The organism is Cupriavidus necator, from assembly GCF_016127575.1.
GTDB lineage: Bacteria > Pseudomonadota > Gammaproteobacteria > Burkholderiales > Burkholderiaceae > Cupriavidus > Cupriavidus necator_D.
In genome coordinates this window covers 1,235,928-1,455,347 of the sequence record NZ_CP066018.1, presented here as the reverse complement: position 1 = coordinate 1,455,347, position 219,420 = coordinate 1,235,928, and the positions used below count along the sequence as shown (strand labels likewise).

223 protein-coding genes and 2 riboswitches are annotated in these 219,420 nt (G+C 68.1%); of the genes, 137 read left to right on the top strand and 86 right to left on the bottom strand.

Annotated features, from left to right (window positions below; translation table 11 throughout):
* Window positions 1-76: 76 nt before the first annotated feature.
* The 6 genes from hutG to I6H87_RS06810 form a co-directional block, all read right to left on the bottom strand.
* Window positions 77-1,027 (bottom strand): formimidoylglutamase, encoded by a 951-nt coding sequence (gene hutG / locus I6H87_RS06835; protein ID WP_011614314.1) that lies wholly within the window; start codon window positions 1,025-1,027, stop codon window positions 77-79.
* Window positions 1,024-1,785, bottom strand: coding sequence for an amino acid ABC transporter ATP-binding protein (locus I6H87_RS06830; protein ID WP_010811412.1), 762 nt, complete (start codon window positions 1,783-1,785; stop codon window positions 1,024-1,026). Before I6H87_RS06830 ends, hutG begins: the two co-directional genes overlap by 4 nt.
* Window positions 1,782-2,450, bottom strand: coding sequence for an amino acid ABC transporter permease (locus tag I6H87_RS06825; RefSeq protein ID WP_010811413.1), 669 nt, complete (start codon window positions 2,448-2,450; stop codon window positions 1,782-1,784). Before I6H87_RS06825 ends, I6H87_RS06830 begins: the two co-directional genes overlap by 4 nt.
* Window positions 2,451-2,468: 18 nt before the next feature.
* Window positions 2,469-3,224 (bottom strand): transporter substrate-binding domain-containing protein, encoded by a 756-nt coding sequence (locus I6H87_RS06820; RefSeq protein ID WP_010811414.1) that lies wholly within the window; start codon window positions 3,222-3,224, stop codon window positions 2,469-2,471.
* A gap of 80 nt (window positions 3,225-3,304) precedes the next feature.
* The gene (locus tag I6H87_RS06815; protein WP_011614315.1) at window positions 3,305-4,099 is read right to left on the bottom strand and encodes an IclR family transcriptional regulator; all 795 of its coding nucleotides are present in this window, start codon (window positions 4,097-4,099) and stop codon (window positions 3,305-3,307) included.
* Between the two features lie 134 nt (window positions 4,100-4,233).
* The gene (locus tag I6H87_RS06810) at window positions 4,234-4,893 is read right to left on the bottom strand and encodes a methyltransferase family protein (RefSeq protein WP_010811416.1); all 660 of its coding nucleotides are present in this window, start codon (window positions 4,891-4,893) and stop codon (window positions 4,234-4,236) included.
* Window positions 4,894-5,038: 145 nt separating this feature from the next.
* Here I6H87_RS06810 and I6H87_RS06805 point away from each other — a divergent pair, with 145 nt between their 5' ends.
* Both I6H87_RS06805 and I6H87_RS06800 read left to right on the top strand, forming a co-directional pair.
* Window positions 5,039-5,362: a nucleotide pyrophosphohydrolase gene (locus I6H87_RS06805; protein ID WP_010811417.1), complete on the top strand. Its 324-nt coding sequence runs from the start codon at window positions 5,039-5,041 to the stop codon at window positions 5,360-5,362.
* Between the two features lie 284 nt (window positions 5,363-5,646).
* Window positions 5,647-6,165, top strand: coding sequence for a lecithin retinol acyltransferase family protein (locus I6H87_RS06800; protein WP_010811418.1), 519 nt, complete (start codon window positions 5,647-5,649; stop codon window positions 6,163-6,165).
* Between the two features lie 2 nt (window positions 6,166-6,167).
* Here I6H87_RS06800 and I6H87_RS06795 read toward each other — a convergent pair whose 3' ends face one another.
* The 3 genes from I6H87_RS06795 to I6H87_RS06785 all read right to left on the bottom strand — a co-directional run bounded on the left by I6H87_RS06795 (window position 6,168) and on the right by I6H87_RS06785 (window position 8,642).
* Complete coding sequence (locus I6H87_RS06795) at window positions 6,168-7,031, bottom strand: hypothetical protein (protein ID WP_136227730.1); 864 nt, start codon at window positions 7,029-7,031, stop codon at window positions 6,168-6,170.
* Window positions 7,032-7,255: 224 nt separating this feature from the next.
* Window positions 7,256-7,759, bottom strand: a complete 504-nt coding sequence (locus I6H87_RS06790) for a DUF2938 domain-containing protein (protein WP_011614319.1) — start codon at window positions 7,757-7,759, stop codon at window positions 7,256-7,258.
* Window positions 7,752-8,642, bottom strand: a complete 891-nt coding sequence (locus I6H87_RS06785) for a class I SAM-dependent methyltransferase (protein WP_011614320.1) — start codon at window positions 8,640-8,642, stop codon at window positions 7,752-7,754. Before I6H87_RS06785 ends, I6H87_RS06790 begins: the two co-directional genes overlap by 8 nt.
* 74 nt (window positions 8,643-8,716) lie before the next feature.
* Here I6H87_RS06785 and I6H87_RS06780 point away from each other — a divergent pair, with 74 nt between their 5' ends.
* Complete coding sequence (locus I6H87_RS06780; RefSeq protein ID WP_011614321.1) at window positions 8,717-9,151, top strand: helix-turn-helix domain-containing protein; 435 nt, start codon at window positions 8,717-8,719, stop codon at window positions 9,149-9,151.
* Window positions 9,152-9,262: 111 nt separating this feature from the next.
* Here I6H87_RS06780 and I6H87_RS06775 read toward each other — a convergent pair whose 3' ends face one another.
* Window positions 9,263-11,062, bottom strand: a complete 1,800-nt coding sequence (locus I6H87_RS06775) for a methyl-accepting chemotaxis protein (protein WP_011614322.1) — start codon at window positions 11,060-11,062, stop codon at window positions 9,263-9,265.
* Window positions 11,063-11,623: 561 nt separating this feature from the next.
* Here I6H87_RS06775 and I6H87_RS06770 point away from each other — a divergent pair.
* From I6H87_RS06770 to dbpA, 3 genes are all read left to right on the top strand, one after another.
* On the top strand, window positions 11,624-12,793 hold the full coding sequence (locus tag I6H87_RS06770) for a DUF4382 domain-containing protein (RefSeq protein ID WP_041687089.1): 1,170 nt from the start codon (window positions 11,624-11,626) through the stop codon (window positions 12,791-12,793).
* A gap of 141 nt (window positions 12,794-12,934) precedes the next feature.
* Complete coding sequence (locus I6H87_RS06765) at window positions 12,935-13,840, top strand: DUF72 domain-containing protein (protein ID WP_011614324.1); 906 nt, start codon at window positions 12,935-12,937, stop codon at window positions 13,838-13,840.
* 33 nt (window positions 13,841-13,873) lie between these two features.
* Window positions 13,874-15,283 (top strand): ATP-dependent RNA helicase DbpA, encoded by a 1,410-nt coding sequence (dbpA, locus tag I6H87_RS06760; RefSeq protein ID WP_010811426.1) that lies wholly within the window; start codon window positions 13,874-13,876, stop codon window positions 15,281-15,283.
* Window positions 15,284-15,315: 32 nt separating this feature from the next.
* Here dbpA and I6H87_RS06755 read toward each other — a convergent pair whose 3' ends face one another.
* The gene (locus I6H87_RS06755) at window positions 15,316-16,431 is read right to left on the bottom strand and encodes a DUF2855 family protein (protein WP_011614325.1); all 1,116 of its coding nucleotides are present in this window, start codon (window positions 16,429-16,431) and stop codon (window positions 15,316-15,318) included.
* Window positions 16,432-16,496: 65 nt separating this feature from the next.
* Here I6H87_RS06755 and I6H87_RS06750 point away from each other — a divergent pair, with 65 nt between their 5' ends.
* Together I6H87_RS06750 and I6H87_RS06745 are read left to right on the top strand one after the other, a co-directional pair.
* Window positions 16,497-17,210, top strand: coding sequence for a TetR/AcrR family transcriptional regulator (locus I6H87_RS06750; RefSeq protein ID WP_011614326.1), 714 nt, complete (start codon window positions 16,497-16,499; stop codon window positions 17,208-17,210).
* Window positions 17,211-17,352: 142 nt separating this feature from the next.
* Window positions 17,353-17,793 (top strand): CBS domain-containing protein, encoded by a 441-nt coding sequence (locus I6H87_RS06745; protein ID WP_010811429.1) that lies wholly within the window; start codon window positions 17,353-17,355, stop codon window positions 17,791-17,793.
* A 71-nt stretch (window positions 17,794-17,864) separates the two neighbouring features.
* On the opposite strand, the gene I6H87_RS06740 is transcribed toward I6H87_RS06745, so the two are convergent.
* Window positions 17,865-18,905: an aromatic ring-hydroxylating oxygenase subunit alpha gene (locus tag I6H87_RS06740; RefSeq protein WP_010811430.1), complete on the bottom strand. Its 1,041-nt coding sequence runs from the start codon at window positions 18,903-18,905 to the stop codon at window positions 17,865-17,867.
* Window positions 18,906-19,228: 323 nt separating this feature from the next.
* Here I6H87_RS06740 and I6H87_RS06735 point away from each other — a divergent pair, with 323 nt between their 5' ends.
* Window positions 19,229-20,719 carry an MDR family MFS transporter gene (locus tag I6H87_RS06735; RefSeq protein WP_010811431.1) on the top strand — a complete coding sequence of 497 codons (1,491 nt, stop codon included), beginning with the start codon at window positions 19,229-19,231 and terminating at the stop codon, window positions 20,717-20,719.
* Window positions 20,720-20,801: 82 nt separating this feature from the next.
* A complete protein-coding gene (locus tag I6H87_RS06730; protein WP_011614328.1) occupies window positions 20,802-21,410 on the top strand; it encodes a glutathione peroxidase in 609 nt (202 codons plus the stop codon).
* Window positions 21,411-21,434: 24 nt separating this feature from the next.
* Here the strand turns inward: I6H87_RS06730 and gstA are convergent, their stop codons facing one another.
* The 5 genes from gstA to I6H87_RS06705 all read right to left on the bottom strand — a co-directional run bounded on the left by gstA (window position 21,435) and on the right by I6H87_RS06705 (window position 26,548).
* Window positions 21,435-22,061, bottom strand: a complete 627-nt coding sequence (gene gstA, locus I6H87_RS06725) for a glutathione transferase GstA (protein WP_011614329.1) — start codon at window positions 22,059-22,061, stop codon at window positions 21,435-21,437.
* Window positions 22,062-22,194: 133 nt separating this feature from the next.
* Entirely contained in the window at window positions 22,195-22,932 is a 738-nt protein-coding gene (locus I6H87_RS06720) for an aspartate/glutamate racemase family protein (RefSeq protein WP_011614330.1), read from the bottom strand.
* Between the two features lie 73 nt (window positions 22,933-23,005).
* Window positions 23,006-24,427, bottom strand: coding sequence for a dihydropyrimidinase (gene hydA, locus I6H87_RS06715; protein WP_011614331.1), 1,422 nt, complete (start codon window positions 24,425-24,427; stop codon window positions 23,006-23,008).
* A 4-nt stretch (window positions 24,428-24,431) separates the two neighbouring features.
* Complete coding sequence (locus tag I6H87_RS06710) at window positions 24,432-25,160, bottom strand: maleate cis-trans isomerase family protein (RefSeq protein WP_011614332.1); 729 nt, start codon at window positions 25,158-25,160, stop codon at window positions 24,432-24,434.
* Between the two features lie 89 nt (window positions 25,161-25,249).
* Entirely contained in the window at window positions 25,250-26,548 is a 1,299-nt protein-coding gene (locus tag I6H87_RS06705) for an MFS transporter (RefSeq protein ID WP_010811437.1), read from the bottom strand.
* A gap of 41 nt (window positions 26,549-26,589) precedes the next feature.
* Here I6H87_RS06705 and I6H87_RS06700 point away from each other — a divergent pair, with 41 nt between their 5' ends.
* From I6H87_RS06700 to I6H87_RS06690, 3 genes are all read left to right on the top strand, one after another.
* Complete coding sequence (locus I6H87_RS06700) at window positions 26,590-27,465, top strand: GntR family transcriptional regulator (protein WP_231881372.1); 876 nt, start codon at window positions 26,590-26,592, stop codon at window positions 27,463-27,465.
* Window positions 27,466-27,490: 25 nt separating this feature from the next.
* Window positions 27,491-28,339, top strand: coding sequence for a fumarylacetoacetate hydrolase family protein (locus tag I6H87_RS06695; protein ID WP_011614334.1), 849 nt, complete (start codon window positions 27,491-27,493; stop codon window positions 28,337-28,339).
* A 269-nt stretch (window positions 28,340-28,608) separates the two neighbouring features.
* Window positions 28,609-29,856, top strand: a complete 1,248-nt coding sequence (locus I6H87_RS06690; RefSeq protein ID WP_011614335.1) for a M20 aminoacylase family protein — start codon at window positions 28,609-28,611, stop codon at window positions 29,854-29,856.
* A gap of 18 nt (window positions 29,857-29,874) precedes the next feature.
* Here the strand turns inward: I6H87_RS06690 and I6H87_RS06685 are convergent, their stop codons facing one another.
* Window positions 29,875-30,750: an AraC family transcriptional regulator gene (locus tag I6H87_RS06685; RefSeq protein ID WP_011614336.1), complete on the bottom strand. Its 876-nt coding sequence runs from the start codon at window positions 30,748-30,750 to the stop codon at window positions 29,875-29,877.
* A gap of 128 nt (window positions 30,751-30,878) precedes the next feature.
* Between I6H87_RS06685 and I6H87_RS06680 the strand changes: the two genes are divergently transcribed.
* On the top strand, window positions 30,879-32,111 hold the full coding sequence (locus tag I6H87_RS06680; protein WP_011614337.1) for an MFS transporter: 1,233 nt from the start codon (window positions 30,879-30,881) through the stop codon (window positions 32,109-32,111).
* Between the two features lie 3 nt (window positions 32,112-32,114).
* Here the strand turns inward: I6H87_RS06680 and I6H87_RS06675 are convergent, their stop codons facing one another.
* Window positions 32,115-32,666, bottom strand: a complete 552-nt coding sequence (locus tag I6H87_RS06675; RefSeq protein ID WP_037025273.1) for a MarR family winged helix-turn-helix transcriptional regulator — start codon at window positions 32,664-32,666, stop codon at window positions 32,115-32,117.
* Window positions 32,667-32,772: 106 nt separating this feature from the next.
* Between I6H87_RS06675 and I6H87_RS06670 the strand changes: the two genes are divergently transcribed.
* The 3 genes from I6H87_RS06670 to I6H87_RS06660 all read left to right on the top strand — a co-directional run bounded on the left by I6H87_RS06670 (window position 32,773) and on the right by I6H87_RS06660 (window position 35,134).
* Window positions 32,773-33,687, top strand: coding sequence for an EamA family transporter (locus tag I6H87_RS06670; protein ID WP_010811444.1), 915 nt, complete (start codon window positions 32,773-32,775; stop codon window positions 33,685-33,687).
* 47 nt (window positions 33,688-33,734) lie between these two features.
* Window positions 33,735-34,034: a hypothetical protein gene (locus tag I6H87_RS06665; RefSeq protein WP_011614338.1), complete on the top strand. Its 300-nt coding sequence runs from the start codon at window positions 33,735-33,737 to the stop codon at window positions 34,032-34,034.
* Window positions 34,035-34,150: 116 nt separating this feature from the next.
* A complete protein-coding gene (locus I6H87_RS06660) occupies window positions 34,151-35,134 on the top strand; it encodes a Bug family tripartite tricarboxylate transporter substrate binding protein (RefSeq protein ID WP_010811446.1) in 984 nt (327 codons plus the stop codon).
* A 2-nt stretch (window positions 35,135-35,136) separates the two neighbouring features.
* On the opposite strand, the gene I6H87_RS06655 is transcribed toward I6H87_RS06660, so the two are convergent.
* Window positions 35,137-35,817, bottom strand: a complete 681-nt coding sequence (locus tag I6H87_RS06655; RefSeq protein WP_011614340.1) for a response regulator transcription factor — start codon at window positions 35,815-35,817, stop codon at window positions 35,137-35,139.
* 221 nt (window positions 35,818-36,038) lie between these two features.
* Between I6H87_RS06655 and I6H87_RS06650 the strand changes: the two genes are divergently transcribed.
* Complete coding sequence (locus tag I6H87_RS06650) at window positions 36,039-36,776, top strand: response regulator transcription factor (RefSeq protein ID WP_010811448.1); 738 nt, start codon at window positions 36,039-36,041, stop codon at window positions 36,774-36,776.
* Window positions 36,773-37,498, top strand: a complete 726-nt coding sequence (locus I6H87_RS06645; RefSeq protein WP_010811449.1) for a histidine kinase — start codon at window positions 36,773-36,775, stop codon at window positions 37,496-37,498. The genes I6H87_RS06650 and I6H87_RS06645 overlap by 4 nt, the downstream gene beginning before the upstream one ends.
* A 51-nt stretch (window positions 37,499-37,549) precedes the next feature.
* On the opposite strand, the gene I6H87_RS06640 is transcribed toward I6H87_RS06645, so the two are convergent.
* The 4 genes from I6H87_RS06640 to minC form a co-directional block, all read right to left on the bottom strand.
* Window positions 37,550-38,647, bottom strand: coding sequence for a porin (locus I6H87_RS06640; protein ID WP_010811450.1), 1,098 nt, complete (start codon window positions 38,645-38,647; stop codon window positions 37,550-37,552).
* Window positions 38,648-39,013: 366 nt separating this feature from the next.
* Window positions 39,014-39,268 (bottom strand): cell division topological specificity factor MinE, encoded by a 255-nt coding sequence (gene minE / locus I6H87_RS06635; protein WP_010811451.1) that lies wholly within the window; start codon window positions 39,266-39,268, stop codon window positions 39,014-39,016.
* A gap of 21 nt (window positions 39,269-39,289) precedes the next feature.
* Entirely contained in the window at window positions 39,290-40,105 is an 816-nt protein-coding gene (gene minD / locus I6H87_RS06630) for a septum site-determining protein MinD (protein ID WP_010811452.1), read from the bottom strand.
* 67 nt (window positions 40,106-40,172) lie between these two features.
* A complete protein-coding gene (minC, locus tag I6H87_RS06625; RefSeq protein WP_010811453.1) occupies window positions 40,173-40,985 on the bottom strand; it encodes a septum site-determining protein MinC in 813 nt (270 codons plus the stop codon).
* Between the two features lie 230 nt (window positions 40,986-41,215).
* On the opposite strand from minC, the gene I6H87_RS06620 reads away from it, so the two are divergent.
* Both I6H87_RS06620 and I6H87_RS06615 read left to right on the top strand, forming a co-directional pair.
* Window positions 41,216-42,187, top strand: coding sequence for a magnesium and cobalt transport protein CorA (locus I6H87_RS06620; protein WP_011614341.1), 972 nt, complete (start codon window positions 41,216-41,218; stop codon window positions 42,185-42,187).
* A gap of 154 nt (window positions 42,188-42,341) precedes the next feature.
* Complete coding sequence (locus I6H87_RS06615) at window positions 42,342-43,046, top strand: tetratricopeptide repeat protein (RefSeq protein ID WP_010811455.1); 705 nt, start codon at window positions 42,342-42,344, stop codon at window positions 43,044-43,046.
* Window positions 43,047-43,150: 104 nt separating this feature from the next.
* Here the strand turns inward: I6H87_RS06615 and I6H87_RS06610 are convergent, their stop codons facing one another.
* Window positions 43,151-43,981, bottom strand: a complete 831-nt coding sequence (locus I6H87_RS06610) for a MerR family transcriptional regulator (protein ID WP_010811456.1) — start codon at window positions 43,979-43,981, stop codon at window positions 43,151-43,153.
* Window positions 43,982-44,079: 98 nt separating this feature from the next.
* On the opposite strand from I6H87_RS06610, the gene I6H87_RS06605 reads away from it, so the two are divergent.
* From I6H87_RS06605 to I6H87_RS06595, 3 genes are all read left to right on the top strand, one after another.
* Window positions 44,080-45,024: a LysR family transcriptional regulator gene (locus I6H87_RS06605; RefSeq protein ID WP_010811457.1), complete on the top strand. Its 945-nt coding sequence runs from the start codon at window positions 44,080-44,082 to the stop codon at window positions 45,022-45,024.
* 122 nt (window positions 45,025-45,146) lie between these two features.
* The gene (locus tag I6H87_RS06600) at window positions 45,147-46,115 is read left to right on the top strand and encodes a Bug family tripartite tricarboxylate transporter substrate binding protein (protein ID WP_011614342.1); all 969 of its coding nucleotides are present in this window, start codon (window positions 45,147-45,149) and stop codon (window positions 46,113-46,115) included.
* Window positions 46,116-46,233: 118 nt separating this feature from the next.
* Entirely contained in the window at window positions 46,234-47,208 is a 975-nt protein-coding gene (locus I6H87_RS06595; RefSeq protein ID WP_011614343.1) for a M14 family metallopeptidase, read from the top strand.
* 88 nt (window positions 47,209-47,296) lie between these two features.
* Here I6H87_RS06595 and I6H87_RS06590 read toward each other — a convergent pair whose 3' ends face one another.
* From I6H87_RS06590 to I6H87_RS06570, 5 genes are all read right to left on the bottom strand, one after another.
* Complete coding sequence (locus tag I6H87_RS06590; RefSeq protein WP_011614344.1) at window positions 47,297-47,839, bottom strand: Sbal_3080 family lipoprotein; 543 nt, start codon at window positions 47,837-47,839, stop codon at window positions 47,297-47,299.
* A 139-nt stretch (window positions 47,840-47,978) separates the two neighbouring features.
* Entirely contained in the window at window positions 47,979-48,182 is a 204-nt protein-coding gene (locus tag I6H87_RS06585; protein WP_010811461.1) for a hypothetical protein, read from the bottom strand.
* A gap of 30 nt (window positions 48,183-48,212) precedes the next feature.
* Window positions 48,213-48,782, bottom strand: a complete 570-nt coding sequence (locus tag I6H87_RS06580) for an OB-fold putative lipoprotein (protein WP_010811462.1) — start codon at window positions 48,780-48,782, stop codon at window positions 48,213-48,215.
* A 41-nt stretch (window positions 48,783-48,823) separates the two neighbouring features.
* On the bottom strand, window positions 48,824-50,068 hold the full coding sequence (locus tag I6H87_RS06575; protein ID WP_041687095.1) for a glycosyltransferase: 1,245 nt from the start codon (window positions 50,066-50,068) through the stop codon (window positions 48,824-48,826).
* A 101-nt stretch (window positions 50,069-50,169) separates the two neighbouring features.
* The gene (locus I6H87_RS06570) at window positions 50,170-51,126 is read right to left on the bottom strand and encodes a LysR family transcriptional regulator (RefSeq protein WP_011614346.1); all 957 of its coding nucleotides are present in this window, start codon (window positions 51,124-51,126) and stop codon (window positions 50,170-50,172) included.
* A gap of 180 nt (window positions 51,127-51,306) precedes the next feature.
* Here I6H87_RS06570 and I6H87_RS06565 point away from each other — a divergent pair, with 180 nt between their 5' ends.
* From I6H87_RS06565 to I6H87_RS06545, 5 genes are all read left to right on the top strand, one after another.
* Window positions 51,307-52,281 (top strand): Bug family tripartite tricarboxylate transporter substrate binding protein, encoded by a 975-nt coding sequence (locus tag I6H87_RS06565; protein ID WP_011614347.1) that lies wholly within the window; start codon window positions 51,307-51,309, stop codon window positions 52,279-52,281.
* A 47-nt stretch (window positions 52,282-52,328) separates the two neighbouring features.
* Window positions 52,329-53,531, top strand: a complete 1,203-nt coding sequence (locus tag I6H87_RS06560) for a CaiB/BaiF CoA transferase family protein (protein WP_041687097.1) — start codon at window positions 52,329-52,331, stop codon at window positions 53,529-53,531.
* Between the two features lie 65 nt (window positions 53,532-53,596).
* Window positions 53,597-54,370: an enoyl-CoA hydratase/isomerase family protein gene (locus I6H87_RS06555; protein ID WP_010811467.1), complete on the top strand. Its 774-nt coding sequence runs from the start codon at window positions 53,597-53,599 to the stop codon at window positions 54,368-54,370.
* Window positions 54,371-54,425: 55 nt separating this feature from the next.
* Window positions 54,426-56,780, top strand: a complete 2,355-nt coding sequence (locus I6H87_RS06550) for an acyl-CoA dehydrogenase family protein (protein ID WP_011614350.1) — start codon at window positions 54,426-54,428, stop codon at window positions 56,778-56,780.
* Between the two features lie 33 nt (window positions 56,781-56,813).
* Window positions 56,814-57,809 carry a tripartite tricarboxylate transporter substrate binding protein gene (locus I6H87_RS06545; protein ID WP_011614351.1) on the top strand — a complete coding sequence of 332 codons (996 nt, stop codon included), beginning with the start codon at window positions 56,814-56,816 and terminating at the stop codon, window positions 57,807-57,809.
* A 16-nt stretch (window positions 57,810-57,825) separates the two neighbouring features.
* Here I6H87_RS06545 and mnmE read toward each other — a convergent pair whose 3' ends face one another.
* Both mnmE and I6H87_RS06535 read right to left on the bottom strand, forming a co-directional pair.
* Window positions 57,826-59,253: a tRNA uridine-5-carboxymethylaminomethyl(34) synthesis GTPase MnmE gene (gene mnmE / locus I6H87_RS06540; protein WP_041687099.1), complete on the bottom strand. Its 1,428-nt coding sequence runs from the start codon at window positions 59,251-59,253 to the stop codon at window positions 57,826-57,828.
* 71 nt (window positions 59,254-59,324) lie between these two features.
* Window positions 59,325-60,146, bottom strand: coding sequence for a CHAD domain-containing protein (locus tag I6H87_RS06535; protein WP_041687101.1), 822 nt, complete (start codon window positions 60,144-60,146; stop codon window positions 59,325-59,327).
* Between the two features lie 174 nt (window positions 60,147-60,320).
* Between I6H87_RS06535 and I6H87_RS06530 the strand changes: the two genes are divergently transcribed.
* Both I6H87_RS06530 and I6H87_RS06525 read left to right on the top strand, forming a co-directional pair.
* The gene (locus tag I6H87_RS06530; protein WP_010811472.1) at window positions 60,321-60,758 is read left to right on the top strand and encodes a PaaI family thioesterase; all 438 of its coding nucleotides are present in this window, start codon (window positions 60,321-60,323) and stop codon (window positions 60,756-60,758) included.
* Window positions 60,759-60,789: 31 nt separating this feature from the next.
* Entirely contained in the window at window positions 60,790-61,176 is a 387-nt protein-coding gene (locus tag I6H87_RS06525; RefSeq protein ID WP_010811473.1) for a VOC family protein, read from the top strand.
* Window positions 61,177-61,184: 8 nt separating this feature from the next.
* On the opposite strand, the gene tam is transcribed toward I6H87_RS06525, so the two are convergent.
* The 6 genes from tam to gatC form a co-directional block, all read right to left on the bottom strand.
* On the bottom strand, window positions 61,185-61,955 hold the full coding sequence (gene tam, locus I6H87_RS06520) for a trans-aconitate 2-methyltransferase (RefSeq protein ID WP_011614354.1): 771 nt from the start codon (window positions 61,953-61,955) through the stop codon (window positions 61,185-61,187).
* A 77-nt stretch (window positions 61,956-62,032) separates the two neighbouring features.
* The gene (gene gatB, locus I6H87_RS06515; RefSeq protein ID WP_011614355.1) at window positions 62,033-63,490 is read right to left on the bottom strand and encodes an Asp-tRNA(Asn)/Glu-tRNA(Gln) amidotransferase subunit GatB; all 1,458 of its coding nucleotides are present in this window, start codon (window positions 63,488-63,490) and stop codon (window positions 62,033-62,035) included.
* Between the two features lie 90 nt (window positions 63,491-63,580).
* Entirely contained in the window at window positions 63,581-64,672 is a 1,092-nt protein-coding gene (locus I6H87_RS06510; RefSeq protein WP_010811476.1) for a dienelactone hydrolase family protein, read from the bottom strand.
* A gap of 17 nt (window positions 64,673-64,689) precedes the next feature.
* Complete coding sequence (locus I6H87_RS06505; RefSeq protein ID WP_010811477.1) at window positions 64,690-65,166, bottom strand: hypothetical protein; 477 nt, start codon at window positions 65,164-65,166, stop codon at window positions 64,690-64,692.
* Window positions 65,163-66,668: an Asp-tRNA(Asn)/Glu-tRNA(Gln) amidotransferase subunit GatA gene (gatA, locus tag I6H87_RS06500; RefSeq protein WP_010811478.1), complete on the bottom strand. Its 1,506-nt coding sequence runs from the start codon at window positions 66,666-66,668 to the stop codon at window positions 65,163-65,165. The genes I6H87_RS06505 and gatA overlap by 4 nt, the downstream gene beginning before the upstream one ends.
* 92 nt (window positions 66,669-66,760) lie before the next feature.
* Complete coding sequence (gene gatC / locus I6H87_RS06495) at window positions 66,761-67,060, bottom strand: Asp-tRNA(Asn)/Glu-tRNA(Gln) amidotransferase subunit GatC (protein ID WP_011614358.1); 300 nt, start codon at window positions 67,058-67,060, stop codon at window positions 66,761-66,763.
* 589 nt (window positions 67,061-67,649) lie between these two features.
* Between gatC and I6H87_RS06490 the strand changes: the two genes are divergently transcribed.
* The 7 genes from I6H87_RS06490 to I6H87_RS06460 all read left to right on the top strand — a co-directional run bounded on the left by I6H87_RS06490 (window position 67,650) and on the right by I6H87_RS06460 (window position 75,759).
* Complete coding sequence (locus I6H87_RS06490) at window positions 67,650-68,693, top strand: rod shape-determining protein (protein ID WP_008648066.1); 1,044 nt, start codon at window positions 67,650-67,652, stop codon at window positions 68,691-68,693.
* Between the two features lie 196 nt (window positions 68,694-68,889).
* Window positions 68,890-69,855: a rod shape-determining protein MreC gene (gene mreC, locus I6H87_RS06485; RefSeq protein WP_010811480.1), complete on the top strand. Its 966-nt coding sequence runs from the start codon at window positions 68,890-68,892 to the stop codon at window positions 69,853-69,855.
* A complete protein-coding gene (gene mreD, locus I6H87_RS06480; RefSeq protein ID WP_010811481.1) occupies window positions 69,852-70,364 on the top strand; it encodes a rod shape-determining protein MreD in 513 nt (170 codons plus the stop codon). Before mreC ends, mreD begins: the two co-directional genes overlap by 4 nt.
* A gap of 53 nt (window positions 70,365-70,417) precedes the next feature.
* On the top strand, window positions 70,418-72,724 hold the full coding sequence (gene mrdA, locus I6H87_RS06475; protein WP_011614359.1) for a penicillin-binding protein 2: 2,307 nt from the start codon (window positions 70,418-70,420) through the stop codon (window positions 72,722-72,724).
* A gap of 11 nt (window positions 72,725-72,735) precedes the next feature.
* On the top strand, window positions 72,736-73,878 hold the full coding sequence (gene rodA, locus I6H87_RS06470; RefSeq protein WP_010811483.1) for a rod shape-determining protein RodA: 1,143 nt from the start codon (window positions 72,736-72,738) through the stop codon (window positions 73,876-73,878).
* An 89-nt stretch (window positions 73,879-73,967) separates the two neighbouring features.
* On the top strand, window positions 73,968-74,654 hold the full coding sequence (locus I6H87_RS06465) for a DUF484 family protein (RefSeq protein ID WP_010811484.1): 687 nt from the start codon (window positions 73,968-73,970) through the stop codon (window positions 74,652-74,654).
* A gap of 25 nt (window positions 74,655-74,679) precedes the next feature.
* Window positions 74,680-75,759, top strand: a complete 1,080-nt coding sequence (locus tag I6H87_RS06460) for a tyrosine recombinase XerC (RefSeq protein WP_010811485.1) — start codon at window positions 74,680-74,682, stop codon at window positions 75,757-75,759.
* Between the two features lies 1 nt (window position 75,760).
* Here the strand turns inward: I6H87_RS06460 and I6H87_RS06455 are convergent, their stop codons facing one another.
* Window positions 75,761-76,717, bottom strand: a complete 957-nt coding sequence (locus I6H87_RS06455; protein ID WP_010811486.1) for a transcriptional regulator GcvA — start codon at window positions 76,715-76,717, stop codon at window positions 75,761-75,763.
* A gap of 248 nt (window positions 76,718-76,965) precedes the next feature.
* Between I6H87_RS06455 and I6H87_RS06450 the strand changes: the two genes are divergently transcribed.
* The 9 genes from I6H87_RS06450 (at window position 76,966) to pcp (ending at window position 84,453) form a co-directional block, all read left to right on the top strand.
* A complete protein-coding gene (locus I6H87_RS06450; RefSeq protein WP_010811487.1) occupies window positions 76,966-77,334 on the top strand; it encodes a DUF2917 domain-containing protein in 369 nt (122 codons plus the stop codon).
* 170 nt (window positions 77,335-77,504) lie between these two features.
* Window positions 77,505-78,260, top strand: a complete 756-nt coding sequence (lipB, locus tag I6H87_RS06445; protein ID WP_041687105.1) for a lipoyl(octanoyl) transferase LipB — start codon at window positions 77,505-77,507, stop codon at window positions 78,258-78,260.
* A 40-nt stretch (window positions 78,261-78,300) separates the two neighbouring features.
* Window positions 78,301-79,296 carry a lipoyl synthase gene (gene lipA, locus I6H87_RS06440; protein WP_010811489.1) on the top strand — a complete coding sequence of 332 codons (996 nt, stop codon included), beginning with the start codon at window positions 78,301-78,303 and terminating at the stop codon, window positions 79,294-79,296.
* Between the two features lie 241 nt (window positions 79,297-79,537).
* Window positions 79,538-80,185, top strand: coding sequence for a 5-oxoprolinase subunit PxpB (pxpB, locus tag I6H87_RS06435; RefSeq protein WP_010811490.1), 648 nt, complete (start codon window positions 79,538-79,540; stop codon window positions 80,183-80,185).
* Complete coding sequence (locus I6H87_RS06430; protein ID WP_011614361.1) at window positions 80,182-81,201, top strand: 5-oxoprolinase subunit C family protein; 1,020 nt, start codon at window positions 80,182-80,184, stop codon at window positions 81,199-81,201. Before pxpB ends, I6H87_RS06430 begins: the two co-directional genes overlap by 4 nt.
* A 55-nt stretch (window positions 81,202-81,256) precedes the next feature.
* Complete coding sequence (gene pxpA / locus I6H87_RS06425) at window positions 81,257-81,997, top strand: 5-oxoprolinase subunit PxpA (RefSeq protein ID WP_011614362.1); 741 nt, start codon at window positions 81,257-81,259, stop codon at window positions 81,995-81,997.
* Window positions 81,998-82,097: 100 nt separating this feature from the next.
* A complete protein-coding gene (locus tag I6H87_RS06420; RefSeq protein ID WP_010811493.1) occupies window positions 82,098-82,826 on the top strand; it encodes a DUF969 domain-containing protein in 729 nt (242 codons plus the stop codon).
* Window positions 82,827-82,836: 10 nt separating this feature from the next.
* The gene (locus I6H87_RS06415) at window positions 82,837-83,787 is read left to right on the top strand and encodes a DUF979 domain-containing protein (RefSeq protein WP_010811494.1); all 951 of its coding nucleotides are present in this window, start codon (window positions 82,837-82,839) and stop codon (window positions 83,785-83,787) included.
* A 15-nt stretch (window positions 83,788-83,802) separates the two neighbouring features.
* Entirely contained in the window at window positions 83,803-84,453 is a 651-nt protein-coding gene (gene pcp, locus I6H87_RS06410) for a pyroglutamyl-peptidase I (protein ID WP_010811495.1), read from the top strand.
* A 12-nt stretch (window positions 84,454-84,465) separates the two neighbouring features.
* Here the strand turns inward: pcp and I6H87_RS06405 are convergent, their stop codons facing one another.
* From I6H87_RS06405 to I6H87_RS06385, 5 genes are all read right to left on the bottom strand, one after another.
* Window positions 84,466-85,716 carry a VanZ family protein gene (locus tag I6H87_RS06405; protein WP_011614363.1) on the bottom strand — a complete coding sequence of 417 codons (1,251 nt, stop codon included), beginning with the start codon at window positions 85,714-85,716 and terminating at the stop codon, window positions 84,466-84,468.
* 19 nt (window positions 85,717-85,735) lie between these two features.
* Window positions 85,736-86,365 carry an ABC-type transport auxiliary lipoprotein family protein gene (locus I6H87_RS06400; RefSeq protein ID WP_231881374.1) on the bottom strand — a complete coding sequence of 210 codons (630 nt, stop codon included), beginning with the start codon at window positions 86,363-86,365 and terminating at the stop codon, window positions 85,736-85,738.
* A 70-nt stretch (window positions 86,366-86,435) separates the two neighbouring features.
* Window positions 86,436-87,377, bottom strand: coding sequence for an MlaD family protein (locus I6H87_RS06395; protein WP_011614365.1), 942 nt, complete (start codon window positions 87,375-87,377; stop codon window positions 86,436-86,438).
* Complete coding sequence (locus I6H87_RS06390) at window positions 87,374-88,228, bottom strand: ABC transporter ATP-binding protein (RefSeq protein ID WP_010811499.1); 855 nt, start codon at window positions 88,226-88,228, stop codon at window positions 87,374-87,376. Before I6H87_RS06390 ends, I6H87_RS06395 begins: the two co-directional genes overlap by 4 nt.
* Window positions 88,225-89,361: an MlaE family ABC transporter permease gene (locus I6H87_RS06385; protein WP_011614366.1), complete on the bottom strand. Its 1,137-nt coding sequence runs from the start codon at window positions 89,359-89,361 to the stop codon at window positions 88,225-88,227. Before I6H87_RS06385 ends, I6H87_RS06390 begins: the two co-directional genes overlap by 4 nt.
* A gap of 171 nt (window positions 89,362-89,532) precedes the next feature.
* On the opposite strand from I6H87_RS06385, the gene I6H87_RS06380 reads away from it, so the two are divergent.
* From I6H87_RS06380 to I6H87_RS06370, 3 genes are read left to right on the top strand one after another with little or no spacing between them, the layout of a single operon-like run.
* Window positions 89,533-90,414, top strand: coding sequence for a biotin--[acetyl-CoA-carboxylase] ligase (locus I6H87_RS06380; RefSeq protein WP_037025304.1), 882 nt, complete (start codon window positions 89,533-89,535; stop codon window positions 90,412-90,414).
* Window positions 90,411-91,253, top strand: coding sequence for a type III pantothenate kinase (locus I6H87_RS06375; RefSeq protein ID WP_011614368.1), 843 nt, complete (start codon window positions 90,411-90,413; stop codon window positions 91,251-91,253). The genes I6H87_RS06380 and I6H87_RS06375 overlap by 4 nt, the downstream gene beginning before the upstream one ends.
* A gap of 41 nt (window positions 91,254-91,294) precedes the next feature.
* Window positions 91,295-92,011: an SPOR domain-containing protein gene (locus I6H87_RS06370; RefSeq protein WP_010811503.1), complete on the top strand. Its 717-nt coding sequence runs from the start codon at window positions 91,295-91,297 to the stop codon at window positions 92,009-92,011.
* Between the two features lie 15 nt (window positions 92,012-92,026).
* Here I6H87_RS06370 and rfaE2 read toward each other — a convergent pair whose 3' ends face one another.
* From rfaE2 to I6H87_RS06335, 7 genes are all read right to left on the bottom strand, one after another.
* A complete protein-coding gene (gene rfaE2 / locus I6H87_RS06365) occupies window positions 92,027-92,521 on the bottom strand; it encodes a D-glycero-beta-D-manno-heptose 1-phosphate adenylyltransferase (RefSeq protein WP_010811504.1) in 495 nt (164 codons plus the stop codon).
* Window positions 92,522-93,238: 717 nt separating this feature from the next.
* Window positions 93,239-94,102, bottom strand: a complete 864-nt coding sequence (locus I6H87_RS06360; RefSeq protein ID WP_010811505.1) for a ferritin family protein — start codon at window positions 94,100-94,102, stop codon at window positions 93,239-93,241.
* A 200-nt stretch (window positions 94,103-94,302) separates the two neighbouring features.
* Window positions 94,303-95,568 (bottom strand): patatin-like phospholipase family protein, encoded by a 1,266-nt coding sequence (locus I6H87_RS06355; RefSeq protein WP_010811506.1) that lies wholly within the window; start codon window positions 95,566-95,568, stop codon window positions 94,303-94,305.
* A 37-nt stretch (window positions 95,569-95,605) separates the two neighbouring features.
* Entirely contained in the window at window positions 95,606-96,397 is a 792-nt protein-coding gene (gene phaM, locus I6H87_RS06350) for a polyhydroxybutyrate granule multifunctional regulator PhaM (RefSeq protein ID WP_011614369.1), read from the bottom strand.
* A gap of 74 nt (window positions 96,398-96,471) precedes the next feature.
* Complete coding sequence (locus I6H87_RS06345; RefSeq protein ID WP_011614370.1) at window positions 96,472-97,305, bottom strand: enoyl-CoA hydratase/isomerase family protein; 834 nt, start codon at window positions 97,303-97,305, stop codon at window positions 96,472-96,474.
* 119 nt (window positions 97,306-97,424) lie between these two features.
* Window positions 97,425-98,405 (bottom strand): fumarylacetoacetate hydrolase family protein, encoded by a 981-nt coding sequence (locus I6H87_RS06340; protein ID WP_010811509.1) that lies wholly within the window; start codon window positions 98,403-98,405, stop codon window positions 97,425-97,427.
* Window positions 98,406-98,487: 82 nt separating this feature from the next.
* Window positions 98,488-99,486 (bottom strand): Bug family tripartite tricarboxylate transporter substrate binding protein, encoded by a 999-nt coding sequence (locus I6H87_RS06335; protein ID WP_011614371.1) that lies wholly within the window; start codon window positions 99,484-99,486, stop codon window positions 98,488-98,490.
* Window positions 99,487-99,665: 179 nt separating this feature from the next.
* Between I6H87_RS06335 and I6H87_RS06330 the strand changes: the two genes are divergently transcribed.
* The 4 genes from I6H87_RS06330 to I6H87_RS06315 all read left to right on the top strand — a co-directional run bounded on the left by I6H87_RS06330 (window position 99,666) and on the right by I6H87_RS06315 (window position 102,927).
* The gene (locus I6H87_RS06330) at window positions 99,666-100,499 is read left to right on the top strand and encodes an IclR family transcriptional regulator (protein ID WP_010811511.1); all 834 of its coding nucleotides are present in this window, start codon (window positions 99,666-99,668) and stop codon (window positions 100,497-100,499) included.
* Entirely contained in the window at window positions 100,459-101,550 is a 1,092-nt protein-coding gene (locus I6H87_RS06325) for a DUF3108 domain-containing protein (protein WP_300950226.1), read from the top strand. The genes I6H87_RS06330 and I6H87_RS06325 overlap by 41 nt, the downstream gene beginning before the upstream one ends.
* A gap of 51 nt (window positions 101,551-101,601) precedes the next feature.
* Entirely contained in the window at window positions 101,602-102,444 is an 843-nt protein-coding gene (locus tag I6H87_RS06320) for an alpha/beta fold hydrolase (RefSeq protein ID WP_010812892.1), read from the top strand.
* A gap of 225 nt (window positions 102,445-102,669) precedes the next feature.
* A complete protein-coding gene (locus I6H87_RS06315) occupies window positions 102,670-102,927 on the top strand; it encodes a BTH_I0359 family protein (RefSeq protein ID WP_010812891.1) in 258 nt (85 codons plus the stop codon).
* A gap of 72 nt (window positions 102,928-102,999) precedes the next feature.
* Here I6H87_RS06315 and I6H87_RS06310 read toward each other — a convergent pair whose 3' ends face one another.
* A complete protein-coding gene (locus I6H87_RS06310) occupies window positions 103,000-103,392 on the bottom strand; it encodes a rhodanese-like domain-containing protein (RefSeq protein WP_010812890.1) in 393 nt (130 codons plus the stop codon).
* A gap of 228 nt (window positions 103,393-103,620) precedes the next feature.
* Here I6H87_RS06310 and I6H87_RS06305 point away from each other — a divergent pair, with 228 nt between their 5' ends.
* The 5 genes from I6H87_RS06305 to I6H87_RS06285 all read left to right on the top strand — a co-directional run bounded on the left by I6H87_RS06305 (window position 103,621) and on the right by I6H87_RS06285 (window position 109,568).
* A complete protein-coding gene (locus tag I6H87_RS06305; RefSeq protein WP_010812889.1) occupies window positions 103,621-104,682 on the top strand; it encodes a homocysteine S-methyltransferase family protein in 1,062 nt (353 codons plus the stop codon).
* A gap of 17 nt (window positions 104,683-104,699) precedes the next feature.
* Window positions 104,700-107,447: a methionine synthase gene (gene metH / locus I6H87_RS06300; protein WP_010812888.1), complete on the top strand. Its 2,748-nt coding sequence runs from the start codon at window positions 104,700-104,702 to the stop codon at window positions 107,445-107,447.
* Window positions 107,448-107,710: 263 nt separating this feature from the next.
* Entirely contained in the window at window positions 107,711-108,172 is a 462-nt protein-coding gene (locus I6H87_RS06295; protein ID WP_010812887.1) for a hypothetical protein, read from the top strand.
* Between the two features lie 310 nt (window positions 108,173-108,482).
* Window positions 108,483-109,115: a response regulator gene (locus I6H87_RS06290; protein WP_010812886.1), complete on the top strand. Its 633-nt coding sequence runs from the start codon at window positions 108,483-108,485 to the stop codon at window positions 109,113-109,115.
* Window positions 109,116-109,160: 45 nt separating this feature from the next.
* Complete coding sequence (locus I6H87_RS06285; protein WP_010812885.1) at window positions 109,161-109,568, top strand: response regulator; 408 nt, start codon at window positions 109,161-109,163, stop codon at window positions 109,566-109,568.
* A 49-nt stretch (window positions 109,569-109,617) separates the two neighbouring features.
* On the opposite strand, the gene I6H87_RS06280 is transcribed toward I6H87_RS06285, so the two are convergent.
* Window positions 109,618-111,021 (bottom strand): sensor histidine kinase, encoded by a 1,404-nt coding sequence (locus I6H87_RS06280; RefSeq protein ID WP_011614375.1) that lies wholly within the window; start codon window positions 111,019-111,021, stop codon window positions 109,618-109,620.
* Between the two features lie 284 nt (window positions 111,022-111,305).
* Here I6H87_RS06280 and I6H87_RS06275 point away from each other — a divergent pair, with 284 nt between their 5' ends.
* Together I6H87_RS06275 and I6H87_RS06270 are read left to right on the top strand one after the other, a co-directional pair.
* The gene (locus I6H87_RS06275; RefSeq protein WP_010812883.1) at window positions 111,306-111,473 is read left to right on the top strand and encodes a DUF1328 domain-containing protein; all 168 of its coding nucleotides are present in this window, start codon (window positions 111,306-111,308) and stop codon (window positions 111,471-111,473) included.
* A 52-nt stretch (window positions 111,474-111,525) separates the two neighbouring features.
* Window positions 111,526-111,954, top strand: a complete 429-nt coding sequence (locus I6H87_RS06270) for a DUF883 family protein (protein ID WP_010812882.1) — start codon at window positions 111,526-111,528, stop codon at window positions 111,952-111,954.
* Window positions 111,955-112,130: 176 nt separating this feature from the next.
* On the opposite strand, the gene I6H87_RS06265 is transcribed toward I6H87_RS06270, so the two are convergent.
* A complete protein-coding gene (locus I6H87_RS06265) occupies window positions 112,131-112,451 on the bottom strand; it encodes a DUF1840 domain-containing protein (RefSeq protein WP_010812881.1) in 321 nt (106 codons plus the stop codon).
* A gap of 264 nt (window positions 112,452-112,715) precedes the next feature.
* Here I6H87_RS06265 and argS point away from each other — a divergent pair, with 264 nt between their 5' ends.
* The 5 genes from argS to I6H87_RS06240 all read left to right on the top strand — a co-directional run bounded on the left by argS (window position 112,716) and on the right by I6H87_RS06240 (window position 117,895).
* Window positions 112,716-114,503 carry an arginine--tRNA ligase gene (gene argS / locus I6H87_RS06260; protein WP_010812880.1) on the top strand — a complete coding sequence of 596 codons (1,788 nt, stop codon included), beginning with the start codon at window positions 112,716-112,718 and terminating at the stop codon, window positions 114,501-114,503.
* Window positions 114,504-114,619: 116 nt separating this feature from the next.
* Complete coding sequence (locus tag I6H87_RS06255) at window positions 114,620-115,345, top strand: SPOR domain-containing protein (RefSeq protein WP_010812879.1); 726 nt, start codon at window positions 114,620-114,622, stop codon at window positions 115,343-115,345.
* 166 nt (window positions 115,346-115,511) lie between these two features.
* Window positions 115,512-116,147, top strand: a complete 636-nt coding sequence (locus I6H87_RS06250; protein WP_011614376.1) for a thiol:disulfide interchange protein DsbA/DsbL — start codon at window positions 115,512-115,514, stop codon at window positions 116,145-116,147.
* 105 nt (window positions 116,148-116,252) lie between these two features.
* A complete protein-coding gene (locus I6H87_RS06245; RefSeq protein WP_011614377.1) occupies window positions 116,253-117,059 on the top strand; it encodes an SDR family oxidoreductase in 807 nt (268 codons plus the stop codon).
* Between the two features lie 2 nt (window positions 117,060-117,061).
* Complete coding sequence (locus tag I6H87_RS06240; RefSeq protein WP_011614378.1) at window positions 117,062-117,895, top strand: helical backbone metal receptor; 834 nt, start codon at window positions 117,062-117,064, stop codon at window positions 117,893-117,895.
* A gap of 5 nt (window positions 117,896-117,900) precedes the next feature.
* Here I6H87_RS06240 and I6H87_RS06235 read toward each other — a convergent pair whose 3' ends face one another.
* Entirely contained in the window at window positions 117,901-118,977 is a 1,077-nt protein-coding gene (locus I6H87_RS06235; protein ID WP_010812875.1) for an MBL fold metallo-hydrolase, read from the bottom strand.
* Between the two features lie 205 nt (window positions 118,978-119,182).
* On the opposite strand from I6H87_RS06235, the gene I6H87_RS06230 reads away from it, so the two are divergent.
* The 26 genes from I6H87_RS06230 (at window position 119,183) to I6H87_RS06105 (ending at window position 144,373) form a co-directional block, all read left to right on the top strand.
* Window positions 119,183-119,647: a MerR family transcriptional regulator gene (locus I6H87_RS06230; protein ID WP_011614379.1), complete on the top strand. Its 465-nt coding sequence runs from the start codon at window positions 119,183-119,185 to the stop codon at window positions 119,645-119,647.
* Window positions 119,648-119,774: 127 nt separating this feature from the next.
* Window positions 119,775-120,251: a PaaI family thioesterase gene (locus I6H87_RS06225; RefSeq protein ID WP_010812873.1), complete on the top strand. Its 477-nt coding sequence runs from the start codon at window positions 119,775-119,777 to the stop codon at window positions 120,249-120,251.
* A 64-nt stretch (window positions 120,252-120,315) separates the two neighbouring features.
* Entirely contained in the window at window positions 120,316-121,497 is a 1,182-nt protein-coding gene (locus tag I6H87_RS06220; protein WP_011614380.1) for an isovaleryl-CoA dehydrogenase, read from the top strand.
* Window positions 121,498-121,608: 111 nt separating this feature from the next.
* A complete protein-coding gene (aceK, locus tag I6H87_RS06215) occupies window positions 121,609-123,450 on the top strand; it encodes a bifunctional isocitrate dehydrogenase kinase/phosphatase (RefSeq protein WP_011614381.1) in 1,842 nt (613 codons plus the stop codon).
* Window positions 123,447-124,118, top strand: a complete 672-nt coding sequence (can, locus tag I6H87_RS06210) for a carbonate dehydratase (RefSeq protein WP_010813257.1) — start codon at window positions 123,447-123,449, stop codon at window positions 124,116-124,118. Before aceK ends, can begins: the two co-directional genes overlap by 4 nt.
* A gap of 47 nt (window positions 124,119-124,165) precedes the next feature.
* Window positions 124,166-125,344: an acetyl-CoA C-acetyltransferase gene (locus tag I6H87_RS06205; RefSeq protein ID WP_011614382.1), complete on the top strand. Its 1,179-nt coding sequence runs from the start codon at window positions 124,166-124,168 to the stop codon at window positions 125,342-125,344.
* A gap of 130 nt (window positions 125,345-125,474) precedes the next feature.
* On the top strand, window positions 125,475-126,155 hold the full coding sequence (locus tag I6H87_RS06200) for an SDR family oxidoreductase (protein WP_010813259.1): 681 nt from the start codon (window positions 125,475-125,477) through the stop codon (window positions 126,153-126,155).
* A 30-nt stretch (window positions 126,156-126,185) separates the two neighbouring features.
* Entirely contained in the window at window positions 126,186-127,316 is a 1,131-nt protein-coding gene (locus tag I6H87_RS06195) for an acyl-CoA dehydrogenase family protein (protein ID WP_011614383.1), read from the top strand.
* Between the two features lie 87 nt (window positions 127,317-127,403).
* On the top strand, window positions 127,404-128,060 hold the full coding sequence (locus I6H87_RS06190; protein ID WP_010813261.1) for a 2-hydroxychromene-2-carboxylate isomerase: 657 nt from the start codon (window positions 127,404-127,406) through the stop codon (window positions 128,058-128,060).
* Entirely contained in the window at window positions 128,057-128,743 is a 687-nt protein-coding gene (locus tag I6H87_RS06185) for an HAD family hydrolase (RefSeq protein ID WP_010813262.1), read from the top strand. Before I6H87_RS06190 ends, I6H87_RS06185 begins: the two co-directional genes overlap by 4 nt.
* Entirely contained in the window at window positions 128,740-129,177 is a 438-nt protein-coding gene (locus tag I6H87_RS06180; protein ID WP_010813263.1) for a YchJ family protein, read from the top strand. The genes I6H87_RS06185 and I6H87_RS06180 overlap by 4 nt, the downstream gene beginning before the upstream one ends.
* The gene (locus I6H87_RS06175) at window positions 129,174-129,851 is read left to right on the top strand and encodes a glutathione S-transferase family protein (RefSeq protein WP_010813264.1); all 678 of its coding nucleotides are present in this window, start codon (window positions 129,174-129,176) and stop codon (window positions 129,849-129,851) included. Before I6H87_RS06180 ends, I6H87_RS06175 begins: the two co-directional genes overlap by 4 nt.
* 53 nt (window positions 129,852-129,904) lie before the next feature.
* On the top strand, window positions 129,905-131,512 hold the full coding sequence (locus I6H87_RS06170; RefSeq protein WP_011614384.1) for a carboxyl transferase domain-containing protein: 1,608 nt from the start codon (window positions 129,905-129,907) through the stop codon (window positions 131,510-131,512).
* A gap of 42 nt (window positions 131,513-131,554) precedes the next feature.
* A complete protein-coding gene (locus tag I6H87_RS06165) occupies window positions 131,555-132,451 on the top strand; it encodes a dienelactone hydrolase family protein (protein WP_041687111.1) in 897 nt (298 codons plus the stop codon).
* Between the two features lie 38 nt (window positions 132,452-132,489).
* A complete protein-coding gene (locus I6H87_RS06160) occupies window positions 132,490-133,278 on the top strand; it encodes an enoyl-CoA hydratase/isomerase family protein (RefSeq protein WP_011614386.1) in 789 nt (262 codons plus the stop codon).
* 418 nt (window positions 133,279-133,696) lie between these two features.
* The gene (bioA, locus tag I6H87_RS06155; RefSeq protein WP_010813268.1) at window positions 133,697-135,109 is read left to right on the top strand and encodes an adenosylmethionine--8-amino-7-oxononanoate transaminase; all 1,413 of its coding nucleotides are present in this window, start codon (window positions 133,697-133,699) and stop codon (window positions 135,107-135,109) included.
* On the top strand, window positions 135,099-136,313 hold the full coding sequence (gene bioF, locus I6H87_RS06150; protein ID WP_010813269.1) for an 8-amino-7-oxononanoate synthase: 1,215 nt from the start codon (window positions 135,099-135,101) through the stop codon (window positions 136,311-136,313). Before bioA ends, bioF begins: the two co-directional genes overlap by 11 nt.
* Window positions 136,310-137,047, top strand: a complete 738-nt coding sequence (gene bioD / locus I6H87_RS06145) for a dethiobiotin synthase (protein ID WP_011614388.1) — start codon at window positions 136,310-136,312, stop codon at window positions 137,045-137,047. Before bioF ends, bioD begins: the two co-directional genes overlap by 4 nt.
* Window positions 137,048-137,066: 19 nt before the next feature.
* Window positions 137,067-138,098 (top strand): biotin synthase BioB, encoded by a 1,032-nt coding sequence (gene bioB / locus I6H87_RS06140; RefSeq protein ID WP_010813271.1) that lies wholly within the window; start codon window positions 137,067-137,069, stop codon window positions 138,096-138,098.
* A gap of 64 nt (window positions 138,099-138,162) precedes the next feature.
* On the top strand, window positions 138,163-140,190 hold the full coding sequence (locus I6H87_RS06135; RefSeq protein ID WP_011614389.1) for an acetyl/propionyl/methylcrotonyl-CoA carboxylase subunit alpha: 2,028 nt from the start codon (window positions 138,163-138,165) through the stop codon (window positions 140,188-140,190).
* Window positions 140,191-140,294: 104 nt separating this feature from the next.
* Window positions 140,295-141,236 (top strand): 2-hydroxyacid dehydrogenase, encoded by a 942-nt coding sequence (locus I6H87_RS06130; protein ID WP_010813273.1) that lies wholly within the window; start codon window positions 140,295-140,297, stop codon window positions 141,234-141,236.
* Window positions 141,237-141,273: 37 nt separating this feature from the next.
* Entirely contained in the window at window positions 141,274-142,209 is a 936-nt protein-coding gene (locus I6H87_RS06125; RefSeq protein WP_010813274.1) for a hydroxymethylglutaryl-CoA lyase, read from the top strand.
* Window positions 142,210-142,250: 41 nt separating this feature from the next.
* A complete protein-coding gene (locus I6H87_RS06120; protein ID WP_010813275.1) occupies window positions 142,251-142,751 on the top strand; it encodes a YbaK/EbsC family protein in 501 nt (166 codons plus the stop codon).
* Complete coding sequence (locus I6H87_RS06115; protein WP_010813276.1) at window positions 142,748-143,176, top strand: thioesterase family protein; 429 nt, start codon at window positions 142,748-142,750, stop codon at window positions 143,174-143,176. Before I6H87_RS06120 ends, I6H87_RS06115 begins: the two co-directional genes overlap by 4 nt.
* A 10-nt stretch (window positions 143,177-143,186) precedes the next feature.
* A complete protein-coding gene (locus I6H87_RS06110) occupies window positions 143,187-143,447 on the top strand; it encodes a DUF1289 domain-containing protein (RefSeq protein ID WP_011614390.1) in 261 nt (86 codons plus the stop codon).
* Entirely contained in the window at window positions 143,417-144,373 is a 957-nt protein-coding gene (locus I6H87_RS06105; protein ID WP_011614391.1) for an MBL fold metallo-hydrolase, read from the top strand. The genes I6H87_RS06110 and I6H87_RS06105 overlap by 31 nt, the downstream gene beginning before the upstream one ends.
* Before the next feature lie 22 nt (window positions 144,374-144,395).
* On the opposite strand, the gene I6H87_RS06100 is transcribed toward I6H87_RS06105, so the two are convergent.
* From I6H87_RS06100 to I6H87_RS06075, 6 genes are all read right to left on the bottom strand, one after another.
* Complete coding sequence (locus I6H87_RS06100; protein ID WP_041687115.1) at window positions 144,396-146,591, bottom strand: TonB-dependent receptor; 2,196 nt, start codon at window positions 146,589-146,591, stop codon at window positions 144,396-144,398.
* Window positions 146,592-146,750: 159 nt separating this feature from the next.
* Window positions 146,751-147,209, bottom strand: coding sequence for a hypothetical protein (locus I6H87_RS06095; protein ID WP_081225787.1), 459 nt, complete (start codon window positions 147,207-147,209; stop codon window positions 146,751-146,753).
* A complete protein-coding gene (locus I6H87_RS06090) occupies window positions 147,142-148,410 on the bottom strand; it encodes a GTP-binding protein (RefSeq protein WP_010813281.1) in 1,269 nt (422 codons plus the stop codon). Before I6H87_RS06090 ends, I6H87_RS06095 begins: the two co-directional genes overlap by 68 nt.
* A 231-nt stretch (window positions 148,411-148,641) precedes the next feature.
* The gene (dksA, locus tag I6H87_RS06085; RefSeq protein WP_010813282.1) at window positions 148,642-149,061 is read right to left on the bottom strand and encodes an RNA polymerase-binding protein DksA; all 420 of its coding nucleotides are present in this window, start codon (window positions 149,059-149,061) and stop codon (window positions 148,642-148,644) included.
* Between the two features lie 610 nt (window positions 149,062-149,671).
* Complete coding sequence (locus I6H87_RS06080; protein WP_062804601.1) at window positions 149,672-150,772, bottom strand: CobW family GTP-binding protein; 1,101 nt, start codon at window positions 150,770-150,772, stop codon at window positions 149,672-149,674.
* A 30-nt stretch (window positions 150,773-150,802) separates the two neighbouring features.
* Window positions 150,803-151,339, bottom strand: a complete 537-nt coding sequence (locus I6H87_RS06075) for a Fur family transcriptional regulator (RefSeq protein WP_010813284.1) — start codon at window positions 151,337-151,339, stop codon at window positions 150,803-150,805.
* A gap of 141 nt (window positions 151,340-151,480) precedes the next feature.
* Here I6H87_RS06075 and I6H87_RS06070 point away from each other — a divergent pair, with 141 nt between their 5' ends.
* From I6H87_RS06070 to I6H87_RS06050, 5 genes are all read left to right on the top strand, one after another.
* Window positions 151,481-152,380, top strand: a complete 900-nt coding sequence (locus I6H87_RS06070; RefSeq protein WP_010813285.1) for an alpha/beta fold hydrolase — start codon at window positions 151,481-151,483, stop codon at window positions 152,378-152,380.
* Window positions 152,381-152,675: 295 nt separating this feature from the next.
* Window positions 152,676-153,662, top strand: coding sequence for a tripartite tricarboxylate transporter substrate-binding protein (locus I6H87_RS06065; protein ID WP_011614396.1), 987 nt, complete (start codon window positions 152,676-152,678; stop codon window positions 153,660-153,662).
* Window positions 153,663-153,880: 218 nt separating this feature from the next.
* Window positions 153,881-154,417, top strand: a complete 537-nt coding sequence (gene hslV, locus I6H87_RS06060; protein ID WP_011614397.1) for an ATP-dependent protease subunit HslV — start codon at window positions 153,881-153,883, stop codon at window positions 154,415-154,417.
* Window positions 154,418-154,467: 50 nt separating this feature from the next.
* Complete coding sequence (hslU, locus tag I6H87_RS06055; RefSeq protein ID WP_010813288.1) at window positions 154,468-155,799, top strand: ATP-dependent protease ATPase subunit HslU; 1,332 nt, start codon at window positions 154,468-154,470, stop codon at window positions 155,797-155,799.
* A gap of 257 nt (window positions 155,800-156,056) precedes the next feature.
* A complete protein-coding gene (locus I6H87_RS06050; RefSeq protein ID WP_010813289.1) occupies window positions 156,057-156,353 on the top strand; it encodes a hypothetical protein in 297 nt (98 codons plus the stop codon).
* A 53-nt stretch (window positions 156,354-156,406) separates the two neighbouring features.
* On the opposite strand, the gene I6H87_RS06045 is transcribed toward I6H87_RS06050, so the two are convergent.
* Entirely contained in the window at window positions 156,407-157,018 is a 612-nt protein-coding gene (locus I6H87_RS06045; protein ID WP_011614398.1) for a response regulator transcription factor, read from the bottom strand.
* Complete coding sequence (locus I6H87_RS06040) at window positions 157,015-158,403, bottom strand: ATP-binding protein (RefSeq protein ID WP_011614399.1); 1,389 nt, start codon at window positions 158,401-158,403, stop codon at window positions 157,015-157,017. Before I6H87_RS06040 ends, I6H87_RS06045 begins: the two co-directional genes overlap by 4 nt.
* 176 nt (window positions 158,404-158,579) lie before the next feature.
* Between I6H87_RS06040 and I6H87_RS06035 the strand changes: the two genes are divergently transcribed.
* A complete protein-coding gene (locus I6H87_RS06035; RefSeq protein ID WP_010813292.1) occupies window positions 158,580-159,068 on the top strand; it encodes a copper chaperone PCu(A)C in 489 nt (162 codons plus the stop codon).
* A gap of 178 nt (window positions 159,069-159,246) precedes the next feature.
* Here I6H87_RS06035 and I6H87_RS06030 read toward each other — a convergent pair whose 3' ends face one another.
* Window positions 159,247-160,182, bottom strand: coding sequence for a LysR family transcriptional regulator (locus I6H87_RS06030; RefSeq protein WP_010813293.1), 936 nt, complete (start codon window positions 160,180-160,182; stop codon window positions 159,247-159,249).
* Between the two features lie 93 nt (window positions 160,183-160,275).
* On the opposite strand from I6H87_RS06030, the gene I6H87_RS06025 reads away from it, so the two are divergent.
* On the top strand, window positions 160,276-160,806 hold the full coding sequence (locus tag I6H87_RS06025; protein ID WP_011614400.1) for a DMT family transporter: 531 nt from the start codon (window positions 160,276-160,278) through the stop codon (window positions 160,804-160,806).
* Here I6H87_RS06025 and I6H87_RS06020 read toward each other — a convergent pair.
* Window positions 160,779-161,009, bottom strand: a complete 231-nt coding sequence (locus I6H87_RS06020) for a cysteine-rich CWC family protein (RefSeq protein ID WP_010813295.1) — start codon at window positions 161,007-161,009, stop codon at window positions 160,779-160,781. The two genes, I6H87_RS06025 and I6H87_RS06020, sit on opposite strands and share 28 nt — an antisense overlap.
* A gap of 354 nt (window positions 161,010-161,363) precedes the next feature.
* Between I6H87_RS06020 and argB the strand changes: the two genes are divergently transcribed.
* From argB to metW, 5 genes are all read left to right on the top strand, one after another.
* On the top strand, window positions 161,364-162,281 hold the full coding sequence (gene argB, locus I6H87_RS06015; RefSeq protein ID WP_010813296.1) for an acetylglutamate kinase: 918 nt from the start codon (window positions 161,364-161,366) through the stop codon (window positions 162,279-162,281).
* Between the two features lie 72 nt (window positions 162,282-162,353).
* Window positions 162,354-163,292, top strand: a complete 939-nt coding sequence (locus I6H87_RS06010) for a pyrimidine 5'-nucleotidase (protein ID WP_010813297.1) — start codon at window positions 162,354-162,356, stop codon at window positions 163,290-163,292.
* Window positions 163,289-163,960, top strand: a complete 672-nt coding sequence (gene slmA / locus I6H87_RS06005; RefSeq protein ID WP_011614401.1) for a nucleoid occlusion factor SlmA — start codon at window positions 163,289-163,291, stop codon at window positions 163,958-163,960. Before I6H87_RS06010 ends, slmA begins: the two co-directional genes overlap by 4 nt.
* Window positions 163,961-164,414: 454 nt before the next feature.
* On the top strand, window positions 164,415-165,596 hold the full coding sequence (gene metX / locus I6H87_RS06000; protein WP_011614402.1) for a homoserine O-succinyltransferase MetX: 1,182 nt from the start codon (window positions 164,415-164,417) through the stop codon (window positions 165,594-165,596).
* Window positions 165,593-166,204 (top strand): methionine biosynthesis protein MetW, encoded by a 612-nt coding sequence (gene metW, locus I6H87_RS05995; protein ID WP_010813300.1) that lies wholly within the window; start codon window positions 165,593-165,595, stop codon window positions 166,202-166,204. Before metX ends, metW begins: the two co-directional genes overlap by 4 nt.
* Window positions 166,205-166,214: 10 nt before the next feature.
* On the opposite strand, the gene I6H87_RS05990 is transcribed toward metW, so the two are convergent.
* A complete protein-coding gene (locus I6H87_RS05990; RefSeq protein ID WP_011614403.1) occupies window positions 166,215-166,643 on the bottom strand; it encodes a VOC family protein in 429 nt (142 codons plus the stop codon).
* Between the two features lie 82 nt (window positions 166,644-166,725).
* Here I6H87_RS05990 and I6H87_RS05985 point away from each other — a divergent pair, with 82 nt between their 5' ends.
* On the top strand, window positions 166,726-167,298 hold the full coding sequence (locus I6H87_RS05985) for a TetR/AcrR family transcriptional regulator (RefSeq protein ID WP_011614404.1): 573 nt from the start codon (window positions 166,726-166,728) through the stop codon (window positions 167,296-167,298).
* On the opposite strand, the gene I6H87_RS05980 is transcribed toward I6H87_RS05985, so the two are convergent.
* Window positions 167,299-168,213, bottom strand: coding sequence for a LysR family transcriptional regulator (locus I6H87_RS05980; RefSeq protein ID WP_011614405.1), 915 nt, complete (start codon window positions 168,211-168,213; stop codon window positions 167,299-167,301).
* Window positions 168,214-168,323: 110 nt separating this feature from the next.
* Between I6H87_RS05980 and I6H87_RS05975 the strand changes: the two genes are divergently transcribed.
* Both I6H87_RS05975 and I6H87_RS05970 read left to right on the top strand, forming a co-directional pair.
* The gene (locus I6H87_RS05975) at window positions 168,324-169,211 is read left to right on the top strand and encodes a DMT family transporter (protein WP_010813304.1); all 888 of its coding nucleotides are present in this window, start codon (window positions 168,324-168,326) and stop codon (window positions 169,209-169,211) included.
* A 125-nt stretch (window positions 169,212-169,336) separates the two neighbouring features.
* Entirely contained in the window at window positions 169,337-170,185 is an 849-nt protein-coding gene (locus I6H87_RS05970; protein WP_011614406.1) for an acyl-CoA thioesterase, read from the top strand.
* 13 nt (window positions 170,186-170,198) lie between these two features.
* Here I6H87_RS05970 and I6H87_RS05965 read toward each other — a convergent pair whose 3' ends face one another.
* Window positions 170,199-171,458 carry a muropeptide transporter gene (locus tag I6H87_RS05965; RefSeq protein WP_010813306.1) on the bottom strand — a complete coding sequence of 420 codons (1,260 nt, stop codon included), beginning with the start codon at window positions 171,456-171,458 and terminating at the stop codon, window positions 170,199-170,201.
* A 150-nt stretch (window positions 171,459-171,608) separates the two neighbouring features.
* On the opposite strand from I6H87_RS05965, the gene I6H87_RS05960 reads away from it, so the two are divergent.
* Window positions 171,609-172,571 carry a M48 family metallopeptidase gene (locus I6H87_RS05960; protein ID WP_010813307.1) on the top strand — a complete coding sequence of 321 codons (963 nt, stop codon included), beginning with the start codon at window positions 171,609-171,611 and terminating at the stop codon, window positions 172,569-172,571.
* A 70-nt stretch (window positions 172,572-172,641) separates the two neighbouring features.
* On the opposite strand, the gene argC is transcribed toward I6H87_RS05960, so the two are convergent.
* On the bottom strand, window positions 172,642-173,589 hold the full coding sequence (gene argC, locus I6H87_RS05955) for an N-acetyl-gamma-glutamyl-phosphate reductase (RefSeq protein WP_010813308.1): 948 nt from the start codon (window positions 173,587-173,589) through the stop codon (window positions 172,642-172,644).
* Window positions 173,590-173,818: 229 nt separating this feature from the next.
* Between argC and I6H87_RS05950 the strand changes: the two genes are divergently transcribed.
* Together I6H87_RS05950 and I6H87_RS05945 are read left to right on the top strand one after the other, a co-directional pair.
* Window positions 173,819-174,070: a type II toxin-antitoxin system MqsR family toxin gene (locus I6H87_RS05950; RefSeq protein WP_328706763.1), complete on the top strand. Its 252-nt coding sequence runs from the start codon at window positions 173,819-173,821 to the stop codon at window positions 174,068-174,070.
* A gap of 31 nt (window positions 174,071-174,101) precedes the next feature.
* Window positions 174,102-174,503, top strand: coding sequence for a type II toxin-antitoxin system MqsA family antitoxin (locus I6H87_RS05945; RefSeq protein WP_010813310.1), 402 nt, complete (start codon window positions 174,102-174,104; stop codon window positions 174,501-174,503).
* 9 nt (window positions 174,504-174,512) lie between these two features.
* Here the strand turns inward: I6H87_RS05945 and I6H87_RS05940 are convergent, their stop codons facing one another.
* A complete protein-coding gene (locus I6H87_RS05940; protein ID WP_011614408.1) occupies window positions 174,513-175,289 on the bottom strand; it encodes an exodeoxyribonuclease III in 777 nt (258 codons plus the stop codon).
* Between the two features lie 27 nt (window positions 175,290-175,316).
* Here I6H87_RS05940 and pyrE point away from each other — a divergent pair, with 27 nt between their 5' ends.
* Window positions 175,317-176,003 carry an orotate phosphoribosyltransferase gene (gene pyrE, locus I6H87_RS05935; protein ID WP_010813312.1) on the top strand — a complete coding sequence of 229 codons (687 nt, stop codon included), beginning with the start codon at window positions 175,317-175,319 and terminating at the stop codon, window positions 176,001-176,003.
* 161 nt (window positions 176,004-176,164) lie between these two features.
* Window positions 176,165-177,439 (top strand): patatin-like phospholipase family protein, encoded by a 1,275-nt coding sequence (locus I6H87_RS05930; RefSeq protein ID WP_010813313.1) that lies wholly within the window; start codon window positions 176,165-176,167, stop codon window positions 177,437-177,439.
* Between the two features lie 14 nt (window positions 177,440-177,453).
* Here I6H87_RS05930 and I6H87_RS05925 read toward each other — a convergent pair whose 3' ends face one another.
* The 4 genes from I6H87_RS05925 to I6H87_RS05910 all read right to left on the bottom strand — a co-directional run bounded on the left by I6H87_RS05925 (window position 177,454) and on the right by I6H87_RS05910 (window position 181,066).
* Window positions 177,454-178,263: a polyphosphate kinase 2 family protein gene (locus I6H87_RS05925; RefSeq protein ID WP_011614411.1), complete on the bottom strand. Its 810-nt coding sequence runs from the start codon at window positions 178,261-178,263 to the stop codon at window positions 177,454-177,456.
* A 107-nt stretch (window positions 178,264-178,370) separates the two neighbouring features.
* Complete coding sequence (gene dapF, locus I6H87_RS05920; RefSeq protein WP_011614412.1) at window positions 178,371-179,237, bottom strand: diaminopimelate epimerase; 867 nt, start codon at window positions 179,235-179,237, stop codon at window positions 178,371-178,373.
* 42 nt (window positions 179,238-179,279) lie between these two features.
* Window positions 179,280-180,173, bottom strand: a complete 894-nt coding sequence (locus I6H87_RS05915) for a lipid A biosynthesis lauroyl acyltransferase (RefSeq protein WP_010813316.1) — start codon at window positions 180,171-180,173, stop codon at window positions 179,280-179,282.
* Window positions 180,170-181,066 (bottom strand): lysophospholipid acyltransferase family protein, encoded by an 897-nt coding sequence (locus I6H87_RS05910; protein ID WP_010813317.1) that lies wholly within the window; start codon window positions 181,064-181,066, stop codon window positions 180,170-180,172. The genes I6H87_RS05915 and I6H87_RS05910 overlap by 4 nt, the downstream gene beginning before the upstream one ends.
* Window positions 181,067-181,397: 331 nt before the next feature.
* Between I6H87_RS05910 and metK the strand changes: the two genes are divergently transcribed.
* Window positions 181,398-182,561, top strand: coding sequence for a methionine adenosyltransferase (gene metK, locus I6H87_RS05905; RefSeq protein ID WP_010813318.1), 1,164 nt, complete (start codon window positions 181,398-181,400; stop codon window positions 182,559-182,561).
* Window positions 182,562-182,763: 202 nt separating this feature from the next.
* Entirely contained in the window at window positions 182,764-183,705 is a 942-nt protein-coding gene (locus I6H87_RS05900) for a Kdo hydroxylase KdoO (protein WP_011614413.1), read from the top strand.
* On the opposite strand, the gene I6H87_RS05895 is transcribed toward I6H87_RS05900, so the two are convergent.
* Window positions 183,706-185,109 (bottom strand): coniferyl aldehyde dehydrogenase, encoded by a 1,404-nt coding sequence (locus tag I6H87_RS05895; RefSeq protein WP_011614414.1) that lies wholly within the window; start codon window positions 185,107-185,109, stop codon window positions 183,706-183,708.
* A 315-nt stretch (window positions 185,110-185,424) separates the two neighbouring features.
* On the opposite strand from I6H87_RS05895, the gene I6H87_RS05890 reads away from it, so the two are divergent.
* Complete coding sequence (locus I6H87_RS05890; RefSeq protein WP_058698556.1) at window positions 185,425-187,104, top strand: GMC family oxidoreductase; 1,680 nt, start codon at window positions 185,425-185,427, stop codon at window positions 187,102-187,104.
* Window positions 187,105-187,108: 4 nt separating this feature from the next.
* Here the strand turns inward: I6H87_RS05890 and I6H87_RS05885 are convergent, their stop codons facing one another.
* The gene (locus I6H87_RS05885) at window positions 187,109-188,770 is read right to left on the bottom strand and encodes an acyl-CoA dehydrogenase family protein (protein ID WP_010813322.1); all 1,662 of its coding nucleotides are present in this window, start codon (window positions 188,768-188,770) and stop codon (window positions 187,109-187,111) included.
* Between the two features lie 198 nt (window positions 188,771-188,968).
* Window positions 188,969-189,070, top strand: a riboswitch (TPP riboswitch).
* A 100-nt stretch (window positions 189,071-189,170) separates the two neighbouring features.
* On the opposite strand from I6H87_RS05885, the gene thiC reads away from it, so the two are divergent.
* From thiC to I6H87_RS05850, 7 genes are all read left to right on the top strand, one after another.
* On the top strand, window positions 189,171-191,051 hold the full coding sequence (gene thiC / locus I6H87_RS05880; protein ID WP_010813323.1) for a phosphomethylpyrimidine synthase ThiC: 1,881 nt from the start codon (window positions 189,171-189,173) through the stop codon (window positions 191,049-191,051).
* A gap of 136 nt (window positions 191,052-191,187) precedes the next feature.
* The gene (locus tag I6H87_RS05875) at window positions 191,188-192,381 is read left to right on the top strand and encodes an FAD-dependent oxidoreductase (protein WP_011614417.1); all 1,194 of its coding nucleotides are present in this window, start codon (window positions 191,188-191,190) and stop codon (window positions 192,379-192,381) included.
* 12 nt (window positions 192,382-192,393) lie between these two features.
* Entirely contained in the window at window positions 192,394-192,591 is a 198-nt protein-coding gene (thiS, locus tag I6H87_RS05870; protein ID WP_011614418.1) for a sulfur carrier protein ThiS, read from the top strand.
* Window positions 192,592-192,594: 3 nt separating this feature from the next.
* Window positions 192,595-193,431, top strand: a complete 837-nt coding sequence (locus I6H87_RS05865; protein ID WP_010813326.1) for a thiazole synthase — start codon at window positions 192,595-192,597, stop codon at window positions 193,429-193,431.
* Window positions 193,428-194,564: a thiamine phosphate synthase gene (locus tag I6H87_RS05860; RefSeq protein WP_011614419.1), complete on the top strand. Its 1,137-nt coding sequence runs from the start codon at window positions 193,428-193,430 to the stop codon at window positions 194,562-194,564. Before I6H87_RS05865 ends, I6H87_RS05860 begins: the two co-directional genes overlap by 4 nt.
* Window positions 194,565-194,578: 14 nt before the next feature.
* Window positions 194,579-195,088, top strand: a complete 510-nt coding sequence (locus I6H87_RS05855; RefSeq protein ID WP_010813328.1) for a GNAT family N-acetyltransferase — start codon at window positions 194,579-194,581, stop codon at window positions 195,086-195,088.
* 116 nt (window positions 195,089-195,204) lie between these two features.
* Window positions 195,205-195,657, top strand: coding sequence for a PaaI family thioesterase (locus tag I6H87_RS05850; RefSeq protein WP_011614420.1), 453 nt, complete (start codon window positions 195,205-195,207; stop codon window positions 195,655-195,657).
* A 21-nt stretch (window positions 195,658-195,678) separates the two neighbouring features.
* Here I6H87_RS05850 and I6H87_RS05845 read toward each other — a convergent pair whose 3' ends face one another.
* Window positions 195,679-196,113, bottom strand: coding sequence for a PGDYG domain-containing protein (locus I6H87_RS05845; RefSeq protein WP_011614421.1), 435 nt, complete (start codon window positions 196,111-196,113; stop codon window positions 195,679-195,681).
* A gap of 5 nt (window positions 196,114-196,118) precedes the next feature.
* On the bottom strand, window positions 196,119-196,946 hold the full coding sequence (thiD, locus tag I6H87_RS05840) for a bifunctional hydroxymethylpyrimidine kinase/phosphomethylpyrimidine kinase (RefSeq protein ID WP_051398454.1): 828 nt from the start codon (window positions 196,944-196,946) through the stop codon (window positions 196,119-196,121).
* Between the two features lie 58 nt (window positions 196,947-197,004).
* A riboswitch (S-adenosyl-L-homocysteine riboswitch) is annotated at window positions 197,005-197,120 on the top strand.
* A 122-nt stretch (window positions 197,121-197,242) separates the two neighbouring features.
* On the opposite strand from thiD, the gene ahcY reads away from it, so the two are divergent.
* From ahcY to I6H87_RS05815, 5 genes are all read left to right on the top strand, one after another.
* Window positions 197,243-198,661 (top strand): adenosylhomocysteinase, encoded by a 1,419-nt coding sequence (gene ahcY / locus I6H87_RS05835; protein WP_011614423.1) that lies wholly within the window; start codon window positions 197,243-197,245, stop codon window positions 198,659-198,661.
* Between the two features lie 71 nt (window positions 198,662-198,732).
* Complete coding sequence (locus I6H87_RS05830; protein ID WP_011614424.1) at window positions 198,733-199,083, top strand: phage holin family protein; 351 nt, start codon at window positions 198,733-198,735, stop codon at window positions 199,081-199,083.
* A 61-nt stretch (window positions 199,084-199,144) separates the two neighbouring features.
* Window positions 199,145-199,975 (top strand): methylenetetrahydrofolate reductase [NAD(P)H], encoded by an 831-nt coding sequence (metF, locus tag I6H87_RS05825; RefSeq protein ID WP_011614425.1) that lies wholly within the window; start codon window positions 199,145-199,147, stop codon window positions 199,973-199,975.
* An 8-nt stretch (window positions 199,976-199,983) separates the two neighbouring features.
* The gene (locus I6H87_RS05820) at window positions 199,984-200,343 is read left to right on the top strand and encodes a TfoX/Sxy family protein (protein ID WP_011614426.1); all 360 of its coding nucleotides are present in this window, start codon (window positions 199,984-199,986) and stop codon (window positions 200,341-200,343) included.
* 97 nt (window positions 200,344-200,440) lie between these two features.
* A complete protein-coding gene (locus tag I6H87_RS05815; protein WP_011614427.1) occupies window positions 200,441-201,199 on the top strand; it encodes a Mut7-C RNAse domain-containing protein in 759 nt (252 codons plus the stop codon).
* On the opposite strand, the gene I6H87_RS05810 is transcribed toward I6H87_RS05815, so the two are convergent.
* Window positions 201,196-201,780, bottom strand: coding sequence for a 5-formyltetrahydrofolate cyclo-ligase (locus I6H87_RS05810; protein ID WP_011614428.1), 585 nt, complete (start codon window positions 201,778-201,780; stop codon window positions 201,196-201,198). The genes I6H87_RS05815 and I6H87_RS05810 overlap by 4 nt on opposite strands.
* 105 nt (window positions 201,781-201,885) lie before the next feature.
* Here I6H87_RS05810 and I6H87_RS05805 point away from each other — a divergent pair, with 105 nt between their 5' ends.
* From I6H87_RS05805 to I6H87_RS05790, 4 genes are all read left to right on the top strand, one after another.
* Window positions 201,886-203,838 carry a lytic transglycosylase domain-containing protein gene (locus tag I6H87_RS05805; RefSeq protein WP_010813338.1) on the top strand — a complete coding sequence of 651 codons (1,953 nt, stop codon included), beginning with the start codon at window positions 201,886-201,888 and terminating at the stop codon, window positions 203,836-203,838.
* A gap of 106 nt (window positions 203,839-203,944) precedes the next feature.
* A complete protein-coding gene (locus I6H87_RS05800) occupies window positions 203,945-204,967 on the top strand; it encodes a complex I NDUFA9 subunit family protein (protein WP_011614429.1) in 1,023 nt (340 codons plus the stop codon).
* A 185-nt stretch (window positions 204,968-205,152) separates the two neighbouring features.
* Window positions 205,153-205,851: a glutathione S-transferase family protein gene (locus tag I6H87_RS05795; RefSeq protein WP_011614430.1), complete on the top strand. Its 699-nt coding sequence runs from the start codon at window positions 205,153-205,155 to the stop codon at window positions 205,849-205,851.
* 55 nt (window positions 205,852-205,906) lie between these two features.
* On the top strand, window positions 205,907-207,142 hold the full coding sequence (locus I6H87_RS05790; RefSeq protein ID WP_011614431.1) for a multifunctional CCA addition/repair protein: 1,236 nt from the start codon (window positions 205,907-205,909) through the stop codon (window positions 207,140-207,142).
* Between the two features lie 188 nt (window positions 207,143-207,330).
* On the opposite strand, the gene I6H87_RS05785 is transcribed toward I6H87_RS05790, so the two are convergent.
* The 4 genes from I6H87_RS05785 to I6H87_RS05765 are packed head-to-tail and all read right to left on the bottom strand — an operon-like array spanning window position 207,331 to window position 209,562.
* Window positions 207,331-207,768, bottom strand: a complete 438-nt coding sequence (locus tag I6H87_RS05785; protein WP_011614432.1) for a universal stress protein — start codon at window positions 207,766-207,768, stop codon at window positions 207,331-207,333.
* Between the two features lie 41 nt (window positions 207,769-207,809).
* Window positions 207,810-208,097, bottom strand: a complete 288-nt coding sequence (locus I6H87_RS34260; RefSeq protein ID WP_010813343.1) for a hypothetical protein — start codon at window positions 208,095-208,097, stop codon at window positions 207,810-207,812.
* 54 nt (window positions 208,098-208,151) lie between these two features.
* Complete coding sequence (locus tag I6H87_RS05770; protein ID WP_010813344.1) at window positions 208,152-208,346, bottom strand: DUF2905 domain-containing protein; 195 nt, start codon at window positions 208,344-208,346, stop codon at window positions 208,152-208,154.
* A gap of 16 nt (window positions 208,347-208,362) precedes the next feature.
* Entirely contained in the window at window positions 208,363-209,562 is a 1,200-nt protein-coding gene (locus tag I6H87_RS05765) for a class I SAM-dependent methyltransferase (protein ID WP_010813345.1), read from the bottom strand.
* Between the two features lie 15 nt (window positions 209,563-209,577).
* Here I6H87_RS05765 and I6H87_RS05760 point away from each other — a divergent pair, with 15 nt between their 5' ends.
* The 3 genes from I6H87_RS05760 to ttcA all read left to right on the top strand — a co-directional run bounded on the left by I6H87_RS05760 (window position 209,578) and on the right by ttcA (window position 211,974).
* Window positions 209,578-210,432 (top strand): SDR family oxidoreductase, encoded by an 855-nt coding sequence (locus tag I6H87_RS05760; protein WP_010813346.1) that lies wholly within the window; start codon window positions 209,578-209,580, stop codon window positions 210,430-210,432.
* A gap of 86 nt (window positions 210,433-210,518) precedes the next feature.
* A complete protein-coding gene (locus I6H87_RS05755) occupies window positions 210,519-210,920 on the top strand; it encodes a dihydroneopterin aldolase (RefSeq protein ID WP_011614433.1) in 402 nt (133 codons plus the stop codon).
* Window positions 210,921-211,029: 109 nt separating this feature from the next.
* On the top strand, window positions 211,030-211,974 hold the full coding sequence (ttcA, locus tag I6H87_RS05750; protein WP_011614434.1) for a tRNA 2-thiocytidine(32) synthetase TtcA: 945 nt from the start codon (window positions 211,030-211,032) through the stop codon (window positions 211,972-211,974).
* Window positions 211,975-212,038: 64 nt separating this feature from the next.
* Here the strand turns inward: ttcA and I6H87_RS05745 are convergent, their stop codons facing one another.
* Window positions 212,039-212,866 (bottom strand): DUF6279 family lipoprotein, encoded by an 828-nt coding sequence (locus tag I6H87_RS05745; RefSeq protein WP_010813349.1) that lies wholly within the window; start codon window positions 212,864-212,866, stop codon window positions 212,039-212,041.
* Between the two features lie 290 nt (window positions 212,867-213,156).
* Here I6H87_RS05745 and glmU point away from each other — a divergent pair, with 290 nt between their 5' ends.
* A complete protein-coding gene (glmU, locus tag I6H87_RS05740; protein ID WP_011614435.1) occupies window positions 213,157-214,521 on the top strand; it encodes a bifunctional UDP-N-acetylglucosamine diphosphorylase/glucosamine-1-phosphate N-acetyltransferase GlmU in 1,365 nt (454 codons plus the stop codon).
* A 117-nt stretch (window positions 214,522-214,638) separates the two neighbouring features.
* Window positions 214,639-216,477: a glutamine--fructose-6-phosphate transaminase (isomerizing) gene (glmS, locus tag I6H87_RS05735; RefSeq protein ID WP_011614436.1), complete on the top strand. Its 1,839-nt coding sequence runs from the start codon at window positions 214,639-214,641 to the stop codon at window positions 216,475-216,477.
* Between the two features lie 76 nt (window positions 216,478-216,553).
* Here glmS and I6H87_RS05730 read toward each other — a convergent pair whose 3' ends face one another.
* Complete coding sequence (locus I6H87_RS05730) at window positions 216,554-216,940, bottom strand: TetR/AcrR family transcriptional regulator (RefSeq protein WP_232626213.1); 387 nt, start codon at window positions 216,938-216,940, stop codon at window positions 216,554-216,556.
* A 181-nt stretch (window positions 216,941-217,121) separates the two neighbouring features.
* Complete coding sequence (locus tag I6H87_RS05725; RefSeq protein WP_010813353.1) at window positions 217,122-218,063, bottom strand: LysR family transcriptional regulator; 942 nt, start codon at window positions 218,061-218,063, stop codon at window positions 217,122-217,124.
* A 106-nt stretch (window positions 218,064-218,169) separates the two neighbouring features.
* Between I6H87_RS05725 and I6H87_RS05720 the strand changes: the two genes are divergently transcribed.
* Window positions 218,170-219,162, top strand: a complete 993-nt coding sequence (locus I6H87_RS05720) for a Bug family tripartite tricarboxylate transporter substrate binding protein (RefSeq protein WP_010813354.1) — start codon at window positions 218,170-218,172, stop codon at window positions 219,160-219,162.
* Window positions 219,163-219,420: the final 258 nt, after the last annotated feature.

The window sequence follows — 219,420 nt, the reverse complement described above, 5'->3', positions numbered from 1 at the left end:
TAAATATAGCGAAGGGCAATACTATAGCCGGGCGCGGCTGGTGCCAACCGCCGGGCGGCTGGGGGTGACTTGCCTGTCAGCCGAACAGGCGCCAGGCCAACCGCGCTGCCACGCGCGCGCCCTGGTGGTCGCGGTCGTATTGCGGGTTGTATTCCGCCAGGTCGGCCACGCGCAGCTTGCCGCTGTGGCGGGCAAGCATGGCGATTTCCTCCACCACCGTCAACGGCACGCCACAGGCCGCGGGCGCAGACACGGCCGGCATCACGGCCGCCGGCAGCGCGTCGAGGTCGATGGTCAGGTACAGGTGGTCGGTGGCATCGATGCGCGCCGCCAGTTCGGCCAGGCGCGATTCCAGGTGCCGCTCCTGCATGTCCACGTCTTCCACGTAGCAGACGCCCAGCGCATCCGCGCGGCTGAACAGCGCCGGCGTGTTGCTGAGGCGGCTGACGCCCAGGCAGACATAGTCGAACGGCTGCCCGCGCTCGGCGCAGGCGTTGGCGATCTGGTCGAACGGCGTGCCGGAGCTTGCGGGCCGGCTGGTGCGCAAGTCAAAGTGGGCATCGATATTGATGATGAGCACGCGCCCGCCATCGTCCTGCGCATCCAGGTGCGCGCGCAGGCCTTGCCACGTGCCCCAGGCCACTTCATGGCCGCCGCCCAGCACCAGCGGCAGCCCGCCGCGCGCCAGCACGTCGCGCACGGTGCCCGCCAGCGCCAGCTGGGCTGATTCCAGGTCGCCGTCGTCACAGCTGACATTGCCGGCGTCATATAGCGCGGGCAGCCCGTGCGCCGGCACGTTGGCCAGTGCCTGGCGGATGGCGTCGGGGCCGTGCGCGGCACCGGGACGGCCCTGGTTGCGCAGCACGCCCGCGTCGCAATTGAAGCCGAGCAACACCGGTGCGCCGTCGAGCGGTGTCACGTCCGCTGCTTCCAGCACGTGCACGATGCGGAACAGGCGCGTGGTGTCGCCACGCTCGCCGTCGTCGACACGGCCCTGCCAGAGGTTCTGGGTCAGAGCCATCGTCATGCCCGCGTCAGCACGGCCTGCAGGAAGCCGCGCGTGCGTTCCTGCGTCGGCGCCGAGAAGATGACCGACGGCGGCCCGGCCTCGATGATGCCGCCGCCATCCATGACCACCACCACATCGGCCACTTCGCGGGCGAAGCCCATTTCATGGGTGACCACGACCATGGTCATGCCTTCGGCGGCCAGCACCTTCATCACCTGCAGCACTTCGCCCACCAGCTCGGGGTCCAGCGCGGAGGTCGGCTCGTCGAACAGCATCACGCGCGGTTCCATGGCCAGTGCGCGGGCAATGGCCACGCGCTGCTTCTGGCCGCCCGACAGGCTGGCGGGCATGGCGTGGGCCTTGTGCGCAAGGCCGACTTTCTCAAGCAGGCCCATCGCCTTGCGCTCGGCTTCCTCGCGCGAGGCGCCGCGCAGCATGCGGGGACCGACCGTGACGTTGTGCAGCACCGACAGGTGCGGGAACAGGTTGAACGACTGGAACACCATGCCCACTTCGGTGCGCAGCTGGTTCAGCTCGTGCTCGCCGATCAGCTGGCCGTCGGTCACCAGGCGCTTGCCGACGATGTCGATGGTGCCGGCCTCGGGTTGTTCCAGGCCGTTGCAGCAGCGCAGGAAGGTGCTCTTGCCCGAGCCACTGGGGCCGATCACGACCACGACCTGCGACGGCTCCACATCGAAGTCGATGCCGCGCAGGACGGTATGGCTGCCGAACGATTTGCCCAGGTTCCGGATCCGGATGATTGCGGAATCGCTCATTGCACCATGCCTCCCATGCGCAGCCGTTGTTCGGCGCGCCGCAGGATCAGCCCGGCCGCGCTCGTCAGGATCAGATAAACCAGCGCGATCGCCAGATAGACTTCCAGCGACCGGTACGACACGCTGATGATCTTCTGGCCCTCATGCATCAGGTCGGCAATGGTCAGCAGCGACACCAGCGCCGAGTTCTTGATGAGGGCGATGAACTCGTTGCCCAGCGGCGGAATCATGCGCACGATGGCCTGCGGCAGGATCACCGCGCGCATGGCCTGGCCGGACGACATGCCGATCGAGCGCGCGGCTTCCATCTGGCCCTTGTCCACGGACTGGATCGCGCCGCGCACGATTTCCGAGACATAGGCGCCGGAATAGATGCCCAGCCCGATCACGCCGCACACAAAGGCCGGCAGCAGGATGTTGAACTGCGGCAGCCCGAAGAACAGCAGGAACAGCTGCACCAGCAGCGGCGTGCCGCGGATGAAGGTCACGTAGGCGGTGCAGATGCTGTAGATGACGCGGCGCTTCGGGTCCAGCCGGCCGATGCCGACCAAGAGGCCCATGACGCAGCCCAGCACCAGCGCGCAGGCCGTCACCTCCACGGTGATGACGGCGCCGTGGACAATGTCATGCCAGCCGGCAAAGACAGGAGAAAAATCCAATTCCATGATGATGATCCGCGCGGCTTACTTGGCGGCCGTGCCGAACCATTTCTGGGTCAGCCTGGCGTAGGTGCCATCGGCCTTCACCTTGGCGAGTGCCGCATTGAGGGCGCGGGTCAGCTCGGGCGTGTCCTTGCGCACGGCCATGCCGTATTCCTCGGTGGTCAGCTGCTGCTCCACCATGCGCAGGCCGCCGCGGGTCTTGACGTACTGCATCGCGGCCGGCTTGCCGGTCACGGCGGCATCGGCGCGGCCGATCTCGACCAGGTTGAACATTTCCTGGTTCTTCTCGACTTCCACACGCTGCACCTGCGGGTACGTGTCGCGCAGGAAGCTGACCGACTTGGTGCCCACCTGCACGCTGACCTTCTTGCCGTTCAGGTCGGCCGGGGCGTGGACGGTGGTGTTGCCGCTCTTGACCAGTGCCACCAGGCCGCCGACGTAGTACGGCTCGGTGAAGTCCACCACCTTGCGGCGCTCGGGTGTGATGTAGATGCCGGAAACTGCCATGTCAAAGCGGCGCGAGACCAGCCCGGGGATCAGGCCCTTGAAGTCAATGTCGGTCCACTCAACCCGCTTGCCCATCGTCTTGGCCATGGCTTCCACCAGCTCCACGTCAAAGCCGGTGCGCTTGCCGTTCTCGATAAATTCCATCGGCGGGAAGGTGGCGTCGGTGGCCACGCGCAGCACGGCATTGTCCTGCGCTTGCGCGGCGGTGCCGAGGGTCAGGGCGGTCAGGGTTGCCAGGCCGGCCATCAGGCATTTGCGACGAAGGTTCATGGAAGTCTCCTATTCTCGGGAACGAGGGATCTGCCGTCGCATGGGTTTGCCGACGGCGGCGGTAACGAATTGCTTGGTATTCAGTAAGACTGCAGCCGCGCGGAAATCCGCATCGCCGCTGCCACGGTCATGTCGATCAGCGCGGACTCGCGCCCTTGCCGCCGCGTGGCCGGCACCATCAGCGTGATCGAGCCCAGCGCATCGGCCTTGCTGCGCCGCGAGAACAGCGGCGCGCTCACGCCCCACACGCCCGGATCCACCTCGCCCTCGCTGACGGCGTAGCCGGTCTCGCGAATGGCGGCCAGCTCGGCCAGCAGCCGTTCGGCTTCGCCTGGCTCGCACTGGGCCCGGACCAGGCGCTCGCGCGCTTCGTCGCGCATGAACGCCAGCAGCGACTTGGCCGACGCACCGGCGCGCAGCGGTACGCCGCGGCCCTTCTCGAACGAGCAGCGCAGCGACTGGCGGCTCTCCACCATCTCCAGGCACACCACGTGATCCTTGACGGCGACGACCAGGCCTACGCTTTCATCGGACTGCTGCGCCAGCAGCTGCATGTCGGGCAAGGCTTCGCGCGCCAGGTGCGAGGCCATGTCAAAGCCGAGCGCCAGTTGCAGGCTGATCGGGCCCGGCGCGTATTCGCCGTCGGACTCCAGCACGAAGCCCCAGCGCTTGAGCATCATCAGTTGCCGGTAGAGCGTGCTCTTGGGCAGGCCGGTTTTGGCAACCAGCTCGCGTACCGTGATCGGCGCGCCGTGTTGCGCCAGTGCCGCCAGCACGAACAGCACGCGATCGGCACCGCCCGCGGGCTGGGCGGGTTCGGCAGGCGTGGGTGTCGTGGGCTTCACGGCAGTGGGGTTGTCGACGGCATTCAACATAGGGCCCAAGAATAGGACCTGATTCCCATAAATCAAAACCTTGAGTCCCGGAAAATGGGAATGAATGACTAGGGATAACCCTTGGTGGCTGGCGATTTGATCCGCCAAGTGCGCGGGGCGCCGCTGCCCCGTGCTCAGTAGATGCCCGGCAGCATGCGCCAGGTCCGGTCGCAGTACGACGCGTACTCGTCGCCAAACTGGTCGCGCAACAGCGCTTCTTCCGCCCGGATGCGCGCCACCAGCACCGGCACCATCAGCAGCGTCAGCACCACGCCCACGCCGGAGCGGAATGCCAGTACCCATCCCAGCGAACTGACCAGGAAGCCGAGGTAGCTCGGATGCCGGATCACGCCATAGATGCCGGTGGTCACCAGCGTGTGCCCGGGCTGGATCGCCACCAGCCCGCTGAAGCGCCGCCCCAGCACAAACACCGGCCACAGCCGCAGCACGCCGCCGCCGGCAAACAGCGCCACGCCGGTCCAGCGCATGGTGTCGCCATCGAGCGTCCAGAAGCCGATGCGGTCGGTAAAGGGCGGCAGGTACGCCGCCAGCAGCCCGAGCACGCCAAACACTGCCAGCACCCACCGGTTGCCGCGGTCCTCGCGCATGCCGCTGCTGATATTGCCGCCGGAGAAGAGCGCGGCGATGGATAGGGCGAACAGGACCAGGGTCAGGGCCACGCGCGCCGGGTGCGCGAAGAAGGGGGCGATGCCACCCCAGCCTGCAATCGCGATGGCCAGGTAGGCGAGCGTGCCGGCGAGAGTGGCAATTGCCAGGCCGGGAGTCGGGCGCATGGGGAACCTCCGTTGAGACGGTGGATGCACAAGCGAAGGGTAAGCCTCAGGCGGCCCGGGTGTCGAGGACGGCCGGGTCGTGATTAAATCTGCGTCTTGCGCCGGCGCATGCCGGGGCGCAGTGAACCGCTTTCGTCACACCATCATGCCCCTGATCGACATCAAGAACCTCCAGCAAGCCGCCCAAGACTTCGGCAAGGCCCGTAACTGGGGCAAGTACCACAGCCCCAAGAACCTCGCGATGGCGCTGAGCGTGGAGGTGTCCGAGCTGGTCGAGATCTTCCAGTGGCAGACCGACGCGGAATCGCGCGCCATCATGTCCACCGACGAGCGCGAGCATGTGGAGCAGGAGCTTGCCGATATCACTATCTACCTGGCGCAGCTGGTGACGGCGCTGGGCGTGGACCTGGACGCGGCGATCCGCGCCAAGATGGAGATGAACGCCAGGAAGTACCCGCTGCCGGAATGAGCCGCCCGGCGCAGGTTTGTCGCCGCCGTCGCGATGCCTTGCCGGCGGCTTGATGCTTTGATCCAATTGATCGTGGCGGTGCTCGGAGTTTGATCATTTGATCAAACCGGCCGGGCCCTGTTTCTGCGATGCGCGGCCGCTCTGCATCGGGCCGTGTCTCGCATCCTTCTCTTCGCACCCCTTCACGCAACGCCCGCACCACCAGGCGCCGATCTCATCCGTCACTGGCACGCCCTATGCGGTCATAGGGCATGGCCCGGCAGAGGCCTGCAATGGAGACGGTGATGGCATCCCTCGGTGAAACGACGAAGACAACGGCGCAGGCCACCCGCAGCCCGCACGTACTGGCATCGCGCCTCGCCGCCGATGCAGAGCCGCACCTCGGCGCACACCTGGTCACGCCGCGTCATGGCTATGCACACCACGGCATCTACGTCGGGCGTGGCATGGTGGTGCACTACGCTGGCTATTGCCACCGGCAGCAGCGCGGCCCGGTGGAAGAACTGAGCCTGGCCGCCTTTGCTGCCGGCCATGGCATCACGGTGTTGAGCACGCCCATGGCGCGGTACAGTGCCGCTGAATCCGTCGGCCGCGCCCGCTCACGGTTGGGCGAGGACTGCTACCGCCTGCTGACCAACAACTGCGAGCACTTCTGCATGTGGTGCCTGTACGGCGAAAGCCGCAGCGAGCAGGTGCGGCATTGCCTGATGCATCCATTCAGCGGCCTGCGCCTGGCGGCGAGCATCCTGCTTTGCTGGTGCAAGACTGCGCCCGCGCCTGCATGGGACGGCGCAACGGCATGAGCTCACGACAATGGCCGGCTCGCCGTCAGGACGCACAACAGCAGTACCCCGTTCAAAGCGAGCAGTCCGCTCACCAACAGCACGATGGGCGGCGCATCCCGAGTCCGCTCGCGCAGGCGGGTGACCCCCGGCAGCCACTCGCCGCGCGTACGCCGGGACCAGCAGGCGACGCCCGCGCCGCACATGCCCAGCCACGCCAGCGTGCCCAGCGATGCCCAGCCGCGTGGTTGCGGCGCCGGCGTCGGACGAATTGAAGCTTGCTGGAGCGTCGGGCCGGAGGCTCTTTGGATCACCACAGGGGGCGCATGAATCCCCGCTTCTGCCAATGGCTCTGACGGTGGTGGAGCTGGAAGCTGCTCCGCTGCTGGTTGAGTCGCTGGCGTCGCTGAAGGTGGCGCGACCGCTGGCCGCGAGGCCTCGACCCTGACCGCAGCCTGCTTGTTCCTCGACACCTCCCGCGCCCGCGCCGCCGGCGGCGTTGGTTGCGGCGCGGCAGCCCGCGGTGGTTTCTTGCCTGGCTGCCGCCGCCAGCTGGCAAAGACCCGGTCCAGGCATGCCACCGACGTGCAGGCGTCCCGGCGCTCCCGCCAGGCGGCGATGTCGCTTCCTTGAATCGCGCCGGCGCGTAGCCGGCGCTGCTGGTCCGCGTGGATGCGCTCATGTTCGCGATGGAGCATCGCGTGATCGCAGATCAGGTCGGCGGCGTGTGGCACTGAATGCAGGCAGGACGTGCCGGCGGCGAGCGGATCGTCGCAGCGGGAAGGACGCAGCGTGGTCTTGCAGGCTATATCCGACGCCTGCGCACTGGCAGCCAGCAGAAGGCCGAACGCGATGCACGCAGCCAGCCGGCCCGAAAGCCTTGTCATCCTGTCGCCCGTGATGGTGGGGATCGTCCGGCGCTGAAGCGGGCGCCGATGGACTTCTATTCTGGAGCGGCGCCAGCAATCTACGGTTCGATAGCCCACAGAAGCGGGCGGCAAACTTTGGGCGCGGTCTCCGATGCCTGGCTGAGGCCATAAATCCGGAAAGCCGCGGAGGTTTCTCCTCGGCCTTGGATCTGACAACGGCAGCCTGCCGCTGTGCCCGCTTGTCAGTTCGCTACCAGGCTCACGACCCAACCCGCCACATAGAGCCCCAGCCCGAACACCGCATGCGTCACCAGGCTATGCACCCGTGCCACGTTTGGCCGCGGCGTGCGGCTCGCGGCGATGCCGGCACCCATCGCCGGCTGCATCAGCAGGAACGGTGCCGCCACACTGCCGATGCCGACGATCAACGCGGGTGCCAGCGTCGGATGATGTGCCCAGTCGAGTCCCCATAGCCCCAGCAGGATGGCCGCGAACACGATGCCGGTCAGGTAATGCGCGATCCAGCCGATCCCGCGCTCGCCGCGCACCGGCGGCGATGCGGCGATGGGATGGTGGCAAAGGCGTCCTCGCGGCAGCCACGCGAGCCAACGGCCTACGAGTCCATAGTCCAGCGCAGGGACGCCCAGCAGCCGCTTGCGCAGGATGGCCCAGGCGTCCATCACCAGCGTTGCGCCGGTGCCGATCACGATTGCATTGAGCAGGAGGGCCACCGCTGTATCAGGCATGGGCAGACTCGCCGGCGGTCAGTGATGAAGCCGCAGCGCGGGCGGTGATCATCCAGCAGGCAGCGGTGTAGCGCACAGTTGCGCCATGAACGTAAGGCTCGAATGCCGCGCGGACGGTTTCGATGACGCTGGCGCGTGTGCTTGCATCGGCCTCGCGCAGGGCCAGTCCGACGGGACCCAGGCGGGACAGGTAGTCCACCAGCGCAGGCTCCGGCAGCGTGCAGGCGAAGTCGATCGGCTCGACATCGATCCCGCCCCAGCCGCCCTCTTCCAGGATGGCCTGCACGCGCTGGCGGTCGCCGAAGGCGAACTGCCCCGGCGCCCCCGGCTGCCGCGGCGGCAGGTTGGACAGCAGCGGTGCGGCCGCTCGCTCGGCGGTGGTCATGAACGGATTCTCTGAGGCGCTGCGCCAGGCGATGCAGTGGAGCGTGGCATCCGGTGTTGCGGCCCGGCGCAGGTTGGCAAAGGCCCGCACCGGATCGCTGAAGAACATCACGCCCAGGCGCGACACGATGCTGTCGAAGCTTGCTGGCGCGAAGGCGTAGTCCTGCGCGTCGGCGCGAATAAAGCTGGCGGTCGAGCCGTTGTGTTGCGCGCGTGCCCGTGCAGCGGCGAGCATCGGCTCGGAAATATCGATGCCGGTGCATCTGCCTTGCGCGCCGAGCTTGCGCGCCAGCGCGATCGTAGTGCTGCCGGTGCCGCAGCCGACATCGAGCACATGCTGCGCGGAAGTCTTGCCCACCGTATCGACAAGCCGGCCTTCCAGCGGCCGGAGCATGTCGTCGAGCACCGCCTGCTCCGCGACCCAGGCATGGCCGGACGGGCCGTTCCACAGTGCGGCCTGGTCGCCGCCGTTGCTGCTGGTCTGCTGTTGCTCACCCATGGTCGTATCTCCTTGCACGCCGCCCTGGCATGGAAGCTACACTGTGCCAGTTCAAGTCGACTTGAGGTCAAGCGGTGACAAGCCTGGATATTGCGGAAGTGGCCCGGCAGGCTGGCGTGCCGGCCTCGACGCTGCGGTACTACGAGGAAAAGGGGCTGATCGCGTCCATCGGCCGGCGCGGGATGCGGCGCGTGTTCGATGCCGGCGTGCTGGAGCGGCTGGCGCTGATCGCACTGGGGCGTGCCGCCGGTTTCTCGCTGGATGACATCGCACGGATGTTCTCGCCACAGGGCCAGCCGAACATCGACCGGCAGGTGCTGGCGGCCAAGGCGGATGAGCTGGACCGGACCATCCGCAAGCTGACGGCGATGCGCGACGGACTGCGGCATGCGGCGGTTTGTCCGGCGCCAAGGCATATGGAGTGCCCGACGTTCCAGCGGATCCTGCGGGCGGCGGCGTCGGGGGCGATTGGTGGAAGGAAGCATGCCCACGGGCTTCCAATGGACTGACGTTCCGCCCTGAACAAGCGTTTCGAATGGCCCCTTTTTTGGTCTCTGCGGAGTCTGGCGGGGCCATTCTCCGCAGAATTTGCGGAGATTAGCTTAAGGATGGAGCCAATCTCACCCCAACCTGAACTGCCCCACCGCCCCCGCCAGGCTCCCGGCCTGCGTCTGCAGCGCCGCGGCAGCCGCCGTGGATTGCTCAACCAGCGCCGCATTCTGCTGCACCATCTGATCCAGCTGGCTCACCGCCATATTCACCTCTTGAATACCGCGGGTCTGTTCCATGGCTGCTTGAGTGATCTCGGAAATAATGCCGGTCACCCTGGAGACGTTGCTGACGATCTCGCTCATGGTGTCGCCGGCGCGGCGGACCTGGCCGGAGCCGGAGCTGACGCCGCCTACGGTGGATTCGATCAGGGTCTTGATCTCCTTGGCGGCCTGGGCGCTGCGCTGGGCCAGCGCGCGCACTTCGCCCGCCACCACGGCGAAGCCGCGGCCCTGGTCGCCGGCGCGGGCGGCTTCGACCGCGGCGTTGAGCGCCAGGATGTTGGTCTGGAAGGCGATGCCTTCGATCACGCCGATGATGTCGGAGACCCTGACCGAGGCGTTCTCGATCTGGCCCATGGTGGTGATGACTTCGCCGATCACGACGCCGCCGTCGGCGGCCACGCGCGAGGCCGCGGTGACGGATTCGTTGGCGTGCTGGGCCGAGCTGGCCGACTGGCTGACGGTGGCGGTGATTTCTTCCATCGAGGCCGCGGTCTGCTGCAGGCTGGCGGCGGCGGATTCGGTGCGGCGCGACAGGTCCGTGTTGCCGGCGGCGATCTCGTCGGAGGCGGCGCGCACCGATTCGCTGGCGTCGCGGATCTGGCGCATGATGGTGCAGAGCTTGTCGGCAAAGGTGTTGAAGGCGCGCGCGATCTGCGCGACTTCGTCGTTGCCGTCGGCGGGCAGGCGCTGGGTCAGGTCGCCGTCGCCGGAGCCGATGGCGTCCATGGCATCGCGCACGGTGGACAGGCCGCGCAACGACATCGTTGCCACGCCCCACACTACGGCGGCGGCCATGCCTGCGATCAGTACCATTGCGATCACCGATGCGATCAGCACTGAGCGCATGCCGGCGGTGGCCTCGGCCTTGTCCAGGGCGACGATGACCATCCAGTCGGTGCCGGGGATGGCGCGCGCGCCGAGCAGTTTGGCGCTGCCGCCGACTTCGACTTCCAGCGGCGTCTTTGCGCCGGCCAGTGCGGCGAGCTTGTCGGCGTTCAGCGCAGGCGCGAGTTCCGTCACCGGCTTGAGCGTGAGCTTGTCGTCGGTGTGGGCGACGATGTCGCCGTTCCTGGCCACCAGCATGCCGAAGCTTGCCGGCGTGGGGTGGATCGCCTTGACGTTGGCGATCACGCTGTCCATCGCCACATCGCCGGACACCACGGCCTTGACGCCGCCGTCGCGCACCACTGGCGCGGCAAATGCCACCACCAGCTTGCCGGTGCCGGCATCGACATAGGGCGGCGTGACCACGGGTTTGCCGGCCGTGGCAGCCTGCTGGTACCAGGGGCGGCCTGTCGGGTCGTAGCCGGGCGGGATGCCTTGCGGGTTGGAGAACTTCGCGGTCTTGTCGGCGTAGCCGACGTAGACGTTGGTGAAGCCGCCGGCGTCGGCAATCTGCCTGAGCGCAGCATCGGGTTCGGGCTGCAGCATGGCGTCCTGCAGCGACTGGATCATCTGGCTGTGCGAGGCCACCCAGTCGGCGATGGCGCTGGCGTGGCCGCTCTGCACTGCCGCGAGGCTACTGTCGATGGCGTCTTCGTTATAGCGGTTGGCGACGAACTGGTTCAGCGCCGTATTGATGGCGAGCGCGGCGATGACGATGGCCACGCACAGGGCCACGATCCGCGCACGGATGGTAGTGAACATCAGGGGAGATCCTTCGTAGGGAATCGTTTGGGGGCGTTTGTGTGTGGGATTTCCACCCCGCTGTATACGGAGCGGGTGCGCCCGACTTGAGGCCGACAGGAGAAACCCTGTCGAATGTGATCAGGTTGACGACACAACACGCCAAGTTGGTGCACGATAGTGCGCTTGCGCGGTTCGGGAATGCGCGCTGGTGGATCTGCATTCGTAACGCGAACACACGCAGGAGCGGGTGGGAGCGGGTTTCGGCCTGATCAAACGCCAAATCGGATGCGTTGCAATACAAGCGGCGTTGCAATGCAGCGATGATGTTGATACGGCGTTCATGGGCATGACGGCAGCCGCAGCAGAACGCTTGCCGCAGCGCATCCGACGGCGGCTTGGGCGGGATCACATATGTCGTCAAGCCTTTCTGATCAGTCATCAGACAAGCTAACGACTTTTTCACAACGTATTACAAAGACTTACAGCCGTTATGCGATCGGCAACATATCCTCCGATCAACTCACAAATAACCCAAACGGAGAGCCTACCGTGTCAGTCCTTTCCTTGACTTCCGCGCCGATGCGCGTGCTTGCTTTGAGCGGTGCCCTGGCGCTGGCCGCCTGCGGTGGTGGTGGCGATGATGGCGGCGGGCAGGGCACGCTCAAGGTCTCGATGACCGATGCGCCGGCCTGTGGCTTCAACAATGTCTTCGTGACCGTCAACAAGGTGCGCGTGCACAGCAGCGCCAGCGCCGAGACGAGCGCCGGGGGCTGGGTCGATATCGACGTCGTGCCCGCGCGCAAGATCGACCTGCTGTCGCTGACCAACGGCGTGATGACGGTGCTGGGCCAGGCCGCGCTGCCTGCCGGCAACTACCAGCAGGTGCGCCTGGTGCTCGATGCCAACCGTGGCGGCGGCGCCGGTGCGCTGGCCAACTCGGTGGTGCCCATCGGCGGCACTGAGCAGACGCTGGATACGCCTAGCGCGGTGCAGTCGGGCATCAAGATCAATCGGCCGTTCACCGTGGCAGCGGGTACGCTGACCGACCTGGTGCTGGACTTTGACGCGTGCAAGTCGGTGGTCACGCGCGGCAATGGCACCTTTGGCCTGAAGCCGGTGGTGACGGCGATCCCGATGACCGTCAGCGGTGAAGTGAACGGCGTGGTCAGCGGGGCACCGGGTGCGCGCGTCTATGCCGAGCGCAACGGCGTGGTGGTGAAGTCGACGGTGGCGGACGCCAACGGCAACTTCAAGCTGTCACCGATCGAGCAGAGCAGCACGGCCGGTCCAGTTGACGTGGTGGTGGTGCCGGGTTCTGCCAATGGCAAGGCGGCGGGCATCGTGCGCGCCGTGCCGGTGGTGGTGGGCACGCCCACGGCGATCTCGACCGCGGCGGCACCGATGTCGCTGCCGGCGTCGACCTATCGCCGGGTTTCGGGTTCGGTCACGCCGGTTTCGGCGGAAGCGACCCTGCGCGCGCTGCAACTGGTCAATGGCGGCAATTTCGAGATTGCGGCGACGGCTGCCGCCAGCGATACCGGCGCCTACAGCATGTTTGCCACCGAACCGGCGCTGCCGGTGGCCGCTCCGGTGATCGGCACCTACCAGGCCGCGCTGCCGATTCCGCTGCAGCCGGATGGCGCTGCCGCGGGCAAGTACAGCGTGCAGGCCACCAGCGCCACGGGTGCGGTGCAGACCCAGCCGGCGGACGTGAGCGCTGCCGACGCCCTGGTGAATTTCTCGTTCTGATTCCGGGGGACCGGGAACGGAGCCGGAAGGGGGCCTGGCCCTCTTCCGGCTTTTTTTGTTGGCCAGGGGCGTGTTTGCGCCGCCACCGCCTGGCGCAGTTTCCCGCTAGACTGCCAGTCTCGCGTTTCGGGAGATCGCGCCATGGCAGCACGCACCGCGGCGAAGGCCGCATCCAGGACTGCAGCAACCTCAGAGGCCACACCCAAGGCCAGGTCACGCAAAGCCGCCACGTCCACCGAGCCGGTGCGGGTTGGCATCGGTGGCTGGAATTTCGCCCCGTGGCGCGACAACTTCTATCCCGCCGGCCTGGCACAGGCGCGTGAGCTGGCCTATGCCAGCCGCCACCTCAGCGCGATCGAAATCAACAGCACGTACCACGGCACGCAGAAGCGCACCTCGTTCGCCAAATGGCGCGACGACACGCCGGATGATTTTGTGTTCGCGGTGAAGGCCTCGCGCTTTGCCACCAACCGGCGCGTGCTGGCCGAGTCCGGCGAATCGATCGAACGCTTCATCGACAGCGGCATTGCCGAGCTCGGCCGCAAGCTGGGGCCGGTGGTGTGGCAGTTCGCGCCCACCAAGCAGTTCGATGCGGAGGACTTCGAGGCCTTCCTGCAGCTGCTGCCGGATTCGGTGGAAGGCGTGAAGCTGCGCCACGTGCTGGAGGTGCGGCACGACAGCTTCCAGTCGCCGGACTACCTCAAGCTCGCGCGCAAGTACAAGGCCGCCACGGTCTTTACCGATTCGCCCAAGTTTCCGTCGATGGCGGATCTCACGGCAGACTTTGTCTATGCACGGCTGATGGCCAGCAGCGCGAAGCTGAAGGCCGGCTATGCGCCCAGGGACCTGGATGCGTGGGCTGCGCGGGTGCGCACGTGGGCGCAGGGCCACCAGCCGGACGACCTGCCGACGGTGGAAGACCGCAAGACCGCCGCGCGCAAGCGCGAAGTCTTTGTCTTCTTTATCAACGGCGCCAAGGAACGCGCGCCGGCCGCGGCGCAGGCGCTGCTGGAGCGGCTGGACTGGACGCCGCCGGCCGATGACTGACGGATCGACATCCCTGGATCGCTATAATCGCGCATGAACTCGACCCCCGCCCAGCCGCAAGCCGGCACCGCTTTTTCCAACCTGCCGCTGTCGCCCACCATGCTCGCCACGCTGGCGCAGCTTGGCTATGACGAAATGACGCCGATCCAGGCGGCCAGCCTGCCGATCACATTGGCAGGCCAGGACCTGGTGGCGCAGGCCAAGACCGGCAGCGGCAAGACCGCCGCCTTCGGGCTGGCGCTGCTGCACCGGCTCGATCCGCGCCGCTTCGATGTGCAGGCGATGGTGCTGTGCCCCACGCGCGAGCTGGCCGACCAGGTCACGCAGGAAATCCGCCGCCTGGCGCGCGCCGAAGAGAACATCAAGGTGCTGACACTGTGCGGCGGCTCGCCGATGCGGCCGCAGGTCGACAGCCTGATCCATGGCGCACATATCGTGGTGGGCACGCCCGGCCGCATCCTGGATCACATCGACCGCGGCAGCCTGGATCTGTCCGGCATCAACACGCTGGTGCTGGACGAGGCCGACCGCATGCTCGACATGGGCTTCTTCGACGACATCGCCTATGTGGCCAGCCGCTGCCCGAAGGACCGGCAGACGCTGCTGTTCTCGGCCACGTATCCGCCCGGCATCGACAAGCTCAGCCACCGTTTCCTGCGCAACCCGCAGTCGGTCAAGCTGGAGGCTACGCACGACAACACCACCATCCGCCAGCGCTTCTATGAGGTCGAGGAAGGCGAGCGCCTGAACACGGTGGGGCGCCTGCTGGACCACTTCCGCCCGGTCAGCACGCTGGCCTTCTGCAATACCAAGGCGCGCTGCCGCGAGCTGGTGGAACTGCTGCGCGCGCAGGGCTACCAGGCGCTGGCGCTGCACGGCGAACTGGAGCAGCGCGAGCGCGACCAGGTGCTGGTGCAGTTTGCCAACCGCAGCTGCTCGGTGCTGGTGGCAACCGACGTGGCCGCGCGCGGGCTGGATATCGCGCAGCTCGAGGCCGTGATCAATGTCGAGATCACGCCCGATCCTGAGGTGCACGTGCACCGCATCGGCCGCACCGGCCGCGCCGACCAGGAAGGCTGGGCCTTCAGCCTGGTCAGCATGGACGAGATGGGCCGCGTGGGCAACCTGGAACAGCACCACGGCGGCGAATTCGAATGGCAGCCGCTGGCCGACCTGAGGCCCGCCAGCAATGAACGCCTGCTGCCGCCGATGGTGACCTTGCAGATGCTGGGTGGCCGCAAGGAGAAGATCCGCCCCGGCGACATCCTGGGCGCGCTCACCGGCGAGGCAGGCTTCACCAAGGAGCAGATCGGCAAGATCAATGTGCTGGAGATGTCGACCTATATCGCGGTGGAGCGCAGCATCGGGCGCGAGGCGGTGAAGCGGCTCAATGCCGGCAAGGTCAAGGGCAAGAAGGTGAAGGTGCGGATGCTGACGGAGTGAAAGACGGGCCCCATGCGGGGCCCGTTCTGCTTTTACCCCACGACCACCACGTACCCCTCCTGCGGCGCCCCGCTCCCCGCCGCCAGCCGCGCGATCCGTGCCTGCGCGGCTTCGAATCCCCGTTCCTCCACCAGCGCCAGCCAGCGCTTGGCCGGATCGCGCGCATGGTCGATAAAGCGGCGCTGCGCCGCGTTGAAGCGCCGGTTCACTTCCTGTGGTCCCCAGTCGGCATTGCGCTTGCGGATCTGCACCGGCGCGAAATAGAACTCGGGCCTGGGCCCGGGCAGGTGCAGGTCGCGCAGGAAGCCGGTGTTCTGCGTCGAGCCGACAAAGCAGTCGTACACCAGGCTGTCGCCAAAATGCGCATGCACGCGCGCGCGCAGCGACTCATCGCCGGAGAAGTCGACATAGAGCGTGGGCTCGTCCACCGGCACCGATGCCAGTTCGTCATAGGTGACGGTGCTGCCGTAGCAGCCGAGGTCTTCGACAAAGGCGCGGTTGCGGGCCGAGGTCAGCCCGGTCAGCGCGATGCCGTCGAGGTCGCGCAGGCAGAAGGCGGTGCCATAGGCCGTCTTGCTGGAGGCGCTGGACACCACCAGCCGCCGTGCGCCGAAGAAGCGGTTGTCTTCCAGGAAGTCGGCCAGCATGAACGAGGTGATGAACAGCGGCCGGTACAGCATCTGGTAGTGCTCCAGTTCCGGCGCGTAGGCGGCGTCGTTCTGCACGCGGGTGTACTGGTTGTAGGCCGAGGTCAGCTTTGCGCGGTGCGCCGCGGCATCGTAGAAGCCGCGCGCGGTGACGCGCCCGGGCTGCATGCGGAAATGGCTGGCGATGGGGAAGTAGCCGTAGAAGCGTTCGCCGGGGGCGATGCCGTCGACGCCGGAGGCCACCACATCGGCAAAGCCCCACACCGGCATATGGCCCCACTGCGGCTGGCCGGTGGGAAAGAAGTCCCAGTACTGCATGGCCTTGCCAAAGGCGGCATAGGTGATGTTGTTGGTGGTCAGGGCAAAGCGGTCCAGGCGCAGCAGCACTTCGCCGGGCGCGGCGCTGGCGGGTTCGTGCGCGGCTTCCAGCCGGCTTTCGTTTAGGGCATCCTTGCGGCTGAACAGCCGCGTGATGGCAAGGGTCGGTTCAGTTGCTGCCATGTCTTCTCCTGGTTCGCGGCCCGTCCGTCCGGCGTGCAATGTTCGCCATGACTTCCGTGAGGCCGATGCCAAGAATCTATCGCCGCGCCAACGCCGCCGGGTTCGGAAACGAAGCGCCCGCCGCCGGCGACCTGAAACGGCCCGCCACGCCGCGCAGCAAGCCGCTCAAGCGCCCTTCGCAGCAGCGCGCGCACTTCACCGTCAACGCCATCTACGACGCCTTTGTTCGGATCTGGTGCCGCGATGGCTGGGACGGCGTGACCACGCGCGCGGTGGCGCTGGAGGCAGGGTTCTCGGTGGGTACGCTGTACGAGTACTTTCCCAGCAAGGAAGCGCTGGCGTCGGGCTACGTGCGCCACACGGTCGAGACCATGCTGGCGCGCATCGACGCCGAGGTCACGCAACGGGCTGACGCCGACTGGCGCACGCGCGTGCGGCGGCTGGTGGCCATCGCCTGCGGTGCGGACGACGAGGCCACGGGCATCGTCTTCGATGCCGACATCATCGGGCTGGAGCCGCGCATCGCCGAGCCCAAGCACCACCGGCGCGTGTTCGAAGAGTTCTGCGAGGCCTGGCGCCGGGCGCTGTGCGCTTGCCCCGACTTGCCCACGGCCCCGGATGCCGCGAAGGTGCAGGCACTGGTGCTGGCGGTCTGGGGGGCGCGCCGCTATCGGCTGCTGCTGCAGGGCGCGGCGCTGCAGCCGGCGCAATGGGTGTCCGAAATGCAGGCGCTGTGCCTGGCGGCACTGGACGAAAAAGCGACCGATGCGCAACCTTGACCCGGCGGCTGCCATGCGGGCGTCACAACATTGCTTACAAAGATTCGCGTAAGTCACCCTGTAACGGCGCGCGTTACTTTGCTACTCTGATTGCATTGGCACCGCCAGCCGCATTGCATTGTCGACGGAAAAGGAGTTGGTGATGAAAACCGCACGCCAGGTTCTGGAGTCCAAGCCGAGTCAGGCCATTTACAGCGTCCCGCCCACGGCGACCGTCTATACCGCGCTGCAACTGATGGCGGAGAAAGGCATCGGCGCGCTGCTGGTGATCGAGCATGGCGAGATCCTGGGGATCCTGAGCGAGCGCGACTATGCGCGCAAGGTGATCCTGATGCAGCGCACCTCGCGCGAGACGCTGGTTCGCGACATCATGACCAATGCAGTGATCTATGTCGGCGCCAGCCAGACCACCGACGAATGCATGGCATTGATGACCCGACACCGGCTGCGCCACCTGCCAGTGATGGAAGGCGACGAGCTGATCGGCATGCTGTCGATCGGCGACCTGGTCAAGGACATCATCTCCGAGCAGCAGTTCATCATCGAGCAGCTCGAGCATTACATCACCGGGGGCGGGCGCTAGGCCTGTCGTGTTCGGGGGCTGGTCGCATTGCACGCACCCGCCCCGTCCACTCTCCCGCGCGCGGCCGCCGGCTAGCCCAGCGTGCCGAACCTCACCCCATGCGCCGCCAGGTAGCGGCGGTACGCGCCTGCCAGCTTGTCCGCCGGCTGGGGCACCTCCACGCCGGTGCGCAACGGCAGGCGGCGCGGCTGCTGCGATTCCACGATCGGCTTGTCCTGCAGGAAGATGGTGTCCTGGAATTCGCGCAGGCTGGCGTCGTCATCGTCTGTCACCAGTGACATCACGAACCACACGCGGCTCGATTCCTCGTCCCGCGGGCCGATAAACAGCGCGATGGCGCCGCGATGGTTGTCGCCAAGGTCGGGCACCTTGGTCAGGATCGCGGCGTAGGGCGCAACCACGCGGTATTCATACTCGACCATGGCTCCGCCGGCGGCGCTGGCGTGCGCGCGCGGCTGCCAGGCGCGGCAGCCGATGGTGCGCAGCGCGTCGGGCTTGCGCGCATCGCCGATGGCTTCCACTTCATAGGGCGGCACTTCGGTGTGCGCCGGGTCACCCAGGTAGCCGTCATGGACATAGCCGAAGTGCGCCATGTCGAGGAAGTTCTCCACCAGCCGTGGCGCCGAGGTGGCAACGTCGTAGGGGCCGCAGACCACGCGGCGGCATTCGGCGTCGTGGTACTCGGGGAAGGACGGCAGTTCGGGCACGGCCTCGGTGCCGTCGCCGCCAAGGCGTACCCATAACAGCCCGTAGCCCTCGCGCACCGCGTGCGTGGTGGCGCAGGCGCGCGGCGCAGGCACCAGTTCCGGGTGGGCGGGATAGCGCGTGCAGCGGCCGCCCGAGGCAAAGCGCCAGCCGTGATAGCCGCAATGCAGCAGGCCATCGTGCACGGCGCCCAGCGTGAAAGCGGCGCCGCGGTGCGGACAGCGGTCGTCCCAGGCGTGCCAGCCGTCGGCATTGCGCCACAGCACCAGCGCGCGGCCAAAGAGCCGTGCGGCGAAGGGGCCGTCGCCATCGGCCTGTTCGATGGCCAGCACGGGGTGCCACTGGCCCAGTTCGGGCCCGGCCGCATCGGCGGCCTGACCTGCTTCGTGTCGTGGGGTCTCGGTCATGACGAAATCTTACCTTCGGTAGTGGCGATGTGATCTTGCATCGACCATCGTGCCTGATCCTTGTCACGCAAGTGACGTGCCAGACATCCGGGTCACGAGCGCGATACTTGCTGGCCGCATATAATTATGCGTTCGCTGAATTAGGCCACCCGCGACGGCGTCACGCCCCCTATTGCGCGGTTCCCGGCCGATATTCCCTGCATTTGACGTAGCTTTCACCGCACATCGCTGCGGTCTCGTGCCTGTCCATGTCTTCACCCTCTTTTGCCGCATCCGCCCGGGACACCACGCCGGCCCTGCCCGCCCACGACCATCGCGCCGTGATGCGGGTGATCGGCGGCATCGTGCTGTGCATCCTGCTGGCCGCGCTCGACCAGACCGTGGTGATCCCGGCGGTGCCGGCGATCGCCAATGACCTGAACGGCTTCAGCCACCTGTCATGGATCGTGACGGCGTACCTGATCGTGTCGACGGTGACCACGCCGCTGTACGGCAAGCTGTCGGACAGCTTTGGCCGGCGGCGCCTGCTGATGGTGGCGATCACGCTGTTTATCGGAGCCTCGGTGGCATGCGCGCTGGCGCAGACGCTGGGTCAGCTGATCCTGTTCCGCGCGCTGCAGGGCGTGGGCGGCGGCGGGCTGATGTCGCTGGCGCAGGCAGCCATTGCCGATGTGGTGGCGCCGCGCCAGCGCGGGCGCTACCAGGGCTACCTGGCCACGGTGTGGGCGGTGGCGTCGATCGCCGGGCCGCTGGTGGGCGGCTGGGTCTCTGACCATATGTCGTGGCGCTGGCTGTTCTGGGTCAACGTACCGCTGGGCCTGCTGGCGATGTTCATGTGCTACCGCGGGCTGGCCATGCTGCCGCCGCGTGGCGGGCGTGCGCGCGTGGACTGGCTGGGGGCGCTGCTGCTGGCGGTGGCCATCGTCGCCTTCCTGCTGGCGATGAGCTGGGGCGGCGACGTCTACGACTGGCTCTCGCCAGAGCTGGGCGCCCTGCTCCTGGCCGCGGTGGCGGCCCTGGTCCTGCTGATCTGGCAGGAGCGCCGCGCCGCGGACCCGATGCTGCCGCCGCGCCTGTTTGCCAACCGGGCCTATGTGATGGGCGTGGCCGCCTCGGCGCTGGCCGCGCTCGATATCTTCCTGTGCATCTTCGCCCTGCCCCTGCACTTCCAGCTGGTCCGCGGCGCGGATGCATCGACCTCCGGCCTGCTGGTGATGCCGTTCCTGCTGGCCACCGTGGCGGGCAACTTTATCGTCGCGTGGCTGGCGCCGCGCGTGGGCCGCATGCGCGGCATCCTGAGCGCCGGCTATATCGCCGGCGCGCTGGGGCTGATCGCACTGGCGCTGGTGACGCCGGCGGTGCCGCTGGCGGTGGTGCTGGCGGCGATGACGCTGGCCGGCGTGGGCCTGGGCATGACCATGGTGGCCACGCTGATGAGCGTGCAGAACGCGCTGGAGCGCCGCGACACCGGCGCCGGCACGGGCGCGCTGCTGGTGCTGCGCTCGCTCGGCAGCGCGCTGGGCGGGGCGCTCGCCGGCACGCTGCTGACGCTGGAATTCCGCCATGCGCTGGCGGCGTCGGGGGTCACGCAGGCGCTGGACCTCGGTGCGCTGCGCCACGGCAGCGAGGCCTTTGCGCAGCTGTCGCCGTCTGTGCGCGCGGTGCTGGCGGGCGGCGTGGAGTCGGGCTTCCACCTGCTCTTTGCCGCGGGCGCGGCGGCGGCGGTGCTGGCGCTGCTGATCGTGCGCCGCATGCCGGACCTGGAGCTGCGCGGCAGCGTCACCGAACACGCGGCCACGCTGGCGATGGACTGACCGGCGCGGCATCCGTCAGGCCGCCATCGGCGTAAACTACGCGTACCCGATACAGCGAGCCGACCACCGGAGCCCCGTCGCCATGATCCGTCGTCCCCTGCTTTCCAGCCTGGCTGCCGCCCTGACCCTGGCGGCGGCCAGCACCGCCCTGCTGCCGGCGCCGGTGCGCGCCGCCGACAAGCCCGCCGCGGCGCCTGCCGCGGGCGCCTGCCCCGCCTCGCTCAACTTCACCTTCCCGCGCCTGCAGGACGATGTGCCGCAGAACCTGTGCCAGTACGCCGGCAAGGTGGTGCTGGTGGTCAATACCGCCAGCTATTGCGGCTTCACGCCGCAGTACGAGGGCCTGGAGGCGCTGTACGCCAAGTACGGCGCGCGCGGGCTGGTGGTGCTGGGCTTCCCGTCCAATGACTTTTCGCAGGAGCCCGGCTCGCAGAAAGAGATCGCGGACTTCTGCTACAACACCTACGGCGTCAAGTTCCCGATGCTCGGCAAGTCGCATGTGCGCGGCAGCGATGCCAACCCGATGTACGCGCTGCTGGCAAAGCAAACCGGCACCACGCCCAAGTGGAATTTCTACAAGTACCTGATCGGCCGCGATGGCCAGGTGGTGGCCAGCTATGGCAGCCGCACCAGGCCGGACGACAAGGAACTGGTGGCGAAGATCGAATCGCTGCTCGGCGCGCAGCGCTGAGCGAGCGATTCTGCGCGGCCGGGTTCAGTCGCGCACCAGCCCTTCGGCCCGCATCGCTTCCTGCACCGCCGGCCGCGCCGCAACGCGCGACAGGTACTGCTGCAGCGCCGGGTAGTCGTTGAGCGGCAGCTTCAGGATGCGGGCCCAGCCGACGATGGTGAAGCAGTAAGCATCCGCCACCGTGAACGTGTCGCCCATCAGGTAATGGCGGGTTTGCAGGTGCTGGTCGAGTTCGGAAAAGCGCCGGTGCAGCCTGGCCTTGCACTCGTCCTGCGTGCTCTGCGCGGTTTCCTTGTGCCACAGCCACGGGCTGAAGACCTTGTGCAGTTCCGTTGAAACCAGCGTGATCCAGCCGGTGGCTTCCAGCCGCTCGCGCGTGCCGGCGGCGGGCAGCAGCGCGCGTTCGGGCACCAGGTCGGCGATGTATTGCAGCAGCGATGCCGCCTCGGTATGGCGCGAGCCGTCGTCGAGCTGCAGCAGCGGCACGTAGCCGCGCGGGTTGATGGTGTAGTAGTCGTCGGTGCCGTTTTCAGGCTCGGCCAGCTTGTGGCGGAGCAGGTCGACCTTGGCCAGCGTGACCGGCAGGCCGGCTTCGCGCAGGGCGATATGGACGGCCATCGAGCAGACGCCCGGAGTGTAGTAGAGCTTCATTGCGATCCTGTGGTGGTTGCCTGGCCGCCACGCCATGCGGCGGCCGTGCAGGCAGTCTAGGATCGCCCCCCTTATGCAGCAATGCGCGTCCTTGCGGACGCGCATTGCAGATTTGCACACGGCTAGATTGCGCTCAGTCGAGCAGCTTTGCCAGCGCCGGCGGCAGGCCGGCATTGGGCTTGCGCGGCGGCCGCGCGAAGCTGCCCTGCGTGGCGCTGCCGGCGCGCAGGGCCACCAGCGATTCGCAATGCCGCACCGCGCTCGACACGCCATCCACCACCGGCACCGCGATGCGCCCTTGCAGCGAGCGCGCCAGTCCCGCCAGCGGCGCGCCGGCGACGATGATCACGTCGGCACCGTCCTGCTCGATGGCCTGCAGGGCCAGTTGCTCCAGCCGCGCGGCATGGTCTTCCTGCACGCTGCCGATATCGCGCAGCGGCTCCTGCAGCGAGCGCACGCTGGCCAGCCGCGACGACAGGCCGTTGGCCGCCACGCATTCGCGGTACCACGCCTGGATGCGGTGCGAGATCGCGATGATGGAGAAGCGCTGCCCCAGCAGGCAGGCGCTGGCCAGCGCGGCTTCGGTCATGCCGACGACCGGGACGTCGAACAGCTCTTTCAGGCCGGCCAGGCCGGGGTCGCCGAACGCGGCGACCACCAGGCCGTCGAACTGGCCGGCGTGTTCCGCGGCGGCGCAGGCGGTGGCATAGCCGCCGACCAATGCTTCGAAGCGAGTTTCGATGTAGGCCACGCCGAACTGGGCGGTGGCCATCTTCAGCGTGGTGGTGGAGGCGGCAGTGCGGCGCGCCTCGGCTTCGATCAGCGCGGTGACGGATTCGCTGATATTGGGATTGACGATCAGGAGTTGCATGGGGAGATAGTGTTTGTCGAACAGCGAAAACAGCAAACCTGCACAGCTCTTCAGTCTTCAGGTCCGCAGGTCATCAACCAAGCATCGGCGCGCCCGCCGGCAGGAACTGCCCGCGTCCGGCCTGGGGTTCCTGGTACTGGCCATCGCGCACCAGCATCTCGCCGCGCGAGAAGCAATGCACCGGCCAGCCGGTCACTTCGATGCCTTCGTATGGCGTGTAGTCCACCGCGTGGTGCAGCGCGCTGTTGCGGATCTGCACGCGCTGGTTCGGGTCCCACAGCACGATGTCCGCATCCGCGCCGATGGCGATGGTGCCCTTGCGCGGATACAGGCCATACAGCCGTGCCGGCCGCCATGAGGTCAGCTCGACGAACTGGTGCAGCGACAGCTTGCCGCGCGCCACGCCGTCGAACAGCAGCGGCAGGCGCGTCTCGATGCCCGGCACGCCGTTGGGGATGTGCTCGAACGAAGGCCGCTCGCCGCCCGGCTGCTTGCCTTGCGGGTCGTCATAGCGGAACGGTGCATGGTCTGACGAGAACACGCTGAACACGCCATTGGTCAGCGCGCGCCAGACCGCTGCCTGGTTCTCGGGGTCGCGCGGCGGCGGGCTGCACACGCACTTGGCGCCTTCGTAGCCGTCGTCGCCGGGCAAGGCCATGTCGTCGGCGGTCAGGTACAGGTACTGCGGGCAGGTCTCGGCCAGGATCTGCAGCCCCCTGCCCTGTGCCCAGCGGATCTGCTCGATCGCTTCCTTGCCCGAGACATGCACGATCAGGATCGGCACGTCGACCAGTTCGGCAAAGGTGATGGCGCGGTGCGTGGCCTCGCGCTCCACTGCGGCGGGACGTGCCAGGCCGTGGAAGCGCGGTGCGATGCGCCCTTCCCCGACCAGCTTGTCGGTCAGCCACGAGATGCAGTCGGCGTTCTCGGCATGCACCATCACCAGCGCGCCGTTCTGCTTGGCGACGTCCAGCACCGACAGCATTTCGCGGTCGGACAGCTTCAGGTCGTCATAGGTCATGTAGACCTTGAACGAGCTGTAGCCCTTGCGGATCAGCGCCGGCAGTTCATCGGCCAGCACTGCCGGCGTGGGGTCTGCCACGATCAGGTGGAAGGCGTAGTCGATCACCGCGCGGCCTTCCGCGCGGCGATGGTAGTCCGCCACGGCAGCCTTGAGCGAAGCGCCCTTCTCCTGCGCGGCAAACGGGATCACGGTGGTGGTGCCGCCGCACACCGCGGCGCGCGTGCCGGTGAAGAAGTCGTCGGCCATGCGCAGGCCGTCGGGCATGGGCTGGTCGAGGTGGCAATGGCCATCGACGCCGCCGGGCAGCGCCAGCAGGCCATCGGCATCGATCTCGCGCGCGCCTTGCGGCAGCGCGTGGCCGAGCGCGACGATCTGCCCGTTGCGCACGCCGATATCGCAGCGGAAGCGGTCGGACGCAGTGACCACGTCCGCGCGCCGGATCACCAGGTCAAGGCTGTCGTGAGCGGACATCGGCTTACTCCACTTCGCGGAACAGGCGGCCCCAGCCGCGCAGCTCGCGCGTGTCCACGCCGCACAGGCGCAGCGACTTCCACACCACGGTGGAGATGGTGTCGTACAGCGGAATGCCGGTTTCGGCTTCAAGTTCTTCGGCCAGGTGCGCGGCGCGCAGGTTGGTGCAGAAGGTGGTGATGGCCTGCGGCTGGTGCTGGGCCAGGCCGCGCACCATCTCGCGGATGGTGTCTTCCTCGACCTCGGCGAAGCTGTAGTTCACACGCAGGTCCAGGTGGCTCTCCGCCACGCAGTGAAAGCCGCTGCGCTCGTAGTTGGCGATGATGCGCTGCTGCACGTCGTCCAGGTACGGCGTGGCCAGGCCGAAGTTGCGCGCGCCGGTCTTTTCCAGGATCTCGTTGAGCGCAAGCACCGAGGTGGTGGCCGGGATGCCGGTGGCTTCGGTGATCTGCCGGCACAGCGCCTCATCCTTGTCGAAGCCGAGCCAGCCGGAAGACGTGCCGTTCCAGGCGATGACATCGACGCGGGCATCGGCCAGCAGGCTGGCGGCGGCCAGGATCTTGTCCAGGTTGAACTGGCCCAGGGCCTGGTCGCGCAGCGAGATCTCGGTCACGGTGAAGCGCGAGAAATGCGCGCTGACGTTGGGCAGGCCGGCAACCATCGCGCTGGTGATGGGTTCGAGCGCAGTGTTGGAAGACGGCGTCAGCATGCCGAGGCGGATTTGCTTGGTCATTTTGCTTTTTGTCTCAGGAGTGGTTGCGAGGGCCGGGACATTGCCGGCCCTTTCGCTGGTTTTTCGGAGTTCGGTGATCCGACGGGTCTTCAGACCGGGATCTTGGTCTCGTAGTCGATGGCGGTGGAAGCCAGCAGCAGGCCGACGCCAGCCGCGGCGAAGAACATCAGCGCCAGGAAGTACGAGCCGGTGAACTGCACGATCATGCCGACGATGATGGGCACCGTGATGCCGCCGATATTGCCGCCCAGGTTCATCACGCCGCCCAGGAAGCCGATCTTGTTGCGGGTGCCGAGCATCGACGGAACGCACCAGAACAGGCCGCACCAGCGCAGGAAGAACAGCGTCGACGACAGCAGCACGACCACCACGATCGGGTCGGTGACGTAGGCCACCGAGAAGATCGAGACCGTGGCCACCACCGCGGCAATGCCGAACAGCGTGCGCATCACCACATTGGGCCGGCCGCCGGCTTCCTTCCACTTGTCGGCGATCCAGCCGCCGATCAGTTCGCCCACGAAGCCGCTGAAGAAGATGATGAAGCTGGCGCCGCCCATCTGCTTGATGTCGAAGCCGTGCACCTTGTTCAGGTAGTTGGGCATCCAGGTCAGCAGGCCGTAGAACACGGTGTTGAAGCACATCCAGCCGATCGCCATGCACCACACCGAGCGGTACTTGAAGAAGTCCAGCGAACGGCCCGACAGGTTGGCCGGCTCGGCGCGGTGTTCATTGGCCTGGGCTTCCTCGATGTAGCGGGCTTCCAGTTCGTTCACGCCGCGGTGCTCGCGCGGGGAGTTGCGCACGTAGTACCAGGCCAGCACGCCGGCCAGCACGGTGCCGACGCCGGCAACGATAAAGGCCAGGCGCCACGAACCCAGCGTGGCGATCAGCCACGTGATGATGATGGCGCCGAGCGCGGCGCCCAGCGGCGCGCCGCCGTCAAGCAGGGTGGCGCCGCGGCCGCGTTCGTTCTGGGTCATCCAGATCGCGTTGAGCTTGCCGCCGGCCGGGTAGATCGGCGCTTCGGCCGCGCCCAGGCCGAGCCGGGTCAGCAGCAGCGCGGTGGCGTTGGTGGTGAAGGCCGCCACGGCCTGGGCAATGCCCCAGAACACGGTGGCGCAGGCGATCACGATGCGCGGCTTGTACTTGTCGGCCAGCATGCCGCCCGGCACCTGCATCAGCGCATAGGTCCAGAAGAACGAGCTGAGGATCAGGCCCTGCATGGTGGGGCTGAGGTCGAACTCCTTGGCGATCAGCGGCATCGCCACTGACAGTGAGGCGCGATCGATGTAGTTGATCGCGATGAGGAACAGCATCATCAAAAAAATCTTCCAGCGAACGGAGGTCTTGGCCTCCGTGACCACTGTCGCCCGGCTTGTCGTCTGCATGACGGCGTCTCCTGTTTTAGTCCTTGGGTGAGGCAGTTCTGTTGGCGTTTTGCGCAACAGGCCGGAGTATAGGATACGTAATCTGTAATTACAACGCGTGTAAGTCATTGATTTTGCGATGTTGCGCATGCACAATTTTGGTATGTGGTAGCCTTGTCGTGGTGCATTTCCCCAATCTGGTGACGTCTGTGACACAAACGCTTTCCCAAACCACGCGCCTGCGCACGCTCGGCATGTCGGCCGAAATCGCCGCCCGGCTGCGCACCATGATCGAAGAGGGCGAACTGCCGCCCGGCGCGAGGATCGATGAACGGGCCTTCTGCGAGACCTTCGATGTCTCCAAGACGCCGCTGCGCGAGGCGCTGAAGGTGCTGGTGTCCGAGGGGCTGGTGCTGCACCGGCAGTACATCGGCTATCGCGTGGCGCCGCTGGACCTGGAGGAGCTGCGCGCCACCTTCGAGACCCTGCACGGGCTCGAGGCGCTGGCGGGTGAACTGGCCGCGCAGCGCCTGGGTGCGGCCGCCATGGCCAAGCTGGAGCGGCGCCACCAGGCCATGATCGATGCGCATGCGGCGGGCCGGCGCACCGACTATTTCCGCATCAACCAGGAAATCCACCAGCTGATCATCGACGGCGCCGCCAATCCGGTGCTGGCCGGCGTCTATGCCACGCTGATGAGCAAGGTGCACCGCGCGCGCGGTGCAGCCAATGCCGATACCATCCGCTGGCAGGAGTCGCATGAGGAACACGAGGCCATCATGGCCGCGCTGCGCGAGCCCGGCCGGCCGCGCCTGGCGCAGGTGCTGCGCGCCCACTCCGAGAACACCGCCAGGGAAGTCCTGAGCGTGGTGGCGCAGACCCTGGCCGAGGCCGGCGCAACCGGCGCAATCGGCGCCACCCTCAAGAAGTCCGCCTGAACAACCCCTGAAGATAACGACGACGATGAAACTGGTTCGAGTAGGCAACCCCGGCGCCGAGCGCCCGGGCATGATCGATGCGCAAGGCCGCGTGCGCGACCTGTCCGGCGTGGTGGCCGATATCGGCGCGTTGCAGCTGGCGCCGGCGGCGCTGGCGCGGCTGGCGCAGGTGGACCCCGCGTCGCTCCCGGTGATCGAGGGCGCACGCTTTGGCGTGCCCTGGAGCGGCGTCGGCAAGATCGTGGCGATCGGCCTGAACTATGCCGACCACGCCGCCGAGGCCGGCATGCCGCTGCCGGCCGAGCCGATCGTGTTCCTGAAGGCCAACAGCTCGCTGAATGGTCCCAACGACGTGGTGATGCTGCCGCTCGGCTCGGAAAAGACCGACTGGGAAGTGGAGCTGGGCGTGGTCATCGGCAGCACCGCGCGCAATGTCTCGCGCGAAGCGGCGCTGAACCACGTGGCCGGCTACTGCGTGGTCAATGACGTGTCCGAGCGCGAGTTCCAGATCGAGCGCGGCGGCACCTGGGACAAGGGCAAAGGCTGCGACACCTTCTGCCCGGCCGGCCCGTGGCTGGTGACGCGCGACGAAGTGCAGGACCCGCAGGCGCTGGGCCTGTGGCTGGAGGTCAACGGCGAGCGCGTGCAGAAGGGCAGCACCGCCACCATGGTCTTCGACGTGGCCACCGTGGTCAGCTATGTCAGCCGCTTCATGACGCTGCTGCCGGGCGACCTGATCGCGACCGGCACGCCGCCGGGCGTGGGCATGGGTTTCAAGCCGCCGCGCTTCCTGAAGGCCGGCGACACCATGCGCCTGGGCGTGGACGGGCTGGGCGAGCAGACGCAGCAGGTGGTGCCCTACGGCGAACTCTGAGGGCAGGGCAGTGGCATCGCGTCACCCTTCGGGGTGACGCATGCCGGCAGCACTGCCGCGGGCTAATACGCGGTCCGCAATGGTTCCCCATCGATACGCTTTTACACAAAGCGTTTGGTTTCCATACAAAGCGTACGATTAGGGCAACAGTTCCGGTGCTGAAACGGGCCCGATTACATGGTTTTACAGGAATTCGCACGCTTGGCGTTTCGCTCGCGTTTTCTGCGTGAAATACTGGTTGTACAGGTTTCGCCAGAGAGCAAAACACCATGTCTGAGCACGCCCCCGAAATCGAGTCCTATCTCGGCACCACCCTCACGGCGTCCCCCACGTCACCACTCAAGCACCGGTACTGCGCGCTGGCCGACACCCTGGACAGCCGCGCCGAACTTGAAGTCATCCGGCGCAATATCCACCAGCATCCCGAACTCGCCTTCGACGAGGTCCGCACTTCGGGCCTGGTCGCCAGCCTGCTGGAGACGTGGGGCTATACGGTCACGCGCGGCGTGGGCGGCACCGGGGTGGTGGGCACCTTGCGCTGCGGTGACAGCGGGCACAGCGTGGGCATCCGCGCCGACATGGACGCCTTGCCGATCCACGAACGCACCGCACTGCCGTACGCCAGCGTCAATGCCGGCCGCATGCACGCCTGCGGCCACGACGGCCATACCGCGATCCTGCTCGGCGCGGCAAAGCAGCTGGCGCGCACGCGCAACTTTGACGGCACCGTGCACCTGATCTTCCAGCCGGCCGAGGAAATCGGCGCGGGCGGCGGCGCCGAGCGCATGCTGGCCGACGGGCTGTTCGAGCGTTTTCCCTGCGATGCGATCTTCGGGCTGCACAACCATCCGGGCGTGGAGCAGGGCACCTTCCTGTTCCGCTCGGGCCCCTTCATGGCGGCATGCGACACGGTCACCATCACCATCCGCGGCAAGGGCGGCCACGCCGCGCGCCCGCACCAGTCGGTCGACCCGATCCTGGTGGCAGGCAGCCTGGTGATGGCGCTGCAGTCGGTGGTCGCGCGCTATGTCGACCCGAACGAGACCGCGGTGGTGACGATCGGCACGCTGCACGCCGGCCACGCGCCCAATGTGATCCCGGACAATGCGCGCATGGAGATCAGCGTGCGCTCGTTCAACCCCGAGGTGCGCGCATCGGTGGAGAACCGCATCCGCCAGCTGGCCACGTCGCACGCCGAAGGCTACGGCGCGGTGGCCGAGGTCGACTATGTGCGCGGCTACCCGGTGCTGGTCAACAGCGAGCGCGAGACCGAGTTCGCGCGCCAGGTGGCCGAGGAGCTGGTCGGTGCCGGCAAGGTGGTGGACCAGGCCGCGCGCATCGCCGGCAGCGAGGACTTTGCCTACTTCCTGCAGCAGCGCCCGGGCTGCTTCGTGCGGCTGGGCAACGGCGCCAACCAGCCGCTGCTGCACAACGCCGGCTACGACTTCAACGACGAGAACCTGACCGTCGGCGCGGCCTACTGGACGCGGCTGGTGGAGCGATACCTCGCGAGCTGACCGCCATGGCGCCCCCGCTCAGCGGAAGAACGCGCTTGGCGGCACGCCGAACTGCCGCCTGAACATGGTCGCAAACGCGCTCGGGCTGTCATAGCCCAGGTCCAGCGCCACATCCACCACCTTGCTGCCGGCGGCCAGCTTCTCGAGCGCCGCCAGCAGGCGCGCCTGCTGGCGCCATTGCCCGAAGGTCATCCCGGTTTCGCGCGCAAAGCGGCGCTGGATGGTCTTGGGGTCCAGCCCCAGCCGTGAACCCCAGTCCGCCAGCGTCAGCGCCGTATCGGGCGCGCCGGTGATGGCATCGCAGATCTGCCGCAGGCTGTCATCGGCCGGGCGCGGCAGGTGCAGCGGCAGCGACGGCACCAGCATCACTTCATCGAGCAGCAGCCGCATCAGCCGCGCGCCGCGCGTGCCGGGAGCGTAGGGCAGGGGTATGTCGATTGCCGCCAGGATCAGCTCGCGCAGCAGCGCGGAGATGCCCAGCACGGTGCAGCGCTGCGGCAGGTCGGGCGCGGCATCGGGGCGGATATAGGCGGTGCGCATCTGCACCCGGCCGACCATGCGGATCCAGTGCGTGGTGCCGCCCGGCATCCACATGCCGCGCGTGGGCGGCACGATCCACTGGCCTTCGGTGGTGGCCACCACCATCACTCCGTGCACCGCGTGGATCAGCTGCGCGTGCGGATGCTGGTGCGGGTTGGTCACGTGGCCGGGCAGGTAGTCGGCGGCCATGGCGGTGACGGGCAGGGGGCTGCGGTCGAAGCGGACGTAGGGCGGGGGATCGGCGTAGGTGTCGCCCAGCGCCAGCGCCTCGGGCGTGGGGGCAGGGGGCGCATGCTGATCGCGGCGGCGGCGGGCCGCTCCGGAAGCAGAAAGGGGGCGAGGGGCGCGCGGCATGTCCTTTTCTCCAAGGTCGGGGACCTATTCTCGCAGGACAGGCGCCCGGGCGCCAGCTAGCATCGGTGCTCAGTTCCTTCCAGGCCGGCGCCCCCCGCTGGCCGCTTTCCGTCTGTCGAGAGCCGCCAATGAGCACAACCATCGACTCCGCGCCTGCTGGCGCGACACCCTCCGCGACATCCCCCCAGGCCGAACGCACCGGTTTCCGCGTGCTGTCGGCGATCAGCTTCGCCCACTTCCTCAACGACATGATCCAGTCGTTGATCCTGGCGATCTATCCGATGCTCAAGGGGGGCTTCAACCTGAGCTTCACCCAGATCGGCCTGCTGACCATGACCTACCAGGTCACGGCATCGCTGCTGCAGCCGGTGGTGGGCCTGTACACCGACAAGCATCCCAAGCCGCATTCGCTGGCCATCGCCATGGCGTTCACGCTGGCGGGCTTGCTGCTGCTGTCGGTGGCGCCGAGCTACGGCGTGCTGCTGGTGGCCGCGGCGCTGGTCGGTACCGGCTCATCGATCTTCCATCCGGAATCATCGCGCGTGGCGCGCATGGCCTCGGGCGGCCAGCACGGGCTGGCGCAGTCGATCTTCCAGGTGGGCGGCAACGGCGGCAGCGCCATGGGGCCGCTGCTGGCCGCGCTGATCGTGCACCAGCAGGCCAGCCTGGCGTGGTTCTCGCTGGCGGCGCTGGTGGGCATCGTGGTGCTGTGGCGCATCGGCGGCTGGTATGCGCGCCAGCTGGCGCAGGGCGCGCGCAAGCACAAGGCCGCCGGCGCGGTGGCCAGCCCGGTTCCCATGCGCCTGGTGGTGCGGGCCATGGTGGTGCTGATGGTGCTGGTGTTCTCCAAGTACTTCTACATGGCCAGCCTGACCTCCTACTACACCTTCTACCTGATGGAGCGCTTCGGGCTGGCGCGCCAGGACGCGCAGCTGCACCTGTTCATGTTCCTGGCCGCGGTGGCGGCGGGCACCATCCTGGGCGGCCCGATCGGCGACCGCATCGGCCGCAAGCGCGTGATCTGGGCGTCGATCCTGGGCGTGGCGCCGTTCACGCTGGCGCTGCCGCACGTGGGCCTGTTCTGGACCACGGTGCTGACCTTCATCATCGGCTTTATCCTGGCCTCGGCGTTCTCGGCGATCCTGGTGTTCGCGCAGGAGCTGATTCCCGGCAAGGTCGGCATGGTGTCGGGCCTGTTCTTCGGCTTTGCCTTCGGCATGGGCGGCATCGGCGCCGCGGTGCTGGGCGGCATGGCCGATACGCATGGCATCCGCGCGGTGTACGAGTACTGTGCCTACCTGCCGCTGCTGGGCCTGCTGACGATCTTCCTGCCCGACCTGCGCGAGCGTCAGCGGGCCTGACACTCAGGCCGGTTCATTGCCTTCGCCGCCACCGCCCGGTGGCGGCTCGAACATGCGCAGCCAGCGGCGCAGCAGCGCAGCCAGCTGCGCGCGTTCCGTCGCGGTCAGGTCCGCCAGCAGGCGGTGCTCGTTGGCCACGTGCAATTCCAGCGCGCGGTCGACGCGCTCGCGTCCGGTTTCGGTCAGTTCCACCAGCAACCCGCGGCGGTCTTCCGGATTGGGCTGGCGCCGCACCAGCCCGGCCCGTTCCAGGTGGTCGAGCCGGTTGGTCATGGTGCCCGAAGTGATCATCAGCGAGCCGATCAGCGCGCCCGGCGACAGCGCATACGGCGGCCCCGCGCGCCGCAGCGTCGCCAGCACATCGAATTCCCACGGCTGCAGGCCGGTTTCCCCAAGCGCGGCTTCAATGGCCCGGCTGGTATGGCGGTTGAGCCGGCCCAGCCGGCCGATCACGCCCATCGGCGAGGCATCCAGGTCCGGGCGCTCTCGCGCCCATTGGGCGAGAATGCCATCGACGTGGTCAGGCGTGTCTTCGGGTTTGCGGCGGGCAGTCATCAGCAGGGCGGGCGTGGGAATACGCGATGGGCGGAATACCGAAGTATCTTGACATCAACCAATCGGCTTCGTAAAGTCTATTTATCTTGACATCAAGAATATCGACATGAAGGCGAGTGGATCTTCCTCCCTGGCCGCGACCGGCGGCGTGACCCTCAGGGACATCCTGCTGACCGGGCTGGCCCCGGCCATCTGGGGCAGCACCTACCTGGTCACCAGCCAGTGGCTGCCGCCGGGGCAGCCGCTGCTCTCAGGCGTGATCCGGGCGCTGCCGGCCGGGCTGGCGATGCTTGCCTTCGGCCGGCAACTGCCGCGCGGCAGCTGGTGGTGGCGCGCGGCGGTGCTGGGCGTGCTCAATATCGGCTTCTTCCAGGCCATGCTGTTTATCGCCGCGTACCGGTTGCCGGGCGGGGTGGCGGCCACGGTCGGCGCGATCCAGCCGCTGATCGTGGTGGTGCTGGCGTGGGCCTGGCTGGGCGCACGCCCGCGGCCGGCCGCCTGGCTGGCGGGCGTGGGCGGGCTGCTGGGCGTGGCGCTGCTGGTACTGGGCCCGGCCGCCCGGCTCGATGCCATCGGCGTGGCGGCGGCAGCGGCCGGGGCGGTATCGATGGCGGTGGGCACGGTACTGACGCGGCACTGGCGCCCGCCGGTCTCGCCGCTGGTGCTGACGGCATGGCAGTTGTGCGCGGGCGGGCTGTTCCTGCTGCCGTTCGCACTGGTGCTGGAACCGCTGCCCGGGCATTTCACGCTGGCCAACTGGCTTGGCTATGCGTGGCTGAGCATTGTCGGGGCCGGCTTCAGCTATGCGCTGTGGTTCCGCGGTGTCGGGCGCATGCCGTCGTCCGCGGTGGCGGCGCTGGGGCTGCTCAGCCCGGTCAGCGCCACCGTGCTCGGCTTTCTGGTGCTGGGCCAGGCATTGACGGCGATGCAGGCTGCCGGCGCGCTGCTGGTGCTGGGCAGCGTGTGGCTGGGCCAGCGCGCGGCGGCGCCGGCCGCGGTGACGCGCACGCAGCTGGCCTGATCCGAGATTGCGTGAGCGGCTGCTGCCGGGCGGCGTTTTGCGGCATCATGGCGGGCATGAAGTCTGCCGTGCCTCCGTCCCCGCCATCCATCCACCCCGCGTCGGCACCGTCTGCCACGCCTGCCTGCGAGCGCTGCCTGGCGCTCGCCGCCGACCCGCGCCGGCGCGAGCCGCCGTCCTGCCTGGCGCTGCGCGGCACGGTGCCGCTGGTGAGCCAGAGCGCCGCCGGCGTGCCGTTCAGCATGCTTTCCTTTGCCTGCCGCGACTGCGGCACGGTATGGCGCCTGTATGACCGGGCCAACGAACTCTTTGTCTCGTGGGTGCCGGAACGCCCGCTGGTGCGCTGAGCGCGCACGCCCCGATCGGCTAAGATAGCGGCTGCTCCGCGCCAGACCGGCGAACCGCTGCCGCGCCCGGCGCCCGCCCGGCGCCCTCCTGTCGAAATCTCTCCCGCATTTCCATCATGGCCTTCCCCTTCCGCTCATCCCTGCTGGCCGCCCTGTGCGTGACCAGCGGTGCTGCCGCACTGCCTGCCGCCGCTGCCGACGCCTATCCCAGCCGTCCGATCCGCCTGATCGTCGCCTACCCGACCGGCGGCATCAGCGACACCGTGGCGCGCGCGCTCGGCGAGCGGCTGTCGGCGCAGATGGGCACCTCGGTGGTGGTCGAGAACAAGGCCGGCGCGGGCGGCAGCATCGGCATCGATGCGGTCGCCAAGGCTGCGCCGGACGGCTATACGCTGGGCTTCGCCGCCACCAGCCCGCTGACGCTCAACCCGCATGTCGGCCGCGTCAACTACGACCCGCAGAAGGACGTGGCGCCGGTGATGAGCGTGATGTACTCGCCGGTGCTGGTGGTGGCCACCGCCGGCTTCAGCGGCAAGGGCTTTGCCGACGTGGTCGGCCAGGCCAGCGCCAAACCGGGCTCGGTGCGCTGGGCAACGTCGGGCCTGGGAACGGTTGGCCACGTAGTGCTGGAACAGATCAAGCAGAAGTCGAAGGCCGACATCACGCTGATCCCGTATAAGGGCGCGGGCCAACAGATGAATGACGCGCTCGGCGGCCAGTTCGAGGTGATGAGCACCAACGCCAGCCCGGTGCTGACCCAGCATATGCAGGCCGGCCGCCTGCGCGCGCTGGCGGTGGGTGCGCCCAGGCGCCTGGAGAGCCTGCCCTCGGTGCCGACGCTGGCCGAGCTGGGCTACCCCAAGGCCAACCTGACCTCGACCTTCGGCATCTTCGCGCCGGGCAAGACGCCCGCGGCCATCATCAACCGCCTGAACGCCGAACTGAACAAGGCGCTGGCCGAGCCGGAAGTCCATGAGCGCCTGCTCAAGGGCGGCGAAGTGCCGACCGGCGGTACGCCGGCGCAGTTTGCCAAGGCTATTCGCGAAGAGTCCGCGGAGAACGCCCGCATCGTCAGGGACGCGGGCATCAAGGCCGATTGAGGCTAGGCCGCATCGAGGCGGCTGCCCAGCCCGTACACCGACGACAGCCGCACGCCGTTGTGCGGCCACAGCGCCAGCTTGGTGCGCACGCGCGACAGGTGGCTGTCCACCGTGCGCGAGGCCGGGTCCATGTGGTAGCGCCAGACCTGGTCGACCATGGCCTGGCGCAGCACCAGCGAGCCCAGGTTGCGGAACAGCAGCACCGCCAGGTCGAATTCCTTGGGGGCCAGCAGCACCGGCTTACCCTGGACCCACACGCGCCGCTCCGCGGTGGCAAAGCGGAACACGCCGTGCTCCAGGTCGCATTCATCGACCGCCGGCCTGGCGCGGCGCAACAGCGCCAGCACGCGCGCGGCCAGCTCGGCCGTGCGCAGCGGCTTGGGCACATAGCTGTCGGCGCCTTGCGCAAAGCAGGCCGCGACGAAGGCTTCTTCGTTGGAGGTGCCGGTCAGCATCACCGGCATCTCGTTGCCGAGCGTGCGGCGCACCCATGCCAGCACTTCCAGGGCCGGGATCCCCGGCGTATCGCAGTCGAGCATCAGCAGATCGAACGAACGGCCGCGCAGCGCGCCGATCATAGTGCGTCCGCTGAGATAGCGCGTGCACTGGTGCCCGTTCAGGCGCAGGGTCTGTTCGATGCTGACGGCGAGGGTCGGGTCCGCCTGCAGCGCGGCGATGTTCACGAGAGTGGCTCCTGCGCGGGCGCATCGGAATGCGCCGATGGATGGACAGAGCTTGGCACTGCGGGCCCGCTCGGCACGCAGCGAAGCCCATGGTAGGAGCGGCCTGCTGAGGCGAGAAGTAAAAGATTGTTGAAAATCGAGATTGAGGTCTTTCCTATTCGTGCCGAAGGCAACGCGGTCTTAAATGTCCCGCTAGTGTTCTGTTCCGTCGGAGACAACACATGGGAAAGAAAATGGCATCGCGCATTGCATCGCTTGAAGACGCGCCCGCGGATGCGGCGCTGATCCGGCAGGTCATTACCGGCGCGGGACATGACTGCGTGACTTTCGCCGAAAGCCGGCGCCTGCTGCTGGCACTGCGCGACGCGGGCTTCGACCTGCTGCTGCTGGACTGGCAGATGCCGGACCTGTCCGGGCGCGAGGTACTGGCCTGGGTGCGTACCCACCTCGACCGCCGCATCCCGGTGATGTTCCTGACCTGCCGCGAGGCCGAGCTCGACATCGTCAACGCCCTGGCGGCCGGCGCTGACGACTACATGGTCAAGCCGGTGCGCCCGGCCGAGCTGGCCGCGCGCATCGACTGCCTGCTGCGGCGCGCGTATCCCGCGCAGCTGGCGCCGCTCGCGCCGTTGCGGCTGGGCGAGTACGCTTTTGACTGCGCCCTGCGCAAGGTCACCTGCAACGGCGATCCGGTCAGCCTGACGCCCAAAGAGTTCGACCTGGCGGTGCTGCTGTTCCGCAACGAGGGGCGCATCGTCACGCGCGACCACATCACCGCCGCGGTCTGGGGCCGCGAGATCTCGCCGCTGTCGCGCACCATCGATACCCATGTCTCGCGCGTGCGCAGCAAGCTTGGGCTGCAGGCAGGGCACGGCTTGCGGCTGACGCCGGTCTACACGCATGGCTACCGGCTGGAGCGTACCGATCGCCCGGAGCGCACCGAACGGGCCGCCGCATGAGAGCGTCCCGGCTGCACCAGGCGGGGCTGGCCGTGGCACCGTGGTTCGGCGGCCGGCCGGTCGCGCAGCGGCGCGCTGATGTGCGCAACCCCGCCGCCGTGCACGACATGCTGCTGCACGTGCTTGGCCACGACCTGCGCGCACCCAATGCCTCGCTGCTGGCCTGGCTGGAACTGCGCCGCACGCGGGCCCAGGCCGACGCCGCGCTGCTGGCGCAGGTCGGCAGCCATGCGCGCCGTTCGCTGCGCCAGATCGACGACCTGAACCGGCTGCTGCGCGAAACGCGCCACGCCTATCGCATGCGCCGTATCGCCATGGAATCGCTGCTGGATGAAGCGCTGGACCGCGTCTGGACCCTGGCCAGCGAGGCCGGCGTACGGCTTGAACGGCCGGCCGGCCGCCTGCCGCGCCTTGGCGGGGACCAGGCCATGCTGGCGCAAACGCTGGAATGGCTGCTGACCAGCGCCATTGATGCCGCGGCGCGGGAGACTGCGCTGCGGATCACGTGCCGTGGCCATGCCGGCGGCCTGGCGCTGTGGCTGGCGTTCGATTCCGCCGACGACGAAAGCGCCGCGCGGCTGGCGCAGCCCGGGCCGGCGCTGCTGTGCGCACAGCGCGTGGTGGCGCGGCATGGCGGCGTGCTGGTGCCGCTGCAGCCGATGGGCGAAGCCACCTCGCAGGCCGGCTGGTACCTGTGGCTGCGGCGCCGGCCGCGCCCATGAAAAAAGGCACCCGAAGGTGCCTTTTGCCAGGAACTGCTGATCGGGTGTCGATCAGAAGATGTGGCGGATACCCAGTGCAGCGCCAGTCTGGTTGTTGCGGCCCGGCATTTCGGTGGTGGTGCCGCCCGAAACCTTGTTGAAGTCAACCGTGCCGTAGACCTGGGTGCGCTTGGACAGCGAGTACTCGGCCAGCAGCACGCCGGTGTAGCGGCGGCCGTTGTTGTCGTTCACGCCGTTCTTGTTCTCGACGTAGTCGCCGTAGAACACGCCGGTCAGCGCCAGGGCCGGGGTGGCCTGGTAGGTCAGGCCGATGTAGCCGAGGGTGTCCTTGCGCGGGTTGCTGGCAGCGCCGGCGGTGACCACGGCCGGAGCAGGCGCGGCAGCCGAGTTGTTCAGGAAGCCGTTGTCGATCACGCCGGTGCGGTCCTTGCCGCCGACGTAGCCCACGAACAGCTTGGCCGGACCAAAGGCGTACTTACCGGCAGCGCCCCACATTTGCTGCTTGTTGCCGTTGATGTCGCGGATTTCCTGGTACACGCCGCCGATGCCGAACGGACCGAACGAGTAAGCGGCACGGGTGCCCCAGTACTGGTTCTTGGTCATGCTGCCCGGCTGCTCGCCGAAGCCGTAGCTGGCGCCCACGTCCAGGCCGCCGAACTTGCCGCCGTAGCTGACCACGTTGTCGCTGCGGAACTGGGTCAGGAAGAACGGCCAGGCGTTGTTGGTGTAGTTGCCGATGGTCAGCGGATCGTAGTCGCCGAAGAAGTTAAAGCCTTCGGTGTACTGGCGGCCCAGCTTGATCGTGCCGAAGTCGCCCGACAGGCCAACGTAAGCCTGACGACCGAACAGGCGGCCGTTCGGGTTGGTGGCGCTGGCCTGGTTGGAACGGCCGGTGTCCGGATCGAAGCCGCCTTCCAGCTGGAAGATTGCCTTCAGGTTATTGCCGAGGGCTTCGCTGCCCTTCAGGCCCCAGCGGCTGTTGGTGACGGCGCCGTTGGTCAGTTCCCACAGGTTGTCGTTGTTGGCGTTGGAGTTCGTCTGGAAGCGGATGCTCTGGTCAACGATACCGTACAGGGTAACGGACGATTGTGCGAACGCCGAACCTGCCAACAGGCTGCCGGCTGCGAGGACGATGGCCGATTTCTTCATGGTGCTCCTTTTCTGTCTTGTACTGTTCTCTCCGCCGGATCACGGCGGGGACGATGTCTACGTTTCGTTGTAGACGCCGCGAAAATTTAACAAAACGTAAGCTACAAGGACACAAAACTCCGCCAAGCTGCCCTTTCAAGCAGGATTTTGGTGCAAATCCGTTGTCTCGCCGCTACAGAATTCCGAATTGGGGCGTTCTGGCAGCGCTGGCAGCTGGCCTGCACACTGGGCTGGTGGGGAATCGCGGCGGGGAGGACGGGGGCCGGCCGACCCCGGCGCGCAAGCGGCGCCGCGGTCGGCGGAAAGACGGGAAGTGCGGGAAAACCGAAGGAGGAGGAACGAATCCGGCAGCGCCGGGATCCGTCCTCAGTTCTGCGGGATCTCGATCTTGACCTCGAGCACCTCGAGGTTGTCCTGGCGCTCCAGGCTGACGCGCAGGTCCTGGTCGCCGATCTTGACGTACTTGGAAATCACCGCCACCAGCTCGCGCTGCAGCGCGGGCAGGTAGTCGGCGGGCGCGGAATGGCCGGTGCGCTCGTGCGCCAGGATGATCTGCAGCCGCTCCTTGGCGACCGACGCGGACTTCTTCTTCTCTCCCAGCAGGAAGGAAAGGATCGACATGGGGTGAGCCCTCCTTGACCGTTACTTGTTGCCGAAGATGCGGGAGAGCAGACCCGGCTTCTGGTAGTCGGTGAAACGCATCGGCTTGTCCTTGCCGAGGAAGCGGTCCACCACGTCGCCATAGGCGTCGGCCACGTCGCTGCCTTCCAGGTGGATGGCGGGCGTGCCCTGGTTCGAGGCGTGCAGCACGGCTTCAGACTCCGGCACCACGCCGATCAGCTTGATGCGCAGGATTTCCTGGATGTCGGTCAGCGACAGCATTTCGCCGCCATGCACACGCTTGGGGTTGTAGCGGGTGATCAGCAGGTGTTCCTTGATCGGGTCGCCGCCTTCGCTGGCGCGCTTGGTCTTGGAGGCCAGGATGCCCAGGATGCGGTCCGAATCGCGCACCGACGACACTTCCGGGTTGGTCACGATCAGCGCCTCGTCGGCGAAGTACATCGCCATCAGCGCGCCCGACTCGATGCCGGCCGGCGAGTCGCAGATGATGAATTCGAAATCCATCTCGATCAGGCCGTTGATGACCTTCTCGACGCCTTCGCGCGTGAGCGCGTCCTTGTCGCGCGTCTGCGAGGCCGGCAGGATGAACAGGTTCTCGCACTTCTTGTCCTTGATCAGCGCCTGGCGCAGGTTGGCTTCGCCCTGCACCACGTTGATCAGGTCGTACACCACGCGGCGCTCGCAACCCATGATCAGGTCAAGGTTGCGCAGGCCGACGTCGAAGTCGATCACGGCAGTCTTGTGGCCGCGCAGGGCCAGGCCGGCGGCAAAGCTGGCGCTGGTGGTGGTCTTGCCGACGCCTCCCTTGCCGGAGGTCACAACGATGATTTTTGCCATGGCTCTTTGGTCCAGTAATAAGTTGAAGCTTGCGCTCTCTGCAATTCGGTCCCGGGGGCTGCCGCGGTTACTTGAGCCGCAGCGCTTCCAGGATCAGTTTTTCATCGGCCAGGCGCACCTGGGCGGTCTTGCCGAGCACGTCGGCCGGAAGCGTCTGCTCCGCGGTCCGGTAGATGCCGGCGATGGAAATCAGTTCAGGCTCCATGCACGTGCTGAAAATGCGCGCGCCGGTGTTGCCCTTGACGCCCGCCAGCGCACGGCCGCGCAGCGGGGCATAGATATGGATGTTGCCTTCGGCGATCACCTCGGCGCCGTAGCTGACCACGTCCAGGATGACCACGTCGCCCTGCGCGTAGACCTGCTGGCCCGAGCGAAGCGGCTTGTCGATCAGCATGGTCTGGGTCTGGCGGATGGCAGCGGCCACGGCGGCGTCGGTGGTGGCCTGCGCGGCGGCGCGGATGGATTCCTCGCGCGCGGCCTGGTCGGCTGCGGCCTGTTCCGCCGCGGCTGCGGCCCTGGCCTCGGCGGCACGGTCGGTGGCGCGATCGGCGCCACTGCCGCGGCGGGCCTGGCTGTCCAGCAGCGGCAGGCCGAAGCGCTCGGCCCACTCGCGCTGGCCGGGGCGGGCCACCACGCCGATGGCGCGGGCCCTGAGCGTGGCCAGCGTCTCGATCACGGTGCCAAGCGCGACTTCGCTGTCATCTTCCAGCGCGCGCAGGTCCAGCGCAATCACGTCATTGGAAAAGAAGTCGGGGGTGGCTTCAAAGCGGGCGAGGAGGTCATCCCGCAGCGCAGCCATGTCGGCGGTCTGGAGGGCGAGAAGGAGGGCGTCTACGTTGCCACTGCGCAGCTCGAAGCGTGGCGATTTCTTCTGGGACATAGCCGGGTGACCGTGGAAATGCCACATTCTAACGTCGTATCTGTCGCGAACTGTAACAATTGGATCGATATGTACAGCAGGTGGCGCGTGGGTTCCATATGCGCGTGCACGGCACACCGTAGCGCCGGACAAGTGCGGCCAGCGTGGTATGCCGCGCGGGGCAACGCGCATCGAGTCCGGCACAGCGTAAAGGCTTGTTACGATTGCGCCATCTGATCAGCGGAGTTTTCATGGGCGCCATCGTCAATTGCGTGGCCTACCGGCAGGGCAAGCGGCTCGGCACAGTGGGCATGGATGAGATCCGCACCGTGCTGGGGGTGCCCGGCACCTTTGTCTGGCTGGGCCTGCATGAGCCTGACCTCGCGCTGCTGCGCCAGGCCCAGCAGGCGTTCGGCCTGCACGACCTGGCGGTGGAAGATGCGCTCGATGCGCACCAGCGCCCCAAGCTCGAGGCCTACGGCGATTCGGTCTTCGTGGTGCTCAACACGGCGCAACTGGTGGAAGATGAAGTGGTGGTCGGCGAGACCCATCTCTTTGTCGGCCCCAACTATGTGGTTTCGGTGCGCCACGGTGTCAGCAGCACCTACGCGCCCGTGCGCGAGCGCTGCGAGCAGGACCCGCACGGCCTGGCCAATGGCCCGGGCTATGTGCTGTACGCGCTGATGGACTTTGTCGTCGACCACTACCTGCCCATCGTCACGCGCCTGGAAGACACCTTCGAGGCGCTGGAGCAGGGCATCTTCCGCGACGAGTTCGACCGTGCGGCGATCGAGCGCCTGTACCGGATCAAGCGCCAGGTGCTGCGTCTGCGCAATGCGGTCAGCCCGGTGGAGGACATGTGCGGCCAGCTGATCCGGCTGCACGAAGACCTGGTGCCGAAGGAGCTGCGCGCCTATTTCCGCGACATCGAGGACCACGCCAGCCGGCTGGTGCGCACGCTCGACGTGGTGCGCGAAATGCTGACCACGGCCGTGCAGGTCAACCTGGCGCTGGTCACCGTGGGCCAGAACGAGGTGGTCAAGCGGCTGGCCGGCTGGGGCGCGATCCTGGCGATCCCGACCGTGATCTTCAGCCTGTATGGCATGAACTTCGATTTCATGCCTGAACTGAAATTCCACTTCGCCTACCCGGCAGTGATCGGCGTGACCGCGGTCGCCTGCGGGGGACTGTGGCGGCGGCTGCATCGGGCCGGGTGGATCTGAAGACCTGGTTTTATCTGTGCGAGGAATGATCGTGGCAGATATTGTGGCCGATTAATTATTCGCATGGATATTCCGGCGAGTTCGCGCCTGCCTACCGGCGCCGTGTCCTGACTTCTACACTGGATTCAGGAAGGCGCTGTGCCCGGAGTCCGCCATGTCGATTGCCCGCCCCCCGATTGCCGCCTTGCTCGCCGGCGCCACCGCCGCATGGCTGTTGTGCATGCAGGCGGCAGCCTCCGCACCGCAGCCGCCTGCCCCCGCGCAGGTCCAGACCCGCGACGCGGTCACCGCGTATGAAGCGGGCAACTTCGACCAGGCCCTGCGCGGCTTTGCCGATGCGGCCCGGCTGGGCAACCGTCTGGCCCAGTTCAACTACGCAATGATGCTGCTGCGCGGCGAGGGCACCGCCGCCCGCCCGCAGGAGGCGCTGGTCTGGCTGAAAAAAGCGGCCGACAACCAGATGACGCATGCCCAGTACACCTGGGGCGACCTTTACGAGCGCGGCGAACTGGTGCCGAAGTCACTGGAGGAAGCCAACCGCTGGTATGCACTGGCGGCACAGGGCGGGCATGTGCAGGCGCAGATGGCGCTGGCGACGAATTACTTCACTGGCCGGGGCGTGCCGCGCGACTACGGACAGGCGTTCATGTGGTACAGCCGCGCGGCCAGTGCCGGCGACGGCGGCGCGCAATACATCGTCGGCAGCTTCTACGAACACGGCGAGCCCGGCGTGGTCGACCGGGATCTCGAGCAGGCCAAGATCTGGTATGCGCGCTCAGCCGCGCACGGGGATCCGGGCGCGCTGGCGAAGTTGCGGTCGTTGCTGGAGGAGTCGGTGCGGGGAAGGGCGGCGAGGTAGCGCGGTGGGATGCGTGTGCCGGGAAGCGTCAATCATGTCCTCGCACACCTGTCACCTGTGTGCCCGCTCTGTACAGCGGGGGAGGGGACCGGACCGGAGCGGAATCATGGCTTCCCGCCGCTGCCATCTTCCTCGTCATGCAGATGCTCGATGATCGCCGCCACCCGGTCCCCCAGGTATTTGTTGGCCGAGATCTCCAGCGCCCGCATCATCTCCGTCTCCGCCATCACCAGTGCCAGCGGGCGGATGCGCCACAGGATCTCCACCAGCCGCGGCACGTCCTGCGGTGGCGGCAGCTTGCCAATGCCAAAGCGGTCCAGCTCGCGCACCACGGTAGCGACGATATGGTCAGATACCGCCTGGAAATGCCCGCGCGACTGCGCGATGATCTCCAGCACGTCTTCCAGCGCAAAGCCCGCCTGGGCGATCTCCGCGCCCGCGGCCAGCGCGCGCGGGCTGCGCGCGAGATAGCCCAGGCCGTCCGGTTCCAGCAGCCCCAGCGAGATCGCCTTGGCCAGGGCCGGGCGCGAGATCGCGCGGCCGAACAGCCGCGCCAGCGCCAGGTAGGAGTAGTGCCGCGGCGTCTCGTTGGTCCACGGGCTGCTGATGGCAGTCTCCAACCCAAGGATCGAGCGCAGGTCGTGCCCCTCGACGATGGCCTTGAGCAGCTCGGTGATATTGGCCAGCGTATAGCCGCGCGCCAGCAGGTGGTGGATCAGCTTGAGCCGTCCCAGGTGCGCCTGCGTGTAGATGCCGACGCGCCCGCGCCGCTGCGGCGGATCGATCAAGCCGCGGTCCTGGTAGGAGCGCACGTTGCGCACCGTGGTGCCGGCCACGCGCGCCAGCTCGTCGATGGTGTATTCCGGGGCGGGCGGCGTGGTGTCGGACGCCTGGCTGGTCGGGGACGAGGGGTGGCGGCGCCGGATCAGTGTCATGCGAAAAATTCTAACCGAGGAATGCGGCAGGCAAAGGTGGCGGCCGGTATTGCCGATAATGAGGGCATTGCCGCCCCACCTTCAACGGTCCGCCTTCCATGCATATCCGCTGGCTTGAAGACTTCGTCTGCCTGGCCCAGGCCGGCAGCCTGGCGCGCGCCGCCGAGCTGCGCAACGTGACCCCGCCCGCGTTTGGCCGGCGCATGCAGGCGCTTGAGGTCTGGGCCGGCGCCCCGCTGATCGACCGCAGCGCGTTCCCGGTGCGGCTGACCGCCGAAGGGCGCCAGTTCCTGGAAGCCGCGCAGAGCGCCTTGCGCACGCTGGACGAGACCCGCGTGGCGCTGCGCGCCGCGCACCGCGCCGACGCCAGCACGGTCACCATCGCCACCGGCAAGACCCTGGCGCGCTCGATGGTGCCGGCGTGGCTGGCGGGCCTGCGCGAGGCGCTGCGGCACGACCCCGCGGCGGCCGGTTTCCGCACGCAGCTGTCGACCTTCCCGATGCATGACGCGCTAGCCATGTTTGCCGAGGGCGATGCCGATTTCCTGCTCTGCTACAGCCCGCCGGACCTGCCGGTGATGCTGGATGACGCGCGCTACCAGTTCCACCTGGCCGGCGTGGAGCGGCTGGTTTGCGTCAGCGCCGCCGATGCGCGCGGCGCGCCGCTGCACCGGCTTGCGACCGGCAAGGCTGCGGCGAAGCCGGTGCCCATGATCGCCTACGCCGAGACCCTGACACTCGGCCGCATGGTCAACCAGGAGATCGCGCGCCGCAAGCTGGCGCCGCGGCTGGACGTGATCGCGGTCAGCGACTTTGCCGAGTCGGTGCACGAGATGGTGCGCCAGCGCATGGGCCTGGCCTGGCTGCCGGCACGCCTGATTGCCGACGACCTGCACGCCGGGCGCCTGGTGCGTGCCATCAGCGGCGCGCGCAGCGATGATGGCGGCGACCTGGCGCTCGATATCCGCCTGTACCGCCCGCGCGCGCCGATGCGCCCGCTGGCCGAGGCTTTCTGGCAGGCGGCGGTGCAGGCACCGCGCTGATGCGCCTTCGGCCACCATTGCCGAATCGGCAACCGCCCTTGCCAAAGCTGCACGCCGGGCCGGTTCCGCGCTCACTACCATCGCTCCACAACAACCATTCCGGGACCCCCAGAGCCAAGACCATGAAGACCATCCTGCGCGCGGCCGCTGCCGCACTCTGCCTTGCCGCTTCCGCCGGCGCCGTTGCCTCCGCCTGGCCCGCCAAGCCGATCACGCTGGTGGTGGGCTACACCGCCGGCGGCAGCGTCGACCTGGTGGCCCGGACCATTGCCCCGGAGCTGGGCAAGCGCCTGGGCCAGAGCGTGGTGATCGAGAACCTGGGCGGCGCCGGCGGCACCATCGGCGCGGCCAAGGTGGTCAAGGCCGAGGCCGACGGCTACACCCTGCTGATGGGCTCGGGCAGTGAAGTGTCGATCGCCCGCCTGACCAACCCCGCCGTGCGCTACGACGGCGAAAAGGACCTGGTGCCGGTGACCTTCGTCGGCACCCAGCCGATGGTGCTGGTCGGCAAGCCCGGCCTGGCGGCCAGGAACGCGGCCGAGCTGATTGCGCTGGCCAAGGCCCAGCCGGGCAAGCTGTCGTATGCCTCGTCGGGCGTGGGCACGCCGCTGAACCTGGCCGGCGAGCTGATCAAGCAGCAGGGCAAGGTCAATATCACGCACGTGCCGTACAAGGGCGCGTCGGCCATGGCCACCGACCTGCTCGGCGGCCAGATCGACCTGGCGGTAATGGTGCTGTCGTCGGCGCTGCCGCATATCCAGGCCGGCCGCGTGCAGGCCTACGGCGTGACCAACGCCAAGCGCTCGCCGGTGGCGCCGAACGTGCCCGCGCTGGCCGAGACGCCCGCGCTCAAGGGCGTCGACATGGGCGTGTGGTTCGGCCTGATGGGCCCGGCCAGGCTGCCGCAAGCGGTGGTGGAGCGCCTGAACACCGAGATGCAGGCCGTGCTGGCCATGCCGGATGTGAAGAAGAAGCTGGCAGAAGCCGGTGTGGAAGTGGCGCCTGCCAATCCGGCGCAGTTCGGCAGCTTTATCAAGCGCGAGACGGGGCGCTATCGCACCATCGTGCAGACCGCTGGCATTCATGAATAAGTGAGGTTGCGGGGCGGCGTCGCTTCTTGCAAGTGCCCGCCGCCCTTCCTCAACTCGATTCACAACAACGACCCCGCAGGCATACGACCTGCCAGGCGCCCTGAACGCACCGATTCCCATGACCCAGCCCACCGCACCGATCGACGCCTACCCAGTCGATGTCGCGTTCCCCGACATCCGCGCCTACGCCGCCGGCAATACCGGCATCCCCTACCTGTACACCTTCGACAGCGGCCAGCCCGGCCCGCACGTGATGGTCAACGCGCTGACCCACGGCAACGAGGTCTGCGGCGCCATCGGCGTCAAGGCGCTGCTGGACCACGGACTGCGCCCGCGCCGCGGCCGGCTGACGCTGGCGTTTGCCAACGTCGACGCGTACCACAGCTTCGATGCCGCCAGGCCCGACGCATCGCGCTTTGTCGACCAGGATTTCAACCGCGTGTGGACCGCCAGGGTGCTGGATGACGCCAGCCTGGATTCATCGGAGCTGCGCCGCGCGCGCGCCATGCGGCCGGTGATCGACACCGTCGACCTGCTGCTGGACCTGCATTCGATGCATGAGAAAAGCCGGCCGCTGATCGTCTCCGGCCCGCTCGACAAGGGCATCGCCCTGGCGCGCGCGCTGGGCGCGCCGGCCGATGTGATCGTCGACGAAGGCCACCCCGAAGGCCGCCGCATGCGCGACTACGATGGCTTTGGCGATGCCGCCAGCCCGCGCAATGCACTGCTGATCGAGTGCGGCCAGCACTGGGAGCCCGCCGCCGTGACCGTGGCGCAGGACAGCACCGCGCGCTTCCTGCTGCATGCCGGCGTGATCGATGCGAGCGACTTGCCCGCAGGCTGGCTGCAACCGCTGCCCGCCACGCAGCGCGTGGTGCGCGTGACCGAGCCGGTGGTGGCCACCAGCATGGACTTCCGCTTTGCCGGCCCCTATACCGGGCTGGAGACCTTTACCGAGGCCGGGACCGTAATCGGCTGGCGCGACGGCGAGCCAGTGGTGACGCCGTATCCGGATTGCGTGCTGGTGATGCCGTCGCTGCGGCAGCTGCGCCCGGGCGTGACCGTGGTGCGCCTGGGGCGGCTGGAGCGCTGATCCGGGTACGCTGGGCCGGGCGCGGCTGCGCCCGGCAAGATGCTGCGCAGAGAGGCATGGTCCGGCCCTCCGGTTGACTGCTGACAGGCTAGGCCGCCGGGGCGGCCGTGCCCGCCGGCGGCGGGGGCGGCGGCAGCATGCCGGGGAACAGCTGTTCGACCAGTTCATCCAGCTTGGACGACGGCTGCACGAAGTTGCTCAGGTTGAGCCCGCCCGCGCTGCGGTTGGCGTTATAGATGGCCTTGCCGACACGGTCGCCGTTGCGGAACACGGTGATGTCCGCGCTGTTCAGGTACGCAGTCCAGTACCAGGCGCTGCGCGCCGTGTACAGCGCCACCACCGGGCATGCCGCGATCGAGGTCTGCGCCTGCAGCACCTTCACCTCAAAATTGCGCCGCCGCAGCGATGAGAGAAAGTTCTCGACAAAGTCATTGCCTGTGACCGGGTTCACCACCACGCACAGCAGCGTGCCGTTGGCGCCGTAGTTGCCCAGCGGGCCGCCGCCAGCGGGCACCTGGAACGCGACCAGGGGATCGGTGTGGTCGGGCCGGTCGACCGGGGTCACTGCCTGGTAGGTCGAGCAACCGGTGATCAGCAGGCCAAGGCCTGCGGCCAGCATAGCTTTGTACATGGATGTCCTGTATGGCTGGGGCGGGCTGCCATGCAAGACACAGTGGCCACCGCATACCTTCACACTGTAGGCGCCGGCACGCCGATCCAATCGTCCAAACAGAAGCGCAAAACGGCCGCTTCTGCGCCGCGGTGGCGCCTCAGCCGCCCGCGCCGCCGCCTTGAGCCAGCCGGCCCACCAGGACCAGGCACAGCCCGGCAAGGCAGACCCCGATCACTGCGACCTGCAGCCGCGTGACGGGTCTGCCGCCAAACAGCGTCTGGCTGAGCCAGGCGGGCGAAACCACGCCGACGATGGTGGCCACCATGATCAGGATGGCAAGGACGGACAGAACGGATTGCATGGCGGGACTCCGGAATCTAGGATGGCGCGATCAGTTGGCGCCGCCGCGCAGCAGGCAGTCGCGCAGCAGCGGTGCGCCATCCGCCAGCCCTGCGCCGTTGCATTCGAGCGCGACCTTCTGGCCGCGCCGCACCATGGTGGCTCGTGCTTCCACCTCGCACACCCGCCCTGCCGGGCCGCAGATCTGGCGTTGCAGCAGCAGTGCGCGCACATTCACGCCGGGATCGTTGGTGCGGATATCGACAAAGACCTGGTCGCGCTCGCGGCGAATGCCGCTGGCGACGCCTTCGACGATCAGGTACTGGCCCAGGTAGCGGGTGTCGGCTTCCTTGGGGTTGTCGCGGTAGTCATTCAGCAGCGTGTCGGCCTGGAGCTGCGGCAGCCGGTCCGCGGGGCGCTCCGGGTCAATGCTGATCGGGTCGAGCGTGCCATCGCGCGGGATCCCGCGCACGACGCTGGCCGGCACCGCGCTGGCTTCGGCCTGCGCCTCGGGCGCGGCATCGCCGACATCGTCGCGGCGGTCATTGCCGGCAAACCACAACATGCCAAGGACAGCCACGGCGACGATGGCAACAAGGATTTGCTGGGTACGGTTCAACATCGGAAGGTCCTGCGTCAGTGAATGCGGAATGCGGAACGGGATTATGCGCCCTGCCTGCCGCAAAAGCGCTCAATCGCCGCCACGGCGTGGTCGACGCCACGCTCGGCGGCCATCGCGCGGCCCAGCCTGGCGGCCCGTTCGCGCGTGGCCGGCTGCTCGGCAAAGGCGATCATCGACGCCAGCCGCGGCGCGTCGATCTTGTGCCCGGCGACATGACGCGGCGCCACGCCCAGTGCCGCCAGCCGGCCCGCCCAGAAGAACTGGTCGCCCGCAAACGGCAGCACGATCGCCGGCACGCCCGCCGCCGCGGCCGCATGCGTGGTGCCCGCACCGCCGTGATGGATTGCCGCCGACACGCGCGGCAACAGCCAGTCATGCGGGGTGGCGCCCACCACGTGGAAGCTGGATGGCAACGCCGCCACGTCGATGCCGCTCCAGCCCGGATAGAACAGCGCGCGCCGGCCATCGGCCGCCTGCACCAGCGCCGTCACCACCTTGTGCCGGTCAAAGCCCGCCATGCTGCCAAAGCCGATATACAGCGGCGCCTCGCCGGCCGCCAGGAAGTCGCGCAGCGGCGCGTCCGGTTGCCAGTCCGGCTGCGGCGGCATGGTCCACGCGCCGCTCACCAGCCAGTCGTCATGCCAGTCATGCGGACGCGGGACCAGCTGCGGCGAGATCGCGTACAGCGTAGGAAAGTCCGCCCACATCGCCTTGCGCGCCGACGCGCCGAACAGCCTGGAGCGCGCAGCATTGGTCGCGCTACGGAACATGCGCCACAGCACGAAGTTGATCACGTGGTGGCTGGCGCGATTGGCCCACCCCGGCATCCTGAACGGCGGCAGCAGCGCGGACGGAAAGGCCCGCGTCGGCGAGATCGGGAACATGCCCGCGCCGATCACCGGCTTGCCCAACTGCTCGCCCACCGACAGCGCCACATACGCCGTCAGCCCCGAGAACACGATGCCGTCCGCATCGCGCGCAGCCTCCGCCAGCTGCGCCATCCACGCCTCGGTGTTGTCCTCGGCAATGCGCGCGAATGCACGCGTGGCCTCGGCGACGTTGCCGCCTTCGGTCATCAGCTTGTGCAGCGCGCCGCCGGGCGCCAGCGTCTGCTGGATATCGCCTGCCATCGGCGCGAAGGCGAGGCCGTGCTCTGCCGCGAGCGTGGCCGCCGAGCGTTCGCCCAGCATCAGCACGTCATGGCCGGCGGCGCGCAGGCCGAGGCCCAGCGCGACGATGGGGCGGCAGTCGCCCTGGGTACCGAAGGTGATCAGGATGAGGCGCATGGCGGGGGAAAGGTGCGATGCAAAAATCCGCATCGCAGCTTCGATTGTGGTGTTCCCGACAGTTTACCCGGGCGTAGCTTGCGCAGTAGGCCAGCCTGGCCTCAGGAAGCGTGTGCCGGCCAGCGGCCGTCGGCGACCAGGGCCTGCACCGTGTCGGAAATCAGCGCTTGCACGGTCGATGCGGCCATCGACAGTGGGGTGGTGGCAGAGCGGCACAGGTAGACCGGCCGCGAAATGCCGGGCTCGACGATGCGGGCCGCGGACAGCAAGCCGCTGCGCAATTCGCGGCGGACCGACGCATAGGACAGGATGGTGAAGCCGACCCCCGCCGCGGCCAGCTCGATCAACTGCGGAATGGCGTTGACCTCCGCCAGCACGCGCAAGCTGACGTGATGGGATTTCGCATGGCGGTCGATCAGCGCGCGCAGGCCATGCAGCCCGGCCGGCAGGAGCATGGCGTAGTCAGCCAGTTCGGCGAAGGCGACCTGGCCGACCGTGCCCGGACTGCCGCTGGCATTCGGCGCCCCATGGAGCGCGCCAGGGGGTCCCACCAGGACCAGGTCCTCGTCCAGCAGATGCTCGAACAGCAGCCCGGCGCCAGGATCCACCTGGAAGGTCAGGCCGATGTCGATGTGCCCGCTGAGCAGGCGCTCCGGGATATAGCCCGTGCTCAGTTCGATGATCTGGAGCTGGATCTTCTGCCAGCGCGCCAGCGTCTCGCGCACCAGCGCCAGGGTCAGGATCTGCGCCATGGACTGGGGCAGGCCGATCGCGACACGGCCCGCCGGCTCGGCCACGAAGTCGCGGACATCCTCGCAGGCCAGGTCGACGCGGGTCAGGATGTCCTTGGCGTGGCTCACGAAGCGCAGGCCCGCCGCCGTGGGTAGCACGCCCCTCTGGGTACGGTCGAACAGCCTGACGCGTAGTTCTTGCTCGAGTTGCTTGATCTGGAGGCTCAGCGCCGGCTGGGCCAGATGCATGTGCTCGGCCGCCCGCGAGATCGAGCCTGCGGACACGACGGCCAGGAAGCACCGCAGATCCCGTATATCAATGGCCATGATGGGATTTCCAGCAAACGCGCGACAAGGCGGGGAGCTCAGTATATAAAAATTATATGTATGGCATCGTGAAACGGTCTTTTACTTATAGCAAGGCCGGCGCCATAGTGGCAACCAGATTCCCATCCTGCCAGGCAAGCGTGTCCGGCCAGGGACAAGGGAACCACACCGGAGACTGCCATGACATTCAGCCGCCGCACCCTGCTGCTCGGCACTGCCGCCGCCTTGCTGGCCCGGCACGGGTTTGCACAGGGCTGGCCTTCCAGGCCGGTCAGGATCGTGGTGCCGTTCGCGGCGGGAGGTCCGGGCGATTTCGTCGCGCGCCTGGCCGCGAAGCATCTCGCGCAGGTGCTGGCGCAGCCGGTCGTGGTCGAGAACAAGCCAGGCGCCAGCGGCAACCTGGGAGCGCAGTTCGTGCTGGACACGGAGGCCGATGGCCATACCCTGCTGCTGAACACGGTCGGCATGCAGGCGGTCAATCCCCTGATGTACCCAGCCGCGCGCTTCCTGCCGCAGCGCGATTTCGTGGCCATCGGCATTGCCGCCACCGTGCCGAACGTGCTGGTGGTCCATCCGGGCAAGCTCGGTGTCTCGACCATGGGCGACCTGGTCAGGCTTGGCAAGCAGCGGCCCGGCAACCTCACCTTTGCCACCTACGGGCCGGGGAGTTCTCCGCATATCTACGGTGCGCTGCTCCAGCGGCTGGCCGGCTTCTCGGCCATTGAAGTGCCGTACAAGGGCAGCGCGCCGGCCAGCAGCGATGTGATGGCGGGCCAGGTGGACTTCCTGTTCGACAGCATGACCACCTGCGTGAGCCAGATTCAGGGCGGCAAGCTGAAGGGGCTGGCGATCACCTCGGCAGAGCGGTCGCCGCTGTTGCCGGCCGTCCCCACCATGAAGGAGGCGGGCTACGGCGGCCTGGCCATGAAGTACTGGCTGTCGCTCCAGGCTTCGGCCAGGACCCCGCCTGAGATCGTGTCCGCGCTGCGCCAGGCCCTGGCCAGGGCGCTGGCCGATCCCGCCTATCAGCGCGCCCTGGCCGCGCGTGGCGCAGAGCCGCTCCTGATCGCCCCGGCGCAAGTGCAGGCCTTTGTCGACCGCGATGCTGAACGCTGGACTGCCGCGGCCCGCAGCATTGGCATTCGGGCGGAATAGCCGCCACCCGGCCCTCTCATCCGACTTTACATCCATTGAAACTGCCCATGCTTGCGCTACAAGGAATTCGCGTGCTGGACCTGAGCAAGGTGCTGGCCGGCCCGCTGTGCGGCCAGTATCTGGGGGAACTCGGCGCCGACGTCGTCAAGGTCGAGCCGATCGGCGTGGGGGACGATACCCGCGCCTGGCTGCCGCAGGAGCAGGGCCAGTCGGCAACCTTCCTTTCGGTCAACCACAACAAGCGCAGCATCGCGGTCGACCTCAAGACCGCCGAGGGACAGCAGCTCGTGCAGACCCTGGCCGCCGGCGCGGACATCGTGCTGCAGGGCTTCGGCGGAGGCACCGCGGCCCGGCTGGGCGTGGACCATGACAGCCTGAGCGCGCGCAATCCCCGCCTGATCTACTGCGAGATCTCCGGCTATGGCCGCACCGGCCCGCTCGGCAACGAGCCCGGCTATGACGTCATGCTGCAGGCGTTCAGCGGCATGATTAGCACCATGGGCGATCCGGCAGGCAAGCTGGCGCGCGCCAGTTTCTCTCCGGTCGACCTGGGCACGGGCATGCATGCCTTCAGCGGCATCCTGGCCGCGTTGATCGAACGCGAAAAGACCGGGCACGGCGTCTACCTGGAGGTCTCGCTGCTCGATACCGCGCTCGGCTTCATGGGCTACATGGCGCAGAACTACTGGCGCACCGGCCGGGCGCCGGCGCGCATGGGGACCGCGCACCCCGCCATGGCCCCGTACCAGGCCTTCGATGCAGCGGATGGCCCGCTCATGATCGGCGTCGGCAACGATGCCCAGTGGCGCCGCTTCTGCACGGTCGCCGGGCTGCACGACCACGTCGACGACCCCGCGTTCGCCACCAATGCGGCGCGCGTGGCCAACTTCGCGCGCACCGTGGACCTCGTGCAGCGCCGCATCGCCACGCAGCCGGTCGCATTCTGGCTGCAGGCATTGCGCGCGGCAGGCGTGGCCTGCTCGCCCATCCACACACTCGACCAGGCCCTTGCCCACCCGCAGCTGGAGGCGCGGCAGCTGGTGGTCGAATCGGAACACCCGGTGCTGGGCACGGTCCGGAACATGGGTTTGCCGGTGCGGTTTCGCGACGGCAAGCGGCAGGCGCACCGCGCGCCGCCCCTGCTGGGGCAGCACACCGAGGAAATTCTGCGCGAGGCAGGCTTTGGCCCCGACATGATCCGGCGCTACCAGGCCGACGGCATCGTGGCGGTCGCCGGATCCGTCACGTAGTGAGCGCGAGGCAAGCCCGCCCCCAAGTCAACTGAAGCCCGTCCCATATCCACTCAATGGAATCCATGTCCTCCATTCGCTATGCCGTGCGCGACCAGGTCGCCGAAATCCAGCTGGACAGCCTGCCAGTCAATGCGCTGAACGAGGCCATGATCGACGACCTGATCGGCGCCTTGCGGCGCGCCGCCGAAGACGACTCGGTGCGCGCCGTCATCCTCGGCAGCGCCATCCCGCGCCGCTTCTGTGCCGGCCTGCGGCTCGATGCCGTGCAGCAGTCTTCACCGAGCCAGCTCTATGCGCTGGTGGAGAAACTCTATGTGGGGTTGTGCGAGGCGCAGTTCCAGCTGAAGAAGCCGTCGATCGCGGCGGTCGAGGGTGCGGCGCGCGGCGGTGGCATGACCCTGGCCATCTCGTGCGACATGATCGTCGCGGCCGAGGACGCAACATTTGGCTATCCCGAGATCGACGTCGGCATGATCCCTGCCATCCACTACACGCATCTGCCGCGCATCGTCGGGCGCCACCGCGCCTTTGACCTGCTGTTCACCGGGCGCGCATTCGATGCCGACGAAGCCTGGCGGCTTGGCCTGGTCAGCCGCGTCGTGCCGCAGCCGGACGTCATGCGCGAAGCCCGGGCGCTGGCGCAATCCTTCTGCGAGAAATCGCCCACCATCGTGCGAATGGGCCGCGCCGCCTTCCTGCGCGCCAACGACTCCGACTACCGCCGCGGCGTAGCCGGTGCGGTGGAGAGCTTCGGGAATATCGCGGTAACCGATGACGCAAAGGAAGGCGTGGCGGCGTTCGTGGAGAAGCGCAAGCCGGCATGGTCGCCAGGGTGACTGTGATCCCGTCAGGAGAACGCAACCCAGCAGTGCTTTCATCAAAGGGCCAACCATGCCAGATCATTCCCGAGCCGATCGCCTCGAAGCATTCCGCCAGGAGGTTCGCAGCTTCCTGCGCGAGGTGGTCCCGCCCGATATCCGGGCCGCTTCGCGCGCCCATTGCCTGGTGACGCGCGAGCAGGCCGTGCGCTGGCAGCGGATCCTGCATGCGCGCGGGTGGGCGGCACCTGGCTGGCCGCGGGAGTACGGCGGCCCGGGATGGTCGCTGGTGGAGCAGGCAATCTTCCGGGAAGAGCTGGCGGCCAGCGACGCGCCGCGCTATGACAATCTCGGCATCGATACCATCGGACCCACGCTGATCCGCTATGGCACGCCCGAGCAGTGCCGGCGCTTCCTGCCCGGCATGCTGTCCTTCGATGACTTCTGGGCGCAAGGCTATTCCGAGCCCGACGCCGGGTCCGACCTAGCGTCTTTGCGCACCGTTGCGCGCCGCGATGGCGACGAATGGGTCGTCAACGGCAGCAAGATCTGGCAGACCCTGGGCCAGTGGGCCAACTGGGCACTGGTGCTGGTCCGCACCGATCCGTCTGCCCGACGCAAGCAAGAGGGCATCTCGGTGCTGCTGATGGACCTGCGCACACCGGGCGTGACGGTGCGGCCGATCCGCTTTATCAACGGCGCGCACTTCCACGTGCAGATGTTCTTCGACGACGTGCGGGTGCCCGCGGCCAACCTGGTGGGCGTGGAACACGCCGGCTGGTCCATCGCCAAGGGACTGCTGGTGATCGAGCGCCTGTTCGTCGCCCGGGTGGGAGACTGCAAGGCGGAGCTGGCCAGCGTCGCGAAACTGGCCGGCAAATGGCGCCCGGGCCCCGGCGCGCAGATCGACGATGCCTTGCTGGCGCGCCGGCATGCCGAGCTGGACATTCGCATGCGCGCGCTCGAAGCCGCGTGGTGGCCGGCAGTGCGGTTTGCTGAGCAGGGCGGCAGTCCTGAGCTGGAAGCCTCGCTGCTCAAGCTCGATGGCAACCTGCTGCTGCAGGACCTGCACACGTTCAAGCTGGATGCGTTGGGCGCCCGAACATTGCCCTTCGATCCCCGCGCGATCGATGGCGAGCCCAGTCCGGAGCCGCTATCTCCTGGCCATGCCGAGAATTTTCCGCTGCACTACTGGCGCTACCGTGGCATCACGCTGGCCGGGGGCTCGTCGGAGATACAACGCCAGATCGTTGCCAAGGCTGTGTTCGGCGGACTGACCGAGATCGACCGCCCCCGCCAGGACCAGATGGACGAGCAGCAGGCGATCATGGACGGCACCCTGCGCCGCTGGCTGGACAAGCACTACGGCTTCGAGCGCAGGCGCGAGGCCGTGGCTGCCAGGGACGGCTTCGACCCTGCCGCATGGGCTGCCCTTGCCGAGCTGGGCCTGACCGGCCTGCTGATCCCGGAGTGCGACGGCGGCCTGGGCGGCACCCTGTCCGACCTCATGCCATTGCTGGAAGCGCTCGGCGAGGCCCTGGTGGTGGAGCCCATGCTCTGGAGCGCGGTCCTCGGCACGCAGGTGCTGCTTGGCGCGGAGAACGCAGAAGGACGCGAACCGCTGCTCGCAGCGCTGGCCAGCGGCCAGGCCCGCTGCGCGCTGGCTTATCGCGAGGGCCAGTCCCGCCGCGACGTCCACCATCCTGAAACCGTTGCGCGCCGGGATGGCGCGCACTGGCGCCTGCACGGCGTCAACCGGCTGGTGATGGGCGCCGCCCAGGCGCAGCATCTGTTTGTTACGGCTTGCCTGCCTGAAGGCGGGCTGGCGCTGTTCGATGTGCCGAGCCAGGCGGCCGGTGTCGGCCTGCGTGCCTATCAGCTCCACGACGGGCGCAGCGCGGCGGACATTCGCTTCGACAACGTCGAACTGCCTGCGTCCGCGCTGCTCTGCGGCGCGGACCACGCCACGGCGTTGCTGGACGACGCGCTGGAACTTGCCACCCTCGCCCTCTGCGCGGAAAGCATCGGGGCCATGCGGCGATCGCTTGCCCTCACGGTTGAGTACATGCGCATGCGCAAGCAGTTCGGCCGCACCCTTTCAGAGCAGCAAGTGCTTCAGCATCGGGTGGCCGACCACTATCGCGGCTGGCATGCCGCACGCCAGCTGGTGCGCGAAGCCGTTGCAGGCTGGTCCCTGGTGCCGCCGGCCGAGCGCTCGCGCCGCGTCAGCGCCGCCAAGTACATGGTTGGCCATGCCAGCCGTGTGCTTGCGCTTGACGCCCTGCAACTGCATGGGGCGATCGGCATGCAGGACGAAACCCCGATCAGTCACTACAGCAAGCGCCTGATGGCCAACGATGCACTGCTCGGCAATGCCTCGGCGCATCTCGGGCGCTTTGTCGATGCCGGCCATCGCTCGCAGGCGTGAACAGGACAACACTGAGAAGAAAGAGGCAATGCCATGCAAGCACTCCGCAGTACCAGGCGCCTGGCGCTCGCACTTGCCGCTGCCCTGGGCGCAATGATGGCGGCCCCGGCTGTGTCCGCGCAAACGGGCGCGGCGTGGCCTGCGCGGCCGGTTACCATCATCGTGCCGGGCGCGGCAGGGGGCACGATCGATATTCCCATCCGCATGCTCGCGCAGAAACTGAGCCTTCGCCTTGGCCAGCCTGTCATCGTGGACAACCGGCCCGGCAGCGGGGGCATCATCGGCACACAGGCGGCGCTACGCGCGCCCGCCGACGGCTACACGCTCCTGGCCGGGAATGTCGGGCCGCAGGCCATCAACTACAGCGCCTACAAGACCCTGCCATACAAGCCGGACGACCTGGTGGGGATTACCGATGTCATCTCTTTTCCCAGCGTCCTGGTCGTCAACGCACAGTCGCCGATCCGGAGCGCCGCCGACCTGGTCGCGCAAATGAGGGCGCAGGCGGGAAAGCTGTCCTTCGGCTCCTCCGGCATCGGCCAGACCAGCCACCTGACCGGCGAACTGCTCAAGCAGCGCACGGGAACGGATGCCATTCACGTTCCCTATCGCGGTTCCACGCCGGCGACCACCGCGCTGCTGGCCGGTGAAACGACTTTCCAGTTCGACAACCTGACCCAGGCCCTGCCGCATATCCGGGCCGGCAAGCTGCGCCCGCTCGCCGTGACGTCGGCACGGCGAATCCCCAGCCTGCCCGAGGTGCCGACCATGGAGGAAACCGGGGTGGGCAACCTCTTGTCGACGGCGTGGATCGGCATCTTTGTGAAAGCCGGCACGCCGCCGGAGATCGCAGCCAGGCTGCATGAGCACCTGGTCGCGGTCCTGCGCGCCCCGGACGTGGTTACCGAAATCAGCCGGATGGGCGGTATTCCAGGCGGACAGGCACAGGAGAGATTCGCCGCCTTTGTCACGGCGGAACGCTTGCGCTGGAGCGAAACCATCAAGACATCGCAGCTGAGCCTGGATTGAGGTCAGGCGCTGCGCCTTATTTTCCGATGCAAAACCGCGTAAAGATCGTCCCCAGCAGATCATCACTGGTGAACTCACCCGTAATGCTGTTCAGGCAATCCTGTGCCAGCCGCAGTTCTTCGGCAAACAGGTCCAGCGCCTGCGCCTGGTGCTCGGCCTGCTCGGCGGCGATATCCAGGTGCGATTGCGCATTCCGCAGCGCCGTCAGGTGCCGCTCGCGCGCCAGGAAGTTGCCTTCATTGCCCGACTGCCAGCCCACCAGCCGCAGCAGCTCACGGCGCAGCAGTTCAATGCCGGCCCCGGTGCGCGCCGAGATCCAGATCTCGGTCGGGTTGGGGCCGTTGGCGGCGACCACGTGCGGGCGGTTGCCGCCGAAGACGACATCGCCAACCGCGGGCGCCTTGTCGATCTTGTTGACGATGCGCACGATCGGCGAGCCCGGCGGCAGCTGGCCGCTGAGCTGGTCGTCGATGGCGTCGTCAGTCTCTGACAGGCCATGGCGCAGGTAGTCGGTGGCGTCGACCAGGTGCAGCACGATGTCGGCGCGGCGGATGGCGTCCCAGGTGCGTTCGATGCCGATGCGCTCGACTTCGTCGGCGGCATGCTCGCGCAGGCCGGCGGTGTCGATGATATGCAGCGGGATGCCGTCGATCTGGATGGTCTCGCGCACGCGGTCGCGCGTGGTGCCGGCGATGGGCGTGACGATGGCCAGCTCCGCGCCGGCCAGCGCGTTCAGCAGCGACGACTTGCCCACGTTGGGCTGGCCCGCCAGCACCACCGACAGGCCCTCGCGCAGCAGCGCGCCCTGGCGCGCCTGCGCCAGCACGCCGCTCAGTTCGGTGCGGATGGTGGCAAGCTGGCCGCGCGCGTCGGACTGCTCCAGGAAATCGATCTCTTCTTCGGGGAAGTCCAGCGTGGCTTCGACCAGCATGCGCAGGTGGATGACCTTGTCCACAAGCTGGCGGATGGCGTTGGAGAATTCGCCCTCCATTGAACGCGCCGCCGAGCGCGCCGCGGCCTCGGTGCTGGCTTCGATCAGGTCGGCCACGGCCTCGGCCTGGGCCAGGTCGAGCTTGTCGTTGAGGAAGGCGCGCCGCGTGAACTCGCCGGGCTCTGCCAGGCGCAGGCCGATGCCGTCGCCCGCTTGCAGGCAGCGTGTCAGCAGCATCTGCATCACCACCGGCCCGCCGTGGCCCTGCAGCTCGAGCACTTCCTCGCCGGTATAGGAATTGGGCGCCGGGAAATACAGCGCCAGGCCGTGGTCGATGACCTTGCCATGGCCATCGAGGAACGGCAGGTAGGTGGCGTGGCGCGGCTTCAGTGCCTGGCCGCAGACGGAGCGCATCACGGGGCCAACATCGGGGCCCGACACGCGCACCACGCCGATGCCGCCGCGTCCGGGCGCGGTGGCGATGGCGGCAATGGGAACCTGGGGAGCAGTCATGGCGCTATTGTCGCAGATCGGGTGCGGTTGGCGTGGCACGCGGTGGGCAGGCCGCCATGGCGGGCGGGTGGTCAGCTGGCACCGGGCAGCGGGCGCGGCGGCGCCTCGTCCGGCATTGCCTGCGCCTGCAGGCAATCGGCCAGCAGCCGGCGCGCGACGATGCCGTCGACAAGGCGGCCGAGCTTTGCCTGCCCTTTGACCAGCTTGCGATGCAGGTCCCTGGTGTAGCGGGATGGCAGCACCGGCTCGAATGCCTCGATCACATAGCGCAGTCGCTTGCCGGCGATGCGCTGCTCATGCACCGCGCGGGGATCGCCGCGGCGTGCGGCCTTTGCCAGCGCGCGCAGGCGCTTGCGGCCGCGGCGCACGCGCTTGCGCGCAAAGGGCCCGAGGCGGCCACCGCCATTGCGGGCGCGGGCGGCCAGCTGGGCCAGGTGCGCCAGGTCGCGATGCAGCGCTGGCAGCGGCCAGTCACGGTAACCGGCCAGGGCCGCCAGCATGGTTTGCCGTGCGGTGTCGCGGCGCTCTCGGGCGGTGTCGGCGATGGCCGACAGCACGGTATCGTCCGGTTCCAGTTTGCGTGCCGGGGCAATGGTTTCGGCCAGGAATACGTCCCAGTCGCGCACGTCGCTGGTGGCGCGCGCCAGCATGCGCAGGTCATGCTTCCAGCGATCGCGCTCCTGCCGCGGCAACGACGGCCCCAGGGCCCAGAGCACCGCGCGCGCATGGCGCACCGCCACGCGCAGCGCGTGCAGGTCTTCGGGCTCGTCGCGGCGCAGCAACTGGGCCAGGCTCGCTTCGATGCGCGCCAGGCTTGCCTGCGTCAGCGCGGCAAAGGCCGCGGCGGGCCGCGTCTTGCGGCGCAGTGGGGGGGGATGGGTGTCGGCGATCATTGCGGGCTGCATGCGCTCAGGCGCGCACTCGGGTCGCGGATGCTTCCAGTGTAGGCGACGGCACGCCGGCCCGCTTCCGCGCGGCGTAACAGGCGCATGGATGGTTGACAGCCCCGCGCCTTCACGCTGCAATGCGCACATCCCGGTGATGCAGTGACCCGACAAGGAACAGCCATGACCACCGAACAGGAACGGCTTCTGCTGCGCGACACCATCGAGGCGGGCTTTCGCCAGGCCGCCTTTGTCAACGATGTCGGCATCACGCTGGCGGACTGCGGGCCCGGCTGGTGCGAATCCACGCTGGCCATTGCGCCGCGCCACCTGCAGCACGGCGGCATCGTCCATGCGGGCGTGCAGGCCACCATCGCGGACCACACCGCGGGCGCGGCGGCATCCACCATCCTGGAGGCAGGCCAGCACGTGGTCACCGCGGAGTTCAAGATCAACCTGCTCAGGGCCGTGCGCAGCGAACGGCTGCGCTGCCGTGCCGATGTGCTCAAGTCCGGCCGTTCGATCATCGTGGTGGAGGCGGATGTCTTCGCCGACGTCCACGGTGAATCGGTGCTGGTCAGCCGCCTGAACGCCACCATGAGCGTGCTGGACCTGGCCTGAGCCCCCTCCCACCGTTGAAAGGAAGCGATCCATGATCGACCACACCGGCGTAAGCGTCAGTGACTACGGCAAGAGCCGCGCCTTCTACCAGGCGGCGCTGGGCGCCATCGGCTATGTGCTGGACAAGGAATTCCCGGCCAGCGTCACCGGCAGCACCGATGTCGCAGGCTTCGGCCCACCGGGGCAACCCGACTTCTGGATCCACCGCGGCACGCCCAACCAGCCGCCGCTGCATGTGGCCTTCCGCGTGGACAGCCGCGAGACCGTCGATGCCTTCCATCGCGCGGCGCTGGCCGCGGGCGGGCGCGACAACGGCGCGCCGGGCATCCGCGCGCACTACCACCCCAACTACTACGGCGCCTTCGTGCTGGATCCGGACGGGCACAACATCGAAGCGGTGTGCCACAAGCCGGCGTAGGGCTGGCCTCAGCGCGTCGCGACGATAAACAGGCGCGGGAACGGCAGCAGCACCGACCCGTCCGGCAGCGCCGGGTACGCCTTGGCAATCTCGGTCTGGTAGCGCGCCAGGTAGGCGGCGCGCTCGGCCTCGTCCAGCGGTTGCAGGAAGGGGCGCAGGCCGCTGCCCTTGAACCACTCCACCACCGCGGCCGGGCCGTCCGCCAGCGGATGGTGGTACGTGGTCAGCCATACGTCCACGCGCTGGCACAGCGGGCGCAACAGCTCGTAGTACCACTGCGCCGGGGCACGCTCGGCGCGGGCCTTGCTGGCGCCGGCGAGCTTTTCTGCCCACGGGCTTTCCGTCGCCACCTGGCGCATCAGCCGGTGCGCGGGTTCTTCCAGGTTGTCCGGCATCTGCACGGCCAGCGTGCCGCCGGGAGCGAGCCTGGATACCAGTGCCGGGAACAGGCTGGCGTGGTCAGGCAGCCACTGCAGCACGGCATTGGCCAGGATCACGTCATAGGGCCCGGCCTCGTCCCAGGCGCCGATGTCGGCCACGCGGAACTGCACCGCGGGCAGGCGCTTGCGCGCCGCATCGACCATGTCCTGCGAGCTGTCCAGCCCGGTCACCGACGCCCCCGTATAGCGCGCCAGCAGCACCTCGGTGGAGTTGCCCGGCCCGCAGCCGATATCCACCGCGCTGCGCGCGATCTCATTGGGGATGGCAGCCACCAGGTCGCGGACCGGGCGGGTGCGTTCGTCTTCGAAGGCGACGTATTGGTGGGCGGACCAGCTCATGGGGGATCTCCTGACTTTTAGAGCAGGCCAGTAGGATACGCCTGCCGCAGCGGTTCGCTGGCCCTGTCAGCCAGCCCTTACCCCAGCTTCTTCTTCAGCAGCTCATTCACCTGCGCCGGATTGGCCTTGCCCTTGGTCGCCTTCATCGCCTGCCCGACCAGCGCATTGAACGCCTTCTCCTTGCCCGCGCGGAATTCCTCGACCGACCTGGCGTTGGCAGCCAGCACGTCGTCGATGATCTTCTCCAGCTCGCCGGTGTCGGACATCTGCTTCAGGCCCTTGGCCGCGATGATGGCGTCGGCATCGCCGCCGTGCTCGCCGGCCCACATCGCCGGGAACACGTCCTTCTTGGCGGTGTTGTTCGATACCGTGCCGTCGGCGATGCGCGCGAGCAGCCTGGCCAGTTGCGCCGGCGTGACCGGTGCGGCGTCGATGGCGATGCCTTCGCGGTTCAGCTGCGAGGCCACGTCGCCCATCAGCCAGTTGGCCGCGGGCTTGGCGTTGGCGGCGCCGGCGTCGGCCACCACGGCCTCGTAGTAGGCGGCGAAGGCCTTGGTCGCGGTCAGCGTGGTGGCGTCATAGGCCGACAGGCCGTACTGCGAGACAAAGCGCGCCTGCATCGCCACCGGCAGTTCCGGCAGCTCGCCGCGCACGCGCTCGACCCAGCTCGCGTCGATTTCCAGCGGCATCAGGTCGGGGTCTGGGAAGTAGCGGTAATCGTGCGCGTCTTCCTTGGTGCGCATGGCGCGCGTTTCGCCCGTTTCCGGGTCGAACAGCACGGTGGCCTGCTGGATCTTGCGGCCGTCCTCGATCTCGGCGATCTGCCACTGCACTTCGTACTCGATGGCCTGCTGCAGGAAGCGGAACGAATTCAGGTTCTTGATTTCGCGGCGGGTGCCGAATTCCTTCTGGCCGAGCGGGCGCACCGACACGTTGGCGTCGCAGCGGAAGCTGCCTTCCTGCATGTTGCCATCGCAGATGCCCAGCCACACCACCAGCGAGTGCAGCGCCTTGGCATAGGCCACGGCTTCGGCGGCGCTGCGCATGTCGGGCTCGGTGACGATTTCCAGCAGCGGGGTGCCGGCGCGGTTCAGGTCGATGCCGGTCATGCCGGCGAAGTCTTCGTGCAGGGACTTGCCCGCGTCTTCTTCCAGGTGGGCGCGGGTCAGGTTGACGGTCTTTTCGTAGAACTCGCCCTTCCTGCCTTCGACCTGGATGGTGATGGTGCCGCCCTGTACCACCGGGATCTCATACTGGCTGATCTGGTAGCCCTTGGGCAGGTCGGGGTAGAAGTAGTTCTTGCGCGCAAAGACGCTGCGCGGCGAAATGGTGGCGCCGATCGCCAGGCCGAACTGGATGGCGCGCTCGACCGCGCCCTTGTTGAGCACCGGCAGCACGCCCGGCAGCGCCAGGTCCACCGGCGAGGCCTGCGTGTTGGCCTCGGCCCCGAAGGCGGTGGAGGTGCCGGAAAAAATCTTGGAGGCCGTCGAAAGCTGAGCGTGCGTTTCGAGGCCGATCACCACTTCCCATTGCATGGCGGTATTCCTGTTCGGTTCTTTCGGTTCTGTCTGTTGCGGTGGAGCGGCGCAGCCGCCCCGGGGTTCAGTCTGGTCTTGCCCCGGCCCTCAGGGGTCGGGGCTGGCAAGCCATGAGTCGAGCTGGGCCAGCGCGGCCACGCGGGCCACCGCATCGCCGCCGACGGTGACGCCCTGGGTCTTGCGCATGCCCGCCGGTACGTCGCGGCGCATATGCAGCTCGCTGGTGCCGTCAAAGCCGTGATAGGCGCCGGGGTAGATCTCCAGCCGGAAGCGCGCGCCCGGCTGGCGCGCCAGCACCGCGCTTTGCAGCATGGCGCAGCGGGTGGCGGGCGTCCAGTCGTCGGCGCCGCCGATCATCAGCAGCATAGGCGCGCGCAGGCGGAAGTTGTGCTGCTGCACGGCGCGCCTGCAGCCCGGGTAGAACGCCACCGCACGCTCCACCTGGGGCGTGCCGGCCGGCCACGGGCGGCTGGCATCGACGGTGGCCAGCACCGCCTGCGCGCCGTTGGACCAGCCCAGCAGCACGATACGCGCGGTGTCGACCGCCGGCTGCTGCGCCACCCAGCGCAGCGCGGCCAGCGCATCGGCGCGGCGCGTGCGGTCGTCGATGCCGCGCGCGTCGATGGGTTCGGAGCAGATGCCGTGGGGCCTGCCGCGCGCGCTGAAGCTGTCGGGCATCAGCACGGCATAGCCGCGCTCGTTCAGCCAGTGCGCGTATTCGCGGTAGCGTTGCTGCAGCAGTCCGGAAACGTCCGCCTGGGCGGTTCCGGCGGCACCCGCCGCGCTCGCGCGCGCGGGGCGCGCGGACAGCAGGCCGCCGCAGCCGTGCAACGCCACCACCACCGGCAGCGCGCGCGGGGTGGCGCCCTCGCGCGGCAGGAACCAGTAGGCGGTGAGCGCGGGCGTGGCCGCATCGCCGCGCAGCTGGACACGCTGCGCCGGCACGGGTGCCGTGGCCGCGGATCCTGGCGCGGCCCGGCTCACCGCATTCGGCGCCAGCACGCCGGCGGGCGTCAGCGGCGCCGGCTGCGCCAGCGCGGGCGCGGGCAGTTCCGGTGTATGCGCGGATGCGCCGGCCAGCCATGCGCCCAGCCCCAGTGCCACCGCGGCGCGCAGCACCGCCACCGCCGGACGGGCGGTGCGCGGTGAGCGTTGCGGGGTGGCGGGTGCGTGGGTCATGGCCGGCTTCGGTGGCTTCAGCGCGTGCGGGCGCAGGCGCCGCTGCCCGGCTCGAACATCACGGGCCAGGCTTCTTCGTAGACGCCGGGGGTGCAGCGCTGCTGGCAGTTGGCGTGCGCCAGCGTAACGCGGCGCGGGTCCTGCCAGACCATCAGCTTGCAGCCGCTGCCGTCATTGGCGCGCAGCTCGATATGCGGCTTCTTCTGGACCTGGCGGAAGTCCGCCAGGTTGAAGCTGCACGAGCCGCGCTTGCCTACCCACAGCTTCCACGACAGCTGCTGCACGCTGTTGTCCGACACGCGCAGCTGGGCGTCTTCGCGGAAGCCGTCTTCCTCGGTGCGGCGGCAGTCGCCGGCCAGGTCGATGTCGCGGCTGGCGATTGGAGCGGGCCGGCCCAGCCCGCCCGGCAGCGGGATGCAGCCGGCCACCGCCGCGGCGAGCGCGGCCGCGGCCATCAGGCGCAGGGTCAGCGAGGAGCGCGCGGTCATGTTCATGCCTTGCCCGGACGGCGCAGGTGCCAGTCGGTCGCCTGCTGGAACGCGTGCGCGGTCTGCAGCAGGCGCGCCTCGTCGAAGTAGTTGCCGATCAGCTGCAGGCCCACCGGCATGCCGGCCTCGCCAAAGCCGCACGGCACGCTCATGCCGGGCAGGCCGGCCAGGCTGGTCGACAGCGTGAAGATATCGGCCAGGTACATCTGCACCGGGTCCGAGGTCTTCTCGCCCAGTTTCCACGCCACCGTCGGCGCCACCGGCCCCATGATCACGTCGCACTGGGCGAAGGCACGCTGGAAGTCGTCGGCGATGATGCGGCGGATCTTCTGCGCCTGCAGGTAGTAGGCGTCGTAGTAGCCATGCGACAGCACATAGGTGCCGACCATGATGCGGCGCTTGACCTCGGCGCCGAAGCCTTCGGCGCGGCTCTTCTTGTACATGTCGAGCAGGTCGCGGTATTCGGCCGCGCGGTGGCCGTAGCGCACGCCGTCAAAGCGCGACAGGTTGGACGAGGCCTCGGCCGGCGCGATCACGTAGTACACCGGGATCGACAGCTCGGTCTTTGGCAGCGTCACCTCGACCAGCGTGGCGCCCAGCTTTTCATACTCGGCCAGCGCGGCGCGCACGGCCTGCTCGACGTCGGCCGACAGGCCCTTGCCGAAGTATTCCTTCGGCAGGCCGATGCGCAGGCCGGCGAGCGGGCGCTCGGTAGTGGCGCCGGCGCGCGGCTGGCCCAGCAGGCGGGTGTAGTCCTCGTCCACGCCGCCCTGCGCGGGCGTGATGCTGGTGGAGTCCCTGGGGTCGAAGCCGGCCATGGCGTTGAGCAGCAGCGCGCAGTCTTCGGCGCTATGGGCCATCGGGCCGGCCTGGTCCAGCGACGAGGCGAAGGCGATCATGCCGTAGCGCGACACGCGGCCGTAGGTCGGCTTGATGCCGGTGATGCCCGAGAACGACGACGGCTGGCGGATCGAGCCGCCGGTGTCGGTGCCGGTGGCGGCGGGGGCCAGGCCGGCGGCCACGGCCGCGGCCGAGCCGCCCGACGAGCCGCCGGGCACGCGGCTGGTGTCCCAGGGGTTGCGCACCGGGCCGAAATGCGAGTTCTCGTTGGACGAGCCCATCGCGAACTCGTCCATATTGGTCTTGCCCAGCGTGACCATGCCGGCCGCGGCCATGCGTTCGACCACGGTGGCGTCGAACGGGCTTTCATAGTTGGCCAGCATCTTCGAGCCGGCGGTGGCACGCCAGCCGCGCGTGACGAACACGTCCTTGTGCGCGATCGGCACGCCGGTCAGCGGCGCGGCCTCGCCGCGGGCGCGGCGTTCATCGGCGGCGCGCGCCTGCGCCAGGGTCCGCTCGGCATCGACGTGGATAAACGCGTTGAGCGCGGCGGCCTGCTCGATGCGGGCCAGGTACTCGCGTGCGAGTTCCTCGGCGGAGACGGAGCGCGCGGCCAGCGCATCGGCTAGCTGGCGCAGGGAGGTCACGGAATCAGCGGAAAAGGGCATGACAGTCGGTTGGCATCAGGGGGTGGCGTACTGGCGGATGGCCGGCGCCGGACAGGCATGCACGGGTGCGTCGGGTCCGGGCCGGGCGGCGGTCATTCGATGACCTTGGGCACCAGGTACAGGCCGTCTTCGGTGGCCGGCGCGGGGCGCTGGTAGTCGGCGCGGCGGTCGGATTCGGTGACCACGTCCTCGCGCAGGCGCTGGACCATGTCGCGCACGGCTGACAGCGGGTGGGCCAGCGGCTCGATGCCGCTGGTGTCGACCGCCTGCATCTGCTCGACCAGCGAGAAAAAGTTGTTCAGCTGCGCAAGCGTCTGGGCGGCCTCGTCATCGCTGATTTCGATGCGGGCCAGGTGGGCGATGCGCTTGACGTCGGATAGAGCGAGGGCCATGGCGTGGTGGTTCGGATGCTCGGATGCGGGGGCGCGGGCTGCGCCGGCGGCTGGCTCATGGGGCGGCTGCGTCGCACGGCCCGTGGCCTGACCGGGGGCGCCGGAGTGGCGCCCCGGAGTCGTCGGAATTACAGGTATTTTCAGGCTGTAAACGCCCGAAGCAGCAGGAATTATAAGGTATCATTGCGAGTTACCGACCCTTGGCAACGCTTACGCCACATGGCCGCAGGCCGGCGCGCTTGCGCCTGGCATCCGCAGGCGCCCGAAGGGCGGACCTGGGTCCTCTGATTAGGCCTCTGCAGCCGGCCAGCGCATGTCGCAGTGATTCGATATGGTGCGCCGGTGCCTGCACATTTCCGCGAACTTTTCCGCGGGGTCTAATCAAAGGTTCCCGTAGGGCCGGCGCGCGCGGTGCGCCGGCGATTGCCGTTCCCATTCCATCCCGGCCCGGGCAGCCCCGTGCCGGACGGCGGGCGGACCGGGAAGCCGGGAACCATTCCGTATTCAACACAACGTATTTCGTGGCCGGGCCGTTCGCGGTGCCGGCCGCTTCGCCTACCCGCGAACACCACCACAGACAGGATTCCTGATGTTCGGATTTCTCCGCAGCTACTTCTCCAACGACCTGGCGATCGACCTCGGCACCGCCAACACGCTGATCTACATGCGCGACAAGGGCATCGTGCTGGACGAGCCCTCGGTCGTCGCGATCCGCCAGGAAGGCGGCCCCAACGCCAAGAAGACCATCACGGCGGTGGGCAAGGAAGCCAAGCAGATGCTGGGCAAGGTGCCGGGCAATATCGAGGCGATCCGCCCGATGAAGGACGGCGTGATCGCCGACTTCACCGTCACCGAGCAGATGCTCAAGCAATTCATCAAGATGGTGCACGACAGCAAGCTGCTGCGCCCGAGCCCGCGCATCATCATCTGCGTGCCGTGCGGCTCGACCCAGGTCGAGCGCCGCGCCATCCGCGAATCGGCGCTGGGCGCCGGTGCCAGCCAGGTCTACCTGATCGAGGAGCCGATGTCGGCTGCGATCGGCGCCGGCCTGCCGGTGTCCGAGCCGTCGGGCTCGATGGTGGTGGATATCGGCGGCGGCACCACTGAGGTGGGCATCATCTCGCTGGGTGGCATGGTCTACAAGGGTTCGGTGCGCGTGGGCGGCGACAAGTTCGACGAGGCCATCGTCAACTACATCCGCCGCAACTACGGCATGCTGATCGGCGAACAGACCGCCGAAGCGATCAAGAAGGAAATCGGCTCGGCCTTCCCGGGCTCCGAAGTCCGCGAGATGGAAGTCAAGGGCCGCAATCTGTCCGAAGGCATCCCGCGCGCCTTCACCGTGTCGTCCAATGAAATCCTCGAAGCCCTTACCGATCCGCTGAACCAGATCGTTTCGGCGGTGAAGATCGCGCTGGAACAGACCCCGCCCGAACTGGGCGCCGACATCGCCGAGCGCGGCATGATGCTGACCGGCGGCGGCGCGCTGCTGCGCGACCTGGACCGCCTGCTGGCGGAAGAAACCGGCCTGCCGGTGCTGGTGGCCGAAGACCCGCTGACCTGCGTGGTGCGCGGTTCCGGCATGGCGCTGGAACGCATGGACAAGCTCGGCAGCATCTTCTCCTACGAGTAAGAAGGACGCTCACGTGGCGATGCGCGGCCTGCCGGATCCAGCGATCAGGGCGGCGTCGCGGCGCCTCATCCGCCGGGGCCGGGCCCTGGCAGTTCCCGCCGCCCGGCCGTGCCGCTCCCGTCCCCGCAAGGGACCCGGGCGCGGCACGGCGGGCGGCGGGGCGTTTCCGCGTGGGCTTTGGCCTTTGTTCGGGTAAATGGATTACTCCCCTCCGCCGCTCTTCAAGCAAGGCACCTCGGCTGTCGCCAGGCTGGTCCTGTACGTGGGTATCGCGCTGGCGCTGCTGGTGGTCGATGCCCGTTTCGACGCGCTCAGCGTGGGCCGGCAGGTTGCCGCCACCGTGCTGATGCCGGTCGAACGCCTGGTGCTGACGCCGCGCGACGCACTGCGCACGATGTTCGACTATGCGCAGTCGTCGGCGATGCTCGCCACCGAAAACCGCGAACTGCGCCAGAACGCCGTGCAGCAGGCCCAGGCCTCGGTGCGCCAGGCGCAGCTGGAGTCCGAGAACAACCAGCTGCGCAAGCTGCTCGGGCTGGCGCAGCAGTCGGCCACGCCGGTGACGGCCGCCGAGATCCTGTATGACGCGCGCGATCCCTACACCCAGCGTATCGTGATCGACAAGGGCAGCCAGCACGGCCTGCGCGCCGGCTACCCGGTGATCGACGAGCGCGGCGTGGTGGGGCAGGTCACGCGCGTGTCGCCGTTCCAGTCCGAGGTGACGCTGCTCACCGACAAGGACCAGGCCATCCCCGTGCAGGTGGTGCGCAACGGGCTGCGCAGCGTGGCCTTCGGCGGCGCGCGCGCGGGCCAGCTGGACCTGCGCTTCATGGCCGCCGCCGCCGACCTGCAGCAGGGCGACCTGCTGGTGACCTCGGGCCTGGACGGCACCTACCCGCCGGGCCTGCCGGTGGCAAAGATCGTCCATATCGAGCGCAAGGCCGATACCGCGTTTTCGCGCGTGTACTGCGAGCCGGTGGCCGGCGTGCGCGCGCACCGCCTGCTGCTGGTGGTGCGCTACGACGCGGCCATTCCCGCGCGGGAAACGGTCGAGGCCAAGCCGGAGGCGCCGGTCAAGGGCGCCAAGTCCGCTGCGGCACGCGCTGCCGCCGATAGCGCAGCGGCTGCCAAGGCCGCACCCGCCAAGGAGGCACCACGGTGACCAATCCCCAATACCTGCTGCGGCCGGTCAATCCCGCCTTTATCGCCTTCAGCTTCGTGCTGGCGTTCCTGTTCAACCTGATGCCCTGGGGCACCACGCTGTGGGTCCCCGACATGGTGGCGCTGGTGCTGGTGTTCTGGAACATCCACCAGCCGCGCAAGGTGGGCATGGGCGTGGCCTTCCTGCTGGGCCTGCTGATGGACGTGCACGATGCCCGGCTGCTGGGCGAGCACGCACTGGCCTACACTCTGCTGGCCTACTTCGCCATCACCATCCACCGCCGCGTGCTGTGGTTCACCGTCTATACCCAGGCGCTGCACGTGCTGCCGCTGCTGTTCGTCGTGCACGCGGTGCCGGTGCTGATCCGGCTGGCCATGGGCGCGCCGCTGCCGGGCTGGCAACTGCTGCTGGCACCGGCGATCGAGGCGCTGCTGTGGCCGCTGGCCACCAGCCTGCTGCTGGCGCCGCAGCGCCGTTCGAGCGATGTCGACGAGACGCGTCCGATCTGACGCCGCACGCACCTGACCGCACCTAAACGCTCATCCCTGGCCAACGCAGTACCATGACCGAAATCCGCAACGTCGAACTGGAAATCGGCCGCTTCCGCATCCGCGTGGCGGCCGCGGCCCTGTTCACGGTGATCTGCTTTGGCCTGCTGTTCACGCGCTTCCTGTGGCTGCAGTGGTACAAGCATGACCAGTACTCGGCCAAGGCCGAGGACAATCGCATCTCGGTGGCGCCGATCGAGCCCAACCGCGGCATCATCATGGACCGCAACGGGATCGTGCTGGCGCGCAATTATTCCGCGTACACGCTGGAGATCACGCCGTCCAAGCTGGGCGATACGCTGGACAACACCATCGAAGGCCTGTCGGCGCTGGTGGATATCCAGCCGCGCGACCGGCGCCGCTTCAAGCGGCTGATGGAAGAGTCGCGCAGCTTTGAAAGCCTGCCGATCCGCAGCCAGCTGAGCGACGAGGAAGTGGCGCGCTTCTCCGCGCAGCGCTTCCGCTTCCCGGGCGTGGATGTGCGCGCGCGGCTGTTCCGGCAGTACCCGCTGGGCGAGTCGGCTTCGCACGTGATCGGCTACCTGGGCCGCATCTCGCAGCGCGACCAGGAACGCATCGAGGCCATGGACGAGGCCAACGATGCCGACGGCGCCAAATACGATCCGCGCAAGGACGCCGACAACTACAAGGGCACCAACTACATCGGCAAGATCGGCCTGGAGCAGAGCTACGAGAGCGAGCTGCACGGCCTGACCGGCTTCGAGGAAGTGGAAGTGAGCGCGGGCGGGCGCCCCATCCGCACGCTTTCGACCTCACCCGCCACGCCTGGCAACAACCTGATCCTGTCGCTGGACATCCGCCTGCAGCAGCTGGCCGAGGCACTCTACGGCAACCGCCGCGGCGCACTGGTGGCGATCGAGCCGTCCACCGGCGACATCCTGGCCTTTGTCTCCAAGCCGACCTACGACCCCAACCTGTTCGTCGAGGGCATCGACACCAATACCTGGAACGAGCTCAACAACTCGCCCGACAAGCCACTGCTGAACCGCCCGCTGCGCGGCACCTACCCGCCGGGCTCGACCTACAAGCCGTTCATGGCGCTGGCCGCGCTGACCACCGGCAAGCGCACCGCGGCCTGGGGCATGTCCGACCCCGGCTTCTTCACGCTGGGCAACCATACCTTCCGCGACGACAAGCCGGGCGGCCATGGCTGGGTCGACATGCACAGCTCGATCGTGCATTCGTGCGACACCTACTACTACGCGCTGGCGCGCGACATGGGCGTCAACGGCATCCATGACTTCATGAAGCCGCTGGGCTTCGGCCAGATCACGGGCATCGACATCGAGGGCGAAAGCCGCGGCATCCTGCCGTCGACCGACTGGAAGCGCAAGGCGTACCGCAAGCCCGAGCAGCAGAAGTGGTACGACGGCGAGACCATCTCGCTGGGCATCGGCCAGGGCTACAACAGCTTCACCATCCTGCAGCTTGCGCAGGCCACCTCGGTCATCGTCAACGACGGCAAGGTGATGAAGCCCCACCTGGTCAAGGCCGTGGAGGATGCGGTCACGCGCAAGCGCACGCTGACCGTGCCCAAGGAAAGCTACACGATCCCGCTCAAGCAGGCCGACATCAACGTGATCAAGCGCGCCATGGTGGCGGTGACGCATTCCGGCACGGCCGCGCGCGTGTTCGCCGGCGCCGCCTACGAATCGGCGGGCAAGACCGGCACGGCGCAGACCTACAGCCTGGCCAAGGGCGAGAAGTACAACCACCACGCGCTGGACGAGCGCAAGCGCGACCACTCGCTGTACACGGCCTTCGCGCCCGCGGACAACCCCAGGATCGCGATTGCGCTGATCGTCGAGAACGCCGGCTTCGGCGCCGCGGTGGCCGCGCCGATCGCGCGCAAGGTGATGGACTACTACCTGACCGGCAAATGGCCGGCGGAGCTGGAAGCCATCGCGCCGCCGGAAGCCGAGCGCATGGCGGGCCGCCCGCCGGTGGCAACGCCGAGCGTGTTCACCACCGGCCAGACCGCCAGCATTGCCAGCGCCACGGTGATGTCGAGCGGCAGCGCGCCGGCCAGCGGCGCGGCCGCCAGCGAGGTCGCCGCGGCGTCGGGCGCGCATGCCGGGGCGTCTGACGCGATCGCGGCGGCGCTGGACCCGGCCGCGATCGCACCGGCCTCGGCCGTGCAGACGCTGGATGAACGCATGCTGCAGGCGCTGGGCCACAGCAAGCCGAAGGTGCCGCCGCCGGCTTCCGCGCCGGTCGTGCCGGCCAAGGCGCCCGCGCCCAAACCACGCGTCAAGCCCGTGGCTGCCAAGGCAGCCAGCGGTGCCGACGCCACTCGCTGAAGGAGACGCGCATGGATCGACGCCGCGTCCTGTCCCTGATCAAGACCGCGCTGACCGGTTTTGACAAACCACTCTCGCTGATCGTCTTCCTGCTGTTCGCCACTGGCATCGTGGCGCTGTACTCGGCCGCCATCGACATGCCGGGCCGGGTTGAGGATCAGCTGCGCAATATCCTGCTGTCTTATGTGGTGATGATCGTGATCGCCTACCTGCCTACGCAGACGCTGATGCGGGTGGCGGTGCCGATCTACACGGTCGGAGTGGCGCTGCTGATCGCGGTGGCCATGTTCGGCCTGATCCGCAAGGGCGCGCGCCGCTGGCTCTATGTCGGCATGGTGATCCAGCCGTCCGAGATCATGAAGATCTCGATGCCGCTGATGCTGGCCTGGTATTTCCAGAAGCGCGAGGGCGTGATCAAGTGGTTCGACTTCGTGGTGGCGCTGGGGCTGCTGCTGATCCCGGTCGGCCTGATCGCCAAGCAGCCTGACCTGGGCACGGCACTGCTGGTGATGGCCGCGGGCGTGTACGTGATCTACTTCGCCGGCCTGTCGTGGCGGCTGATCCTGCCGCTGCTGGGGCTGCTGGTGGTGGCGATCACGCTGCTGATCACGTTCCAGAACGATATGTGCGCGCCGGGCGTGAACTGGCCGGTGCTGCACGACTACCAGCAGCACCGCGTCTGCACGCTGCTGGACCCGACCAGCGATCCGCTCGGCAAGGGCTTCCACACGATCCAGTCGATCATCGCCATCGGCTCCGGCGGGGTCGAGGGCAAGGGCTGGCTCAAGGGCACGCAGACGCACCTGGAATTCATCCCGGAAAAGCACACCGACTTTATCTTCGCGGTGTACTCGGAAGAGTTCGGCCTGATCGGCAATGCGGTGCTGCTGGTGCTGTACCTGCTGCTGATCTTTCGCGGCCTGTTTATCGCGGCCAATGCGCCGACGCTGTTCTCGCGGCTGCTGGCGGGATCGATCACGCTGATCTTCTTCACCTATGCCTTCGTCAACATGGGCATGGTCAGCGGCATCCTGCCGGTGGTGGGCGTGCCGCTGCCGCTGATGAGCTATGGCGGCACCGCACTGGTGACGCTGGGCGCGGGCATCGGCATTCTGATGAGCATTTCGCGGCAGAAGCGGCTGATCCAGACGTAGCGCAGCCTGCGTAAAAAGGGGGCCGCGGCTGTGCCGCCGGTCCCCTTTGCTAAACTGCCACCCACTTTACCTCTACCGGTCCACGCCCCATGAACGCCCAAGACGTTGCCGCCTACCTGCAGAGCCACCCCGAATTCTTCGAAGAACACGCCGAGCTGCTGGCCGCGGTGCAGCTGACCAGCCCGCACAGCCACCGCGCCGTGTCGCTGCAGGAACGCCAGATGGAAATCCTGCGCGAGAAGAACAAGGGCCTGGAGCTGCGCCTGGCGGACCTGGTCCGCCACGGCCATGACAACGACCGCACCCAGCAACGCATGCATGCCTGGCAGCTGCGCCTGCTGGCCGAAGCCGATTCGCACGCGCTGCCCTATGCAGTGCAGGACGGCCTGCAGCAGGTGTTCGATGTGCCGGCGGTGGCGCTCAGGCTGTGGGATGTCGCCGAGCAATACGTCCATATGGAAGTGGCGCAGGGCGCCAGCGAAGACCTGCGCATCTTTGCCGAAGGCCTGCGTGCGCCGTACTGCGGCAGCAACGGCGGCTTCGAGGCCGCGGGGCTGCTGGAGCGCGACGATATCACCTCGCTGGCGATGGTGACGCTGCGCGTGCCGGTGCGTGCCGGCGATGCCGAGGCCGGTGCCGACGTGCGCGGCGCAGCCTTTGGCCTGCTGGTGCTGGGCTCGCCCGATCCGCGCCGTTTCCACGAAGGCATGGGCACCGCCTACCTGTCGCAGATCGGCGAAGTCGCCGGCGCCGCGCTGCACCGGCTGCGCGACTGAGGCGCGGCGGCCCACGCCTGACGCCATGACTGCACGCCGGCCGCCCCGCAGCGTGGTTGCGGATATCGCTCCTGCCAGCGACGGCCCGCCGCCGGCACCCGAGCCGCTGGTCACACGCTACCTGGACTGGCTGCGCGGCAGCCGCAAGCTGGCCGAGCACACGCTGACCAGCTACAGCCGCGACCTGCGCGTGCTGCAGGGGCACGCGGCGCGTTATGCACCCGGCGTGGCCCTGCTGGCACTGCAGACCCACCATATCCGCAACTTTGCCGCGCGGCTGCATGGCGCCGGGCTGGTCGGCACCAGCATCGCGCGCACCTTGTCGGCCTGGCGCGGTTTCTTCCAGTGGGCGGCGCGCCACGGCCATGGCGTCACGGTGAACCCGGTCGACGGCGTGCGCGCGCCGCGCTCTGGCCACGCACTGCCCAAGGCCTTGTCGGTCGAACATGCGGTGGCACTGGTCGCGCATCCTGCCGGCACGGATGCCCAGGCACTGCGCGACCAAGCGGTCCATGAGCTGTTCTATTCAAGCGGGCTGCGGCTGTCCGAGCTGGTGCAGCTGGACCTGCGCTATGCCGATGCCGACGGCTACCGCTCCAGCGGCTGGCTCGACCTGGCCGGAGCGGAAGTCACCGTGACCGGCAAGGGTTCGCGCCAGCGCTCGGTGCCGGTCGGCAGCAAGGCCATCGAGGCGCTGCGTGCCTGGCTGGCGGTGCGCGACACGCTGCTGCGCCCAGGCGCCTTGCCGGAAGATGCCCACGCCTTGTTCCTCGGCCCGCGCGGGCGGCGCCTGTCGATGCGCACGGTGCAGTTGCGGCTCAAGCAACAGGCGCTGCGCGCCGGCGTGCCGGCCGATGTGCATCCCCATATGCTGAGGCACTCATTTGCCACCCACGTGCTGCAGTCGTCGGGGGACCTGCGCGCGGTGCAGGAGATGCTGGGCCATGCCAGCATTTCGACCACGCAGGTCTATACCGCGCTCGATTTCCAGCATCTGGCGAAGGTCTACGACAAGGCCCATCCGCGGGCCGGCCGGGCGCGCGCCAGGCCGGCGGCGGACGCAGCCGCCGATCCTGCTGACTCCGGCGAAGCGTCGGAAGACTAGTTCACTCCCACTGCGCCAGCACCTCGCGGAAGCGCTCGATCTCGGGCAGCAGCCAGCCGCGGAACGCCTGCACCTTGGGCAGGTTCAATGAGCCCGGGGCGCATACGAAGTACAGCAGCCATGGACAGGGGATGCTGACATCGAACAGCCGCACCACGCGCCCGGCCAGCAGGTCGTTGTAGGCCAGCGAGGAGCGGATCAGCGCAATGCCCTGGCCTTCGGACGCGGCCTGCAGCAGCAGCGAGGAATCTTCCAGCAGCAGGCCCTTGCGCGGCTCGGGCCAGTCCAGCCCGGCGGCCTCGAACCACGGCTTCCACGGATCGCCCTCGCCGCGCAGCAGCGGCAGCCCCGCCATGTCCTGCGGCCGCTCGGGCAGGCGGCCGCCATTGAAGCCGGGGCTGCAGACCGGGAAGAAGACGTCGTCCAGCAGCCGCTCCACATACAGGCCGGGATAGTCGCCGCTGCCCATGCGCAGCGCGATATCGACTTCCTCATGCGCAAAGTTGACCAGCGTGTTCGACGACAGCAGCTCGACATCCAGCTCCGGGTGGCGCTCGATAAAGCTGCCGATGCGCGGCGTCAGCCAGCGCGCGGCAAACGACGGCATGGTGCTGATGGTCAGGCGCTTGTCGCGGTTGCCGGCCTGCAGCGCGCGCGTGGCATCGGCGATCTGCAGCAGCGCGTCACGCACGCGCTCGGCATAGAGGCGCCCCGACGGCGTCAGCGCGACACGCTTGCCGTGGCGCTCGAACAGCGGCATGCCCAGTTCGTCTTCCAGCGCGCGGATCTGGTGGCTGACCGCGCCGTGCGTGACAAACAGCTCCGTGGCCGCGCGCGAAAAGCTCTCGTGCCGCGCCGCGGCCTCGAAGGCGCGCAGCGCGGTCAGCGCCGGCAGGCGCGGCAGCTCGCGGTGCCAGCCGCGCGGCAGGTCCTTTTCCCAGGCGCTCTTCCATGCCATGGTGGTCTCCAGGCGGTCGTGTGTATGTGAGTTTGTCTAACAAGAACAAAGAAAATATATCGTTTTGATAGTGGCCGGGCAATCACTAATATTCCATCACCGGCCCCCGCAGTAGTCATTTACTTCACGGCGATATTCAGAGGATTTAACTGGCCTGGTCCCCTTGCCGGGCCAGTTCCGGTACCCCGCCGCGAATTCGTACTGGGTTTGGCGTATCCCCGCCGAGGCCGGCTGAACGGAGAACCACCATGAAAACCGTGCTCACAACGACCGTGTTCACCCTGAATCCTGGCGAAGTCACCACGCTGTCGGTGCATGCTGCCCAGCGCCTGCATGTCGAAGAGGCCCGCGGCGCTGACGTATGGCTGACCCGCGAGAAAGATTCAGAGGACTACTGGCTGCGTTGTGGCGGCAGCCTGCTGCTGCGCTCGGGTGACGAGGTGGTGCTGAGCGTTGACCCGCGTGCGCTGCACCCGGTGCGCCTCGCCCTGATCGCGGAAGCCCGCCGCCCGGCGCTGGCGCTGGCTGATGTGCCGCACCTGGTATATCGCAGCCTGCGCCGTCTGGTTCGAGGCACGGAGTGGACGCCTAACCAGGACCAGGTCACCGCATCCTGAGGCGAAGGCCGGCGGGGCATCGTCCGCATCACACCGCAGCCGCGGGCATCTGCGCCTGGTCTGGTCGCGTGACGCATCGGACGATTCCCGCCGGACCACGCCCTGAGCGGGCAGCACAAGTGACCGAGGCAGGGCCGGCGCAAGCCGGCCCTTTTCGTTACACTCTCGCCATGCATCCGATTCAAGTCATCGAACGCGGCCGCGAGGACTATCAGCCGTGTTTCGACGCGATGCGCGCCTTCACCGCCGCACGCACGCCCGAGACGCCCGACCAGGTCTGGCTGGTCGAGCATCCGCCGGTCTACACCCTGGGCCAGGCGGGCGACCCCGCGCACCTGCTCGCCCCGGACGACCGGATTCCCGTCGTGCAGATCGATCGTGGCGGGCAGATCACATATCACGGTCCCGGCCAGGTCGTGGCCTATTTGCTGCTCGATCTGCGCCGCCGCCGCCTGATGGTGCGCGAACTGGTGCACGGCATCGAGCAGGCGGTGCTGGACACGCTCGCGGCGTATAATCTCGCAGCCGAACGCAAGCCCGGCGCCCCCGGCATCTATTTGTCCGACGGGCCGCACCAGGGCGCCAAGATTGCCGCGCTCGGCCTCAAGATCCGCAACGGCTGCAGCTACCACGGCGTCAGCCTCAACGTGCAGATGGACCTGTCGCCGTTCCTGCGCATCAATCCCTGCGGCTATGCCGGGCTGGAAACAGTCGACATGGCCAGCGCAGGCGCCACCTTCGCGGCGGCGGATGCCAACGGCGCCCCCTTGCCCGTGACCGCGGCACAACAACCGGAAATCGCACTGCGCCTGGCGGCAGCATTGTGCGAGGTGCTGGCAGCGCACGAAGCCCGCGCGCTGGCTGCCGAAGGAACTGCCGCCCCGGCTGAAGCGAAGCAGCCGGGTGAGACGGCCCTGGCCTCCTAGTCAAAAGCGAAATGCACGCTGAGCGCGTGCGGAGAAATGTATGAGCGACGCCCTGATCGCCACTTCCAGCGAAGCCCCGCAGTCCCCCGCGGAGCAGTATGACCCGACCCGCAAGCAGAAGTCGGCCGACAAGACCGCACGCATCCCCATCAAGATCGTGCCGGCCGAAAAGCTCAAGAAGCCGGACTGGATCCGCGTCAAGGCCGCCACCGGCAGCTCACGCTTCTACGAGATCAAGGACATCTTGCGTGCCAACAACCTGGTGACGGTGTGCGAAGAAGCGAGCTGCCCCAACATCGGTGAATGCTTCGGCAAGGGCACCGCGACCTTCATGATCATGGGCGACAAGTGCACGCGCCGCTGCCCGTTCTGCGACGTCGGCCACGGCCGCCCCGATCCGCTGGATGTGAACGAGCCGGGCAACCTGGCCCGCACCATCGCCCAGCTCAAGCTGAACTACGTCGTGATCACCAGCGTCGACCGCGACGACCTGCGCGACGGCGGCGCCCAGCACTATGTCGACTGCATCTCGCAGACGCGCGAGTTGTCGCCCGCCACGCGCATCGAAGTGCTGGTGCCCGACTTCCGTGGCCGCCTGGACAAGGCGCTGGACATCCTGCAGGCTTGCCCGCCGGACGTGATGAATCACAACATGGAAACCGTGCCGCGGCTGTACAAGCAGGCGCGCCCGGGCGCGGACTATGAGCACTCGCTCAAGCTGCTGCAGGAATTCAAGCGCCGCAACCCCAACGTGCCGACCAAGTCCGGCCTGATGGTGGGCCTGGGCGAGACCGACGAGGAAATCCTCGAAGTCATGCGCGACATGCGCGCCCACGATATCGACATGCTGACCATCGGCCAGTACCTGGCGCCGTCGAACCACCACTTGCCGGTGCTGCGCTACGTGCATCCCGACACCTTCAAGATGTTCGAGGAAGAGGCTTACAAGATGGGCTTCACCCACGCTGCGGTGGGCGCGATGGTGCGCAGTTCGTACCATGCCGACCAGCAGGCGCATCAGGCTGGGTTTGCCTGAACGACAGCGCTGCACACTGATCGAGCAGAGACGGCCGGGATTTCCCGGCCGTTTTTCTTTGGTGCCCGGCCATGGTGCAGCCGGTCGCAGTGGCCCTTGCACCCCTAGGGTCAATCCTGACTGTTTCTCCTCGTCTCATTTCGATATTATGAATTCATCGATAAATTATCGATGAAATACAAACACGTCACATTCCGGCTTGCCTGCCTAAACTGGTAGCAAGTGCGCTACCGGGAATCTCATGAACTGCACCGTCCACCGACTCGCCGAGCAGGCGCTGCTGTACAGCGTGGCTCCCCCCGCATCGCTGGAAGTCCAGCGCCGGATCTGGGCGATGGCTGCCCGGGCCGAGGACTGGCGCGGGGTGGTGGACGTGGTGCCGGGCATGAACAACCTGACCGTGATCTTCGACGGCAGCGCCGATGTGGACGCGCTGGAGCGCAACCTGAAGCTCGCCTGGGCCTCCGGCGAGGCACGCAATGCCACCGGCAAGCTGGTGGAGATCCCGGTGCGCTACGGCGGCGAGCATGGCCCGGACCTGGGCGATGTGGCGGCCCATACCGGGCTGACACCGCGGGAAGTGGTGCGCCGCCATGCTGCCGGCGAGTACGTCGTCTACTTCCTGGGCTTCCAGCCGGGATTTGCCTATATGGGCGGTCTGGCGCCGGAGCTGGCCACGCCGCGCCGGCGTGAGCCGCGGGTGGCGGTGCCGGCCGGGTCGGTCGGCATTGGCGGCGAGCAGACCGGGATCTATCCGGCGGTGCTGCCGGGCGGCTGGCAGCTGATCGGGCGCACCGATGCCGAGCTCTTCGTGGCGGACCGGGATCCGCCGTCCCTGTTTGCGCCCGGCGATACCGTGCGCTTTGTTGCCGAGGAAATCATCGCGTGATCGAAATCATTCGTCCCGGCGCGCTTGCCTCGGTGCAGGACCTGGGCCGTACCGGCTTTCGCCGTTTTGGCGTCGGCCGTTGCGGGGCCATGGACATGCTGGCGGTGGAGGTGGGCAACCGCCTGCTCGGCAATGCGCCGGGCTGTGCCGCCATTGAATTCACGCTGGGCCGAGCCGCGCTGCGCTTCCATGCCGATATGCGCGTGGCGCTGGCTGGTGCCGAATGCGGCGCCAACCTGGACGGCGTGCCGGTGTGGTCGTGGCATGCCTTTGACGTGCACAAGGGCGAGACGCTGACGCTGCCGTCGACGCGCGGCGGCACGCGCGTGTACCTGTGCGTGGCGGGCGGCATCGAGGTCGAGCCGGTGATGGGCTCGCGCAGCACCGACCTGAAGTCAGGCTTTGGCGGTCTGGGCGGGCGCGCGCTGCAGGAAGGCGACCGCCTGACGGCGGGGCGCCCGGGGCTGGCGGCCGAGACCGACTGGATCGGCGTGCAGGCGCCGGCGTGGGCGCTGCCTGCCAGCATCGCGGGCAAGGCCACGCCGGTCCGGATGCTGCCGGGGCCTGAATATGAAGACTTCGACGCGGCCTCGCGGGCCGCGCTGTGGCAGGCCGACTGGACCGTCACGCCCAACAGCAACCGCATGGGGCTGCGCCTGAACGGGCCCGCGCTGGCGCGGCGCGCCGAGCGCAGCGCCGACTTGCTGTCGCATGGCGTGGTGCCGGGCGTGATGCAGGTGCCGCCGGGCGGCCAGCCGATCGCGCTGATGGCCGATGCGCAGACCACTGGCGGCTACCCCAAGATCGGCGTGGTGATCGGTGCGGACCTGTGGCGGCTGGCGCAGGTGCCGCTGGGTGCGCCGGTGCGTTTCGTGCAGGTGACGCTGGCGCAGGCAGAGGCGGCGCAGGCCGAGCTGGAGCGCTACCTGCGCCAGATCGACCAGGCGCTGCGGTGGCAGGGCGATGGCATGCCCATCGCCGCGCGGCGGCGCGCAAGCACGCGCGTGGCGGCATAGGCGCGCACGCGCAACATCAATCGGGCGACGCAGTGCGCCGCACAGGAGAATGGCAATGCAGATCGATTTGAACGCTGACCTTGGCGAAGGCTGTGCCAACGACGAGGCGCTGCTGGCGCTGATCAGTTCGGCCAATATCGCATGCGGCTGGCACGCGGGCGACGCGGCCACCATGGTGCAGACGGTGAAGTGGGCGCTGGAGCGCGGCGTGGCGATCGGGGCGCACCCGAGCTACCCGGACCGCGAGAACTTCGGCCGCACCGAGATGCAGCGCGACCCGGAACACGTCTACGCCGACGTGCTGTACCAGATCGGAGCGCTCGACGCGATCGTGCGCGCGCAGGGCGGCGAGCTGCATCACGTCAAGCCGCATGGCGCGCTGTACAACCAGGCCGTGCGCGATCCGGCGCTGGCCCGCGCCATCGTGCGCGCGGTGCGCGACTTCGATGCCGACCTGGTGTTCTTCGGCCTGGCCGGCAGCCAGATGATCGATATCGCCAGGGAGGCCGGCCTGCGCGTCAAGCAGGAGGTCTTTGCCGACCGCGGCTACAACCCCGACGGCACGCTGGTCAAGCGCGGCTCGCCGGGCGCGCTGCACGAGGACGAGGAAGTCGCCCTGAACCAGACCCTGACCATGGTGCGCGAGAAACGCGTGCGCGCCATCGACGGCACCTGGGTACCGATTCAAGCCGAAACCGTGTGTCTGCACGGCGACGGCGCCCACGCGCTGGCCTTTGCGCGGCGCATCCGGGAACGGCTGGGCGCGGAAGGCATCGCGGTCCGCGCCGGCGACTGAGCACTCCGTCTCAACCGCCAGCATCCACTGCGGCCGGCGCTGTCGTGCGCTGACACGGCTGCCGTCCGCTCGCTTCCGTCACACTCGTTTGGTGTCTCTTATGGAACAGGCAGTCAATCTCTGGCCCCTTGTCGGGGTCGGCGTCATCATTGTCGGCTTCGTGCTGCGCTTCAATCCCATGCTGGTGGTGGTGCTCGCCGCGCTGGCCACGGGGCTGGCCGCGCCGATGCCGCTGATGCAGATCTTCTCGGCGATCGGCACCGCCTTCGTCAAGGCGCGCAACCTGCCGCTGATCATCCTGCTGCCGCTGGCCGTGATCGGCCTGCTGGAGCGGCACGGGCTGCGCGAACATGCGCAGGCATGGATCGCGCGCATTGCCTCGGCCACGGTTGGCCGCCTGCTGATCGTCTACCTGGGCGTGCGCGAGCTGACCGCCGCGATCGGCCTGACCAGCCTGGGCGGGCACCCGCAGATGGTGCGCCCGCTGCTGGCGCCGATGGCCGAGGGCGCGGCCGAGAACCGCTTCGGCCACCTGCCCGAGCCGGTGCGCCAGCGCGTGCTGGCGTTCTGCGCCGCCACCGACAATGTCGGCCTGTTCTTTGGCGAGGACATCTTCGTGGCCTTCGGCGCGATCGCGCTGATGCACACCTTCCTGCTGTCGTCGAACATCGACGTTGAGCCGCTGCATATTGCCGTGTGGGGCATCCCCACCGCGATCTGCGCCTTCCTGATCCACGCCGTCCGCCTGAAGCGCCTGGACCGCTGGCTCGAGCGCGAACTGGGCGGCAAGGCCGCCGCGGCCGCCGTACCTGCCAAGAGCGCAGAGTAAGGAGCCCGCCATGATCATTTCCATCGAATATCTCTACTGGCTCGCGGGCCTGGTGCTGGCGATCACCGCGCTGATGACCTTCGCCGACCGCGAGCATCCGCGCCGCCTCAGCACCGGCCTGTTCTGGCTGCTGTACGCGATCGTATTCCTGATTGGCGACCGGCTGCCGCCGGCCGCGGTCGGCATCGGCGCGGTGGTGATGGCGCTGATTGCGGGCTTCGGCGGCGTCGGCCACGGCAAGCACCACAGCCTGCCCGAGGAAGAACGCCGCGCCAGCGCGCGCCGCCTGGGCAACAGGCTGTTCATCCCGGCGCTGCTGATCCCGCTGGTGACCGTGATCGGCACCATGCTGTTCAAGGACGTCAAGATCGCCGGCGTGCCGCTGCTCGATCCCAAGAACGTGACCTTTGTCTCGCTGGGGATCGGCTGCCTGATCTCGCTGGCGGTGGTGTGCTGGCTCACGCGCGACACCGTGGCGCAGGGCCTGCGCGAGTCGCGCCGGCTGACCGAGTCGCTGGGCTGGGCGCTGGTGCTGCCGCAGATGCTGGCGATGCTGGGCCTGGTGTTCGCCGACGCGGGCGTGGGCAAGGCGGTGGCGCACCTGTCCACCGCCTATATCAACATGGACTACAAGCTGGTGGCGGTGGCGGTCTATTGCGTGGGCATGGCGCTGTTCACCGTGATCATGGGCAACGGCTTCGCGGCCTTCCCGGTGATGACCGGCGGCGTGGGCGTGCCGATCCTGGTCGGCATGTTCGGCGGCAATCCGGCGGTGATGGCGGCGATCGGCATGTTCTCGGGCTATTGCGGCACGCTGATGACGCCGATGGCGGCCAACTTCAATATCGTGCCGGCGGCGCTGCTGGAACTCGACGACAAGAACGCCGTGATCCGCGCGCAGGTGCCGACCGCGCTGGCGATCCTGGTGGCCAATATCGCGCTGCTGTACTTCCTGATGTAACTGCGGAGCCTCGCCATGCGTACCGTGCTGCTGACCGGCTTCGAGCCGTTCGAGAATGAACCGATCAATCCCTCATGGGAGGCAGTGCGCGCGCTCGACGGCGAGCGCGTGGGCGACGCGGTGATCGTGGCGCGGCAGCTGCCGTGCGTGTTCGGCGCGGCGATCGATACCATCGGCGAGCTGGTCGACGTGCTGCGGCCCGCGCTGGTGATTGCCGTGGGCCAGGCCGGCGGGCGCGCCGAGATGTCGGTGGAGCGCGTGGCGATCAATGTCGACGATGCGCGCATTGCCGACAACGCCGGCGCCCAGCCGATCGATACCGCCATCGTCGCGGGCGGCCCGGCCGCCTACTTTGCCACGCTGCCGATCAAGGCGATGGTGCGCGACATGCGCGCGGCGGGCGTGCCGGCCTCGGTGTCGCAGACCGCCGGCACCTTCGTCTGCAACCATGTCTTCTACGGGTTGATGCACCGGCTGTCGCAGCAGCCGGATGGCGACGTGCGCGGCGGCTTTATCCATATCCCCTACCTGCCCGAGCAGGCGGCGCGCCATCCGGGCCAGCCCAGCCTGGCGCAGGAAACGCTGGTGAAGGGATTGCGCGCGGCGGTGGCGACGGCGTTGTCGACCCGCGCCGATGTGCGCGAGCAAGGCGGGCAGTTGCACTAGGCCCCGTCAGCGCTATTCCTGCGTACCGGCCGCGGCCGCCTCACGGCGCGCCGCGGCTTTTTTCCTGGCATGGCGGCGCAGGCTGACCTGTTCGAAGCGCCAGATCACATAGCAGAATGCCAGGAACGGCCACAGCCAGCCCAGCCATTGCGCCAGGCTGTTGAAGTGGATGAAGCGGCCCATGCGCCAGCCTTGCTCCGAGATCCACGCATAGGGGTTGGATGGCAGCACATTGGTCAGCACCACCAGCACGATCAGTGCCACCATCGCCAGCACCGCGCGCAGCCAGCGCGGCAGGTACAGCAGCAGCGCCAGCACCAGCGAACTGGTCAGCAAGGCAAAGCGCCCGCCCTCGGACAGCCAGACAAAAGCGCTCTCGGACGGAAACTGCAGTTCGGCCGCGGTGGCCTTGAGCAGCAGCGCCGCCGCCAGCAGGCCGGCCAGGATGCGCAGCATCGGCGCGCTGCGGCGCATCGCGATCGAGGCGAACAGGCCGGTGCCGACCCAGCTGCTGGCGGTCACCAGCGATTCCAGCAACTGCTGGCTCTGCATGTCCTCGGGCCGCAGGCCGATATGGTCCTGCCAGGCCTCAAGCTGCGGGAACACCATCTGCAGCGCCTGCATCGGCCAGGACTCCGGGTCGGTCAGCCATTCGCGCACGATGCCGCCCATGCCGAACAGGTGCTCTTGCGGAAACACCTGCGCAAACGGCCACAGCAGCAGCAGGATGATGGCAAAGCTGGCGTGCGGCTCGAACCACGCATGGCGCAGGCGCGTCAGGCGCCCGTCGTCGATCAGGGCCCGGGTGAACGGCGCCACCACCGCGCCGCCCAGCAGCGCGCCCAGCGCATTGGTGATCAGGTCGATATTGGAAGAGATGCGGCTTGGCAGCCAGGTCTGGAAGGCCTCCATGCAGGCCGCCAGCAGCGTCCCGGCCACAAGCGCCACCAGCGTGGCGCGCCCGCCCGACATGCGCGGATGCAGCGACAGCACCACCAGCGCACCGAACGGGAAGTACCCCAGCACATTGGTCAGCAGGTCGAAGTCGGTGATGTAGCGCGGCTTGGGCGCGCTCAGGAAGGCAAACGGCGAAACGCCGTTGTCGACCCAGCCCGAGAACGGGTACAGGCTGGCGTACACGACCAGCAGCGTGAAGCAAATCAGCCCCACTCGGGCCAGCGGCGAGTGCTGCGGGCCGGTGGCTTCCGGCGTTGGCTGAGCCGCCGGGGGCGGCGCGGAGGGCGGCGGGGGAGCCGGCTCCATGGCATTTCTCCTTGCGTGTCTACTTTAGCTGCAGCGTGCCGATCCAGTCGAGCAGCGCCGCGATCACCGCGTCGCTGGCCTCGGCCAGGGCCTTCACGCCGCCGGCGCCATCGGCGCTGGCAGCGGGCCGGCGTGCCTCGAAGGTCTGCTGGCCGAGCATGCCATGCTGGAACACCGTGGCGCGCAGCCGCACCACGCCTTCGCTGGTGGTGGCGCTGTCGAACACCTGGTCGAACTCGATCAGGTCCACCTTCAGCGCCGGCACGCTGCTGTCGCCGAACCAGCTCAGCGTGCCGCGCGCGGCCACGGCCTCGCGCAGCCGCTCGTCGAACAGGCGCGTGGGCGACATCACCCAGCGCTGCGTGGCGTAGGCCTGCAGGCGCTGCGCCTGCGCATACTGCAGCCGGTAGAAGAGGGCGTTGCCATCCAGCCAGTTGGGCCCATCGGTCTGCGCCACGCGCAGTTTGGGCAGCCGCGCCGGCGCAGGGTTCCCGTTGCCGGGGGTGGTGGCGGCCGGCGGGCCGAGGTCGTAGGTGACGGTGGGGTCGTTGCCGCGCGTCAGCGCGCAGCCTGACAGCGCCAGCCCCGCGGCGGCCAGCAGCAGGGCGGCCTGGAGGCGGGAGATCGCGGATCGGAGCAAGCGTGGCATCTCGGTCGCAGGGTTCACGGCGGCATCTCGCGGTTGGCGGTATCGGGTGAGGGGCGGCATGCGGGCCGCGCTACGGCGCGCTGAAGCCCGGCTCGCCCGGACCCGGCGCGGGCGCGGGCGCGCCGAACAGCACGCTGCTCGGGCTTTCGTTGAACTGGCCGGCGGCGCGCTCGAAGGTGCGCGCGGTCTGGCGCGCGTCGCGGGCCAGGCCATTGAGCTGCGGCAGGGTCTCTTCGCTGAAGGTGCCCGCCGCGGACTGCACCGACGAGGCCGCGCCCTGCAGGTCGCGCCCGACGCTGTCGACGGTGCGCATCACTGTGCCGTTGGGGTTGGCCAGCTCCTGCGTCAGGCGCCGGGTCGATTCCAGCGTGGCGTTCAGGTTCTCGGTCACCTTCGGCAGCCGGTTGGCGGCCGGGCCCAGCGAATCGGACAACCGCGAGTAGTCCTCGGCGGTCTTGCGCACCGAGCGGATCGCGGCCATCAGCTCGGCGCGGTTGGCGCCCTGGAACATGTCGTTGAGCGAGGCCATCATCGTCTCGACCTGTGTCAGCAGCGAATCGCCGCGTTTTTCCAGCTCTTCGAAGAAGCCGGGGCGCATGGCGATGCGGGCCACCGCCTTGGGCGAGGTCGGCAGCGGCGGCGAGGCCGTGGTGCCGTCGTGCGTAGCGCTGTCGTCCAGCTGCACGTAGGCGATTCCGGTCACGCCCTGGAAGCCCAGCGTGCCATAGGTGGTGCGCGTGATCGGCGTGTCCTTGTTGACGTTGACGCGCACAATGATCTGGCCCGGCACCTGCGGGTCGAACTTGATCGACTCGACCTTGCCCACCGCAAGCCCGCGGTATTTCACATCGCCCTGCGGCTGCAGGCCGTTGACGGTGGAGCGTGTGATCAGGTCATACGGCACGCGCACCGCGTGGTCGGTGCTGAACCAGAAGATCGCGAACAGCACCAGCACGGCCAGCCCGATGGTGAACACGCCGGCAAGGAATGCGTGTGACTTGTTTTCCATCATGCTTCTCCAGGGGGCGGCGCATCCGGCTGCGCGTGCGGCGGCAGCGCCTGCATGGCGCGCTGGGCGCGCTCGCCCAGGAAATACTCGCGGATGAAGGGGTGGTCCACCTTCACCACTTCAGGGATCGGCGCCGCGGCGATCACCTTGTGGTCGGCCAGCACCGCGACGCGGTCGGACAACGCCACCAGCGTGTCCAGGTCGTGCGTGATCATCACCACCGTCAGGCCCAGTTCGCGGCGCAGTTCGCGGATCAGCGCCACGTAGTCGTCCGAGGCCATCGGGTCCAGCCCGGCGGTGGGCTCATCCAGGAACAGCAGCTCGGGCTCCAGCGCCAGCGCGCGCGCCAGCGCCACGCGCTTGATCATGCCGCCGGACAGGTCCGACGGCATCTTGTCGGCATCGCGCGCTGATAGCCCCACCAGTTGCAGCTTGAGCAGCGCCGCCTGGCAGATCAGGTTGTCGGGCAGCGCGCGCAGCTCACGCAGCGGCAGCGCGATATTGTCGATCACCGACAGCGCCGAGAACAGTGCGCCGCGCTGGAACTGCAGCCCCCAGCGGTTGCGCAGCGCCTGCAGCTGCGCCGGGCGCAGCCGGGTCGGGTCCTCGCCGAACACCTTGATGCTGCCCGAGGTGGGCCGCTCCAGCCCCACGATCTGGCGCAGCAGCACGGTCTTGCCGCTGCCGGACCCGCCCACGATCGACAGCACCTCGTCGCGGTAGACGTCCAGGTTCACGTGGTCATGCACCATGGCCTTGCCGAAGCGCTTGACCAGGTTGCGCACCTCGATGACCGGGGTGCGGTCCTTTTGGACCTTCCCGTCCTGGGTGGCGGTAGCTGGCGCGGCGCTCACAGGCCCACGTCCTTGAACAGGACGGCGAAGACCGCGTCGGCCAGGATCACGATGGTGATCGCGGTCACCACCGAGGCGGTGGTGCCTTCGCCCAGGCTTTGCGTATTTGGCTTGATGCGCAGCCCGAAGTGGCATGCGGTCAGCGCGATCAGGATGCCGAACACCACGCCCTTGCCCAGCCCCAGCCACAGGTTGGCTACCGGCACCGCATCGGGCAGCTCGCGCAGGAAGAAGGTGGCACTGATGCCCAACTGCATGCGCGCGGCCAGCATGCCACCGGCCAGCGCCATCACGTCGGTCCACGCCACCAGCAGCGGCATGGCGATGGCCAGCGCGATCACGCGCGGCATGATCAGCCGGAAGCCGTGCGAGATGCCCATCACGCGCATCGCGTCGAGCTCCTCGGTCACGCGCATCACGCCGATCTGCGCGGTGATGGCCGAACCCGAGCGCCCCGCGATCAGGATCGCCGCCAGCACCGGGCCCAGCTCGCGGATCACCGCCATGCCCAGGATGTTGACGATAAAGGTGCTGGCGCCGAAAGTGCGCAGCTGGTTGGCCGACAGGTAGGACAGCACGATGCCGATCAGGAAGCCGACCAGCGCGGTGATGCCCAGCGCCTTGTAGCCCACGTTGTAGATATTGGCCGAGATCTCGCGCCATGGGCCGCGCTGCGGCACACCCGCAAAGCGCAGCAGATCGAAGGCCAGCTGGCCCAGCATGGTGATGCCGCTGCGCAGCTGCGCGCCGAACGACAGCACGTTGGCGCCGAACAGCGTGATCGGGTTGAAGCGGTCCACCATGTGCTTCTTCCACCCCTCGTTCTGCACCGCGGCGATGCGCTCGAACACGCGGCGCTGGCCCTCGCTGGCATCGAGCCGCTGCGGCAGCGCGCCGTTCCAGGCCTGCCACAGCAGTTGCCCGCCGATATGGTCCAGCCGCTCGACGCCGGCCAGCGACCACTGCGCGCTGTCTGGCGCCTGCGCCAGCTCATGCAGCTGCGCGCGCAGTTGCCGCGCCTGGTGGCAGCCGGCCAGGGCGAGCGCGGTCCAGTCGCCACGCAGCGCTACGCTGACGGTTCCGTCCCCGCGCGTGATATGGAAGTCTGGCGTCGTCTGGCGTTCCAAGGGCATGCGATGTGATGGCCGAGTCTCGATTCTAAGCCACCCGCCCCGCTGGCGCGACCGCGCCGTGCCGAGGCGGCGGCGCGGCTACAATGCGGCATCTGCCGCAGGCACCCGGGCCGCACCCCGTCCCCGCCTGTGTTTTCTACGATCGCCATCGATCCCAACCCTTTGCCGCGCATGTCCGCCGTTCCTCCGACTCCATCCGACCCTTCCGCCCCATCCGGCGCCAACTGGCGCATTGATGCCGGCGCGCTGCGCGGCATGCTGTCGCCCGCGCTGAGCGACTGGACGCTGGAGCTGGTGGAGGAAACCGGCTCCACCAATGCCGACCTGACCGCGGCCTGCCGCCAGGCGCCGTGGACCGACGCCGCCAGGCTGCGCCTGGCTTACCGCCAGACCGCCGGGCGCGGGCGTCAGGGCCGGCCGTGGCAGGGGCAGGCAGGCATGACCTTCTCGGTGGCACTGCCACTGGCGCTGGCGCCGGCGCAACTGAGCGGCCTGAGCCTGGCCGTGGGCCTGGCGCTGGCCGAGGCCCTGGGCGATGTCGATGCGCGACTCGGCGCACGGATCGGGCTGAAATGGCCCAACGACCTCCAGATCGATGGCCGCAAGCTGGCCGGCATCCTGATCGAGTCGGTGCCCGCCGGGCCGCAGCGCGTCTGGGCCGTGATCGGCATCGGCCTGAACCTGGTGCGCGACGCGCAGATGGAAGCGGCGCTGGGCCGCGAGCTGGCTGGCGTGGCCGAGGCCATGCCCGGCTTCGACGCGCAGCGCGATGCCCCGCGCCTGCTGGCCGCGCTGCTGGAACGGCTGGCGGCCATGCGCATCGCGTTCCTGGCGCACGGTTTCGGGCCGATGGCACGGCGCTGGTCCGCGGCCGATGCCTACCGCGACCAGCCGGTGCGGCTGCTGCACGAGGGCAAGGTGATCGCCGAAGGCATGGCGCGCGGCGTCGACGAGGCTGGCCACCTGCTGCTGGAAACGCCGGCGGGGCTTGAGCGCATCGCCAGCGGCGAGCTGTCGCTGCGGCCCGCGCCGGGGCAGGGAGACACCGCATGAGCGCGCCGCTCCTGCTGATCGATATCGGCAATACCCGCCTCAAGTGGGCCTGGTGCGAAGCCGGTGCGGCGCTGCCCGCCACCAGCGCGCTGCCCACGCCGTGGCAGCACGGCGGCGCGGTTACCCATGCCGACGCCGGCGCGCTGCAGGCGCTGGCCGCTGACCTGCGCGCGCTGCGCGGCAGCGGGCCGATGCCGTCGGTGTGGATCAGCAACGTCGCCGGGCCGGTGATCGCGGCCGCCGTGGATGTGGCGCTGGCCGACGCCTTCGGAGGCTGTGCGCCGGTGCAATGGGTGCGCAGCGCCGCCGCGCACGGCAACCTGGCCAACGGCTACCGCGAGCCCACGCAACTGGGCGTGGACCGCTGGGTCGGCGCCATCGGCGCGCACCGCTGGCTGCCGCACGACACACTGCTGGTGGTGACCGCGGGCACGGCCACCACGCTGGATATCGTCACGGCCGCGGCGGATGGCAGCGCGCGCTTCGAGGGCGGCCTGATCCTGCCCGGGCTGGCGCTGATGCTGGGCACGCTGGCGCGCAACACCGCGCAGTTGCCGGCGCTGGACGTGGACGATGCCGGCACCGTGGCCGGCGCGCACCTGCGCTGGGCCGACAATACGCACGACGCCATTGCCGCGGGCTGCCTGGCCGCGCAGGCCGGCGCCATCGAACGCACCTGGCGTGTGCTGGGCGAGCGCGGGCCGGGCCCCGTGCGCTGCCTGCTGTCCGGCGGTGCCCGCGGCGCGCTGGCAGGCGCGCTCGCCGTGCCGTTCGAGATGCACGATAATCTGGTGCTGCTCGGCCTGCACGCGATGGCGATGGCATCGGCCGGCGACTAGCGCGCAGCGCAACTTCTCACAGCCTCAATCCGCCCCGACCCATGACCGCCCCAGGCCAGCCCGCCCGGCCACGCTCGCCGCGCATCGTCCCGCTGTTGCTGCTGCTCGCCAATGCCGTGCTGCTGGGGGCGGTGCTCGGGGTGTTCGGCGCGAACCCGCTGGCCGGCTGGTTTGAAACCCCGCGTGAACCGCAACGGCTGCAGCAGCAAGTTCGTGGGGAGCGGATGCGGGTGCAGGCGCCGGCGTCGGCACCGGCGGCGGGTGCCGCACCGCGCAGCGCGCTGCCGTCCGCCACGCTGGCGGCAGCTTGCGTCGAGATCGGTGGCTTCAGCGCCCAGGCGGCGCGCCGCGCCACTGAAGACCTGGCCGCCGCCGCGCTGCGCGTGGAAGCGTTCGCGCGGCAGGAACAGGTGCGCTGGTGGGTCCATCTGCCCGCGCAGCCCACGCGCGAGCATGCCGAGCGCAAGCTGGCCGAACTGCGCCGGCGCAATGTGACCGAGTACTCGCTGGTGACCGCTGGCACGCCCGAGGCCCCCACCTATACGGTGTCGCTGGGCCTCTTCCGCGAGCGCGAGCGTGCCGAGCAATATCTCGATACCCTGCGCGGCTACGGCGTGCGTACCGCCATGCTGACCGAGGCCGCGCGGCCGCTCACGCGGCAGTGGCTGCGCGTGCGCGATGCCGACCACGCGGCGCGTGCCCGGCTCGAGGCCATGCGCCAGCGCTACGGCGCCGAGGACGTGCTGGCCTGCTCCTGAGCGCCCTGGGCTGCCTTAGCTGCCCTGGCGCACCCTGGTCAGCAGCTTGGTGGTCGAGCGGTCGTGCAGGAAGGGGATGGCGTAGGCCTGCCCGCCCCAGCTGCGCACCAGCCGGGTTTCTTCCAGCGTGTCGATGTCGTAGTCGCCGCCCTTGACGTAGATGTCGGGGCGCACCAGGCGGATCAGTTCCACCGGGGTCTGTTCGCGGAACATCGCCACCAGGTCGACCGACTCCAGCGCGGCCAGCAGCGCCATGCGGTCCGATTCATGGTTCAGCGGACGGTCGTCGCCCTTGCCCAGCATCTTTACGGAAGCATCGCTGTTGACGCCAACCACCAGGCTTGCGCCCAGTGCGCGCGCCTGTGCCAGGTAGGTGGCATGGCCGCGGTGCAGGATGTCGAAGACGCCATTGGTGAACACCAGCGGGCGCGGCAAGGCGGCGATGCGCGCGGCCAGCGCGGCGGGGGTGTCAGGCAGGGTCAGCTTGGATTCGAAAGCGGGTACGGACATGGGGTCGGCATCGGAAAGTGGAGGCTGGCCCCTGGTCGGAGCCGGCGTGCTTGCCCGAGATGGTACCCCTTCTTGGGATCCCCGCCGGCGGCGGGGTCCTGGTTACCCCGTCACGCACAGCCTCATGGCCGCGTCGTTGGCGACATCCCTGGCTGCCGGATCGGAGACCGGCCGGGCCTGCTGCACCGACGCGGTGGCAATGCCGCGCAAGGCGCCCTGCAGCGCCTGCCGCACGGCGTCGATATGCGCGGCCTGCGCGTTGCTGCCAGCTGCGGCTGGCGCTAATTCCGATATTATCGGAATTGCTAGGCATTACACCACGAATTAAATGAATTCGTAATGCTGGATTTACATCGAATTGATGGCCGGGGTAATTGAGGCGTGATTTAAATATTCTATTTCCGGATATAAATCTATTCGACAAACGGACGCCAGGCGTGGGTTTGCCGCCGCCGCGCGAGAGCGCGGCAGTGCGCGGGACGGGAATGGAATGATGTAGTAACCGGTTACTACCTGCGTGGCAACTCGCTCGTTTATCATGCCAGGCGCTCGAATTTCCGGGACAAGGAAATCAGCATCGCAGAATACCCGCCACAGCCGGACCAGGTCCGGTGCGCCGCCGCGGGTCGCATTTGTCGGGAATGCGTCAAGGCAAAAGAAGGGAAAAGAAAAGCCCCGCTTCGGCGGGGCTTTTTTTCGTGCTGCCGGACTGGCCGCTCAGGCTTGCGCCGGCTGGGCCCCGCCCGAGCCTTGCAGGCTGGCGTTCAGTTCCTTGCGGTAGCGGTTCAGGTCCTGCACGGTTTCGAAGGTGCGTTCGAACAGCAGCGACATGTTGTGCAGAATCCGTTCGATGACCTTCTTCTCCCAGCCTTCGTCAAAGCGGATCTGCTCGTCCAGCCAGTGCTCGAGCCAGTCCGGATCCGGCAGGCGCGACTGCACCGTGTCGTTGGGGAACAGCGCCTTGTTGACGTGCAGGTTGGTCGGGTGCAGCGGCTTCTCGGTGCGGCGGGCCGAGGCCATCAGCACGCCGATCTTGGCAAAGGCGGCGCGCGCGCTGTCGCCGAACTGCGCCAGGTATTTCTTCATGTAGCGCAGGTAGGCGCCGCCATGGCGGGCTTCATCCTGCGACAGGGTGCGGTAGATATGCTTGATCACCGGTTCCGTGTGCCATTCGGCGGCGCGGCGGTACCAGTGGTTCAGGCGGATCTCGCCGCAGAAATGCAGCATCAGGGTTTCCAGCGGCGGGGCCGGGTCGAACTCGAAGCGCACCGCGTGCAGTTCTTCCTCGGTCGGCACCAGGTCCGGGCGGAAGCGGCGCAGGTACTCCATCAGCACCAGCGAGTGCTTCTGTTCCTCAAAGAACCAGATGCTCATGAACGCCGAAAAATCAGAATCGTGGCGGTTGTCGCGCAGGAACATCTCGGTCGCGGGCAGGGCGGACCATTCCGTGATCGCATTCATCCGGATGGTCTTGGCCTGGTCGTCCGTCAGCATGCTGGCGTCAAAGGAGTCCCAGGGGATGTCCTTGTCCATGTGCCAGCGGACGGCTTCCAACGATTTGAACAGTTCGGGGTAGAGCATGGTAAGCCTTTGAAATTACGGGCAGATTCTACCAGATGCGAATTATTCTCTTCTCCTTTTTTAGTCCGGATCGGGGCAAATGCAACGCTTTTTGACGCGGTTTGGCGCAGCCGGCTGCATATTGCGGGCGATCAGCGGAGCGCCGAGGCGTCAATGTGCCAGCCGCGGCGCCTGGCAGGACGCCATGTGCTGGCGGGTGCTCAGGGCGAAAGCGCGCGTTCGTCCACCGGCAGCGCGGCCGGTGGCGTGCCCGGGACGACGCCGAACAGGAACGCCGCCAGCTCGTCCGCCTGGGCCTCGGCATCGCGCTCGCCCAGTGCCATCAGGGCTTGGGTGAAGGCGGGTTCGAACAGCAGGTAGCTGGCGAAGGCGGCGCCGCGCGCCTCGGTGCCGCCCAGTGGCGCCAGCAGGGCGCGCACCGTGCGCGGCAGCTGCTTCTGGTGCTCGGCGGCAATGGCTTCGATCGGCTCGCTGGGGGAGATCGTCATCACCTGCACCGGGCGCCAGCCCTCGCGGTCGCCGGCCAGCTCCGGCATGCGCGCCAGCAGGCGGTTGATATGCAGCAGCCGTTCCAGGTCGGCGTTGAGCCCGTCCAGGAAGATGCTGGCGAGCGCCTGTCCGCCCACCTGCGCCAGCGACGGGTAGCCGCCGGCCGGCATGGTGTCGTACCAGCCCGAGCGCTGGCGCGAGGCCGCGCCGATCGCCAGCACGCGCGACGCGCCCAGGTGGATCGCCGGCGACAGCGGCGACATCTGCCGCATGGTGCCGTCGCCGAACCACTCATGGTGGCCGTCCAGCTCCAGCGGCATGGCCGGGAACAGGAACGGGATCGACGCGGATGCCAGCAGGTGGTCAACCGTGATCGGCGCCGGGATCGCAATGCGCTGGCTGCGGTGCCACGGATGGATGCGGTGGTGCGACTGGTAGAAGGTCACGTGGCGCCCGGTGCTGTAGGACAGCGCGGTGACCGCGAAGGCCTGCAGCGCACCGCTGTCCAGGCTGGCCTGCACGCGCTCGGGCTCGAACAGCTCGCCCAGCATGCTGCCCAGCGGGGTGTTGTCGAACAGGGCACGGGGCGCGCGCCGCTGCGTGGCCCAGCCCAGCGCCAGCGTGGACAGCCAGCGCGCACCCGACACGCCCACGCGCAGCACGTCGGTGCGGTAGACGTCGTCGGCATGGATGCTGTGCCACAGCGCCGCCAGGCTCTGCGTGGCGGCCTGGAAGTCCCCCGCCTGGATTGCCAGCCCGGCGCCGTTGATCGCCCCTGCCGAGGTTCCGGCGATGATGCCGAAGGGCATCGCGCCATGGCCCTTGCCGTGCCGCGCGGCAATGCGCGCCAGCCCGCTCAGCACGCCCGCCTGGTAGGCGGCGCGCGCGCCGCCGCCCATCATGATCAGCGCGGTGGCGGCGGGATTGGGTCCGGATTGCGACGCGGGGTGGGGGGCCGGGAAGGACTCGCGGTGCATTGCGTTGGTGTGGACGATTTGTCGGAGTATCTGGCGGTCAGGCTGCGCTGCTGCCGTTGGCGCCGTTGTTGCCCCCGTTCTTGCCATTGTCCTCGCCGTTGCCGGCGTCCCTGGCCGGTTTTGCCTTGGCCGCCTTTTTGGCCGGCGCCTTCTTTGCCGGCGCTTTCCTGGCGGCGGGCTTGCCCGTGCCGGCGGAGGCGGCCTTGCCAGGCGCGTCCGTCTTCGGTTTTGCAGCCGCCGCTTGCGCTGCGGCGTCGGGGCTGGCTGCGGTGCCGAAGCCGCCCACGCCGCCCATGCCGAACGGGGCGATGCTGGCCGCGGCGGCGCTGCTGGCGATCTGGTTGAACTGCTGTTGCAGCAGGTCCCACCACAGCGCGGCGTTGGGCGGCAAGGCGGAATCGGTGTCGCTTGCCGCAGCTTGCGGGCGCTCGGCGGCAGGCGGCTCTTGTTGCGTGCCGCTGTCGGCATCCGCGCCGGCGTCGCGCTCCGGCGCTGCGGCGCTGGGCGTGTTGGCCGCGCGCGCGACGTTTTCCATGGCGGACTGCATGGCCTCGGGCGACAGCGCGTTGCCGAAGGTCTGCAGCGCCACCAGCGTGGCGCGCTGCACTTCCAGGCCCTGGATGGTGGTGCGCAGCAGGTTGGTGTTCAGTTGCAGCCAGCTCTCCACGGCCTTCAGGTCGGCAATGCGCTTGTCGAGGTCGTCGAGGTCCATCGGCGGCGTCATTGCCTGCAGGCCGGGCATCATGCCGGCGGGCATGCCGCTGCCGCTGCCCCACAGCCGGCGCATGAAGTCGAAGCCGTTGGTGAAATCGGGAATCTGTCCGAACATGGTCGAGCGCTCCGTGTGCGGCGCAGCCCCGGGATTGGCCAGGAGGGCCCGTCGGGCCGGCGGCTGCGTCGTCGTTACCTGAACTGTGGCGGCCGCTTCTGGCGCAGGCTCGCCACGCCTTCGTGCACGTCGGGGCCGGCAAAGCCCATGAATTCAAGCGCCAGCGAGGTGTCGAAGGCGGGGCCGGCCATGCGCAGCCAGTTATTGAGGGCGTACTTGGTCCAGCGGATCGCGGTCTGCGACCCGGCCGCCAGCCGGTTGGCCACCTCGAAGGCGCGCGCCACCAGTTCGTCCTCTTCCACCGCCAGCGAGACCAGGCCGATCCGCTCGGCTTCCTCGCCGCTGACCGACTCGCACAGCATCAGATAGTACTTGGCCTTGGCCATTCCGCACAGCAGCGGCCACACGATCGCGGCATGGTCGCCGGCGGCCACGCCCAGCCGGGTATGGCCGTCGACGATGCGCGCGCTCCTGGCCGCGATCGAGATATCTGCCAGCAGGCCCGCCACCAGCCCGGCGCCGACGGCGGGACCGTGCATGGCTGAGACCACCGGCTTGTCGCAGTTGATGACGTTGTAGACCAGGTCGCGCGCCTCGTGCCAGACGCGGGTGCGGGTCTCGAAGTCGTTGGCCATGTCTTCCACCAGCGCCAGGTCGCCGCCGGCGGAGAAGCCCTTGCCCTCGCCGCGGATCAGCGCCACGCGCACCTCGGGGTCGGCGGATACGTCGCGCCAGATCTCGGCCAGCTCGCGGTGCATGTTGGCGTCCGCCGTGGCCAGCTTCTGGTTGGCCGACTGGGCCGCGCCCATGATGATTTCGAGGATGGGGCCGTGGCGGCGCAGCGTCAGTGCGCGATAGCGCTCGTAGCGGGGGGAGAGGGGGGTGGGGTCAGCGGTGGGGGTAGTCATTGGGGGCCTGAGAGGAAGGGGTTAGCGGCGCGCCGCATGCATCGTTATTTGCCAACCGATCGGTCGGTTAATTATATGCACATCCGGCTCGCCGCCGCAGCCAGCGGCCCCCACCTGCGTCAGGCCGCTGCCACCAGCTGGTCGATCGCGCCGAATACCGAATGGCCCTGCGCGTCGAACATCTCGATCTTGACCGCGTCGCCGAACTTCATGAACTCGGTCACGGGCTTGCCTTCATCGATGGTTTCCAGCATGCGCTTCTCGGCAATGCAGCAGTAGCCCTTCTTGCGATCAACGTTGGAGATCGTGCCCGAGCCCACGATGCTGCCGGCGCGCACGTTGCGGGTCTTGCAGATATGCGCGATCAGCTGGCCGAAATCGAACACCATGTCAGTGCCGCAGTCGGGCTGGCCCACCTTCTTGCTGTTCCAGTGCACGGTCATCGGCAGATGCACCTTGCGCTCGCGCCAGGCTTCGCCGAGTTCGTCGGGCGTCACCGCCACCGGCGAGAACGCCGTGGCGGGCTTGCTCTGGAAGAAGCCGAAGCCCTTGCCCAGTTCGGCCGGGATCAGGTTGCGCAGCGAGACATCGTTGGCCAGCATCACCAGGCGGATGGCGTCGCCGGCCTGCTCGGGCGTGGCGCCCATCCTCACGTCGCCGGTGATCACGGCCACCTCGGCCTCGAAGTCGATGCCGAAGGCCTCGCTGGCGCAGACGATATCGTCCTGCGGCCCGACGAAGTCGTCCGAGCCGCCCTGGTACATCAGCGGGTCGGTCCAGAACTCGGCTGGCATCTCGGCGCCGCGCGCCTTGCGCACTAGCTCCACATGGTTGACATAGGCCGAGCCGTCGGCCCACTGGTAGGCGCGCGGCAGCGGTGCCATGCAGTCCCTGGGGGCGAACGCGAACGGGTGGCGTGCGCGGCCGGCGTTGAGCGCGTCGTACAGGTCCTGCAGCTGGGGCGCGTAGAAATTCCAGTCGTCCAGCACGGTCTGCAGCTTGCCGGCGATGTCGGTGGCGTAGTGGGCTTGCTTCAGGTCGCGCGACACGACCACCAGCTGGCCGTCGCGCGAACCGTCCTTCAGGGTTGCGAGTTTCATGGGTGCGATGGGGTAGGGATCAGGGGCGCCTGCATCGCAGGCGCGTTGGCCGCTAGTCTACCGTGGCCTGCCCGCGCGCCAGTCAGTCGACGGTGATGCCCTTGGCCTTGATCAGCTTGCCCCAGCGCTCGCCCTCGGCGCGCGCGTAGCTGGCGAATTCCTCGGGCGTGCTGTAGACCGCCTCCACGCCCACGCCTTCCAGCTTCTTCTGCACCTCGGGCGTCTTCAGCGCCTTGACCAGCTCGGCATTCAGGCGCGTGACCACGGCCTTGGGCGTGCCGGCCGGCGCCACCATGCCTTGCCAGGCGTAGGCCTCGAAGCCGGCCACGCCGCCCTCGGCCACGGTCGGCACGCCGGGCAGCACGGTAAGGCGCTTGGGCGTGGCCACGCCGAGCGCGCGCAGCTTGCCCGCCTGCACGTTCTGCTGGCCCGAGGCCAGGTCCAGGAACATCAGGTCGACCTGGCCCGCGAGCAGGTCCTGCACCGCCGGCGCCGCGCCCTTGTAGGGCACGTGCGTCATCTTGACCCGGGTCTGGTCCATGAACAGTTCCATCGCCAGGTGGTGCGGGCTGCCCGCGCCCGGCGAGGCGAAATTGACCTTGCCCGGGTTCTTCTGCGCGTACGCGACCACTTCCTTGAGCGTGCGCGCCGGGAAGTTGGGATTGGCCACCAGCACCAGCGGGAAGCGCGCAAGCTGGCCGATGTAGACGAAGTCCTTGTCCGGGTTGTACGGCAGCTTCTTGTACAGCGACGGATTGGCGGCCAGCGTGGCGGTGTCGGCGGTCAGCACGGTGTAGCCGTCGGGCTTGGCATGCGCCACGGCATCGGCGCCGACGATGGTGGCCGCGCCCGGGCGGTTGTCGATCACCACCTGCTTGCCCAGCCCCGGGGTGATGGCCTGCGCCACAGTGCGCGCCACCACGTCGGTGCCGCCGCCGGCGGGATAGGGCACGACCCAGCGGATCGGCTGCGACGGCCAGTCATCGGCGCGCGCGGGGGCGCTGGCGGTGAACAGGGCAGCAAACAGAGTACCGGCCGTCAATGCGGCGAGGGCGGGGCGGAAGTGGCCAAGGGGGCGCATCGGTTGTCTCCGTGTTAAAAAGGGGCCCGGTTCGGGCGGGCTTGCACGAGAGGCATGTCGCCGGCCAGGTCTGTTGCGAAGAAAGTCTACCGATGGCTTAAAAATTGGTAAATCGATTTCGCTATAGTAAATTTACCTACGAATTTCCCCCGCCTCCCGGGGAGCAAACCATCCGCCGCATGTCAGAGACCGAAGAAGAAGACACCAAGCTGCGTTCCGGCATCCAGTCCATCGAGGTGGGCTTCAGGCTGCTGCAGGCGCTGGCGGTGTCGCCGCGCGCGATGATGCTGCGCGACCTGGCCGCCGCCGCCGACATGAACCCGGCCAAGGCCCATCGCTACCTGGTCAGCTTCATGCGGCTGGGCGCGGTGGCGCAGGACCCCGTCAGCGGGCGCTATGACCTGGGCCCGTTCGCGCTGCAGCTGGGCCTGGCCGGGCTGAACCGCCTCGATCCGGTCAAGAAGGCGCGCCCGATCCTGTCGCAGCTGCGCGACGAACTGGACCTGACCGCCGGCATTGCCGTGTGGGGCAACCACGGTCCCACCGTGGTGCACTGGGAGGAATCCAGCCATCCCGTCACCGTCAGCCTGCGCCTGGGCGATGTGATGCCGATGCTGAACTCCGCCACCGGGCGCCTGTACGGCGCCTACCTGCCGCGCAAGCAGACCCTGCCGCTGATCGAACGCGAGCTGGGCGCTCGCGGCAATGACGGCTTGCCCGACATGCCGCGCTCGCTGGCCGAATACGACGCGATCTGCGCCGAGGTGCGCGCGCATGGCGCGGCGCGCACGCTCGGCGGCGTGCTGCCGGGCATCAATGCGTTCTCGATGCCGGTGTTCAATGCCAACGGCCACCTGGCCATGGGGCTGATCGTACTGGGCGCGCAGAGCATATTCGATGCAGAATGGGGCGGTACGATGGATCGTCGCATCCGCGACATCGCCCAACAGCTCTCATCGGAACTTGGCTACCTTGGTGCAGCCACCCCGGCCGGAGAAACCGGCCAATCCTGATCTCCACGCCCGGCCCGGCGCGGATCCCCGCGTCTGGCGCCGGCGGCGCTGGATCATCGTGATCGCCCTGGTGCTGCTGGTCCACGTGCTGGCCGTGGTGGGCTTCGTGCGCATGCCGGGGCCGCTGATCCCGGTGGATGTCAGCAACACGCCCACGCTGGAAGCGGTGCTGCTGCCGCCGCCCAGGCCGCCAGCCCCACCCGCGCCGCGGCCGGTGCCGCGCCCGCGCCCGCAGCCCAGGGCGGCCGCGCCGGCCCCGGAACCCGCGCCGCAGGAAGCCCCCGCTCCCCCGCTCGCCACCAGCCCGCAGGGCGCGACCGAGATGGCGTCGGGCAGTGGCGGCGAGGGCAGCGCGGCCAGGCCTGCCGCCGCTGCCGCGCCGTCCGGCGGGCCGCAGGGCGGCGTCGATGGCGTGCGCTACGACCCGCCGCCGTCGGCGACGATGCACTACGCCAGCTTCGTCAACGGCGTGCAGAACCCCGACGGCCTGATCCGCTGGGAGCAGGACGGCAGCCGCTACCGGCTGGCGGTCGAAACCCGCGTGCTGTGGTTCCGCTTTGCCTTCCAGAGCGGCGGCGCGATGGCGGTGCAGGGACTGTTGCCGGAACGCTACGAAGAGCGCCGCCGCAACAAGACCGAGACCTCGCGGTTCGATGCCGCGGCCGGCACCGCGGTATTTGCCTCGGGCACGCAGGCGCCGTTCCCGCCCGGCGCGCAGGACCGCTTCAGCGTATTCCTGCAGCTGGTGGGGCTGGTGCGCGGCAATCCCCAGCGATACGCCACCCCCGGAGTGACGGAAGCGTTCCTCGTGGCCGACACGCGGGATGTGGAACCCATGCAAGTACAGTATGTTGGAGAGGACGAGATCGACACCGGCAACGGCGTGATACGAGCAAAGCACTTTGTGAGGCTGCAGCGCCGTGCCAATGACCGGCGCCGCGTCGAGCTGTGGCTGGCGCAGTCGCTCGGCTGGATGCCGGTGCGCCTGCGCCAGACCGAGCCCGACGGCACCCAGATCGACCTCGTGTACCGCGGCAGGGAAGGGCAGTAGGACCGCGGCGCGCGCCTCCCGACGCATCATCCAACCGAAAGGAGCCCAGCCATGACCGTTGCCACGCCACCAGCCGAAACCCACCGCATCCACGCCGAAGGCGCCGACCTGCACGTGCGCGTGGACGGGGCGGACGGGCCCTGGGTGATACTGGCCCACGCCCTGGCTGCCGACCACACGCTGTGGGATGCCACCGCGCAGCACCTGGCGCGCCGCTATCGCGTGGTGCGCCCTGACATGCGCGGCCACGGCGCCAGCGACGCCCCGCTCGGGCCCTACACCATGACGCGGCTGGCCGACGACGTGGTCGCGGTGATGGACGCGCTGCAGATCCCCCAGGCGCATTTCTGCGGGATTTCCGTGGGCGGCATGATCGGGCAGACCATGGGGCTGCGCCATCCCGAACGGCTGCTGTCGCTGGCGCTGGTGGCCACCAACAGCCAGACCCCGATGGAGGCGCACCCGATGTGGCACAACCGCATCGGCCAGGCCGAGGCCCATGGCATGGCCGGGATGGCCGATGCCACCCTCGGGCGCTGGCTGACGCCGGCCTTCCATGAGGCGCATCGCGACCAGGTGTCGCGCATTCGCGACAGTCTGGTGGCCACGCCGGTACGTGGATACGTGGGTGTGGCCGGGGCAATCATGGCTTTTGACCTTGCCGGCGCGCTTTCCCGCATTCATTGTCCTACGCTGGTAGTAGCGGGCGAGCAGGACCAGGGCGCAACCGTGGCGATGGCGCAGAGCATCGCCGCGGCGATTCCCGGAGCCAGGCTCGAGGTCGTGCCGCAAGCGGCGCACCTGGTGCACGTGGAGCAGCCCGAGCGCTTCCACGCCGCGCTGGACGCCTTTCTCGGGAATGCCGCATGCGGGGGGCAGTGCGACGTTCCGTGACAAGCAACACACTGATGTGGAAGGCTCAAGAAACTTGTTGCATTGGCCGATGCCCAATTCATGTAAGGCAGAAAATCGTGGCAACGAGGTGACCCGCACCAATAACTTGATTTCCCGCCGGTCACCCCAAGTTTGGAGGTAAAGCCGCGGCGCCCCCTCAAGGCATCAACTGAGGCAAGAACCACAAGGGCATGCCGCCCATCCATGACGCCCAGGAGGTGTGCCATGCAAATGATCTACAACAGCGACAACTACTGCATCGTGGAGTTTGGTGCGGATGTCGATCAGGCGCCGCTTGAGTTTGGTGGCTATGAAATCGTCGACAAGAACCTGAAGCGCGAAATCTTCCTCGGCGGCCATCTGGCCGAGAGCTTCCGCGCCGATGTCAAACGCCTGATCGAAAGCGAGCCATCCGTGGAGGAAGTCGACGATTTTCTCGGCAAGTTCGACAACGTCATGATGCACCCGCTGGTGATGCACTGAGCGGCTTTGCCTGGAACGATCACGCCCGCTTCGGCGGGCTTTTTTGTTGGTGGTGGGCGCTGCGGGCCGCGCTCAGTATTGTTCCCACGGCAGCCCGTCATGGCGCCAGCCGTTGACCGTATTGCGGTGGCGCTGCGCATCGAGGTCGCCCTCGAAGCCGTGCAGCACGAACTGGACGTTGGAGAAGCCCGCGCCCTCCAGTGCCCGCGCCGCCGCCGACGAGCGGTTGCCGCTGCGGCAGATCAGCAGCACCGGCCGCGCCGATGCCTGGCCCGCCAGTTTCTTCACCATCTGCACGAAATGCGGGTTGACCTCCCAGTCCGGGCCATCGTTCCAGGGTACGTTGTGCGCGCCCTTCGGATGACCGACGAACAGGTATTCCATCTCGCTGCGGCAGTCGATAAAGAGCGTCTCGGGCGATTGCGCCAGCAGGTCCTGGGCGTCGGCGGGGGAGAGATGTTGCATGGCGGGCAGGGAAGGGGGCAGCGCGAAGCGACCGGGGCGGTGACGGTTACGTCTCTCAGTGTAGGCGCCAGCGGGCCGGACAGGCAACCGCGGGTCATCGCGGGCAGCCGCAAGGCCTTGATACACCTGATAAAATCGTCCCTCTTTGGCCAGCATAGGCCACAGCAGCGGCCCGGCGCCGATCCAGCCATGGATACGCCGCAGGCCCGCCTTTCCAGAGTCCCCGCCATGAGTGCCCCTGAATCCACCGCGGCCGCGCCGCGCCCCTACACCCGGGCTGCCGAGTTGCCCCGGCTGCTGCAAGAACGCATTCTGATCCTGGATGGCGCCATGGGCACCATGATCCAGCGCTACAAGCTGACCGAGGCGGACTACCGCGGCGCGCGCTTCGCGGAACACAAGGTGGACGTCAAGGGCAACAACGAGCTGCTGCTGCTGACGCGCCCGCAGGTCATCAGCGAGATCCATGAGCAGTACCTGGCCGCCGGCGCCGACCTGATCGAGACCAATACCTTCGGTGCCACCGGCGTGGCGCAGGAAGACTACAAGATGGCGGACCTGGCGTACGAGATGAACGTCGAGGCCGCGCGCCTGGCGCGCGCCGCCTGCGACAAGTACAGCACGCCGGAGAAGCCGCGCTTTGTCGCCGGCGCCTTCGGCCCGACGCCCAAGACCGCCAGCATCTCGCCCGACGTGAACGACCCGGGCGCGCGCAACGTGACCTTCGAAGAGCTGCGCGATTCCTACTACGAACAGGGCAAGGGCCTGCTGGAAGGCGGCGCCGACGTGTTCCTGGTCGAGACCATCTTCGACACGCTTAACGCCAAGGCGGCGCTGTTCGCCATCGACCAGCTGTTCGAGGACACCGGCGAGCGCCTGCCGGTGATGATCTCCGGCACGGTGACCGATGCTTCGGGCCGGATCCTGTCGGGCCAGACCGTGGAAGCGTTCTGGAACAGCCTGCGCCACGCCCGCCCGATCACCTTCGGGCTGAACTGCGCGCTGGGCGCCACGCTGATGCGCCCGTATATCGCCGAGCTGGCCAAGATCTGCGACGCGGCGGTGTCGTGCTACCCGAACGCGGGTTTGCCGAACCCGATGAGCGACACGGGCTTTGACGAAACGCCCGAGGTCACCTCGTCGCTGGTGGAAGAGTTCGCCGCCTCCGGGCTGGTGAACCTGGTGGGCGGCTGCTGTGGCACCACGCCCGAGCATATTGCCGCGATCGCCCAGCGCGTGGCCAACAAGACCCCCCGCACCTGGCCCGGCCAGTACCGCGACGCTGCCTGAGCCCGGAGCCCGACAACATGACCGACAAGCAACTGCCCCCGCGCCCGATGCGCCTGTCCGGCCTCGAGCCCTTCACCATCGACGACGACACGTTGTTCGTCAACGTCGGCGAGCGCACCAACGTGACCGGCTCCAAGGCCTTCGCGCGCATGATCCTGAACGGCCAGTTCGACGAGGCGCTGGCGGTGGCCCGCCAGCAGGTCGAGAATGGCGCGCAGATCATCGACATCAACATGGACGAGGCCATGCTGGACTCGAAGGCCGCCATGGTTCGCTTCCTGAACCTGATCGCCTCGGAGCCGGACATTGCACGCGTGCCGATCATGATCGACTCGTCCAAGTGGGAAGTGATCGAGGCCGGCCTGCAGTGCGTGCAGGGCAAGCCCGTGGTCAACTCGATCTCGCTCAAGGAGGGCGAGGAACAGTTCCGCCACCACGCCGCGCTGATCCGCCGCTATGGCGCCGCCTCGGTGGTGATGGCCTTCGACGAGAAAGGCCAGGCCGACACCTTCGAGCGCAAGACCGAGATCTGCAAGCGCAGCTACGACATCCTGGTCAATGACGTCGGCTTCCCGCCGGAAGACATCATCTTCGACCCGAACATCTTCGCGGTCGCGACCGGCATCGAGGAGCACAACAACTACGCGGTGGACTTCATCGAGGCCACGCGCTGGATCAAGCAGAACCTGCCGTACGCCAAGGTCAGCGGCGGCGTGTCCAACGTGTCGTTCTCGTTCCGCGGCAACGACACGGTGCGCGAGGCGATCCACACCGTGTTCCTGTACCACGCCATCGGCGCGGGCATGGACATGGGCATCGTCAACGCCGGTCAGCTCGGCGTGTATGACCAGCTCGATCCCGAGCTGCGCGAGCGCGTGGAAGACGTGGTCCTGAACCGCCGCGAAGATTCCACCGACCGCCTGCTGGAGATCGCGGACCGCTTCAAGGGCGGCGGCGCGAAGAAGGAAGAGAACCTGGCCTGGCGCGGCACGCCCGAGCAGCCGGTGCCGGTGGGCGAGCGCCTGGCGCATGCACTGGTGCATGGCATCACCACCTTCATCGTCGAAGACACCGAAGAGGTCCGCCAGCAGGTCGAGGCGCGCGGCGGCCGCCCGATCGAGGTGATCGAAGGCCCGCTGATGGACGGCATGAACATCGTCGGCGACCTGTTCGGCGCGGGCAAGATGTTCCTGCCGCAGGTGGTCAAGAGCGCGCGCGTGATGAAGCAGGCGGTGGCGCACCTGCTGCCCTACATTGAGGAAGAGAAGCGCCTGCTGGCCGAGGCCGGCGGCGACGTCAAGGCGCGCGGCAAGATCGTGATCGCGACGGTGAAGGGCGACGTGCACGACATCGGCAAGAACATCGTGTCGGTGGTGCTCCAGTGCAATAACTTCGAAGTGGTCAACATGGGTGTGATGGTCCCGTGCAACGAGATCCTGGCCCGCGCCAAGGTCGAGGGCGCGGACATCGTCGGGCTGTCGGGCCTGATCACGCCGTCGCTCGAAGAGATGGCCTACGTGGCCTCGGAAATGCAGCGCGACGACTACTTCCGCGTGAAGAAGATCCCGCTGCTGATCGGCGGCGCCACTACGTCGCGCGTGCATACCGCGGTCAAGATCGCGCCCAATTACGAAGGCCCGGTGGTGTACGTGCCGGACGCCTCGCGCTCGGTGAGCGTGGCCTCGAGCCTGCTGTCGGATGAAGGCGCGGCCAAGTACCTGGACGAGCTGAAGACCGACTACGACCGCATCCGCACCCAGCACGCCAACAAGAAGGCGACGCCGATGGTGACGCTGGCGCAGGCGCGCGCCAACAAGACCCCGATCGACTGGAGCAGCTACGTGCCGCCGAAGCCCAAGTTCATCGGCCGGCGCGTGTTCCGCAACTACGACCTGGCGGAACTGGCCAACTACATCGACTGGGGCCCGTTCTTCCAGACCTGGGACCTGGCCGGCAAATTCCCCGACATCCTCAACGACGAAATCGTCGGCGAGTCGGCACGCAAGGTGTTCTCGGACGGCAAGGCCATGCTGTCGCGCCTGATCCAGGGACGCTGGCTGACCGCCAACGGCGTGATCGCGCTGCTGCCGGCCAACACCGTCAACGACGACGATATCGAGATCTACACCGACGAGACCCGCAGCAAGGTCGCGCTGACCTGGCACAACCTGCGCCAGCAGAGCGAGCGCCCGGTGGTCGATGGCGTGCGCCGCCCCAACCGTTGCCTGGCGGATTTTGTCGCGCCCAAGGACAGCGGCATCGCCGACTACGTCGGCCTGTTCGCGGTCACCGCGGGCCTGGGCGTGGAGAAGAAGGAAGCCCAGTTCGAAGCCGACCATGACGACTACAGCGCGATCATGCTCAAGGCACTGGCCGACCGCTTCGCCGAAGGCTTTGCCGAGTGCCTGCACGAACGCGTGCGCAAGGACTTGTGGGGTTATGACGCCGGCGAGCAGCTCAGCAACGAGCAGCTGATCGCCGAGTCGTACCGCGGCATCCGCCCGGCGCCTGGCTACCCGGCGTGCCCGGAGCACACCGTCAAGGGCCCGATGTTCGAGTTCCTCGACGCGGCCGAGATCGGCATGGGCATCACCGAGTCGCTGGCGATGACGCCGGCCGCATCGGTGAGCGGCTTCTACCTGGCGCATCCGCAGTCGACCTACTTCTCCATCGGCAAGATCGGCCAGGACCAGCTCGACGACATGGCGGCGCGCCGCCACGAGGACCGCGCCACGCTGGAGCGCGCGCTGGCGCCCAACCTGTAACCGGGTGCGACGGCAGGGCGGCAGGGGCGGCTGCATCGCCCCGCCGCCAGCCCGTTGATGCAACAGGGAAAACCGCCGCAGGCGGCCGGCAAAGCCGTGCCGGAGCGGCGTGCCAGGCGCCTCACAACTCCTTACAGAGCCTTTCAACTCCTCACAGACCGGCGCAGTCCGGCTCCCTAGACTGAGGGCTCGATACACGCAATCACCAGCGTGATCACCGCGGCGAATGTTTCGCCGCGGGGCATCCTGAAAGGAGTCTGTCCATGAAGAAACTGCTGCTCTCCCTCTCCGCTCTGTCGATCGCTGCCGCTTCCTCGCTGGCCATGGCCCAAGGCACCGGCGTTTCCGTTGGCACGAAGGCCGATGTCGGCGCATCGGTGACCACACCCTCTCCCGCCGCTGCAGCGCAGGGCGGCCTGAACACTGCCGGCAGCGCTGCCACGGGTGCCGCAGGCGCAGCCGAAAAGGGTCTGTCGACTGCGGGCGCGGCGACCAGCAAGGGCCTGTCGGCAGCAGGTTCGGCGGCTGACAAGGGTCTGTCGACCGCCGGCGCTGCGGTCGACAAGAGTGTCGGCACTGCTGCCGACGCCACCGGCGGCGCCGCGGCAGACGCCGGCACCAAGGCCAAGCACGGCAAGCACGCCACCAAGTCGGGCAAGAAGTCGAAGGCCGACGCGAGCGTGGATGTGAGCGCCGGTGCCGCAGCGGGTGCCAAGGCGCAGTAACCTGGCGCGCTAGTCCACAGTCACTGGCAACCAGCTACTAGCCCGACCTTTTACCGGCGCCGGCGGCGCCAGGGCCCTCCAGGGTGTTTCAGCCCTGACGCGCCGCAGCAAAGCGGGACGGATCGCATCCGTCCCGCTTTGCGTTTGTGCGCGATCAGTGTGCCTAGTGGGCGCTGGCCCCGCCTAATGTCAGCCTGACACCGACAGCCCGCGCCCGCGCCCGGCACTACAATGACATCAACGCAGGCGGTTCCGCCTGCACCCGACTGCACCGGGCATGTGCCGGTCTGTTCAACCCAGTGGAGCCCACATGATCCGCATCCTGATCGCTGACGATCACGAGATTGTGCGTGCCGGGCTGCGCCAGTTCCTTTCCGAAGAGCCCGACATCCAGGTGACAGGCGAAGCCGGAAGCGGCGACCAGGTCATGGCGCAGTTGCGCGATGCCGAGTTCGACGTGCTGGTCCTGGACATCTCGATGCCCGACCGCAACGGCATCGACGTGCTCAAGCTGATCCGTCAGCGCAAGCCCGAATTGCCGGTCCTGATCCTGTCGACCTACCCGGAAGACCAGTACGCGATCAACCTGATCCGTGCCGGCGCTTCTGGCTACCTGACCAAGGAAAGCGCCCCGGACGACCTGGTCAAGGCCATCCGCACGGTGGCCCAGGGCCGCCGCTACGTGAGCGCCACCGTGGCCGACCTGCTGATCGGCGGGCTCGACAAGCCGACCGAGCAGCCGGTGCACCAGATGCTGTCGGAGCGCGAGTTCCAGATCTTCTGCAAGCTGTCGCGGGGGCAGTCGGTGTCGGTGATTGCCGACGAACTGTTTCTCAGCGTCAAGACCGTCAGTACCTATCGTTCGCGCATTCTCGAGAAAATGGGCATGAAGACCAACGCTGACCTGACCTATTACGCCATCAAGAACGGCCTGGTCGAATAGCAGCCCACGATGGGCCGCACCGGACGAGGACCAGCAATACATAACATGTCGGAGCAGGCTTCGAACACTTCCTACCGGGCGCTGAGCATACTGCTGATTGAAGACTCGGCGGTCCTGCGAGGCATGCTGCTCGAATACCTGAAGGATTTCCCGTTCATCGAGAACGTGGACTGGGCCGATACCGAAGCCATGGCCCTGCGGCTGCTCGCCGCCGGCAAGTACGATGTGGTCATCGTCGACCTGCAGCTGCGCCAGGGCAACGGCATCAATGTGCTGCGCGCGATGCAGCGCATCGGCACCGGCGCGGTGCGCATCGTCTACACCAACCACGCCCAGGTCAGCATGTACCGCCGCCAGTGCGCCGAGGCCGGCGCGGACTACTTCTTCGACAAGTCGCTCGAGCTCGAGCAGGTGTTCCGCGTGATCGAGGAGCACGCGGCGCCGGCGCCCTGAGCCGGCCCAGCCCCTCGTTCCTTCATCATTCCCTGCCTGCCGGTGCGCGTCAGGCGCGCGCCGGCTCCTGATTTTCCGGCGCCTCCGCCGGTGCCAGCACCGCTTCCGTCAGCGGCACCTCGATGTGGATGCGCACGCCCGCCTGCGTCGAGGAATCGATCTGCATGCTGCCGCCCAGCGCGGTAACGCGCTGCTCCATGCCCAGCAGCCCGTGGTGGCCGGCGGTGCTGCCGGCGTCGAAGTCCGCCGGCAGGCCCTTGCCGTCGTCGCGCACGGTCAGCGTCAGCAGGTTGTCCTGGCAGGCCAGGCTGACATCGATGTGCCTGGCTTCAGAGTACTTGCTGGCATTGGTCAGCGATTCCTGCACGATCCGGTATAGCGCGATCGCGGCCTCGTCGCGCAGTGGAGGCAGGTCCTCGGGCACGCTGACATCGGTCTCCCAGTCATTGCGCGCGCCCACTTCCTCGACCAGCTGGCAGACCGCCGCGCGCAGGCCCAGGTTCAGCAGCACCGTGGGGCGCAGGTCTTCGATCAGGCGGCGCTTGATCTGGATGCCCTGGTCCACGTGCAGCATCACGCGCGTCAGCCGCTCGGCCGCCACCGGATGGTCCTCCTGCACCTTGCGGCGCACCCAGTGCAGATCCAGCTTGATCGCGGTCAGGATGGCGCCCAGTTCATCGTGCAGCTCGCGCGCCAGGCGTGTCTTCTCGTCCTCGGTCACGCGCTGCAGGTGGGCGGCCAGCGCCGACAGCTGGCGCGTGCGTGCGCGCACCTTGCGGTCCAGCCGCACGCCTTCCTCTTCCAGCTGGGTGCGCACCGCCTCAGCCATCGACAGGCGCTTGGCGTGGCCCACGCCCACCGCCATCATCAGGGTGATGTTGATGGCGGTAAGCAGGCCGATGCCGTAGCGCGACAGCTGCACGTCGTTCTCGGCGCCTTCCAGCCGGTGCGAGACCGCGCCGGCCTCGCGCGCCTGCAGCTGGTCCAGGCCGCGGCGCGCATTGTCCATGGTCTCTTTGCCGTAGTCGGTGCGGATCAGGTCCAGCGCCACTTCCAGGTCGCGCTTGCCGTAAACCAGCGTCAGCGCCATCTCGTTGAGCTTGCTGTTGATCAGCTTGGAGGTGTCGCTGAACTGTTTCAGGCCTTCGGGATCGTTGGCATAGCCGGCGCGGATCTGCGCCATCAGTTCGGCGATGCGCGGCAGGGCCTTGTAGTACGGCTCAAGGTAGCTTTCCTTGCCGGTCAGCAGGAAGCCGCGCTGGCCGGCCTCGGCATTGACCAGCTCGCCGTTGAGCGCGGCCAGCTCGGTCTGCACGCGCTGCGAGCGGATCACGTCGGTATAGCTTTCGCGCAGGCGGATATTGCCGGTTTCCGACGCCACCAGCACCGCCAGCGTCAGCAGGATGCCGCCCGCCAGCAGCAGCGTGTGGGGGAGAAAGGACTGCTTGAACATGGGCAATTCCTGTTTAGTGAAGGCGCGCCGCTCGCCCGCCGCAGCGCCAGGGAGCGCCCATGGAATCACATCGATCGCCATGGGTCAACCTTGAAGCCGGGCCCGCGCGGGCGTCGTCCGGGTGCGTGTAGGACTCGGCTGACAGCGGAATCGGCTCGCTGTCAGTATTGGTGCGCGGGCTGGCTTTCTACGATGAGGCTATGAGCTTGCACCCCTTGGCGCAAGCCCTCACATGGGCCCAGCCAGTGCGCCTGGCGTGGTCCGATTGCTTCGGGAGCCTAGCCATGCTGCAATATGCACTCGTATTTTTCGTCATCGCCCTGATCGCCGCGATCTTCGGCTTCGGCGGAATTGCCGCCGGCGCCGTGGAAATCGCCAAGATCCTGTTCTTCATCTTCCTGGTCGTGGCGCTGGTCGCCGCGGTGATGGGCCTGGTCCGCAGGGGGCGATGACACCGGCCGCGAGCCGTCTTTCCCCACCGCCGACCGAAACTGAGGAGACCGTATGCTGACGCAGAACCCGAAAGTCAGGAAGGAACTGAACCACCTGTCCGACAGTGCCGACAGTGCCATCCGCCATATCAGGCATGCCGCGCGCGACACGCGCGACGCGGCAGCGCCGGTATCCGGCGAGGTCAAGGCGCTGATCGCCCAGCTGGAGCACACCATCGAAGTGCTGGCGCGCGAGGGCTCTGCCGAGAGCATGCGCGCCGGGCAGCGCCTGCGCGAGCGGGCCACCGACATGGCCCATCGGCTGCGCGCCCAGACCACCGACGGCATGATGCGCGCCCGCGAGCGCATGGATGGTGCGGTAGAACACGCCCAGCACCGCGTGGCCGAGTCGCCGCTGAAGGCGGTGGCGATCGCGGCGGCCGTGGGGGCGCTGATCGGGCTGCTGCTGGCCAATGGCCGGCGCCATTCAGAGGAGGATTAGGCCCGCCCCCCAGCCACCAGACCGATACCGGGACCCGTCCGGCACGCCGGGCGGGTCCTGCAAGGGAATCCCCCTTTCCGGAATCCTCGTCCGGAAGCCCGGCAGCCCACTGCGGTGCCGGGCGCTTTTTTAGGCGCGCGGCGATCGTGCCGCACGCAAGCGGGTGTCTGTTCCCGTCACACCCCCCACATCACATTGGCCCCCTCACGCTGGGAGGCACGCAGCATGTCCAGGAACGGGTAGGCGCGCTGGCCCAGGTGCAGCGGTTCTTCCTCGTCTTCGTCGTTGCCGGTGTCCGCTTCGACGGCCGAGCTGGCGGGATGGGCCTTGGCATCGGCGACCGCGGCTTCCAGCTTGTGGATCGCGGTTGGAAGCTCTTCCACGGTGATCACCCCTCGTTCCCCGAGGCGCTTGCCGATGATGCCCAGCAGCGTCATCGCCAGATCCTTCATCATGATCAGGTCCTGCGCGGCGTGGGATTTGAAGGTGATCAGCATGATGTGTTTTCCTTTCACGGAGAGGCGGGGGCGTTCCCGCGGGCGGGAAGTCTCGCTGATTTTGGGCCCGGATTGTGGCCCGGGGCCATCCTCGCGCATGATGTCAGCATAGCACCTGATAAAATTCGGCGTTCCCGATTCCAATGCCTGTCACGCGGCGCGGCGCGGCGCTCACTGTTCCTTTGCCGTCACTTGCCGCCTTCCGGGCGACGGCGCCGCCCAAGGCGGTGCCTGAATACCTTGCCCACAGGGCTTCCGACATCCATGCTGCCTGTTCAGACCTCCAATCTTGCCGCCGCGTTCACTGATGCGGTGCGCGCGCTCGCCCCGGCCGATGCCACCCTGCCCGCCGTCACCTTCGAGCGGCCCAAGGTGGCCGCCCACGGCGACCTTGCCTGCAACGTCGCCATGCAGGTCGCGCGCGCGCTCAAGAGCAATCCGCGCGAGCTGGCCCAGCGCATCGTCGATGCCGTGCAGGCCGACACGCGCGCGCAGGGCCTGGTCCAGGCCATGGAGATTGCCGGCCCCGGCTTCATCAACCTGCGCCTGACCCCGGCCGCCAAGGCCGACGTGCTGCGCGCGGTGCTGGCCGAGGGCGACCACTACGGCGCGCGCGAGCGCGGCGTGCACGGCCAGGTGCTGGTGGAGTTCGTCTCGGCCAACCCGACCGGCCCGCTGCACGTCGGCCATGGCCGCCAGGCGGCACTGGGCGACGCGCTGGCCAACCTGCTGTCGTGGCAGGGCTGGCACGTGCACCGCGAGTTCTACTACAACGACGCCGGCGTGCAGATCCAGACCCTGGCGCTGTCGGTGCAGGCGCGCGCGCGCGGCCTCAAGCCCGGCGACGCCAGCTGGCCCGAGGCCGCCTACAACGGCGACTACATCGCCGACATCGCCGCCGACTTCCTGGCCGGCAAGACCGTCAGCGCTTCTGACGGCGAGCCCGTGACCGCGTCGGGCAACGTCGAGGACATCGACTCGATCCGCAAGTTTGCCGTCACCTACCTGCGCAACGAGCAGGACATCGACCTGCAGGCCTTCGGCGTCAAGTTCGACCGCTATTACCTGGAGTCGTCGCTGTACAGCGACGGCCGTGTCGAAGCCGCGGTGCAGTCGCTGGTCGGCAAGGGCAAGACCTACGAGAGCGAGGGCGCGCTGTGGCTGCGCACCACCGACGACGGCGACGACAAGGACCGCGTGATGAAGAAGAGCGACGGCACCTATACGTACTTCGTGCCGGACGTCGCCTACCACACCACCAAGTGGGAGCGCGGCTTCACCAAGGTCATCAACGTGCAGGGCAGCGACCACCACGGCACCATCGCGCGCGTGCGCGCCGGCCTGCAAGGCCTGGACATGGGCATCCCGCAGGGCTATCCCGACTACGTGCTGCACAAGATGGTCACCGTGATGAAGAACGGCGAGGAGGTCAAGATCTCCAAGCGCGCCGGCTCCTATGTCACCGTGCGCGACCTGATCGAATGGTCCAACGGCGGCGACGAGACCATCCGCGGCTGCCTGGATACCGGCGTGGCCGACTGGCCGCAGCACTTCACCCGCGGCCGCGACGCGGTGCGCTTCTTCCTGCTGTCGCGCAAGGCCGATACCGAGTTCGTTTTCGATGTCGACCTGGCGCTCAAGCAGAACGACGAGAACCCGGTGTACTACGTGCAGTACGCCCACGCCCGCATCTGCTCGATCTTCGAGTCGTGGGGCGGCGCGGACTGGGAAGCCCGCCTGGCCGAGCTGGCCGGCGCCGACCTGTCCGCCGTGACCGGACCCGAAGCCAGCGCCCAGGCGCAGGCGCTGGGCCGCCGTCTGGCCGAGTTCCCGGACATGCTGTCGGGCGCCGCCGCCGAGCTGGCGCCGCATGCGGTCGCCTTCTACCTGCGCGACCTGGCCGGCGACTTCCACGCCTTCTACAACGCCGACCGCGTGCTGGTTGACGACGAGGCCGTCAAGCGCGCCCGGCTGGCGCTGCTGGCGGCCACGCGCCAGGTGCTGCGCAATGGCCTGGCGGTGATCGGCGTGTCCGCCCCGCGCCGGATGTAAGCAGGCGTCCGGCGCCCCCCGCGCGGGGGTACGGGGCTGTCCGGCCCCGAGGACGATGCCAGTGCTGCCGTTGGCGGCGCTGGCCCTATAATCCCGGCATCACCGAAGAGGACTTCATGCAACAGCAACGCAAGCGCGAGTCGCGCCATGTCCGCCGCAACCAGCAACGCGGCGGTACGTTCCTGGGCCTGGTGCTCGGGCTGATCGTCGGGCTGGCCATCGCCGTGGTGGTCGCCCTGTACATCACCAAGTCTCCGACCCCGTTCCAGCAGAAGAGTGCCCCGCGCCCGAGCGAGCCGGGCAATGTCACCAGCCAGCTGCCGCCGCCGGCCCAGCGCGCCGACGAGGGCCCGAGCGACCCCAACAAGCCGCTGTGGAGCAAGACCCCGGCCAAGCCGGTGGGCCAGGCGCCCGAGCCGGAACCGAAGCAGAACGGCCAGCATGGCCAGAACGGCCAGCAACCCCCGGTGGCCGTCGCCCGTCCGGCCGAGAAGCCGGTGGAAAAGCCCGTGGAGAAGCCGGCTGACAAGCCTGTCGCCAGCAAGCCGGCCGAGAAGCCGGTGGCCGACCCGATCGCCGAGATCGCCCAGGCCGATGCCAACAAGGTGGGCTACCTGCTGCAGGTGGGCGCGTTCCGCTCGTCGGACGACGCCGACCGCCAGAAGGCCAACCTGGCGATGCAGGGCTTCGAAGCCCGGATCACCGAGCGCGATGTCAACGGCGTCAAGATGTACCGGGTGCGCCTGGGGCCGTTCAACCGCATCGAAGACATGAACAAGGCACGCGACCGGCTGCAGTCGTCCGGCTTCGAGGCCTCGGTGATCCGCTTCACCAAGCAGTAAGCCGGACCGCAGGGTCAGGCGTTATTCCGGTCGTGTCCGGCGGCACTGGCAGTAATCGCCGGTAACCGCCGCAACACGTTGTCACCAGAAGCAGCCGGCGTTTCGCTGAACCGGACGCCGCCGCCGCTGTCATACGCTCATCGTCCAACCGCAAGGCCGCACCAAGATGAAAAAACTCGCCGCACTGTTCGCCATGTTCGCCGCCGTGGGCGGCCTGCTGATGTCCGCCCCGTCCCGGGCGGCGCCCGCCGAGGGCAAGGAATACCAGGTCCTGAAGGCGGCCCAACCGGTCGCCGCGGGCAAGATCGAGGTGACCGAGTTCTTCTGGTACGGCTGCCCGCACTGCTACGATTTCGAGCCGGACCTGGAAGCCTGGGTCAGGAAGCAGGGCGGCAACGTGGTCTTCAAGCGCGTGCCGGTCGCGTTCCGTGACGACCTGCTGCCGCACACCAAGATCTTCTATGCGCTGGAAGCCATCGGCAAGCTCGACGCCATGCACAACAAGGTCTTCAACGCCATCCACGTGGACCGCAAGCGCATGACGGACCCCAACGAGATCGCCGACTTCATGGCCAAGAACGGCGTGGACCGCAAGGCCTTCCTGGATGCCTACAACTCGTTCACGGTGACCACCAACTCGCAGCGCGCCAACAAGATCGCCGACGCCTACAAGATCGACGGCGTGCCGACCGTGGTGGTGCAGGGCAAGTACGTGACCTCGCCGTCGATTGCCGGCAACAAGCAGGGCGCGATCCAGACCATGGATTACCTGGTGGATCAGGTTAAGGCGAAGAAGATGTAATCTGCTGGCGACCTTCGCAAGCCGAGGGTTATCCAACACCAGTAGCAAGCCAAACGGCTGGTATCCTGTACCAGCCGTTTTTTTTCAGACTGCAACCCTGCCTTCATGCGTCCCCTCAAAGTCTTCCTCACCGGCGCCTCCAGCGGCCTGGGCCAGGCTCTCGCGCGCGAATACGCGTCGCAAGGCGCCATCCTCGGGCTGGTGGCGCGCCGCGAGGACGCGCTGCGCGAGTTTGTCGCCACGCTGCCCAACCCGGGCGCGGTGCGCGTCTACGGCGCCGATGTGCGCGATGCCGACGCCATGGCGCGTGCCGCTGGAGACTTCCTCGGCCATTTCGGCTGCCCGGACGTGGTGATCGCCAATGCCGGGGTCTCGGTCGGCACCGTCGCCAGCGAGCGCGAGGACCTCGACGCCTTCCGCCAGGTGATGGATACCAACTGGTTCGGCGTGCTGACCACCTTCCAGCCGTTCATGCATGCGATGCAGGAGCGCGAGCCCGGCCACTTCGGGCGCCGCGGCACGCTGGTGGGCATTGCCAGTGTCGCCGGCGTGCGCGGGCTGCCGGGCGCGGGCGCCTACAGCGCGTCCAAGTCGGCGGTGATCAAGCTGCTGGAAAGCCTGCGGCTGGAGCAGCGCGCGCACGGCATCCGCGTGGTCACGATCGCGCCCGGCTATATCCGCACGCCGATGACCGCGCACAACCCGTACCGCATGCCGTTCCTGACCGATGCCGACGTGTTCGCGCGCAAGGCCGTGCGGGTAATCGCGGCAGGACGGCGCTTCCGCGTGATTCCGTGGCCGATGGGCGTGGTGGCGGCGCTGCTGCACGTGATGCCGCGCTGGCTCTACGATGCGCTGGCCGCGGGCGCTCCGCGCAAGCCGCGGCGCGCCGACCCGCCGCAGGAGCCCTGACCATGTGGCGCGACGCCATCGGCCAGCAGCATGCCGCCGCCAGCGGGGTGGTGCGGATCGCGTCGCTGGTGCCGTCGGTGACTGAGTTGCTGTTCGCGCTCGGGATGGCCCGGCAGATGGTGGCACGCACCGGCTTCTGCATCCACCCGGAACCGGCCGTGTGCGCGGTGCCCAAGGTCGGCGGCACCAAGGACGTGAACGTGGCGCGGCTGCGCGAGCTGGCACCCACGCACGTGGTGGTCAATATCGATGAGAACCGGCGCGAGACCGTGGACGAAATCCGCGCATTCGTGCCCAATGTGATCGTCACCCATCCATGCGCGCCGGAAGACAACCTGGGGCTGTACCAGCTGCTGGGCGGGATCTTCGGCTGCCACGCCGAGGCCGAGGCGCTGTGCACGGCGCTGCAGGTGCAGCTCGATGCCATCCGCGTGCGCGCGTGGCCGGCTCGCCGCGTGCTGTATGCGATCTGGCAGGACCCGTGGATGACGGTGTCGCGCGATACCTATATCAGCCGCATGCTGGCATTGGCCAACTGGCACACCTGGCCCGAGGGCAGTGCCGCATTGCAGGCCTGCGCGGGCGGCGACTGCAGCCGCCCCAACGCGCCTGGCGATCGCTATCCCACCTTCCGCTGGAGCGACGCGCTGGTGCGCGAGCTCGACCTGGTGCTGCTGTCGACCGAGCCCTACCGCTTCACCGAAGACCACGCCGACGCGCTCGAGCGCCAGCTTGGCAAGCCGGTGCTGCTGGTCGACGGCGAGATGCTGTCCTGGTACGGCAGCCGCGCCATCGACGGGGTGCGCTACCTGGCGGCACTGGCGGCCGCCAACTAGGCCAGTCAGGCCGCGCGGAAGCGGATCACGCCGTCGTCGCCGGTTTCCCGCACCAGTTCGCCGCGGTGCCACAGGCAGTGCAGGTGGGCCAGCGACTCGCCCATGGCGAAGGTCATCTGGTGGATGTCGAACTGGCGCTTGAAGATCACGCTGACGATGTCGTGCGCGCTGCAGGCCTTCTCGCCGCAGGCTTCGAGCGTTTCGGCGAGGCGGTCGGCATGGTGCTCGCGCAGCTGCATGATGCGGGTATGCAGGTTGCGGAAGGGGCGGCCATGCGAGGGCAGGATCAGCACGTCCTGCGGCAGCGGTTCGTACTTGCCGAGCGAATCCAGGTAGAGCTGCAGCGAATTGCCTTCGGGCTCCATGTCGAACACGCTGACATTGGTCGAGATGCGCGGCAGCACCATGTCGCCGGAGATCAGCACATTGGTGGCGGCGTTGTACAGTGCCACATGCTCGGGCGAATGGCCGAAGCCGGTGATCACGCGCCAGGCCGAGGTCGCCGCATCGGTGCCGATCCGCACCGTGTCGCCCTCCATCATGCGGCGGTACTGCGCCGGCAGCTCCGGCACCAGCGACGGGTAGTAGGTCTTGCGCGCGCGCAGCTTTTCCTGGCTGTCGGCATCGGTCAGGCCGTGCAGCGCGAAGTGCGCGGCGGCGGCGTCGCCGCCCGCGCTGGAGCCGGCACCGGTGCCGCTGCCCATCACGCGCGCGCTCATGTAGTCGCCCAGGCTCATCCACAGCCGCACGCCGAAGCGCTTGCACAGCCAGTGCGCCAGGCCGACGTGGTCGGGGTGGCTGTGCGTCACCAGCACGCGCACCACCGGCAGTCCTTCCAGCTCATTGGCGAAGATGGTTTCCCAGTGGCCCTTGATGATGTCGTTGGTGATGCCGCAGTCGATGATGGTCCAGCCGTCGCGGCCGTCCAGGCGGTCGCGCAGCAGCCACAGGTTGATATGGTCGAGCGCGAACGGCAGCGGCATGCGCAGCCAGTAGACGCCGGGGGCGACTTCCTGCCTGGAGCCGGGCTCGGGCATGGTGTCGCCGAACGGGTATTGGAGCTGGTGTTCGAGTGCGTTCATGAGGAGTCTCGTGGTCGAAGCCTGGCGCGGGGGCGCGGGCTTTCTCGTTCTGCCGGCACGCCAAGCATTGAGCAGGGCGTGCAAGCACCGGTTGCCAGCCGATCTGGTTGACGCTAACGTAAACGTCAATCATACGGGTTCGTTTCCATCTTAAGCGAAAACTTGACTTCACAACGAACGACCGTTCACTTTCTTTGGGCAGGCTATGTCAGCGACGCCAGCGGCGGCTTCCGCCACCTACACCATCACCGACCTTGCGCGTGAATTCGACATCACGCCCCGGGCCATCCGTTTCTACGAGGACCAGGGTCTGCTGTCGCCGGAGCGCGAAGGGCCGGGCGGGCGCAAGCGGGTCTACAACGGCCGTGAACGGACCCGGCTGAAGCTGACACTGCGCGGCAAGAGGTTGGGGCTTACTCTCAATGAGATCCGCGAGATCCTTGACCTCTACGAGTCACCACGCGACACAGCCCCGCAGCTGGAGCGCTTCCTGCACTCGCTCGCGGCGCACCGGCGCACGCTTGAGCGGCAGATGGAAGACCTGCAGGCGCAACTGGCCGAGATCGACCAGCATGAGCGCCAGTGCAGGGCTTTGCTGGCCGCGCAGACCGGCAAGCAGCAACCGGCCACGGAAGACGGCGATGCGCCGGCCCGGACCTCGGTCGCCTGAAGCGGCACTTCCACCGGCATCCGTGCCGGATGGGATTGACGTTTACGTAAACGTCAATAGAATACCCCGACAGCGCGCGCAGCCTGTTGCTGCCGGCGACCCAACGTTCTCACACCGGAACTCCGCCATGACGTCATCCAACGCCAGTGCCGTACCCGCTGAACCAGGATCGCTGTCCGCCGCGCGCGCCGACGCTATCGCCACCAGCTTTTCCCGCCAGGGGCTGATGACCACCTTTGGCGCGACCCTGCGGCGGGTGGACCGCGGCGAGGTCGAGCTGGCCATGCCGTGGTCCGACGGCGTGACCCAGCAGCACGGCTTCTTCCACGGCGGCGTGGTGGGTGCGCTGGCAGACAGCGCCTGCGGCTACGCCGCGCTGACGATGGTGGGCGAAGATGAGGCGGGCCTGACCGCCGAGTACAAGATCAACCTGCTGTCTCCCGCCCAGGGCGAACGCCTGGTGGCGGTGGGGCGGGTCCTCAAGCCCGGGCGCACGCTGATCGTGGCACAGGGCGATGTCTATGTCGAGCAGGACAGCCGCCGCAAGCAGGTGGCCACCATGCTGATGACGCTGTGCGTGGTCAAGACACTGGGCCACGTCTGAACTGACGGCTCCGGCCATCCATCCGGAACCCGACACACATACCGATTCCAAACAGGAGACCATCATGACCGAACTGCCAGGCCTGAAATTCGATCTGGGCGAAGACATCGAGATGCTGCGCAACTCCGTGCGCGACTGGGCCCAGGCCGAGCTGGCCCCGCGCGCCGGCGAGATCGACCGCACCGACCAGTTCCCGATGGACGCCTGGAAGAAGATGGGCGACCTGGGCGTGCTGGGCATTACCGTGGCCGAGGAATACGGCGGCGCCAACATGGGCTACCTGGCGCACATGATTGCGATGGAAGAAATCAGCCGCGCCTCGGCGTCGGTCGGCCTGTCGTACGGCGCGCATTCCAACCTGTGCGTGAACCAGATCCACCGCAACGGCACGCCGGCGCAGAAGGCGAAGTACCTGCCCAAGCTGGTCTCGGGCGAATGGATCGGCGCGCTGGCCATGAGCGAGCCCAATGCCGGCTCCGACGTGGTCAGCATGAAGCTGCGCGCCGAGTTCAAGGGCGACCGCTACGTGCTCAACGGCACCAAGATGTGGATCACCAACGGCCCGGACTGCGACGTGCTGGTGGTCTATGCCAAGACCGAGCCTGAGCTGGGCGCGCGCGGCATGACCGCCTTTATCGTCGAAAAGGGCATGAAGGGCTTCTCGGTGGCGCAGAAGCTGGACAAGCTGGGCATGCGCGGCTCGCACACCGGCGAACTGGTGTTCCAGGACGTGGAAGTGCCGGTCGAGAACATCCTTGGCGCCGAGAACGGCGGCGCCAAGGTGCTGATGAGCGGGCTGGACTACGAGCGCGCGGTGCTGTCCGGCGGCCCGGTCGGGATCATGCAGGCGTGCATGGACGTGGTCACGCCGTATATCCACGACCGCAAGCAGTTCGGCCAGAGCATCGGCGAATTCCAGCTGATCCAGGGCAAGGTGGCCGACATGTACACCACGCTGCAGGCCGCGCGCAGCTACCTGTACACGGTCGGCAAGAACCTGGACGCGCTGGGCAGCGGGCACGTGCGCCAGGTGCGCAAGGACTGCGCCGCGGTGATCCTGTACACCGCCGAGAAGGCCACCTGGATGGCGGGCGAGACCGTGCAGATCCTGGGCGGCAACGGCTATATCAATGAATACCCGGCCGGCCGCCTGTGGCGCGACGCCAAGCTGTACGAGATCGGCGCCGGCACCTCGGAAATCCGCCGCATGCTGATCGGCCGCGAGCTGTTCGCCGAAACCATGTAAAGCGCAAGGGGGGCGCCGAAATCACCCGGAGCCCCCGCCCGAACCCCATTACAATCTCAGTACCCGTCGCAAGACCGCTCGCCGCACATTTCTCCCGGCCCCCGTCGACCCATGTCCCACTTCCCCAAACTGCTCTCCTCGCAGATTGCCTTCGATGTGGCGAGAACGATGCTCGACGGGTTCGACAAGCATTACCGCCTGTTCCGCGAGGTCAGCCACCAGGCCAAGCTCAAGTTCGAGGCCGGCGACTGGCACGGGCTGCAGCAGATCCAGCGCGACCGCATTGCGTTCTACAACGAGCGCGTGCGCGAATCGAGCGTGATCCTGGAAGACGAGTACGACGCCGAGAACATCGAGGACGAGATCTGGCAGCAGATCAAGCTGCACTACATCGGCCTGCTGACCAACCACCACCAGCCCGAGCTGGCCGAGACCTTCTTCAACTCGGTCTGCACGCGCATCCTGCACCGCTCGTACTTCAACAACGATTTCATCTTCGTGCGCCCGGCGATCTCGACCGAGTACATCGAGAACGAGGAATCGCCCACGCGCCCCACCTTCCGCGCCTACTACCCGGGCAGCCGCGAGGGCATGGCCGCGTGCTTCGAGCGCGTCGTGCACAACTTCCAGCTGGAGAGCCCGTTCGAGGACCTGCAGCGCGACATCGGCTACGTGGTGCGCGCGGTCAGCGAGCATTTCGGCGACCTGCGCATCGCGCCGAATTTCCAGGTCCATACGCTGTCGTCGCTGTTCTTCCGCAACAAGTCGGCCTTTATCATCGGCCGCATCCTGAACGGCGACCGCACTTTCCCGCTGGCGATCCCGATCGTGCACGGCCCCTCGGGCAAGCTGACGCTGGACACCGTGCTGCTGAAGAAGGAACAGTTGCTGATCCTGTTCTCGTTCACGCACTCCTATTTCATGGTCGACATGGAGATCCCGTCGGCCTACGTGACCTTCCTGCGCGACATCATGCCGCGCAAGCCGCGCGCCGAGATCTATACCTCGCTGGGCCTGCAGAAGCAGGGCAAGAACCTGTTCTACCGCGACTTCCTGCACCACCTGCAGCATTCGTCGGACAAGTTCATCGTCGCGCCCGGCATCCGCGGGCTGGTGATGCTGGTGTTCACGCTGCCGTCGTACCCGTACGTGTTCAAGGTCATCAAGGACTTTTTCCCGGCGCCCAAGGAAACCACGCGCGAGCTGGTCAAGTCCAAGTACCAGCTGGTCAAGCAGCACGACCGCGTCGGCCGCATGGCCGATACGCTGGAGTATTCCGACGTGGCCTTCCCGCTCTCGCGCTTCGACGAGGCGCTGGTGCGCGAGTTCGAGCAGCACGCGCCGTCGATGATCGAGTACCAGCGCGGCAAGGATGGCGGCGAAGAGATCGTGGTGCGCCACGTCTATATCGAGCGCCGCATGACGCCGCTGAACATCTACCTGACGGAGGGCACTGACGAGCAGGTCGAGCACGGCGTGATTGAATACGGCAACGCCGTCAAGGAGCTGATCGCTGCGAACATCTTTCCGGGAGACATGCTGTACAAGAACTTCGGCGTCACGCGCCACGGGCGCGTGGTGTTCTACGACTACGACGAGATCGAGTACCTGACCGACTGCAACATCCGCGACGTGCCGCAGCCGCGCAACGAGGAAGAGGAGATGTCGGGCGAGGTCTGGTACACGGTGCGTCCGCACGACATCTTTCCCGAGACCTTCCGCACCTTCCTGCTGGGCGACACGCGCGTGCGCGCGGCGTTCCTGCGCCACCATGCGGACTTTTTCGACCCTGCCATGTGGCAGAGCCACAAGGACCGGCTGCTGGCCGGACATGTTCATGACTTCTTTGCCTATCACAGTTCAGAGCGATTCATTCACCGCTACAGCGAAGCTGGCAGCGCGCAGGGTACCGCTGCCGTTCCCGATCCTGGTCCTGCAAGGAGGGTCGCATGACTGACGCCATCGCCCAGCTGTTCCGCAACAACCGCGAGTGGGTCGACCGCGTCAACGCCGAAGACCCCACCTTCTTCATGCGCCTGGCCAACCAGCAGGCGCCCGAGTACCTGTGGATCGGCTGCTCCGATTCGCGCGTGCCGGCCAACCAGATTCTGGGCCTGGCCCCGGGCGAGGTGTTCGTCCACCGCAATATCGCCAACGTGATCGCGCACAGCGACCTGAACGCGCTGGCGGTGATCCAGTTCGCGGTAGAGGTGCTCAAGGTGCGCCATATCACCGTGGTGGGCCACTACGGCTGCGGCGGTGTCAAGGTCGCGCTCAAGCGCGAGCGCATCGGCCTGGCCGACAACTGGCTGCGCCATGTGCGCGACGTGGCCGACAAGCACGAGGCCTATCTCGGCACGCTGCTGCGCGAAGACGATGCCCATACCCGGCTGTGCGAGCTCAATGTGATCGAGCAGGTCAACAACGTCTGCCAGACCACCGTGCTCCAGGACGCCTGGAGCCGCGGCCAGGCGGTGACCGTGCATGGCTGGGTCTACGGCGTGTCCGACGGCCTGCTGCGCGACCTGGGCATGGCCGCCAGCAGCAACGACGAACTGCGCGAGCAACTGGCCGCGGCCTACCGCCAGTACGGCGATCCGCCGCAGGCGTCGATCCGCTGACCGGACGCACACACCGCTTCTTCATCCACCGATCCAGGAGACCCGACATGGAAGAGATCGTCATCGTTTCAGCCGCCCGCACGCCGATGGCTGCGTTCCAGGGCGAATTCGCCAGCGTCACCGCGCCGCAGCTGGGCGCCGTGGCCATCCGCGCCGCCGTAGAGCGCGCCGGCCTGAAGCCCGAGCAGGTGGAAGAGGTGGTGTTCGGCTGCGTGCTGCCGGCCGGCCAGGGCCAGGCCCCGGCGCGCCAGGCCGCGCTGGGCGCGGGCCTGCCGCTGGGCGTGGGCTGCACCACCGTCAACAAGATGTGCGGCTCGGGCATGCGCGCGGCCATGACCGTCTACGACGGGCTGATCGCGGGCTCGTTCGATATCGCCATTGCCGGCGGCATGGAGAGCATGACCAATGCGCCGTACCTGGTGCCGAAGGGCCGCGGCGGCTACCGCATCGGCCACGGCATGATCTACGACCACATGATGCTGGACGGCCTGGAAGACGCGTATGACAAGGGCCGCGCCATGGGCACCTTCGGTGAGGACTGCGCCGCCAAGTACGGCTTTACGCGCGAGCAGCAGGACGAATTCGCGATGGAAAGCGTGCGCCGCGCCCAGCAGGCCACCGAGAACGGCGACTTCCGCTGGGAGATCGCGCCGGTGACGGTGTCCGGCAGGGGCGGCGACACCGTGATCGACACCGACGAAGGCCCGCGCCGCATCAAGCTGGACAAGATCCCCTCGCTCAAGCCCGCGTTTGCCAAGGACGGCACCATCACGGCGGCCTCGTCGTCGTCCATCAACGACGGCGCCTCGGCGCTGGTGATGATGCGCGCCTCCACCGCGAAGAAGCTGGGCCTGCAGCCGATCGCGCGCATGCTCGGCCACACCACCCACGCGCAGGCGCCGGGCTGGTTCACCACCGCGCCGGTGGAAGCGATTTCCAAGCTGTACCGCAAGCTGGACTGGACCACCGACAGCGTCGACCTGTTCGAGATCAACGAGGCCTTCGCCGTGGTGCCGATGGCGGCCATGCACGACCTCAAGATCCCGCGTGACAAGGTCAATATCCATGGTGGCGCCTGCGCACTGGGCCACCCGATCGGCGCTTCGGGCGCACGCATCATGACCACGCTGATCGGCGCGCTGCGCAAGACCGGGGGCAAGCGTGGGGTGGCGAGCCTGTGCATTGGTGGTGGCGAGGCGACTGCGGTGGGGATCGAGATCCTGTAACGCGTTCCTTCCCGCTTGTTTTCTCCCCTCTCCCGCTTGCGGGAGAGGGAGCAAGACAGAGGCAGTTTGCTGAACCCGTGGCCGGGCGAGCCGTTTCGCGCTCCGGCCAGCCCGACAAAGGAGCACAGCCTTGCCAACCGTCCTGATCCTCGGTGCCTCGCGCGGCATCGGCCTTGAATTCGTGCGCCAGTACCGTGCCGACGGCTGGCGCGTCATTGCGGCGGCGCGTACGCCTGAAGGCGTCGGCGCATTGCAGGCGCTGGGCGCCGAAGCCCATCAGGTCGACCTGTCCGATGCCGGCGCGGTCGCGGGCCTGGGCTGGAAGCTCGACGGCGAAGCCCTCGACGTGGCGATCTACAACGCCGGCGTGCTGGGACCCCGCACCGAAGGCGCGCAACCGGTCACGCCGCAGGAATTCGACCGGGTGATGCATGTCAACGTGCTGGGCCCGATGATGGCGCTGCCGCTGCTGCTGCCCTACGTCGAAGCGGGCCAGTCCGGCCACGGCGGCGTGCTGGCGGTGCTGTCCTCGCGCATGGGCAGCATCACCGCGATGGAGCACAGCACCAGCTGGCTGTACCGCGTCAGCAAGGCCGGCGCCAATGCGGCGCTGCGCGCGGTCTCGCTCGATGCGCGCCACGCCACCTGCGTCGCGCTGCACCCGGGCTGGGTCAAGACCGACATGGGCGGCCAGGAAGCCGACCTGACCGTGCAGCAGAGCGTCAAGGGCATGCGCCAGTTGCTCGCCGGCGTCAAGCGGCGCGACAACGGCACCTTCCACAATTACGACGGCACGCCCATCCCCTGGTAAGCGCGCACGCACACTGAGCATCGAACCGACATGCTGCTGACCCCCGAACAGGAAATGATCCGCGACGCCGTGCGCCAGTTCGCGCAGGAAGTGATCGCGCCGCAGGCCGCGCAGTGGGACCGCGACAAGACCTTCCCCAAGGACGTGCACCGCGAACTGGCGGCGCTGGGCGCCTACGGCGTGGCGGTGCCGGAGGCATACGGCGGCGCCGGACTGGACTACCTGTCGCTGGCGCTGATCCTGGAAGAGATCGCGGCCGGCGATGGCGGCACCTCCACCGTCATCAGCGTCAACAACTGCCCGGTGTGCAGCATGCTGATGTCGTTCGCCAGCGAGGCGCAGAAGCAGCAGTGGCTGGTGCCGCTGGCGCGCGGCGAGATGCTGGGCGCGTTCTGCCTGACCGAGCCGCACGTGGGCTCGGATGCGTCGGCGCTGCGTACCACTGCGGTACGCGATGGCGACCACTACGTGCTCAACGGCGTCAAGCAGTTCATCACCAGCGGCCAGAACGCCGACGTGGCGATCGTGCTGGCCGTGACCGACAAGGCCGCAGGCAAGCGCGGCATCAGCGCCTTTATCGTGCCGACTTCGACCCCGGGCTACGTGGTGGCGCGGCTGGAGGACAAGCTCGGCCAGCATTCGTCGGACACCGCGCAGATCCTGTTCGAGGACTGCCGCGTGCCGGCGGCCAACCTGCTCGGCGACGAGGGCGGCGGCTACAAGATGGCGCTGTCGGGACTGGAAGGCGGGCGCATCGGCATCGCCTCGCAGAGCATCGGCATGGCGCGCGCCGCGTTCGAGGCGGCGCTGGCCTATGCCAAGGAGCGCGAGAGCTTCGGCCAGCCGCTGTTCCAGCACCAGGCGGTGCAGTTCCGCCTGGCCGAGATGGCCACCCGCATCGACGTGGCGCGCCAGATGGTGTGGCACGCCGCCGCGCTGCGCGACGCCGGCCGCCCGTGCCTGAAGGAAGCGGCCATGGCCAAGCTCTTTGCCAGCGAGATGGCCGAGCGGGTGTGCTCGGATGCGATCCAGGTGTTCGGCGGCTACGGCTACGTCAGCGACTTCCCGGTGGAGCGCATCTACCGCGACGTGCGCGTGTGCCAGATCTACGAGGGCACCAGCGATATCCAGAAGATCCTGATCGCGCGCGCGCTGGCCTAGCGATGCGCGTACGATGGGGTGTGTGCCGCGAAGGCGGCGCGCTTCCCTGATCCCCGTACCGGCAACCACAACAAGAAGGGCCCCGACATGACCGCAGCGATCGACTTCTACTTTGATTTCTCTTCGCCCTACGGCTACTTTGCCAGTACCCGCATCGACGACCTGGCGCAGAAGTACGGGCGCATCGTCGCCTGGCATCCCATCCTGCTGGGCGTGGTGTTCAAGACCACCGGCGCCTCGCCGCTGCCGCAGCTGCCGCTCAAGGGCGATTATTCGTGGCGCGATTTCGAGCGCACCGCGCGCTTCCACGGCATCGAGTACAAGCGCCCCACGCATTTCCCGCTGCCCACCACGCACGCCGCGCGTGCCATGCTGTGGCTGCAGAACCACCACGGCGATGACATCGCCGCGGCCTTTGCCAAGTCGGTGTACCGCGCGCTGTTCGTCGACGACATCAATATCGCCGAGCCGGCCGAGATCATGAAGCTGGCCGAGCCGCTGGGCGTGGACGTGCAGGCGCTGGATGCCGGCGCCACCAGCTACCAGATCAAGGACCAGCTCAAGGCCGAGATCGACGTGGCGATGGCCAAGGGCGTGTTCGGCTCGCCCTTCGTCATCATCGATGGCGAGCCGTTCTGGGGCTTCGACCGCTTCGACCAGGTCGAGGCCCACCTGAAGAGCCGCCGCCAGACTGAACTCCGGGCTGTGCCGAGCCTGGACACCAAGGAAAAGAAACCCGCATGACTGCAGCAACCCGTGGCCATTCCGGCCGATTCGATTGCGTGATCTTCGACTGCGACGGCGTGCTCGTCGACAGCGAGCCCATCGTCAACCGCGTGCTCAACCAGATGCTGAACGAGCTTGGCATCGAGATCTCGCTGGAAGACTCCACGCGCCTGTTTCTCGGCCGCGCCGTGCGCGAAGAGCTGGAGATGATCGAGCGCATGCGCGGCGCGCCGCTGCCCGAGAACTGGCTGTCGACCTGGCTGGCGCGCCGCAACGCGGTGCTGGAAGCCGAAGTCGCTGCGGTCGCCCATGTGCGCGAGGCGATTGGCAAGATCGCCGCCACCGGCATGCCGGTGTGCGTGGCGTCGGGTGCGGACCGCGTCAAGGTCAAGCTGCAACTGACCAGGACCGGCCTGGTCGAGCTGTTCCAGCAGGATGAGCGCGAGCATATCTTCTCCGCCACCGAAGTGGCACGCAGCAAGCCCGCGCCCGATGTGTACCTGCTGGCCGCGCGCACCATGGGCGTTGAGCCGGCGCGCTGCGCCGTGGTGGAAGACAGCCCGACCGGCGTGACCGCGGGCGTTGCCGCCGGCATGACGGTGTTCGGCTACGCCGAGCGCAACGATGCCGCGCTGCTGCGCGAGGCCGGCGCGGGCACCATCTTCACCGATATGCGCGACCTGCCGGAGCTGGTGGGATGACCGCGAAAGCGGCAGGCCGCCTGCCCAAGGCCGGACCGGTGCCGTGCCCGTGCGGCAGCGCGGACTATGCCGCCTGCTGCGGCCGCTTCCATCGTGGCGAGGCACTGCCGCCCAATGCCGAGGCACTGATGCGCTCCCGCTACAGCGCCTATGTGCTGAACGACATGGAATGGTTGCGGCAGACCTGGCATGCATCGACCTGCCCGGCCGACCTGTTGCCGGATACCGCCACGCGCTGGCTCGGGCTCACGGTGAAGGCGCATGCGCAGCAGGACGATGCGCATGCCGAAGTGGAGTTCGTGGCGCGCTACAAGGTAGGCGGGCGCGCCATGCGGCTGCACGAACGCAGCCGCTTTGTACGCGAGCCGCGCGCGCCTGGCGAGGCACCGCGCTGGCTCTATGTGGATGGCGACATGATCGGGGAGACATCATGAGCATCGAGAAGCGGAATGAGCCGGAGTACCTGCTGTATTGCTTTGCCCAGTCCGGCAATGCCTACAAGGTGGCGCTGCTGCTGGAGACCGTCGGCGTGCAGCGCGGCCAGCAGCTGTGGCAGCCGCGCTTCGTCGATTTCTTCAACGGCGAGACCCGCACGCCCGAATACCGCGCCATCAACGTGATGGGCGAGGTGCCGGTGCTGGAGTGCGGCGGCCAGCGCCTGTCGCAGTCCGGTGCCATCCTGGAAACGCTGGCCACGCGCCTCGATGCCTACGGCCCGCGCGACGAGGCCGAGCGCGCCGAGGTGCTGCGCTGGCTGCTGTTCGACAACCACAAGTTCACCTCCTACACCGCCACCTATCGCTTCATGCGCACCTTTGCCAGGTCGCCGGACCCGGCCGTGCTGGAGTTCTTCCGCGCGCGCTGCGAAGGCGCGTGGAACGTGCTCAACGCGCAACTGGCCGGGCGAGCGTTCCTGCTGGGCGAGCGCGCCACCATCGCGGACTTCTCGCTGTCGGGCTACGTCTTCTTCGACGACGAGATCGGCGTGCACTGGCGCAAGGAGTATCCGCATATCCACGCCTGGGCCGAGCGCATCCGTGCGCTGCCGGGCTGGAAGCACCCCTACGACCTGATGCCGGGGCACCCGCTGCCCAGGCACGCAGGCTGAGCCCGGCCGCTGGCAGGACGGCGAAAACCAATATCAAGCAGGAAGAGACACAGATGCCCACCCTGGAAACCAAACTCAACGCCCGCTCCGAATCCTTCCAGGCCAACGCCGAGTCGATGCAGGCCCTGGTGGCCGACCTCAAGGCCAGGATCGCGAAGCTGGCCGAAGGCGGCGGCGACGACGCGCGCAACAAGCACCTGTCGCGCGGCAAGCTGCTGCCGCGCGACCGCGTACAGCAACTGCTGGATCCGGGCACCCCGTTCCTGGAGCTGTCGCAGCTGGCCGCGTACGACATGTACGACAATGCCGCACCGGGCGCGGGCATCATCACCGGCATCGGCCGCGTGGCCGGGCAGGAGTGCGTGATCGTCTGCAATGACGCCACCGTCAAGGGCGGCACCTACTACCCGATGACGGTCAAGAAGCATGTGCGCGCACAGGAGATCGCAGAGCAGAACAACCTGCCCTGCATCTACCTGGTCGATTCCGGCGGCGCCAACCTGCCCAACCAGGACGACGTGTTCCCCGACCGCGACCACTTCGGCCGCATCTTCTACAACCAGGCCAACCTGTCCAAGCAGGGCATCCCGCAGATCGCGGTGGTGATGGGCTCGTGCACCGCCGGCGGCGCCTACGTGCCCGCGATGAGCGACGAGTCCATCATCGTCAAGAACCAAGGCACCATCTTCCTGGGCGGCCCGCCGCTGGTGAAGGCCGCCACCGGCGAGGAGGTCAGCGCCGAAGACCTGGGCGGCGCCGACGTGCATACGCGCCTGTCGGGCGTGGCCGACTACTTCGCGCAGAACGACCACCACGCGCTGTCGCTGGCGCGCAATATCGTGCAGCACCTGAACCGCCGCAAGCCGGACCAGATCCGCCTGCACGAGCCGGTCGAGCCGCTCTACCCGGTGGAAGAACTGTACGGCGTGATCCCGACCGACACGCGCAAGCCCTACGACGTGCGCGAGGTGATCGCGCGCCTGGTCGACGGCTCCGAGTTCGACGAGTTCAAGGCGCGCTACGGCACCACGCTGGTGTGCGGCTTCGCGCGCATCTGGGGCTACCCCGTCGGCATCGTCGCCAACAACGGCATCCTGTTCTCCGAATCCGCACTGAAGGGCGCGCACTTTATCGAGCTGTGCTGTCAGCGCAAGATCCCCCTGGTGTTTCTGCAGAACATCACCGGCTTCATGGTGGGCCGCAAGTACGAGAACGAAGGCATTGCCCGCAATGGCGCCAAGATGGTGACCGCGGTCGCCACCGCGCAGGTGCCCAAGTTCACGGTGATCATCGGCGGCTCGTTCGGCGCCGGCAACTACGGCATGTGCGGGCGCGCCTATTCGCCGCGCTTCCTGTGGATGTGGCCGAACGCGCGCATCTCGGTGATGGGTGGCGAGCAGGCCGCCAGCGTGCTGGCCACGGTGCGCCGCGACGGCATCGAGGGCAAGGGCGGCAAGTGGAGCGCGCAAGAGGAAGAGGCGTTCAAGCAGCCGATCCGCGACCAGTACGAGCACCAGGGCCATCCGTACTACGCCAGCGCGCGGCTGTGGGACGACGGCGTGATCGACCCGGCGCAGACCCGCACCGTGCTGGGCCTGGGTCTTTCCGCGAGCCTGAACGCACCGATCGACGAGATGAAGTTCGGCGTGTTCCGCATGTAATCCCGGCCACGCCGCTACTGTCACATTACCGCCTTCCACCCCATGCGCAGCGTCGCCCGCCTGCTTTGCAGCCCAGCCCTGGTCACGGCGCTTGCCTTGCTGGCGCCGCTGTCGGGGCATGCGCAGAGCGCGAGCGGCAACGGCAATCCTGCGCCGCGCATGCGCTTCCAGGAGCAGGTGGTGATGCTGCCCAAGGCGGCGATCCCGTCGCGCATCGACCTGGAGGCCACGGTATTCAAGCCGGCTGGCGATGGGCCGTTCCCGCTGGTGGTGATCAACCACGGCAAGGCGCCGGGCCGGCCCGCGATGCAGGGGCGCGCGCGCTTTCCGGCGCAGAGCCTGGAATTCCTGCGCCGCGGCTACGCCGTGGTGCTGCCGATGCGGCAGGGTTTTGCGCGCTCGGGTGGCGCCTATGTGGGCGGCAGCTGCGACATCGAGACCAACGGCATGATGCAGGCCGACGATGTCGTCGCCACGCTCGACTTCATGGCCACGCAGCCCTATGTGGACATGGACCGCATTGTCGTGATCGGCCAGTCGCACGGGGGCCTGACCACGATGGCGTTCAGCACCATCGGCTATCCGGGGGTGCTGGGCGTGGTCAACTTCGCGGGCGGGCTGCGCAACCTGAACTGCGCGGACTGGGAAGAGCGCCTGGTCGATGCCTTTGCCAGCTATGGCGGCCTGGCGCGCTACCCGTCGCTGTGGGTGTACGGCGACAACGACAGCTACTGGCCGGTGCCCTTGCCCGGCCGCATGTTCAACGCCTTCAAGGCGCGCGCCACCGGTCCCGCGGCCAGATCGCGGCTGGTGGACGTGGGCGAGTTCGGCAACGACTCGCATCGCGTCTTCAGCGCGCGCGAAGGCATCCCGGTGTGGTTGCCCGAAGTCGGCAACTTCTTCCGCTCGCTGGGGCTGCCGTTCGACGCCGGGACCTGAACCGCACCAGACAACTTAATCCGCCAACGGAGCGAACCATGGAATTCACCGCCCTGACCGTCAATATCGCCAGCCACGTCGCCACCGTCACGCTGAACCGGCCCGATGTGCGCAACGCCTTCAACGAGACCGTGATCGCCGAGCTGACCGGCGCCTTCCGCGCGCTGGGCGACATGGACGAGGTGCGCGCCATCGTGCTGGCCGGCAACGGCCCTGCCTTCTGCGCCGGCGCCGACCTGAATTGGATGAAGAAGATGGCCGGCTATTCCGACGACCAGAACCGCGCCGATGCGCTGACCCTGGCGCAGATGCTGCACACCATCTGGTCGTGCCCGCGCCCGGTGATCGCGCGCATCCAGGGCGACACCTACGCCGGCGGCATGGGCCTGGTGGCCGCGTGCGATATCGCGGTGGCTGCCGAGCACGCGCACTTCTGCCTGTCCGAGGCGCGCCTGGGACTGCTGCCTGCCACCATCAGCCCGTATGTGATCCGCGCGCTGGGCGAGCAGGCCGCACGCCGCTACTTCATCACCGCCGAGCGCTTCGATGCCGCCGAGGCGCTGCGGCTGGGCTTTGTGCATGCGGTGGTGCCGGCCGAGGCTCTGGACGCCAAGGTCGCCGAACTGGCGACTGCGCTGGTGGCCAACAGCCCGAACGCCGTGCGCGAAAGCAAGCGACTGGTGCAGGACATCGCCGGGCGCGCGATCGACAACGACTTGCTGGCCGATACCGCGGACCGGATTGCAAAGATCCGGGCGTCGGAAGAGGGGCGTGAAGGGGTGAAGTCGTTCCTGGAGAAGCGCTCGCCGTCGTGGCGGCCGGCTTGAGGCAAAAGACTGGCTTACCGCTTGTTTGCTCCCCTCTTCCGCGCGCGGGAGAGGGGCTGGGGGAGAGGGCGGGCTTATGCCAAGCATGAGGCGCCTGACTTCGTGGGAAGGCCTGCCCTCTCCCCCCACCCCTCTCCCGCAGGCGGGAGAGGGGAGTTCCGTAGCAGCATGCGACAGCATGCCTCCGTAAATAAAGATTGCGTGTAGATCGCAGCACGCTAGCAACAAGAACAAGGCTTCGTCATGGAAACATTCATCAAGTTTCGCTAACGCGCCGCTAACTTGGAAATTCCATTGTCATTGCCAACCTGAAAGAGACATTCCTAACATGACCCTCCCCAACCTGTCCGCCACCGTCGCACAGCCCGGCCTTGCCGGCAACGGCGCGCGCGCGGACGGTCAACAAAGGAGGGCTACCTTGGATCACCTGTCCCTTTCCCCAGGCAGAGACGCGCAGGCACTCGGCCAGCGCAGCCGCAACGCCGTCTGGCATCCATGCACGCGGCTGCGCCCCGACGACGACGCGGTGCCGCTGGCGATCGTGCGCGGCGTCGGCCCGTGGCTGCATGATGCCGACGGCCGCCGCTATTTCGACGCCACCAGTTCGTGGTGGGTCAACCTGTTCGGCCACGCCAACCCGCGCATCAACGCCGCGCTGGCCAGCCAGCTGGAAACGCTTGAGCACGTGATGCTCGCCGGCTGCACCCATGCCCCGGCGGTGGAGCTGGCGGAGCGCCTGTCGGCGCTGACCGGCGGCGCGCTCGGCAATGTCTTCTACGCTTCGGACGGCGCCTCGGCGGTCGAGATCGCGCTGAAGATGAGCTTCCACTACTGGCGCAATACCGGCCTGCCTGCCAAGCGCGAGTTCGTCTGCCTGCGCCACGGCTACCACGGCGAGACCGTGGGCGCGCTCGCGGTGACCGACGTGGAAGTCTTCCGCGATGCCTATGATCCGCTGATCCGCCGCGCACACGTGGTGATGTCGCCCGACGCACGCCAGGCCGCACCCGGCGAGAGCGCTGCGGACGTGGCCGCCCGCGCCCTGGCGGAGCTGGAAACCCTGCTGCGCGAGCGCGCCGGCCAGATCGCCGCGCTGATCGTCGAGCCGCTGGTGCAGGGCGCCGCCGGCATGGCGATGTACGACCCGTCGTATCTGGATGGCGCGCGCGCTTTGTGCGACCGCTACCGGATCCACCTGATCGCCGACGAGATCGCGGTGGGCTGCGGGCGCACCGGCACCTTCTTCGCGTGGGAACAGTCGCGCGCCGGGGAGGCGCCGCTGCCCGCGCACCTGTGGCCCGACTTCCTGTGCCTGTCCAAGGGCATCAGCGGCGGCTACCTGCCGCTGTCGCTGGTGCTGTCGCGCCCGGAGATCCAGCGTGCCTTCGTCGCCGACGAGCTGGCCCGCAGCTTCCTGCATTCGCACTCCTACACCGGCAACCCGCTGGCCTGCCGCGCCGCGCTGGCCACGCTGGACTTGTTCGCGCAGGACGACGTGCTCGCGCGCAACCGCGAGCGCGCGCACTGGCTCGCCGACGGCATGGCCGCGCTGGCCGCCGACGCGCGCCTGCGGCACGTCCGCCAGCGCGGGCTGATCTGGGCCGCCGATGTGCGCGATGACGTCGCCGGCGCCGACTTTGCCGCGCGCTTCCATCACGCCGCGCGCGAGCGCGAGCTGCTGGTGCGCCCGATCGGCAATACGCTGTACGTGATGCCGCCCTACGTCTTCGATGCCGCGCAGGCACGCTGGCTGGGCGAGCAGATGATGGCCACGCTCGACGATGTGACCACCGATGTGACCACGAGCGGGGAGGTGCGCCATGCTGCTTGAACAACTGAGGCGGGCCGCCGAACAGCGCCACGCGCTGGCCCTGACGCGCCGCCGCCGCGTTGCCCACACTGCCTGCGCGCCGCACCAGGCCGTGGGCGAGGACGGGTCCGAGCCGGAATCGCTGCTGACCTTCTGCAGCAACGACTACATGGGGCTGGCCAACCACCCGGACGTGATCGCCGCGCTGGTGGAAGGCGCGCAGCGCTATGGTGCGGGCAGCGGTGCCTCGCACCTGGTCAGCGGGCATTCGCTGGCGCACACCCAGCTGGAAGCGGAACTGGCGCGCTGGCTCGCCCCGCATATCCCGCATGCGTGCACGCTGTATTTCTGCACCGGCTACATGGCCAACATGGCGGTGCTGACCGCGCTGGGCACCGCGGGCGCCACGCTGTTCTGCGAGTCGCTCAACCATGCCTCGCTGATCGATGGGGCGCGGCTCGCGCGCGCCGACGTGCAGCGCTACCCGCATTGCGACACCGCCGCGCTGGAAGCGCTGCTGGCGGCCAGCACCAGCGAGCGCAAGCTGATCGTGACCGACAGCGTGTTCAGCATGGACGGCAATGTCGCGCCGCTGCGCAAGCTGCTGGAACTGGCCGAGCGCCATGACGCCTGGATCATTGTCGATGACGCCCACGGCTTCGGCGTGCTGGGCGAGCAGGGCCACGGCGTGCTGGAAGCGCTGGGGCTGTCGTCCGAGCGGCTGATCTATATCGGCACGCTCGGCAAGGCCGCCGGCGTGGCGGGCGCCTTCGTCGCCGCGCACGAGACCATCATCGAACACCTGGTCAACACCGCGCGGCCGTATATCTACACCACGGCCGCGCCGCCGGCAGTCGCGCATGCGCTGCTGGCCAGCCTGGCGATCATCGAAGGAGAGGAGGGCACGCAACGCCGCGCGCAACTGACGCGCTGCATCGGCATGCTGCGCGAGGGGCTGGCCCAGCTGGCTGCCATCGCGGGCTGGACGCTGGGCGACAGCGAGACCGCGATCCAGCCGCTGATCGTCGGCGACAACGGCGCCGCGCTGGCGCTGTCGGCCACGCTGGAGGCGGATGGCATCCGCGTCGGCGCGATCCGGCCGCCGACCGTGCCGGAAGGGACCGCGCGGCTGCGCATCACGCTGTCGGCCGCGCACACCGAAGACGATGTGCGGCGCCTGCTGGATGCCCTGAGCGCCGCCGTGGCGCAGCGGGAGGTCGCATGAGCACGCGTGCGCCTTTCGCCTGCTTTGTCACCGGCACCGATACCGGCATCGGCAAAACCCACGCCAGCGCCACGCTGCTGCATGCGCTCCATGCCGCCGGCTACCGCACCGCGGGCATGAAGCCCGTGGCCAGCGGCAGTGAGTGGCGCGACGGCCATTGGCACAACGACGACGTGGCGCAGCTGCGCGCCGCCAGCTCGGTGGCGGTGCCGCTGGGCCAGACCTGCCCGTTCCTGCTGCGCACCCCGTGCTCGCCGCACCTGGCCGCCGCGCACGAGGGCGTGCGCATCACGCGCGCGCCGGTCCGTGCCGCCTTCGACGCGCTGCGCCGGCAGGCCGATGCGGTGGTGGTAGAGGGCGTGGGCGGCTTCAATGTGCCGCTCGACGCAGGCGCGGTGCGCTGGAACACCGCCGACCTGGCGGTGATGCTGGCGGTCCCGGTAGTGATGGTGGTCGGCATCCGGCTCGGCTGCCTGAACCACGCCGTGCTGACCGCCGAAGCCATCCGCGCGCGCGGCCTGCCGCTGGCGGGCTGGATCGCCAACCGGGTCGACCCGGACATGCTGCTGGCCGACGAGAACATCGCCACGCTGCACGCGTCGCTGGACGCGCCTTGCCTCGGTGAATTGCCCTGGCAACTGGCGCCCGCCGCTGCCGCTGGCCGGCTCGACCTTGCGCCGCTGTTCGCCGCCGCTACCCAATACCAAGCCGAGGCCGCCGGCCTTGCTGCCTGAACCAGAATTCGCATCGATCATGACTCAAGCTCACACCGCTACCACCGTTACTACCGTTTCCGTCGATTCCCTGCGCCAGAGCGCGCGCTCGCACGCACTGCCCGATGACGCCGCGTGGCGCGTCGATGACGTTGCCGCGCTGTTCGCGCTGCCGTTCAACGACCTGCTGTTCCGCGCCCAGCAAGTGCACCGCGAGCACTTCGACGCCAATACCGTGCAGCTGTCCACGCTGCTGTCGATCAAGACCGGCGGCTGCGAAGAGGATTGCGGCTACTGCCCGCAGAGCGCGCACCACGATGCCGGCGTGAAGGCCGAAAAGCTGATGGCGCTGGACGAAGTCCTGGACGCCGCGCGCGCGGCCAAGGCCAATGGCGCCACCCGCTTCTGCATGGGCGCCGCCTGGCGCAGCCCCAAGGACCGCCACCTGGAGCCGGTGATGGACATGGTGCGCGAAGTCAAGGCCATGGGCCTGGAGACCTGCGTCACGCTGGGCATGCTCAAGGCCGAGCAGGCCCAGCAGCTCAAGGAGGCGGGGCTGGACTACTACAACCACAATCTGGATACCTCGCCTGAGTTCTACGGCAAGATCATCACCACGCGCACCTACCAGGACCGGCTCGACACCATCGGCCATGTGCGCGACGCCGGCATCAATGTCTGCTGCGGCGGCATCGTCGGCATGGGCGAGGCGCGCGAAGCGCGCGCCGGCCTGATCGCGCAGCTGGCCAATATGGACCCGTATCCGGAGTCGGTGCCCATCAACAACCTGGTCCAGGTCGAAGGCACGCCACTGGCGGGCACCGAGGCGCTGGACCCGTTCGAGTTCGTCCGCACCATTGCCGTGGCACGCATCACCATGCCGCGCGCCATGGTGCGCCTGTCCGCCGGCCGCGAGGCCATGGACGAAGCGTTGCAGGCGCTGTGCTTCATGGCCGGCGCCAATTCCATTTTTTACGGCGAAAAGCTGCTGACCACCGGCAACCCGCAGGCCGACCGCGATCGCGCCCTGCTGGCCCGCCTCGACATCCGCGCAGAGGGCTACGCGGGATGACGAGGTAAGGAAGCCCACCGGTAATCAGCTGGCTCGCCGTCCTGTCGAAAAACTAGGAGGAGCCATGTTCAGCAAGATCCTGATCGCCAACCGCGGTGAAATCGCCTGCCGCGTGGCCGCCACCTGCCGCCGGCTCGGCATCCGCACCGTCGCGGTGTACTCGGATGCCGACGCCGACGCGCGCCACGTCGCCTTCTGCGACGAGGCCGTGCATATCGGCGGCGCGGCCGCGCGCGACAGCTACCTGCGCGCGGACCACATCATCGAGATGGCGAAGGAGGCCGGCGCCCAGGCCATCCACCCGGGCTACGGCTTCCTGTCCGAGAACGAAGCCTTTGCCGAGGCCTGCGCCGCGGCGGGGCTGGTCTTCATCGGCCCGCCGGCGTCCGCCATCCACGCGATGGGCAGCAAGAGCGCGGCCAAGCAATTGATGGAGAAGGCCGCGGTGCCGCTGGTGCCCGGCTACCACGGCGAGGACCAGGGTCCGGCGCTGCTGCGCCGCGAGGCCGACCGCATCGGCTACCCGGTGCTGCTCAAGGCCAGCGCAGGCGGCGGCGGCAAGGGCATGCGCGTGGTCGAGTCGGGCGACGCCTTCGAGGCCGCGCTGGCCTCGGTCAAGCGCGAGGCCAGCGCCAGCTTTGGCGATGACAAGGTACTGGTGGAGAAGTACCTGACGCGCCCGCGCCATATCGAGATCCAGGTGTTTGCCGATACCCATGGCAACTGCGTCTACCTGTTCGAGCGCGACTGCTCGGTGCAGCGCCGCCACCAGAAGGTGCTGGAAGAAGCCCCCGCGCCAGGCATGACCGAGGCGCGTCGCCGCGCCATGGGCGAAGCGGCGGTGGCCGCGGCCAAGGCGGTCGGCTATGTCGGCGCCGGCACGGTGGAGTTCATCGCCAACCAGGACGGTTCGTTCTACTTCATGGAGATGAACACGCGCCTGCAGGTGGAGCACCCTGTTACCGAGATGATCACCGGGCAGGACCTGGTCGAATGGCAGCTGCGCGTCGCCGCCGGCGAAGCGCTGCCGCTCACGCAGGACCAGCTGCGCATCGACGGCCACGCCCTGGAAGCACGCATCTACGCCGAGAACCCCGACAAGCAGTTCCTGCCATCAACCGGCACGCTGCGCTTCCTGCGCACGCCGCCGGCGGTGCAGTTCATGCGCGGTGAGGATGTGCACGGCCCGGCCGGCATCCGCATCGACGCCGGCGTGCGCGAAGGCGACACCATCAGCCCGTTCTACGACCCGATGATCGCCAAGCTGATCGTCTGGGGCAAGGACCGCGACGAGGCGCTGGCGCGCATGCGCCAGGCGCTGGCGTCGTATCACGTGGTGGGGTTGTCGACCAACGTGGCCTTCCTGCAGCGGCTGGTGTCGTCCCAGGCGTTCCGCACGGCGGACCTCGACACCGGCCTGATCGAGCGCAACGAGAAGGTCTTGTTCCCGCCGCCGGCGCCGGTCGGCCTGGAAGTCATCGCGCTGGCGGTGGCGGCGCTGTTCGACCGCGAGGCCCGCGAGCGTCGCATCGACGCCGCCGACCAGCATTCGCCGTGGACCCATGGCGGCGCGTGGCGGCTGAACGGCGGCGTGTCGCGCACGCTGCGCTTCGGCTATGGCGAGCAGGTGCTGGAGGTGACGCTGAGCACCAATGAGCGCGGCAGCACGCTGATCTATGCGGACCAGGCGGCGCCCTTTGCCTGCACCTGCCAGGCCGACGATATCCGCATCAACCTCGGCACCCGGCGCGCGCACGGGCAGGTGCATGCGGATGGCGAGACCTTCCACGTCTTCTATGCCGGACGGCATGTGAGCCTGGCCTGGCTCGATCCGTTGGCCCATGCCGGCGAGACCGAAAGCGAAGGCGGCAAGCTCACTGCGCCGATGCCCGGGAAGGTCATTGCCGTGATGGTCGAGGCTGGCAGCACCGTCACGCGCGGCACGCCGTTGCTGGTGATGGAGGCCATGAAGATGGAGCACACCATCAGCGCACCGGTGGACGGGGTGGTGAGTGAGGTGCTTTACCGGGTCGGGGAGCAGGTTGTGGAGGGGGCGCAGCTTCTGGCGTTCGAGGGGAAGTCGGGGGCTTGATGCCGACAGGGGCAGGGGCGCGGTCACCGTTGCCCCAACCAACCCCACGTCCGTTCCTCTGCCAAAATACGTCTTTAACCCCACCAGATTCCCCTGGAGACAAAATGAAGTTGCAGTTGTACGTCCCCGATGGCCGCTACGACGCCTGGATCGCAGGATTCGCCGAGGCACTGCCCGAAGCGCAATGCGTGACGTGGGAGGACAGCCGTGGCGAACCGGCCGACTACGCCGTGGTCTGGCGCCCGCCGGTGGAGATGCTGCGTGGCCGTACCGAGCTGAAGGCGGTGTTCAACCTGGGCGCCGGTGTCGACGGCATCCTGCGCCTGCGCGATGAAGCCCCTGACGCCTTGCCCGCGGGCGTGCCGATCGTGCGGCTCGACGATGCCGGCATGGCCGCGCAGATGGCCGAGTACGTCACCCACGCCGTGCTGCGCTATTTCCGCAAGATGGACGCCTACGAGGCCCAGCAGCGCGCCGGCAACTGGAAGTTCCTCAAGCCGCATCGCCGCGCGGATTTCACCATCGGCGTGATGGGGGTGGGCACGCTCGGCACGCATATCGCCCGCACGCTGGCGGGCTTCGGCTTCCCGGTGCGTGGCTGGAGCCGCACCGCGCGCGCCATCGAAGGCGTGAGCGGCTTCTATGGCGATGCCGGGCAGGCGCCGTTCCTCGATGGCCTGCGCGTGCTGGTCAATGTGCTGCCGCTGACACCGCAGACCGAGAACATCCTCAACGCCGCGCTGTTCGCGCGGCTGGCACAGGGCGCGTATGTGATCAACGTCGCGCGCGGGCAGCACCTGGTCGAGGAAGACCTGCTCGCCGCGGTGCAGTCGGGGCAGGTTGCGGGTGCCACGCTCGACGTGTTCCGCACCGAGCCGCTGCCTGCCGAACACCCGTTCTGGCAGGAGCCGCGCATCACCGTCACGCCGCATATCTCGGCGCTCACGCTGCGCGAAGACAGCATCGCGCAGATCGCCGGCAAGATCCGCGCGCTGCGCGCGGGCCAGCCGATCGCGGGCGTGGTCGACGTGCAGCGCGGCTACTGAGCGCCCGACCAATACCAATCAAAGACAGGAGACTGCCATGACCATGCCGAACTACGTGAAGATCGTTGAAGTCGGCCCGCGCGACGGCTTGCAGAACGAGAAGGCGATGGTGCCGACCGAGGTCAAGGTCGCGCTGATCAACCAGCTGACCGATGCCGGCTTCGTCAATATCGAGGCCGCGTCGTTCGTGTCGCCCAAGTGGGTGCCGCAGATGGCCGACGGTGCCGACGTGATGGCGCGCATCCAGCGCCGGCCCGGCACACTGTTTTCGGCGCTGACGCCGAACATGAAGGGGTTTGAAGGCGCGATCGAGGCCGGTGCCGACGAGGTCGTGATCTTCGGCGCCGCCAGCGAGGCGTTCTCGCAGAAGAACATCAACTGCTCGATCGCCGAGTCGATCGCGCGCTTTGCGCCGGTGGCCGCCGCAGCCAAGGAGAAGGGCGTGCGCCTGCGCGGCAGCATCTCGTGCGCGCTGGGCTGCCCGTACCAGGGCGAAGTACCGGTGCACGCGGTGGTCGACGTGGTGCGGCGCATGCGCGAACTGGGCTGCGACGAGATCGACATTGCCGACACCATCGGCGTGGGCACTCCCGTGCGCGTGCAGGAAGTGATGCGCGCCGCGGCGGCGGAGTTTGCGCTGGACCGCCTGTCGGGCCATTTCCACGATACCTACGGGCAGGCGCTGTCCAATATCCTGGCCAGCCTGGAAGTGGGTATCTCGATCTTCCATGCGTCGGTGGCGGGGCTGGGCGGCTGCCCGTACGCAAAGGGCGCGACCGGCAACGTGGCGACCGAGGACGTGCTGTACATGCTGCACGGCATGGGCATCCACACCGGCATCGACCTGGAAGCGGTGGTGCGCACCGGCGACTATATCTCGCAGGCAATTGGCCGCGCCAACAGCTCGCGCGTGGGCCGTGCCTTGCTGACCAAGTGGGCCGCCGCCAGCGATGCGGCGCCTGCCTGCGCGTAAGTGCGGATCAGGCGCGGGCCACAGAACAAGGAGAAGTACGCATGACGGTGAATGACGAAGCGCTGCCCGAGTCCGCGCAGCGCGTGGCGGACCTGCTGGCCGGGCTTGGCCATGACCGGCCCGTGGTGATGCTGCCGGCCACCGGCAAGACCTCGGCCGAGGCCGCGGCGGGGCTGGGCTGCAGCGTGGCCGAGATCGCCAAGTCCATCATCTTCCGGCGCGTGGCCGACGATGCGCCGGTGCTGGTGATTGCCAGCGGCAGCAACCGCGTCGACGAGGCCAAGGTGGCCGCGCGCGTAGGCGCGCTGGGCAAGGCCGACGCGCGCTTCGTGCGCGAGAAGACCGGCTACGCCATCGGCGGCGTCTGCCCGATCGGACATGCGGTGGCGCCGGTGATGCTGCTGGACCAGGACCTGTTCCGCTATGACAGCTTGTGGGCCGCGGCGGGGCATCCCCATGCGGTATTCAACCTGACGCCGCACCAGTTGCAGCAGATGACGGGCGCTGAAGTGGCCGACGTCGCGGCAGGCTCAGTGGCATGAGTCCCGACCTGCGCCCCGGCCTGACCTTCAGCTGGCAATACACGGTGCCGCCCAAGGCCACCGTGCCGCGCCTGTACGACGATATCCCGGGCTGCCCCGAGATGCCCGACGTGCTGGCCACCGGCTATATGGTCGGCATCATGGAGTGTGCCTGCCTGCAGATGCTGCGCGAACACCTGGACTGGCCGCGCGAGCAGTCGCTCGGCACGCTGGTCAGCTTCTCGCACCTGGCGCCGACGCCGCCCGGCATGACGGTGACGGTCAAGGGCGAACTGGTGGCGGTGGACGGGCGCCGCCTGCGCTTCCAGCTGAGCGCCTGGGACGGCGAGGACAAGATCTCCGAGGGCGTGCATGAGCGCCACCTGATCGACGCCGGCCGCTTCAATGAGAAGGTCGCCGCCAAGGCCGCGCGCGCGGCGGGCTGAGCGCTGTCCGATGGCCACCATGCCCACGCCCGCCCCCTCCGCGGCTGAACTGGCGGCGCAAGCCGACCTCGCGCTGCGCGCGTCGCCTGTGCCTTCGCCATGCCGCAACATTTGCCACATGGACCCGTTCAGCGGCTACTGCGCAGGTTGCCTGCGCACGATCGACGAAATCGCCGGCTGGTCCTCGGCCAGCGACGAAGACAAGCGCCACGTGTGGGCGCAACTGCCGCAGCGCGCAGCATGGCTGGCAGGCGAGGAGGCATCCCCTTGAGCGCAAGCCCGGTTCCGCAGTTGCCGCCATCCATGCGCGTGTTCGAGCGCGGCTGGCTGTCGGCTAACAATATCCTGTTCGTGGACGGCGACGATACGGTGCTGGTCGATACCGGCTACGTCACCCACGCGCCGCAGACGGTGGCGCTGGTGGCGGCCGCCTTGCAGGGCCGGCCGCTCGCACGCGTGATCAATACCCATCTGCACTCCGACCACTGCGGCGGCAATGCCGCGCTGCAGGCGCGCTGGCAGCCGCGCACCGCGATCCCCGCGGCCGAGGCCGCTGCCGTTGCCGCGTGGGATACGGAAGCGCTCAGCTACAACGCCACCGGCCAGCAGTGCGACCGCTTCACCTTCGACAGCGTGCTGAACGACGGCGACACGCTGCGCCTGGGTGGCATCGACTGGCAAGTCGTGGCCGCTCCCGGCCATGACCCGCACGCGGTGATGCTGTTCGCGCCGGCCGGGCGCATCCTGGTTTCCGGCGATGCGCTGTGGGAGAACGGCTTCGGCGTGATCTTCCCCGAGCTGGATGGCGAGAGCGGCTTCGCCGAGCAGGCGGCGGTGCTGGAGCGCATCGCGCAGCTCGACGCGCGGTCGGTGATCCCGGGCCATGGCCGGATGTTTACCGATGTGGCGGCGGCGGTCGAACGCGCCCAGGGGCGCCTGGCCTACCTGAGCGCCGACCCGGCGCGCAATGCCAGCCATGCGGTCAAGGTGCTGGTGAAGTTCAAGCTGCTGGAGCAGCAGCGCATGGCCCAGGACGCGCTGGTGGCATGGATGGAGGCCGCGCCGCTGATGGTGCGCATCCGCCAGCGCTTCATGCCGGGGCTGGAGATGGCCGAGGTCTGCGCGCAGACGGTGCGCGCGCTGGCGGGAGTGAAGGCGCTGGCGGTGGAGGGGGAGTGGGTGGTGAATCGGGATTGATTCACCACGCCTGCCTGCATCCTCAGAACGACGTCCTGAACCCCACCTTCACACTGCGCCCGGCCAGCGGTGCGATATCACGCAGGATCGAAGCCGAGTTGCGCGCATCCTGGTTGGTCAGGTTGTCGCCGCGCAGGTACACCAGCGTCTGCGTGCCCGACACCTTGAACTTGTAGGTCAGCGCCAGGCTCAGCAGCGTATAGGCATCGGTCGGCGTGTCGTTGGTCGGCACGCGGGTCTGCTTTGCGGCGTAGGTCACGTCGACGCGCGCGCCCCACGGGCCCGCGCCATACACCAGTGCACCGCCCAGGCGCAGCGGTGCCAGGCGCGGCAGCGGTTCGCCGGTATCGCGGTTCTCGCCGCGCACGTAGTCGGCGCGGGCCTCGAAGTCCAGCGTGTCGCTGGTGGTCAGCATTTTCTGCAGCAAGCGCGTCTTGCCTTCCACCTCGAAGCCGTACAGCGTGGCCGGCACACCCAGGTACTGGAACTCCGGCAGCGCGTCCGGGCTGCCGGCGGCGACCACATCGCCCGCCTCGTCACGCGTGCGGCCGGTGGCGTTCAGCGCGAGGTAGTTGGCGAAGCGGCTGTAGTAGCCCGACACGGCGGCGCTGTGCGCGCCGGACTTGAAGCGCACGCCCAGGTCGATAGAGGTGGCCCGTTCCTTGTTGGCATTGGGATCGCCCAGCTCCCACGCGCCGGTGGCCACGTGGGGGCCGTTGGCATACAGCTCGTAGAAGGTCGGCGCGCGCTCGGTGTACGACAGGTTGCTGGTCAGCGACCACAGCGGGTTGACCTTGTAGAGCAGGCCGGCCGACGCGCTGGTGGCGTTGAAGCTGCGGCTGGCATCGGTAAAGCGGTCGTTGCCGTTGGCGCTGGCCTTGATGCTGCTGTGGTCCAGGCGCCCGCCCAGGTTCAGCTTGAGGTCGCCGGAAGCGGTCAGCGGCAGTTCCTCGAACACGAACAGCGCCGCGTTATCCGTATTGGTGCTCGGCACGAATGCCTCTTCGCCCAACGCGGAGAAGTCGGTATGGCCGAACTGTGTGCCGATCACGCCCGTCATGTTGCCGATCTTCGCGTGCCTGGCCTCCAGGCGCGCATCCCAGCCGCGGTTCTTGAAGATCGTGCCGGTCTCGCCGCCCTCGATCTCCTTGTGTTCGTAGTCGGTGTAGCCGAACTTGCCCTTGACCGATTCGAGCCAGCCGGCGGTGTTGCCGGCCAGGTTGCGTGCCTCGCCTTCCAGCGCAAAGCGGTCCTGCCGCATTTTCAGCCGCACGTCGTCCTCGGCGGGCGTGCCGTACTCATTGCGGTAGGCGCTGTAGTTGGCGCCGACGAAGCCATCGGCCCAGGTGTAGGAGCCGCCCATCGCGCCGCCTTCCTGCTGCGCGCTGGTGTTGGGCAGGCGGCCATAGGCTTCGGTCTCGCCTTCCGGCAGAGGATCGGCGCTGCGCAGGCGGTCGCTGCGGGCGTAGCCGGGGATGCGCAGGTCGCTGGTCTTGCGCGCAAAGGCGTCGGCGTGGACGGCGAACTTGCCGTTGCCGGCCTCGATCAGCGCGCTGGCGTTGCGCGCCTGGTCGCCGCCCGCGGTGGCGCTGGCATCGACCGCGCCGCCGATGCCTTCGATCGGCTCCTTCGGAATCCGGTTGTCGATCACGTTGACCACGCCGCCGATGGCGTTGCCGCCGTACATCAGCGCTGCCGGGCCGCGCACGACCTCGATGCGCTCGGCCACGAGCGGGTCCACCGGCACTGCGTGGTCGTAGGACAGCGTGGAGGCGTCGACGGTGGTGCCGCCGTTCTGCAGCACCTTGATGCGGTCGCCGTCCAGGCCGCGGATCACCGGCCGGCTGGCATTGGGGCCGAAGTAGCTGGACGAGACCCCGGGCAGCTTGTCGAGCGTGTCGCCCAGCGTGCTGCCCTGGCGTACGGCCAGGGCGTCGCCGCCGAGCGTCGATACCGGTGCCACCATGTCGTTGAGGTCGCTGCCGAGCGGATTGGCGGTGACCACGACTTCGCGCAGCATGGCGCCGGCTGGCGCGGTGGCGGTGGCGGTGGCCGTGGCCGTGGCGGGTGCGCTGTCGGCGGCAGGTGCCGTGGCCTGTGCCAGCGCGGCGGGCGCGACGAAGGCGGTCGCCATGGTGGCGGTGAGGGACGCGGCAAGGGCCGCCAGCGGGGTCAGGCGCGGTGCGCTGGTTGGTGCGGTGTAACGATTCTTCGACATGGCGCGCGGAGTGAGGCAATGGCAATCGGCCCGGCTGGCACGGCAGCTGCCCGGCACTGCGCCGGCCGCCCGCGATGGGCGTGGCCGCGCAGCCGGAATAGGCAGGCGTTCAGCTCGGAATTGGTCAGGCCGGGTGCGCGGCGAGGGCCGCTTCCCGGATCAGGCGAGGGCGATGGCAGGCGCCGGCGGCGCGCGCGATTGGAAGGGGTGGGTGGCGGGCAGGTCGGGCCAGCGCCAGGCCAGGTTGGCCGGCTTGACCGGTTTGCCAAAGGCAAGCTGCGGCAGCGGCAGCTTGCCGCACAGGGTGTCGGCAACCGTGGCGCCATCGAACAGCACGCACGAGTGGCCGCTGAATTTCTGCGCCAGCGGGTGCGGCTCGGGGTCGTTGGCCGAGGCGGCGTCGGCCGTTGTCACGGAGGCCGACGGCGCAAGCAGGCTGCCATGCACGATGCGGTGGGTCAGCCCGGCGTGCTGCGCCAGCAGCAGGCATAGCGTCAGCCACAGCGCGGACCAGAGGCCCGGGCCATGCGCGCGCAGGCGGGCGAACCAGTCAGTGCGCATGCGGATGGCCGGCGTGGTTGCCGTGGTGGTGGTCGGGATCGCCGCAGCCGCAATCATCGCCATGGTCATGATCGTGGTCGTCGTCAAAGTCGTCGACCCAGGCGGGGAAGGGATCCGCATAGCCCGCCCAGGCTTCCGCGCCCGCGGCCATCTCGGCATCGGTCAGCAGGCAGGCGTCGAGCCGGGCCTGCAGCGCCGCATGGTCCAGGTCCAGGCCGGTCAGCACCAGTTCCTGGCGGCGGTCGCCGAAGGCTGCCGGGGCACCGTCGACCTGCATGTCGGCTTCGACTTCGGCGCGTTCGGCGCTGTCGGCCGGCCATTCGGCCGGATCCAGCGCGGCCCACCAGGCGCCGGCGCCGCCATGGCGGCAGACGCCGCCGGACTGGTTCCAGTCGCCCGCGGTGTCCATGCGGCTGGCCAGCCAGAACAGGCCCCTGGAACGCAGCACGCTGCCGTGCTCGCGCAGCCATTCGGTATGGATCAGGTCGGCGAAGCGCTGCGGGTGGAACGGGCGGCGGCGGCGGTAGACCAGCGTGGAGACGCCGCTGGCGTCGGCAGCCGGCAACTCGCCGCGCAGCGCGGCGAGCCAGCCCGGTGCGTCCGCGGCGGCTTCGAAGTCGAAGCGGCCGGTGCCTTGCACGCGCTCGGGCGCGACCTTGCCGAAGCTGGCTTCGACGATATCGGCACGCGGGTTCAGCGCCTGCAGCACGGCGTGCAGCCGCGCCAGTTCGGCCGCGCTGGCGAGGTCGGCCTTGTTCAGCACGATCACGTCGCTGCATTCGACCTGCGCCACCAGCACTTCAGCCACGGTCCGGTCATCGTCCGTGGCCGGCGCCAGCCCGCGGTCGGCCAGGAACTCGGCCTCGTTGAGGTCGCGCAGGAAGGTGGCGGCATCGATCACCGTCACCAGCGTGTCGGGTTGCACCGCCGCGTCGGGCCCGGCGCCATGCTCGGCCTCGAACAGGAAGCCTTCGGCAATCGCGAGCGGCTCGTCCAGGCCGTCGGCTTCGATCAGCAGCGAGTCAAAGCGGCCCTCGGCGGCAAGCCGGGCGGCTTCGCCGAGCAGGGCGTCGCCCACGGGCAGCAGCGTGGCCTCGCAACCGGGCGGCAGCGGCGCCAGCGCCTGCCCATGCTGCGGCCCGCAGACCAGCACGGCCAGGCGCCGGCCCGCGCTGTGCGCAAGCAGGTGGTTCAGCAGCGTGGTTTTGCCGGCGCCGGGGAAGCCGGACAGCACGGTGACGGGCAGGCGATCAGCCATGGCAGGAGAGATGGAAGTGACGAGGGACTACGCAGCCCAGGCGAGGGGCGCGTTGTTGCAACAAGGTTGCGAATTTACCAGAAAGGCCGGGGCGGCAACAGCCGGACGATTCTCAATGGTAGGCCGTGGCGACGGCACGACAAGGCGGACGCGGCCCGCCAAAGCAAACGGCCCGGGTAACCGGGCCGTCACGTTACGCCTGCCGCACCGTCCGTGCCGGCGCGCGGCGTATCAGTCGCCGAACAGCTTCTGGCGCAGTTCGCGGCGTTGCTGCGCTTCCAGCGACAGCGTGGCGGTGGGACGGGCCAGCAGGCGCGGCACGCCGATCGGCTCGCCGGTTTCCTCGCACCAGCCGTAGTCGCCGGACTCGATGCGCTGCAGCGACTGCTCCACCTTCTTCAGCAGCTTGCGTTCGCGGTCGCGCGTGCGCAGTTCCAGCGCATGCTCTTCCTCGATGGTGGCACGGTCGGCCGGGTCCGGCACGATGACCGTTTCGCGCAGGTGTTCCGTGGTCTGGTCAGCGTTCTTCAGGATTTCGTCGCGCAGCTGCTCAAGACGGTGCTTGAAGAAGGCGAGCTGCGCTTCGTTCATGTAATCCTTGTCGCTCATCTTCAGGATTTCAGCTTCAGTCAGAAGTTTGTTGCTGCTCATGGTTGCTGCTGATTCTCTTGTTGATGCGGCCGGCGGCGTCCGGGTCCGCTCGGGTGCGCTGTCCGCGCGCTTGCGCGCCTCGGTTGTTTCACTCTGGCTGGCTGCAGTCTTGCTGCTTCGCGGGCCTCCCTTCGTTGCGCCCGCTTCGGCGTTCGCCGTACTGCCGCGGGGAGCGGGCGCTGCCTTCACAGGCTGCGCCTTGAGCGTCTCTGCCGCTGCAGTACCAGTCTTGCTGCGGCTTTCTTTCGTCTTCGTTGCGGCTGTCATGGGGACACCTCTCTCTCGCGTCAGTCAGTGACGGCGCGCGTCGGGGCACCCCAGGCGGAAAAAGGCGGTCTCCGCACGAAGCACTGCGACCGCACCTGCCGGCGGCCTGCCTCATGCTGACGACAACCGCCGCCCTGCAAGTCCACCAGATCCGATGGACCAAATGCCGGCAGCGGGAAAAAGGTGCGCCACCGGTATCAAATCCGGCCTATTGTACTTGAACAAATTTTTCCGAGATACGGGGAAAACCGGCTGGCGCTTCGGTATTTCCCCGGTACCCCGAACGGGGGGCGGCCGCGGAGCGGGGTTCGAGGGGGCGTCGCCGATGGGGCGACTGGTGCACTCAGGCCAGGCAGTTCTCCAGGCCCTTGAGGATGGCGTCGCGGGGCAGGTCCACGCCGATGAACACCATGCGCGTGCCCGGGGTCTCTTCCTCCCACTTGGCGCCGATGTCGCTGCCCATCAGCTGGTGGACCCCCTGGAACACCACTTTGCGGTCCACACCGTCCATATATAGTACGCCCTTGTAGCGCAGCAGTTTTTCCCCGTATACGGCCAGGATGCCGGACAGGAATTCCTCCAGCTTGCCGTAGTGGAAGGGCTTGTCGCTGCGGAAGACGAACGACGCAATGCGGTCGGTATGGTGGTGGTGGTGGTGGTGGTGGTGGTGGTCGTGCGCGTGGCCATGGCCGTGCGCATGGTCGTGCCCGTGGTCATGGCCGCAGTCGTCGCCGCAATGCTCGCCATGCTCATGCTCATGGTCATGATCGTGGTCATGGTCGTCGGCGCGCAGGAATTCCGGGTCGATCTCCAGCTTGGCGTTCAGGTTGAAGCCGCGCAGGTCGAAGATGGTGTCGATCGGCGCCTCGCCGAAGTTGACCAGACGGATCGGCGCGCGCGGGTTCATGTGCAGCAGGCGGTGGCGCAGCTCGGCCACGTCGGCTTCGGTCACCAGGTCGGACTTGGTGATGAAGATGGCGTCGGCAAAGCCAACCTGGCGCTGCGCCTCTTCCTGCTTGTCCAGCTGCAGGTGGGCATGCTTGGCGTCGACCAGCGTGATCACCGCGTCGAGCAGGTAGCGCGAGGCAATTTCCTCGTCCATGAAGAAGGTCTGCGCCACCGGGCCCGGGTTGGCCACGCCCGTGGTCTCGATCACCACGCGGTCGAAGTCGATCTCGCCGGCGTCGCGGCGCGTCAGCAGCGTCGACAGCGCCTGCACCAGATCGCCGCGGATGGTGCAGCAGATGCAGCCGTTGCTCATCTGCACGATCTGCTCGCGGCCGTCCTGCACCAGGATCTCGTTGTCGATGTTCTCTTCGCCGAACTCGTTCTCGATCACGGCGATCTTCATGCCGTGCTGCTCGTTCAGGATGCGCTTGAGCAGGGTGGTCTTGCCGCTGCCGAGAAAGCCGGTCAGGATCGTGACCGGGGTCAGTTTGGACATTGTTGTTCTCCGGGTATGAGAGATTGCCGTTCAGTGCGAAGCGCCGCCAGGCGAGGCGGGCGCACGCTTGCCGCACTCGGCGCAGACGCCGTTTACGGTCAGTTCGACATGTTCGATGGCAAAGCCGCTGGGCACGCGCGGCGCGGCCGGCGGAGCCGGCGCGCTGGCATCGTCCAGGCAGAAGGTGCGGTCGCAGCGGGTGCAGTGGAAATGGCTGTGCTGGCGGTGCTCCTGCGCGCGCGCGGCCTCGTGTTCAACAAGGCTGAAGCGGAACACGCGGTCGTTGCCGGCACGCTTCTGCGCCACGCCCTGTTCCACCAGCCAGTCCAGCACGCGGTAGACGGTGACGCGGTCTATGGTCTCGCCCGGTTCGGGCAGGCGGTCGATCACGGCCTGGTGCGTCAGCGCCTCTTCGCTGCCGATCAGGCAGGCCAGGATGCACAGCCGCGGCTGGGTCACGCGCGCGCCCAGCTGGCGCAGGCGCTCGTGGGCGGCTTCCAGGGACTCAGGGGTGGGGATCGCCGGTTCCGGCACAGCGGCCGGCCGGTCCGGACTGGGACGGGTCATGGGCGGATTTAACCATAGGCCCCCGGTTGATGCAATTCAGTTGCGTCAGCTGGCCGAATGGCGAAGCCGGCGCAGCCACGCCGATGAGGCGGTTTGCGCCTATGATCGGCACAGGACGACCCTTAGAAGCGGAGACGACCCATGCTGAATGACGCCAGCGCGCTGCTGTTCCCGAACTTCGAACCCTTCCGGCAGCGTGTCGGCGAGGTCGAGATCGCCGGCGTGCGCGGCGGTTCGGGACCGCCGCTGCTGCTGTTGCACGGGCACCCGCAGAGCCACCTGATCTGGCACCGGGTGGCGCCGGCGCTGGCCGATCACTTCACGGTGATCGCCACCGACCTGCGCGGCTACGGCAGCAGCTCGGCCCCGCCCGGCAATGCCGGCCACGAGCACTACAGCAAGCGCACCATGGCGCAGGACCAGGTGTCGCTGATGACGGCGTTCGGTTTCGAGCGCTTTGCGCTGTGCGGCCACGACCGCGGTGCCCGCGTCGCGCACCGGCTGTGCATGGACCATCCGGACGCGGTCAGCCGCGCCATGCTGCTGGACATCGCGCCCACGCTGGCGATGTACGAGCGCACCAGCATGGCCTTTGCCGCCGCCTACTGGCACTGGTTCTTCCTGATCCAGCCGGCGCCGTTCCCCGAGACGCTGATCAACGCCGAGCCCGATTTCTACATCGAGAAGCTGATGGGCCTGCGCCACGCGGGCCTGACGCCCTTCGCCCCCGACGCCATGGCTGCCTACACCGCGGCGATGCGCGACCCGGCGCGCGTGCATGCCATGTGCGAGGACTACCGCGCCGCCGCCACCATCGACCTGGAGCACGACCGCGCCGACCGCGAGGCCGGGCGCCGGCTGGCGCTGCCGCTGCGCGTGCTGTGGGGCGAGCACGGCGTGGTGGCGCGCTGCTTCGAGCCGCTGGCGCTTTGGCAGGAGGTGGCGACCGACATCAGCGGCCAGGCGCTGCCGTGCGGGCACTACATCCCGGAAGAGGCCGCCGAACCTCTGCTTGAGGAAATGCTCGGTTTCTTCCGTTAGGCCGCACCGGGTGTCACAAACGCATGCCTTTGCATCCGATCTCTGCCATATCCTCCCCGTTTCCCGCCATATGCGGCTGATTGCAAGCGGGTTAGCCCCTATACCTGCGTATTGTCTGGAGTTGCTAACATCAAGGCCCGCCCTTGCCGTTTTACGGCAGGGGCAGCCGAGCCAGCCGGCATGGTCCAAGAGCGCCGCCACAGAGACCGCGCCAGATGCGCCCCGCACAAGCAGGGGCCGGGCCGGCGGCAACGCATTGCAAGACGGGTATCAAAGGGAATCAGGAGAAGAGAGCATGAAACGAGTAATAAAGATGGTCGCGGCCGCGCTGGCAGTCAGCGCAATGGGTGTGGCGTCGGGCGCGTACGCCCAGGAATATCCTGGCGGCAAGCCGGTGTCGGCGGTGGTGCCGTTTGCCGCGGGTGGTCCGACCGACAAGCTCTCGCGCGAGCTGACCGCGATCATGTCCAAGCATCTGGGCGCGACCATGATCATCGAGAACCTCGGCGGCGCCGGCGGCACCATCGGCGCCAAGAAGGTGGCCCAGGCCAAGAACGACGGCCACACCCTGCTGATCCACCATATCGGCATGGCCACGGCCCCGGCGCTGTACCGCAACCTGGGCTTCGATCCGCTCAAGGACTTCGAGATGGTCGGCGAAATCGCCGACGTGCCGATGATCCTGGTCGGCAACAAGCAGCTGCCGCCAAACACCTTCAAGGACCTGCTGCCGTACCTCAAGGCCAACGCCAGCAAGCTGTCGCTGGCCAATGCCGGCATCGGCTCGGCTTCGCACCTGTGCGGCCTGCTGTTCCAGAGCGCGATCCAGACCGAACTGACCACCGTGCCGTACAAGGGCGCCGCGCCGGCACTAACCGATATCCTGGGCGGCCAGGTCAACCTGCTGTGCGACCAGACCACCAATCTCGCAGGCCACCTCAAGGCCAACTCGGTCAAGCCGTACGCGGCCATGCAGGCACGCCGCGTGGAAGCGTTCAAGGATATCCCGACGGCGGCCGAGCAAGGCCTGCCGGGCGTGGAAGTGAAGGTCTGGCACGCCATGTACGCGCCCAAGGGCACGCCCAAGCCGGTGATCGACAAGCTGTCGGCTGCGCTGCAGAAGGCCGTGGCCGACCCGACCTTCCGCTCCAAGATGGCCGAGCTGGGCGCCGAAGCCGCGCCGGCACAGCGCGCCACGCCGGATTCGCTGCGCACCCTCCTGACCGCCGAGATCAACAAGTGGACCCCGGTGATCAAGAAGGCCGGCGTGTATGCGGACTGATCTGGTGGAGTGATGCGCGAGGCGCGCGGGCCAGTGGCCCCGCGCGTCGCGGACAAGGGCCATGCGGCAACGCATGGCCCTTTTTGTTTGGGCGCGGCGCCGGGCAACGTGGCGGCAGGCATCCTATATTGGTCAGACCGCGCCCGGTGCAGGCGAGGGCCTTGAAACCCGCCGGGGGCGTCGCCAACTAGGGTCCTGACATATTCACGGAAGCCACCATGGAACAGTATCACGGCACTACCATCGTCAGCGTCCGCCGCGGCAATCAGGTCGCACTCGGCGGTGATGGTCAGGTCACTCTCGGCAATATCGTGATGAAGGGCACCGCGCGCAAGGTGCGCCGCATCTACAACGGCAAGGTCCTGGTCGGGTTTGCCGGCAGCACCGCCGATGCCTTCTCGCTGCTGGACCGCTTCGAGGCCAAGCTGGAAAAGTACCAGGGCAACCTGACCCGCGCCGCGGTCGACCTGGCCAAGGACTGGCGTTCGGACCGCGCCCTGCGCCGGCTGGAAGCCATGCTGATCACCGCCGACCGCGACACCACGCTGGTCATCACCGGCAACGGCGACGTGCTCGACCCCGAGGGCGGCATCGCCGCGATCGGCTCGGGCGGCGCGTATGCGCAGTCGGCCGCCAAGGCGCTGGCCGAGAACACCGAAATGGCGCCCAAGGACGTGGTCGAGAAGGCGCTGACCATTGCCGGCGAGCTCTGCATCTATACCAACACCAACTTCGTCATCGAGACGCTGGAATAAGCGCAGGCCGGCCACCGCGCAGGCCGGCGCGCCCCCACTGAACGGATACCATGTCGCACACCATGACCCCGTCGGAAATCGTTTCCGAACTCGACAAGCACATCATCGGCCAGAACAAGGCCAAGAAGGCCGTGGCGGTGGCGCTGCGCAACCGCTGGCGCCGCCAGCAGGTGGCCGAGCCCCTGCGCCAGGAAATCACTCCCAAGAACATCCTGATGATCGGCCCGACCGGGGTCGGCAAGACCGAGATCGCGCGCCGCCTGGCCAAGCTGGCCGACGCGCCCTTCATCAAGATCGAGGCCACCAAGTTCACCGAGGTGGGCTATGTCGGCCGCGATGTCGACACCATCGTGCGCGACCTGGCCGAGATGGCGATCAAGCAGACGCGCGAGTCCGAGATGAAGAAGGTGCGCACCAAGGCCGAGGACGCGGCCGAGGACCGCCTGCTCGATGTATTGCTGCCGCCGGCGCGCGATATCGGTTTCTCGCAGCCGGAAGAGAAGGATTCCAACACGCGCCAGGTGTTCCGCAAGAAGCTGCGCGAAGGCTCGCTCGACGACAAGGAAATCGAGCTGGAACTCTCCGCCGGCATGCCGAGCATGGACATCATGGGCCCGCCGGGCATGGAAGACATGACCGAGCAGATCCGCACCATGTTTGCCGGGCTGGGCCAGGGCAAGAAGGCGCGCCGCAAGATGAAGGTCAAGGAAGCCTTCAAGCTGCTGATCGACGAAGAGGCCGCCAAGCTGGTCAATGACGAGGAGCTCAAGCACAAGGCCATCGCCAATGTCGAGCAGAACGGCATCGTGTTCCTGGACGAGATCGACAAGATCGCCAGCCGCAGCGAGATCGGCGGCGGCGAGGTGTCGCGCCAGGGCGTGCAGCGCGACCTGCTGCCGCTGGTGGAAGGCACCACGGTGAGCACCAAGTACGGCATGATCAAGACGGACCACATCCTGTTCATTGCCTCGGGTGCGTTCCACCTGTCCAAGCCGAGCGACCTGATTCCCGAACTGCAGGGCCGCTTCCCGATCCGGGTCGAGCTGGATTCGCTGTCCGTGCAGGACTTCGAGGCTATCCTGACGCAGACCGATGCGAGCCTGACCAAGCAGTACCAGGCGCTGCTGAGCACGGAATCGGTCGACCTGGTGTTTGCCGATGACGGCATCCGCCGGCTGGCGGAGATCGCCTTCTCGGTCAATGAGAAGGTGGAGAACATCGGCGCGCGCCGGCTGTACACGGTGATGGAGCGGCTGCTGGAAGACCTGTCGTTCCATGCGACCAAGTCGTCGGGCGAGACCGTGACGATCAACGCGGCATATGTCGATGAGCGCCTGGGTGACCTGGCGGTCAATGAGGATTTGTCGCGCTACGTGCTGTAAGGCAATACGGGCGGAATGCGGGAGGGGCGCACCACGGTGCGCCCTTTTTGCGTCTGTGGGCCAGTTTCCGCCCCTGGCGGGAACGGATTTCACATATCCGTACGTATCCGGCTGCCACATGCGGGTAAGGAGCGTAAGCATTGGTAAGCACGCTGGCGCGCAACGGCCCGACAATGCGACCCTTCGTCACCTTGACGGTCGATTGACCGGTGCGGGAGCCACCGCATCCCACTCAACTCACTGGCAGGAGAAATCGAATGGTCCATTACAAGACCCGCCGTGTCGTGCTGGCCACAGGCGGCCTGCTGGCCGCGCTGGCCGCCGCGACGGCCTTCCTTTGCATCCGTCCCGCCGTGCCCGCCGCCGAGGCTGCGCAATCGGGCTCGCGCGGCGCGGCCACTGCCGCGGCCGCGAAGCTGGCGCTGGATTCTGGCGGCCTGTTCACGCTGGCCGACCGGCATGCCGGCGATGCCATGCGCATCGTCGCGCAGGGCAGCACGCCGCAGGGCAGCGCCGACGGGCTGGACTGGGACTACGTCCAGTTGCGCCTGTAACGCCGGCAGCAGTTGCCACCGGAAGGGCCGCGCAATCCGCGCGGCCTTTTTCTTTACCGCGACACCGGCCGCTTTCCCAGCTTGCGCTGCAAGGTGCGCCGGTGCATGTTCAGCGCCCGTGCCGTGGCGGAGATATTGCCGTCATGCTCGGCCAGCACGCGCTGGATATGCTCCCATTCCAGCCGCGCCACCGACAGCGGCACCGGCTCTTCCAGCGCGGCCTGCGCCGCATCTTCGGACACGCCCGCCATCAGCGCGGTCAGGATCGAATCGACATTGGCCGGCTTGGCCAGGTATTCGTCCGCGCCTTGCTTGACCGCCGCCACCGCGGTGGCGATGCTGGCGTAGCCGGTCAGGATCAGGATGCGTGCGTCCGGCAACGCCTGGCGCAGCGGCGACACCAGCTGCAGCCCCGATTCGGCGGGCACGGTGCTGCCGGCATCCGGCGGCGGCTCCAGGTGCAGGTCCAGCGTGACATAGGCAAACTCGATGCGTGATGCCAGCGCCAGTGCGGTGCGGCCGTCATGCGCCACCTGCACGGCATAGCCGCGTCGCGTGAGCGCGCGGGCCAGGGTGCCGGCAAAGACTTCGTCGTCGTCGATGACCAGGAAGGGCGTGCCAGCCGGTGCGGTGGCTTCGGGTACCGGGGTGAGGGTGTCGGTCATGGGGTTCGTGGTGCCGTGGCGGCGGCGGATGCGGAAAGGGTGGACAGCGCGGGCAGGCGCAGCTCGGCAACGGTGCCGCCGCCGGCGCGGTCATGCCAGGCCAGTTCGCCGTCCATCTGCCGGGCGGCGCTTTGCGCCAGGTACAGGCCGATGCCCTGGCCGCCGTGCTGGCTGGCCACCGGGGTTTCGCCCAGCTGGCCGCGCAGCATCTCGGGAATGCCGTCGCCGTGGTCGGCGATGCGGAACGACAGCCACGGCGCGGTATTGCCGGGCGCCATGGCGATCTGCAGCTGCAGCGGCTCCTGGCCGCGGCCGGCGGCTTGCTGGCTGCGCGCGGCGTTGTCCAGCAGGATGGTCAGGATCTGGCCCACGCGCGCGGTTTCCACCGCCTGCGCGCCGGCGCCCGGCGTGGCGCTGGCCTGCAGGCTGGCGTTGGGGTGGCGCAGCTGCCAGCGCTCGGCAAAGGCCGGCAGCCAGCCGTCGATGCGCTGCGGCGCCAGCGTGGCCGGGTCTTCGCGCAGGCGCGCGAGCGTGGTGCGGCACAGCGCCAGCTGCTGCTCCATGGTCTGCAGGTCGGGCAGGTAGCTGTTGATTGCGGAGGTGCCGCGGCCCGCGTCGGAGGCATCGGCACGCAGCTCGCCGGCGATGACCGCCAGCGTGGCCAGCGGCGTGCCGATCTCATGCGCGACCGCGGCGGCCTGGCCGTTCAGGTCTTCTACGCGCGCCTCGCGCAGCAGCTGCTCGCGTGCCAGGTTCAGCTGCGCCTCGCGCTGGCGCAGCACGCCGGACAGGCGCGCCACGAACAGCGCGATCATCACCGCGCTGGCAACGAAGTTCAGCCACATGCCGGCCAGGTGGTAGTTCACCGCGTTGTCCGGGTTGTGCAGGTCCAGCGGCACATATTCGAACAGCAGCAGCGTGTAGCAGACGAGCGCGTACAGCGCCAGCGCGATCACCTGGCGCCACGGCAGGATGGCGGCGGCAATGGCCAGCCCCGGCAGGTAGAACGAGACAAAGGGGTTGGTCGCGCCGCCGGTGTAGAACAGGATGGCCGACAGCGCGGTCAGGTCCACCAGCAGCTGGCCCATCAGCTCGGCCTCGCCAGGGGCGCTGTTGCGCCGCGTGTGCTGGCGCAGGCGCAGGCCGGTCAGCAGGTTGAACAGCGCCTGCAGGCCGAACACCACCAGCAGCGGCCCGTAGGGCAGGCGGATGCCGGCGATGGGCTCGCAGCTCAGCACGGTCAGCGCCTGTCCCGCCAGCAGTGCCCAGCGCAGCCAGAACAGCCGGCGCAGCGTCACCTGGCCATGGCGGGCGGAGGTGCCCGCCGGCAGTGGCGACAGGAAGGGGAGGTCGGGCAAGCGGGTCACGGCTGCGGCGGTGGTCATGGCGCGAGTGTATCAATGCGGCCGCGGGGCGCCGGTGCGTGCGACACCTTGCCGCATTGGCGCCGAGCTTGTCGGGCTGCCAGACTAGCCGGCTGTGCGCCGCATGGCGGGGTTGCCTGGGGCATGCACGGGCGGGCATCGCCATGGTCTAATGTCTGCTTTCAGGAGAGCCTTTCATGCAAGCCAAATTCCGCTCGGCCACGCTGGCCGCATCGGTCGCCCTCGCCGCCGCGCTGGCGTCCGGCGCCGCGCTGGCCCAGGTCGATGTCAGCAATGCCTGGGTGCGCGGCACGGTGCCGACCCAGACTGCCTCCGGCGCCTTCATGGTGCTGCACGCGCACGACAACGCGAAGCTGGTCGGCGTGTCGTCGCCGGTGGCCGCGGCCGAGCTGCACGAGATGAAGATGGAAGGCAACGTGATGCGCATGCGCCAGGTCAAGTCGCTGGACCTGCCAAAGATGAAGGACGTCGAGCTGAAGCCGGGCGGCTACCACGTGATGCTGATGGACCTGAAGGCGCAGCTCAAGAAGGGCGACACCGTGCCCATCACGCTGAAGATCGAGCAGGGCGGCAAGATGATCGAGCAGAAGGTCACGGCTGAAGTGCGTGACATGGTGCCCGCCGCCGCCGGCGCGAGCGGCGGCCACGGCGAACACAAGCACTGAGCGCCTGACGGGGCCGGCCTCGTCCATCCACCCATCCAGCCATCATGGCCAACAAGCAGCACGGCACCCGGCAGAAGCTGGTCTTTCGCGGCGACACGCGCCCCGCCAGGCCACCTGCTGTTCCCGCGCAGCGCCGTGATGCCCAGCCCCCGGCGCCAGCCAAGCCGGGGGTGCGCCGTCAGCCGCGCAAGCTGATCGGCTCTTCCGATTCCTGACTGGCCGCCGCGGCCAGCACGCGCTCGCGCAGCCAGGCGTGGGCGGGATCGGCTTCGGTGCGCTCGTGCCAGATCATGCTGAAGGTGAAGTCGTCCAGCGCAAACGGCGGCGCGAACACGGCGTAGCGCGGGTCCTCTTCCAGCGCGGCCAGGCTGCGCCGTGCCGTGGTCAGCACCAGGTTGGTCCCGGCGATCAGCGCCGGCGCCACGCTCCAGTGCGGCACCACGCAGGCGATCTTGCGCCGTCCCCCCAGCTTGGCCACCGCCGTGTCGATCGCGTCCATGCGTTCGCTGTGCGTGGCCACCAGCACGTGCGAGCGCGCCAGGTAGGCCACCTGGTCAAGCCGGCCGCTGTCGCGCACGGTGGCGGCATCCACCGCGCAGGCATAGCTCTCGCAGAACAGCTCGGCGGATTTCACGCCTTCCGGCTGGTGGGTGAACACGCCCAGTGCCATGTCGATCTCGCCATCGGCCACCTGGGCGGTCATGCCTTCGCGGCTGGCCTGCGACACCACCAGGTCGATATTGGGCGCGGCCTTGCGCACCGCGCGCAGCAGCCGCGGCAGCACCACCAGCGCACCGTAGTCGGACATGGCCAGGCGGAAGCTGCGCCGCGCGGTGGCCGGCTGGAAGCCGCTCGGCCCCAGCAGGATGCGCACCTGCGCCAGCGCCTCGGCCAGCGGGCCGGACAGCTCATGGGCGCGCGCGCTCAGCACCAGGCCGCCCTTGCCGCGCACCAGGATGGGGTCGTCAAGCAGCTGCCGCAGGCGCCCGAGCGCGTGGCTGACCGCCGGCTGGCTCAGGTGCAGCCGCAGCGCGGCGCGGGAGATATGGCGCTCGGCCAGCAGTGCTTCGAGCACCACCAGCAGGTTGAGGTCGATTCCGCGTAGGCTATTCATTCGGCGAATAATAAACGTACGAAAGCAGAATTGGAAATTCGCATTGCGATATTTCAAACTGCTGGCATCGCATCTTGCCCTATGGAGCGCTTCATGTCAGGCACCCAGTTGCCGTTTTCCTTCCCGGTTTCACTCTGGCTGCCGCTTGGCACGGCCGTGCTGGCCGGCGCGGCGATCCCCTTCCAGGCCGGCGCCAACGCCACCCTCGGGCGCACACTCGGGCATCCGCTGTCGGCCACGCTGGTGTCGCTGCTGGTCAGCCTGGCGGCGCTGCTGCCCGTGCTGTGGCTGATGCGCGTGCCGCTGCCGGCGCCAGCGGCACTGGCGCGCGCGCCGGGCTGGCTCTGGATCGGCGGGGTGCTTGGGGTGTTCTATATTTCGGCCGCGCTGATGATGGCGCCGAAGCTGGGCGCCGCGGGCTTTATCGCCGCGGTGGTGGCGGGCCAGGTGCTGGCGGCGCTGCTGGTGGACCAGTTCGGGCTGGCCGGATTTGCGGTGCGCGCGCTCACGCCGGCGCGGCTGGCGGGCGCGGCGCTGATCGTGGCGGGGATGCTGGTGATGCAGTGGGGCAGTGCCGCAGGGCCCGGGCCGGCGCCTCAGCCAGCGGCGGAATCAGGTTCCTGAGCCGCTTGCCGGCGCGCTGCCAGGCAGGCCGGACACAGGCAATGCTGGCCCGGCACGATGCGCCGCGCCGGCAGCAGCGGCTGGCTGGCGCACCAGCACTCGGGCAGCCCCGCCACGTAGCCGCAGACAAAGCCCGCGCCGCAGTGGCTGCAATGTTCGACCGGGCGCAGCTGGCCGGTCAGCACGGTCGAGGCGTCGCTCATGGCTGGCTTCCCGGCGCTGGCGGGAAATCGGGGATGCGGGCTGGGATGCGGGCTGGCAAGAGGCGGCTGGCGGCGGGCATGATGGTCAAGGTGGGGAACGCTGTGCCGCGGCGCAGGCCAAACGGCTGAGTGGTGGCACGTTGTTGCGTGGACGGAACGCGTTGGTGCCCCGTGGGGCGCTTGCAGGCGGTTCGCGGGACCACGTTCGGCCGGTTGACTCGCGCCCCGCGCGGTTTCTTGTAAAATCGGCGCCTGCCATGGCCGGATGGCGCACTTTCGGGCGATCCCCGTTGGTTATCCCTGGCTACGTGGCCGATTAGCCATCATACCTGTTGATTCTCACGGATGTCCCCCATGAACGCCGACAACCCCGGGCCTGCCGCAACCACGGTGGCCGCCATTGCTCCCGCGCTGAAAGCCGAGATCCTCGCCGAGGCCCTGCCGTATATCCGCAAGTTCCACGGCAAGACCATCGTGGTCAAGTACGGCGGCAATGCCATGACCGAAGAGAAGCTCAAGCATGGCTTCGCGCGCGACGTGATCCTGCTCAAGCTGGTCGGCATGAACCCGGTGGTGGTGCACGGCGGCGGCCCGCAGATCGATGAGGCACTGAAGAAGGTCGGCAAGGTCGGCACCTTCGTGCAGGGCATGCGCGTCACCGACGAAGAGACCATGGAAGTGGTCGAGTGGGTGCTGGGCGGTGAGGTCCAGCAGGACATCGTGATGCTGATCAACCAGTACGGCGGCCAGGCCGTGGGCCTGACCGGCAAGGACGGCGGCCTGATCCGCGCCAAGCGCTTGCAGATGCCGGACCGCGAGAACCCGGGGGCGTTCATCGATATCGGCTACGTCGGCGACATCGAGGCGATCAACCCCGCGGTGGTCAAGGCGCTGCAGGACGACGCCTTTATCCCGGTGATCTCGCCGATCGGCTTCTCCGACGACGGCCAGGCCTACAACATCAACGCCGACGTGGTTGCCGGCAAGATGGCCGAGATCCTGAAGGCCGAGAAGCTGGTGATGATGACCAACATCCCGGGCGTGATGGACAAGAAGGGCAACCTGCTGACCGACCTGTCCGCGCGCGAGATCGAAGAGCTGTTCGCCGACGGCACCATCTCGGGCGGCATGCTGCCGAAGATCTCGTCGGCGCTGGATGCGGCCAAGAGCGGCGTGCATTCGGTGCACATCATCGACGGCCGCATCGAGCATTCGCTGCTGCTGGAAATCCTGACCGAGCAGGCCTTCGGCACCATGATCCGCTCGCACTGAGCGGAGCCTCGGGGCGGTGCCGGCAGCGGCCGGCCGCCCCGGTTATCCCATCACCCTCCGAGTTTGCCCGGCGTGCCTTCAAGTCTTCCTTCTCCGCGCCGTGTCCGCGCTCGCCTCTGCCGCCGCCCCGCGGGCAATACCTCGGGCGATACGGTCTGGCTGTTCGATCTCGACAACACCCTGCACGACGCCTCGCACGCGATCTTCCCGGCCATCAACCGGCTGATGACCGACTACGTGGCGCGCGTGCTCGGCTGCGACGAGGCCACCGCCAGCCGCGTGCGCGTGGACTACTGGCAGCGCTACGGCGCCACGCTGCTCGGCATGATCCGGCACCACGGCGTGGATCCGGCTGACTTCCTGCGCGCCGCGCATGAATTCCCGGCGCTGGCCGACATGGTGCGGGTGCGGCGCGGGCTGGCCGCGCACCTGCGGCGCCTGCCGGGGCGCAAGATCCTGGTCACCAATGCGCCGCAGGACTACGCGCGGGCGGTGCTGGAGATAGCGGGCATACGGCATTGCTTCGAGCGCGTGGTGGCAATCGAGCAGATGTGGGTGCATGGCCACCTGCGGCCCAAGCCGGACCGCCGCATGCTGCGCCGGTTGCTGGTGCAGACCCGCATCGCGCCACATCGCGCGGTGCTGGTGGAAGACACCGTGTCGCACCTCAAGCGCTATGCCGGCACCGGCATCCGCACCGCGTGGGTGACGGGCTACCTGCGCACGATCGCGCCATCGCGCCCGCATGAGGTGCCCGCGGTGCGCGACGACGGCAGCCGGCGCGATGCCGCGGTACGCTCGACGCTGGAGGCGGAGGACCGGCGCCATGTCGGCCACGCCGCGCAGGAGCAGTCGGTGACGCTGGTGGCTGCGGAGACCCAGGCACCGCAGGCGCAGCCCGACAACGTGCGGCGCGTGCGCGCCCGCGTGCCGAACCGGCCGGCCTATGTGGACATAAAAGTACAATCGATGCATCAACTCCAACGACGAATGCGGAGAATCGGGTCATGACGCAAAGCAACGGGCGCGAGCCAGAGGCGGTCATTTCAGGCAGTGCGCAGGATGCGCAGGACGGAGGCCAGCCGCCGGCCACGCCGGCGCGCAAGCGCCCGCGCCCGGGCGAGCGCCGCGTGCAGATCCTGCAGACCCTGGCCACCATGCTGGAGCACCCGCGCGGGGAGAAGATCACAACGGCGGCGCTGGCCGCGCGCCTGAGCGTGTCGGAGGCGGCGCTGTACCGCCATTTCGCCAGCAAGGCGCAGATGTACGAGGGCCTGATCGGCTTTATCGAGCAGACCGTGTTCGGCCTGATCAACCAGATCACCGACAAGGAAGAGCACGGCCTGCGCCAGGCCCACGCCATTGTGCGCATGCTGCTGTCGTTTGCCGAGAAGAACCCTGGCATGACGCGCGTGCTGACCGGCGAGGCGCTGGTGGGCGAGCACGAACGCCTGCAGGAGCGCATCAACCAGGTGGTGGACCGCATCGAGGCCTCGCTGCGCCAGTGCCTGAAGATGGCGGTGACGCAGGCCGCGTTCCCGGCGGATGCCGATATTCCCGCACGCGCGGCGCTGATCATGGCGGCGGTGCAGGGCCAGTGGCACCGCTATGCCAAGAGCGGCTTCCGCAAGTCGCCGTCGGACCATGCCGAGGCGCACCTGAGGGTCTTGCTGGGTTAAGAACCCATTTCACAATGAAGAAGGGGCCCGGCAGCAGCCTTCCCTTCGGGTTCAAGCCAGGCGCGGCGCATGCGTCGTTACGGGCCTTGACCTTGGAATGACCAAGGCCGGCGGCCCGCGCCTAGCCTGCGCCGCGCCTGGCTTGAACGCGTGCCCATCTTCAATGTGAAATGGGTTCTAAATCAACATGCCGGGCCGATTGCTCTATAATTGCCCGGTCGCGCCGATTTGATGACTGGCTTGCGGGCGCGCGGCAGCCAAGGGACCAAGTTCCGGGTTGCCACTACAAATGCGGCTAAAGAGGTTGGGTCGGCGCCCCATGCCTCCACGGTAGTGGATGGCGCCGGCACGCGGAATCCCGCAAGGAATCCAGTGAATCCCGACTTGGCTGCGACGCTTTATACGCAAATGCCGGTCGGGTTTTTTTATGCCCGTTCGCCACGGGCCGGATTCCATGACTGATGTCGCCCTGCCGACCGCCGCGCCTGCCGCGTTCGACCTGCCGCCCGATTCGGTCGGCGTGGTTGCGCCGCAGCGCATGCACTTTGCCGAGCCGCTGAAGCTGCGCAACGGCTCGTCCATTGCCGGCTACGACCTGATGGTCGAGACCTATGGCACGCTCAATGCGGCCCGCTCCAACGCGGTGCTGGTGTGCCACGCGCTCAATGCCTCGCACCATGTGGCCGGCGTCTATGCGGAAGACCCGCGCGACGTGGGCTGGTGGGACAACATGGTCGGGCCCGGCAAGCCGCTCGATACCAATCGCTTTTTCGTCATCGGCGTCAACAACCTGGGCTCGTGCTTCGGCTCGACCGGCCCGATGAGCCTCAATCCGGCCACCGGCGCGCCCTACGGCGCAGCGTTCCCGGTGGTGACGGTGGAAGACTGGGTCAATGCGCAGGCGCTCGTGGCCGACGCGTTCGGCATCACGCAGTTCGCCGCGGTGATGGGCGGCAGCCTGGGCGGCATGCAGGCGGTGGCCTGGAGCCTGCTGTACCCGGAACGCCTGCGCCACTGCATCGTGGTCGCGTCCACGCCCAAGCTGTCGGCGCAGAATATCGCCTTCAACGAGGTCGCGCGCAGCGCCATCCTGTCGGACCCCGACTTCCACGGCGGCAACTACTACGCGCATGGCGTCAAGCCCAAGCGCGGCCTGCGCGTGGCGCGCATGATCGGCCATATCACCTACCTGTCGGACGAGGACATGGCCGAGAAATTCGGCCGCGAGCTGAAGACCGACGACATCCGCTTCTCCTTCGATGTCGAGTTCCAGGTAGAGAGCTACCTGCGCTACCAGGGCGACAAGTTCGCCGAATACTTCGACGCCAACACCTACCTGCTGATCACGCGCGCGCTCGACTACTTCGACCCGGCGCTGGCCTTCGGCGGCGACCTGACGCGCGCGATGGCGCAGACCCAGGCCAGCTTCCTGGTGGCGAGCTTCGGCACCGACTGGCGCTTCGCGCCCAGCCGCAGCCGCGAGCTGGTCAAGGCGCTGCTGGACAACAAGCGCCCGGTCTCGTACGCCGAGATCGATGCGCCGCACGGCCACGATGCCTTCCTGCTCGACGACCCGCGCTATCACAACCTGATGCGCGCCTACTACGACCGCATCGCAGAGGAGATCGGCGCATGAACGCACTGGCCAATCCCAATATCCTGGCGCTGCGCCCCGATTTCCGCGCGATCGCGCGCTGGATCGAACCCCATTCCACCGTGCTCGACCTGGGCTGCGGCGACGGCAGCCTGTTGCGCGTGCTGCAGGACGAACTCGACGTGCAGGCCTACGGCATCGAGATCCGCGACGAAGGCGTGCTGGCGTGCGCGCAGAAGGGCGTCCATGTCATCCAGCAGAACCTGGAGGGCGGGCTGGCGCTGTTCGAGGACAAGAGCTTCGACACGGTGATCCTGTCGCAGACGCTGCAGACCATCCACAACACCGCGCAGGTGCTGCGCGACACGCTGCGGGTGGGGCGCGAGTGCATCGTCTCGTTCCCGAACTTCGGCTACTGGCCGCACCGGCTGTCGGTGTTCCGCGGCCGCATGCCGGTATCGGAATCTCTGCCCTACCAGTGGTACAACACGCCCAATGTGCGCGTGCTGACCATCAGCGACTTCGAGGCGCTGGCGCCCAAGGTCGGCCTGCGCGTGATCGACCGCGTGGTGATGCACGAAGGCGTGACCGTCAACTGGGGCGGCAACTGGCGCGGCAGCCTGGCGGTGTACCGGGTCTGCGCGGCCTGAGCCAGGCGCGTCAGCCGGGCAGCGCGCCCGCCTCGTACTGCGCGGCAAACTCCCCCGACGGCGGGATCGGCTTGATGATGTCGATCAGCACGCCGTTCGGGTCGGCGGTAATGAAATGCCGCTGCCCGAAGGCCTCGTCGCGCAGCGGCAGCAGGATCGGCAGCCCGGCCGCCCGCAGGCGGTCATGGACCGCATCCGGGTCTTCCACTTCGAAGTTCAGCAGCAATCCCCTGGCGCGCTGGCCCCGGGCCGGGGCGGGGATGGTCTCGTGGGTGCCGTCCAGCACCGCGAGGTTGACCGACGGATCGCCGGCCAGTTGCAGGTGCACGTACCAGTCGCTGGTGAACAGCGCCACAAAGCCGAAATGGCGCTGGTAGAACGCGGCCGTGCCGGCAACCTCGCCGGTCATGATGACGGGGTAGTAGCTGGTGATTTTCATGGATGCTCCTCTGTTATTCAGATACATGCAGCCTGTATGTAAATCCATATTAAGATACAGGCTGCATGTATGCAAGGAGGCAATGGTGGCCAGATCCAACCGCGAACGTACCGAGGCAACCCGGCAGGCGCTGCTCGATGCCGCGCGCACGCTGTTTGTCAGCCGCGGCTACGGGGAGACCTCTACCCCTGACATCTGCGCCGCCGCCCGCATCACGCGCGGCGCGCTGTACCACCATTTCGCCGACAAGCGCGACCTGTTCCGGCACGTGCTGGCGGAGGAGGCTGCCGCGGTGGCGGACGATATTGAAGCCGCGGCGCCCGCGGGGCTGGATGCCGCGGACGCCCTGATCGCCGGGGCGCAGGCCTACCTGGACGCAATGACGGTGCCGGGCCGCACGCGCCTGCTGCTGGTGGAAGGGCCGGCGGTGCTGGGACTGCGCGAAATGCTCGCGCTGGACGACGCCAACGCCGCCCGCACGCTGCGCGAGGGGCTGGAGGCCGCGGGCGTGGACCCGCAGGGCGATGTGGCGCCGCTGCTGTCGGCGGCATTCGACCGGGCCGCGCTGGAGATCGAGGCCGGGGCCGATGCCGTGCGCGTGCGCGGCGCGATGCTGTGGTTGCTGCGCCGGGTCCTGGGCCAGTCGGCGCGGTGATCAGCGCGGCGCGTCGTCGGCGGTGCCGGCCAGGTGATCGACAAAGGCGCGCACCTTGGGCGGTACATGCCGGGTGGGCGTGTAGACCGCGTAGGCCGTGCCGATGTAGGGTTCGAGGATGTCCCAGTCGGCCAGCACGGTGACGACCCGGCCCTGGTCCAGCGCATCGCCCAATGAGAAGTCCGGCACCAGCCCGATGCCGGCATCGCGCTCCACCATGCTCATGATCGCCAGGCTGTTGTTCAGCGTCAGGCGCGGCGGGATGCGCACCTCCACTTTCTCGCCGCCGGCCTGGTGGCGCATGGCCCAGCGCTCGCCGAAGTTGCCGTAGCCCAGGTACAGGCAGCGTGCGGCGGGCAGGTCGGCGGGCGTGGCCGGCGTGCCGTGGCGGGCCAGGTAGCCGGGCGAGGCCACCAGCCGGTAGCGCACCTCGCGCAGCGGGCGCGCAGCCAGCCCGGGCGCCAGTTCGCGCGCGATGCGTACGGCCACGTCCATCCCTTCTTCGACCAGGTCGACCATGCGGTCGGCCAGCGTCAGCTGCAGGTCCAGCCCCGGGTATCTGGCCAGCAGCGCCGGCAGCCGCGGCGCCAGCCAGGCCTGCCCGAACGAGACCGGCGCGCTCACGCGCAGCACGCCATGCGGCGTGCCGCCGTGCTCGCCGGCCAGCGCGGTGACGTCGCGCGCTGCCGCGGTCATGCGGGCGCAGGCGGCGTAGACCGACTGGCCCAGCTCAGTCAATGCAAAGGCGCGCGTGGTCCGCTGCAGCAGGCTGGCGCCGAGCGTGGCTTCCAGCCGGGAGACGTGCCGGCTGACCGCCGACGGCGTCATGCCCAGGTCGAGTGCGGCAGCCGAAAAGCTGCCGCACTCGACCACGCGCGCAAACACGGCCATCGCATTAAGTGGCATATCCGGCATGGCACGTCCTCTTTCTTTGACTTCAGATCAAATACTAATTGAGCTCTGACGGGATTGTTGAGCAGATCGCATGATGGAACAATGCGGCCATTGTCTGACCGGAGTCCGTCATGCCCTCGCAACAACCCTTGCCAGGCGGCGCCTGGCGCATGGTCGCGGCCATGCTGCTGTCCGGTACCATCGGCTGGTTCGTGGTCACCAGCGGCCAGCCGCCGCTCGATGTGGTCTTCTTCCGCTGCCTGTTCGGCGGCGCGGCGCTGCTGGGCGTGCTGACGCTGCAGCGCGGCTGGGTGCGGATGAGCCGCGCGCAGCTTGGCTGGCTGGCGCTGGGCGGCGTCACGCTGGTGCTCAACTGGCTGGCCTTGTTCTCGGCGTATGCGTACAGCGGCATCGCCATTGCCACGGTGGTCTACCACACCCAGCCGTTCTTCCTGCTGCTGCTGACCTCGGTGATCCAGCGCGAGCCGTTCCCGTTCGCGCGGCTGCCATGGCTGGTGCTGGCCTTTGCCGGGGTGATGCTGATCACCGGGCTGGAGCATGGCGCCACTGGCACTGCGATGCTGGCCGGCATCGGCCTGGGCCTGCTGGCGGCACTGCTGTATGCGGTGACGACCCTGGCCACGCGGCGGCTGCAGGCCATCCCGCCAGGCCAGATCGCCGGGCTGCAGATGGTGCTGGGCGTGCTGATGCTGGCGCCGCTGGCACATCCCGCGGCCGGCAGCTATGGCACCGGCACCTGGGCCGCGCTGCTGGCGCTGGGGCTGGTGCATACGGGCGTGATGTACACGCTGCTGTATGGCGCGTTCCAGCGGCTCAACGTGGTGTCGATCGCCACACTGTCCTTTATCTATCCGCTGGTGGCGATCGTGATCGACGTGATGGTGTTCGGCGTGGTGCTGGGCCCGCTGCAGATCGCCGGCATGGCGCTGGTGCTGCTGGGCGTGGTCGCCAACCAGCTGGGCTGGAGCCTGCCGCTGCGGCGGCGGGTGCAAGGCTGATGCGGGCACCACGGTGCCAGCGGCTGGAATATTGGCGTCTTGACCCGAACGCTGACTACGGTTAGTGTAGGCAGCACGATCGAACGATCGTGCTATTCCCTGCGAGTCACCAACCCATACCAGCCATGTCCACTGCGCCCCAGACCCGGGCGGCCACCGCCGCCAGGCCGCTCCATCCCTTTGACGACGCGCTGGCGCTGGAGCCGGCCGGCGAGCACCGCTTCCTGGGCCGCACCACGCCCGAGTACTGGAACATGATCGGTCCGTTCGGCGGCATCACCGCCGCCACGCTGCTGCAGGCGGCGCTGGACCATCCGCAGCGCCTGGGCGACCCGGTCTCGCTGACGGTCAACTTTGCCGGGCCGATCGCCGAGGGCCCGTTCGAGATCGAGGCGCGCCCGGTGCGCACCAACCGCTCGACCCAGCACTGGACGCTGGAGCTGCGCCAGGGCGATGCCGTGGCCACCACCGCCACCGCCATGTTTGCGGTGCGCCGCGAGACCTGGGCCTGCGGCGAGGCGCTGATGCCGGAGGTGCCGGCGGCCGAAGCCCTCGTGGCGATGAACGGGTTTGCGCCGGTGCGCTGGCTCAAGTCCTACGACATGCGCCCGGTGCGCGGCGCCAAGCCGACCGCCGAGGCCGGCACCGAGCACCCGGACAGCCTGACGCAGTTCTGGCTGCGCGACGCGCCGGCGCGCACGCCGGACTTTGCCGCGGTGGCGGCCTGGGCCGACAGCTTCTACCCGCGCATCTTCCTCAAGCGCGCGGGCTTCGTGCCGGCCGGCACGGTGTCGATGACCACCTATTTCCATGCCGACGCGGCCACGCTGGCGGCGCTGGGCGACAGCCACGTGCTGGCCAGCGCGCAGGCGCAGGTGTTCAGGCAGGGCTTCTTCGACCAGCGCGCGCAGCTATGGAGCGCCGGCGGCGAGCTGATCGCCAGCTCGCACCAGATCGTCTACTACAAGGAGTGAGGCAGGCGCGGGCTCAGGCGATCGCTTCGCGCGCCTGGGCCTCGTAGCGATGCACGGTGTGGCGCATGGCCCAGAGCAGCATCACGCCGGGCAGCGCCACCACCACGGTGCCCAGGTAGAACGGCGCCCAGCCCCAGGCCTCGACCATATAGCCGGAAGTGGGCCCCACATAGACCCGGCCCACCGACGCCAGCGCCGACAGCAGCGCGTACTGCGTGGCCGAGAACGAGCGGTTGCACAGCGTCATCAGCAGCGCCACGAAGGCCGCCGTGCCCATGCCCCCGCACAGGTTTTCGACCGCAATGGTCGCTCCCATGGTCCACAGGTGCGGCGGCGTCACCGCGAGGATCCAGTAGCCCAGGTTAGACACCGCCTGCAGCACGCCGAACAGCATCAGCGAGCGGTACAGGCCCAGGCGCACCATCAGCGTGCCGCCGAACAGCGCGCCGATGATGGTGGCGGCCAGCCCCAGGGTCTTGTTGACGATGCCCACCTCGCCCGCCGAGAAGCCCACGCCGCGGATCAGGAAGGTGGTCGACAGGCTGCCGGCAAAGGCGTCGCCGAGCTTGTACAGCACGATCAGCAGCAGCAGCCACCACGCGCCCTGGCGGCCAAAGAAGTCGCGCAGCGGCCCGACCACCGCCTCTTCCAGCGAGCGCGGCGCGCGTGCGGGCACGTCGGGTTCCGGTGCCCACAGCAGCGTGACGATACCCACGCCCATCAGGGCCGCCATCAGCAGGTAGGTCTGCTGCCAGCCCAGCACGCGGTCGGCCAGCCACAACGCCAGGCCGCCCGAGACCAGCATCGCCAGCCGGTAGCCCAGCACCTTGACCGCCGCGCCGGCGCCGCGCTCGGGCGGGCGCAGCACGTCGGTGCTGTAGGCGTCGAAGACGATGTCCTGCGAGGCCGACAGGAAGGCCACCAGCGTGGCCAGCGCCGCCAGCGTCCACAGCGCCTCGCGCGGCGGGCAGAAGGCCATGCCGGCGATGCCCAGCACCAGCCCCAGCTGCGTCACCAGCAGCCAGCCGCGCCGGCGCCCCAGCAGCGGCGGCGTGTAGCGGTCCATCAGCGGCGCCCACAGGAACTTGAAGATATAGGCCTGGCCCACCAGCGAGAAGAAGCCGATGGTCTTGATATCCAGCCCCTCGACCGTCATCCATGCCTGCAGGGTGCCGGAGGTCAGCGCCAGCGGCAGCCCGGAGGCGAAGCCCAGCGCCAGCATGGCGCCGATGCGGCGGTTGCGGAAGATATCGAGATAGGTCTGGAAGGTCATGAACGGGCCGGCGTGAAGCGCCGCGCGGCTGCGCGGGCGCCGTGTATTATTGCATCACCTGTTTGCCTGCCCGCCACATGCGGCACGGCATCGTTGCCGCGGATCACCGATCCGCCTGCCTGGTCTTCCACTGCGTCCGAGGAACCGCAAATGCTCCGCCGCCTGCAAGGTGTTCAGCGTCCTACCCGTGACCGGCTGGTCCGCGCGCTGGCGCTGGCCGCGGTGGCGGCGCCCATGGCCTGGTGCCTGCCCGCCCAGGCGCAGGACAGCGAGGCTGGCGGCATCCGGCTGGACCGCAGCGGCTCGGCCGTGCGCAAGATCGTGCCGGTCGAGGCCATCGAGCAGCAGGCCGCGCAGGAATACGAGCAGCTCAAGCAGGAAGCCATCGCCAAGCATGCACTGGCCGCCGCCGACAACCCTCAGCTGGTGCGCCTGCGCACGATCGGCAAGCGGCTGCTGCCGCAGACCGCACGCTGGAACGAGCGCGCGCGGCAGTGGCAGTGGGAGATCAACCTGATCGGCTCCAGGCAGGTCAATGCGTTCTGCATGCCGGGCGGCAAGATCGCTTTCTATACGGGGTTGCTCGACCAGCTCAAGCTGACCGACGACGAGATCGCCATGGCGATGGGCCACGAGATCGCCCACGCGCTGCAGGAGCATGCGCGCGAGCGCGCCGCCAAGTCCGAGATCACCAACCTCGGCGCCAACGTGATCTCGCAGCTGTTCGGCTTCGGCAACCTTGGCAATATGGCGCTCGGCACCGGCGCCCACCTGCTGACGCTGCGCTTCTCGCGTGCGGATGAATCCGAGGCGGACCTGATCGGCATGGATATCGCCGCGCGCGCCGGCTATGATCCGCGCGCCGCGGTGTCGCTGTGGCAGAAAATGGGCAAGGTGAGCCAGTCCGGCACCGAGTTCCTGTCCACGCATCCGTCCGGGCGGAGCCGCATCGCCGACCTGGAGAAGCACCTGCCGGAGGTGCTGCCGCTCTATGCGCGCGCGAGCAATACCACGGTGGAGAAGCTGCCGCCATACCGCGCCAATATGGCGGGCCTGGGCGGCGCGCCGGTGGACAGCGGCGACGACGACCGGCAAAAGCCGCTGCAACGCTGAGCGGTCCGCTGACGCCAATGAAAAAAGCCGGCAATGCCGGCTTTTTCCTCATTCAGGGCTGGCTGCAGCGTCAGGCGCGCAGCCCCGTGGCCTCGTCGGCGCCCACATGCACGTTCATGCATTGCACCGCGGCGCCGGCCGCGCCCTTGCCCAGGTTGTCCAGGCGAGCCACCAGGTTCAGGCGCTCGGCATTGCCGAACACGAACAGGTCGACACGGTTGGTGTCGTTGTTGGCCTGCACGTCGAAGAAGCCGCCGTCGAGGTTGTCGGCGCTGTTGTACGGCATCACGCGCACGAACTGCTCGCCTTCATAGTGCTTGCGGTAGATCTCGACGATCTGCTCGGCGCTGACCTTGCGCGCCAGCCGGTCCGTGAACACCGGCACCGTCACCGCCAGGCCCTTCAGGAAGTTGCCGACGATCGGGTTGAAGACCGGCGCCTGCGCCAGGCCGGCCTGCACGCGCATCTCGGGCAGGTGCTTGTGTTCCAGGCCCAGCGCGTACGGACGCGGGCTGTCCAGCTTCGGGTTACCGCCGGCTTCGAACTCGGCAATCATCGACTTGCCGCCGCCGCTGTAGCCGGTCAGCGAGAACGCCGAAACCGGGTAGTCGGCTGGCAGCACGCCGGCGTCCACCAGCGGACGCACTGCCAGCACGAAGGCGCTGGCGTGGCAGCCCGGCACCGCAATGCGCTTGCTGTCGCGGATCTTCTCGCGCTGGCCGCGCGCCAGCTCGGGCAGGCCGTAGGCCCAGCTGTCGGCGGTGCGGAACGCCGTGCTGGCGTCGATCACGCAGGTGTTCGGGTTGGTCACCAGCGATACCGCCTCGCGCGAGGCCACATCGGGCAGGCACAGGAAGGCGACGTCGGCGGCATTCAGGAATCGTGCTCGTTCGGCCGGGTCCTTGCGCTTGTCATCGGCAATGCGCAGCAGTTCCACGTCGGAACGGCCGGAAAGATAGTCAAGCAGCCGGAGACCGGTGGTGCCTTCCTGACCATCGACGAACACTTTGAAAACCATGGCTGACTCACTCAATGAAGTGCGGGGGAATGCTTTGGATATGAGAAATCTCCCCTGCCGGGCGCTGTGGGGAACCTGCATTGTAGCGGGGATGGGGGCCGGTCGCAGGGGTTTGTACGGATTGGATTATTGCGATTTGGCACAGTTCGCGGCTTGCAGCATCTAACCAAGTAGGTTAATTTGCGCGGGGAAGGGAACGGCGCATGACCCGCTGTGGCGGGTCCGGGAGTTGATTGCGGCAGGGCGGGTCAGCTTGACGATGGCAGCGTTCCAGGGCGCCAGGAACATGTGTCTCACCCGCGGCGACGTCCTTGATGTAGTCGCCAGGATCCAGCCCGCCGACTTCTACAAAAGCATGACGACCTACGTCGACCATACCGTCTGGCAGGATGTGTATCGCCCATGCACATCGTATGGAGCGATATACCTGAAGCTGACGGTGACCGAGGAAGTCCTGATTGTGTCGTTCAAGGCGCGCTAGCGCGTGCGCCGCCTTGCCAGAGGAGCTGTCTATGCGATGCCCGGTATGTGGAGGCGCCGAACTCGAAAGGGGGCGGAAAGACTTTGTCTATACCTACCGTGGCGAGTCCACGGTAATCGAAGCGGTCCTTGCCGACTGGTGTGCTCAGTGTGGAGAAGGTGTGCTGGGCCAGGAAGAGGAAGAGCGGATCGGACCGCTGGCGCTCGCCTTCAACAAGCAAGTCAACGCCTCGCTTGTCGATCCGACTTACATCATGCAAGTCCGCAAGAAACTCCACCTCGACCAGCGCGAAGCCGCAGAGATCTTCGGCGGCGGGGTCAATGCATTCTCGCGCTACGAGACTGGCCGGACCAAGCCGCCGCTTGCGCTGGTAAAACTGCTCAGGCTGCTGGACCGCCACCCGGAACTGCTTGAGGAGGTCCGGGCGGCCTGATGGCTGCGCTCAGAGCGGATAGTCGTAATCGATCGACAGCGGCGCGTGGTCGCTGAACTTCTCGTCCTTGTAGATCGAGCAAAGCCGCGCGGTATCGGCGATCTTCGGCGTGGCCAGGTGGTAATCGATCCGCCATCCCACGTTCTTGGCATAGGCCTGGCCGCGGTTGCTCCACCACGTGTACTGCTCGGGGCGCGGATCCAGCTTGCGGAACACGTCCACATAGCCATGGACGTCGAACAGTTCGCCGATCCAGGCGCGCTCCTCCGGCAGGAAGCCTGAGTTCTTCAGGTTGCCCTTCCAATTCTTGATGTCGATTTCCTTGTGCGCGATGTTGACGTCGCCGCACAGCACGATCTCGCGCCCGCTCGCCTTGAGTTGCAACAGGTGCGGCAGGAACGCTTCCATGAAGCGGAACTTGGCAAGCTGGCGTTCCTCGCCGCTGGAACCCGACGGCACGTAGACCGAGATCACTGCCAGGTGCGGATACTGCACTTCGACGTAGCGGCCCTCGCTGTCGAACTCGGAATTACCGAAGCCGGTGACCACCCGCTCCGGCTTGTGCCGCGTGTACAGGCCCACGCCGCTGTAGCCCTTCTTCTCGGCGTAATGGAAAAAACCATGGTAGCCATGTGGCGCCAGGAACGCTTCGGTCATGTCGGCCTCCTGGGCCTTCAGTTCCTGCACGCAGACCATGTCCGCGTCCTGCTTGCCCATCCAGTCGAAAAAGCCCTTCTTCGACGCGGAGCGGATGCCGTTGAGGTTGGCGCTGATAATCCGTAACATTCGGGGAAATTTTGAATTCAGAGAGAAATGATGACGCAGCAGAAACCGCCCGCGGGTGCCGATCTCAGCCAGACCTTTATCCGCTTTGCGCTCGATGCGGGCGTGCTGTCGTTTGGCGAGTTCGTCACCAAGGCCGGCCGCAAGTCGCCTTACTTCTTCAATGCCGGCCTGTTCAACCAGGGTGCGATGCTGGGCGAGGTGGCGCAATTCTATGCCAAAACGCTGCTGGCCTCGGGCGTGCAGTTCGACGTGCTGTTCGGGCCGGCCTACAAGGGCATCACGCTGGCGTCGGCCACCGCGGTGGCGCTGGCTGGCATGGGACGTGACGTCGGCTTCGCCTACAACCGCAAGGAAGCCAAGGACCACGGCGAAGGCGGCACGCTGGTCGGGGCCAAGCTGCAGGGCAAGGTGGTCATCGTCGACGACGTGATCTCCGCCGGTACCTCGGTGCGCGAATCGGTAAACATGATCCGCGCCGCCGGCGCCGAGCCGGCCGCGGTGCTGATCGCACTGGACCGCATGGAGAAGAGCGGTACCGCCGAGCAGGTCGGCACCCATTCCGCCGTGCAGGACGTGCAGCGTGAGTATGGCATCCCGGTGATCGCCATCGCCAGCCTGAAGGACCTGCTGGCTTACCTCGATGCGTCGCAGGACCCCGCGCTGTCGGCCTCGCGCGAGGCGGTGGCGGCCTATCGTCAGCGCTACGGCGTCTGAAACCGTTGATGGCAAGGGGCGCCGCCAAGCGGCGCCCGTTCAGCATCTGGCGGACAGGCGGACTTTCCAATCGGCAGGAGCGCGGCGTGGCGGAAAAAGAACGGCAGGAGCGGCAAGTACGGCAAGTGCCGCAAGAGCGGCAGGAAAAGACGGCACGGCAGATGGCACGGCAGCCAACGCAGGCCAAGGCTGAAAGCGGCGCCAATGCCGATTCCCTGGCCGAACGCGGCGCGCAGGTGCAGCCGCGCAAGCCGGTGCGCCGGGCCGCCAAGGCCCCGGACCGGCCGGCGCACGAGGCCTATGCCGTGCGCGCGCTGGTGCTGCAGGGCGGCGGCGCGCTCGGGGCCTACCAGGCCGGCGTGTACCAGGGCCTTGCCGAGGGCGGCATCTACCCGAACTGGGTTGCCGGCATCTCGATCGGTGCGCTCAACGCCGCCATCATCGCCGGCAATCCGCCCCGGCGCCGCGTGGAACAACTGCGCGCCTTCTGGGAGTACATCTGCGCGCAGCCGTGGCTGCCCAGCCTGTCGCATTCCTGGTTCGCCGACCATGCCGAAGGCTGGCCCGAGCCAATGCGGATCTGGTTCGATGGCCTGCATGCAGCGCGTGCCATGCTGGAAGGCCAGCGTGGCTTCTTCCAGCCGCGCGGCTGGCCGGAGCTGATGTCGCGCTACTCGGACCCGAGCCATGTCAGCTTCTACGACACCACGCCGCTGAAGGCGACGCTCGAGCGTTTTGCCGACTTCGACCTGATCAACCACCGCCCCGACCTGATGCGCGTCTCGGTGGGGGCGGTCAATGTGCGCACCGGCAATTTCGCCTACTTCGACAATACCCGCGACAAGCTCTGCCCCGAGCATTTCATGGCCTCGGGCGCGCTGCCGCCGGGCTTTCCGGCGGTGGAGATCGATGGCGAGTACTACTGGGATGGCGGGCTGGTATCGAACACGCCGCTGGCCGAGGTGCTGACGGCGCAGCCGCGGCGCGACGCGCTGATTTTCCAGGTCGACCTGTGGAGCGCGCGCGGCAAGCTGCCGCACGACCTGGTCGACGTGGCCGAGCGCCAGAAGGACATCCAGTACTCCAGCCGCACGCGGGCCATTACCGACTACATGCGCGAGCAGCAGAACATGCGCCGCATGCTCAACGAGGTGATGGCGCTGGTGCCGCCGTCAAAGCGCGACAACGCCTGGTACCGCCGCGCGGCGGAGCAGGCCTGCGACGCGCGCCGCAACGTAATCCAGCTGATCTACCGCGACAAGTCGTTCGAGAACCTGGCCAAGGACTACCAGTTCGGCGCGCTCACCATGCATGAGCACTGGACCAGCGGGCTGGACGATATCCGCCAGACCCTGCGCCACCCCCAATGGCTGGCGATGCCCAGCCGCGAGCACCCCTTCGTCACGCACGACGTGCACCGCGGCAACGGTGGCTGAGGCGGCCGGGCGGCTCAGTCGACCTTGGTACTGGCCAGTTCCGGCCGGGCGGGCGGGTAGGCCGGCTTCAGGTCCTCGAAGACCCTGGTCAGGATCTCCGCCACCATCAGGTTGCGGTGTGTCTTGGAGTCGGCCGGCACCACGTACCACGGGCATTCGGGCGTGCTGGTCGCCATGATGGCAGCCTCGTAGGCGTCCATGTAGGCCTTCCAGTGCTTGCGCTGGGCGAGGTCGTTGGTGTCGAACTTCCAGTGTTTCTCCGGATCCGCCAGGCGCGCTTCGAGCCGTGCCTTCTGCTCGTCGCGGGATATGTGCAGGAAGCACTTGACGATGGTGGTGCCGGTCTCGGTCAGCATCGACTCGAAGTCCCGGATCTGGCGGAAGCGCCGCTCGCACTCGGCGGCGTCGATCCAGTTGTGCACGCGCGTGATCAGTACGTCTTCATAGTGGCTGCGGTTGAAGACCACGATCTCGCCCGTCTTCGGAACCTGCAGGTGGATGCGCCATAGAAAGTCGCGCGCCAGTTCCTCCGGCGACGGGGACTTGAAGCCCACCACGCGGATGCCCAGCGGATCGAAGCTGCGGAACACGCCGCGCACGGTGCCGTCCTTGCCGCTGGTATCCATGCCCTGCAGCACCACCAGCAGCCTGCGCCGGTGCTCGGCGTAGAAGATATCCTGCTGCGCGTCGAGGGCGTTGCTCAGCTCGATGATGCGGGCCAGGTCTTCTTCTTTCTTGCCGCACGACAGCGGCTTGCTGCCCGGGTCGAAGTCGGCAAGGCGAAAACGCTTGCCTGAGGTAATGCGGAAATCGTCCAGCGGCATGGGCGCTCCATCGGTCTGACCAGCAAGATCAAGGGAATGAGCGCCCCGGCCGGGGCTCCGCGGCAAGGAATGCGGGGCGTGTGGACAGGGGCGCACAGCCCCTATGGTCAGGCCGGCAGGGCTGCCAGGTCAATGCTGCCTTCAAACACGGTGGTGGCCGGGCCGGTCATGCGCACCGGTTCCGCGCCGCCATCCCAGGCAATGGTCAGATCGCCGCCGTGGGTATGCACCCGCACCGGCGAGTCCAGCAGGCCGCGCCGGATGCCGGCCACCACGGCCGCGCAGGCGCCGGTGCCGCAGGCCAGGGTTTCGCCGGCACCGCGTTCGTAGACGCGCAGCCGGATGGCATGGCGGTCCTGCACCTGCATGAAGCCGGCATTGACGCGGTTGGGGAAGGCGGCATGGTGCTCCACCACCGGGCCGTCCTGCAGCACCGGGAAGTTCTCCACGTCGTCCACCACCTGCACCGCGTGCGGATTGCCCATCGATACCACCGAGATCCATTCGGTGCGGCCGTTGACCTCCAGGCCGTACAGCGTGTCCGCGCCTTCCGCGCGGGTGGGCAGGCCTTCCGCACGGAACGGCACGCGCGCCGGTTCCAGTTCGGGCGCACCCATGTCCACCGTGACCTGGCCGTCGTCCTGCAGCGTCAGGGTAATGACGCCGTTCATCACTTCGACGCGCACCGAGCGCTTGTCGGTCATGCCCTTGTCGGTGACAAAACGCACAAAGCAGCGCGCGCCGTTGCCGCAGTGCTCCACCTCGCTGCCATCGGCATTGACGATCCGGTAGCGGAAGTCGACATCGGGGCGGGACGGCTTTTCAACGATCAGGATCTGGTCAGCGCCAACGCCGAAATGCCGGCTGGCCAGCGCACGCCATTGCGCCGGGGTCAGGTCGATCTGCTGGTGGATGCCGTCGAGCACGACAAAGTCGTTGCCCGCGCCGTGCATCTTGGTGAACTGGAGTTTCATGGTGGGGATTGTAGCTGCGCGGCGCCGGACGTGCCGGCGCGCTCAGTAGATCTCGGGCTCGCCCGGCAGGCGGTGCTTGAAGCGCTTGTGCACCCAGTAGTACTCGGGTACGCGCGGGCGGATGCAGTCCTCGAAGAAGGCATTCATGCGGCGCGTGTCGTCGGTGACGCTTGCGCCGGGGTAGTCTTCCCAGGGCGGCAGGATGCGCAGCACATAGCCCTGGTAGTCGGGCAGCATCTCGGTGTAGATCGGCACGACCTTGGCCCCGGTCAGGCGCGCCAGCCGCGACACCGAGGTCAGTGTCAGCGCCTGCACGCCGAAGAACGGCACGAACTCCGAGTCGCGCTCGCCGAAATCCATGTCGGCGATCAGCTGCAGGGCCTCGCCCTTCTTCAGGCAGCGCAGGATGTCGCGCGCGCTGTCGTTGCGCGAGATCATGTTGGCGCCGAAGCGCCCGCGCGCGTGCTTCAGGAAGTGGTCGAACAGGTCGTTCTTCTGCCTGGTATAGAGCGATGCGCCGGAGCGGCCGAGATGCTCGCGCAGGTCGATGGTGAGTCGGATCGCACCGGCTTCCACGCCCGACAGGTGCAGCGTCACCAGGATATGCGGGGTGCCATCCAGGGCCACCAGGCCGGCCTGGTCGTCGATCTGCACCCAGCGGCGCATCTGCGCCTCACTGCCGGTCCAGAAGATGCCGCGTTCGGCAAAGCTGCGGAACAGGATGCGGAAGCTCTGCCGCGACAGTTCATCGATTTCGGCCTCGGTCCGGTCCGGGAAACACAGGCGCAGGTTGGCCTGCACCACGCGGCGCCGCTCGCTCGGCACCAGGTAGAGCAGGCTTCCCAGCGCCTCGCCGAAGCGCGCGACGAACGGATATGGCAGCTTGCCCAGCACCGTCAGCAAGCCGATGCCAAGCCACGTGAACACACGGCTCATGAAATCGATCGATCAGTGGCCGGCTCGGTATCATTGCCCGGCGCGTCCGGGGTACCCGCTCCGGCGGGTTGCTTGTAGCGGTTGTAAGCCCACAGGTACTGCGTGGGGCACAGGCCCACCAGTTCCTCGATAGTCCGGTTGATGACCGCGGCAGCGGCGGCAGGATCGTCCGGCAGCATGCCGCCGTCGTTGATCACGCGCAGGTGGCCGCGATAGCCGGCGCCGCGCGGCAGGCGCTCGGCAAAGACCGCCACCACCGGCGCGCCGGTCAGCTGCTGCAGCCGGTGCACCAGTGCCATGGTATAGGCCGGCTTGCCGAAGAACGGCGCCCAGTTGCCCTCGCCGCCGCTGGGCACCTGGTCGGGCAGGATGCCCACCGCCTGGCCGCGCTTGAGTGCCTTCACCAGCATGCGCACACCGCGCGGCGTGGCCGGCGCCATGTGCATGCCGGGCCGGGTGCGCATTTTTTCAATCCAGTCGCGCAGCCAGGGCTGGTGCGGCGGCTTGAACAGGGCGGTGACCGGGCGCTGCAGCGCGTGGGACTGCGGCAGCACTTCAAAGCAGCCCAGGTGCGGGGTCAGGATGATGATGCCCTTGCCGCGCGCCTGCAGCTTGCCCAGCTCGGGCCACAGGTAGTCGTCAAAGCCATGCAGCTTCGCACCGATCTTGCTGCGGCTCCAGAAGTAGGGCATCTCGACGATCATGCGTCCGGCCGAACGGGCCGCTTCGTCGATCATCGCATCGGTGGCGTCGGGAAACGCCTGGCGGAAGTTCTCCCGCAGGCGCTGGCCGTAGCGGCCGGGCAGGCGCGCGCTCAGCAGTCCGAGCGCGCCGCCCGCGGCTTGCAGCAGCCGCAGGGGAAAACGGGAGATCAGCCAGAACAAAAAGGTCATCAGGCGCGAAAAGCGGGTCTGCTACGGGTCTGTGCCGGGGAACAGACGGGCAGGCAGCGTTTTTTCTATGGCGGTATTCAGTTCCGCGCGCAGCGTGCCGTCATCGGATTCATCTGGGCACGGTGCCCCCGGCTGGTTGGCAGGGTGCCGTACCGTACCGTTGGCGCGCTGCAACGAGCCCGGCAGGCGCGTATAATAGCGTGTATCGCCGAGTTAACTGACAACTTGCGGGGCGATGCGGCTCTAACCGGGCTGCTTGAAATACCGCTAAAGCGTCGCCGCCATGAACTGATCGGGCTGGCACGCAATAGCCAACCTGGAGAATAAGTTCGTGGCAAACGACTTCCTTTTTACTTCGGAATCCGTCTCCGAAGGCCATCCCGATAAGGTCGCCGACCAGATTTCCGACGCCGTCCTCGACGCCATCCTGGCCCAGGACAAGTACGCGCGTGTGGCGGCCGAGACGCTTTGCAACACCGGTCTGGTGGTGCTGGCTGGGGAAATCACCACGACTGCCAACGTCGACTATATCCAGATCGCGCGCGACACGATCAAGCGCATCGGCTACGACAACACCGATTACGGCATCGACTACAAGGGCTGCGCGGTGCTGGTCGCCTATGACAAGCAATCGCCCGACATCGCCCAAGGCGTGGACCGCGCCTCCGACGACTACCTGAACCAGGGTGCCGGCGACCAGGGCCTGATGTTCGGCTACGCCTGCGACGAGACCCCGGAACTGATGCCGTTCCCGATCTACTACGCCCACCGCCTGGTCGAGCGCCAGTCGCTGCTGCGCCGCGACGGCCGCCTGCCCTGGCTGCGCCCGGACGCCAAGTCGCAGGTGACGGTGCGTTATGTCGACGGCAAGCCGCACAGCGTGGATACCGTGGTGCTGTCGACCCAGCATTCGCCGGACATCACCCAGGCCCAGATCCGCGAAGCCGTGATCGAGGAAATCATCAAGCCGGTGCTGCCGGCCGAGATGCTGAAGGAAACCAAGTACCTGGTGAACCCGACCGGGCGCTTCGTCATCGGCGGCCCGCAGGGCGACTGCGGCCTGACCGGGCGCAAGATCATCGTCGATACCTACGGCGGCGCCTCGCCGCACGGTGGCGGCGCGTTCTCGGGCAAGGACCCGTCCAAGGTCGACCGCTCGGCCGCCTACGCCGCGCGCTACGTTGCCAAGAACGTGGTGGCTTCGGGCCTGGCGCGCCAGTGCCAGGTGCAGGTCAGCTACGCCATCGGCGTGGCCCGCCCGATCAACGTGACGGTCTACACCGAAGGCACCGGCAAGATCCCCGACGCCAAGATCGCCGAGCTGGTGCAGGAGCACTTCGACCTGCGCCCGAAGGGCATCGTGCAGATGCTGGACCTGCTGCGCCCGATCTACGAGAAGACTGCCGCCTACGGCCACTTCGGCCGCGAAGAGCCGGAATTCTCTTGGGAAGCCACCGACAAGGCGGCTGCCCTGCGCGCCGCGGCCGGCCTGTAAGCGCCACCCGCGCCAGCAGCACTGACGGCAAGCCCCGCCGGCCCGCAAGGGCCCGCGGGGTTTTTTTACGCGGGCTTGATCCTGGTCCAGTCGCCGCGTGACGCCGGCGCCACGGCTGACGGCAGGGAGTAAAATCCCGCCATCCCCAGCCGCCACGCCGGCGGCCGACCCCAAACACTGGTGACCGTTTCCAGAGGATGCCATGTCCGAAGCGCCTGTCCTTGCCCCCTCGACCTCAACCCAGCCGCCCGCCGCCGGCCAGCTCAACCTGATCCGCCCGCAGCCATATGCCGACTGGGCGCCGCAGGTCACGGCCGAAGAACGCGCCACGCTGCGCCGCGAGCTGGAGCAGGGCGCCGTGCTGTACTTCCCGAACCTGAATTTCCGCTTCCAGCCGGGCGAAGAGCGCTTCCTTGACAGCCGCTATTCCGACGGCAAGTCCAAGAACATCAACCTGCGCGCCGACGACACCGCGGTGCGCGGCGCCCAGGGCAGTCCGCAGGACCTGGCGGACCTGTACACGCTGATCCGCCGCTACGCCGACAACAGCGAATTGCTGGTGCGCACGCTGTTCCCTGAATACATCCCGCACATGACGCGCGCCGGCACCTCGCTGCGGCCCAGCGAGATCGCCGGGCGCCCGGTCAGCTGGCGCAAGGACGACACCCGCCTGCACGTGGACTCGTTCCCGTCCAACCCGATGCTGGGCAAGCGCCTGTTGCGCGTGTTCCACAACATCGACCCGGCCGCGGCGCGCGTGTGGCGCGTGGGCGAGCCGTTCGGCGATTTTGCGCAGAAGTTCGTGCCCAAGACCCATGGCATGTGGCCGGGGCAGGCGGCGCTGATGAAGCTGCTGCATATCACCAAGCGCAAGCGCTCGGAATATGACCACCGCATGCTGCAGCTGCATGACTTGGCCAAGGCCGACCTGGATTACCAGGCCAAGGTGCCGCAGCAGGAATTCCACTTCCCGCCGGGTTCCACCTGGATCGTCTTCAGCGACCAGCTGCTGCACGCGGCCATGCGCGGACGGGCGATGATGGAGCAGACCATCTACCTGGCGCCGCAGGCGATTTCCGACCACACCCACTCGCCCGAGGCGGTGCTGTCGCGCATGCTCGGGCGGCCGATGCTGGTGTCCTGATCAACGCAGAAGCAGGCGCAACATGGTTTCGAAGGTCTTGCCGTAAGGCGGCTTGAGCAGTCCTGCGCCGTTCAGGCCGGCCTGGTGGAACACCGGCTTCACCTTGGAGAAGGTGTCGAAGCCCGCCTGGCCGTGATAGGCGCCCATGCCGCTGGCGCCGACCCCGCCGAAGGGCAGGCCGTCCTGGGCGATATGGAACAGGGTGTCGTTGACCGTGACGCCGCCGGCAACGGTCTGCTTCATCACATGGCCGATGGCGCCGCGGTCGCGCTCGAACAGGTATAGCGCCAGCGGCCGCGGGCGCGCATTGATGTAGTCCACCGCCTCGTCCAGGGTGCGGTACGTCACCACGGGCAGTACCGGCCCGAAGATCTCCTCGCGCATCGCCGTGACGCCTTCGGGCACATCCAGCAGCAGCACCGGTGGCAGGCGCCGCGCGTGCGCGTCCGGCTGCGCATCGGACAGCGGCACCACGGTCGCGCCTTGCGCCGCGGCTTCGTCCACCAGCGCCGCCAGCCGCGCGAAGTGGCGCGGGCTGATGATGCTGGTGTAGTCCCGGTTGCGCGCCAGGTCCGGATAGAGCCGGTCAACGCACCGGCGTGCCGGCTCCACCAGCTGCCCGCGCAGGTCTTCCGGCACCAGCACGTAGTCTGGCGCGATGCAGGTCTGGCCCGCGTTCATCAGCTTGCCCACCAGGATGCGTTCCACCGCACGCGGCAGGTCAGCGCCGGCGCCGATAATCGCCGGCGATTTGCCGCCGAGTTCCAGCGTCACCGGGGTCAGGTTGGCGGCTGCCGCGCGCATCACATGGTGGCCGACCGCGGTCGAGCCGGTGAACAGCAGGTGGTCGAAGGGCAGCGCGGTAAAGGCGCTCGCCACCTCGGCATCGCCATTGACCACCATGATCTCGTCCGGCGCAAAGTGCTGCGGCACCAGTTGCGCGAACAAGGCCGCAAAGCGCGGCGTGTATTCCGACAGCTTCACCATGGCGCGGTTGCCCGCCGCCAGCGCGCCGGCCAGCGGCCCTACCGTCAGGTACAGCGGATAGTTCCAGGGCACCACGATGCCCACCACTCCCAGCGGCTGCGGCACCAGCCGCGAGCGGCCCGGGCGGAACCAGAAGCCGGTGGCGGCGCGGCGCACGCGCATCCAGCGCTTGCCGTGGCGCAGCGCGTCGTCGATGCCGCCGAGGCTCGGGAATACCTCCAGCAGCGCGGTTTCCTGCCGCGGCCGGTTGGTGAAGTCCGCGTGAATGGCGGCGGCAATGGCAGCCTCGTTCTCTGTCACCAGCCGGCGCAGGCGCTGCAGGCGGTCGGCACGCACGGCCCAGGCGGGCAGCTGGTCGCGCCGCGACGCGGCGTGCATGGCGCCAAAGACGGACGACAGGTCGGGGACTTCTCGCATTGCTGCGCTCCTGGGCAAGGGACGTGCGGGGAAAGTGGATGTGGATCGCGGCGAGTGGCGCTGCAGCGGTCCGCGTGTTCCCGCGCACGATAAGGTAGCGTGCCAGCCATGGCAATGGAAGTTTCCTACCAGAAGGGCAATTCAAACGCCCGTCTGCGCAGCGCCGGCGGCCCGCGCCACCGGGCTTCTCCACCGTCCGGGCTAGCGCCTACACTGAATCTCACAGCTTGCCATCCGCTGGACGGACAGGGCGCGCATGCACCGGCGCGGCCCGGCTCACGCACGCGCGCCGCCTGCGGACTCGCGGGGAGACAGATGGAAACCACCTTTGACTACGTCATCGTCGGCGCGGGCTCGGCGGGCTGTGCGCTGGCGGGGCGGCTTGCCGACAGCGGCGACGACACCATTGCCCTGGTCGAGGCCGGGCACCACGATCACCATGTGCTGGTACGCACACCCGCGGCGCTTGCCGCGCTGCTGCCGCGCGCGGGGGCACGCAACTACGGCTATGAAACCGTGCCGCAGCCAGGCCTGAACGGCCGCCGCGGCTACCAGCCGCGCGGGCGCGGGCTGGGCGGCAGTTCCTCGATCAACGCCATGATCTACACGCGCGGCCGCGCCGCCGATTATGACGCGTGGGCCGCCGCCGGCTGCGACGGCTGGTCGTGGGACGACGTGCTGCCGTACTTCCGCCGCGCCGAGTGCAATGAACGCCTGGCCGGCAGCGACGACGACCCGCTGCACGGCGGCAACGGGCCGTTGCACGTGAGCGACCTGCGCACCCCCAACCCCTTTGCCGAACGCTTCATCGAGGCCGCGCAGCAGGCGGGCTTCCCGCGCAACGACGATTTCAACGGCGAAGAACAGGAGGGCGTGGGCTGGTACCAGGTCACGCAGCACGCGGGCGAGCGCTGGAACGCGGCGCGTGCCTACCTGCACGGTGGCAACAAGCGCGACCGGGCCTGCAATGGCGGCCGCGCGCACCTGCGGGTGCTGACCGATACGCAGGCGCTGCGCATAGTCTTCGAAGGCCGCCATGCGGCCGGGGTGCAGGTGGTGCGCGAGGGCCACCGGCAACTGCTGCGCGCGCGCCGCGACGTGATCGTGTGCGCGGGCACGTTCGGCTCGCCGCAGCTGCTGATGGTGTCGGGCGTCGGCCCCGCCGCGCACTTGCGCGAACATGGCATCGCCGTCGTGCATGACCTGCCCGGCGTGGGCGCCAACCTGCAGGACCACCTGGACATCGTGCTGCACAAGCGCGTGGCCGTGCCTGAATTGTTCGGCGTGTCGTTCGGCGGCCTGGCGCGGCTGGTGCCTGAAATGCTGCGCTACCGGCGCGAACGCACCGGCATGATGTCAAGCAACTTCGCCGAGGCAGGCGGCTTCCTGCGCAGCCGCCCGGACCTGCCCGAGCCCGACCTGCAGCTGCATTTCGTGGTCGGCATGGCCGATGACCACATGCGCCGGCTGAACTTCGGCCATGGCTATTCCTGCCATGTCTGCGTGCTGCGCCCGCGCAGCCGCGGCGAGGTGCGGCTGGCCTCGCACGATATCCGGCGCGCGCCGCTGATCGACCCGCAATACCTGAGCGATGCGCGCGACCTGGACGACATGGTCGCCGGCGTTCGCATCGTGCGCAGCATCTTTGCGCAGCCGCAACTGGCCGGCTTCGGCGGGCGCGAACTCTATTCCGCCGGCCTGCGTGCCGATGGCAGCGACGACGCTGCCGTGCGCGAGATGATCCGCGAGCATGCCGACACCATCTACCACCCGGTGGGCACCTGCCGCATGGGCATGGATGCGATGGCGGTGGTGGACCCGCAACTGCGCGTGCGCGGCGTCGAGGGTTTGCGCGTGGTCGATGCATCGGTGATGCCGACCCTGGTCGGCGGCAACATCAATGCGCCCGCGATCATGATCGGCGAGCGCGCGCATGACCTGATCCGCTATGCGCCGCGCGTGATGCTGCGGGTGCTGGAATCGATGGAGGCTTGAATCGCTAGCCTTCGAAGCCGCGCGAGAACACCCGCTTGAGCACGTCGGCATCCGCATCCAGGGTGCCGAACACGCGCCCGTGCTGCCGTCCCAGCCGGCTGGCGACGAACAGCTCGGCATTCTCGGTATCGGCATGCGCCAGCATCAGCGCGGCCTGTGCGGTCAGCACCAACCCCTGCGCAAAGCGTCGGGCGCTGGCTTCCAGCAATTCCGGCGGCTGGCGCAGCAGCGCCTGCAGCGATGCCAGTTCCGCGCGCACCGCCGGATGGCCGCCGGCGCGGCGCGACAGGTCTTGCAGCAAGCGCGCGGCATCGTCGGGATTGCGCTGGATCGCGCGCAGCACGTCCAGGCACATGATGTTGCCCGAGCCTTCCCAGATCGAGTTGACCGGCGCCTCGCGGTACAGCCGCGCCATCGGGCCTTCTTCCACGTAGCCGTTGCCGCCCCAGACTTCCATGGCTTCGCCGGTGGCTTCCAGCGTGCGCTTGCAGACCCAGAATTTGGCCGCGGGGGTGACCACGCGCTTCCACGACGCCGCGAGCGGATCATCGTCAGCGTGCTCGAAGGCGTGGCCCAGTTCCATCATCAGCAGCGTGGCCGCTTCGGATTCCAGCGCCAGGTCGGCCAGCACATTGCGCATCAGCGGCTGGTCGGCCAGCAGGCGCCCGAAGGCGCTGCGGTGGCGCGCATGGTGCAGCGCCTGCACAAAGGCGGCGCGCAGGATCGCGGCACTGCCGATCACGCAGTCCAGCCGCGTGCTGGTGGCCATCTCGATGATGGTCGGGATGCCGCGGCCTTCCTCGCCGATCAGGATGCCGGTGGCGTCGCGGAACTCCACCTCGCTGCTGGAATTGGAGCGGTTGCCTAGCTTGTCCTTGAGCCGCTGGATCAGCACCGCGTTCTTGCTGCCGTCGTCGCGGAAGCGCGGCACGAAGAAGCACGACAGCGGGCCGTCTTCGGCGCCCATGCGCGCGACCACCAGGTGCGCATCGCACATCGGCGCGGAGAAGAACCACTTGTGCCCGGTCAGCGCGTATTCCGCGCCGCGGCCCTCGCCGCGCACCGCGCGCGCCACGGTGGTGTTGGCGCGCACGTCCGAGCCGCCCTGTTTCTCGGTCATGCCCATGCCGATCATGATCGCGCTCTTGCTGCGCCACGGCAGGTCGCGCGCATCGTGTTCGGTCGCATACAACCGCGGCTCAAGCTCGGCAAACAATGCGGTTTCCTTGCGCAGCACCGGGATGCTGGCGAAGGTCATGGTCGGCGGGCACAGCGAGCCGGATTCCACCTGCGCCTGCAGGAAGTAGCCGGCGGTGCGCGCCACCCATGCGCCCGCGCGCGGCTGCGCGAAGGGCAGGGCCTGCAGCTGCTGGCTGCGCAACAGGGCCAGCAGCGCGTGCCAGCTCGGGTGGAAATCCACGGCGTCGATGCGCTCGCCGGTGCGGCTGTGTGTGTGCAGCTCGGGCGTGTGGCGGTTGGCATCGGCTGCCCATTGCTGGACTTCCGGCTCGCCCAGGCGCGCGCCGAACTGGCCCAGCGTGCCGGCGTGCCAGCCGCCTCCCAGCCGTTCCAGCGCGCCGCGCAGCGCCGGATCGGTGGCGAACAGGTTGTAGTGCGCGAGATCGGGCACCTGGTTGAACACGCGGTGGGTGGCAGCTTCGGTCATGGCGGGATCGGAAGATGGACGCGTCTTACTGCATGGTAGAGCACGTCGCCGGCGTTTGAGTGCGCGGTTGTCCCCTTGTGAGTGATTATTGCGCTGCAGCATGCGCGATTCGATACCTTTTCGAACAGGTGTGGCACCACAAACGGCAGGGAACTGGCACTGGCGCCCACCGGCACCTTGTGCTTAAATTCACCCCGTTGGATGAAACAGGGGTGCCGTACGGATGGGCCGTGCGGCTGAGAGAGTCCCTTCGAACCCGATCCGGCTAGTACCGGCGTGGGAAGTTTCACAAGACCAAGTCTCCAGTCCCTCCGGGACTCGCCGCCTCAGGCCTCAGGCCCCGGGCAGCGCTCACAAGGCTCCTGGTTTCGTCCACCCCGCAAGAGAGAGGACGACACCCATGGCCCGTACTGCCCCCGCTGCATCCTTCGAATCGCTCGAAAGCGACCTCGACCAGAAATTCGCCTACCCGGCTTCCAGCAAGACCTACCTGACGGGCAGCCGCCCCGATATCCGCGTACCGCTGCGCACCATCCTGCAAACGTCGACGCGCACCGACAAGGGCGAGATGCAGAATCCGCCGATCCCGGTGTACGACACCTCGGGCCCGTACAGCGATCCGGACGTGCATATCGACCTGAAGGCCGGCCTGCCCGCCGTGCGCGCCAAGTGGATCGAAGAGCGTGGCGACACCGAAGTGCTGCCGGGCCTGTCGTCGGAATACGGACGCGACCGTGCCAACGACCCCGCCACCGCACACCTGCGCTTTGCCCAGCTGACCAATCCGCGCCGTGCCAAGGCCGGTGCCAACGTGTCGCAGATGCACTATGCGCGCAAGGGCATCATCACGCCTGAAATGGAGTATGTGGCGCTGCGCGAATCGCTGAACCTGCAGGCGCTGTACGACAAGCCCGACTACAAGGCGCTGCTGCGCCAGCATCCCGGCAATGCGCTGGGCGCCGGCCTGCCGCTGCGTCCGGAAGACATCACGCCGGAATTCGTGCGCCAGGAAATCGCCTCGGGCCGCGCCATCATTCCCGCCAACATCAACCACACCGAACTGGAGCCGATGGCGATCGGGCGCAATTTCCGCGTCAAGATCAACGGCAACCTGGGCAACTCGGCGGTGACCTCGTCGCTGGCCGAGGAAGTGGAAAAGATGGTGTGGTCGATCCGCTGGGGCGCCGACACCATCATGGACCTGTCCACCGGCAAGCACATCCACGAAACCCGCGAATGGATCCTGCGCAACTCGCCGGTCCCGATCGGCACGGTGCCGATCTACCAGGCGCTGGACAAGACCGGCGGCATCGCCGAGGACCTGACCTGGGAGATGTTCCGCGACACGCTGATCGAGCAGGCCGAGCAGGGCGTGGACTACTTCACCATTCACGCAGGCGTGCTGCTGCGCTATGTGCCGCTGACCGCCGACCGCGTCACGGGCATCGTTTCGCGCGGTGGTTCGATCATGGCCAAGTGGTGCCTGGCACACCACAAGGAAAACTTCCTGTACACGCACTTCGACGAGATCTGCGAAATCATGAAGGCCTATGACGTGTCGTTCAGCCTCGGCGACGGCCTGCGTCCGGGTTGCATCGCCGACTCGAACGACGACGCCCAGTTCGGCGAACTGCGCACGCTGGGCGAACTGACCGCCAAGGCATGGAAGCACGACGTGCAGGTGATGATCGAAGGCCCGGGCCACGTGCCGCTGCAGCGCATCCAGGCCAATATGGACGAAGAGCTCAAGCATTGCTACGAGGCGCCGTTCTACACCCTTGGACCGCTGGTGACGGACATCGCCCCCGGCTACGACCACATCACCAGCGGCATCGGCGCGGCCAATATCGGCTGGATGGGCACCGCCATGCTGTGTTACGTCACGCCCAAGGAGCACCTTGGCCTGCCGGACAAGGAAGACGTGCGCGAAGGCATCATCACCTACAAGATCGCGGCCCACGCTGCCGACCTTGCCAAGGGCTGGCCCGGCGCGCAGCTGCGCGACAACGCGCTGTCCAAGGCACGCTTCGAGTTCCGCTGGGAAGACCAGTTCAACCTGGGCCTCGACCCGGAACGCGCGCGTTCGTACCACGACGCCACGCTGCCGGCCGAGGGCGCCAAGATCGCCCACTTCTGCTCGATGTGCGGGCCGAAGTTCTGCTCGATGAAGATCACGCAGGAAGTGCGCGACTACGCGGCGTCGCTGCCCAAGGAAGCGCAGCAGGGCATGGAAGAGAAGTCGATCGAGTTCCTGAAGAAGGGCAGCAAGATCTACTCGTGATGCAGTGACTGGCAGTACGGGCATGGCTTCGCATCCATGCCCGCTCGTGTTTCGCCGCCGCGCAGCGCCTCGCGCGGCGGCACCGACAACAAGGAGGCCGGCGCGGCCGCACGCGCCGTCCGGCACAACACCCCTCATGACAGCAGTGCAGTCGTTTGACGTCGCCATTCTCGGGGCCGGTCTTGCCGGGCGCCTGGCCGCCTGGCAACTGGTACGCAGCGGCGCCCGCGTGGCGCTGGTGGAGCGGGCCGGTCCGGACGGCGCGGGCTCGGCCGCCTATGTGGCTGCGGCCATGCTGGCGCCGCTGGCGGAATCGGCCATCGCCGAGCGCCGCATCGTCGACCTGGGCATCGCCAGTGTCGACCTGTGGCGCGCGTGGCTGGCCGAATTGCCTGAGCCGGTCTTCTTCCAGGAGGACGGCACGCTGGTGGTCTGGCATGCGCGCGACCGTGCCGAGATGTCGCTGTTCACCAGCCGCGTGCGCGCGGTGGCGCCGCCCGAACTGGTGTCGCAGCGGCTGCGCGCGCTGGACGGCAAGGGCGTGGGCGAAGTCGAGCCCGCGCTGGCGGGCCGCTTCCCGCAGGGCCTGCTGCTGGCCGGCGAAGGCCAGCTCGACAACCGTGGCGCGCTGCGCGCGCTGTTGTCGTGCGCGGTCAGCGAAGGCGTGCATTGCGTCTGGGAGGCTGGCGAGGTCGATGCCGAATCGCTGCCCAAGCTCGGCATCCGTGCCGACGTGGTGCTGGATTGCCGCGGCCTGGGCGCGCGCTCGGCCTGGCCCGCACAGCCGGGCGGCGACAAGCCGGGCCTGCGCGGCCTGCGCGGCGAAGTGGTGCGCGTGCATGCGCCCGACGTCAGGCTGCATCGGCCGGTGCGGCTGCTGCATCCGCGCTACCCGATCTATATCGCGCCCAAGCCCAACGACCTGTACGTGATCGGTGCCACCGAGCTGGAAAGCGAGGATGATTCGCCCATGAGCGTGCGTTCCGCGCTGGAGCTGCTGTCGGCGGCGCATTCACTGCATCCCGCCTTCGGCGAGGCCCGCGTGCTGGAACTGAACGTGCAGCGGCGCCCGACGCGGCCCGACCACCTGCCGGCGATCCGCGTGGACCAGCGCGCGCGCGTGGTGCGCGTCAACGGCTTGTACCGGCATGGCTTTCTGATTGCGCCGGCGGTGACCGAGGCCGCGTGCGCGGTGGTTGGCGCGCTGCTCAAGGGCGATCCCGCGGCCCATGCCGTGCCGGCCGCGCTGCGCTGGCCTGGCATGATCGAAGCCGTGACCGAAGCGCCCGCTGCCGCTACCATGGCCGCACCCGGCGGGCTGCTGCACTAACGCATGACTGACATGGAAATCCTGCTCAACGGCCGACCGCTCGCCCTTGCCGATTCCGCCACGCTGGCGGACGCGGTGAGCGCGGCGCAGATCGCGCCCCCCTTTGCCGCGGCGGTCAACGGCCAGTTCGTGCCGCGCGGCGCCCACGCCAACACCATTCTTGCGGCCGGCGACCGCATCGACCTCGTGCAACCCGTGACGGGAGGCTGACCCATGACATTCGAACCTTCCGAAACCTTGCGCGACCCGTTCGTGCTGTATGGCGAGTCGTTCGGCTCGCGCCTGCTGCTGGGCACCGCGCGCTACCCGTCGCCGGCCACGCTGGAGGCGGCCGTGCAGGCCTCCAGGCCCGCCATGATCACCGTTGCGCTGCGCCGCCAGGGCGCGGTCGGCGCCGGCGAGGGCGGCCAGGCCTTCTGGCAGATGCTCAAGGCGCTGGACGTGCCGGTGCTGCCCAATACCGCCGGCTGCTTCACCGCGCAGGAAGTGATCACCACTGCGATGATGGCGCGCGAGGTCTTCGAAACACCGTGGATCAAGCTGGAGCTGATCGGCGACGACTACACGCTGCAACCCGATACGCTGAACCTGCCGGCCGTGGCCGAGACCCTGATCAAGGAAGGCTTCAAGGTGCTGCCGTACTGCACCGAGGACCTGGTGCTGTGCCGCCGCCTGCTCGACGTGGGCTGCCAGGCGCTGATGCCATGGGCCGCGCCGATCGGCACCGGCCGCGGCGCGGTCAACCCGCACGCGATGCGCGTGCTGCGCGAGCGCCTGCCCGACACGCCGCTGATCGTCGATGCCGGCCTGGGCCTGCCGTCGCATGCGGCGCAGGTGCTGGAGTGGGGCTACGACGGCGTGCTGCTCAATACCGCGGTGGCGCAGGCCGCCTACCCGGTCAATATGGCGCGCGCCTTTGCGCAGGCCGTTGAGGCCGGCCGCACCGCCTACCTGGCCGGGCCGATGCCCGAGCGCGAGGTGGCGCAGGCCAGCACCCCGGTGGTCGGCATGCCGTTCTGGCACGCCGACAGCACGGAGCAGCGCGCATGACCCGCCGCGCCGTGCATGCCGCCAGCGACGGCCCGCTGCGCCAGGCGGTGCTGGAACACTATGGCGAGACCTTCGGCGTCGATGACAAGCCGTGGCAGGCCTGGCGCCTGGCCGACGCGCCCGCGCAACCCGGCGCCCACGACGTGCTGCTGTTCGACGGCGAAGCCGACGCAGGCACGATCGCGCGCGTCGCCGCCGCGGGCGCCACGCTGATCGAGAGCGATCGCGAGGGCGGCCAGTGGATCGACACCGTGCGCTCGCCGATGGGCACGTGGGTCTTCTCCGTCGCCGCCGACACCGACCAGCCGCATTCGCCCGCCTTCGTCGCGGTGCTGCTGGCCAGCCTGGCGCTGCATTTCCCCGCGCACGACGCGCTGTGCCTGGCGCGCGCCTGGGAGCCGGGCTCGGCCGACTGGCCGTCTGACTTTGCCCGCTTCCCGCATGTACGGCACGCCGCCCTGGTGGCACCCGAGCAGGCCGCGGCGCCGTTCGCGCCGTGCCCCGCGCTGGGCCTGTACGTGGTGGTGCCAAGCGCCGAATGGATCGAGCGCCTGGCGCCACTGAACGTACCGACGGTGCAGCTGCGCTTCAAGTCCGAAGACCCGGCCGCGGTGCGCGCCGAGATCGCACGCGCGGCGAAGGCCACGCAGGGCTCGTCTTCGCGCCTGTTCGTCAACGACCACTGGCAGGCCGCGATCGACTACCGCGCCGCCAACGGCGGCGATCAGAGCGGCATCTACGGCATCCACCTTGGCCAGGAAGACCTGGACGATGCCGACCTCGATGCGATCCGCGCTTCGGGCCTGCGCCTGGGTGTCTCCACCCATGGCTATGCCGAGATGCTGCGCGTGGCCGCGATCCGCCCCAGCTACCTGGCGCTGGGCGCGATCTTCCCGACCACCACCAAGGTGATGCCGACCCAGCCGCAGGGCATGGGCCGCTTCCGCGCCTACGTGAAGCTGATGCAGCCGGTGATCCCGTCGCTGGTGGGCATCGGCGGCGTCAACGCGGCCAATATGCGCGAGGTGCTGGCGGTGGGCGTCGGCAGTGCCGCCGTGGTGCGCGCGGTGACCGAGGCTGACGACGTGCCGGCCGCGGTGGCCCAACTGATCAGCCTGTTCCCGGCTGCCTGAGCGCGGAGCCAGCCATGGCTGCTGCTGCGCACATCCGCCTGGCAGCGGCGGACGAGGTGCCGCGCCTGGCCGATATCGAACTGGCCGCCGCGGCGCTCTTCCCTGATACGGACCTGCCGGCACTGCTGCGCCTGGTCAGCACGCCCGAGCCGGTGCTGGCCGCCGCGCAGCGCGAAGCGCGCCTGTGGGTAGCCGAGCGCGATGGGGAACTGGCCGGCTTTGCGCTGGCCAGCCGCAACGGCGAGTGCGCCTACCTCGATGAAATGGATGTGCACCCCGACCACGGGCGCCGCGGCATTGGGCGGGCGCTGGTAGGGGCGGTGCAGGGCTGGGCGCGGGCGGGGGGATCGCACTCGCTCAACCTGACCACGTTTGCCCACCTGCCCTGGAATGCGCCGTTCTATGCATCGCTCGGGTTTCGCCAGTTGCGTGACGACGAGCTGTGTCCGCTGCTGGCCGATGCATTGGCGGCGCAGCGTGCTGCGGGGCTGCGGCAGCGGGTGGCGATGCGGCAGGTGCTCTGAAGGGCGCGCGCGGTGCCAGGATTTGTGCGACATTCGCCCAGCCGCGGGAACCGAACGGGACCCCGCCGTTATGATGTTGGGCAGCATTCCCCGCCAACCACCCAGCATCCCCCATCATGTCCAGCCAGACCGCCCCCGAAATCACCCCCGTCGCCCCCGGCACGCCCGAGAAGCCCTACTTCGGCATCGACGTGCCGCTGATGCGCTATTTCGGCCTGCAGCCGGAGCTTATCGAGGAGGGCTATTGCCGCACGCGGCTGCCGGCGCACCCGTCGCTGGTCAACAGCCGCGGCGATGTGCATGGCGGCACGCTGATGGCGACGCTGGACTTCACCCTGAGCGGCGCCGCGCGCTCGCATGCGCCGCTGGAAACCGGCGTGATCACGATCGACATGTCCACGCATTTCCTGGCGGCAGCGCGCGGCGAGCTGACGCTGGAGGCGCGCTGCCTGCGCCGCGGCGCGCGCATTGCATTCTGCGAGGGCGAGGTCAAGGATGCTGCCGGCACCGTGGTGTGCGTGGCGCGGGCCGCGTTCAAGCTGGTGCCGCTGTCCGCCGGCGGCAACTGACCCCGGCATCGGTCTGGTCGCTCAGTCCTGCAGCGGCCGGTACACCTGTTCGAAACGCGCGCGCTCGGTGATGCCATAGTCGCCGGGCGCGTATTGCATCAGCCAGTCGCCCGGCTTGCCGTGCAGCACGTCGCCGCCGGCGCTGCGCGCGATGCTGAAGGCCTCGTGCATTTCGCGCGCCAGTACCGGGATCGGCTTGTTGCGGTAGGCGCCGTCCTGGCCGTGCGCCAGCGGCGGCACGGCCTCGTATTTGGGGTCGAAGCGGTCGCGCGAGACGCACCAGCGGTCGCCGCCGCGGCTGGTGATCAGCGCATCGCCAGGTTGGTAGCGGTTGGGTCCCTCGCGGCTGATCAGCTCGCCGGGTTCGGTGGCGAACACCACGTCGACAACTTCATGCTTGAGGTAGAACGCGGCAGCCGGGTCGCTGCGCAGGTCGATATCGGCCAGCATCGGCATGTCCGTCAACCCAGCGCGCGCGGCGCGAACAAATGGTTCAGCGGGCCGTTGCCGGCACCCAGCCGCAGCCCCGCGCCCGCCGCGATGGCCTGCGCCACGTAGTCCAGCGCCGTGCCCACCGCCGGCTCCAGCGCATCGCCGCGCGCAAGCTGCGCGGCAATCGCGGCGGCCAGCGTGCAGCCGGTGCCGTGCAGGTTGCGGGTATCGACACGCGGATGCGTGAACACGCGCACGCTGCCGTCGGCCAGCATCAGCAGGTCATCCAGGCCGCCGGCGGCGGCACCGTCTTCCAGGTGGCCGCCCTTGAGCAGCACCGCGGGGCAGCCCATCGCGATCAGGTCGGCGGCGGCCTGTTCCATCTCCGCACGGCGCGTGATCCTGCGGCCCAGCAGGTAGGAAGCCTCGGGCAGGTTGGGCGTGACCAGCAGCGCGCGCGGGAACAGCAGCCGCACCATCGCCTGCGTGGTGGCGTCATCGGACAGCGTCGCGCCCGAGGTCGAGATCATCACCGGGTCCACCACCAGCTTGCTGATGCCGTGCCGGTCAGCCGCCGCGGCCACGGCCTCGACGATGGCGGCGGTGCCCAGCATGCCGGTCTTGGCCGCGTCCATGCCGATATCGCTGGCCACGGCATCGATCTGCGCGGCCACCATGTCGGCGGGAATGGCGTGCACGCCGGTCACGCCCAGCGTGTTCTGCGCGGTGATCGCGGTGATGGCGCTCATGCCGAAGCAACCCAGCGCGGAAAAGGTCTTCAGGTCGGCCTGGATGCCGGCGCCGCCGCCGGAGTCGGAACCGGCGATGGTCAGGGTACGGGGTGGCGTTGGGATCATCTGTGCAGGAATCGGAGGGAGCCGGTGCGCAAGGCGCCCGGGCACGCTACAATACCGCCACTCCGAGGAGCGTTGCAACGGATGGAGGCCTGCGAAGCACATCGCGCGGCCGGCGGCACAGCCGCCCCATGCCATCCGCCAGGCTCGGACTGTCTTCAACGGCGCTCGCTGATCCGTGGTCCGCACGGAGGCGAGTCGACCTATCCGCGTGCTTCGCATGTGCCCTTGCGCCATGCCACGGCTGCCAGATTCCCCGTACTCGTCACCTGCGTGCCACTCTTCACCGGGAGTGAAACATGAACGCTGTGACCGACCTGAAGCAAGACTACCTCGTCGCCGACATCAACCTGGCCGGCTGGGGCCGCAAGGAAATCGCCATTGCCGAGACCGAGATGCCCGGCCTGATGGCGATCCGCGACGAATTCGCAGCGGCGCAGCCGCTCAAGGGCGCGCGCATTGCCGGCTCGCTGCACATGACGATCCAGACCGCCGTGCTGATCGAGACGCTCAAGGCACTGGGCGCCGACGTGCGCTGGGCCTCGTGCAACATCTTCTCGACGCAGGACCACGCCGCTGCCGCGATCGCCGCAGGCGGCACGCCCGTGTTCGCGTTCAAGGGCGAATCGCTGAAGGAATACTGGGACTTCACCCACCGCATCTTCGACTGGGCGGACGGCGGCACCCCCAACATGATCCTGGATGACGGCGGCGACGCCACGCTGCTGCTGCACCTGGGCGCGCGCGCCGAGAAGGACCAGTCCGTGATCGCCAAGGCCACCAGCGAGGAAGAAACCTACCTGTTCGCCGCGATCAAGGAAAAGCTGGCCAAGGACCCGAGCTGGTACAGCCGCAACCTGGCAGCCATCCGCGGCGTGACCGAGGAAACCACCACCGGCGTGCACCGCCTGTACCAGATGGCCCAGAAGGGCGAACTGCGCTTCCCGGCCATCAACGTCAACGACTCGGTGACCAAGAGCAAGTTCGACAACCTGTACGGCTGCCGCGAGTCGCTGGTGGACGGCATCAAGCGCGCCACCGACGTGATGATCGCCGGCAAGGTTGCCATCGTGGCCGGCTACGGCGACGTGGGCAAGGGCAGCGCACAGGCGCTGCGCGCGCTGTCGGCCCAGGTGTGGGTGACCGAGATCGACCCGATCTGCGCGCTGCAGGCCGCGATGGAAGGCTACCGCGTGGTGACCATGGACTACGCCGCCGAGCATGGCGATATCTTCGTCACCTGCACCGGCAACTACCATGTCATCACCCATGACCACATGGCGAAGATGAAGGACCAGGCCATCGTCTGCAATATCGGCCACTTCGACAACGAGATCGACATCGCCTCGATCGAGAAGTACGAATGGGATGAGATCAAGCCGCAGGTCGATCACGTCAAGTTCCCGGACGGCAAGAAGCTGATCATCCTGGCCAAGGGCCGCCTGGTGAACCTGGGCTGCGCCACCGGCCACCCGTCGTACGTGATGAGCAGCTCGTTCGCCAACCAGACCATCGCCCAGATCGAACTCTGGCAGGAACGCGACAGCGGCAAGTACCCGGTCGGCGTCTACACGCTGCCCAAGCACCTGGACGAGAAGGTGGCGCGCCTGCAGCTGCGCAAGCTGAACGCGCAGCTGACCGAGCTGACCGAACAGCAGGCCGCGTACATCGGCGTGAAGAAGGAAGGCCCGTACAAGGCCGACCACTACCGCTACTGATCCGCACAGGAAGGCAGGGCTCCCCCTCCCGCTTGCGGGAGAGGGGGAGAAACCACATTCAAGGAGCCGTCATGAGATTACTGGTCGTCTGGATCATCAACGCTGTTGCGCTGTTCGTGCTGCCATACATCATCTCGTCGATCCACATCCAGAGCTTTGGCTCGGCGATGCTGGCGGCGCTGGTGCTGGGCCTGGTCAATACGCTGATCCGTCCGATCCTGGTGATCCTGACGCTGCCGGTCACGCTGCTGACGCTGGGGCTGTTTATCTTCGTCATCAACGCGCTGCTGTTCCTGTTTGTCGGCAACCTGCTGTCGGGCTTTACCGTCGGCGGTTTCTGGGCGGCCCTGCTGGGCTCCATCCTGTACAGCGTGATCTCGTGGCTGCTGGCCAGCCTGCTGCTGGGCGAACGCACCGCCTGACGCGGCCTGCACTGACACGAATCCCATACCGCGCGCCGCGCCAACGCGGTGCGCCACCATCATGCAAGACCGCTACTTCAGCTTTGAATTCTTCCCGCCCAAGACGGCGGAGGGCACGGAGAAACTGCGCAACACGCGTGCGCAGCTGGCCCCGCTCAAGCCCAAGTACATCTCGGTGACGTTCGGCGCCGGCGGCACCACGCAGCAGGGCACGCTGGACGCGGTGCTGGAAATCCAGCGCGAAGGCATCGAGGCCGCGCCGCACCTGTCGTGCGTGGGCTCGTCGCGCGAGAGCATCCGCGCTATCCTGCAGCAGTACCGCGACGGCGGCATCCGCCATATCGTCGCGCTGCGCGGCGACATGCCCTCGGGCATGGGCGAGATCGGCGAGTTCCGCTACGCCAACGAACTGGTCGAGTTTATCCGTGCCGAGACCGGCGACTGGTTCAACATCGAAGTCGCGGCCTACCCGGAGTACCACCCGCAGGCCAAGTCTCCGCGCCACGATCTCGAGAACTTCGTGCGCAAGGTCAAGGCCGGCGCCAACTCGGCGATCACGCAGTATTTCTACAACGCTGACGCCTACTTCCGCTTTGTCGATGACGTGCGCGCGACGGGCCTCGAGGTGCCGATCGTGCCGGGCATCATGCCGATCACCAACTACACGCAGCTGATGCGCTTCTCCGAGTCGTGCGGCGCCGAAGTGCCGCGCTGGGTGGCCAAGCGGCTGGAGAGCTTTGGCGACGACCGCGAATCGATCCGCGCCTTCGGCCTGGACGTGGTCACCGCGCTGTGCGAGCGCCTGCTCGCAGCGGGCGTGCCGGGCCTGCACTTCTACACGCTCAATGCCGCCGGCGCCACCAAGGCGATCTGGCAGCGCCTGAAGCTGTAAAGCCCGCCATGGCCACGCGCCGCCCCGATCCCTTCATCGAACATCTGCTCGAGCTGATGGGGCCGCTGGCGGCGCGCATCGGTCCCATTACGGCCAAGCGCATGTTTGGCGGCCATGGTCTGTTCTATGACGGGCTGATGTTTGCGCTGGTGTCGCGAGGCACCTGCTACCTGAAGGCGGATGACGCCACGCGCGGCAAGTTCGAGGCCGAGGGCAGCGAACCCTTCCGCTACCAGTCGGCAAAGCGTGAGGTCACCATGCGCCACTACCTGAGCCTGCCGCCGGCGGCGCTGGAATCGCCCGGCGCGATGACGCCATGGGCGAAGCTGGCGGTGGAGGCGGCGCTGCGGCTGGGGAATGCGGGCTGAGTGTTTGCTCCCCTCTCCCGCAAGCGGGCGAGGGGAGCCTGCTGCGGGCGCTTGTGGTGCTCCCACGATGCCTGCGATCGGTGCCATACTCGGCACCATGGTCACCGCCACCTTCCGCTTCTACGAGGAACTGAACGACTTCCTCGCGCCGGACCAGCGCCGGCGTGACTTGTCCTGCGCCTGCGCGCGCGCCGCCACGGTCAAGCACATGATCGAGGCGCTTGGCGTGCCGCATACCGAAGTCGAGCTGATCCTGGTCAATGGCGAATCGTCCGGGTTCGAGCGGCAGCTGTGCGATGGCGACCGGGTCTCGGTCTATCCCAAGTTCGAACGGCTCGACGTGTCCCCGCTGCTGCGGGTACGCGAGCAGCCGCTGCGGGTGATGCGCTTTGTCGCCGACGCGCACCTGGGCGGCCTGGCGCACCTGCTGCGCATGACCGGCTTCGACACCCTCTACGACAACCATTTCGAAGACAGCGAGATCGAGCGCATCGCCGTCGACCAGGGCCGCGTCGTGCTGACGCGCGACCGCGAGCTGCTCAAGCGCCGCGGCATCACCCACGGCTGCTATGTGCGCGCGATCAAGTCGCAACTGCAGGTGCGGGAGATCTTTGCGCGGCTGGACCTGGCGCGCAGCGCACGGCCGTTTTCGCTATGCCTGGACTGCAATGCGCCGCTGCGCTCGCTGGATGCGGCGGGTGCGGCCGGGCGCGTGCCGCAAGGGGTGCTGGAGCGCCATCGCAGCTTTGTCACCTGCGACCAGTGCCGGCGCGTGTTCTGGGAGGGCTCGCACTGGCGCTGCATGCGTGCGCTGGTGGACGAGCTGGTGCGGCGCGACGAGGCCAAGCAAGGTTAGAACGCGCCGGATTCCGTGACGATCCAGTCCATGGCGATGTCATGCGGCTGCGCCTGCAACGGTGCCCGGCAGTTTTCGTAGCCAATGCCGATCGCCACCGGCCGCTGCGCCATGGCCGCCAGCGTGCGGTCGTAGAAGCCGCCGCCGTAGCCCAGGCGGAACTTGTCCGGGCTGAACCCGACACAGGGAATGAGCAGCGCGTCGGGCGTCGCGGCCTCAGTGCCGTCCGGCACCGGGATGCCGTAGTGGCCGGTGGCCATGGGCGTGTCCGGTGTCCACAGGTGGAAATCCAGCGGCGCGCCCGGGCGGCTGACCGACGGCAGCGCGGCGCTGCGGCCAGGCATGGCGGCGAGCCAGATGCCGACCGCGTCGCGTGCGTCGAACTCCTGCTGGATCGGCCAGTAGAAACCGAGGCAGCGCACGGCCAGGCCGGCCAGCAATCCAGACAGCGCGGCGGCGATGCGCGCGTCGGCTTCGGCGCGTGCGGGCAGGGCGGCGCGCTGCGCCAGCAACTGCGTGCGCAGTGCGCGACGGTCTTCGGCGGCGGGGGTGGGTGCGGTCGTGGCAGGAGTGGATGACATGGCGTGGGATAATGCCCCTCGTCCGAACCAACACGAACGGCGGAACCGCGGCTGGGCACAAGATTGCAGGCGCCGGCGCCGCCGTCATCGACAAGGAAGCAAAGAATGCTGAAGGGAGTATATCTGCAGCGTGCCGGCCGGGCCGCCTGGATCGCGCTCGCATGTGCACTGCTTGTCACGCCCGTCCATGCGCAGAAGCGCCCGCAGGCGGTGTCGCGCCCGCAGGCGGCGGTGATCCCGAGCGATCCCGACGAGGCCTTCACCGCGCTGCGCGAAGCCGCGCGCAAGAACGACGTGGAGCGTGCCTACGCGATCTCGGCCACGCTGGTGGACTACCCGGTCCCGTCCTATGTCGAGTACTTCCGCATCAAGCCGCAATTGTTCGACGCCAGCGGCCTGGCGCGCATCGATGCGCCCGACGACCAGGTGCGCGTGTTCCTGCAGCGCTACAAGGGCGACGCCATTGCCGACCGCATGCGCAATGACTGGCTGCTGGTGCTGGGCAAGAAGCGCGACTGGGCCAATTTCGATGTCGAATATCCGCAGTTCGCGCTCAAGGACGATACCCAGGTCGAGTGCTATGCGCTGCTGTCGCGCGCGCTCAAGGGCCAGAACGTGGCCGCCGATGCGCGCAATGTGCTGAGCGACCCCAGGTACTACGGCGAAGGCTGTGTCGACCTGATCGGCTACCTGGCGCAAAGCCAGCAGATCCAGCGCAGCGATGTCGCCTACCAGGCGCGGCTGGCGCTGGAGCAGAACTATGTCACGCTGGCCGGCAAGATCGCCGCGCTGGTGCCCGACGCGCGCGCGGATGGCGATACGCTCGCCACCATCGTCAAGATGGCGCGCAGCGACCCGTCGCAGGCTGCCGCCTACCTCGGCACGGCCCAGGGCGCGCTGTCGCGCGACGAGCAGGGCGCGGCCTGGGGCGTGATCGGCCAGTTCGCGGCCAGGAAGCTGTTGCCCGACGCGGCCGGCTACTACCGCCGCCAGATGGACCTGGGCGGCAACCAGTGGCTCTCCGACGACACCCAGGAATGGCGCGTGCGCGCCGCGCTGCGCCAGGGCGACTGGAAGCAGGTGCGCCAGGCGGTGGAGCTGATGCGCCCCGAACTGCGCGCCAAGGACCCGGCCTGGATCTACTGGTATGGCCGCGCGCTCAAGGCCGACGGCCGCGACACCGAGGCCCAGCAGAACTTCCAGCAGATCGCCGGCCAGTTCAACTTCTACGGGCAGCTGGCCAGCGAAGAGCTGGGCAACCGCATCACGCTGCCGGCGCGCACCACCGTCAGCGACGCCGAGGCCATGGCCATGCGTTCGCGCCCCGGTTTTCAGCGGGCGCAGAAGTTCTACAACATGAACCTGCGCTTCGAAGGCAACCGCGAGTGGAACTGGGAACTGCGCAATATGAGCGACCGGGAGCTGCTGGCCGCGGCCGAGTATGCGCGCCGCCTGGAGCTGCTGGACCGCACCGTCAACTCCGCCGACCGCACCCGCAACGAACATGATTTCACGCTGCGTTTCCTGATGCCGTACCGCGACATCATGCAGCGCGCCACCGACGATGTCGGCCTTGACATGGCGTGGGTTTACGGCCTGATCCGCCAGGAATCGCGCTTCATCATGAATGCGCGCTCGTCGGCGGGCGCACATGGCCTGATGCAGGTGATGCCGGCCACGGCCAAGTACGTCGCGCGCAAGATCGGCATGAACGACTTTTCGCCGTCGATGATGGGCGATCCCAATATCAACATCCTGCTTGGCACCAATTACCTGAACATGGTGCTGACCGACCTGGACAGCTCGTGGACGCTGGCTTCGGCTGCGTACAACGCCGGCCCGGGCCGGCCCAAGGCCTGGCGCAGCACACTGGTGCGGCCGGTGGAAGGCGCGATCTTTGCAGAGACCATTCCGTTCAATGAAACGCGCGGCTATGTGAAGAATGTGCTTTCCAACGCCACGTACTATGCTGCATTGATGAGTGGCCGTCCGCAGTCGCTGAAATCGCGCCTGGGCATGGTCGCGCCGTCGGCGGTGACTACCACCAGCCTGCCCTGAAATTGCCCCTGCGGGGGCGGGCAGGACGGGCCCTGCCGGGACGATCCGGCGGGCCCGGGCTGGCTCAGGGTGCCGCGGCGTGCAGTTTTCTTGGCACGGAGGCATCATGCAGACCAGCAACGTCCTCGTTATCGGTGGCGCCGGCTTTATCGGCAGCCACCTCGTCTCGCGCCTGGCCGGGGCTGCCTCGGCCTCGGGCGCGCCGCTTGAGCCTGGCGCCAACCCCGATTCCCCCATCGCCCCCGACCGCATCGTGGTCGGCACGCGCAATATCGAGCACGCGCAGCACCTGCTGCTGCTGCCGCGCGTGGAAGTGGTGGAGCTGGGCCTGGCCGACAATGCCGCGCTGGACGACGCCATCGGCTCGCTGGGCGTGGATGGCATCGTCGTCAACCTGGTGGGTGTGCTGCACGGCGAGCGCGCCGACCCCTACGGCGAAGCCTTTGCCAGCGCGCATGTGGAGATGGTGCGGCAGATCGCGGCGTCATGCCTGTCCACCGGCGTGCGCCGGCTGTTGCATATGAGCGCGCTGGGCGCGGACAGCAATGGGCCGTCGATGTACCTGCGCAGCAAGGGCGACGGCGAGCGCGTGGTGCGTGCCAGCGGGCTGGACTGGACCATCTTCCGGCCCTCGGTGGTGTTCGGCCCCGACGACCATTTCCTGAACCTGTTCGCCCACATGCAGCAGATGGCCCCGGTGGTGCCGCTGGCGTGCGCGCATGCGCGCTTCCAGCCGGTATTCGTGCAGGATGTGGTGCAGGCCTACCTGAATGCCATGGTGAACCCGGCAACCATCGGCCACGGCTATGAGTTGGGCGGCCCGCGGGTCTATACACTGGAAGAGCTGGTGCGCTTTGCCGGCCGCGCTTCCGGGCATCCGCGCCCGGTGATCGCGCTGCCCGATGCGCTGGCACGGGTGCAGGCCACCATCATGGAGCATATGCCGGGCGAACCGATGCTGTCGCGCGACAACCTCGACTCGATGCAGCTCGACAATGTGCTGGAGCACCCGGTCGCACCCGAACTGAACCTGCATCCGGTCAGCCTGGAGTCGGTCATGACCGACGCGCTGGCCGGGCGCAACCGCGATACCGCGATGACGCATATGCGGGCCAGCGTGCACCGCTGACGCGCCGGCAGCCCGGTGCGCCCTATGTGACCGGATTTCATATCGGTTGCTAGCGCAATTCACTTTGACGCGGGCGGCAGCACTGGCAGAATGACCAGTCCGGCGCGCGGCCGCCACGCCGTCCTGCAGGCGGCAGGCGCCGCGCCTGCGCCGTCTCCCTCCGTTTCCTCCCCCAAGGACCCACGATGAAGCTTGTCATCGGCAACAAGAACTATTCCTCCTGGTCGCTGCGTCCGTGGCTGTTGCTGCGCCAGGCCGGCATTGATTTCGAAGAAGTGCAGGTGCGCCTGTTCACCGGCAGCTTCGCCGCCGAGATCGCGCGCTACTCGCCCGCGGGCAAGGTGCCGGCGCTGGTCGATGGCGAGGTCACGGTGTGGGATTCGCTGGCGATCTGCGAATACCTGGCCGAGCGTTTCCCGGAAAAGAACCTGTGGCCGGCCGAGCGCGCCCAGCGCGCGGTGGCGCGCGCCGTCTGCGCCGAGATGCATTCGGGCTTCGGCAACCTGCGCAGCCAGTTGCCGATGAACGTGACCGCGGTGCTGCCCGGGCGCGGCTGGAACGTGGCCGTGCAGCGCGACGTGGAGCGCATCGCCGCGATCTGGGAAGGGCTGCGCCAGCAGCACGGCGCGAACGGGCCGTTCCTGTTCGGCGGGTTCACCGTGGCCGACGCGTTCTTTGCGCCGGTGGTGAGCCGCTTTGCCACCTATGGCATCCACCTGCCCGATGACGCCGAGGACGCCAAGGCCTACGCCGACTTCATGCTGGCGCTGCCGGCAATGCAGCAATGGATTGCCGGCGCACGCGAGGAGCGCGACTTCCTGGCCGACGACGAACCCTACCGGCTGGCCCCTGATCGTCCCGATGCGATAATCATCAACCACTGAGCAATACCCGCCGGCGGGCCAGGTCCGGGCGCCGGCACATGACGAGGCCAGAACGATGCAGGTGTATGCCGTCGGCGGCGCGATCCGCGACGAATTGCTGGGCAAGCCCAGCCAGGACCGCGACTACGTGGTAGTGGGCGCGACCCCGGCGCAGATGGAAGCTGCCGGCTACAAGCCGGTCGGCAAGGACTTCCCGGTGTTCCTGCATCCGCGCACCAAAGAGGAATACGCGCTGGCCCGCACCGAACGCAAGACGGCGATGGGCTACAAGGGCTTTGCCTTTTATTGCGAGCCCGATGTCACGCTGGAAGACGACCTGGTGCGGCGCGACCTCACCATCAACGCGATGGCGCGCGCGGTCGATGCCGACGGTAACCTGACCGGCCCGGTCATCGATCCGCACGGCGGCCAGCGCGACCTGGCCGCGCGCCTGTTCCGCCATGTCTCCGACGCTTTTGCCGAAGACCCGGTGCGCATCCTGCGCGTGGCCCGCTTTGCCGCTCGCTTCCATGAATTCGGCGTCGCCGCCGAGACCATGCGGCTGATGCGTGAGATGGTCGCCGCGGGCGAGGTCGACGCGCTGGTGCCCGAGCGCGTCTGGCAGGAGCTGGCGCGCGGGCTGATGGAAGCGAAGCCGTCGCGCATGTTCGAGGTGCTGCGCGAATGCGGCGCGCTGGCGCGGCTGCTGCCCGAGCTGGAGCGGCTGTGGGGCGTGCCCCAGCGCGCCGATTACCATCCGGAAATCGATACCGGCGTGCACGTGATGATGGTGATCGATCAGGCCGCCGCCATGGGCGCGCCGCTCACGGTGCGCTTTGCCGCGCTGGTGCATGATCTGGGTAAGGGCACCACGCCCGCAGACGTGCTGCCGCGCCATATCGGTCACGAATCACGCAGCGCGCAGCTGCTCGAAGACGTCTGCGTGCGCCTGCGCGTGCCCAATGAATGCCGCGACCTGGCGCTGGTGGTGGCGCGCGAGCACGGCAATATCCACCGTTCGCAAGAGTTCAGCGCCGCGGCGGTGATGCGCCTGCTCGAGCGCTGCGATGCGCTGCGCAAGCCGGCCCGCTTCGCCGAGGCGCTGCAGGCCTGCGAGGCCGACCTGCGCGGGCGCAAGGGCTTCGAGTCGAGCGCCTACCCGCAGGCGGCGCGCCTGCTGGCGGCGCTGGAGGCGGCGGCGGCGGTCGACGCCGGCGCTATCGCGCGTGCCTGCGGCGATGACGTCGGCCAGATCCGCGACCGTGTCCAAGCGGCGCGCGTGGCGGCGGTGGCGGCGCGCATCGGCGGTTGAGCGCAGCGCACCGGGCGCACCGGCGCGCTAGGTCCTGTTCCGCAGATAACTTGCCAAAGTGAAATTGTCCAGTTGGCTGTCAGGCTAGGCGCGAGGAGGCGCCATAGCCGTAGCTATGGCAACGACGAGCAACGACGCACGGCGGCCAACTGGGCGATTTCATGGCAAGGTATTTGCGGAACAGGACACTAGCGGTAGACCAGCACCGGGATCTTCGTGTGCGTGAGCACCTTCTGCGTCTCGCTGCCGATCACCAGCGCCTGCATCCCGCGCCGCCCGTGCGAGGCCATCACGATCAGGTCGCACTTCCTTGCCTCGGCCTCATCGACGATGGCCTGGAAGATGTGGTCGACGGTGGGGCAGGCGATTTCGCAGGGCACGCCGGCCGCGGCAGCCTCCTGCACGATCGTCGCCAGGTAGGCCTCGGCCTGCCGGTAGGCTTCCTGCATGAAGCGTTGCCGGGTTTCCTGGAGCATGGCGGTCTGCAGGCGCATCACGTCATAGTGCGCAACGACCTGGATCGCGGTAAGGCGGGCCTGTATCGAGCTGGCCAGCGCGATGGCTTTGCGGTAGGCCGTATCGGACAGGTCCGAGCCGTCGACCGCTACGAGCAGATGCTTGAACATTTGGATCTCCTTGTAAGGCGTCACCGCGCCGCAGCAGTGGTTCAGGCGCCAAGAAACAACCTGCCGACCTCCGGGTCCCGGCCCAGTTCGCTACCCGTTCCGGCCATGGCCAGCTGGCCGGCCACCAGGACATAGCCGACCTTCTCCGTATCGAACGAGCCGGCACGCTCGAAGGCGTCGGCGAAGGCCAGCACCGCGGCGGTGGACCCGGCTGCCTGGTATGGCGCCTCGTAGCGGTACTCCTTCTCGAAGCGCTGCGCATACTGGTCGGCCGTGCCGAACCAGCGGACCTTGTAGCTCAGCGTGCGGTCCCATTGCGAGCCGCACACCGCGAATTCGGCACTCTTGCCGAATTGCCGCTGCCGTCGAAGGGATTCCGAAAACTACAGCAGCTTGCCGATCGCCAGCGCCATCAGCGAAATCAGGATCGTCGACGCAAACGGAAGCACGAATTCGCGCCCGAAAACGCGGAAGCGCACGTCGCCGGGCAGCCGTCCCAGTCCGATCCTCTGCAGCCATGGCAGCGCCGCGGACAGGATGATCACGCTCAGGAAAATGGTCAGGGTCCAGCGCAGCATGGCGGCTCCGGTGCCGTTACAAGGTATGGCAGCGGTCGCCGCGGGTAAAGCCGTCCATCGGTTCGCTGTCGTCCAGGCCGCGCGTGAGCGCGATCACCTTGAACAGCTCGCCCATCTCGGCTTCCGACAACAGCTTCTGCACCGCATTGGCCTGCGGCAGGAAGGCGCGGGCGTCGGACGGGTCCAGCGCCATCAGCAGCTCGGTGATGCCTGCATTCATCAGGAAGCGCGCCTGCGAGGCAAAGCCCGCCACGGTCAGTCCCGCATCCACCGCGGCGAGCGCAATGCCGCTGAAATTCACGTGCGCGGTGATGTCCTGCAGGCCCGGGTACAGGAACGGGTCCGGGTGCGCATGATGGCGGTAGTGGCACATCAGCGTGCCGCCGGCGCGCTGCGGGTGGTAGTACTCGCCCGCCGGGAAGCCGTAGTCGATAAAGAAGGCCGCGCCGCGCGCCAGCATGGCGCCGACCGCGCGGATAAAGCCCTCGGCCTCGGCATGGGTCTCGGTAACGAGGTCGTGGTCGCCCGGGATGGCGCGCAGTGCCTCGGGCATGTCGGCATCGGCCAGCGGGCGGTCCTCGAAGCGGAAGGCGGGGGCGGCATCGTCGCTGCGCGCTACGCTGTGCACTACGCCGCGCTCATGCCAGCGGCCGCCGCTGCGTGCGTAGAGCTGCACCGGCATCGCATCCAGCACTTCATTGCCGACGATCACGCCTTCAAAGCTGGCCGGCAGCGTATCGAGCCAGGTGACGCGGTCCGCCAGGTGCGGCGCGCGCTGCGCCAGCGTGGCCTGCTGGCGCGCACGCAGTTCGCCCGACAGCTCGACGATGGCGTACGTGTCCGGCAACTGGCCTTCCTGCTCCAGCCCCAGCAGCAGGTCCGCCGCCAGCCGGCCGGTGCCGGCGCCGAATTCCAGCATGCGCGGCAATCCCTGTGCCATCAGCGGCGCGAACTGGCGCGCCAGCGTGCGCGCGAAGAAGGGGCTCAGTTCCGGGGCGGTGATGAAGTCGCTGCCGTCGCGGGCATCGCGCCCGAACTTGGCCGAACCGCCGCTGTAATAGCCCAGGCCGGGCGCGTACAGTGCCAGCGCCATATAGCGGTCAAAGCCGATCCAGCCGCCGGCCGCATCGATGGATTCGCCAATGCGGGCCGTAAGGGTATCGGACGCGGCCTGCGCGTCGGCGGGGGGAAGGGGTAAACTAGCGGCTTTCTGCATCCTGCGATTGTAGCAATGCCCGCATCCAAGACTCCTGCCAGCCAGACCGCTGACCAGACCCATAGCCAGACTGGTAGCCAGCGCGCCACCGCCCGCGGCGTGGCGCTGGTGACCGGCGGCGCGCGCCGCCTGGGCCGCGCCATCGCGCTTGAACTGGCGGCGCAGGGCTGGGACGTGGCCGTGCACTGCCATCGCTCGGTGGACGAGGCCGAGGCCCTGGCCACGCAGATCCGCGCGCTGGGCCGCCGTGCCGCGGTGCTGCGCGCCGACCTGGCCGACGAGGCCGCCACCGGCCGCCTGGTGGCCGACTGCACCGCCGTGCTGGGCGTGCCCGCTTGCCTGGTCAACAACGCTTCGCTGTTCCAGTACGACGTGGCGACCAGCTTCTCATATGCGTCGCTGGATACGCATATGCGCACCAACGTCGCCGCGCCGCTGCTGCTGGCGCGGGAACTGCACAAGGCGCTGGGCGCCGCCGCCGGCAAGGACAAGGCCGCCGAACCGCGCGGGGTGGTGATCAACCTGCTGGACCAGAAGCTGGATAACCTGAATCCGGACTTCCTGTCCTACACGCTGTCCAAGGCCGCGCTGCAGACCGCCACGGTGCAGCTGGCCCAGGCGCTGGCGCCGCGCCTGCGCGTGGTGGGCGTGGCCCCGGGTATCACGCTGGTGTCGGGCGAGCAGTCCGAGCAGAGCTTCCGCCGCGCGCACCGGGTGACGCCGCTGGGCCAGTCATCCACGCCCGAGGACATCGCCCAGGCGGTGGCCTACCTGGCGCAGGCGCGCGCCGTGACCGGCACCACGCTGTATGTGGACGGCGGCCAGCACCTGATGCCGCTGGCGCGCGACGTGATGTTCCTGACCGAGTAAGCTGGAAGCCAGCAACCGAATACCGTAGTGCCTGATGTGCCGCGCCCGCCGGGCGCGGCTTCCTTTTCCCCCTCAGCAGCCCGCTCATGACCATGCTCGCCGCCCTTTCCCACCCCAGCCTGCAAGACTGCCGACGCATGTTCCTGCGCAACTACGAAGTGCAGATCAATATCGGCGTGCACGAATTCGAGAAGAAGGGCGAACAGCGGGTGCTAATCAATATCGACCTGTTCGTGCCGCTGGCGCAGAGCACCCCGCAGGCCGACAAGCTCGACGAAGTGGTCGACTACGACTTCATGCGCAACACCGTGGCCGAGCGCATGGCGCAGGGCCACGTGCACCTGCAGGAAACCTTGTGCGACGACGTCGCGCGCGCCATGCTGAAGCATCCCAAGGTGCGCGCGGTGCGTGTCTCGACCGAGAAGCCCGACGTGTACCCGGACTGCGATTCGGTCGGCGTCGAGGTCTTCCATATCAAGCAGGCCTGAGTCGCGGTTCCACTGGCGCCAGCACCGTGCGGGCGCCTAAAGTAAAATGTTGCCCCTTCGCGCCGCGCCGGCCATTCCATCCGGCGGGCGCCACGCAACAGGATGCTCCATGAGCCACTCTAACAACTTCTACCGCCTCGAGACGAGGCTGCAATCGCAAACCGGCAAGGCCATCGGCGACTTCGGCATGATCGAGGACGGCGACACCGTGCTGGTCTGCATGAGTGGCGGCAAGGACTCGTACACCATGCTGTCGGTCCTGATGGCGCTGCAGAAGCGCGCGCCGATCAAGTTCAAGCTGATCGCGATGAACCTGGACCAGAAGCAGCCCGGCTTCCCGGAACACATCCTGCCGGAGTACCTGAAGTCGGTCGGCGTGGAATATGTGATCGTCGAGGCGGATACCTACTCGATCGTCAAGGAGAAGGTGCCCGAGGGCAAGACCACCTGCTCGCTGTGCTCGCGCCTGCGCCGCGGCGTGATCTACCGCACCGCCAAGGAGCTGGGCGCCAACAAGATCGCGCTGGGCCACCACCGCGACGACATCGTCCAGACCTTCTTCCTGAACATGTTCTTCGGCGGCAAGATGAAGGCGATGCCGCCCAAGCTGTCGACCGACGACGGCCAGCACATCGTGATCCGCCCGCTGGCGTATTGCTCGGAGAAGGACATCGCGTCGTACGCGCGCGCCATGGAATTCCCGATCATCCCGTGCAACCTGTGCGGCTCGCAGGAAAACCTGCAGCGCAAGAAGGTCAGCGAGATGCTGCAGGACTGGGAGCGCCAGAACCCGGGCCGTATCGACAATATCTTCTCGGCGCTGCGCAACGTGGTGCCGTCGCACCTGGCCGATACCGACCTGTTCCCGTTCACCGGGCTGGCCACCGGCCTGGCCAAGGTGGATGAGGCGTCACTGTTCGGCGAAACCACCTTCCAGCAGCAGCCGCTGATGTTTGCCGGCAACGTGGAAGAGAACCGGATGGAGTTCGTGCGCTTCGAGCGCCCGCCCGCGGCTGCTGCGGCACCGGCGGCGGAGCAGGCCGGCACGCAGTAGCGCCAGCGCCCGCCGCATGGAAAAACGCCCGCTTGCGCGGGCGTGCTTCGTTTTGGGCAGGGCTTCAGTTTGTCGCCGCCGACTGCACCGGGGCGTTTGCCTTCTCGCGTATCAGCGCATGCGTGTCGTCGATCCATTTCTGGAACCGGTCTTGCGCATGCGCTTTCTGCTGCGGCGTGGTCATGTTGGCGATGGCCACGGTCAGCGCGATGCCCGCATTGATGCTGGCCTCGTGGCTGGCGGCATGCTTGGCTGGCGGGTTCTGCCAGTATTCGCGGAAGCGGCGCAGCACGTCTATCACCTGCGCCTTGGGCGGCTGCGTGGCCTGCACGTAGCGCACCATCCTGAGCCATTCCTGCTGCCGGGCGACGCGCTCGGCGTAGCGCGCCTCGGCATTCTGCACCACCGGGCCCATCCTGGCGCGGATGGCCTTTTCCTGATCGCTGGAGAAGTTGCCGTAGACCAGCCTCGCGTAGTCCATCACCTTGTCATAGCGAGCTTCCTCGCGCTCGGCAGGGTCTGGATTCAGGAATTTCTTGCGGTACTTGGCATTGCCCTCGGCAAATTTCTTTTCCATGCGGCCGATCTGCTCAGGCGTCAGCGTCAGCAACAGGTCGGCGAGGTCGGGCATCGCCTGTTCGAACGACTTGCGCGCCAGTTGCTGCGAGGCATCCTGGAAGTGCTCGACCGTGGCCGGGGTCACCGGTTGGCGCACGTCGGCCTTGGCCTGCTGCAGCAAGGTGGCGATTTCCGGCAACTGCGCCTTGCGATGCCAGGCAAAAAAGCGTGCAATGGCCTCGCGCGTGAGCGGTTCCTGGGCCGTGCTGACATCGACGTAGTTGTCGATCCACCAGTAGGCCAGGTGGTCACCCTGCTGGTATCCCAGCTTCATGGCGCTGCAGGCGCACAAGGCCGCCGCGCCCAGAATCGCGAAAATCCGCCGGGCCCAGCAATTGTGAAATTCGGAAACGACGGTCTGATGCGCAGAAACCGCCATGTTAAAATCGGCGCGCATCGCAACCGGGCCACCCAGATGACTGCCAGCCAAGTCCTGGCAAGGGTTTGCGGGATTATGCGCAGGCCTGGCTGCAGGTTTTCGCCAAGCCTGGCGGCGCAGTCCGCCAAACACCCGGCTGGCGTTTTCAAGAATATTTTCGGACACACTCACCTAGGGGTCTCCTTGTGAATATCGTCATTCTCGCCGCGGGCATGGGCAAGCGGATGTATTCCGATTTGCCCAAGGTACTGCACCCGGTAGCCGGGCGGCCCATGCTCGCGCATGTCCTGGACACGGCACGTGCGCTGTCGCCGTCGCGGCTGGTGGTCGTGGTCGGCCACGGTGCCGCGCGCGTGCGCGAGGCCGTTGCCGCCGACGATGTCGCCTTCGCCGAACAGCCCCAGCAGCTGGGCACGGGCCATGCGGTGATGCAGGCACTTCCCTTGTTGGACGACAGCCAGCCCACGTTGGTTCTGTATGGTGACGTTCCGCTCACCAGCGCTGCCACGCTCCAGGCACTTGTGGCCGAAGCCGGCACCCAGCGCTTGGGCGTGCTGACCGTGGAAATGCCCGACCCGACCGGCTACGGCCGCATCGTGCGCGATGCCGCGGGCAGCATCGTCCGCATCGTCGAGCAGAAGGACGCCAGCGAGGCCGAGAAGGCAATCCGCGAGATCAACACCGGCATTATCGTGTGCCCCACCGGCCACCTGCGCAAGTGGCTGTCGACGCTGCGCAACGACAATGCCCAGGGCGAGTACTACCTGACCGACACGGTCGAGCGCGCCGTGGCCGATGGCGTGGAGACTGTCTCGGCCCAGCCGGCGGCGATCTGGGAGACGCTCGGCGTCAACAGCAAGCTGCAGCTGGCCGAGGTCGAGCGCATCCACCAGGGCAACCAGGCCCGGCGGCTGCTGGAAGCCGGCGTAACGCTGCTGGATCCGGCCCGCATCGACGTGCGCGGCGAACTGAGCTGCGGGCGCGACGTCACCATCGACGTCGGCTGCGTATTCGAAGGGCGCGTGCACCTGGAAGACGGTGTGCGCATCGGCGCCCATTGCGTGATCCGCAACAGCACCGTCGGCGCCGGCGCCCAGGTGCACCCGTTCTGCCATATCGACGAGGCCAGGGTTGGCCCCGCCGGGCGCATCGGGCCGTACGCGCGGCTGCGCCCCGGCACCGAGCTGGGCGAGGACGTGCATATCGGCAACTTTGTCGAGGTCAAGAATGCCCAGGTGGCCGCGCACAGCAAGGCCAACCACCTGGCTTATGTGGGCGATGCCACGGTGGGGTCGCGCGTCAATATTGGCGCGGGTACCATCACCTGCAACTATGACGGCGTGAACAAGCACCGCACCGTGATCGAGGACGATGTCTTTATCGGCTCCGACACCCAGCTGGTGGCCCCGGTGACGGTGCGCCGCGGCGCCACGCTGGGCGCCGGCACCACGCTGACCAAGGAGGCGCCCGCCGACAAGCTGACGCTGTCGCGGGCCAAGCAGCTGACCATCGACGCCTGGCAGCGGCCGGTCAAGCAGCCGAAGAAGTAAGCGTCAGAGGGCCGCCCGCGGGCGGCCAGGGCACGCGCCGCCTCGGCGAGGCGGCGCCACAGGATTCATACCGGCGCCTGAGGTCTACGGGCAGGCGCCAGCAAACGGGGGTTCAGCATGTGTGGCATCGTCGGCGCGGTTTCCACGCGCAATATCGTTCCGGTCCTGATCGAAGGGCTGCGCCGCCTGGAGTATCGCGGCTATGACTCGTGCGGCGTCGCCGTCGTGCGCGACGATGCGGTCGAGCGTGCGCGCACCGTGTCGCGCGTGGCCGACCTGGAGGCGCAGACGCAGGCTTCCGGCCTGTCCGGCTTCACCGGCGTGGCGCATACGCGCTGGGCCACGCATGGCAAGCCCGATACCGTCAACGCGCACCCGCACCTGTCGGGCGAGACCATCGCGCTGGTGCACAACGGCATCATCGAGAACTACGAGCCGTTGCGCGAAGAACTGCGCGCGGTCGGCTACGGCTTTGAATCGCAGACCGATACCGAGGTGGTTGCCCACCTGATCCACCAGGCCTACACCTACCCCAGCAGTGCCACGCGCGGCGACCTGTTCGCCTCGGTGCGCGCGGTGACCAAGCGCCTGCACGGCGCCTACGCCATCGCCGTGTTCGCCAAGGACCAGCCCGGCCGCGTGGTCGGCGCGCGCGCCGGTTCGCCGCTGGTGGTGGCGCTGGGCGAGAACGAGGCCTTCCTGGCCTCCGACGCGCTGGCTGTGGCCGGCACCGCCAACCGCATCATCTACCTGGAAGAGGGCGATGTGGTCGAGCTCACGCTGGACGGCGTGACCATCCACGACGTCGACGACCATCCGGTCGAGCGCGAGGCGCGCGTGGTCGAAGCGCACGCCGCGTCGGTGGAGCTGGGCCCGTACCGCCACTTCATGCAGAAGGAGATCTTCGAGCAGCCGCGCGCGCTGGGCGACACGCTGGAAGGCATTGAAAGCATTTCGCCGGAGCTGTTCGGCAGCGGCGCCGCCGAGGTCTTTGCCGGCATCGACAGCGTGCTGATCCTGGCCTGCGGCACCAGCTATTACTCCGGCTGCACCGCCAAATACTGGCTGGAGAGCATTGCCAGGATCCCGACCCAGGTCGAGGTCGCCAGCGAATACCGCTACCGCGAGACCGTGCCCAATCCGCGCGCGCTGGTGGTGGTGATCTCGCAGTCCGGCGAGACCGCCGACACCATGGCCGCGCTGCGCCATGCGCGCGCGCTTGGCCACGTGCACACGCTGGCGGTCTGCAACGTGGCCACCAGCGCCATGGTGCGCGAGACCGAGCTGCGCTTCCTGACGCGCGCCGGCACCGAGATCGGCGTGGCCTCGACCAAGGCCTTCACCACGCAGCTGGCCGCGCTCTACATGCTGACGCTGGCGCTGGCCAAGGTGCGCGGCCTGCTGACCGAAGACGCCGAGGCCAAGGCCCTGACCAACCTGCGCCACCTGCCCGCCGCGCTGCATGGCGTGCTGGCGCTGGAGCCGCAGATCATCGCCTGGTCGGAAGACTTCGCGCGCCGCGAGAACGCATTGTTCCTCGGCCGCGGACTGCATTACCCGATCGCCCTGGAAGGCGCGCTCAAGCTCAAGGAAATCTCCTATATCCATGCCGAGGCCTACCCGGCGGGCGAGCTCAAGCACGGCCCGCTGGCACTGGTCACCGAAGCCATGCCGGTGGTCACCGTCGCCCCCAACGACGCACTGCTGGAAAAACTCAAGTCCAACATCCAGGAAGTGCGCGCCCGCGGTGGCCGCCTGTACGTGTTTGCCGACAGCGACACCCAAATCCAGTCGTCCGACGGCATCCAGGTGATCCGCCTGCCCGAGCACTACGGCGATCTCTCGCCGATCCTGCACGTGGTGCCGCTGCAGCTGCTGGCCTACCACACGGCCTGCGCGCGTGGCACCGACGTGGACAAGCCGCGTAACCTGGCGAAGTCAGTGACGGTGGAGTAAGGCGCGGGCAGCCCCGCTGCGCTTGCTGGAAGAACCAAGAGGCCCCGCGGGGCCTCTTGGCATTGGCGGCGCGTGGCTATGCCACGTACAGCAGGAACGCCCGTGCCATCTCCATATCCAGCCGCCGGTCCGACAGCGCAAAGGTGCTGTCGCGGTTGATCAGCGCGTACAGCAGCGTGCCGGCCAGCGCCTGGTGCGCAAAGCGGATGCGCAGTTCCAGTTCCGGCGAGGCGCCCGCCGGGTGGAGTTGCGCAAGCGGCTCGGCCATGCCCTTGCGCAGCGTGGCCAGCACCAGGGCTTGCAGCGCCCTGAAATAGCTATCCTTGCCTTCGAAGCGGCTGTAGAACGCGCCGGTCGTGACGCCGGCCTGCGCGCAGATTTCCTGGATCGAGACCTGTTCCAGCGTGCGCTCGCAGCAGCCGGCGGCCGGCTTCCAGCAGCAGCAGCGTGGTGCGCAGGCCACGCGAATAGCGCGGTGCGATCCTCGCCATCGACGCATCGGTGTCGTCGCTGGCCGGCCTGTACGTGGACAACCCTGAGCGCTCGCGCCGCCGGCTGGCCGCGCACCTGCCGTCGCGTGTCGAAGCTGTGCAGCCCGCGGTCGCTGCTGGCTGAATCCCCAACGCCCGGGCCATGACCTGGGCCTACAGCGCGGCACCGCCGCCGGCTTGCGCCACTGCTTCATGCACCAGCGCCGCGAAGACGCGCATGGCCGGCGACGGTGAGCGCCCGGCCAGCGACACGATCCCATACTGCGCCCTCAGCTCGGTTGGCGGGTGCATCGGCAGGGCCACGGCCAAGCCTTGCGCGCAGGCCTCGGCCATCATCGCCACGGGTACCAGCGCCACGGCATCGACGGCCAGCAGCAGCGAGCGCAGCGCGTGCATGTCGTTGCAGGTGACGGTCATCAGCCCGGGCGCGTCCTCGGAAACCGGGCCGCTGCCACCGCTGGCTTGATGCAGTGCCTGCCGGAAGAAGCGCAGGATATGCGCCGGCAGCCGCGTCCCTGCCACCGGATAGGCGCGCAGCTCGGCCAGGGTGACTTCGCGCTGCCGCGCCAGCGGGTGCCCGCTGCGCACGAAGAATGCCGTTTCCAGTGCCGGCAGCCGGTCAATCTGCAGGTGTCCCAGTTCCGCCAGGCTGCGGCTTTCGCCTACAAAGACATCGAGGCGTTCCGCTTCGAGCGAACGCCGCATGGCCGGCGTGTCCGCGGTCTCCAGGTCGATGCGCAGATGCGGGTAGCGCCGCACCAGCGTCTCGAGCACGGGATCGAGCAGGAACGATGCCGCGAACGGCCCGAAGCCCGCGCGGATCGTGCCGATCTCTACTTCCTCCAGCAGTTGCAGGTCGCGCCGCAACTCGCGCTGTTCGCGCAGCATGCGGCGCGCGCGTTCGAGCGCCAGCATGCCCGCCGCGGTTGGCCGCACCTTGCCGTAGCTGCGGTCGATCAGCGGCCCCAGGTCCGCTTCCAGCGCCTGGATGCTGCGGGTGAGCGCCGGCTGCGACAGGTGCAGGGCGCCGGCGGCTCGGGCAAAACTGCCTTGCTCGACCAGCGTGACGAAGTGATGCAGCTGCCTTAGACCCATGAATTAATCATTCTTGCATCAAAAACTGAAAAATATTGCATTGGACGTAATTTCTCAAGCCAGCTAACGTTGTCCCCCAAAACCATAAGGACGACCTGGAGACGACATGAACCGACGCGCATCGCTCGCGCTGGCCGCTGGTGGGCTGATTGGCGGGCTTTCGCTCAGCCTGGCCCTGCCCGCCGCGGCACAGACCTATCCCGCCAAACCAATCCGCATCGTGGTGCCTTATGTGGCCGGCGGCGGCACTGACACCATCGCCCGTGCCATGGGCGAAAAGCTCAGCAAGCGCCTGGGCCAGCCCGTGGTGGTGGACAACAAGGCGGGCGCCTCGGGCATCATCGGCACCGACGCCGTGGCCAAGGCCGCGCCGGATGGCTACACGTTGTTGATGACCCTGACGCAGTCGGTGCTGACCAACCAGTTCCTGTACCAGAAACTGCCCTACGACCCGCGCAAGGACCTGACCATGATCAGCGTGCTGGCCGATGCGCAGCTGGTGCTGGTGGCCCATCCGTCGGTGCCGGCGCGCACCGTGCGCGAACTGGGCGATTACGCGCGCAGCCGGCCGGGCAAGCTCAGCTATGCCTCGTGGGGCGTGGGTTCGCTGTCGCACCTGAGCGGCGCCTACTACAGCAAGCTGGTGCATGGCCAGGCCGCGCACGTGCCCTACAAGGGCGAGGCGCCGATGATGCAGGACCTGCTGGGCGGGCAGGTGCAGTTCGGCTTTGCCAGCATCCTGACCGCCAAGCCCTATATCCAGAGCGGCAAGCTCAAGGCGCTGGCGGTGACCGGCACGCAGCGCAGCAGCGCGCTGCCTGACATGCCCACCTTCGCTGAGTCCGGCATGCAGGACAGCGCCTTCAAGACCGTCGGCTGGATCGGCCTGGTGGCGCCGGTGGGCGTGCCCGCGCCGATTCTCGCCAGGCTTGAAGGCGAAGTGCGCGCCATCCTGCAGGCGCCCGACATGCAGGAGCGACTGGTCGCGCTGGGGCTGCGCACGGTGGGCAGCTCGCCGGCCGAGGCGCAGGCGCTGTATGCGCGCGACTGGCCGGTGCTGAAGACGCTGGTGGCGGATTCGGGCGCGAAGCTCGACTGATTTTCACGGGTGGCTCCCGATGGCGGGCGGCGCGGCAATTGCCGTGTGCGCCCGCTCTTCTATTTGCACGATGCCGAGCGAAGCGCTTTTGAAAACCGAATGGAAACCATTGGTATTCGCATCCGCAATGGCGCGTGAAAACCCGGTGAAAATGCGGCGGCGAGGCCGAATCTGCTTGATGTCCGCTCTTGCCGGACTACCATGAAGTCCGCGGCGGGATAATCACTGCGGGGTTTTCGTGATTACGAAAATGAGAGT

Bases quoted from the DNA above. Each gene is read 5' to 3' on its own strand.
- I6H87_RS06340 (WP_010811509.1), bottom strand. From the start codon at position 98,405: ATGAAACTCGCAACCCTGAAGGACGGTTCGCGCGACGGCCAGCTGGTG.
- I6H87_RS06185 (WP_010813262.1), top strand. From the start codon at position 128,057: ATGACTGCAGCAACCCGTGGCCATTCCGGCCGATTCGATTGCGTGATC.
- I6H87_RS06645 (WP_010811449.1), top strand. From the start codon at position 36,773: ATGAGAGCGTCCCGGCTGCACCAGGCGGGGCTGGCCGTGGCACCGTGG.
- gatC (WP_011614358.1), bottom strand. From the start codon at position 67,060: ATGGCCCTCGCTCTATCCGACGTCAAGCGCATCGCCCACCTGGCCCGC.
- pyrE (WP_010813312.1), top strand. From the start codon at position 175,317: ATGATGACGCAGCAGAAACCGCCCGCGGGTGCCGATCTCAGCCAGACC.
- gatB (WP_011614355.1), bottom strand. From the start codon at position 63,490: ATGCAATGGGAAGTGGTGATCGGCCTCGAAACGCACGCTCAGCTTTCG.
- I6H87_RS06755 (WP_011614325.1), bottom strand. From the start codon at position 16,431: ATGGCAGCAACTGAACCGACCCTTGCCATCACGCGGCTGTTCAGCCGC.
- I6H87_RS06670 (WP_010811444.1), top strand. From the start codon at position 32,773: ATGAAGGCGAGTGGATCTTCCTCCCTGGCCGCGACCGGCGGCGTGACC.
- I6H87_RS06100 (WP_041687115.1), bottom strand. From the start codon at position 146,591: ATGTCGAAGAATCGTTACACCGCACCAACCAGCGCACCGCGCCTGACC.
- rodA (WP_010811483.1), top strand. From the start codon at position 72,736: ATGGATCGACGCCGCGTCCTGTCCCTGATCAAGACCGCGCTGACCGGT.
- I6H87_RS05860 (WP_011614419.1), top strand. From the start codon at position 193,428: ATGACCCGCCGCGCCGTGCATGCCGCCAGCGACGGCCCGCTGCGCCAG.
- I6H87_RS06555 (WP_010811467.1), top strand. From the start codon at position 53,597: ATGTCCTCCATTCGCTATGCCGTGCGCGACCAGGTCGCCGAAATCCAG.
- bioF (WP_010813269.1), top strand. From the start codon at position 135,099: ATGCTGCTTGAACAACTGAGGCGGGCCGCCGAACAGCGCCACGCGCTG.
- I6H87_RS06535 (WP_041687101.1), bottom strand. From the start codon at position 60,146: ATGATCGCCGACACCCATCCCCCCCCACTGCGCCGCAAGACGCGGCCC.
- I6H87_RS06600 (WP_011614342.1), top strand. From the start codon at position 45,147: ATGAAGACCATCCTGCGCGCGGCCGCTGCCGCACTCTGCCTTGCCGCT.
- I6H87_RS05845 (WP_011614421.1), bottom strand. From the start codon at position 196,113: ATGCCGATGCTGGCCGATATCGACCTGCGCAGCGACCCGGCTGCCGCG.
- argC (WP_010813308.1), bottom strand. From the start codon at position 173,589: ATGGTTTTCAAAGTGTTCGTCGATGGTCAGGAAGGCACCACCGGTCTC.
- I6H87_RS06570 (WP_011614346.1), bottom strand. From the start codon at position 51,126: ATGGCCATTGATATACGGGATCTGCGGTGCTTCCTGGCCGTCGTGTCC.
- I6H87_RS05970 (WP_011614406.1), top strand. From the start codon at position 169,337: ATGTCCACTGCGCCCCAGACCCGGGCGGCCACCGCCGCCAGGCCGCTC.
- I6H87_RS06030 (WP_010813293.1), bottom strand. From the start codon at position 160,182: ATGAATAGCCTACGCGGAATCGACCTCAACCTGCTGGTGGTGCTCGAA.
- argS (WP_010812880.1), top strand. From the start codon at position 112,716: ATGCTGCCTGTTCAGACCTCCAATCTTGCCGCCGCGTTCACTGATGCG.
- I6H87_RS06710 (WP_011614332.1), bottom strand. From the start codon at position 25,160: ATGACCAAGCAAATCCGCCTCGGCATGCTGACGCCGTCTTCCAACACT.
- I6H87_RS06585 (WP_010811461.1), bottom strand. From the start codon at position 48,182: ATGCAATCCGTTCTGTCCGTCCTTGCCATCCTGATCATGGTGGCCACC.
- I6H87_RS05885 (WP_010813322.1), bottom strand. From the start codon at position 188,770: ATGACCGAAGCTGCCACCCACCGCGTGTTCAACCAGGTGCCCGATCTC.
- I6H87_RS06370 (WP_010811503.1), top strand. From the start codon at position 91,295: ATGACCGCCCCAGGCCAGCCCGCCCGGCCACGCTCGCCGCGCATCGTC.
- I6H87_RS05890 (WP_058698556.1), top strand. From the start codon at position 185,425: ATGGAAACCACCTTTGACTACGTCATCGTCGGCGCGGGCTCGGCGGGC.
- I6H87_RS06785 (WP_011614320.1), bottom strand. From the start codon at position 8,642: ATGGGTGAGCAACAGCAGACCAGCAGCAACGGCGGCGACCAGGCCGCA.
- I6H87_RS06090 (WP_010813281.1), bottom strand. From the start codon at position 148,410: ATGGCTGATCGCCTGCCCGTCACCGTGCTGTCCGGCTTCCCCGGCGCC.
- dbpA (WP_010811426.1), top strand. From the start codon at position 13,874: ATGAACTCGACCCCCGCCCAGCCGCAAGCCGGCACCGCTTTTTCCAAC.
- bioD (WP_011614388.1), top strand. From the start codon at position 136,310: ATGAGCACGCGTGCGCCTTTCGCCTGCTTTGTCACCGGCACCGATACC.
- I6H87_RS06580 (WP_010811462.1), bottom strand. From the start codon at position 48,782: ATGTTGAACCGTACCCAGCAAATCCTTGTTGCCATCGTCGCCGTGGCT.
- I6H87_RS06450 (WP_010811487.1), top strand. From the start codon at position 76,966: ATGAAAACCGTGCTCACAACGACCGTGTTCACCCTGAATCCTGGCGAA.
- aceK (WP_011614381.1), top strand. From the start codon at position 121,609: ATGTCCCACTTCCCCAAACTGCTCTCCTCGCAGATTGCCTTCGATGTG.
- I6H87_RS05755 (WP_011614433.1), top strand. From the start codon at position 210,519: ATGACCATGCTCGCCGCCCTTTCCCACCCCAGCCTGCAAGACTGCCGA.
- I6H87_RS06235 (WP_010812875.1), bottom strand. From the start codon at position 118,977: ATGAACGCACTCGAACACCAGCTCCAATACCCGTTCGGCGACACCATG.
- I6H87_RS06165 (WP_041687111.1), top strand. From the start codon at position 131,555: ATGCGCAGCGTCGCCCGCCTGCTTTGCAGCCCAGCCCTGGTCACGGCG.
- I6H87_RS05820 (WP_011614426.1), top strand. From the start codon at position 199,984: ATGGCCACGCGCCGCCCCGATCCCTTCATCGAACATCTGCTCGAGCTG.
- lipA (WP_010811489.1), top strand. From the start codon at position 78,301: ATGAGCGACGCCCTGATCGCCACTTCCAGCGAAGCCCCGCAGTCCCCC.
- ahcY (WP_011614423.1), top strand. From the start codon at position 197,243: ATGAACGCTGTGACCGACCTGAAGCAAGACTACCTCGTCGCCGACATC.
- I6H87_RS06245 (WP_011614377.1), top strand. From the start codon at position 116,253: ATGCGTCCCCTCAAAGTCTTCCTCACCGGCGCCTCCAGCGGCCTGGGC.
- I6H87_RS06640 (WP_010811450.1), bottom strand. From the start codon at position 38,647: ATGAAGAAATCGGCCATCGTCCTCGCAGCCGGCAGCCTGTTGGCAGGT.
- I6H87_RS06620 (WP_011614341.1), top strand. From the start codon at position 41,216: ATGGGCGCCATCGTCAATTGCGTGGCCTACCGGCAGGGCAAGCGGCTC.
- I6H87_RS06335 (WP_011614371.1), bottom strand. From the start codon at position 99,486: ATGCGCCCCCTTGGCCACTTCCGCCCCGCCCTCGCCGCATTGACGGCC.
- I6H87_RS05930 (WP_010813313.1), top strand. From the start codon at position 176,165: ATGGCACGGCAGCCAACGCAGGCCAAGGCTGAAAGCGGCGCCAATGCC.
- I6H87_RS06230 (WP_011614379.1), top strand. From the start codon at position 119,183: ATGTCAGCGACGCCAGCGGCGGCTTCCGCCACCTACACCATCACCGAC.
- can (WP_010813257.1), top strand. From the start codon at position 123,447: ATGACTGACGCCATCGCCCAGCTGTTCCGCAACAACCGCGAGTGGGTC.
- I6H87_RS06280 (WP_011614375.1), bottom strand. From the start codon at position 111,021: ATGTTCAAGCAGTCCTTTCTCCCCCACACGCTGCTGCTGGCGGGCGGC.
- I6H87_RS06320 (WP_010812892.1), top strand. From the start codon at position 101,602: ATGACCGTTGCCACGCCACCAGCCGAAACCCACCGCATCCACGCCGAA.
- hslV (WP_011614397.1), top strand. From the start codon at position 153,881: ATGGAACAGTATCACGGCACTACCATCGTCAGCGTCCGCCGCGGCAAT.
- ttcA (WP_011614434.1), top strand. From the start codon at position 211,030: ATGAGCCACTCTAACAACTTCTACCGCCTCGAGACGAGGCTGCAATCG.
- I6H87_RS06080 (WP_062804601.1), bottom strand. From the start codon at position 150,772: ATGTCCAAACTGACCCCGGTCACGATCCTGACCGGCTTTCTCGGCAGC.
- minD (WP_010811452.1), bottom strand. From the start codon at position 40,105: ATGGCAAAAATCATCGTTGTGACCTCCGGCAAGGGAGGCGTCGGCAAG.
- I6H87_RS06375 (WP_011614368.1), top strand. From the start codon at position 90,411: ATGAGCGCGCCGCTCCTGCTGATCGATATCGGCAATACCCGCCTCAAG.
- I6H87_RS06575 (WP_041687095.1), bottom strand. From the start codon at position 50,068: ATGCGCCTCATCCTGATCACCTTCGGTACCCAGGGCGACTGCCGCCCC.
- metF (WP_011614425.1), top strand. From the start codon at position 199,145: ATGCAAGACCGCTACTTCAGCTTTGAATTCTTCCCGCCCAAGACGGCG.
- I6H87_RS06525 (WP_010811473.1), top strand. From the start codon at position 60,790: ATGATCGACCACACCGGCGTAAGCGTCAGTGACTACGGCAAGAGCCGC.
- I6H87_RS06740 (WP_010811430.1), bottom strand. From the start codon at position 18,905: ATGACCGAGACCCCACGACACGAAGCAGGTCAGGCCGCCGATGCGGCC.
- I6H87_RS06505 (WP_010811477.1), bottom strand. From the start codon at position 65,166: ATGAACATGACCGCGCGCTCCTCGCTGACCCTGCGCCTGATGGCCGCG.
- I6H87_RS06355 (WP_010811506.1), bottom strand. From the start codon at position 95,568: ATGCACCGCGAGTCCTTCCCGGCCCCCCACCCCGCGTCGCAATCCGGA.
- I6H87_RS06285 (WP_010812885.1), top strand. From the start codon at position 109,161: ATGTCGGAGCAGGCTTCGAACACTTCCTACCGGGCGCTGAGCATACTG.
- I6H87_RS06360 (WP_010811505.1), bottom strand. From the start codon at position 94,102: ATGCTCTACCCCGAACTGTTCAAATCGTTGGAAGCCGTCCGCTGGCAC.
- I6H87_RS06105 (WP_011614391.1), top strand. From the start codon at position 143,417: ATGGCTGGCAGGCGAGGAGGCATCCCCTTGAGCGCAAGCCCGGTTCCG.
- I6H87_RS06160 (WP_011614386.1), top strand. From the start codon at position 132,490: ATGGAATTCACCGCCCTGACCGTCAATATCGCCAGCCACGTCGCCACC.
- I6H87_RS06345 (WP_011614370.1), bottom strand. From the start codon at position 97,305: ATGACTACCCCCACCGCTGACCCCACCCCCCTCTCCCCCCGCTACGAG.
- I6H87_RS05910 (WP_010813317.1), bottom strand. From the start codon at position 181,066: ATGACCTTTTTGTTCTGGCTGATCTCCCGTTTTCCCCTGCGGCTGCTG.
- I6H87_RS06125 (WP_010813274.1), top strand. From the start codon at position 141,274: ATGACCATGCCGAACTACGTGAAGATCGTTGAAGTCGGCCCGCGCGAC.
- I6H87_RS05785 (WP_011614432.1), bottom strand. From the start codon at position 207,768: ATGTTCAAGCATCTGCTCGTAGCGGTCGACGGCTCGGACCTGTCCGAT.
- I6H87_RS05805 (WP_010813338.1), top strand. From the start codon at position 201,886: ATGCTGAAGGGAGTATATCTGCAGCGTGCCGGCCGGGCCGCCTGGATC.
- I6H87_RS06455 (WP_010811486.1), bottom strand. From the start codon at position 76,717: ATGGCATGGAAGAGCGCCTGGGAAAAGGACCTGCCGCGCGGCTGGCAC.
- mrdA (WP_011614359.1), top strand. From the start codon at position 70,418: ATGACCGAAATCCGCAACGTCGAACTGGAAATCGGCCGCTTCCGCATC.
- I6H87_RS06490 (WP_008648066.1), top strand. From the start codon at position 67,650: ATGTTCGGATTTCTCCGCAGCTACTTCTCCAACGACCTGGCGATCGAC.
- I6H87_RS06035 (WP_010813292.1), top strand. From the start codon at position 158,580: ATGCAAGCCAAATTCCGCTCGGCCACGCTGGCCGCATCGGTCGCCCTC.
- rfaE2 (WP_010811504.1), bottom strand. From the start codon at position 92,521: ATGTCCGTACCCGCTTTCGAATCCAAGCTGACCCTGCCTGACACCCCC.
- I6H87_RS06675 (WP_037025273.1), bottom strand. From the start codon at position 32,666: ATGACTGCCCGCCGCAAACCCGAAGACACGCCTGACCACGTCGATGGC.
- I6H87_RS06750 (WP_011614326.1), top strand. From the start codon at position 16,497: ATGCCAAGAATCTATCGCCGCGCCAACGCCGCCGGGTTCGGAAACGAA.
- I6H87_RS05850 (WP_011614420.1), top strand. From the start codon at position 195,205: ATGTCCAGCCAGACCGCCCCCGAAATCACCCCCGTCGCCCCCGGCACG.
- I6H87_RS06790 (WP_011614319.1), bottom strand. From the start codon at position 7,759: ATGCCTGATACAGCGGTGGCCCTCCTGCTCAATGCAATCGTGATCGGC.
- I6H87_RS06225 (WP_010812873.1), top strand. From the start codon at position 119,775: ATGACGTCATCCAACGCCAGTGCCGTACCCGCTGAACCAGGATCGCTG.
- I6H87_RS05990 (WP_011614403.1), bottom strand. From the start codon at position 166,643: ATGAAAATCACCAGCTACTACCCCGTCATCATGACCGGCGAGGTTGCC.
- I6H87_RS05940 (WP_011614408.1), bottom strand. From the start codon at position 175,289: ATGTTACGGATTATCAGCGCCAACCTCAACGGCATCCGCTCCGCGTCG.
- I6H87_RS06290 (WP_010812886.1), top strand. From the start codon at position 108,483: ATGATCCGCATCCTGATCGCTGACGATCACGAGATTGTGCGTGCCGGG.
- I6H87_RS06685 (WP_011614336.1), bottom strand. From the start codon at position 30,750: ATGCCGCGCGCCCCTCGCCCCCTTTCTGCTTCCGGAGCGGCCCGCCGC.
- I6H87_RS06610 (WP_010811456.1), bottom strand. From the start codon at position 43,981: ATGACACTGATCCGGCGCCGCCACCCCTCGTCCCCGACCAGCCAGGCG.
- I6H87_RS06265 (WP_010812881.1), bottom strand. From the start codon at position 112,451: ATGCTGATCACCTTCAAATCCCACGCCGCGCAGGACCTGATCATGATG.
- I6H87_RS06170 (WP_011614384.1), top strand. From the start codon at position 129,905: ATGCCCACCCTGGAAACCAAACTCAACGCCCGCTCCGAATCCTTCCAG.
- I6H87_RS05770 (WP_010813344.1), bottom strand. From the start codon at position 208,346: ATGCTGCGCTGGACCCTGACCATTTTCCTGAGCGTGATCATCCTGTCC.
- I6H87_RS06830 (WP_010811412.1), bottom strand. From the start codon at position 1,785: ATGAGCGATTCCGCAATCATCCGGATCCGGAACCTGGGCAAATCGTTC.
- argB (WP_010813296.1), top strand. From the start codon at position 161,364: ATGAACGCCGACAACCCCGGGCCTGCCGCAACCACGGTGGCCGCCATT.
- mreC (WP_010811480.1), top strand. From the start codon at position 68,890: ATGGATTACTCCCCTCCGCCGCTCTTCAAGCAAGGCACCTCGGCTGTC.
- I6H87_RS06220 (WP_011614380.1), top strand. From the start codon at position 120,316: ATGACCGAACTGCCAGGCCTGAAATTCGATCTGGGCGAAGACATCGAG.
- I6H87_RS06605 (WP_010811457.1), top strand. From the start codon at position 44,080: ATGCATATCCGCTGGCTTGAAGACTTCGTCTGCCTGGCCCAGGCCGGC.
- minC (WP_010811453.1), bottom strand. From the start codon at position 40,985: ATGTCCCAGAAGAAATCGCCACGCTTCGAGCTGCGCAGTGGCAACGTA.
- bioB (WP_010813271.1), top strand. From the start codon at position 137,067: ATGACTCAAGCTCACACCGCTACCACCGTTACTACCGTTTCCGTCGAT.
- hslU (WP_010813288.1), top strand. From the start codon at position 154,468: ATGTCGCACACCATGACCCCGTCGGAAATCGTTTCCGAACTCGACAAG.
- I6H87_RS06730 (WP_011614328.1), top strand. From the start codon at position 20,802: ATGATCCGTCGTCCCCTGCTTTCCAGCCTGGCTGCCGCCCTGACCCTG.
- I6H87_RS06770 (WP_041687089.1), top strand. From the start codon at position 11,624: ATGCGCGTGCTTGCTTTGAGCGGTGCCCTGGCGCTGGCCGCCTGCGGT.
- I6H87_RS06110 (WP_011614390.1), top strand. From the start codon at position 143,187: ATGGCCACCATGCCCACGCCCGCCCCCTCCGCGGCTGAACTGGCGGCG.
- I6H87_RS06205 (WP_011614382.1), top strand. From the start codon at position 124,166: ATGGAAGAGATCGTCATCGTTTCAGCCGCCCGCACGCCGATGGCTGCG.
- metH (WP_010812888.1), top strand. From the start codon at position 104,700: ATGACCGACAAGCAACTGCCCCCGCGCCCGATGCGCCTGTCCGGCCTC.
- I6H87_RS06045 (WP_011614398.1), bottom strand. From the start codon at position 157,018: ATGACCGACACCCTCACCCCGGTACCCGAAGCCACCGCACCGGCTGGC.
- I6H87_RS06720 (WP_011614330.1), bottom strand. From the start codon at position 22,932: ATGCAACTCCTGATCGTCAATCCCAATATCAGCGAATCCGTCACCGCG.
- I6H87_RS06510 (WP_010811476.1), bottom strand. From the start codon at position 64,672: ATGACCCACGCACCCGCCACCCCGCAACGCTCACCGCGCACCGCCCGT.
- I6H87_RS06560 (WP_041687097.1), top strand. From the start codon at position 52,329: ATGCTTGCGCTACAAGGAATTCGCGTGCTGGACCTGAGCAAGGTGCTG.
- I6H87_RS06020 (WP_010813295.1), bottom strand. From the start codon at position 161,009: ATGAGCGACGCCTCGACCGTGCTGACCGGCCAGCTGCGCCCGGTCGAA.
- I6H87_RS06420 (WP_010811493.1), top strand. From the start codon at position 82,098: ATGGAACAGGCAGTCAATCTCTGGCCCCTTGTCGGGGTCGGCGTCATC.
- I6H87_RS06120 (WP_010813275.1), top strand. From the start codon at position 142,251: ATGACGGTGAATGACGAAGCGCTGCCCGAGTCCGCGCAGCGCGTGGCG.
- I6H87_RS06765 (WP_011614324.1), top strand. From the start codon at position 12,935: ATGGCAGCACGCACCGCGGCGAAGGCCGCATCCAGGACTGCAGCAACC.
- pxpB (WP_010811490.1), top strand. From the start codon at position 79,538: ATGAACTGCACCGTCCACCGACTCGCCGAGCAGGCGCTGCTGTACAGC.
- I6H87_RS05945 (WP_010813310.1), top strand. From the start codon at position 174,102: ATGCGATGCCCGGTATGTGGAGGCGCCGAACTCGAAAGGGGGCGGAAA.
- pcp (WP_010811495.1), top strand. From the start codon at position 83,803: ATGCGTACCGTGCTGCTGACCGGCTTCGAGCCGTTCGAGAATGAACCG.
- metX (WP_011614402.1), top strand. From the start codon at position 164,415: ATGACTGATGTCGCCCTGCCGACCGCCGCGCCTGCCGCGTTCGACCTG.
- I6H87_RS06400 (WP_231881374.1), bottom strand. From the start codon at position 86,365: ATGCCACGCTTGCTCCGATCCGCGATCTCCCGCCTCCAGGCCGCCCTG.
- I6H87_RS06595 (WP_011614343.1), top strand. From the start codon at position 46,234: ATGACCCAGCCCACCGCACCGATCGACGCCTACCCAGTCGATGTCGCG.
- gstA (WP_011614329.1), bottom strand. From the start codon at position 22,061: ATGAAGCTCTACTACACTCCGGGCGTCTGCTCGATGGCCGTCCATATC.
- I6H87_RS06695 (WP_011614334.1), top strand. From the start codon at position 27,491: ATGAAACTGGTTCGAGTAGGCAACCCCGGCGCCGAGCGCCCGGGCATG.
- I6H87_RS05830 (WP_011614424.1), top strand. From the start codon at position 198,733: ATGAGATTACTGGTCGTCTGGATCATCAACGCTGTTGCGCTGTTCGTG.
- I6H87_RS05975 (WP_010813304.1), top strand. From the start codon at position 168,324: ATGCCCTCGCAACAACCCTTGCCAGGCGGCGCCTGGCGCATGGTCGCG.
- I6H87_RS05960 (WP_010813307.1), top strand. From the start codon at position 171,609: ATGCTCCGCCGCCTGCAAGGTGTTCAGCGTCCTACCCGTGACCGGCTG.
- dapF (WP_011614412.1), bottom strand. From the start codon at position 179,237: ATGAAACTCCAGTTCACCAAGATGCACGGCGCGGGCAACGACTTTGTC.
- I6H87_RS05815 (WP_011614427.1), top strand. From the start codon at position 200,441: ATGGTCACCGCCACCTTCCGCTTCTACGAGGAACTGAACGACTTCCTC.
- I6H87_RS06530 (WP_010811472.1), top strand. From the start codon at position 60,321: ATGACCACCGAACAGGAACGGCTTCTGCTGCGCGACACCATCGAGGCG.
- I6H87_RS06550 (WP_011614350.1), top strand. From the start codon at position 54,426: ATGCCAGATCATTCCCGAGCCGATCGCCTCGAAGCATTCCGCCAGGAG.
- I6H87_RS06180 (WP_010813263.1), top strand. From the start codon at position 128,740: ATGACCGCGAAAGCGGCAGGCCGCCTGCCCAAGGCCGGACCGGTGCCG.
- I6H87_RS06660 (WP_010811446.1), top strand. From the start codon at position 34,151: ATGGCCTTCCCCTTCCGCTCATCCCTGCTGGCCGCCCTGTGCGTGACC.
- thiD (WP_051398454.1), bottom strand. From the start codon at position 196,946: ATGATCCCAACGCCACCCCGTACCCTGACCATCGCCGGTTCCGACTCC.
- I6H87_RS05790 (WP_011614431.1), top strand. From the start codon at position 205,907: ATGCAGGTGTATGCCGTCGGCGGCGCGATCCGCGACGAATTGCTGGGC.
- I6H87_RS06070 (WP_010813285.1), top strand. From the start codon at position 151,481: ATGCTGAATGACGCCAGCGCGCTGCTGTTCCCGAACTTCGAACCCTTC.
- I6H87_RS06650 (WP_010811448.1), top strand. From the start codon at position 36,039: ATGGGAAAGAAAATGGCATCGCGCATTGCATCGCTTGAAGACGCGCCC.
- I6H87_RS06745 (WP_010811429.1), top strand. From the start codon at position 17,353: ATGAAAACCGCACGCCAGGTTCTGGAGTCCAAGCCGAGTCAGGCCATT.
- I6H87_RS06175 (WP_010813264.1), top strand. From the start codon at position 129,174: ATGAGCATCGAGAAGCGGAATGAGCCGGAGTACCTGCTGTATTGCTTT.
- I6H87_RS06415 (WP_010811494.1), top strand. From the start codon at position 82,837: ATGATCATTTCCATCGAATATCTCTACTGGCTCGCGGGCCTGGTGCTG.
- I6H87_RS06095 (WP_081225787.1), bottom strand. From the start codon at position 147,209: ATGATTGCGGCTGCGGCGATCCCGACCACCACCACGGCAACCACGCCG.
- minE (WP_010811451.1), bottom strand. From the start codon at position 39,268: ATGTCGATCCTTTCCTTCCTGCTGGGAGAGAAGAAGAAGTCCGCGTCG.
- I6H87_RS06705 (WP_010811437.1), bottom strand. From the start codon at position 26,548: ATGCAGACGACAAGCCGGGCGACAGTGGTCACGGAGGCCAAGACCTCC.
- I6H87_RS06135 (WP_011614389.1), top strand. From the start codon at position 138,163: ATGTTCAGCAAGATCCTGATCGCCAACCGCGGTGAAATCGCCTGCCGC.
- I6H87_RS05900 (WP_011614413.1), top strand. From the start codon at position 182,764: ATGTCCGAAGCGCCTGTCCTTGCCCCCTCGACCTCAACCCAGCCGCCC.
- I6H87_RS06825 (WP_010811413.1), bottom strand. From the start codon at position 2,450: ATGGAATTGGATTTTTCTCCTGTCTTTGCCGGCTGGCATGACATTGTC.
- I6H87_RS05980 (WP_011614405.1), bottom strand. From the start codon at position 168,213: ATGCCGGATATGCCACTTAATGCGATGGCCGTGTTTGCGCGCGTGGTC.
- I6H87_RS05855 (WP_010813328.1), top strand. From the start codon at position 194,579: ATGGCTGCTGCTGCGCACATCCGCCTGGCAGCGGCGGACGAGGTGCCG.
- I6H87_RS06800 (WP_010811418.1), top strand. From the start codon at position 5,647: ATGGCATCCCTCGGTGAAACGACGAAGACAACGGCGCAGGCCACCCGC.
- I6H87_RS06190 (WP_010813261.1), top strand. From the start codon at position 127,404: ATGACCGCAGCGATCGACTTCTACTTTGATTTCTCTTCGCCCTACGGC.
- slmA (WP_011614401.1), top strand. From the start codon at position 163,289: ATGACGCAAAGCAACGGGCGCGAGCCAGAGGCGGTCATTTCAGGCAGT.
- I6H87_RS05895 (WP_011614414.1), bottom strand. From the start codon at position 185,109: ATGCGAGAAGTCCCCGACCTGTCGTCCGTCTTTGGCGCCATGCACGCC.
- I6H87_RS06040 (WP_011614399.1), bottom strand. From the start codon at position 158,403: ATGACCACCGCCGCAGCCGTGACCCGCTTGCCCGACCTCCCCTTCCTG.
- I6H87_RS05800 (WP_011614429.1), top strand. From the start codon at position 203,945: ATGCAGACCAGCAACGTCCTCGTTATCGGTGGCGCCGGCTTTATCGGC.
- I6H87_RS06050 (WP_010813289.1), top strand. From the start codon at position 156,057: ATGGTCCATTACAAGACCCGCCGTGTCGTGCTGGCCACAGGCGGCCTG.
- I6H87_RS06590 (WP_011614344.1), bottom strand. From the start codon at position 47,839: ATGTACAAAGCTATGCTGGCCGCAGGCCTTGGCCTGCTGATCACCGGT.
- I6H87_RS05875 (WP_011614417.1), top strand. From the start codon at position 191,188: ATGACAGCAGTGCAGTCGTTTGACGTCGCCATTCTCGGGGCCGGTCTT.
- I6H87_RS05810 (WP_011614428.1), bottom strand. From the start codon at position 201,780: ATGTCATCCACTCCTGCCACGACCGCACCCACCCCCGCCGCCGAAGAC.
- dksA (WP_010813282.1), bottom strand. From the start codon at position 149,061: ATGAGCAGCAACAAACTTCTGACTGAAGCTGAAATCCTGAAGATGAGC.
- I6H87_RS05865 (WP_010813326.1), top strand. From the start codon at position 192,595: ATGACATTCGAACCTTCCGAAACCTTGCGCGACCCGTTCGTGCTGTAT.
- I6H87_RS06805 (WP_010811417.1), top strand. From the start codon at position 5,039: ATGCCCCTGATCGACATCAAGAACCTCCAGCAAGCCGCCCAAGACTTC.
- I6H87_RS06305 (WP_010812889.1), top strand. From the start codon at position 103,621: ATGAGTGCCCCTGAATCCACCGCGGCCGCGCCGCGCCCCTACACCCGG.
- thiC (WP_010813323.1), top strand. From the start codon at position 189,171: ATGGCCCGTACTGCCCCCGCTGCATCCTTCGAATCGCTCGAAAGCGAC.
- I6H87_RS06295 (WP_010812887.1), top strand. From the start codon at position 107,711: ATGAAGAAACTGCTGCTCTCCCTCTCCGCTCTGTCGATCGCTGCCGCT.
- hutG (WP_011614314.1), bottom strand. From the start codon at position 1,027: ATGACGATGGCTCTGACCCAGAACCTCTGGCAGGGCCGTGTCGACGAC.
- metW (WP_010813300.1), top strand. From the start codon at position 165,593: ATGAACGCACTGGCCAATCCCAATATCCTGGCGCTGCGCCCCGATTTC.
- I6H87_RS05795 (WP_011614430.1), top strand. From the start codon at position 205,153: ATGAAGCTTGTCATCGGCAACAAGAACTATTCCTCCTGGTCGCTGCGT.
- I6H87_RS06115 (WP_010813276.1), top strand. From the start codon at position 142,748: ATGAGTCCCGACCTGCGCCCCGGCCTGACCTTCAGCTGGCAATACACG.
- I6H87_RS06395 (WP_011614365.1), bottom strand. From the start codon at position 87,377: ATGATGGAAAACAAGTCACACGCATTCCTTGCCGGCGTGTTCACCATC.
- hydA (WP_011614331.1), bottom strand. From the start codon at position 24,427: ATGTCCGCTCACGACAGCCTTGACCTGGTGATCCGGCGCGCGGACGTG.
- I6H87_RS06130 (WP_010813273.1), top strand. From the start codon at position 140,295: ATGAAGTTGCAGTTGTACGTCCCCGATGGCCGCTACGACGCCTGGATC.
- I6H87_RS06775 (WP_011614322.1), bottom strand. From the start codon at position 11,062: ATGTTCACTACCATCCGTGCGCGGATCGTGGCCCTGTGCGTGGCCATC.
- I6H87_RS06385 (WP_011614366.1), bottom strand. From the start codon at position 89,361: ATGCCCTTGGAACGCCAGACGACGCCAGACTTCCATATCACGCGCGGG.
- I6H87_RS06250 (WP_011614376.1), top strand. From the start codon at position 115,512: ATGAAAAAACTCGCCGCACTGTTCGCCATGTTCGCCGCCGTGGGCGGC.
- I6H87_RS06315 (WP_010812891.1), top strand. From the start codon at position 102,670: ATGCAAATGATCTACAACAGCGACAACTACTGCATCGTGGAGTTTGGT.
- I6H87_RS06380 (WP_037025304.1), top strand. From the start codon at position 89,533: ATGTCCGCCGTTCCTCCGACTCCATCCGACCCTTCCGCCCCATCCGGC.
- mnmE (WP_041687099.1), bottom strand. From the start codon at position 59,253: ATGACTGCTCCCCAGGTTCCCATTGCCGCCATCGCCACCGCGCCCGGA.
- I6H87_RS06690 (WP_011614335.1), top strand. From the start codon at position 28,609: ATGTCTGAGCACGCCCCCGAAATCGAGTCCTATCTCGGCACCACCCTC.
- I6H87_RS06815 (WP_011614315.1), bottom strand. From the start codon at position 4,099: ATGTTGAATGCCGTCGACAACCCCACTGCCGTGAAGCCCACGACACCC.
- I6H87_RS06665 (WP_011614338.1), top strand. From the start codon at position 33,735: ATGGCGGGCATGAAGTCTGCCGTGCCTCCGTCCCCGCCATCCATCCAC.
- I6H87_RS06735 (WP_010811431.1), top strand. From the start codon at position 19,229: ATGCGGGTGATCGGCGGCATCGTGCTGTGCATCCTGCTGGCCGCGCTC.
- I6H87_RS06680 (WP_011614337.1), top strand. From the start codon at position 30,879: ATGAGCACAACCATCGACTCCGCGCCTGCTGGCGCGACACCCTCCGCG.
- I6H87_RS06255 (WP_010812879.1), top strand. From the start codon at position 114,620: ATGCAACAGCAACGCAAGCGCGAGTCGCGCCATGTCCGCCGCAACCAG.
- I6H87_RS06275 (WP_010812883.1), top strand. From the start codon at position 111,306: ATGCTGCAATATGCACTCGTATTTTTCGTCATCGCCCTGATCGCCGCG.
- I6H87_RS05745 (WP_010813349.1), bottom strand. From the start codon at position 212,866: ATGAAGCTGGGATACCAGCAGGGTGACCACCTGGCCTACTGGTGGATC.
- I6H87_RS05760 (WP_010813346.1), top strand. From the start codon at position 209,578: ATGCCCGCATCCAAGACTCCTGCCAGCCAGACCGCTGACCAGACCCAT.
- tam (WP_011614354.1), bottom strand. From the start codon at position 61,955: ATGAGCTGGTCCGCCCACCAATACGTCGCCTTCGAAGACGAACGCACC.
- I6H87_RS06615 (WP_010811455.1), top strand. From the start codon at position 42,342: ATGTCGATTGCCCGCCCCCCGATTGCCGCCTTGCTCGCCGGCGCCACC.
- I6H87_RS06270 (WP_010812882.1), top strand. From the start codon at position 111,526: ATGCTGACGCAGAACCCGAAAGTCAGGAAGGAACTGAACCACCTGTCC.
- pxpA (WP_011614362.1), top strand. From the start codon at position 81,257: ATGCAGATCGATTTGAACGCTGACCTTGGCGAAGGCTGTGCCAACGAC.
- I6H87_RS05965 (WP_010813306.1), bottom strand. From the start codon at position 171,458: ATGACCTTCCAGACCTATCTCGATATCTTCCGCAACCGCCGCATCGGC.
- lipB (WP_041687105.1), top strand. From the start codon at position 77,505: ATGCATCCGATTCAAGTCATCGAACGCGGCCGCGAGGACTATCAGCCG.
- I6H87_RS05915 (WP_010813316.1), bottom strand. From the start codon at position 180,173: ATGAGCCGTGTGTTCACGTGGCTTGGCATCGGCTTGCTGACGGTGCTG.
- phaM (WP_011614369.1), bottom strand. From the start codon at position 96,397: ATGTTCGGACAGATTCCCGATTTCACCAACGGCTTCGACTTCATGCGC.
- I6H87_RS06465 (WP_010811484.1), top strand. From the start codon at position 73,968: ATGAACGCCCAAGACGTTGCCGCCTACCTGCAGAGCCACCCCGAATTC.
- I6H87_RS06075 (WP_010813284.1), bottom strand. From the start codon at position 151,339: ATGACCCGTCCCAGTCCGGACCGGCCGGCCGCTGTGCCGGAACCGGCG.
- I6H87_RS06565 (WP_011614347.1), top strand. From the start codon at position 51,307: ATGACATTCAGCCGCCGCACCCTGCTGCTCGGCACTGCCGCCGCCTTG.
- I6H87_RS05765 (WP_010813345.1), bottom strand. From the start codon at position 209,562: ATGCAGAAAGCCGCTAGTTTACCCCTTCCCCCCGCCGACGCGCAGGCC.
- I6H87_RS06195 (WP_011614383.1), top strand. From the start codon at position 126,186: ATGCTGCTGACCCCCGAACAGGAAATGATCCGCGACGCCGTGCGCCAG.
- gatA (WP_010811478.1), bottom strand. From the start codon at position 66,668: ATGCCCTTTTCCGCTGATTCCGTGACCTCCCTGCGCCAGCTAGCCGAT.
- I6H87_RS06795 (WP_136227730.1), bottom strand. From the start codon at position 7,031: ATGACAAGGCTTTCGGGCCGGCTGGCTGCGTGCATCGCGTTCGGCCTT.
- I6H87_RS06065 (WP_011614396.1), top strand. From the start codon at position 152,676: ATGAAACGAGTAATAAAGATGGTCGCGGCCGCGCTGGCAGTCAGCGCA.
- I6H87_RS06310 (WP_010812890.1), bottom strand. From the start codon at position 103,392: ATGCAACATCTCTCCCCCGCCGACGCCCAGGACCTGCTGGCGCAATCG.
- I6H87_RS06240 (WP_011614378.1), top strand. From the start codon at position 117,062: ATGTGGCGCGACGCCATCGGCCAGCAGCATGCCGCCGCCAGCGGGGTG.
- thiS (WP_011614418.1), top strand. From the start codon at position 192,394: ATGGAAATCCTGCTCAACGGCCGACCGCTCGCCCTTGCCGATTCCGCC.
- I6H87_RS06405 (WP_011614363.1), bottom strand. From the start codon at position 85,716: ATGGAGCCGGCTCCCCCGCCGCCCTCCGCGCCGCCCCCGGCGGCTCAG.
- I6H87_RS06460 (WP_010811485.1), top strand. From the start codon at position 74,680: ATGACTGCACGCCGGCCGCCCCGCAGCGTGGTTGCGGATATCGCTCCT.
- I6H87_RS06330 (WP_010811511.1), top strand. From the start codon at position 99,666: ATGTCAGAGACCGAAGAAGAAGACACCAAGCTGCGTTCCGGCATCCAG.
- I6H87_RS05725 (WP_010813353.1), bottom strand. From the start codon at position 218,063: ATGGGTCTAAGGCAGCTGCATCACTTCGTCACGCTGGTCGAGCAAGGC.
- I6H87_RS05720 (WP_010813354.1), top strand. From the start codon at position 218,170: ATGAACCGACGCGCATCGCTCGCGCTGGCCGCTGGTGGGCTGATTGGC.
- I6H87_RS06545 (WP_011614351.1), top strand. From the start codon at position 56,814: ATGCAAGCACTCCGCAGTACCAGGCGCCTGGCGCTCGCACTTGCCGCT.
- I6H87_RS06025 (WP_011614400.1), top strand. From the start codon at position 160,276: ATGTCAGGCACCCAGTTGCCGTTTTCCTTCCCGGTTTCACTCTGGCTG.
- glmS (WP_011614436.1), top strand. From the start codon at position 214,639: ATGTGTGGCATCGTCGGCGCGGTTTCCACGCGCAATATCGTTCCGGTC.
- I6H87_RS05985 (WP_011614404.1), top strand. From the start codon at position 166,726: ATGGTGGCCAGATCCAACCGCGAACGTACCGAGGCAACCCGGCAGGCG.
- I6H87_RS06810 (WP_010811416.1), bottom strand. From the start codon at position 4,893: ATGCGCCCGACTCCCGGCCTGGCAATTGCCACTCTCGCCGGCACGCTC.
- I6H87_RS05925 (WP_011614411.1), bottom strand. From the start codon at position 178,263: ATGCCGCTGGACGATTTCCGCATTACCTCAGGCAAGCGTTTTCGCCTT.
- I6H87_RS06820 (WP_010811414.1), bottom strand. From the start codon at position 3,224: ATGAACCTTCGTCGCAAATGCCTGATGGCCGGCCTGGCAACCCTGACC.